The sequence below is a fragment of the Sphingomonas sp. LC-1 genome (assembly GCF_025371035.1).
Lineage (GTDB): Bacteria > Pseudomonadota > Alphaproteobacteria > Sphingomonadales > Sphingomonadaceae > Sphingomonas > Sphingomonas sanguinis_E.
Genome location: NZ_JANZXB010000010.1, coordinates 1 through 190,574 on the forward strand (window position 1 = coordinate 1; position 190,574 = coordinate 190,574).

Genomic DNA, 190,574 nt, shown 5'->3' on the forward strand with positions numbered 1-190,574 from the left:
CCGGGCAATGACCTCCATCCGCCCCATCTCCTGACCTCCTTCTGGACTCCAGAAGGAGACCACCACAGGTCAGGACATCAACGGCTACGCGACAGTCGGCAACACGCGGCTAACCGGACGGTTACGCCCCACCCCTCGAAACACTGGCACGCCTACGGGATGCCATAGGCGCTGTGCGCAGCGGTGAGGGTGCAGTCCTGCCTTTCGGCATCGAGGCGATAGACAAGCGATTGACGGGCGGCGGCCTTGCGCTCGGCGGTCTGCACGAGACGTCTTCGGCGACACCGACCCTTACCGACGATGCGGCTGCCACGCTGTTCGCGGTTGGGATTGCCGCGCGCGCGGCGGCGCAAAGCGGCCGCCGGGTGCTCTGGGCGCTCACCCGGTTCGACCTCTATGCGCCGGGTCTTGAACAGGCCGGACTCAGCCCTGCCACGCTGTTCTTCGCTGAGGTACGTGAGGACAAGGACGTTCTGGCCGTCATGGAGGATGGCTTGCGTCATGGCGGGCTTGCAGCGGTCGTCGGTGAGGTAAAGCGCGCCGACATGGTTGCGACCCGGCGACTGCAGCTGGCGGCGATGACGGGAAATACCCCTGCCCTGCTTTCGCGCCGCTGGCGCCGACAGGGCACCTGCCCACTGACCGAGCTGTCGGCGGCGATGACACGGTGGCGGATCGCCTGTGCACCGTCCACGCCGCTCCCCGCCCCCGGGGTCGGCCGCGCGCGGTGGATGGTCGAGCTGGCGCGCCAACGGGGTGGCCCGGGCTTCACAATGGACTTGGAGGCATGCGATGACACGGGTCGCCTCGCTCTACCTGCCGCATCTCGCGATCGAGCGACTGCGGCGGCTGGAGCGGCCGCGCGCGCTGCCTGAACCGAGGCATGCGCCTATGCTTCCGGTCGACGATGACCCTGGTGCCTGCTCGGTGCCACGGGGCGGCGGCTGGCGTCCCGGTGCGCGCTGGGCGCAGCAAGGCGCTGCGCGTGCAACGGTGGAGGAGCAGGTAGCGGCACTGCCGCTGCACCAGCGCCCACCGATGCGCGAACTGGGTCGCCGGTCCGAGGCGGCGGACCATCCGTTCAAACACTCCAGCGCACCGGGCCAGCACAAGGCAGTATCAGGGCCAGCACCCGCGTTGAACCTCGTGCCGATGGTATTGGCCGAGCAGATCGGACAGCGACAGGTCATCGCCGCCGCTTGCCCGGCGGCGATGACGCTCGGACTGACCCCGGGCATGGCGGTGACGCAGGCGCGGGCGCTGATCCCGGATCTCGACATCCGCCCCGCCGACCGGGCGGCAGATATGGCGTTGCTGGCGGATCTGGCGCTGCATGCCGTGCGTCATTGGACACCGACCGCCGCGGTCAGCGGATCGGACGGGCTGTGGCTGGACCTGAGCGGCGTCGCGCATCTGCACGGGGGCGAGACCCGCTTCTGCCAACGACTGGTCGGGTTCTACCGACGCTTCGGCCTGACCGCACGGGTCACGGTCGCCTCCACGCCGGGCGCAGCTCATGCGCTCGCCCGTTTCGGTCGCGATGCCATCCTGCTGGTTCCCGGCGGACAAGAGGCACAGGCGCTGGCTCCCTTACCTCCTGCCGCACTCCGCCTGACCCCGGAAGCAACAGCGGCGGCGAACCGGTTTGGGCTCGACCGGATCGCCGATCTCCTGCCGCTGCCGCGCGGGCCGCTAGCCCGGCGGCTAGGCATGGCGAGTGTCCGCCGCCTCGACGAGGCACTGGGGCGTGTCCCCGAACCGATCGTGCCGATCGTGCCCGAGGAGACGCCGGTCGCAAAACGCCGGCTGCTCGAGCCGATCGGCACCGCCGAGGCGATTGAGCAAGTGATCGCCGACCTGCTCGCCGACATGATGTTGCTGTTGCAGGCGCGCGGGCGCGGTGTGCGCACATTGGTGCTGCTGCTCGACCGGATCGACGGCAGCGAGCAGCGGCTCGCGATCGGCACCGCGCGCGCGACCCGCGATGTCGTGCATCTCGCCCGCCTCTTCCACCTGCGCATCGAGCGGATCGATCCGGGTGACGGGATCGAGACGATGCGCCTCGCCGCGACGCGGACCGATCCGCTGGGTGCTACCGCGATAGCGGGCGACCTGACCGGCGAGGCGGCGGTGCCCGACGTCGCGACGCTTGTCGACCAGATCGCCGGCCGGGTGGGCGAGGCGGCGCTGTTCACCGCCGCGCCAGTCGAGAGCGACGTGCCCGAACGCGCGGTACGCCGCGCGCCGCCGCTCGCCGCGCCGACTGGCTGGCCGACCTGGCGCCGGCCGGTACGGCTGCTCAGCCGGCCCGAGCCGCTGACCGGCGTGCTCGCCCTCCTCCCCGACGCACCGCCGCGCCGCTTCACCTGGCGCGGGCAGGTCCATGCGGTGGTGGCCGGAGATGGTCCCGAGCGCATCCACGGCGAATGGTGGCGGCGCGACGGCGAGGTCTGGGCGGTGCGCGACTATTTCCGGGTCGAGGACGATACGGGCGCGCGCTTCTGGCTGTTTCGCCGCGGCGACGGGGTCGAGCCTGCGACTGGCGATCTCAGCTGGTACATCCACGGGCTGTTCGGCTGATGGCGGCCCCCACCACGACCTATGTCGAGCTTCAGGTGACGAGCCATTTCTCGTTCTTGCGCGGCGCATCCAGCCCCGACGAACTCTTCGCCGCAGCCGCGCTGCAAGGGCACACCGCTCTCGGCATCGTCGACCGGGGCAGTGTCGCCGGGCTGGTGCGCGGGTGGGAGGCCCAGAAGGCCACGGCCGTGCGGATGATCGCGGGTGCGCGCGTCGATCTCAATGATGGGCGTGCCCTGCTACTCTATCCGACCGACAAACCAGCTTGGTCGCGGCTGACTCGGCTACTGACGTTGGGCAAGTCGCGTGCTGGCAAGGGCGGTTGCACGCTCGGCTGGAGCGATGTCGTTGCGTGGAACAAGGGGCTGATTGCGGTCCTGCTGCCAGGCGAGGCGGATGCGGCGACCGCGGCGTATCTAGACGAGCTGCGTACAACCTTCGGCGCGCGCGGTTATTGCGGCCTCGCCTTCCGCCGCCGGCCCGACGATGCACTGCGGCTGCACGATCTCGCCGCGCTCGCTGGCGAGGCGGGCGTCCGCGCGGTGGCGCTCGGCGACGTCCTTTACCATGCGCCCGAGGCGCGGCTGTTGCAGGACGTCGTCACCGCGATCCGCGAGAAATGCACCGTCGACACGCTCGGCTACCGGCGCGAACGCCATGCCGACCGGCACCTCAAATCCCCGGCCGAGATGGAGCGGCGCTTCGCCGCCTTCCCCGATGCCATTGCCGCCACCGCCGCGATCGCGCGCGCCTGCACCTTCGACCTCGGCGAACTCAGCTACCAATATCCGCACGAACGCGTTGTCGAGGGGCTGACCGCGCAAGGCGCGCTCGAACAGCTGACCGAGAAGGCGGCCGCACGGATGTTCCCCGACGGACTTCCGAAAGCCTATCGCGACCAGATCGCGCACGAGCTCAGGCTAATCTGCGAACTGGGTTACGCGCCCTACTTCCTCACCGTGAACAGCATCGTCGCAGAAAGCCGGCGGCGCGGCATCCTGTGTCAGGGGCGCGGATCGGCCGCCAATAGCTGCGTCTGCTTCGTGCTCGGCATCACCAGCATCGACCCGATCAAGCATGAGCTGCTCTTCGAGCGCTTCGTCTCCGGAGAACGCCGCGAACCGCCCGACATCGACGTCGATTTCGAGCATGAACGGCGCGAGGAGATCATCCAGTGGATCTATGACACCTATGGGCGCAACCATGCCGCGCTAACTGCGGTCGTCACCCGCTACCGCGCCCGCGGTGCGGTGCGGGAGGTCGGCAAGGCGCTCGGCCTGCCCGAGGATCTGACCAAGGCGCTTGCCGGCCTCATCTGGGGCTGGAGCCAGGAGGGCGTCGGCGAGAAACAGGTTACCCAGCTCGGCCTCAACATGGATGACCGGCGGCTGCGCCTGGCGCTGGAGCTGTCGCGCCAGCTGATCGGCGTACCGCGCCACCTGTCACAACATCCCGGCGGCTTCGTCCTCACCCATGACCGGCTTGATGATCTCGTCCCCATCGAGCCCGCCGCGATGGTCGACCGGCAGGTCATCGAATGGGATAAGGACGATATCGACGCGCTCAAATTCATGAAGGTCGACGTGCTCGGCCTCGGCATGCTCGGCTGCATGAACCGCGCCTTCAATATGCTCGAGGAAGCCAAGGGCATCCGGGTCGGCATGGCCGACCTCCAGGACGACGATCCGGACGTCTATGCGATGATCCAGAAGGCCGACACGCTCGGCACCTTCCAGATCGAGTCCAGAGCGCAGATGAGCATGCTGCCTCGGATGAAGCCCGCGCGTTTCTACGACTTGGTCATCGAGGTCGCGATCGTCCGCCCCGGCCCGATCCAGGGCGACATGGTCCACCCCTATCTGCGCCGGCGCGAGGGGCGTGAGAAGCCCGACTATCCACGCCCCGAATTGCGCGCGGTGCTGGAGAAGACGCTCGGCGTGCCGCTGTTCCAGGAACAGGCGATGAAGGTCGCGATCGTCGGTGCAGGCTTCACCGCGGTCGAGGCCGACCAACTCCGCCGCGCCATGGCGACCTTCAAGTTCACCGGCGGGGTCAGCCACTTCTACGACAAGCTGGTCGAGGGCATGGTATCGCGCGGCTACCCCCGCGACTTCGCTGAACGGACCTTCAAGCAGATCGAGGGCTTCGGCTCCTACGGTTTCCCCGAGAGCCACGCCGCCAGCTTCGCCAAGATCGCCTATGCCAGTTGCTGGATGAAGCATCATCATCCCGACGTGTTTTGCGCGGCACTGCTCAACGCCCAGCCAATGGGCTTCTACGCGCCCGCCCAGGTCGTACGCGACGCGCGCGAGCACGGCGTCGAGGTACGGCCGGCCTGCATCAACGCCAGCCGCTGGGACTGTACGCTGGAACCGACACGCGGCCGCTATCTCGCCGTGCGGCTCGGACTGCGCCAGGTGCGCGGCCTCGCCAATGCGCATGGTGCGGCGATCGTCGCGGCACGGGGGGACGCACCTTTCCAGTCGGTCGAGGAGGTGTGGCGGCGTGCGGGCGTGCCCCGTGCAGCGATCGAGCGACTGGCCGAAGCGGATGCCTTCCATGCGCTGGGCGAGGATCGCCGTCAGGGGTTATGGAAGGTGAAGGGCTTGGGCGAGGCCCCCCTCCCCCTGTTCGCCGCCGCCGATGCGCGGCAAGCCTCGTTCAGCCCGGAGGGGCTGGAGCCGGACGTCTCGCTCCGCCCGCTGACCGAGGGCCGAGAGGTAGTGGAGGATTACCGCGCGCTGCAATTGTCGCTGCGCGCCCATCCGCTCGCCTTCCTGCGGCAGGATCTTACCCGCCGCGGCATCGTCCGCTGCGCCGACCTTGCCCACATCAAGGACGGCCGCCACGTCGAGGTCGCCGGGATCATCCTCGTCCGCCAGAAGCCCGGCAGCGCCAAGGGCGTGCTGTTCATCACCATTGAGGACGAGACCGGCATCGCCAACGGCATTCTCTGGCCCGACCGGTTCGAGGCGCAGCGCCGCACCGTCATGTCCGCCGCAATGATCGGGATGAAGGGCCGGGTGCAGCGCGAGGGTCTGGTCATCCACGTCATCTGTGACCGGATCATCGACCATGGCGGGCTGCTCGCCCAGGTCGGACAGATGGACTTCCCCCATGCGACCGGCCGGGGAGACGGTGCGCGCCATGCCGGGTCGCCCGACCGGCGCGATGCGGGCTGGCGACCGGGCCCGCGCGACAGCTACTGGCCACCGCACGCCAATGGCCAGGACCCCGAACAGGTGGTGCGGATCAAGTCGCGCGACTTCCACTGATCGGCCATGTCGCGCCATCAGCGGATCATCATAGACTTGTCGCTCCACATCCTGCGCGCGGCCGCCGCGCGGTCGGGCAAGGGCAAGGTCGACACCATCGAGGTGCGGCTCGCGCTGCGCTGCCTGATCGCGCATTGCCCAGAGCGCTGGCCGCTCGACATGTTCTGGAACTCCGCCGGGACGGATCACGACATCGGCCGCGCACAGGGTTGCACCGCCGCCCTGAACGGTATCGTCCGGCAACTTAAAGTCGATCCGAGATAGCCAGCTGTCGCTGAGTCGGAGCTTCACCGCCGGCCGAAATAGTTCATATGCGCATCTTAGCTCAATCTGGGGGCGATTATCGACCCTGCGTCGCGAGATTGCCAAGATTTCGCGATCGAGCTTTACGTAATAGGTGAAGCACAACACGCTGCGGACGCCGTTGGCACTCCGCCTTGAAGACCAGGGGGCGACAGCGGGCACGCAGAACCCTCAGACCTGCCCGTGGAATCATTCCTGGTCACTCACGCAGCCCTTGCCGCTTCCCGAAAGAAGCCGATCGTTGATGTGCGAGGAGCGGCCTAAGTTGGGACTTTCCCCCACTCGCTCGCGACATGCTGAACGGCAGCTCGTGTCAGAAGCCGACGTTCAATGTTCACCCGCCCGGCATCGCGGAAAGACGAACCTCGGCCGGTTGCAGACTGGTAGGTTTCAGGCGGCCATGCGCGCACGCTCTGGCGGCACCTCTGCAAAATTTATGACGGGCCGACGATGGCGCTGCATCGCACCGAGCCACTGCCCGCCTGGCTGGTGCGGCGATTGCCAGTGAATGATCGGTGAGGGTGCCCTAGCTGCCGCGAGTTGGTATCGCGGTCGCGACGTCGGAGAAATCATAATGCAGCCGGTCGACCTGCTTCACCGCTGACGTGCTCTCATCATACTCGAATGCCCAGGGATCGAAAGCGCACAGATTGATGCCGTTGCCCACCGAACTGCGGTAAATGACGCCCTCGAAGCCGTGCCGAATGAGGACGTCGGCCAGGAGCTGTGTCGCGGCGTAGCGATGCCGTTCCTCCGGGATCACCGGCGCGCTCAGCAAAGAGTCGATGTGATAGATCAGCGCGAACAGGTCCAGGCGCGTGTCGGAAGACGAGAACGGGGCGATTGGGAGGTCGAACCGTGCCACACGCAGGTCCCTCGTGGTGCGAAACCCGCCCACCGATATTAGATGACTTGGATGCGGCCGGATTTCGGCAAGCGCGGTCTCGATCTCGGATGCGATATACAGGACGGAAACGCCTTGCCGGTTGGTTCGACCGGCGGAGGCTCGCGGCGGCGGCAGGGCGCTGATCTCCACACCCTTGTAGGGCGTCGCGACCCGGACGATCTCGCGGTCGCCAATATGGGTGGCCTGCTCCGTCACGCCGATGCGCCCGCGATACCAGAGAGAGCCCGCGGCTACGGTGGCAGCGATGTCGCCCTCGATCTTCCCGACGAGCGCCTCCATCGCCGGCTCTACCCTGTGGAAATTCTCCCGGTTGAGCCGCAACTCGATGTCACGCAGTTCGCTGTTGATCGTCTCGGGAATCGAAAATTGGATCAGCCGGCCGGCACGATCGTCGTTGCCGGCGTAAAGCCAGATGCCCTTGTCGGGGTCCGGATAAATCTCGCCTTCCCAGGTGATCCGGTGAATCAAGTCGTCATTATAGTCGGGTGACGTTGCGACCGCGATGATCGGGTTCTCCTGGTTGAGCAGGATGTCGTCGATCGAGGTGCCGCCCCAATGGCCGTTATAGTCCTCCTCATTGAAGTGGAGCCGGATCAGCGCGCGGATGAGATTGCGCAGCGGCTCAAATCGCGCGGGGTTGAACACGCCCTTGTCGGATGACGCGCAAGCGCCGCACACGCCCTCGGTTATGTCGCTCTCAACCAGCGCCTTCACCTCGGGATGCTTGGCGCAGGCCGCGCACAGGCTGACCTGCTCAGGCGCCCAAACCGGTTCGTCGCTCATTATCGTCATGCTTCCTGTTGGTCCTGTTTTGGCTTTCTGGCGCGGCGACGGGGCGATCGAGCATCGGCCCCTTGGCGGAATGCTCGCCCGCCGCTGTTTCGATATTAGGGGCGAGCCGGATCTGGCGCGAACCGAGATGCTTGGTCACCACGTCGATCGGGAATGGCGACCGGCAGAAGATCTCGCGCTCGGCATTCTGGATCATGGTCTTGTTGAATGCTCGGACCGAGGGCGGGCGCGCCCGAAAGACGCCGATGCGATCGGCGAAGGGTGCCCGATAGTTGCTCACGATGAGCAACGCCCGTTTGGGTGTGATCGGGCACATTGCCTCAGCGTCGCCAAAGCCAAGCACTGCCGGGATCACAGGTGTATCGCCGATGATGAATTCGGTCCCCTCAGGTGCATCGAAGAACACGAACCCGCAATGCTCGAGCCGCTCGGCATAGTCTTTCAAATGCCGATGGACGATATCGACATGCAGCAAGTCGGTCTGGAAGCGGGCTGCGTCCGGCGCGAGCCCCAGCACCGCTGCCACATTCTCTAGCATCTGACTCGACTTGAGCTCATCCTTGTAGCTGGGCACGCGCACGATCAGCGATGCGATATAGCGGGTGAGCGCCCGTCGATCGGCCGCCGAAAAGGCGACAGAATACGCCTTTCGATCGGCGAAGAAGCCGTCACGCTCGATCAGGCGCTTGTTCCGAGCCAGGACCGTCTGATCGAACCGGCTTTCCAGGGCCAGGTCCCGCCGCTTCTGGCCTCCCACCCGCGCCAGGACAGGGGCAACCGGTCCTTCGATTTCATTGGCGAAGAAGCGCTCGAGCGACGAGTCCTTTGTGCCATCAGGCAGACGGATCGAATTATAATGGCCAATCACAGCCGTGTTGATCGGCTGGGTCCGCCGAACTTCCCCTTTGCCGGTGATGGCCGTGACGCACCCTTCGCCGTCCACCCATAATTCGGAATGGCACATCGGAAGCCAATGATGTCGCTTCGGCAAGTCGGTCATGATCAAGAATTAAGCTCGGACACCCCGTCGGCAAGGGCCCGAGCCGTTGCCTTTGCATCTACCTCAGTTCATATCACCGGCGGCGCTCGCGTGCCCGCTGGCGCAGCCGTTTTACATAGGCTCCATCGACCAGATCATCAGGCCCCAGATGGAGCGCGCAATTCGCCAGCGAGGCAAGGGTCTCATCGCTGAGCCTGAAATTCCTCGGAAGATGACCGGGATTGGCGTCTCCATTTTCCCGGATCAGCTGGAAAAACGCCTTGAAAAAGTCGGCACGCGATCCGCGCGATCCCGTCGTTGCCGCCCGGGTCAGCGTGTCCGTCGCCTTCGTGTCCGCGTCACCCGCGTCTTGGCCGATCACCCGAACAACCTCGGCAAGACTCGGCCAATATTTGAGATCATATTGCGACTTCAACGGTTTTAACTCGTCCCGCAGGTGGAACCGGTAGAAGCCGTTGTCGCTCGAAGCCGCATCGATCACTTCTGCGATGTGATAATGGGTGTCGCTGGCAAAGCCCGAGCTATTGCCGATCTCCGAGCGCTCCTCGAGCAGACCGGCAAGGTCCATTGCCAGCTCCGCAATCTCGTGATTGACCTTCTGGAGTCTGACACGCGCGTCACGCGCATCCGCAACCTTCTGCGGGTTCCAGAACGCTGCCACGTTAGTGACGATGCCCAGGATCGTCGCGATCCCATGTTCCCGGTCGTGCAGCTTCTCGTAGATCTCGGCATAGGCCGAAACTAGCTCGACACGCCGGGCCAGCAAGCGGTCGATGATCTTGTTTTCGCTGGGCAGGATTGCATTCTCGACATTGTATGCCTTGTCGGCGCGCAGGGCATCCTCACAAACCTGGGTCGGGTCGGGCATCAGAAGTGGCGCCATTTTTAGTCCTATAGTGGTTGATGGCGCATCCTACCGCCGAAGGGAACATGTTGTCGGAACCTGAAACGCATTTAGTTCGACTGCGCTCAGGTACTTGGCGCAGATATCCGCGCTAGTCGCGGACAACCGAAGGGCTGACCGCGGCCCCTGGAGCCGTTTGCCTTCGCCTACGCGCACCTTCGTTCAGCCACACACGGAGGCTCCTCCTCACGGGCGCACTCGCCTGCACCGGGTGTGCGGGCGGCTGGCCCCCATGGCCCGGGCGCATGCCGCCCGCCCGGGCGTCGCCGGCCAAGGGCGCTTCCTGTGTCGCGGCGTTATCGCGCCGCGCTCGATCAGGCGGACAGCATCGCCCTGAGTTTGAACAGCCGCTCCTCCACGTCCAGCCAGGAGCGCCCCGGGACGCGCGGGCCGCTCAGGAATTCTTCGAGCAACGCGATCTCGCGATCATGATCATGGTGCGCACGGCAGAGCTTGGCCGCGACCATCCAGTCCCACGGCGCACGGCTGCGGCGCGCCTTCATCAGGATCGGCGCGAGTTCCTCCTCTGGCACCTTCCCAGTCTTGCGGGCGCGTGCCTTAAGCACGGATAGACGCGGGGCCTTGCGCTCGCCGGCAAGAATCGCGCCCGCCTCGGCGCGGCGCTTCACGACGGTATGATTGGGGGATACCCAAGAGGGATAACGCTCGAAATAGGCGTCGACCGCTTCAGCGATCTCGGCGTACCTCCCGAGCTTTCGGAGTACCAGCGTGAGGCGGTCAAGCGCGGCTATGTCGCCATGCGCCGGATGGCCGATCTCGTTGCGCAGCTCCGCGACCAGCCCGGTCTCATAAGTGATCGCGCAATATTGATGCATCTGCTCGATCGCTTGCCGGTAGCGCGCGATCGCAGCTTCGGGGTCGCTCGTCTCGAGCGGACGGGTAGCGGAAATGAAGCTGGTGTTTGCGTCGCGCAGTTTATGGAAACGGTCGAGCGCGGCATAGTCGAACTGGCGGCCCGGGTTGATCCAGTTGGTGAGGGTCTTACCATGCTCCGCGATCAGCGCCTCTTCCAGGTCGAGCGCGTCTTCCTCATCTAGATCCTCGGCCAGGATCACAATCTCATAGGCACTGTCGCAGCGCGTGCGCACGAACCAGTGCCAATGCGCATCGCGGTCGATCGACCAAGCGCGCGTGCCGGTCCCCTTGCCGATGTAGAAGGGAACCCGCCCGGGCCCGAGATGCGCATAGACATAGCATCGCTTTGGCGTACGACGCTCGCCGGTCACCTTGAGGGGTGGAAACTCCACCGCCTGGAACAGCTCGCTCATAGGCGCCTCATGCCTCAGCGCGTGCCGCGCCGGCGATCTCCCGCGCGAGACTCTGGAGGAATCGGGTCCCGGGCCCAAGCGCGAAATCACTATCCTCTGGCATCTCCTGCGCGCGGTGAAGCCCGACGAGCATCGCCAGAAGCGGCCAGTCGATCAGCGGCCCCCGGAACGCCAGCCTCGCCCAGCTTCTCTGATTGGACTGCAGCATCCCGATATACGTCTCATATTCGAGGAAGCGGCCAATCAGCACGATTGGAACCAGGTTTGGCGCCTGCTCAGCCCCCTTGACCGCCTGACCGAACAGCGAATAACGGGTGAAGGGGTCGCGAACGCCGAAGCGAAAAGCCTGCGTGAACCCGTCGTCGGGAAGCCGCCCGATCTTCGTGCGGAGCTGAAGCGAGGCATAGGCGGCCGGTATCGCGAGATCGGCCAGCCGGCGCCGCTCGACCAAGGTGTGCTGGCCAAGCGACACGAGCAGATGCCCCTGACCTTCATAAGCCGCTATGACCAGCCCTTCGCCCCTTATCTGAACCGCAACGGTGCCGGCGATCGCACCCAACGTGGCCGTGAAGATGCGCTGCATCATCGTCAGCCTTGCCTGAGGCTCGAACAGCGCGCCGGCAATTGCAAGACCGGCCGATATGCGGCCCGTCGCGAAGGCGAGGGCTGCGGCATCGCCGCGTTTATAAGGCATGTCCGTCGGGTCTGGGGACCCCTCGACATCGCGACGCGGGCGACGCGGCCGTTCGGCGAGCAACCTGCGGATCGCAGCACCAGACGATGGAAGATTGGCGCTGAACGCCAGCGCCGCGTCAATACGGTCCTCGCCCCATGCCTCAGTGCCGGCGAGCCTCATAGCGCAGCGATCACATTCGAGATGGCATTGGGTCCGACAAACTCGGGGTTGTCAAGTACTGACCCGCCGCCGGTCCAGCTGGCGGCAATCGGATTGCCGAGCGCGTCCACCTTGAAAACGCATTCGACCTGACGACGCGGCACATAGAGCTTGGCGGCGATCTCGCCCTCGTGATGGTAATAATGGAAGTGCGAGAACAGGCGGAGGTTGCGCACTTCCTCGGCCAGGCCGGGAAGATCCGAGGCTTCCTGCGGCGAGGTCACCACCCAAAGGCTGAAGACGTAGCCCGAGGTCGTACCCCAGGTTGTGGCGAACTCCGCTGCGGTCGCGAGCGCCGGGAACGGCACCGGCGGAACGCCCGGACCCTGATATTCCATGCACCCTGCGCCGAGCGAGATATAGGGAGTGAAGTCTTTTACCGCGTCATAATCGTTGACGTGGTCATCGAGCGCGAAGGCCGACAAGGCAGTTTGTTGCGGGCCCTGCACCGACGCGAGCGAGAGACCGCTATGCGCGGTGATCCATTTGCTCATCAGTCCAGTTTCCATGACGACGCGCTCGGCCATGGCATCGTCGAAGTCCGCGGACTCCGCGATCCCCTTGTAGCACCAGTTGATCAGCACAGTCTGCCTCCCCGGGAGCGACGTTGGCATCAGAGTGATATCACCGCCGCGATAACGCAATGGCCGCTTCCTTGACGAGAGGCATGATACCTGAACGGCCGATTATAGGGCGCAATGCCGACCGGCCGGTATGGGCGACCGGAATGGCGGGTTTCAGCAGAAAGCCGACGCTCACATCAACGACGCTGAATGTCTTGAGCTGGTCGACTGCTGCCGAAAGCGGGATCGATGTTTTTAAGGACTTCGCCGCCGTTCCCCTGCACCTTGACGATCGGCGGGTCTCGGCAAAAAGAGACATCCGACGGTGGCCTCTCCGGCTCGCGCAACACTGTCTGCAATCGTGACTGGCGTTGGTTCAAATTTAGGTGCAAACTCGGCCATGAGGAACACATATGACAGCAGCAAGTGATAGCCTATTGTTCGTAAGATTCATCCTAGTCTGGTCAAGCCTCAGCCCTGTTTTCGTACTTTGGGCTATTCGCGGGACCAAGGCCGTGGACGAAACGTACTTTACGCTCGCTTGCCTAGTGCTGTTTCTAGCTCCCACTCTTGCTCTTTGGGCATTTTGGTCTCGCAGTGTAGCAAAGAACACAGTGAGAACATTGAGGGTGGTGAAAGCAGAGGATCCGAAGGATCATATTCTTACCTATCTCTTCGCAATGCTTATCCCTCTTTTTCAATCTAACGTTGACGATAAGCGCCAGCTATCGGTAGCTATCGTAGCGTTTATTATGGTCATGTTTCTTTTTTGGCATATGCGACTTCACTACATGAATTTCGTATTTGCGCTCTTCGGCTACAGTATATTTACAGTCAAGGCAGATGCGGGGGCGGATACGCTCGGACCCAAGCCCACCGACACCTGGGTTATCATCTCACGGCGCAGCGCAATCTCAGATGGAGAGATGCTGACCGGCTATCGTCTCGGTGGACTCGTTTTGGCGGACAAGGCTAAATGATCAACGACGAATTCAATACTGGCGATATCGCATCTGTCGACTTCTGCGCCACTCTGAAGCACGGTGAGCGATTCTTTATTCCGACGGATGGCGGGGTACAAGATGCTCTGAAAACGATCCTTGGCGACACGGTTAGCGGCTTTGACGCGATTGAGGGCGACTGGGAGCTTCACGATATCTCAGAAGACTATGGCGAGAGGCGTCGCGTGTATGCCCCACGAAATTTGCCACTGTTTGAGACTATGTCAGAAATCTATGACAGCGGCGCTCTGCCGGAATTACCTGACCTACAAAACCACCTAGCCGAACTCGATTATTACTTCGCAAAATTTGTGGATAGCGAAGGCCGGACCATGGTCGGGGTTAAGAAGGCCAGGACTGCAAAAGCCACCCTAGGGGCTCAAAACAAACTAGTTCGCCTGATAGACAATACGCTCGTACTCATCGAGGAGCGCGTGCTTCGATTAGATCGGCAATTCGACGTTCTTATTTCTGCCGACAACGTATTTATTCTAGAGCCGCGAGCAACAGAGCAAGTTGCTAAAATTGTTGAGCGCGTTGCCGCGTCGGCCGCCGCAAAAGTCCAAGAAATACATGATGCCGTACCGTTCCTCGACCTATCTCGGATAAAAGTCAAAATCGCTCGGCATCCGAAGCTGGCGCGAATCGCACATTCAATCGCCAGCAATCCCAATCTTCATGACATTCAGCGCGCCGTGATCGAAGACCTCGCAGCAGCTCAGGGTATTCGCTTCAAGGAGTTAAACGGGAGACTTCTCTGCAATGTTGCGGATGAAACCAAGCTAATGGAAGTTCTCGATGCGCGCCGCTATCACCTCGATCTTACCGCGACTGGTGCAATACCATACCGTGCTACAGCTCGGCAGGTCGTTCGTACTTAGCGAGGTCGCAGCGGATGGGCATTTAACTTTCTGGATTGGGCTGATCCATTCTCAGTTTTAGGCCGGGGATGACGATGCTGGCACTGCCAATATTAAGACGCACTGTCGACTGGCAGTTTCAAGCATTCTGAACGGCAGCTTCCATCAGGACCGGACATTCACCGAACCATCCATGAATGACCGGCTCTGGTCGCCAGTTGCCCTTTCCTCAGATGAGGTCGAATGCCGGAAACCGCCCTCGGGCATGCCGCGATAATCGTAAACGCTCGCCGCTAAGGGATGTCCATATACGCAGCTATGGATAATGACCGCATAGCCATTATCGCTCTTTACCTCTCGTTCCCCGCTCAGGTAGCTCTTCGCCTAAATTATCCTTGGCTTTACTTAGCCTTGCCGATGCCAGCACGTCCTTGTGGGAATGGGTTGGGTCGACATCATTGCCGGCAGACACCATGCGCCCGAGCTCAAGAACGCTTTGCTTTTTAACTTGGCTGGATTCGGTCATCGGCGCTTCAGACTCCAGGCGATGAGCATTCATTTCAGCAAATCGCTTCTGCGTCTCTGAATTTTGGCTTGGGGCAGACAGCGCTCGGCACTCAGCTAGGGTTAAGCCCTCGGTGCTGATCGACCATCGCCCGGCCTCGTCGCAGAACGGCAGACGCCCCATTTCGCCCAATTTTGCGAAAGCCCGGTTCCACGGCTGCCTGAGAGCTTGCTGTTCGCCAGCAAGAGCCAGCGCCCGTGCGCGCGATAGATCACTCACGGATTCGGATTGAGGCGCGGAAGCAGGATCAATTTGACTGCCTGCCACCTCTAACGCCGCCGGATTGACTGAAACATTTGCTGGCGACGAATTACTTGCTGTATTCGATTGCAAACTTGCCGAAATAGCCGATTGACCAAGACCGTCGATTTCTCGTGATCCGTTCTCCCCCGTTTGCGCATCTAAATTTCGGACGACGGTTGATGGTTTCGGCCCCTGAGATGCAGCTTCCGGCTGAAGCTCTCGCCACTTGGCCGCCAAATCCGCATCCGCCAGCACATGTCCTAATCCATGTCGCTGGGCGATATCGAACGTGCGCTCTCGAAACTGCTTGTTGCCGTTGACCGTTACCTTGCCGTCGAACTTCACTGCAGCCAGCCGCAGGGCGGCCAGCATGGCCTCGTCATCCTGTATAACAATCGCGATCTTCGGGCCACGATCAATAAATGCCGTCGGCTCCTCGGGACCTCGCGCGTAGCGCGTGCCGTCTGAGCAGGGATAACCATGATAGCCATCGATTGAAGTTGGCAAATCAGGCATGTCTTGGGCGACGCCGCTGAAGTGCGGTACCTCTTCCACGTCAAAGCGGTGTCGCCAACGCTTTGCAAAAGCACCTTCTCGGCGCGCGTAATACCAACTCTCCAGGTTTGGCGGCGGTCGCGTCAACGGTGGCTGAACTTGTCCTACCGCAGGTCGCGCCTGTTCGCCTTCTTCCCGTGTAGGGCCGGCCAGCAAGGAACGCTGCTCGCGACGTATTTGCTGCTGCTGCCGCCAGCGCTCGCATTCTGCACGATACTCGTCCGCACGGAACGCCTCGGCCAGTCGATCAATATTGGGATTACGCGATACGTCACGAATCGTCTCACTGCGTGGCTCGAATGGGCCGAGACGTTTCTCTACCTGGGTCCGGGTGATCGCTCGATCGATGCTGGACGCTTTCACGCATTCGTCATCGACCGTGAGGGTCACCCCATTGGTACCGACGATGTCGTAGCGAATACCGACCTCCGCCAACGTGGCATGCAGGTCGTTCCACGACCGCGCAGCCTTGATACGTGGTACCGCGTCCTCCTGCACAATCCGCTGTGCGGAGCGATAGCCGGTCCGGTTCTCAAACGACGTTGCCTTCGGACAAAGCGGCTTGCACCCCGCCTTCTGTCTTGCTGCGGCATCGGCCGCCATAACCAGGCTGCCGTTCACGACGTCATAGCGCGCGTCGGCCTCCGCCTGCCATCCGAACCGATCGACAATCAAAGCGATCGCCTGATGCGCCGCTTCACGGGTGAAGCCGCCGTTGATCTCAATCATCCGCTCCGACAGCGGATCGTATCGATTGAGCGCCAGATGGACGTGCCGATTATCGGTGTCGCCGTGGCAGGCATAGATGCACGGCTGGTTATCGACGCCGAGGTGCTCGAGGAACATCGTCACTGTCTCGTCGATCTCTGCAGGCGTCGGAAGTTCGCCCTCGCGCCAGCTGAGCAGCCAGTGATCGATCGGATTGGGACTGCGGCTTGCCATCTGAGCGATGGCGATCATCTCAGCGCGTTGCCCGGCGATATCCGTGCTGACGAAGTTGCGCGCACCGATATGGAAAAGGCGCTCTCCTTTCGTATCGCCAAGCCCCTCGCGAAGCATGTAGGCGACCTGATAATCCTTCTCAGCGCTCTGCTTTTCAGGCTGTCGAAGATAGTCGACGAGATTGCGGGCGTGCCTCGCCCGCTCGATGGTCGCGTTGCGTCCGGCAGGCCGTGCCGGAATATGCTTCACGATCACGGCGCGAGCGCCCCGTCGCTAGCGTCGTCCAGATCGACGGTCAGGCCCCCGATCGCTGCGCATATGTCACCAAGCGTGTCGGCGACGATATCGGCATCGATGTCTGTCTTTTTGGCCAGATCCCGAATACGTCGCCCGAGCACGTGCAGAACGGCTATTTCTCGAAGCGCGTCTCGATCGCGCAAGCCGCCTTCAAAAAGGCGTTTGCGGACGTATTTCGATATGCCGACTTCACCTGCCTCTTGAACGAGCAGCCGCTTCTCCTCGGCCGTGACGCGGATGTTGATGCTCTCACCAGTTTTCGCGCGCGGGGCGCGCTTCCCGCGTGGCTTACGGCTTGGCCGGTCGGTCGCGACCTTGCTCACTTCTCTGCCCCTGCGACAAGCCGTCGGCGCGGAGCGGGTCCGCCCCGGCGGACCGTGGTGTTGTACACCACCCATCCTGCTACTCTGTTTCCTCGCTCGACATTGCGGAGGCGAGAGCCGGAGCGCATCCTCTTCTCCTTATTGGTGCGCACCCCTGTTCTTATTTTCTGTTCAGCCCGCCGGGGCTGCCCGGAGCGCGTCATGCGCGGTCCCCTTTGGCGCGCGTCGGGCGCGCCTGCCGCATGTTTGGCGGTAAAAGGCGGATGGTCCGCTGGTCGGGCAGATGACCGCTCACGACCGGGATCTTCGCCACCGTCGCCTTGAGCTTCTCGAGCGAAGCCCGTCCTGGATAGCGCGTCATACCCTCGCCACCGGTCCCCTTGTGGCCGAGCAGGTCGTTGCGGAACTCGATGAAGACCTCCTGGTCCTTCAGCTCGTCCGAGACGGTGTGGCGGGCGGAGTGCATCGCCTGGCCGCGCTTCCGATCGGGCACGCTCGGCGCGATATAGATCCACCACAGCTTGTAGAAGACGTCGCCCAGCTTCCGCTTGGTATCGCCGCCGGGCACGAACTCGGGGAACAGCAGCGTCTCGCCGGCCGCGCGCATCGCCTCGACATAGCGGAGGAAGCCGAGCCGGATCAGCTCGTCGGCAACGACGATCACGCGCCGGGCGGACTTGTTCTTGATCCGCCCCGTGATGGTGGGGCGGATCAGAAGATAGTCGATGCCATGCCGCTCCTCGACATCGTCAAGCATCAGCTTCGCCAGTTCCTCGCGCCGCGCGCCAGTGTACCAGACGAGCAGCAGCAGATAGAACAGGCCATCGTGGATGACCTTGGGGCCGGGCTTCAGTCGCTCCTCGACGCCGACGCAGCCCGTCCATGGCGGCAGGCGGAAGATCGCCTCGCCTTGTTCCCGGGTGTAGCGCAGCCGTGCTTCACGCTCATCCTTATCGATCGGGGCCGTGAACTCGCCGAAGTCGATCGGCTCGGCGATGACCACCGCCTTGCGCGTGAAGCTGTGGATCTGGCCAAGCTTGTTGAAATGCTTGTTGGCGGTGCCGGTGGACAAGCCGATCTGGTCTATCGGCACGTCGCCATTCACGACTCGATCGGCGAACGCGGCCGCCGCCTGCTCCAGGCTTTGCCCGAGATCGTGGTCTCCAGCCGCCTTGCCATAGTTGACGGAGAGCCGGTCGAACCATTTGTCGAGCTTGACGATGTCCGCCTTGGTGACCCGCCACATCGGCGTGCCGGGCGACAACGACTTCTGCAGCAGCACGGCGGCCCAGCGGATCTGGCGCAGCGTCTGTTCCCCGACGCTATCCTTCTCCCGCTTGCCGCCCTTGCGATGCTCCAGCAGGCGGGGCGTCGTGGCGATCATCCGCTCTGCTGCCTCGACCGGGGTGCAATGCAGCCAATCCTCTGGCACCGCCGGAGCCCCACCGACGGGTGAAGGATGAACGCCAGCGACCGGCGAAGGCGACGGCTGCGGCGGTGCAGGCATGGCCGAATTGCCAGGCGCCACCGTCCCGGGCGTGGCCGCACTTCGAAGTTGCGCCTCTGCGGCGGCATAGACGTCGCGGTAGGCCGGGTAGAGGGCGAGCTCCAGCATCCAGCGCAGCCGGTCATCGACTGCGAAACCCGCAGCGGCGAGATGGCGATCGATCTCGTCTGGCCGGATCAGACTAACACCGCGCTCCTCGCGCATCGCAATGATTGAGCGCAGATCGGCGATCCGCTGCGCGCGCCAGCCCTCCGCCTCCAATTTGCGCTCTTCGCCCGGCAGGAAGGACATATGGCCCCCCTGGTTCTTCAGGCGCTCGAAATAATCGATGAAGGCCAGATTGGCGACCGAGTGGTTCTCGACATCGTACGGCGTCGATCGCTGCAGGGTGCACACCTCGGCCAGCCGCTCCTCGTACATCGCCTTAGCGATCGCCTGCAGCTCCTGCTCAGTGATATCGGTCTTCTGCTTAGCCCGCCTGTCGAGCATCTCCAGCACCCTCGGCGTCACCGCCGTGAGCGCCGCCCCCATGTTGCGCGCTGCCTTCCGGTCGGTGGTCCGCAGCGACAGCCGAACATCTAGGGTGCCATTATCCAATAAACGGTGAATTCGGCGCCACCAGAAAATGTGCCCGCGCCGGTAAACGTGTTGAAGACAGTCCAAAACCGCGGCCTTCCCGGCCAGCGCATTGGCACAATCCGATGCACAATTGTGCAGGTGCCAACGGCCGACCCTGATAGTCAGCCAGCGCCTTCAAACACTTAGCAGCCAATTGGCTGGGATTTCAGACAGATGGCTGGGGCGGCAGGATTCGAACCTGCGTATGACGGTACCAAAAACCGTTGCCTTACCGCTTGGCGACGCCCCAGTGGAGAGGCGCGCCTTATACCGGGCGCGCCGCTCTTGAAAAGCCCCTATTGCGGGGAAAATCGTTAGCCCAGGCGGCGCATCCAGCCGTGCGGATCCGGGGCCTGGCCGCGCTGGATCGAGACCAGCTGGTCGCGCAGGCGGGTGGTCAGCTGGCCGGGGCCGCCGCTCCCGATGGTGAAGCGGCCGGCAGGCTCGGCGACGCTGCCGATCGGGGTGACGACCGCCGCGGTTCCGCAGGCAAAGGCCTCCACCAAGCGACCGCTGGCGGCATCCGCACGCCACTGGTCGATGGCATAGGGCTCCTCGCGCACGGTCAGGCCCTGCGCGCGCGCGATGGTCAGGATCGAATCGCGCGTGATGCCCGGCAGGATCGTGCCGGTCAGCGGCGGGGTCACGAGGCTGCCGTCGTCGAACACGAAGAAGACGTTCATGCCGCCCAGTTCCTCGACCCAGCGGCGCTCGACCGCGTCGAGGAAGACGACCTGATCACACCCGTTGGCGATCGCTTCCTTCTGAGCGAGCAGGCTGGCGGCATAATTGCCGCCGCATTTGGCCGCACCCGTGCCGCCGGGAGCCGCGCGGGTATAGCCTTGGCTGACCCAGATCGACACGGCGGGCGCGCCGCCCTTGAAATAGGCGCCCACCGACGAGGCGATGACCATGTAGAGATATTCGGACGAGGGCTTCACGCCCAGGAAGACCTCGCTCGCGAACATGAACGGACGCAGATAGAGCGCACCGCCATCCTGCTCGGGAATCCAGTTGCGCTCCACCTCGACCAATCGTTCGACCGATTCGAGGAACAGCTCTTCCGGCAGCTCGGGCATGGCCATACGCCGCGCCGAATCCTGGAAACGCCGGGCGTTCGCCTCGGGCCGGAACAGGGCGGTGCCGCCATCGGCCAGCCGATAGGCCTTCATCCCCTCAAATATCTCCTGCGCATAGTGCAGGACCGAGGCCGCCGGATCGACGCTGAGCGGCGCGCGTGCGGTAATTTGCGCATCGTGCCAGCCCTTCTCGTCGCTGTAGCGGATCAGCGCCATGTGATCGGTGAAGACCCGTCCGAAGCCCGGATCGACCAGACGCGCCGTCCGCTCGCTCGCCGCGACCGGGGTCGCACAAGGATCGAACCGAAACGTAAGGGATTGTGGCGCTTCCATGGTCAACTCTCTGTTTTGGGTTGCCGTGGCCTAGGCCCTGTGTCTAGACGGGTCAACATGGCTGCCTCGAACCAGTCCGCATCGGCACAATTTCTCCGCGAACCTGAACTGCGCAGGGGGATGGAATTGCTGTATTTCGGCAATAGTCACCTCGTGCGATCGATCGATCGCGGTCTCGCCGCGCAAGGGTTGGGCCGCGCCCATCACCGTGCGCTCTACTTCATGGCCCGCAAGCCCGACATGACGGTCAGCGAGTTGCTATCGCTCCTGGCGATCACCAAACAGTCGCTTGGCCGCGTGCTCAACGAGCTGGCGACCCGCGATTTGGTCGAGACCCGGCCGGGCGACCGCGACCGGCGGCAGCGACTGTTGCGCCTGACCCCGGCGGGCGCAAAGATGGAAGCCGAGCTCTTCGACGCGCTGCGCGAGAAGTTGTCCAAGGCCTATGCCCGTGCGGGGCAGCAGGCGGTGACGGGGTTCTGGACCGTGCTGGAAGGGTTCATCCCCGAGCAGGAACGTGCCCGGATCGAGGATTTGCGCGTCAATGACGGGTGATTTTCACCGATAGCGAAGGGTTGAACGGTCCTCGTGCCCTTCTTCCCCGAGCAGAGAAGGAATGGCGCGAGGCCCGACCGGTCCCGGGAACGGGGCAATCCGTCTTCGCCTTCGTCAGAGAAGCTGTGGCGGAGCTTGGAACAACCCAGGCCGGCGAAGGCCGACCTACCGTCGAGCGGCCGCCGCCATTTCGCGATTTCTCCGCTCCGATGCGGCCAGGGTCTCGGCCATCAGCTTCGACAGCGCGTCGCCCGCGTCCAATATGTTCAGGCCCTCGCGAGTCGATCCGCCAGGGCTTGCCACCCGATCCGCCAGCACGGCGGGTGGGGCATCGGCGATCATCGCCATGGCCCCTGCCCCGTCGACGGTCGCAAGCGCCAGCCGCTGCGCCAGTTCCGGTGACAGTCCCAGGCCAACCCCGGCCTGCGCCAGAGCATCGATGAAGCGGAACACGAAGGCCGGGCCGCACCCCGCCAGCGCGGTGACGGCATCGAACCGCGTCTCATCCTCGATCCAAGGCGCGATCCCCAGCGGTGTCGCCAATGCCTCCGCCGCCGCACGGACGGCAGGATCGGTGGAGCGGGTATAGAGCGCCGTCACGCCCTGCCCGATCGCGACCGGCAGGTTCGGCATCATCCGCACGATCGCCTGCGCCGCGATCCGCGACGCCAGCGCCTGCTCTTCGACGCCCGCCAGGATCGACAGCAGCAGGGCGGGACGAAGATGGGCGAGCGTGGGCGCAATGTCGTCAAGCTGCTGAGGCTTGAACCCCAGCATCAAGGTCGTCGGCGTCTCATCGACGGGCAGAGCGGTCAGCGAGCGAACACCTTCCGGCGCGCCGCGTCCGCTGCGTGTGATGACGGTGACCTGGCGGGGGTCCAATCCGGCATCGAGCCAGCGTCGCAGCATAGCTCCGGCCATGTTGCCGCATCCGATCAGCCAGATCGGCCCGGTCGGGAAGCTCACGCGACGCTCCTCAAGCTTCGCCCTGCGTCTCGATCAACGCGGCGGCCAGCGCCTCGCGCGGGGTCTTGCCGCCCCACAGGACGAACTGGAACACGGGGTAGAAGCGCTCGCACTCCTCGATCGCCGATTCGACCAGCAATTCGGTTGCCGAGAGCGAAATCGTGCCGTCTTCGCCGCCATCGACCATCGCGGCGTGGCGGTAGAGCAGGATGCCGCTGTTCGACCAAAGTTCGAAATGGCCGATCCAGAGCTGCTCGTTGACCAGGGCCAGCGCCTCATAGATGCTGGCGCGGCGATCCTCGGTAACCTTTATATCGGGAAAAGCCAGGAATTGCAGGACGCTATCGTCGTCACGCCACAGCGCGCGCAGCTCATAGCTCGCCCAGCTGCCCTTTACCGTCGCGACGATTTCCTCGTCATGACGTTCATGCTCCCACCCATGGGCAGCGAAATACGCTTCCAGCATATCGATGGGGGCCGAGTCATCGGCTTCATGATCGGTCGATTCAAGCATCACAGGCCCCTGCGAACAAACCCAGACCGCCGCAGGTTGCACCGCGTATGGCCAAGCTGCAAGCAGCGCGACGCCGAAATCTGTGGATAGCTGTCCGGCGACGCACGCCGGACCAGCGATCGGAAGGGATTGGCCGGGTCAGGATTCAACCCCGCTCGTCGTCGCCACGGTCTGCCGCGCCTCCAGCGCATCCAGACGGGCCTTCAGCGCGTCGGCCTCGTCACGCGCGGCGACGGCCATTGCCTTGACGACTTCGAATTCCTCGCGGCTGACGAAATCCAGACCGCCGATCCACTCCCGCGCACGCGACCGGGCGCTGGCTTCGGCTTCACGCCCCATGCCCGCCACGGTGCCGGCCAGGCCGTTCATCACCTTGGCGAAATCGTCGAACAGCTTGTTGTCGGCCTGCATGATCAAATTCCCAAAAATCGTTTCACAGCATTTGGGAGGTCTGGGCGCTCGGCACAAGCCTTTCCGCGTCGGGATTAAGCTGGCCGATCCGCCAGTTGAGCACTCCCGCGAAGGACAACCAGACAAGATACGGCACCATCAGCCATGCCGCCCCGCGCCGGATACGCGAAAATGCGACGGTGGTGGCGATGGACAGGAGTAGGATGGCGACCAGCACGAACAGCGCCAGCCCGACCCTATGTGCCCCAAAGAACAAGGGCGTCCAGGCCAGGTTCAGCGCGAACTGCGCGACGAACAGGCCGATGGCGACACCCCGCCCCGTGGCGCCGCGCGCATGGGCGATCATTGCCAGCGCCAAGCCGATCAGGACATAGAGCGCGGTCCAGGCGACGGGAAACACCCAGCCGGGCGGCGTCAGTTCAGGCTTGGTCAGTGCCATGTACCAGCCATTCTCGCTGCCCGCCGGCACGGAGCGCCCGGATGCGAAACCCAGCAACAGGATGAGGGGCACGATGACGATCGCCCAGCGCAGGAAAGACATCCGCAACTGACCCTTGGACGCAATCGTACCCAATTGACCCTCTTTCGCCATGATGCTGCCGGGTGTGCCGTACCGGCACCGGACAGTAAACGGATAAGGTGAACGTTAAATGCGCCGTGACGTTCAATTTCGGGATGCGGCTACCAAAAACTCGATATTTCCCTCCGGCCCGGTAATCGGGCTTTGGGTGACGCCCGCAACCGCCCACCCCGCTTCGGTCAGCCAGGCTACGACCTGGTCGCAGACGCGGGCATGCACGGCCGGGTCGCGGACCACCCCGCCCTTGCCGACCTCGTCGCGCCCCGCCTCAAACTGCGGCTTGATGAGTGCGAGCAGCCGCGCTTCGGGACCGGCAAAGCTCAGGGGGCGTTCCAGCACCTTGGCAAGGCCGATAAAACTGGCGTCGCAGACGACGATGTCGATCGGCTCGGGGATATGGGCTTCGGTCAGGATGCGGGCGCTGGTCTGCTCATGAACGATCACGCGCGGGTCCTGCCGGAGCGACCAGGCAAGCTGGTTGGTGCCGCTATCAACCGCATAGACGCGCGCGGCACCCTTTTGCAGCAAGACGTCGGTGAAGCCGCCCGTCGAACTGCCGACGTCGATCGCGACCGCGCCGGTCACGTCCCAGCCAAAATGTTCGAGCCCATGGGCCAGCTTGATCCCACCCCGCGACACCCAGGGGTGATCGCGCCCCCGCACGTCGAGCGCGGCGTCTTGCGCGATTTGCTGCCCAGGCTTGGCGATCTTCGTATCGCCCGAAAACACCAGCCCCGCCATCACCAGCGCCTGTGCGCGGGATCGGGATTCCACGAGTCCGCGATCCACGAGCATCTGATCGACACGCTGTTTGGCCATGGCCCGCCCTACCCCCCGCATCGGTCTGTCGCAAGCCGCGATCCACTGGGCGTAAAGGCTATTGCCTATCTTTTTAGTAGGAATAAATTTGATAGTCGGAATCGGGAGTCGTCGGCATTTCGCAGCCTCGTTCGCCCGAGCCGGAGCCAAGGAGAAGCCATATGGGTTCGATCGCATCCTATGAGGCCCGCAAACCGACGGTCCTCACCGTACCTGGCCTGGGCGGCTCGGGCCGCTCGCACTGGCAGAGTTTGTGGGAAGAGGCGCGACCCGACACGATCCGGGTCGAACTCGGCATGTGGTCGACCCCGCATCGTAATGCCTGGGTCACCCGGCTCGATCAGGCGATCCGCGCCGCGCAGGCGCCGGTCATCCTGGCGGCGCACTCGCTGGGCTGTCTGGCGGTGGCGTGGTGGGCGGAACTGTCGCCGCAACCCTATGGCTGGCCGGTGGCCGGCGCGCTACTGGTCGCCCCCGCCGATGTCGACCGACCGGACGCGCCGGATAGCCTGAAGGGCTTTGCGCCCTCGCCGCGCACGCCACTGCCCTTCCCCTCGATCTTGGTCGCCAGCCAGGACGATCCGTGGATCTCGATCGAACGCGCGCACAGCCTCGCGGTCGATTGGGGCAGCCATTTCGTCGATGCCGGGCATCAGGGGCATATCAATGCCGCCAGCGGTCTCGGCTGGTGGCAGGAGGGTCAGGAACTGCTCGGCCGGGTGATCGCGGCAAGCGGCATGGACCGGCCGACGCCGTCCGGCCCGTTATCGCCCAGCGAGGCGCGCGCCGTGCTGGCGGTGAACGCGACCGATGCGGCGCAGGCGCACTATCTGGGGCGGTGAGCCCCCCTCACTCCGTTCAGCCTGAGCGAAGTCGAGGGCCAAGGGAAACCCTCACCACTCGGCGTTCCCCGGCGAAGGCCGGGGCCCAGTTTCGGTGAGGCCAAGAGGAAATAGAAGCGGCGAGTGGGAGGCAAAGTCGATCGGTGGCTATAGCCTCCCACGCCAATTTGCCGCGCCATCGCCATAGCGTGGAAACTGGGCCCCTCCCTTCGCCGGGGAACAGCTGGTCTTAAGGGTTTCCCCTCGCCCTCGGCTTCGCTCAGGCTGAACGGAGGTCGGAACTGCCGTCGTTTTGGCGCTCTTCCCGCTCCGCCTCGGCCTTGGCCGCTGCCGTGGCGGCCTTCATCCGCCGCCACATGCGGACATTCACGCCGACCATCATGACCACCGCCAGCGTCGTGAAGACGATGACGGCGGTCCAGCCGCGGATCACGCCCGCACGCCTTCGGTTACGTGGCTGATATTGTGGCGCAGCGCCTTCAGCACCGTCTCGACGATCGCATCGGCGTCCAGTCCGGCCTGGGCATATTGAACCTCGGGCTTATCCTGGTCCTGGAAGATGTCGGGCAGACGCATGGTGCGCAGCTTCAACCCGCCGTCGATCAGCCCTTCGTCCGACGCCATGGTCAGGACATGGGCGCCAAAGCCGCCGATCGCGTTTTCTTCGATCGTGACCGCCACCTCATGGGTCGTCAGCATCCGGCGGATCAGCGCCTCGTCGAGCGGCTTGGCGAAGCGCAAGTCGGCGACCGAGGTCGATAGCCCCTTCGCCTCCAGCGTGTCGGCAGCGCGCAGAGCTTCGGCCAGGCGGGTGCCGAGCGACAGGATCGCGACCTTCTTGCCCTCGCGCACCACGCGGCCCTTGCCGATCTCCAGCAGTTGCGGCGTCTCGGGCAGCGCCACGCCCACGCCGTTGCCGCGCGGGTAGCGGACGGCGATCGGCCCCGAGTCATGGTGGACGCAGGTATGGACCATATGGACCAGCTCCGCCTCGTCGGCGGCGGCCATCACCACCATGTTGGGCAGGCTGGCCAGATAGGTGACGTCGAACGAGCCCGCATGGGTCGCGCCGTCCGCCCCGACCAGCCCGGCCCGGTCGATCGCGAAGCGGACCGGCAGATTCTGGATCGCGACGTCATGGACCACCTGGTCATAGGCGCGCTGGAGGAAGGTCGAATAGATGGCGCAGAAAGGCCGCATCCCCTGCGCCGCCAATCCGGCCGCGAAGGTCACGGCATGCTGCTCGGCGATGCCGACGTCGAAGAAGCGATCGGGATAGGTCACGGCGAACTTGTCCAGTCCGGTGCCCGACGGCATGGCTGCGGTGATCGCGCAGATGGTCGGGTCGGTCGCCGCCTCGCGGGCCAGCGCCTCGCCGAAGACATTCTGATAGGCGGGAGGTCCCGGCGGCGCCTTGGCTTGCGCGCCGGTGATGACGTCGAACTTCTGGACGCCATGATATTTGTCCGCCGCCGCCTCGGCCGGGGCATAGCCCTTGCCCTTCTTGGTGACGACATGGATCAGGATCGGGCCTTCCTCGGCGTCGCGGACATTCTCCAGAACCGGGATCAGATGGTCGAGATTGTGACCGTCGATCGGGCCGACATAATAAAAGCCCAGTTCCTCGAACAGCGTGCCGCCCATGGTCATGCCGCGCGCGAACTCGTCGGTCTTTTGCGCCGCCTTCTGGATGGGCCGCGGGAAGCGCTTGGCGAGTTTCCTGAGCACGTCGCGCACGCCCAGGAACCCGCGGCTCGATACCATGCGCGACAGATACGCCGACAGGCCGCCCACAGGCGGGGCGATCGACATGTCGTTGTCGTTCAGGATGACGATCAGGCGATTGCCCGCCTGCTCGGCATTGTTCATCGCCTCATAGGCCATGCCCGCCGACATCGCGCCGTCGCCGATCACCGCGATGCCCTTGCCCGGCGTGCCGGCCAGCTTGTTGGCGATCGCGAAGCCCAGCGCCGCCGAGATGGAGGTCGAACTGTGCGCCGCGCCGAAGGGGTCGTACTCGCTCTCGGTCCGCTTGGTGAAGCCCGACAGGCCACCACCCTGGCGAATGGTGCGGATGCGGTCGCGTCGCCCGGTCAGGATCTTGTGCGGATAGCATTGGTGCCCGACGTCCCAGATCAACCGGTCATCAGGCGTATTGAAGACATAATGGATCGCGACGGTCAGTTCGACCACGCCCAGCCCCGAGCCGAGATGGCCGCCGGTGGTGCCGACCGCCGAGATCGTCTCGGTCCGCAATTCGTCGGCGAGTTGCCGCAACTGCTCGGGAGCCAGCCGACGCAGATCGTCGGGGGTGCGAACCGTGTCGAGCAGCGGGGTCTGAGGATTGTCTGCCATCCCACCGGCTTATCCCAGCTAATCACTGGTGTCGATTGCAACTGTTCACCCGGACGTCATTGACGTGCGGCAATTTTTCATCGGAAAATGTGTCATGTTGCTTTGGTCGGCCAAGGATGACCGCGCCACGACGGGCAGGCCGTTGAGCGACTGCCGATCGAATCGACCTATGCCGGCCGCCGAGGCAAGGCGGGAATGTCTCGCTCGCCGCCTGGAGCAGCCGATCTAGACCGCGTCCGGGATCACGGCGTCCGCCAAGGGCGCATCCAGCCGGAACACCAATCCGTCGGGGCAATAGAGCGTCTCCGCCATGCCACCGAAGGACAAGCGCAGCGAGCGTTCGATCAGGGTCGAACCAAACCCCCTTCGCTGCGGCGGCGCGACGCGCGGGCCACCCCGTTCCCGCCAGATCAGCGCCAGCCGGGCCGCCTTACCCTTGCCCGCCAGGGTCCAGGACAGCGTAACGGTCCCTTGATCGTTTGAGAGCGCACCATATTTTGCCGCGTTGGTCGCCAGTTCGTGCAGCGCCAATGCCAGGGCTACCGTCACCTCAGGGCGAAGCGTGACCGAAGGCCCCTCGACATGGATACGCTCGCCCAGCACACCATGCGGCGACAAAGCGCTTTCAGCGAGATAGCGCAAATCGGCCGACCGCCAGGAGCGGTTGGTGAGCACATCGGTCGCATTGCCCAGCGCGGACAGTCGCGCAGCCAGCACCTGCGACGCGATGGCGATGTCGGTCGTGTTGCGCAACGTCTGCTGCGCGACCGCCTGCACTACCGCCAGCACATTCTTTAGCCGATGCGCCAGTTCGCCGTTGAGGAGCCGCATCGCCTCTTCCGCCGCCTTGCGCTGGCGATCGTCGCGGGTGACGGTGCCATAACCGATCAACTGCCCCTCGCTGTCGGTGATCGGAAAGGCCGAATAGAGGACCGGGATCAATTCACCCGTCACGAAGTGGCGGAAACTGAGTTCGCCCATCCACTGCCCCTCTCGCGTGACGGTGGGCAGCACCTCCGCGAGCACGGTGGCGACCTGATCGGGCGGGAAGAAGTCGCCGATGGTGAGCCCATCGACATTCGCATCCTCCAACCCGACCAACTGCCGCGCCGCGTCGTTCAGATAGAAGACGGCACCATCGGTCCGCGCCATGCTGACGAAATCGTTGCTGTTTTCAACCAGTCGGACGAAATGGTCACGCTCCTCCTCGCTGTCGCGCAGCGCGGTGATGTCGCGCGATACCGACAGGATGCGGTCGGGCGCGCCGTCCGGCCCGGCGATCGGACTGACCGCGACATGCCACCATTTGGGCGTACCCAGATAGGTGTCAGCCTTGCCGATGAAGCTGGTCGCCTCCCCCCGCCGCGCCGCCTCGACGGCGGCATGGGCCGCGGCATGACCCGCTCCCTGCCAGAATTGCGGCCAGGGGCATCCGGCGACGGCATTGAAGTCGCTGATCTCCATCACGCGCATGCCGCCTTCGCTCATGAAGGTCAGCCGCGCGTCGAGATCGATCACCTTGATGCAGTCGGTCGAACTCGAAAGCACGCTGAGGAGAAACGCCTCGCGCTCGGCCAATGTGCGGTTCACCCGCTCCAGTTCCTCGCGCGATCGGCGCAACTCCTGCTCGACCGCGCTTTGCCGGCTGACATCGACATTGTTGCCGATCCAGCGGCACACCCGACCGCCCGTGTCGCGCAAGGGAACGACGCGGGTCAGGAACGGGCGATAGACCCCGTCCGCGCCGCGCAAGGAACAGACCGTTTCGAACGGTTCGCCCGTCGCCCGGGCACTCGCCCATCGTTCCGTCACCTGGGGCAGGGCGGCCGGTTCGTAGAAGGATTGCCAACCATCATGGTCCGTGTCGTCGGGCGTGGATCCGCAATAGTCATGCCACCGGCGATTACACCACAGAACCTGGCCGTCCACGTCGGCGACCCAGCTCAGGGTCGGCAGATTGTCGATCAGTTCGCGATAGCCGATACCCGTGTCGGACGAAGACGCCTCCGCCTCTCCCGCCGCGCGGGCAATGCCGTGCCGCCAGTAAAGATCACCGAAGGTCAGGGTCGAAACTTCGTCGACACCATCGGCTTCATATTCCCCCAACGCGGCATCGCGCTTCATTCATCAGTCCCCCGTACGCAACGTCAGGACGTCACTCCCCCCCAGTTTAGGAGAGGAGTTGCACGAGTTCCAGATCGAAATAGGTCGTCAGAGGGCCTCACCCCGCGCGGATCGTCCTTATATTGGGCAAATGTCAGGCGGCCATGACCCATGGTGTCGCAGACGCCGACAGCGCGCCTTTATTGGCTCACGCCTTGCGACGCGATCACCTGAACACGCAGCCGTGGGAAGACTTCCTGCAACGACTTGGTGTCGGGCAGGATATATACATAGCCGCCCTTCCGTCGAAATGTCGGACGTAACTGCTTGGAATAAAAGGCTTGTGGCACGTTGATACAGCCAAAGGTGATCCGATTGTCGTCGGGCGTCGGCGACAGCATCCGTTCGCGGCGCCTTTCCTTGCTGCTGGCATCCTTGGGGATCGGATGAAGCGCCACTGACGTGGCGTAATCGACCCACAAAACCCGCTCCCCCGCCACCGGCAGCCCGAACTTGGCGAAATAGCGCCCAGCCGGCGTGGTCTTCTCGGCGGGGCCCAGCGAGGCCAGCGTCTTGGTGCCCACACCGGGACTGGCCTCGTCGCCCGGAGCGATCCCGATCAGGACCGGCACGGCGGCCATTGGCTTGCCGTCAGGCGCAAACAAGAACAATGCGGCATTGGTCTTGTCGACGACCGCCCAAGGCAGACCGCGATTGTCGCCCGATCCGTTCACCCAGGCGATGACCTGCTCGACACCCGGCGATGGCGCGATCGCGGGTGCGGCTTCCGCTTTGGGCTGGACGACCTTGCGCGGCTGGACCTTACGCGCGGGCTTGGCGGCGGTGGCTCGGACCGCCTTGGGACGCGCATCCGTCACGGCCGGAGCGGTCAGGGCGAGACCGAGCAGCGGCGCCAGCACATGAATCATCGGCAATGGCAACTCGACAAAAAGGGCCGGTCCTCCCCGATGGGAAGACCGGCACAGGAAAGGGGACTGTAGCTTATCGGGTCGAAACCGATCCGATCAATGGCGCGGGCGACGCGCGGGCTTCTGCTCCTGGACGGTCAGCCGCTGTTCGACGCCATCGACGCGAGCGCCGAGTTGGTCGAGCCGCTGGCCGTTATTCTGGGCTTGACCCGAAGCGGCCTGTGCCTCGGCAAGCGCCGCCTTGGCGGTGCCATCGGTTTGCTGGAGCCGCGATTCCAGCGAGTCCACGCGCTGGCTGACCGGGGCGATCTGTTCCCGAACGAAGGATTTGGTGGCGCAACCGCTAAGGCCGACGGCACCGGCGAGCGTCACCACCGCGAGCAGGGATTTGGATGCAAAAGCAGACATAGCAGTTCTCTCAGTCGTTAACCAACCGCAACAACGAAGCTGAGCATGAAAAGTTCGACAATCCCGATTCTGTTCGACCGTGCCGGTTTTTCGACCAAGCGATTACTGACTATTGATCGCGATCAACTTTAAAACATCTTACTTTGTTAAGTTCCAGTTCAGAACATATCACCGTCGACCTGAACGCTTGGCGAACGGATCGCGCGGGATGCCGTCGCGGCCTGTATCTTCACGCGCCGGCCTGGTCGGCGCGGCCCTGCGCGCGGCGACGCAATCGCGCAAGGCCGCAACCGCCGCCCCGCTGCCGTCCAGCGCCAGCCGCTCGACCGGCACATCGCCCCGCGCGATGTCGAGCCGAAGCGACTTGGCGAGATAGGTCGGAAAGGCCTTTTCGAAACTGGTGACGAAGCCCCGCTTCCCGTCCGAGGTGAGCCCGACCGCGAAATGCTTGGGGTAGCCGCCATTGGTCAGCCGGAAATCGAGGGCCAGCCGCTCCTTCGGCTTGATCGACCAGTTGGCGTTCAGCACGGTCAGATGGTTCGCCCCGTCCCGGTCCAGCCCGAGGAGCAGCGTGGTGTCGCCGGGGCGCGGATAGACGCGCGTCAGGAAACACCCCTCCCCGTCCTCGCTCGGCGCCAGCGTCCAGTCGCCCAGGTCGCGCGGCGGGCCATCGGCGGCACTCGCCGCTTCGCCGCCGACGACCAGCATAGCGAACAGCATCAATGACGCGAGACGATGGGTAGGGATGGTCATGATCTTGGGTCCTCCGCCGCGATCCTATAAGCGACGCGCGCCTTTGGCCAAGCCTATGCCATCCGTTCGCGCACGACCCGCTCCAGCACGTCGAGCGGCATCGCCCCCAGCGTCAGCACCTCGTGGAACCGCTTGGGGTCCCACGCCGCCCCCGCCCTGGACCGGGCCTCGTCGCGCAGACGGGTCCAGACGGTGTGCCCGATCTTGTAGCTGCAGGCCTGCCCCGGCCAGACGGTATAGCGGTCGATCTCCCCCTGGCTGCGCCCACGCGCGATGCCGGTGGTCGCGATCAGATAATCGGTCGCCTTCTCCCGGCTCCACCGCTTGGCATGCATGCCCGAGTCCACGACCAGCCGGGTCGCACGGAAGAGCAGCGATTGCAGATAACCGATCTGCCCGAGCGGATTGCCCTCATACATGCCCATTTCATCCGCCAACTGCTCCGAATAGAGCGCCCAGCCTTCCGAATAGCCGGAATAGAAGCCGCGGCGGCGGATCAGCGGAATATCCTGGCTCTCCAGCGCCGACATTACCTGAAGGTGATGGCCCGGCACCGCCTCATGATAGGTCAGCGTCGCCAGCCCGAATTTGGGGCGGTCGAACGTGTCGCGCAGGTTGATGAAATAGATGGCAGGCCGCGACCCGTCGAGCGAGGCGGATTGGTAATAGCCGCCCGGCGCGCCCGCCTGGATCGCTTCGGGCACGCGCCGGATTTCGACCGGCGCCTTGGGCAGCGTCGCGAATTGCTCGGGCAAGCGCCGGGTCATTGCCGCGACCTGCGCGCGGAGTTGTTCGAGCAACGCCTCGCGACCCGGATCGGTATTGGGATAAAGCTGGTCGGGGCGCTTGTTGAGCGCGACCAGACGATCGCCGACGCTCCCTTGGGACATGCCCTGCGACTTCAGGATGGTATCGATCCGCGCGCCGATCTCCGCCACCTGCGCCAGTCCGAGCCGATGGATCTCATCGCCGGCCATGTCGGTCGTCGTCGCCGCACTCGCGGCGGCGGTATAATAGGCGGCGCCGTCGGGCAGCCGCCAGACGCCCGCATCATGCACCGCCCGCCCACGCAATTCGGTGACCAGCGCGCGCTGGCGATCGAGCGCCGGAAAGACCCGCTCGCGCATCAGCCGGGCGACGGTGGCGGCGCGCTCGGGCGACAGCTGGGCGGCCTTCAACTTGGCGGCCAAATCGACCGCTGGACCAGTTTCCTCGGGCGCCTTGTCGCGCACCGCCGCCAACTGCTTCAGCGTGGTGTCGAGGATATAGTCGGGCGCAAAGACAGACTTGCCCGCATCCTCGCGCTGGCGCTCCGTCTCGGCATCGACCGCATGCGCGAACGCTTCCACCCGCGCGACATAGGCGTCCGCATCGGCGGCGTTGGTCACCCGGTGCTGGCTCGACAGGAAATCGGGCACGTCGCGATAGGCGCCCGACAATTGACTGAGCACATAAGGGGCATAGCGCCCCGCGCTGGAACCATAGGCGAAGCGCTCGCCGGCGATCACCCGGTCGAGTCCATAGGCGACGATGTCATAATCCAGCCGCGCCGCCTGGCCCAGCGAGGCACGGGGAATGGTGCGCAACGCTGCCCTTTCCTGCTTGGCCCGTGCGAATTGCCGCGCCTCACCGGCGCGCGAGGCATCGCCCAGCCTGCTCTTCAAGGAGGCACGCGGCCCGGTATCGAGGCCCAGCGACGTCGCCTGCTCCGGATTATCCTCCAGACGCGCATAGAAGAAGCGGTCCAGCATCGCCCGCAAGTCCGCATCGCGCGCCCCCTCCGCCGCGCGCGCCGCACCCGGCAGGACAGTGGCGACGGTCACGAGGCTGGCGGAGGCGAGGAACTGGCGACGCTGCATGGATACTCCCGTGTCGGTGAAATGAGGCACGGACGCTAAGATGTTGTAGCAGCTATGCAAAGCGAATTGTCGGCGGGCGTCCGGCCACCGTACCGAGGGGCGATCTGCATCGAATCTGCACCGGATGCGAACGGAATGACCGTCGCCTGGACCGGCCCGCCTCGACCGGCCGCGTGCATATCGCCCCCATCACGGGGAGATCGGCATGAACACATATACGTCCGGACATCATAGCTTCCTCATCAAGCTGACAGGCGCGGCGGCGCTGGTCGGGCTGGCGCACCTGCTCTTCTATGGCGAGGAGCCCGGCTGGACGCTGGGAGGCTTCGCGCTGGCGTGGAGCACGGTCCTGACGCTGACCCGTGCCGATGTCCGCGCGAGCCGCCCGGCGCGGGTCGCGCTCGCCATGGCGACGCTGTTCGGGCTGATGCTGGTCGACGATCCTGGCCCCCTCAAATCGCTATTGTTCCTGTTCGCGATCGGATCGGCCACGCTGTTGCCGCTGCGGGGGTTCGACGATGCGATCCAATGGGCGGGGCGGCTGTTTGTCCACGGTGCGCTGAGCCTGATCGCACCGCTGCGCGACGTCGGTCGGCTGATGCGGGTCGAAGGGCGACGGGGCGGCCGGCGGGTGGTCATGGCGGTCGCGGCGGTGCTGGTCGTTCCGATGATCGGCAGTGCGGTGTTCCTGACCCTGTTCGCCCAGGCCAATCCGCTGATCGCCAACGCCTTCGCCGCGATCCGCTTTCCCGACCTGTCGACGCTGTTGCTGCGGCTGCTCTTCTCCCTGCCCTTCCTGATCCTCATCTGGTCCAGCCTGCGGCCGCGACGCACCTTGCTGCGCGCCGGGATCATGCGGCGGGACCAAGGTGCGCCCATGCCGCATCTGGCGCGCGGCACGCTGATCCTGTCGCTCGCCGCGTTCAACGTCATCTTCGCGATCCAGAATGCGCTCGACATCGCATTTCTCTGGAGCGGCGCGCCGCTGCCCCAAGGCGTGACGTTGGCCGATTATGCGCATCGGGGGGCCTATCCGCTGATCGTCACCGCCCTGCTGGCCGGGGGGTTCGTGCTGCTCGCCTCGCGACCCGATGGCGCCGTGCGGGAAAGCCGGTCGCTGCGGCGGCTGATCATCCTGTGGGTGGCGCAGAACATCCTGCTGGTGGTGTCGAGCATGTTGCGCACGGTCGACTATATCGCCGCCTATTCGATGACGGGGTGGCGGATCGCGGCGCTTGCCTGGATGGGGCTGGTCGCAGTCGGGCTGGTCCTGATCGTCTGGCGGATGCAGCGCGGGCATTCGGCACGCTGGCTGATCAACGCCAATGCCTTGGCGGCGGGCGCCGTCCTGACCGCCGGATGCGCCAGCGACCTGGGGAGTATCGCGGCGCAGTGGAACGTCGCCCATGCCCGAAGCGCCGCCGACATCGACCTCTGCTATCTGGAGGATCTGGGGCCCTCCGCCCTGCTGCCACTGATCGCGCTCGAACGTCGCGCGGGCCCGGTCCTGCGCGCGCGGACCGCCAATATCATCGGCGATACCATGCAGCGGACGGAACGGCGGCAGTCCGACTGGCATAGCTGGACCTGGCGCGACGCCCGCCGCCTGTCGGCCGCCCATGCGCTGGTCGGGACGCGCGGTCCCGCCCGGACGCCAACCGTCTGCGGCGAGCCGCTAAACATCGAGCCCGACGAGACCCCGTTGACGAAGGCCGCCCGGTCATGATCCTGTGCCCCATGCCGCGTACGATCCTGGTCGCCGACGACGACCCCAATATCCGCCAATTGCTCGTCTTCGCGCTCGGCAAGGCGGGGTTGGACGCGATCGAGGCGGCGGATGGCGAAGCCGCGCTGGCCGAAGTGGCCGCGCGTCGACCCGATCTGGTCGTGCTGGACATCAACATGCCGCGCATGGACGGGCTGGAGGTGTGCCGGCGGCTGCGCGCGGAAGGGGAAACGCCGATCCTGTTCCTCTCGTCGCGCGATGACGAGATCGACCGCGTGCTGGGGATCGAACTCGGCGCGGACGATTATGTGGTCAAGCCCTTCTCCCCGCGCGAGGTGGTCGCGCGGGTCATGGCGATCCTGCGCCGCACCCATGCCCATCCGCCCAGCGTCGATCATGCCGGGTCGGTGATCCGGCATGGCCGCCTGACCCTGGACATCGAAGCGTGGCAGGCGCGCTGGGCGGGGGCGGACGTGCCCCTGACCGTCACCGAATTCTCGATCCTTCGGACGCTGGCGGTGATGCCGGGCAAGGTCTTCGGGCGCGACGCGATCATCGATCGGCTGCATGGACCGGGCTTTGCCGTGACCGACCGGACCGTTGACAGCCATATCCGCAACCTGCGCGCCAAGTTCGCCGAGCGGGGCGGAAGCGACCTGATCGAAACGCGGGCGGGCATCGGCTATCGGCTGGGGGCCTGTACCGGCGCAAGCGCATGATCGGCGGGCTGAAAGCCTGGGGGAAGCGGCATTGGCCCAGGCTGGCGCTGCGGACCTATTTGTTCGCCAGCTTTTTCCTCGTCGCCGCGCTGCCCGGCGTCGGGGCGGTGGCACTCCGCGTCTATGAGAATACCCTGGTCCGCCAGACCGAGGCGGAACTGGTCGCGCAAGGGGCCGCGCTCGCCGCCAGTGCCGGGGCGCTCTGGCCCATAGGCATGCCGGGGCGCAGCGTCCGTCCGGCCTATCCGGTACGCTCGGCATCTACCACCTCGGTCGATCTCAGCGCGACGCCCATCCTGCCCGAGCGGCCTGCCCCGCACCCCGCCGGCACCCCCTCCCCGGACGCCCGCTCGGCGGTCGCCCTGCTCGCGCCGGTGCTGGCGGAGACGCGCGCCGCCACGCTCGCCTCGATTGTCCTGCTCGACCGCGAGGGACGGATCGTCACCGGCACGCCTCGGGTCGGCAGCTATCGCGACCTGCCCGAGGTCGCCGCCGCGCTGAAGGGAATTCCGCGCACCGTCCTGCGCCGCGACGGGCGCTACAAGGCGATATACCGCTTCGACTGGCTATCCCGCGCAGCGGCGACCCGCGTCCATTATGCCCGGCCGATCCGGGTCGGTGGCCGGGTCGTCGGGGTGCTGCTCCTGTCGCGGTCGGCCCGGTCGCTGTTCGTCGGGCTGTATCAGGATTGGGGCAAGATCGTCATCGGGGTGCTGGCGATCCTCGGCACGCTGATCCTGTTGTCGGGCGTGCTGTCCCGCGCGATCGCCCGTCCAATCGAGGAGTTGCAGGACGCCAGTCGCGACGTGGCGGCCGGGCGCGGCACGGTGCCCGCCATTCCCGCCACGGCCGCGATCGAAATTCAGGACCTCTATCGCGACTTCGCCGCCATGGCGCAGGCGATCGAGGCGCGGTCCCATTATCTTCGCAACTTCGCCTATGCGGTCAGCCACGAGTTCAAGACCCCGCTGAGCGGCATTCGCGGCGCGATCGAGTTGCTCCAGGATCATGGCGGAGAGATGTCGGCGGCGGAGCGCGCACGTTTCCTGGCCAATGCGGATGGCGATGCGCAGCGGTTGACTCTGCTCGTCTCGCGCCTGCTCGATCTGGCGCGGGCGGATATGGGCGGTGCGGATGCGAACGCAGCGAGCGACGTGGTGGCGATCGTGCGAACCCTGGACGATGCCTATCGGCGCGCGAGCCTGTCGATCGCGGTCACGAGCCCCGCCCCCACCGTCCCCGTAGCCATTGCCGAACGGACGGTGGAGGCGGTGCTGACCACGCTGATCGAGAACAGCATCCAGGCGGGGGCGACTGCCGTGACCATCCAGATCGAGCGGGACGAGGTGGTTCGCATCTCCGTGACCGATGACGGTGTGGGCATTCCGCCGGGCGACCGCGATCGCATCTTCGAGCCGTTCTTCACCTCCCGCCGGGCAAGCGGCGGCACCGGCCTGGGCCTGCCCATCGCGCGGGCGTTGCTGGTCGGGGCGGGGGGAACGCTGGACCTGATCGAGACCATGCCGGGCACGACCATGGCGCTGACCCTACCCGCCGCGCCCGCCTTGCCCGAGGCTTAGGCCGGATCGACATTCCTGCCGGGCAGCCTCGATGCCGTCACCGGGGTGGAGCGTAAGGGAAATGGAAGGCCGATCTTCCCAAGCATCCCCTACAACGGGAGGAACTGCGCGAATATCGATCGGCTTTACCGATAGCGGCCCATCGTCACCTTCAAAACGACCGGGCGATCGACGATGTTGATGCCGTAATCGGTCTGGTCGCCATTCCACACCCGGTCCATGACCCAGCGGCCATCGGCAAAATGCCCCTCCTCGACCCGGACCATCATCGCCCTCGGGTCGGGCTGCGCGGGGTCCAGGCGGATGCGGACATGGTCGCCGGTCAACAGGAATTCGTCGCGTGACAGGTGGATCACCGCGACGCCGCCGACCGGTTCAGCCTTCCAGGGCGCGGGCTCGGACTTGAGCCAGGTCCAGCTCTTTTCCCCGAATTGCCACTGGCCGAATTCGGCGCGGACGCGCCAGTCGCCCATCACCGTCTCCCGGTCGCTGCCGTCGTCCGGTCTGGCCGCCCCCCAGGTCGGGTGTTCGAACGCCGCCTGCGCCCAGTCGCGCATCACCCCGGCCAACGCGCCATAGGGCCCCGCAAAGGCGTCGAGCGTCGCCGCGTCGAGCGCACGCGCGCCCAACGGATAGTTGAAGAAGCCCGTGTCATCCATGCCGAACGGCGCAAAGCCGATCGCCCCGCGCCCCAGCGCTTCGTAGAAATAGCGCGCGAACTCGCGGGCGTTGCCGATTTCGGGCACCAGCAACGGATTGTCCGCCCGTGCATAGGCGTCGAGATACAGGGCGACATTCCCGCTCGCCCGGTCGTAAATGTCGGGTGCCTCGGCATCGAGCGAGGGCGCGGCGGCCTTCCATATGTCGAGCACGTCCTGCTGCGGTCCGCCGCTCGCCACGCCGTCGGGATCGGGCACGTTGGAGGGCCCGGCCAGCGCGGCGTTGACATACATGGGCAGCGGCTTGACCGCCTTGCCCGCCGCCGCAATCTCTTCGATGTAGCGTGCGGTGTACCAGCTGTTGAAGGCGCGGTCCGCCTGCGCCGCGAACACCGCCTGCCAATTGCCCGGACGCTTGCCGAGCTTGCGGACCAGCGCTGCCGGTACCGGCCTGTCGAACAGCGCCTGCGCCCCCGCCGAGAAATCGCGCGGATTGCGATAGCTGCCCACTTCATTCTCCGGCTGGATCATGATGACCGTATTCTGGGGATCATGATCCTTCAGATAGGTCATCAGCCGGACGAAGGCGCGCTTGTCCGCCTCGAGCGTGGTGCGCGCCATCGGGGTCAGAGCGTAATGATCCTTGCCGTCGCGGGTCTTCATGCGGGGGAAGCGGCGATTGTCGAGCTTGACCCAGTCGGGCGTATAGCCGGGCGAGGTATTCTTCCACGTTCCGAACCATAGCAGAACGATCCGCTTGTCATGCGCGCGCGCCTGATCGAGCAAGGTCTGGACGAAGGTAAAGTCGAACCGCCCCTCCTCGGGCTCGATCTGTTGCCAGGCGACGGGAATTTCGATCGTATTGGCATGGATACGGTCGAGCACCGGCCAGACCTGCGGCAAGGCGGCGGCATAGTTGCTGGAATTGTTGACCTGCGCCCCCAGCATCAGAAAGGGCCGACCATCGACCATCAGGGCATGTCGCCCATTTCTGGTCACGATATGCGGCACGGTATCGCTCTGCGCTGCGGCCGGCATCGCCAGCCCGAGCGCCAGCGCGGCCCAGGACATTGCAAGGCGCATGGACATTCCCCTCCCGGTTGGCGGTTCGCCGCCCCATGCCCCTTTTGTGCACGGTGGCGCGCCCCGCATCAACCGGGTGACGTCAACGCGCCATGATCACGCCGCGCCGGATCGCGACACCACCAGTCCGACCGCGGCGATCCGCTCGACCTCCTCATAGCCGGGCTGGTCCAGATCCTCGCTGAAAATGTCGGGATCGAGCTCGGCATAATGCAGGGTCAGCGCGTCCCCGGACCAGCGCGATCGCAATCCGTCCAGCAGGACATCGCGGCCGTCGACGATCGACACGCCAGTATGCAGGATCAACTGTCCCCCCGGTGCCAGCAGCTTCACCCCTTGCATCACCCAGTTCAGCGAGAGTTGCGCGCCGTAAAGTTCACCGCCGTCGCGATAGGCGCGGCGATCGGCATCGATCATGAAGGGCGGATGGGTGACGATCAGGTCGAACAGACCTGTCAATTCCTGGGGCTCGCGCACCTGCACCGCATCATGGGCGATACCCGCATGTTCGGCATTGATGCTCGACAGGAACAGCGCTTTGGGATTGATGTCGGCGAGCGTGAGATGCGCATCCGCTATCGCCGACGCTGCCGATATGCCCCCGACACCCGCCCCCGCACCATAGTCCAGCACGCGCCGCGCGCCCGGATTCCGGTTCTGGGCGATCCATCGTGCGAAGCGGTGGCTGTCGGGGCCCAGGAACACCGCATCCTGCGCGGTCGTGGGATAGGCGGAATGGAAATAAAGCTGCTCGCCGACATTCGACACGCGCAGCGTCGGCGCGAGGCGGCCGTCGGGCAATGCGCGAACCGCTCCGGCGGCTTCCAGCGCCTCGACCATCTCGGCGTCGAGCAGAGCCCGGTCGAATGGTAGACTCCATCCCAGCACATCGCGCAATGCGGTGGCGACGCGCCGAGTGGGCCGCTTGAGCACCCGCGCATGGGTTGCCGGGGTGGCGGTGGTGAAGGCGTAATCACGCCGCGCCAGCAAGCGAAGCAGTGCGAGCAAAGCCGGACGGCGGGCCTGGTCATACCAGGGCTCAGCCTCCGCCAGACCCGGCCCACCCATGATATTGATTTGACTCAACATACTGATCCTATGCCATTTTCTTCAAAATGACATAGGGAATGACAGCGTCCCCGGTTCCGGGATTTGACGTGGTTTAGTGGGTTTCCGCCGGGACGGGTGACACGGCCCGGGCATCGCGCGCCGCCTCGGTCCGCAGCGATCGTTGCGCCATCACAGACCATGCCGCCTCCGCGCGCAAGCATCGATCGCGGACATTGGCCAGGTCGGAGGCTTCGGCCTGATGGCGGCAATCGGCGGCACGCTGCAGATACATTTCGGAGTCACGCATGACGGGGCCTTTCCGACGGAGAAAAACGGGTTGGCAGGGCGATCGCTGAGGCGGGATCGACCTGTCGACCCCGCCCGAACCGCGATCAGTCGACGGGTTGGAGATTGACCGCCGCCATCTTGCCGCGACGATCCTGCTCGAGTTCATAGCCGATGCGCTGGTTCTGCTGCAGCGTGATCATCCCTGCCCGCTCCACGGCGGAGACATGGACGAAGGCGTCGGTGCCGCCATTGTCCGGCGTGATGAAACCATAGCCCTTGTCGGCGTTGAAGAATTTGACGGTTCCGTTCTGGCTCATGATATTTCCTTCGTTTGACGGGTCTGCCGAGAAGCGGCGGGCCCGAGGGGGCCTCGACAGCAGGGAAAGAAGGAAAAAGGGCCGCAAAGCGCCGAAAACCGTCGATATGCGACTAAAGCGGCTCTAACATGGGGATCAGGCAGCCATTTCGCAACCACCCGTCCCGTGAAGCGGGGGCGCGATCCTTCGATATTCGGCGACCAGGCCCATAATGTCCTTCATGGTGAAGTTGCCCGGGTCCTCGGCCTTGGCCTCTCGCCAGTCACCGATCTCGGCCATTCGTACCGGCCGCATCGCGACGATGCCGATCCAATGGGCGAGCAGAACGTCCAGTTCGCGAAAGCCGTTGGCAGTAACGCGCGCGCGCACCGTTCGCCCCTTCTCCGTCAGGTCGGCAAAGCCGGTGGCCCAGAGCGGCGCGATGCGTTCCTCGACCACGCGAATCCCGTTCATCAATGCGCTATATGCCCGGGCCCGATCCGCGTCGCCGGGGATGGCGAACCGGCTCAACGGCGGCCCGCCCGACGCCAGTATCGACGGCGCAGCCAACGGGTGATCAGGCGCGCGATCATGCGGGTAGGCTTTGCGGGGAGGCACGGTCTCCGCGATCCCCGGGTTGGAACAGGCTGGTCATCACAAGGCTCCGACGCGACAAGCGGGAGCACGAGGTCTCTCAGCCGCCAGCGCTTGCGAGTGTCAAACCGGCGATGGCCATGGCTACCATGTCGCACGCCGCCCGTCGCGTGGTTTCTGCAAGGGGTTAAGGCCTAACTTCCGGGGACCTGCCGACAATCCTTATCCCATGATATTTTTTCGCGACACCAAATCGCCTAGCATGCGTTATCCTGCCGAAATCTTTCTGAATTCCACCGACGCGCGCCCCTTGCCGGCACTGTGTCGTGCGTCGGCATGATAAGATTTTTGCGGATCTGGGTTGAGAGGAACCGGGACATTGGCGGATAACGAAGAGGTTTCGATGTCGCGGCGCGGCGTGATCGTGGGCAGTGCTGCCACGGCCATGGCGGCCTCCGCGCCCCTGGACGCTCAGCAGAGTAGGACCACCATGCCGCCCGATCCCGCCGCCATGAAGGTCATGATGAAGGTGAACGGCAAGCCGCGCAGCCTGTCCGTCGATCCGCGGACGACCTTGCTCGACACGTTGCGCGAACATCTGCACCTGACCGGTACGAAAAAGGGGTGCGACCATGGCCAGTGCGGGGCCTGCACGGTGATCGTCAACGGACAGAGGATCAATAGCTGCCTCAGCCTGGCGCTCCAGCATGAGGGCGACAGCATCACCACGATCGAGGGGTTGGGAACGCCCGAAAAGCTCCACCCGATGCAGGCCGCCTTTGTCCGCCATGACGGCTATCAGTGCGGCTATTGTACGCCGGGGCAGATCTGTTCGGCGGTCGGGGTGCTCGACGAGATCAAGCGCGGCGTGCCCAGCCATGTCCAGGCCGACCTGACCGCGCGTCCGCAGGCGACGGGGATCGAGATGCGCGAACGGATGAGCGGCAATATCTGCCGCTGCGGCGCCTATTCCAACATCGCCGACGCCATGGCGGACGTCGCGGGAGGCAAGGCATGAAGGCTTTCACCTATGAACGCGCCAAGGACCCGGTGGCGGCTGCCCGCGCAGCCACCCGTCCCGGCGCCAAGTTCCTCGCCGGCGGGACCAATTTGCTGGACCTGATGAAGATCGAGGTGGAAACGCCGACCCATCTGATCGACGTGCAGGACCTGGGTCTCGACCGGATCGAGAAGACCAGCGAGGGACGGCTACGCATCGGTGCCTTCGTCACGAACACCGCGCTCGCCGCCGACGAGCGTGTGCGGCGCGACTATGGGGTCCTGTCGCGTGCGATCGTCGCGGGAGCAAGCGGTCAGTTGCGCAATAAGGCGACGACCGCGGGTAATCTGCTCCAGCGGACTCGCTGTCCCTATTTCTACGACACCAACATGGCCTGCAACAAGCGCAAGCCGGGCACCGGATGCAGCGCAATCGGCGGCTATTCGCGTCAGCTGGCGGTGGTGGGGTCGAGCAACGACTGTATCGCGACCAACCCCAGCGACATGAACGTCGCGATGCGCGTGCTGGACGCGGTGGTCGAGACGGTGACCCCGCAAGGACAGATGCGCGCGATCCCGATCGCCGACTTTCACCGCCTACCGGGCAACACCCCGCATGTCGAAACGGCATTGCAGCCGGGCGAGTTGATCACCGCCGTCACCCTGCCCCGCCCGATCGGCGGCACCCATGTCTATGAGAAGGTCCGCGACCGGGCATCCTATGCCTTTGCGCTCGTATCGGTGGCCGCCGTCGTCCAGAAGGACGGCTCGGGCCGCGTCGCCGTCGGTGGCGTCGCGCACAAGCCGTGGCGGGTTGAGGCGGCGGAAGCGGCGATGCCGCAAGGGGCCAAGGCGGTGACGGCTACGCTGCTCGCCGATGCCCGCCCCACCCGGGACAATGCCTATAAGGTGCCGCTCGTCGAACGGACGTTGGCGGCCGTCATCAGCCAGGCGAGGACCGCATGAAGTTCACCGAGCCTGCGGGCACCAATCCTATCGACCGCATGACCGTGGTCGGCCGTGCGACGGACCGCATCGACGGCCCGCGCAAGACCAGCGGGACCGCCCCCTATGCCTATGAGCATCATGCCGAGGCACCCAATGCCGCCTATGGCTGGATCATCGGGTCGGCGATCGCCAAGGGCCGCATCCGCTCGATGAACTTGGACGATGCGCGCGGTGCGCCCGGCGTGCTGGGGATCGTCACCGCTGCCGATGCGGGCAAGCTGGGCAAGGGCAATTTCAACACGGTCAAGCTGCTGGGCGGGCCGGACATCGACCATTACCACCAGGCGGTCGCCATCGTCGTCGCCGAGACCTTCGAGCAAGCGCGCGCCGCCGCCGGGCTGGTTCAGATCGATTATGAGCGTGCCAAGGGCCAATATGATCTGGCCGAAGCGCTGAAGACGGCACCGCTGACCGGCGGTGACAGCGACGAGGGGAGCAAGTCCCCCGCCGCCGATCGGACGGGCAAGTTCGAAAGCGCCTTCGCGTCGGCACCGGTGACGCTCGACGCGACCTATACCACCCCCGATCACAGCCATGCGATGATGGAGCCCTTCGCCTCGATCGCGGCATGGGACGGGGATCGCGTGACGGTATGGACTTCGAACCAGATGATCGCCTGGGGGCGTGGCGACCTGGCCAAGACGCTGGGGCTGCCCAAGGAAAAGGTGCGGCTAATCTCTCCTTATGTCGGCGGCGGATTTGGTGGAAAGCTGTTCCTGCGCGCCGATGCGGTGATGGCGGCGCTGGGCGCCAAGGCGGTCGGACGGCCGGTCAAGGTGGCGATGCAGCGGCCGCTGATGGCGAACAATTCCACCCATCGCCCCGCGACGACGCAGCGTATTCGCATCGGTGCCGCCAAGGACGGCACGATCCAGGCAATCGCGCATGAAAGCGGTTCGGGCGACCAGCCGGGCGGCGGTCCCGAGACGGCGGTGAACCAGACGAAGCTGCTCTATGCCGGGCCGAACCGCCTGACGTCGATGCGCCTTGCGGTCCTGAACCTGCCCGAGGGCAATGCGATGCGCGCGCCGGGCGAAGCACCGGGCATGATGGCGCTGGAAATCGCCATGGACGAGATGGCCGAGAAACTGGCCATGGACCCGGTTGCCTTCCGCGTGAAGAACGACACCCAGGTCGATCCCGAAAAGCCCGAGCGTCGCTTCTCGCAGCGCCAGCTTGTCCGCTGTCTGGAGGAAGGTGCACAGCGCTTCGGCTGGTCGCGGCGCAATCCCCAGCCAGCCCAGGTCCGTGACGGGCGGTGGCTGGTCGGCATGGGCGTCGCCTCGGCCTTCCGCAACCATATGAACATGAAGTCGGCGGCACGGGTCACATTGGGCAAGGATGGCCAGGTCGTGGTCGAAACCGATATGACCGACATCGGCACCGGCAGCTACACGATCATCGCGCAGACCGCCGCCGAGATGATGGGCGTGCCGATGGCCGCGGTCGACGTTCGGCTGGGCGACAGCGCCTATCCGGTCTCGGCGGGCTCGGGCGGCCAGTTCGGTGCGGCCAATGCCACGGCGGGCGTCTATGCCGCGTGCGTCAAGCTGCGCGAGGCGGTCGCGCAGCGACTGGGCTTCAACTCGGCCGACCTGACCTTTGCGGACGACCGGGTGACGGGCGGCAACCGCTCGGTGTCGTTGCGCGAGGCCGCCGCAGCGGGCGCCCTGTCGGCGGAGGACGGCATCGAGTTCGGCGATCTCGACAAGAGCTATCAGCTATCGACCTTCGGCGCGCATTTCGTCGAGGTCGGGGTGGACGCCTATACCGGCGTGACCCGCCTGCGCCGGATGCTCGCAGTGTGTGCGGCGGGTCGTATCCTCAACCCCAAGGCGGCGCGCAGTCAGGTGATCGGCGCGATGACCATGGGGGTCGGCTCGGCACTGATGGAGGAGCTGGCCGTCGACACGCGCTTCGGCTTCTTCGTCAATCATGACCTTGCCGGATATGAGGTGCCGGTTCACGCCGACATTCCGCATCAAGAGGTGATCTTCCTGGAAGAAGCCGACGACAAGGCCAATCCGATGAAGGCCAAGGGCGTGGGCGAACTCGGGCTGTGCGGTGTCGGTGCGGCAGTCGCCAACGCGGTCTATAACGCGACCGGCGTACGCATCCGCGATTATCCGCTGACCCTGGAGAAGCATCTGGATCGCCTGCCCGCCATCGCGTGAGGGTGGCGCTTAGGCCCGCATGGCGGCGACCAGATCATGGTGACTGGGCAGGTCGGCGACCGCCCGGTCACCAAAGACGCGCAGCTTGCGGAACAGCCGCTCCGCCGCATCGTCTCGCGTCGACGGCTCGCCCCCTGCCTCGTCGGCGAAACCCATGCCGTAGAGGATATATTGGTAGTTGAAATAGGCGAAGCTCTCGACATCGAGCGTGAAGTCGAAGCGCCCCGGCGGCCGATAGCGCCATTGCGCCAGCAGATCGCGCAGCCGGTCGGAGATCGAGCCCGGATGAACATTGTCCCGCCAAAAGGGCTCGTCCCGGCGGCTGAGACAGTAATGGAGCTTCAGGAAATCGGTGATGGTCCGATAGCGCGCCGTCATCAGCGCGTTGAACCGCGCGGCGGGCGCATCGATCGGACCGCGATGGGGAAATAACTCGGCCAGCATCGCCACCGCCGCCTCGATCAATACGATGCCGGTCGATTCCAATGGCTCCAGAAACCCGCCCGCCAGCCCGATCGCCACGCAATTGCCGATCCAGGGACGCCGCCGATAGCCGGGATCGAAGGTCAGGAGGCGTGGCTCGACCATGGCCGGATCGCGCCCCAGATAGGCCGCCAGCGTCCGTAATGCGGTATCGTCGTCCATATGCGCGTCGGAATAGACCGTGCCGATCCCCCGCCCCTGCGCCAGGCCGATGTTCCAGCTCCAGCCGGCCGGATGCGCGGTGGCGACCGTCATGGTCGGCAGGCCGCCCCCTGCCGCCGCCTCGTCATAGGGCAGGCGACAGGCGAGCGCGCGATTGGTGAAAAGCTGATCCCGGACCGACACCAGTTCCTCACCGAGCACGCCGCCAATCAGTTCGGCCCGCTGTCCCGTGCAATCGACGTAAAGGTCCGCGACCAGCGAGCCATGATGGTCGGTCAGGATATGGTCGATCGCCCCCGCCCCGTCACGCGCCGCGCCGATCAACCGTCCGTTCAGATGGCGGACGCCCATAGCCACCGCATGGTCCGCCAACAGCGCGACGAGACGATGCGCATCGAAATGATAGGCATAGCTTAACGGGCCGTCATACGCCCCCTCCCCCGCCTGTTTGGGGCCGCGCCCGGCTGCGGCGACGCGGTGCTGGATCGTCACCGCCTCGGCAAAGGGCACGCGGCCGGACGGCTCCTGGGACAGCCAATGCGCCACCAGATCGACGCCGTCCGCCTGAAAGGGCGGCTCGAACGGATGCCAGTAACGGTGCCGCCGCTCCGGTGTCGGGGCATGGCGCCAGTCGTCGAAGCGGATCCCCTGTTTGAAGGTCGCGCCCGCCGCGCGGATGAAATGCCCCTCGTCGATTCCCAGGAAGCGCAGCGTGTTGCGCATCGTCGGAAAGGCCCCCTCCCCGACGCCGATCGCCCCGATGTCCGGCGCTTCGAGCAGCGTGATCTTAATGTCGGGCCGCCCGCCCAGATAGCGCGTCAGATAGGCGGCGGTCAGCCACCCCGCCGTGCCGCCACCCACGATCAGGATCGAACGATGGCCCCCTTCCCCGCTATGCCCGTCCATCCCGGTCACATCCTTACGAACAGGTTGCGGAACCAGGGCGATCCGCCCCGCGTCGCCTGCCGCCAATCCTCTCCGCTATCATCGGGCACGAATCCCCATGGAGAGAATAGCTTGGGCCGCCCCACCTTATAGGCAGACACGTTGCGCGTGACGAGGGTCAGGCCGTGGACCAGCGCCGTCGCCACCAGCAGCGCATCGCGCGTCACCGGATAGCCCAGCCCCGCCGAACGCCGGACCACCGCGACATCGACCGGCAGGATGCGCCCGTCGAACGCTGGCAAGACGCGATCGGCAATCCAATCGCCGCCCGTCGTACCCTTCCGCGACGGCGGCGCTACATCCTGCAGGTCGAGCAGCGTGATCGCCGACAGGAACAATTCCTGGCGAGGAACCCCCGCCGCCCACTCGATCAGACCGGGATCCGCCCCGCCGCCCCGTGCGGCGCGCAGTTCGGCCACGACCATCGCATCCAGCAGATACATCAGCGCGGTCGGTCCCAGTCGCGTCCCGTCACCACCTGTTCGACGGGGAGCGCATCGGGATCGGCGAGCAGATCGACGATCGTCTCCGTCTGCCCCGCCAATTGGCGAAAGGCACCGATGCCCAGCAGGACATGGGTCGGCTTTCCGCGATCGGTGATGAAGACCGGTTCGATTCGCGCGAGCCGCTTGGCGCGGCTGACATCCTGATTGAACTCGCGACTGGTCAGCGTCTTCATCCGCGCCTCCGACCGTCCGGAACGGCCCATCGATATGTAGGTACGTACCTACATTGTAGCATCCAAAACACATTTTGCCACGTGCCGTTCGAAATCCCACATCGCGCCGCAAAATCCCGTTGCAACTTGATGTGACTTGCCTCGCTATCCGCCGGTCACGCCCACCGATAACGGCGAGACGGGGGGATCAGCATCGCATGAACGACGCCATCGACAGTTTCTGGCACACCGCTGGCGGCATTTTATCGCCCCATGGACCCGCGATCGCGGGAGCGGCGGCGACCTATGCGCCCGGCGACTACAGCATTCATTTCTTCCTGCAATTGGCGGTCATTCTGCTCGCCTGTCGGATCGTCGGCTGGTTCGGCCAGCGCTTCCTCGCGCAACCGCCGGTGGTGGGGGAGATGATTGCGGGCGTGATCCTGGGGCCGTCGCTGCTTGGCCTGGCCTTCCCCAATCTGCAGGGCGCGATCTTTCCCAAGGAAACGCGCAATGTCCTTTATGCGGGCGCGCAACTGGGGGTGGCGCTCTACATGTTCCTGGTTGGCCTGACCCTGCGGCTCGACCATTTCGAGTCCAAGGCACGCAGCGCGATGGCGGTATCGGCATCGGGGGTCATCGCGCCGTTCCTGATCGCGGTGGCGATCACGCCGCTGCTGTTGACCGTACCGGGCCTGTTCGCGCCGGGGATCAGCCAGGCCAATGCGACGCTGTTCATGGGCGCCTGTATCGCACTGACCGCCTTTCCGATGCTGGCGCGGATCATCAACGAGCGGGGGCTAGCCAACAGTCCGCTCGGCACCCTGTCGCTGGCGGCGGGGGCGTTCGACGATGCGGCCTCATGGTGCGTGCTGGCCATCGTGCTGGCGACGTTCGGCGGGGGTAGCGGGGTGGCAATCCTGGCGATCGGCGGTGCGTTTCTCTATGTGGGCTTTCTCGTCCTGTTCGGCCGCCGCCTTCTGGCGCCGCTGGGCCGTGCGGTCGAGGCTCGGGGCGAGATGAGCATGAACGTGCTGGCGGTCACGCTGATGGCCTTTTGCACTTCCGCCTTCATCATGGACGCGATCGGCGTGCATGGCATTTTCGGCGGTTTCATCCTGGGCGTCTTCATGCCGCGGGGCCTGTTCGTCACCGAGTTGAAGAAGAAGGTCGAACCGCTGGCGGTCGTCCTGCTGCTGCCGATGTTCTTCACCTATTCGGGGCTGAACACGCGGATGGACATGGTCAATTCGGGCGAGTTGCTGTTGATCGCGCTGGGCATTCTGGCCGCCTCGATCGCGGCCAAGTTCGGCGCCTGCTATCTGGCGGCGCGCGCCTGCGGCGAGGACAACCGCACCGCCATGGGCATCGGCGCGCTGATGAATTCGCGCGGCCTGATGGAGCTGATCATCATCAATATCGGGCTGCAAAAGGGTATCATCGGCCCGACCCTGTTCTCGATGCTGGTGCTGATGGCGATCGTCACGACGATGATGGCGAGCCCCCTGTTCGAATATGTCTATGGCCGCAAGGCGCGGCTGATGGACGAGATGGAGGCGCTCAAGACCGCCTCCACCTGACACGCGGGTCTGAGCCGATCGCATCAGGGCCCCTATGTGAGCGTTACATCCAACTGCCCTGTCCGGCAGACAAGAGCGGCACGGCCGTCGCCCCCTGGCAGAGTAACCCAAAGCAATCCCGACATTTTTTCATTGTCTAATACGGGATACTAGCCCAGATTGCGCGAACAGCGGAGGCGGACACCGTCCCGTTCGTGTGGCAGGAGACGCCCCGCGCCGGAATGGTGTGACGTCGGCTCCTCCATCCAAAAATGATAGCGCTACTATAGGAGGGGTTATGCTGAAACGGATAGGGATCGCCTTGTTGACCTCGGCGAGTCTGGTGGCCGGGGCCTGTGCCGCCCATGCCCAATCGCTGACGGTCACGCCGGCCGAAACGCTGGAGACCCAGGGGCTGACCGTGATGGTCGACCAGAATCAGTTCAGCCCGATCTTCTTCGACGAGAAGAATGCCGGCATCCAGATCGTCCTGCATGGCGAACGGATCGCGACCGATGGCGCGGTGCGGCTGAACCCCACGCCCGAGCAATGGGACCCCGTTCCCGCCTTTGTCAGCCGGACACGCGGGTCCGAACCCAATCAGGTGATCGTCCGCTCCACCTATAAGGAGCAGGGGCTGAGCTACCGCGTCAAGGTAACGGCAGAGGGCGATGGCTTTCGGATCGCGGTCGACCTGGATCAGCCGCTGCCCGCGGCCCTGGCAGGCAAGGCAGGGTTCAATCTGGACTTCCTGCCGACCAGCTATTTCGGCAAGACCTATCTGATGGACGCGGCCCCCGGCCTGTTCCCGCGCCATGCCACCGGACCGATGGCGAAGAACGGCACGGGCGATCCGATGCCGCTGGCGTCCGGCGGCAAGTCGATTACCCTGTCACCCGAAGACCCGTTGACGCGCTTCACCATCACCTCGGACGTGGGGCCGCTGGAGCTGTATGACGCGCGCAATCGGGCGCAAAATGGCTGGTTCGTCGTCCGCTCGCTGATCGCGGCCGGGGCGAAGGAGAATGCGGTCGTCTGGCATGTCCGTCCCAATGTGGTGAAGGACTGGGTCCGCGCGCCGGTCGTGTCGTTCAACCAGGCGGGCTACACGCCGGGTCGGCCGAAGATCGCACTGATCGAAACCGATCCGCACGGGACGGCCCCCGCCGAGGCGGAGCTTGTCCGCCTCGCCGCCGATGGCACGCGCCAGTCGGTGCTGCGCGCAGCCGTCAGCCCACGTGGTCGCTGGATGCGGTATAACTATGCCGCGTTCGACTTTTCGAGCGTGCGTGATCCGGGCATCTATGCCATTTCCTATGGCGGGCGGACCACCAACCCCTTCCGCATCGCCGCCGATGCCTATGACCGCATCTGGCAGACCTCGCTCGACACCTTCATCGCCGAACAGATGGATCATGTCGGCATTCGCGAGCAATATCGCGTCTGGTCCGCGCCCTCCCATCTCGACGACGCGCGGCAGGCCCCGCCCAATCATGTCCATTTCGACGGGTACAAGATGGGGCCGAACCTCGATTCCCCCTTCAAGCCCGGTGAGCACATTTCCGGCCTGAACGTCGGCGGCTTTCAGGATGCGGGCGATTACGACATCCAGACGCCGCAAAACGCCGCCGTGGTGCGCGATCTGGTCTGGGGTCGCGAACTCTATGGCCTCGACTGGGACGAGACGAGCGTGGACGAGGCGGCGCGCGCGGTTGAAATCCGCAAGCCCGACGGCAAGCAGGATGCCATCCAGCAGATTCGCCACGGCGTCCTGCAACTGCTCGCCCAGTATAAGGTCTTCGGCCATGCGATCGTCGGCATCATCGATCCGGTCCAGCGGCAATATGCCCATCTGGGCGATGCGGGATCGCAGACCGACAATCTGACCTATGACGCGGCGCTGGGTGGCAGCGAGCGCAAGGGCGGCGCGTCGGGCGCGCAGGACGATCGCTGGGCCTTCACCACCGATCTGCCCGCCAACAATCTGGCGGTCGCGGGGGCGCTGGCTGCGGCCTCACGCTCGCTGGCCGATAGCGATCCGGCCATGGCGGCGGAGGCGTGGGATGCGGCCAAGATACTGTGGAGCCGCCAGCAGAAGGGCAAGATCAAGGCGGGCGATGGCCGCGACGATTCGGGCTCACCCTGGTCGGCGGATGGGGCCAATGTCGGTGCGACGGTCGAGATGCTGATCACCAGCAAGGGCGACCGCGTCTATGCCGATCGCCTGCGCACGCTGATGCCCGTCATATCCAAAAGCTTTGCCTGGGTCGGTGCGTCGGCGGTCCGGGCCATCCCGTTCATGGACGCACGCTACCGCGCCGCGCTGGTGCCGCTGGTCCGCCAGGCCAAGGCGAAGATGGACGCGGAGGTGGGCAAGAACCCCTTCGGCGTTCCCATTGCGGAGGGAAGCTGGGCCGGATCGCATCAGGTGGTCGAGTTCGGATCGACCATGTACCTGATGCACAAGGCGTTTCCAGAGATCATCGGCACCGGCTACACGCTCAACGCGATCGATTACGTGCTGGGCCGACACCCGGCCAACAACCTGTCGCTGGTCTCCACGGTGGGCACCGCGTCCAAGCTGATCGGCTATGGCCATAACCGGGCCGATTATGGCTTCATTCCGGGCGGGCTAGTGCCCGGCGTACTGATCGTCAAGCCGGACTTCCCCGAGTTGAAGACCGACTGGCCGTTCCTGTGGTTCGAGAACGAATATACGGTCGCGACCACCTCCGCTTACATCCTTGCCGCCAATGCCGCGATCGAGGCGACGAAGGAAAATCGCTGATCCCGGATGGGGCGAGACGGCATCGTCTCGCCCCGCTTACCGTCAGTAATCGAAGCGCAGCGTCGCCAGGATGCTGCGGGGCGCGGCATAGAAGGCCTGCCCATATTTCAGCGTACCCAGATATTTGGCGTTGGTGACGTTGCGCAGGTTCACGCTGGCGCGGACATGATCGATCAGGCGGATGCTGCCCAGCAGATCGAGCGTGGCATAGGCGTCCTGCACCACCGGGATCGCCTGCCCGGCGGCCGTCACGGCGCCGCTGTCGTTGCTGATCCGGCTCTGATAGCGGAACTGGCCGCCCAGTCTCAGGTCGTTCAATTGCTCGATGCTATAGGTCGCCGCCAGCTTGAACGTGTCGCGCGGGATGAAGGGACGCGACCGGGTGCCGTCGCCATCCTCGACCTGAAGATGGGTAAAGCCCCCCGACAGCAGCCAGCGGTCGGTCATGCGCCCCGCCAGCTCGATCTCGAACCCCTTCGAGACGGTGTCCTGCCCGGTATAATAGTTCACGCCGACCGGGCCATTGGCGCCGTTGAAGGAACCCGCATAGAGCGCCAGCCCCTTCTGCTCGGCACGAAAGACCGCCGCCGAGCCATAGAGGCGGCCATCCAGCCATTCGCCCTTCAACCCCGCCTCGATGCTGGAGCCGCGCGCGGGCGCGAGGCGGGTGTTGGTGATGTCCACCTCGCTCTGCGGATTGAAGATGCCGGTATAGCTGGCATAGGCGGTGACATGACTGGTCAGGTCGTACAGCGCGCCCAGATAGGGGGTGACGCGGCTGTTCCGGCGGGTCTGGTCGACGTCGTAGGATTCGCCCGAGCTCCGCAGCCAGATCGCCGTCGCGCCCACCACGCCCTTCAGCCGGTCGGTCAGGTTCAGGTGCATCGCACCATAAGCGCGGGTCAGGCGATCCTGCGTATCCGCTTGCTGCACCATCGGCGCATAGCCGACCTGCGGGGCGCGGAAGTTGGCAAGATTGCGAATATCGCCATAGTCGATGGCCCCCAACGCCTGGCCCTCATATTGCTCGCCATTCGACCGGCCGGTCGAGACGCCAAAGGCCAGTTGATGGTCGCGCCCGAACAGCGACACGCTGCCCGAGGCATAGCCATCGAACAGGAGCTGGTCGTAATTCGAGTCGTAGCGCCCCGTCAGTCCGGCAACGCCCAGACCCGTCGCCCGGTTCGGCAGGTTATAGGCGTAGAGCAGCCGCGCGCTCTCCTCGAACCGCCGATAGGTGACGACACCGCGCACCGCCCAGTCGCCGAACGGCCGCCACGCCAGTTCGCCGAACGCGGTCTGGTCTAGGACATTCCAATAGGTCCAGTCCGCCGAGGTCGAGGCCGAACGCGCATAGTCGATCCGTGTGCCGTCGCTATAGGTCAGCGGCAACGCCCCCCACAGCACGCCGCGCGAGCGATTGTCCTGCCGCGAATAGCCCAGGGTCGCGGTCAGCGCAGGCGTGACGTCCCAGGCAAGCAGCCCCGCCACCACGTCGCGGTTGACATGATTATAGTCGAGATAGCTGTCCCGCTCCTCATGCGCGCCGATCGCCCGCATCCGCAGGGACCCGTCCCCGGTCAGCGGGCCGGACACGTCGCCTTCCAGCCGCCACATATCGAACGAGCCCAGATAGGCCGAGCCATTGGCCTGGAAGCTCTTGGTCGGGCGCTTGCGCAGGAAGTTGATCGTTGCGGACGGATTGCCGACGCCGGTCATGATCGCGTTCGCGCCGCGCACCGCCTCCACTCGGTCGAACAGGATGGTGTCGAGATCGCCGGTCTGGATGTTGTAGAACATCGGCAGGCCGATGCCGTCGAACTGGAAATTGGTGATATCGAACCCGCGCGAATTGAATTCGGTACGGTCGGTCTCGGTCCGCTCGACATTGATGCCGACCGTCTGGGTCAGCAGGTCCTGGACGTTGGTCAATGCGAAGTCGTCGATCCGTTGCCGGTCGATCACCGTCACCGACTGCGGCGTCTCGCGCAGCGACAGCGCCAGGCCGGTCGGGGACGCGCTTTCTTGATCCCCCGCCTGCGCGACACGTGCGCCATTGACGATGATGTCGTCCGATCGCTGGGGATCGGCGGGGGCCGCCGTCTCGGCGGCAAAGGCCGGACCGCCCCAAACCAGTGACGCGACACCGACCGACATGGCCGCCATCAGGCTGCGCTTCATACTTCCTCCGCTGACACAATATGCCCCATCGGGCCTGTTGGACACGCCCCCTAGTGCGAACAATAATGATAATCAATCGCATAATAATTGAATGGCTTAGCGCAATGTAATATCATATCGGCACACTGAATTCTGAAAGGAGGTTCGTCATTATCCTGCGTCGCCGCCCGATCGCCCTGACCTGCACCGCCATGGCCTGCTACGTCCTGGCCTGTTTCGCATCACCCTCGTCCGCCTTGGGCCAACAGCCGGTCTCTCCCCTTCTGCCTCCGGCGCCCGCATGGTCCGGGGCCAGCGAAAAGCTGATCGTCGGGCGTGACGACCGATGGATCACGCCCGCCGAGGCATCCGGTTTCACCACGAGCCCAGCCTTTGCCGAGGTCCGGCAATATCTCGACCGGCTCGCCGCGGCCTCGCCGTTGATAAGCGTCCATGGGTTCGGGCATACGACCGAGGGTCGCGAGCTTCTCTATGTCCGCGCCAGCAAAGGCGGCGCGCCCAAGCCCGTCGTCATGGTGCAGGCCGGCATCCATTCGGGCGAGATCGACGGCAAGGATGCCGGGTTGATGCTGCTCCGCGACATCGCGTTTCGCGGCAAGGCGGATATTCTCGACAAGGTCGATCTGGTCTTCGTCCCCGTCCTGAACGTCGACGGACATGAGCGGATGACCGCCTTCAACCGTCCGCACCAGCGCGGTCCGGCCGAAAAGGGCGAGCGGGCCAATGCCCGCAATATCAACCTGAACCGTGACTATGCCAAGCTGGATGCACCCGAAACGCGAGCCGTCGTCGCGCTACTGCGCCAATTCGATCCCATTCTGTACGTCGACCTGCACGACAGCGACGGGTTCGACCAGCAATATGACATCAGCTTCACCTATGCGGGCTGGGGTCGCTATGCCCGTCACCGCGCGACCGCCGACTGGCTGGAGCAGCGCTTCACCGATCGGGCCATGACCGCGCTGACGCAAGCGGGGCATATCCCGGTCATCTATCCCAGCCCCATCGACGTCCGCGATCCGTCCAAGGGCATCCGCTACAGCCCGGAAGGGCCGCGTTACTCGACCGGCTATGGCGATTTTATCGGCATCCCGACCGTGCTGGTCGAAAACCATATGCTCAAGCCGTTTCGCCAGCGGGTTCTGGGCACCTATGTACTCCTTGAGGCCGCATTGCGGCTGGCGGGGCAGGATGCGGACCGGATCGCCGCCGCCAAGGCCGCCGACCGTGCCTCGCGCCCCGCAACATTGCTGACCCGGTGGACACAAGCCGCCCAGCCGATCGGATGGATCGACTTCAAGGGCATCGGCCATGACCTCTATCTCTCCCCCGCCTCGGGACGACAGGAGCAACGCTGGGACGGGCAGCCACGCACCCTTAGCATACCGATCATCGGCCAAAGCCCGGCCGAAACCGTCACCCTGCCCAAGGCCTGGTGGATTCCGCCCGAACAGGTCGAGACGATCGAGCGGCTGAAATGGCACGGCATCGCCTTCGACACGATCGACGCGCCGCGCACGCTGCCGCTGGATCAGATCACTGTGACCGAGGCAAGACCGCTGCCACCGTCTGACGGCCGCTATCCGATCGACGCGCGCGTGCGGCACGAAACGGCAGAGCGGACCCTTCCGATCGGCAGTGTCCGCGTTTCGGCCGATCAACCGCTCGGCCTGCTTGCCGCCGCACTGCTTGAGCCGGAAAGCCAGGACTCGCTGATGGCCTGGGGCTTTTATCCAGAGATGCTGACCGCGCCCGTCCGCACCGAGGCCTTTGTCTTCGCGCCCATGGCCGACCGGATGCTCGAGCAGGACGCCCAATTGAAGGCCGCATTCCAGGCCAAGCTGGACGCAGATCCGGGTTTTGCCGCCGATGGCGAAGCGCGATTGAACTGGCTGTTCGACCATTCGCCCTATCGCGACCGTTTCGTCCGCTCCTATCCGATCCTGCGCGAGCCGCGATGACAAATATGTCATGAGCGACCGAGCAAATTGACTGCCATGGCAATCATTGCCATGGCAGCAAAATGACATGCTCCGAGTCCCAACCCTTTGATCCTGAACGTTCGGTCGGTTACCTGACCAAGCGGGTCTTCCAGCTCGGCCGGATCGGCATGGAGCCGATCTTCGCCGACGAAGAGGTGACTCACGTTCAATGGAGCGCCCTGATGGCGGTCCAATATGGCGTGGGCGGCACCGCCGCCGAGCTGTCGCGCCATCTGTGCCACGACACCGGCGCGACCACCCGCATCATCGACACGCTGGAAGAGCGGGGCCTGATCCAACGCTGCCGCTGCACCGAGGATCGCCGGGTCGTGCGCCTGAGCCTGACCGAGCAGGGGCGCGAGATCGCGATGCGGTGCAAGGACAAGGCCACGGCGATGTGGAGCGGCTGGCTGTCCGACTGGGCGGAGGAGGATGTCGATCGCCTGATCGACTATCTGCAGCGCCTCCGCGATCGCCTGGAGAATGAAGCATGAAGCGGACTATTCCCCTCATCGCCCTGCTTCTTGCGGGTTGTTCCGTTCCCCAGGCGCATCCCGCTGTCACCCAGACCGCGCCCGAGACGCTGGGGCTGGGCGATGCGCAGGCCCCGCTCGTCGCGACCGACTGGTGGCGCGGGCTGGGTGATCCGCAGCTCGACCGGATCGTCGACGATGCGCTGACCGGCAACCCGTCCCTTACCGTGGCGCTGGCGCGGTTGCGGCAGGCGGAGTCGGTGCTGGCCAGCCGCCGTGCCGATGACGGTCCCGCCGTCTCGCTCGACGCGCAGGAGCAATATAGCCGGATTTCCGGTCGCTACACGATCCCGCCGCCCTATGCGGGCACGACCCAGTGGCTGGGACAGGCGCAGGCCAATCTGAACTGGACGATCGACCTGTTCGGGCGACAGGCCGCCGCGATCGAGGCGGCGCGCGCCTCCACCCGTGCGGCGGCGCTTGATGTGACGGCCGCCCGACTGGCGCTCGCCGGATCGGTCGCGCAGACCTATGTCGAACTGGCGCGGGCCGAGCGGCAGGCAGGCATCGCCCGCCAGACCATCGCAACGCGCACCCGTTCGCTCTCGCTGGTCCAGTCGCGCATCCGCCATCAGCTTGCCAGTCAGCTCGACGCCTCCAGCGCGCAGACGCTGCTGGCCCAGGCGCAGGTGGCGCTGGCACGGGCAGAGGCACAGGCCGCCCTGTCGCGCAACGCCCTGGCCGCACTGGCCGGACGCGGACTGGATTATCCCGCGACGATCACACCGACCCGGATCGCCTTCGACGCCGCACTGCCCATCCCCGCGACGGTGCCCGCCGACCTTCTGGCGCGACGCCCCGACATCGCGGCGTCGCTCGCCCGAATCGATGCGGCGACCGCCGGGCAGGAGGTGGCGCGCAAGGCGTTTCTGCCCAACGTCAATCTGATGGCGCTGGCCGGGTTCCAGGCGGTCGGGCTCGGCAATCTGTTCACGGCCGATGCGGGCACGGCCGGCGCGGGCCCCGCCATCCATCTGCCGATCTTCGACAGCGGGCGGCTGCGCGCCGGGCTGGCGGGGGCGACTGCCGCGCTCGACCTTGCCACTGCCGACTATAACAACCGCGTCGTCGGCGCGGTCCGCGAGGCCGCCGACGCGGTGACGCGAAGCAGGACGCTCGCAACCGAGCGCGCCCGCCAGACCGAGGTGGTGCGCGGCCTGTCCGAGACCCGTCGCCTCAACGCCATCCGGGTGTCGAGCGGACTGCAATCGCAGCTTGGCCTGATCGACCCCGACATTCGCCAGCTTGAGGCCGATCAGGCCGACGCCAATCTCGCCGCCGATGCGGTCCAGGCGCGCATTGCGCTGGCCGTCGCCCTGGGCGGTGGTTTCTCCTCTTCTTCGCAAGGTATCACGCAATGAGCGACACCGAAGCCGCCGCCCCCTCCCCGGCAACCGCCCCGTCGGGCAAGCCCAGGGCACGCAAGACCGGGCTGACCATCCTTCTCGTCGTCGTCGTGGTCGCGGCGGTCATATGGGCGGTGTTCCACTTCCTGCTCGCCAAGCCGGAGGAAGAGACCGACGACGCCTATGTCGCGGGCGACGTGGTGTCGATCACCGCGCGCGATCCGGGCACGGTGCTCGCCATCCATGCCGACAATACGCAGACGGTGAAGGCGGGTGCGCCGCTGCTCGACCTCGATCCGGCGACGGCCGATGTCGGGCTGGCCTCCGCCGCCGCCGAACTGGCGCGCGCGGTTCGCGCGACCCGCGCCGACTTCACCAAGGTCAACCAGAGCGGCGCCGGGATCGTCCAGGCGCAGGCCGAACTGGCCCGCACGCGCGACGACTATGCCCGCCGTCGCGGCGCCGCCGCCGAGGGCGCGGTGTCGGGCGAGGAACTGTCCCACGCGGCCGACGCGGTGAAGGTCGCGACGGCGAATCTCAACCTCGCCCGCGCGCAGGCGGCCCAGGCACGGACCGCCGTGCAGGGCACCAATGTGGGGACCAACCCCGCCGTGATGGCCGCCATCGCCGCCTATCGCCGCGCCGCGATCACCCGCAACCATATGCATATCATCGCGCCGATCGACGGTGTCGTCGCCCAGCGCACCGTTCAGGTCGGGCAGCAGGTCGCAGCGGGGACGCCATTGATGGCGGTGGTTCCGCTCGACCGGCTATGGGTCGACGCCAATTTCCGCGAGACCCAGTTGAAGGACGTCCGCATCGGCCAGCCCGCGACGATCGTCGCCGACATGTATGGCGGCAAGATCGTCTATCACGGCAAGGTCATCGGCCTGGGCGCGGGCAGCGGCAATGCCTTCGCGCTGCTGCCGCCGCAGAATGCCAGCGGCAACTGGATCAAGATCGTGCAGCGCGTGCCGGTCCGCATCGGGCTGAACGCCAATGAGTTGCGCCAGAACCCGCTGCGCGTCGGCCTGTCCGCGACGGTCACGGTGGATACGGCCGACCAGAATGGCCCGCGGATCGGCACCGCCGCCGCCCAAGCCTATCAGACCCGCGCCACCGATGCGAACGACCCGGCGGTGGAAGCGCGGATCGCGCAGATCATCGCGGCCAATCGCTGATGGCCGGCGCCCCCGCACAGGGCGGCGCGGGGGAAGGTCCCGCGCCGCTGAAAGGTCCGGCGCTGGCGCTGGTCGCCTTCGCGCTGGCGCTGGGCACCTTCATGCAGGTGCTCGATTCGACCATCGCCAACGTCTCGCTGCCCACCATCGCGGGCAATTTGGGCGTCAGTTCGGACAATTCGACCTGGGTCGTCACCGCCTTCGCCGTCGCCAATGGCGTGGCGGTGCCGCTGACCGGCTGGCTGATGGGAAAATTCGGCGTGGTGCGCACCTTCTGCGTGTCGGTCCTGCTATTTACCATCGCATCCTTCCTGTGCGGCATCGCATGGGACCTGTCCTCGCTGATCGGCTTTCGCGTACTCCAGGGGGCGGTATCGGGGCCGATGATCCCGGGCAGCCAGGCGCTGCTCATCTCGATCTTCCCGCCACAGAAGCGGTCGACCGCGCTCGGCATCTGGTCGATGACCACATTGGTCGCGCCGATCATGGGGCCGATCCTGGGCGGATATATCTCCGACAATTATCATTGGAGTTGGATCTTCCTCATCAACGTGCCGGTCGGCCTGTTCTGCGCGGGCGTGTGCTGGCGCGGGCTGTCGAGCCGCGAAACCCCGACCCGCAACCTGCCGATCGACAAGGTCGGGCTGATCATGCTGGTCGTCTGGGTCGGCGCGCTTCAGATGATGCTCGACCTGGGCAAGAATGACGACTGGTTCCATTCGACCCGGATCGTCGTGATGACGGTGATCGCGATCGTCGGCTTCGTCGCCTGGCTGATCTGGGAGTTGACCGACGCCAATCCGGCGGTCGACCTCTCGCTGTTCAAGGGCCGGAATTTCAGCCTCGGGACGCTGGCCTTCTGCCTGGGCTATGCGGTGTTCTTCGCCAATACGCTGCTGCTGCCGCTCTGGCTCCAGACGCAACTCGGCTATACCGCGACCTGGGCGGGTCTCGTCGCCGCGCCCAGCGGGGCGGTGGCGGTGGTCCTGACCCCGTTTGTCGCGCGTCTTTCGGGCAAGGTCGATGCGCGGATCATGGCCACCATCGCCTTTGCCGCCTTCGGCCTGTCCTATTGGATGCGATCGGGGCTCAACACCCAGGCGAGCTTCAGCGACTTCGTGCTGCCCCTGATGGTACAGGGCATCGCGATGAGCACCTTCTTCCTCGCCATGCTGACGATCGCACTGGACGGGGTGCCGCAAGCGCGTATTCCCTCGGCCACCGGCATTTCCAACTTCGCACGCATCACCGCGGGCAGCTTCGCCGCGTCGCTGACCACCACCATGTGGGACCGACGCGAGGCGATGCATCAGGCGCATCTGTCGGAGGCGATCGGCCAGAACCCGGTGTGGCAGATGGCACGGACCGGGCTCAACCATCTGGGCCTGACCGATACGCAGGCCGCCGCCGCCGTCACGCGGCAGATGGTGGGGCAAGCCTATCTGCTGGCATCGACGGACATCTTCTATGTCTCGGCCTGGCTGTGCATCGTGCTGGCGGCGCTGACCTGGTTCACCCGGCGACCCAAGCCGCATGACGGACCGATCGCGGCGGATTGACCCTAATCCCTGCCTTGGCAGGGGAGCCGGCAGCGCAAAACACCGAATGAGGAGTGTCACCACCAACGATGACACTCCTCATTGCGCTTGGTCGCCCCCTCCCCGTCCATGCGAGGATTTGCTACGCTCCCCGAAAAGGGAGACGGATGATGCTGAAAACACTTACGATCATGGCACTGCTCACAGTGGCGCAGGCTCCGTCCGATCCGCATCTGCCGGGGCGTATTGTCGACAGCGTGGCCCCTGTCCTACCCGTCGGAATCGATCGCGGCGTGCTGATCGTCTCCAAGACCAATGGCTGGCGACATATCGAGCACATCCCCCATTCCAACATCGTTCTCGCAGATATCGCCAAGCGGCTCGGTCGCCCCAGCTTCACGACCGAAAACGCCGCCGTCTTCAATGACGACCATCTATCCCATTTCTCGGTCGTCGTACTGAACAGTGCGAGCGGCGATTTCCTGACGCCCGAGCAGCAGGCGGCCTTCGCCCGGTTCGTGGCAAGAGGCGGCGGCGTGGTCGCGCTCCACGCGGCGGGCGACGACAGCCATAAGGAGCCCTGGTATGCCGATACGATCATCGGCACGACCTTTATCGGGCACCCCAATGGCGAGGATCATATCCAGTCCGCCCGCGTCATTGCCGCCCAGCCGCGTCATCCCATCCTGGCCGGGGTCCGCATGCCCTGGGTCGCGCGCGACGAATGGTACAGCTTCGACGGCAATCCCGCCGCGCGTGGCATGATCGTCCTCGCACAGGTGGACGAGGCGAGCTATCGTCCGGGCGAGAAGCTGCGCATGGGCACCCATCCGGTCATGTGGATCAATTCGCGCACCACGGGCCGGGTCTTCTACTCGGCGCTGGGCCATGAGCCGCAGCTTTACGACGACCCCGCCTATCGCCGCATCCTGACCAATGCGATCCGCTGGGCCGCGCGGTCCTAGCCCGTCATTGCGTAGCCGTGCGCGTCAGCACTCGACCACGTTCACGGCCAGGCCCCCCAGGCTGGTTTCCTTATACTGCGACTTCATATCCTCGCCGGTCTGGCGCATCGTTTCGATGACCTGATCCAAGCTGACGATATGCCGCCCATCGCCATGGAGCGCGAGATAGGCGGCGTTGATCGCCTTGATCGCCCCCATGGTATTGCGCTCGATACAGGGGATCTGGACAAGGCCGCCGATCGGATCGCAGGTCAGGCCCAGATTATGCTCCATGCCGATCTCGGCGGCATTCTCCACCTGCGAAGGGGTGCCGCCCAGCGCCGCCGCCAGCCCCGCCGCCGCCATCGAACAGGCGACGCCGACCTCGCCCTGACAGCCCATCTCCGCCGCCGAAATCGAGGCGCGCTTCTTGTAGAGCATTCCCACCGCCGCCGCCGTCAGCAACAGGGTCCGCATTCCGTCACGCGTCGCACCGTGGACGAAGGTCTCATAATAGCGCAGCACCGCCGGGATGACGCCCGCCGCGCCGTTCGTGGGGGCGGTGACGACCCTGCCCCCGGCCGCATTTTCCTCGTTGACGGCCAGCGCCCACAGGCTGACCCATTCGAACACTAGGCTCGGATCGGTGCGTGGCCCCCGATCGAGCAGCTTCTGCCGGATCGCCTGTGCGCGACGCTGTACCTTCAATCCCCCCGGCAGGACGCCCGATGCGGCACAGCCCCGTTCGATCGCGCCGCACATCGCATCGCGAACCCGGTCCAGAAACGCGTCGGTCTCGCCATCTTCACGCCATGCCGCTTCATTGGCTCGCACGATCTGCGCGATCGACAGACCGGTCTCGGCCGCCCGTTCCAGCAGTTCCGCGCCCGAGGCAAAGGGATGCGCCAAGCGACGGTTGGTCCGCATCGGCTCGGCCCCCTCCATGCGGATCGCGCCACCACCGATCGAATAGAAGCGCCGCACCACCGCACTGCCGTCCGCCAGAAAGGCCGTGAAGACCATGCCATTGGGATGCGCGGGCAGAAAGCCCGGCCGGAACAGCAAGTCAGCCTCATAGTCGAAGGGCAGATCATGCCGTCCGTCCAGGCGGATCTCACCCGTTCGGGCGATATTCGCGAGCAGCCCCTCGATCGCGTCGGGATCGACCGTCTCGGGCGTTTCCCCGGCCAGCCCCAGCAGGACCGCACGATCGCTATGATGGCCACGACCGGTCAGCGACAGCGATCCGAATAGCTCGGCCTGCACTCGTTCCGGGACCAGGCCGGTGTCGAGCATTTCCGCCGCGAACGCCTTGGCCGCGCGCATCGGGCCGACGGTGTGCGAACTCGATGGACCGATCCCGATCGTGAACAATTCCGTGACGCTGACGGCGGCGATGCTGTCTTCACTGCGTGGCAAGGTGGTCATTGGGCTGGCAGGAAGGGTCACGATCGTTCCAGTTGTTACCGGTTTGCCGATGACTAGCCCAATCGCCCGTCACGGGCCAGCCGCGAAAACGGCCTTTCCCAAGTCTCGCTACAGCGCCTCTCCCGTCTCGACCGGCGTGACTTGGTCGACATGGCAACCGGCGATGACGTCCATCGATCGGACGATCCGCACCCTGATCCTGATGCCATCACCTTTGGCGGAGTGGATCATACGCCGCCGCAGACCCATATCGCGCAAGGACCATGAATTCCGCTCGACCAGGCGCGAACCGGCTGATGGCGAATCCCATCCATCACGCCCCTTACGCAACAAAGCCCGGCACTTCCCTAGGAAGTACCGGGCCTTGTCGACATCCGCTCAAACGAGCGAAGCAGTTACTTGCGGAGCGTGAGACCGCCACCGAAGCGCTTGTTGAAGCGCGCGACCTGACCGCCGGTGTCCAGCATCTGGCCACGGCCACCGGTCCAGGCCGGGTGCGCCAGCGGATCGATGTCGAGCTGCATCGTGTCGCCTTCCTTGCCCCAGGTGGAGCGGGTTTCGAACACGGTGCCGTCGGTCATCTGCACCTTGATCATGTGATAGTCGGGATGGGTATCGGTCTTCATGATATTGCTCCGGAAATGGCTGGTTCCGACCAGCCTTAAAGCTCAAGGCGCGGCCCATAGCGGACCGCGCCCCGATAGTCAAAAGCGACGTGGTGCCGTCACGCCTCGGCGGGCGGGTCGGCGATCATCGCGGTGAAATTGGCCTCCGCCACGACGGTGCCGTCGATCTTGGCGACACCCGCGAACTTACAGACGCGGGTCCGCTTCGACACGAACTCGACCTCCAGATGCAGAAGCACCCCGGGTTCGACAGGCTTGCGGAACTTCACGCCATCGATCGACATGAAGTAGACGAGCTTGCCCGAATTGGCGAGGCCCAGGCTCTCCACGCCCAGGACACCGGCGGCTTGTGCCAGCGCCTCCACGATCAGCACGCCCGGCATGATCGGACGGCCGGGATAATGGCCCTGGAAAAAGCCCTCGTTGATCGTCACCGCCTTCACCGCGCGGATCGACGTGTCGAGGACCAGTTCCTCGACACGATCGACCAGCAGCATCGGATAACGGTGGGGGATCGCCGCCATGACCCGGGTAACGTCCAGCGGGCCCATGACGGTCTTCACCGCATCATTCACGACGTCGCTCACGGACGAATTACCGGCCGCTGTTCTGACGACGCGCGGGCGCCGTAGCGGGGGTCGCGGCCGGAGCGGCGGCGGGAGCAGCACCCTGCTGCTGACCCTGCTGACCCGGCTGCCAGTTGGCGGGCGGGGTGATGCTGACGGTCGGGACCAGCTTGTCGAGCTCGGCCGTCACCGCAGAGGTGATGTCGGCGGTCGGCTGCATGAACAGCACCGCCTGCGGGCTGACCAGCAGGCTGACATTCTTGGCGCGCACGGCGTTCTGCACCGCTTCGCCCAGACGCGCCTGGATCTGCTCGACCGCATAGCCCTGTGCACGGGCGGCGGGCTGGGTCAGGCGGGCGAGTTCCTGCTCACCGGCCTGCTGCTTCGCCTGGATCGACTGAGCCTGGGTGCGCAGCGCGGCTTCGTTGGCGTTGGGGGCCGAACGGGCGGTCTGGAACGCCTGGACCAGCGGCTCCAGCTCGCGGCCGATCGCGGCACGACGGGCTTCGGCCTGGTCGAGCTGAGCCTTGTAGGTCGTCTCGATCTGCTGGCGCGCGGTCGTCCAGGCACGCGAACCGGCGATCGCGCCCTGCGGATCGGCAACGGCGACGCCGTTGACCTGGGCGCTGGCGCTCGTGGCCACCGTGGCGGCCGGCGCGACGAGAGCCGCCGCGAGAAGGAGCTTGGAAATCGTCTTCATCAGAACTGCGTCCCTACGTTGAAAGTGATAAGCTTGGGGTCGTCGCCCGGCTGCGTGACCAATGCCTTGGCCAGGTCGATGCGCAGCGGTCCAAATGGTGAATTCCAGTTCACGCCGATACCGATCGACACGCGCGGCTTCCAGGTGCCAAGATAGAATTGCTCCTGGGCATAATTGGTGTTCTGAAGCGCGATATTGGCCGTCGAACCGGAGCAAGCGCCACCCAGCGTCGCAGAGTAGCCGGTCTGGCAGGTGGTGGTGAGGCCCGCCGTCTTGTCCGCCGTGGTGCTGTCGTTGGTAGGCACCTGAAAAAGCGGGCGTCCCTGTGTGTCCGTCTGGGCGACCGGCGCCAGCGTCGGCGAGCCGTCCTTATTGAACAAGGGATTGCCGTTGGCGTCCTTCGCCTGCGGGAAGTTGAGCGAGGCCAGCGGGCGGGTGACGCCCCACAGGCTGCCCGCCTGGACATAGACGCTGGGGCGCAGGCCCATCTCACGCGCGCCCGAACCCAATGGGATTTCCAGCTCCGCACGCGCCAGATAGTAAGCGCGGCCGCCCAGTGCGTCGTCGACGAACTGCTGCCGGTCCTTGCTGAGCGACTGGCTGCCGTCGTTGCCGATGACATAGGGCACGCGCAGCACGCGCGGGCCGACGCCACGAATGTCGAAGCCGCGGAACTGCGGCTCGCCCAGATAGAAACGATCGACGATGCGGACCGGATCGATACCCGGACCACGGCTGCCTTCGAGCGAGTGGATATAACCGCCCTCGCCCAGGATCGAGAAGACGAAGCCCTTGCCCAGCCCCTTGAACTTGGCGCCTTCCGCGCGGGTGCGGATATACTTCACGTCGCCGCCCAGACCAGCAAAGTCCTGGCTGAACGAGAAGCGATGACCCGCCGTCGGACGCAGGCGGCTGTTCAGGCTGTCATAGATCAGCGAATAGCCGATGGACGAGGTCCAGCGATTGCCGATCGAGTCGCAGAGATAGCGGCCCGCCTGCTGGAAGTTACAGCTGCCGTCCGCGTTGAAGAATGACGAGTCCAGGCCAACCTGGTCATAGGTCAGGCCATAACGACCCGACAGCGACCAATATTCGGTCAACGGCACGCCCGCACGAACCTGGAAGCCGGTCGAGACCTGGCTGTAGGTCGTCTGGCGCGTGGTGCCCAGATAGTTGAACGAGTTGAAGTCGCGGCGGAACACATCGACGCCGAGCGCGATATTCTTGTCGAACACATAAGGCTCGGTGAAGCCCAACTCGATCGACTTGGAATAGGCCGAGTAGTTGACGCCCGCGCGCAGTTCCTGGCCCTTGCCGCGGAAGTTGCGCTGGGTGATGTTCGCCTGGATGATGAAGCGTTCCAGCGACGAATAACCGGCCGACAGCTGCAACGAGCCGGTCGACTGTTCCTCGACATTGGTTTCCAGAACGATCCGGTCCGGCGTCGAGCCGGGGTTCTGCTTGATCTCCAGCTTTTCCTGGAAATAGCCAAGCGAGTTGATGCGGTCCTGGCTGCGACGGACCTGGAAGCTGTTGAAGGCATCCCCCTCGGCCACGCGGATTTCGCGGCGGACGACCTTATCCTGCGTCTGGGTGTTGCCGTTAATGTCGATCCGCTCGACATAGGTCCGCTTGGCTTCGGCGATGTTGAAGGTGATCGACATGGTCAGCGCTTCCTTGTCGCGCTGGAAATTCGGTTCCACGTCGGTGAAGGCATAGCCGAACAGGCCCGCCGTCTGGCTGAGGCTGTCGATCGAATCCTCGATCAGCTTGGCATTGTACCAGTCGCCCTTCTTCATCGGCAGCGACTGGGCGAGCTTGTCATTGTCGAAGTCGCGGATCTGGCTGTCGACCTTGACGTCGCCGAATTTGTAGCGCGGACCTTCCTCCACCACATAAGTGATGATGAAGTCCTTCTTGTCCGGGGTCAGCTCGGCCACCGCGCTGGTCACGCGGAAGTCGGCATAGCCGTTGGACAGATAGAAGGCGCGCAGCTTCTGCTGGTCGGCGGCCAGGCGATCCTGATCGTAGCTGGTGGCCGAGGACAGGAAACGGAACCAGCGCGACTGCTTGGTGTACATCGCACCACGCAGTTCATCGTCCGAGAATTTCTCGTTGCCGATGATGTTGATCTGGCGGACCTTGGACTTGGGCCCCTCGCTGATCTCGAAAACCACGTCGACGCGGTTCTGGTCCAGATTGACCATCTTCGGCTCGACCACTGCGCCGAAACGACCCTGGCGGCGATAGAGTTCGACGATGCGCGCCACGTCCTGTCGCACGGCGGTACGGGTGAAGATCTGGCGAGGAGACAGCTTGATCTCCTTCTTGATCTTGTCTTCCTTCAGGCGCTTGTTGCCCTCCAGAATGACCCGGTTGATGATCGGATTCTCTCGCACGCGCAGCACGATGTCACCGGACTCGACGCCCGAGATGGAGAAGTCGGCGAACAGCTCCGACGCCTGGAGATCCTTCAGCGCCTGGTCGAGCGTTTCGGGCGTATAGGGAATGCCGACCCGCAGCTTGGTATAGGACAGCACCGTCTCGGGTTCGATACGCTGCGCACCCTCGACGCGCAGCGTCTTGATCGTCCGCACCGGGGCGGGCGCGACGACCGATGTCGGGGCGGCGGCACCGCCGGGAGCGGTCGGTGCGGTCTGCGCCCAGACGGGAACGCCGGACAGCATCGTGCCCGCCAGCAATATGGCGCCCGCGCGCACAGTCTTCATACCCGTCATTGCTGTCACCAAACCCACCCCAGAAAAGTCGAACCGACCCCTGTCGTAACCGCGCCCTGCCCCATCGTCGTCAACCGATCAAGCCGGCGATATTCCGCCATAGGCCCAAATTGCCCAGATCATTGAACGTAACGAACAGCATCAGGGCCAGAATTGCGATCAAACCGCCGCGAAATGCCCATTCCTGGGCTGCCGGCTCCAGGGGACGCCGCCGCACCGCTTCGATCGCGTAGAAAAGAAGATGACCGCCATCCAGCATCGGCACTGGCAACAGGTTGATGAACCCCAGATTGATGGACACCAGCGCCACGAAGAAAACAAAGGCGTCCAGGCCTAGCGACATCTGTTCGCCCGATACCTTGGCGATCGACACCGGCCCGCCGAGTTCCTTCACCGAGCGACGGCCGGAGATCACCTGCCCGAGCGTTTCGACCATCATGCGGACGATCTCGCCGGTCCGCTGCACCGCGACGACAGGCGCGCGGAGCAGCCCGACCGGGCGGAGATCGACCTGGCCAGAGCCGCGAAGCCCCAGGCGACCGATGCGATAGCTGTTGCCGAATCGGTCGCGCTGCTGCTCGGTGCCGACCGTCGTCTCGGTCGTGAAGCTGCGCCCGTCCCGCTCGGCGGTGATGGTCACCCGCTCGCCCGCGCGAATCTGCACATAGCGGGCGATGTCGGCGAAGTCGGTGACGGTGCGATCCCCGATCGCGGTCACCCGGTCGCCGGCGCGAAGCGTCGTCGAGGCGGCCGCGCTGCCCGGCATCACCTGGCCGACCACCGGCGGGATCACCACCTCGCCATAAGCATAGGCGAAACCGGCCAGGATCAGGATGGCGGCGACGAAGTTGATCGCCGGGCCCGCCGCGACGATGATCGCGCGCTGCCACACCGGCTTGGCCTGAAAGGTCCGGGCGCGTTCTTCAGGGGGCAAAGAGAGCCAGGCCGCATCGGGCTGGCCGGCGGGGTTCATGTCGCCCGCGAACTTGACGTAACCGCCCAGCGGCAGCCAGCCGATCTTCCACCGCGTATCGCGCTTGTCGGTAAAGCCGAAAATCTCCCGACCGAAGCCGATCGAGAATGTCTCTGCCTTCACCCCGAACCAGCGGCCGGCAAGGTAATGACCCATCTCGTGCACGAACACGAGCGGACCGAGAGCGAGAATGAAGGCCAGAACGGTCAGCAACAGGCCGGGGGTTTCGATCAAACGACGCAATCCTCAACGCGCTCGGCCGCCAACACCCGCGTCTCCGCATCGATCGCGATCACCGCATCGAGCGTTTCCGGCGGGGCCGGGTCGTAGCGGTGGAGAACATGTTCGACGATTGCGGCAATTTCGAGGAAGCCGATACGCCGCGCGAGAAAAGCTGCGACCGCGACCTCATTCGCCGCATTCAAGATGGCTGGGGCAGCGCCCCCCGCCTCCAGCGCCGCACGCGCCAGCCGCAGCGCGGGAAAACGAAGCGGGTCGGGCGCGGCAAAGTCCATCCTCCCCAGCGCCACCAGATCGAGTGGCGCCATCGGAGTCGGCATCCGGTCGGGCCAGGCCAGGCAATGCGCGATCGGCACCCGCATGTCGGAGGGGCCGAGCTGCGCCAACATCGAGCCATCGACATAATCGACCGCCGAATGGATGATCGATTGCGGATGAAGCACGATCTCGATCCGGTCGGCCGGGACGGGGAACAGCCGGGCCGCCTCGATCAGTTCCAGCCCCTTGTTCATCATCGTCGCCGAGTCGACCGAGATTTTGGCACCCATCGACCAGTTGGGATGTGCCACCGCCTGTTCGGGGGTGACACGGCGCATCTCCTCGGTGCTCGATTCGCGGAAGGGTCCGCCGCTGGCGGTCAGCACGATCCGCCGCACCCGCTCGGGTCGGGCGAAGTCGAAGCATTGATAGATGGCGTTATGCTCGCTGTCCGCGGGCAGGAGCGTCGCCCCTGCCTTGGCCGCCGCCGCCAACACCACCTCGCCTGCGGAAACCAGGGGCTCCTTGTTGGCGAGCACCACCGTCCCGCCAAGGGCGATCGCCGCCATGGCGGGCTCCAGCCCGGCGCAGCCGACGATCGCGCCCATGGTCCAGTCCGCGCCGCTCGCCGCCGCCTCGATCACCGCCGCACGGCCGCCCGCGACACGCGTCTCCGTGCCCGCCAGCGCGTCGCGCAGATCGGGCAGGCAGCGCTCGTCCGCAACCACCGCCAGTTCGGCGCCAGTCCGCTTCGCCGCCGCCGCGAGCTTGCCGACATCGCAATTGGCGGTCAGCGCGCGAACCCGATAGCGGTCGGGCTCACGCTCGATCAAATCCAGGGTCGAGGTACCGACCGAGCCGGTCGCACCCAGAATCGTAACGCTACGCATCAGAACAGGTCCGGCAGGAAGATCAGGAAAGCCGCCACCGGCGCGACCGGCACGATGCCGTCCAGCCGGTCCATGACGCCGCCATGGCCGGGCAGGACATTGCCGCTGTCCTTCACACCGGCGCGCCGCTTCAGCCAGCTTTCGAACAGGTCGCCCATCTGCGCCAGCACCGCGAGCAGCGGCGTGGCGATGACGAGAAACATGGGCAGGCCATGATAGACATGCATCGCCGCCGCCAGCAACGTGGCCGCCGCGACGCCGCCGATCAGACCAGACCAGGTCTTGGCCGGGCTGATCGCCGGGGCAAGCTTCGGCCCGCCAAATTGCCGCCCCACGAAGAATGCACCGCTGTCGCAGGCCCAGACCAGCGCCATCGCCCAGAGCGACAGGGCCAGACCATCGTCATGCAGACGGATCGCCAGCAGCGAAAAGACCGGCAACCCGACATAGAGCGCGCCCGCGCCATAATCCGGCCGACGCGAAATGATGGTCAGGAAGAAGAAGACCCCCGCGATCAGCCCCAGCGCGAAGAAGCCCGGTCCCGCCGCCAGCCCCGGTGCCATGATGGCCAGCGGCACCGACAAGGCGAATTGCGCCAGCTGCTTGCGCGGGCGCTCGATCTTCAGAAGATCGGACCACTCGGCCATCATGAAAAGCGCGACGACGACCGCCAGCAACCAGAACGCCAGTCCGCCCAGCGCCAGACAGACGCTCGCCACCGCGATCATGACGATACTGGCGAGCACCCTTTTGGTCAGGTTGGACATGGCTCCGACGGGCGGGGTGGCCGGGGCCGCATCGGGCGCTCCGACCGATGGGATTTCAGGATCGGTCACAGGCCGCCGAAACGCCTGTGCCGTCGGCCGAACTCCGCCACCGCATCGGCCAGCGCCGCTTCGTCGAAATCGGGCCATAGCGTTTCGACGAAGAGCAATTCGGCATAGGCCGCCTGCCACAATAGAAAGTTGGACAGACGCTGTTCGCCCGAGGTGCGGATGACCAGATCGAGCGGCGGCAGGCCGTTCGTCTGCAACTCGCCCTCGATCGCCTGGGGCGTGATCGCGTCGGCGGTCATCTCGCCCGCCGCGACCTTCGCCGCCAGCCGCTTGGTCGCCTCGACCAGTTCGGCCTGCGCCCCGTAATTGAGCGCGATCGCCAGAATCGGTCCGGTATTGGCCGATGTCCGCTCGATCGCATCGTCGATCATCGCGACCAGATCGGGGGCGAAGCGGCGATAGTCACCGATCACGCGCAAACGGACATTGTCCGACACCAGCTCCGCCAGATCCTTGCGCAGAAAAATGCGCAGCAGCCCCATCAGGTCGCTGATCTCGGCCTCGGGTCGCCGCCAATTCTCGGAAGAGAAGGCATAGAGCGTCAGCGCCTCGATCCCCAGCGAGCGGGCCGCGCGCGAGATGCGGCGCACCGCCTCGACCCCGGCCTTGTGGCCGGCGAAGCGGGGCAGCAGACGACGTTTGGCCCAGCGGCCATTGCCGTCCATGATGATCGCGACGTGACGCGGGACCGCACCCGTATCGGGCACGGCCACCAGCGACCCCAGAGCCGTCTGGGCCGAGGCGGCCGGAGGACTCACTAACCCAGGATTTCCTTTTCCTTGGCCGCCGCCGCCGCGTCGAGATCGGCGATCGTCGCATCGGTCAGCTTCTGCACCTCGGTTTCATGGCGCTTGCGCTCATCCTCGCCGAACAGTCCCTTCTTCTCGTCGGTCTTCAGGCTGTCCATGCCGTCGCGACGCACGTTACGCACCGCGATGCGCGCGCTCTCGGCATATTTGTTGGCCAGCTTGGCCAGTTCCTTGCGGCGTTCCTCGGTCAGGTCGGGGATCGGCAGGCGCAGCGTCTGGCCGTCGTTGATCGGGTTAAGGCCGAGGCCCGCCGAGCGGATCGCCTTTTCGACCGGCGAGACGTTGGACTTGTCCCACACCTGCACCGACAACATGCGCGGCTCGGGCGCGGAGACGGTCGCGACCTGGTTCAGCGGCATATGGCTGCCATAGACTTCGACGGTCACCGGATCGAGCAAGGCGGTCGAGGCACGGCCAGTGCGCAAGCCGTTCAGATCGTGCTTCAGCGATTCGACAGCGCCCTGCATACGGCGCTCGAGATCGGACTTGTCATACGCTGCCATGATTAAGCTCCTTGATTCTGAACGATCGTCGACACACCCTGCCCCGCCAGCACGGCACCGAAATTGCCATGTTCGCGGATGTTGAAGACGACGATCGGGATATTGTTGTCGCGGCACAGCGCGATGGCCGAGGCGTCCATGACCTTCAGGTCGTCGGACAGAACCTTGGAAAAGGTGACGGTTTCGTACCGCGTCGCGGTCGGCACCTTCTTCGGATCGGCGTCGTAGACGCCGTCGACGCTGGTACCCTTGAACAGCGCGTCGCACTTCATCTCCGCCGCGCGCAGGGCCGCGCCGCTATCGGTGGTGAAGAAGGGCGAGCCCACGCCCGCCGCGAAGATCACCACCCGCCCCTTTTCCAGATGCCGCTCAGCGCGACGGCGGATAAAGGGCTCGCACACGCTGGACATCGGGATGGCCGACTGGACACGGGTGTCGACACCGATCTGCTCCAGCGCGTTCTGCACGGCCAGCGCGTTCATCACGGTCGCCAGCATGCCCATATAGTCGGCCGTCGCCCGCTCGATCCCCTTGGCCGCCGCAGACAGGCCGCGAAAGATGTTGCCACCGCCGACCACGATGCACAGCTCATAGCCCTGGGCCCGGACATCGGCGATCTCCTGCGCGACGCGCGCCGTGATCTCGGGAGAGATGGCCAAGCCCCCCTCGCCCATCAGGACCTCGCCCGACAGTTTCAGAAGGATACGTTTGAAGCGCGGGGTGGTCATCGTTTCTCGGATCTTGGTGATGAAAGTGGCGCGGACCTTAGGCGGCGACCGGGCAGCGGGCAACCGTCGAGCGGTGGGTCACCGGGATTTTCATGGGGATGGGAATTGATCGCCATGTCTTGCCGCCCCGTCCCACGGTCTCCGTTCCGGCTGAGCGAAGTCGAAGCCCATGGGCCTGCGCTCATCCCTTGCCCTTGAACCTCGCTCGGGGCGAACGGACGCTGGGAAAAGATGCCCCTACCCCCGAACACAAAGAGAGCGGCCGCCTTTCGACGACCGCTCTCCTCTACCCTCACCGTCCCATCCCGGAACGGTGCGAGGATTACGCCTTCTGCGGAACGCCCGAAGCCGCCGCCACTTCGGCCGCGAAGTCCGACGCTTCCTTCTCGATGCCCTCGCCAAGCTGGAAGCGGACATAGTCCACCAGCTTGATCTCGGCACCGGCGTCCTTGCCGGCCTTCGCCACGACGTCGCTGATCTTGGTCTTGCCGTCGATCACGAACAGCTGGCTGACCAGCGCGTGCTCCTTGCGGTACTTCGCGATCGAGCCTTCGACCATCTTGGCGATGATGTCGGCAGGCTTGCCCGATTCGGCGGCCTTTTCGGTCGCAATCGCGCGCTCACGCTCGATCTCGCTCTCGTCCAGGTCTTCCTCGTTCAGCGCCTTGGGGAAGGCCGCGGCGATGTGCATCGCGAGCTGACGGCCGAGCGCCTGCAGCGTCTCGTCGGCGGCTTCCGACTCCAGCGCGACCAGCACGCCGATCTTGCCCATGCCGGGCGCCTGCTGGTTGTGGACGTAGGACACGACCGCGCCCTTCGACACTTCGAGGCGCTTGGCGCGACGCAGCGACTGGTTCTCACCGATGGTCGCGACGTTGTTGGTCAGCACTTCGGCAACGGTGCCGCCCTGCGGCATCGCTTCGGTCTTCAGCGCTTCGATGTCGTCGCCCGACTTCAGCGCGATCGCGGTCACGTCGCGGACGAAGGCCTGGAACTGGTCGTTCTTCGCGACGAAATCGGTTTCCGAGTTCACTTCGACGGCGGCGCCGACGGTGCCGTTGGTGGCGACGCCGACCAGGCCCTCGGCCGCGGTACGGCTCGACTTCTTCTGCGCGGCCGCCAGGCCCTTGGTGCGCAGCCAGTCCAGCGCGGCGTCCATGTCGCCATTCGCTTCGGCCAGCGCCTTCTTGCAGTCCATCATGCCCGCGCCGCTCTTTTCGCGCAGGTCCTTGACCATCGCTGCGGTGATATCGGCCATTGTCTCAATCCTCTGTCTGAAAAGGGGGATGCGGGTAGGGCCGCCCCATCGGAGGCGGCCCTTAGCACGGCTTGCGTGTCAAGCCGATGTCATCGACCGGAGAGTTCGCCCGTCCGGTCGACGATCATCCCGCCCGCATGGCGGGACGGACGCGAATATTACGCGTCGATCTGGCGCTCGGCCTCGACAGCCTGCTCGGCCGTCTCGGTCGGGGCGACGGTCAGCGCTTCCTCGACGGGCGGCTCGGCCATCGCACCGAAGTCGGTGCCGCTGCGGCGCTGCTGCTCGTGACCGCCACGGGTGGCGGCGATGGCAACGGCTTCGCAATACAGACGGATCGCACGGCTGGCGTCGTCATTCGCCGGAACCGGGAACGCGATGCCGTCGGGCGAGACGTTCGAATCGAGGATCGCAACGACGGGGATACCCAGCGTGTTGGCTTCCTTGATCGCCAGCTCTTCCTTGTTGGCGTCGATCACGAACATCACGTCGGGAACGCCGCCCATGTCGCGGATGCCGCCCAGCGACAGCTCGAGCTTGTCGCGCTCGCGGGTCAGGTTCAGCACTTCCTTCTTGGTCAGGCCGTGCGTGTCGCCCGAAAGCTGCTCTTCAAGCGTCTTGAGGCGCTTGATCGAGTTCGAGATCGTCTTCCAGTTGGTGAGCATGCCGCCCAGCCAGCGATGGTTGACGAAGTGCTGACCAGCGCGACGAGCGGCCTCGGCGACCGGCTCCTGCGCCTGGCGCTTGGTGCCGACGAACAGGACCTTGCCACCACCAGCGACGGTCGAGCTGATGAACTCCAGAGCGCGCGCGAAAAGCGGCACGGTCTGCGACAGGTCGAGGATGTGGACGCCGTTGCGGTCGCCAAAGATGTAAGGCTTCATCTTCGGGTTCCAGCGATGGGTCTGGTGACCGAAGTGCGCGCCGGTCTCGACCAGCTGCTGCATGGTGACGACAGGTGCCGCCATAAGATAATTCCTTCCGGTTAGTCCTCTGGGAAGCGGATGACGCGGCGGGCAAAGCCCATGCGCACCGAAATATGATGCTTCCCATGCGGTGTTGAGGCGCGCGCCCTTAGCCTATGCGAATCCGCGTGGCAAGCGGCACATGCCGTTCACATCTGTTCCAAAGCCGATTGACAACGGAACAACAGCGGAACATAAAGGGTTCGCAAGGCAGAACACGGCCTGATCGAGACGAATCACATGCGAAACGTCCTGGATTTGGCACGGCTCAACCTGCTGTCACGAGGGCAGCGACGGAACTGATCAAATTTTTCAATGGTTACGGTTTGGTTAATTGGCCGAACCGCAGCGAACGGCAGGAGGCGGACATCATGATGATCGTGGTGAGTGTTCTGGTTTTCATGGGCGCGCTGGTCGCCGCTGTCGCTACCATCGCCATGATGATCGCGCCGCAATGGCGGCGCATCCTTCATCTGGCGACCGGCCATGTCGAACCGGCCTTCACACCGCTGGCCACGCTGGTGGTGGCCGAGCGCCGGATCGCCGTCAGGCGCTGGGCGGCGAGTTCGCCGGTGCTCTCGCCGCTGGCGCGACGCCGCGTTGCCGCTTGAGGCGGGCATAGGCGAGCATCGTAAAGGGTATGCTGATCAAGTAAGCCAGGCATAATGCCGTCAAAGCATGCCAAGGAGCCGAGATCAGCGCGACGCCGACCAGCACGATGATCGCCAACGCCTCAAACCGAACGTGACGGCGCAGGCGGAACGATGTCCATGACAGTGTGGCCAGGCTCGAGACCATGAGCAATGCCACGAAGGCGACCCACGGTGCGACCAAATAGGGCGAGGCGAAGACAGGCTCCCCCGTCCAGAACCAGAGATAGAGTGGCAGCATCGCCAACCCGGCCCCGGCGGGCGCAGGGACGCCGGTAAAGAAGCCCGCCGTCTTTCGCGGTTGATCGATGACGTCGAGTTGCGAATTGAACCGGGCCAGTCGCAGGGCGCAGAACACCGCCTGAAGCACCGCGCAGATCCAGCCGATTCGCGGCAGATGCTCCAGCGACCAGAGGTACAGGATCAACGCAGGTGCGACTCCGAAAGAGATCGCGTCGGAGAGCGAATCGAGTTCGGCTCCGAACCGGCTTTCGCCCCGTAATAGGCGCGCGATCCGGCCATCCAGCCCGTCGAGCAGCGCAGCGACCATGATCATCGTCACCGCCGCTTCCCATGATCCGGCAATGGCGAACTTCACGCCGGTCAACCCCGATACCAGCGCGAGCGCGGTCACCGCATTGGGGATGATCGCACGCAGCGGAAGACCACGGGGCGGCAGGCCGTCGGCCGAAGCACGACGCGCAAAGCGGGGGGAAATGGCCATATCCTTGTCGACTTACTGCGCGATGCCGCTCATCGGCTTGCCGCCAACGCGGCCCAGTACGGTTTCCCCCGCGACCGAACGTTGACCCAGGCACACTTGCGGGGTAACATCATCGGGCAGATAGACATCGACACGACTGCCGAAGCGGATCAGACCCACACGCTGCCCTGCGGCAACCATGTCCCCCGGCTTCACGAAGCCGACGATACGACGCGCTACAAGACCTGCAATCTGGGTAAAACCGATCTTGCGGCCATCGCGCCCCTCGACCACGAAATGCTGGCGTTCATTCTCGTCCGACGCCTTGTCCAGATCGGCGTTCAGGAACTTGCCCGAGATATAGACGACCTGGCGGATGACCCCTGCGACCGGCGTGCGATTGATGTGCACGTCGAACACCGACATGAAGATCGACACCCGGACCAGCGGCGCCTCGCCTAGTTCGCCGACCAATTCGCGCGGGATCGGAACGCGCTGGATCATCGTCACCAGACCATCGGCGGGCGCGACGATCAGGTCGTCGCCCTGCGGCGTGGTCCGGATAGGATCGCGGAAAAAGGCGGCGATCCAGATGCACAGGCCGACGAACGGCCAGAACAGCACCTTCGTGATCAGCGTGGCGATGATGGTCAGGCCCGCCCCGATCAGCACATATTTGCGCCCTTCGGGATGGACGGCGGGAAAGCGCCACTTGACGGTGGTGGTCGCGATGGGAGGCTTTTCAAGCGAAGGCATTAGGCCTGTCTACCTGTCCACCGGCCATCGCACAATCTTTTCGGTTCGCCTCGGCCCTTTCGTCTCTTGCCAGGGGTGGTTGATCCGCCGCGCCCCCTCCCCTAGACGCATCTCAAACCTGCCCAATCTGAAGGATGTGCATATGGCGAAGATCAAGGTGAACACGCCCATCGTGGAGATCGATGGCGATGAAATGACCCGGATCATCTGGGAATGGATTCGCGAACGCCTGATCAAGCCGTATCTCGACATCGATCTCGCTTATTTCGACCTGTCGGTTCAGAATCGCGACGCCACCAGCGACCAGGTGACGATCGACAGCGCCCATGCGACCCAGAAGTATGGCGTCGCCATCAAGTGCGCGACCATCACCCCCGACGAACAGCGCGTCGAGGAATTCGGCCTGAAGAAGATGTGGAAGTCGCCCAACGGCACGATCCGCAACATCCTGGGCGGCGTGGTGTTCCGCGAGCCGATCGTCATCAAGAACGTCCCGCGCCTGGTCCCCGGCTGGACCCACCCGATCGTCGTCGGCCGTCACGCATTCGGCGACCAGTATAAGGCCACCGACTTCAAGGTGCCCGGCAAGGGCAAGCTGACCATGAAGTGGGAAGGCGAGAATGGCGAGACGATCGAGGAGGAGGTGTTCAACTTCCCCAGCGCCGGCGTCGCCATGGGCATGTACAATCTTGACGATTCGATCCGCGATTTCGCCCGCGCCTCGATGAACTATGGCCTGGGTCGCGGCTGGCCGGTCTATCTGTCGACCAAGAACACGATCCTGAAGGCCTATGACGGCCGCTTCAAGGACATCTTCCAGGAGGTGTTCGACACCGAGTTCGCCGAACAGTTCAAGGCGGCGGGGATCGAATATCAGCACCGCCTGATCGACGACATGGTCGCCTCCGCGCTGAAGTGGCATGGTGAGTTCGTCTGGGCCTGCAAGAACTATGACGGCGACGTGCAGTCGGACACCGTCGCACAGGGCTTCGGCTCGCTGGGCCTGATGACCTCCGTCCTGATGACCCCGGACGGCAAGACGATCGAAGCGGAAGCCGCGCACGGCACCGTGACCCGTCACTATCGCCAGCACCAGCAGGGCAAGGCGACCTCGACCAACCCGATCGCCTCTATTTTCGCCTGGACCGGCGGCCTGAAGTATCGCGGCAAGTTCGACAACACCCCCGACGTCGTGCGCTTCGCCGAGACGCTGGAAAAGGTCTGCGTCAAGACCGTCGAGAACGGTCAGATGACCAAGGATCTCGCCATCCTGATCGGTCCGGACCAGCCCTGGATGACCACCGAACAGTTCTTCGAGGCGATCCGCGTCAACCTCGAAACCGAAATGGGCAACTGGCAGTAAGGTCCGTTTCGGTCCGGTCACCGATAGGCGACCGACCGCAGCGCGCGCAATCTGGACCCGGGGGGCATGCCTCCCGGGTCTTTTTGCGTATCGCTCGATCGGGAGACATCGAATGGATCTGGGAAATTACAGCTGGTTGACCACTATTGGCACCTTGCCGCGGATGGTGTCCGAAGCATTGAAAATTTGGGACGTCAGAGAGAAACTCGGGCCGGCAAGTAATCCCGTCATTCTGGACTGGGCTCAGGAAGTTGGTGGCGATGTCGCTAGAACCTACAAAACCGACGAGACACCGTGGTGTGGATTAACCATGGCCTATATCGCCAAACGCGCGGCCAAAACCCCGCCCGCCAAGCCGCTATGGGCGCGCAATTGGACCAAATTCGGCACGGATAGCGCTCAGCCCGACTTAGGTGACATCATCGTGTTCAAGCGAGGCCTGGGCGGCCATGTCGGACTGTATGTCGGCGAAGATGAAACGCATCTTCACATTTTGGGCGGTAACCAGGGCAATCGAGTTTGTATCAGTCGTTATGACGAAAGCCTGATTCTGGCCGTACGAAAGCCGCCTTACATGAATGAGCCAGCGACTGCGCGCCCCTATTTCCTACACAACGATGGAAGGCTGAATTCCAACGCCTTCGCCGACGTCTGATATGCTCACCTATCTGGCGCCGCCCTCGCGCTCCAGATAGGCGATCACGTCCGCCCGGGCGAGGGGATCGGGCAAGCCCGCGAAGGTCATCCTGGTTCCCGGTGCGAAACGTTGCGGCGAGGCGAGCCATCGGTCCATCGTGGCCCGGTCCCAATGGCCGCCAACCCGCATCAGCGCGGCGGTATAGCCGAAGCGTTCGCTGCCGCCCGCCACCGGCTTCCCCATGATGCCATGGAGATTGGGCCCGGCGCGATCGAGTTCGCCCTTGCCGATCGTATGACAGGCCAAGCACTGCCCAAAGGTCCGCGCCCCCGCGTCCGCATCCGCGACCCGCATCAGCGCGCCCAGAGAAGGGTTTGGCCCGGCCTTCTTCAACCGCTCCGCCCGACCATCATCGCCGCACCCCGCCAGCGCCAGTAAGGACAACAGGGGCCATGCCACGGAAAAACGACGATCGATCATCGCTGCCCCTTACCGACGCCGAGCCCACGCCGTCAGTGGACCGATCGTCCCATCACCGCTTCGCCCGATTATCGACCTGACAAGTGCGTCAAAGCCGGGTTAGTCTGTCCTCATGGCATTACGGCTCGACAATCAGGGTTTCTCCGACGCGCTCGTCATCCTCGGTTCGGCGGGCATCGTCATCCCGGCCTTCGCCCGGTTTCGGGTCAGTCCGGTCATCGGGTTCATTCTGGTGGGGTTGCTTGTCGGCCCTGCGGGGCTCGGTTCACTGGTGCCCCATGCGCCCTGGCTCTATTATCTGACCATCTCCAACCCGGAGTCGATCGAGCCCTTTGCCGAATTCGGCATCATATTGTTGCTGTTTTCCATCGGCTTGGAGCTATCTTTTCGACGGCTATGGGCGATGCGGCGGCTGGTGTTCGGAACCGGCGCGGCGGAACTGCTGGGCTCGGCCGTGTTGATCGGCTCCGCACTCCACCTGATGGGGCAAGGCTGGGCGGGTGCGATCGGGCTGGGGCTGGCGCTGACGCTGTCATCGACGGCGCTGGTGCTGCCGCTGGTCGGAACGACCAGTCCAGTGGGACGCGGCGCGTTCGCGATGCTGTTGTTCGAGGATCTAGCGCTCGTCCCGATCATCTTCGCGCTGGGCGCGATGGCTCCGACCGCGACCGACGAAGGCTGGGTCGGCATTGCTGGCGTCGCCCTGCGCGGCGGCTTGACCGTGGTGGCGATGTATCTGGGCGGCAAATTCGTCCTGCCCCGCCTGTTCGCCCAGGCGGCACGAACCAAGAGCCCGGAACTGTTCCTCGCGGCCTCTTTGCTGGTGGTGATCGTCGCCAGCGTCGCGACCACGGCGGCGGGCCTGTCGCCGATCGTCGGCGCGCTGCTCGCCGGGCTGTTGATCGCCGAAACCGAATATCATTCCGAGGTCGAAGTGATGACCGCCCCGTTCAAGGGGCTAGCCCTGGGCGTATTCCTGATCACCGTGGGCATGAGCCTGGACCTGCGGCTGATCGCGAAGAATTGGGACATGCTGCTGCTTGCTGTGGTCGGCGTGGTCGCGGTGAAGGCGATCGTCACCTATCTGCTGCTGCGTGTCGCCCATGCCCGCCGCGGGGTGGCAGCGGAGACGGGACTGCTGATGGGCAGCCCCTCGGAGACCACGCTGATCGTCCTCGGCACCGCCGCGCAGGCACAGTTGATCCTGCCCTCGACCGCGGCTTTCTGGCAGACCGTCACCGCGATCGGTCTGACCATCACGCCTTTGCTCGCCAAGGCGGGCCGCGTCATCTCCCGCCGGATCGAGGCGCGCAGCGCCGATGGGCCTGGCACGCCCGAGTTGGAGGATGATGCCGGGCGGACCGTCATCATCGGCTTTGGTCGCGTCGGCAAGATGATCGCCGACATGCTGACGGTCCATGGCCAATCCTATGTCGCGGTCGAGGCCGACATCGACTCGGTCAGCGATGCCCGGCGGGCGGGCTATCCGGTGCTGTTCGGCGACGTCGCGCGGGCCGAGTTGGTCGATCGGCTGAACCTGCCCGCCGCCCGCGCGCTGATCCTGACGATGGACGATCCGGTGCTGACCGTACGGCTGGCGCGCCGCATCCGCGAGGCGGCGCCCGACCTGCCGATCATCGCCCGTGCACGCGACATGGCGCATGCCACCGAACTCTATCGCGCGGGGGTCAGCGAGGCCGTGCCCGAAACGCTGGAAAGCTCACTGCAATTGTCGGAGGCGGTGCTGGTCGATCTGGGCGTTGCAATGGGGCCGGTGATCGCGTCGATCCACGAAAAGCGTGACGAACTCCGCCAGGTCATCCGGCGCGAGGCGCAACTCCAGCGCGAGCCGCGTATCCGGCGGCTGCGGCGATTGGGGGAGCAGGGGTAAGTACGCTCTCTCCCCAAGCCACGCCTGGGGAGAGATTACTATCCCCTCCCCGCGCTTCGCACAGGGAGGGTCAGAGGGTCAGCCCAACCGGCCCAGCGCGGCGTGCAGGCGCGCTGCCTCGGCCATCTTGTCGGCGTGATCCGCACGCGCCTTTTCCACCGCTTCGGGCTTGGCCCGCTCGACAAAGCTGGCATTGCCCAACCGACCGCCTAGCGCATCGCGTTCCTTCTCGACCGCCGCAATCGCCTTGGTCAGACGCTGGCGTTCCGCGTCGAGATCGATCACGCCCTCCAGCGGCAGGACGAAGGTCGCCTCGTCCACCACCACCTGCGCCGCGCCACCGGTTGCTTCGCCCTCGGCCGCCTCGACGCGGGCGAGACGCGCCAGCGCACCCGCCTGTCGCACCAGCCGCTCCTTGGTATCGGCATGGACGTCGCGGACATGCATCGGCAGACGCGCGCCCGGCGGCACGTTGAGTTCGGTGCGCGCCGCACGGATTTCGCTGACCAGGCGGATCAGCCAGTCGATCTCACGCTCGGCCTCCGGGTCGAGCGCGCGGGCGTCCGCCATCGGCCAATGCGCCACGATCAGGTCGTGATCGCGCGCACCCATGGCATGCCACAATTCCTCGGTGATGAAGGGCATGAACGGGTGGAGCATCACCAATATCTGGTCGAGCACCCAGCCCGCGACCGCACGCGTTTCCTCGCCACCTGCTTCACCGCCCTGAAGCACCGGCTTGATGAGTTCGAGATACCAGTCGCAGAAGCGGCTCCAGACAAACTGGTAGATCGCGTTCGCCGCCCCGTCGAAACGGTAATCGGCCAGTGCGAGGTCGACGGCCTGAACCGTCTTCACTGTTTCGGCGATGATCCACTTGTTGACCGCCAGCGTGGCGTTCGGGGCTTCCAGCGTGGCGGATGCGCCAATGCCGTTGGCCTGGGCGAAGCGCGCCGCGTTCCACAGCTTGGTCGCGAAGTTGCGATAGCCCTCGACGCGGCGTTCATCCATCTTGATGTCGCGGCCCTGGCTCTCCATCGCCGCCATGAAGAAGCGCAGCGCGTCGGCACCGTACTGGTCAATCAGGCCCAGCGGATCGACTGTGTTGCCCTTCGACTTCGACATTTTCGAGCCGTCGGCGGCGCGAACAAGACCGTGCAGATACAGGGTCTTGAAGGGCACATCTTCCATGAAGTGCATGCCCTGCATCATCATCCGCGCGTCCCAGAAGAACAGGATGTCGAAGCCGGAAATCAGGACGTCATTCGGGTAGCGCCCCGCCAGCGTCTTGTCGCCATTGTCCGGCCAGCCGAGCGTCGCGAACGGCCACAGCGCCGAAGAGAACCAGGTGTCGAGCACGTCCGGGTCGCGGGTCAGGGTGACGCCCTCCCCCGCTTCCGCCTGCGCCTCTTCCTCGCTCTCGGCGACGAACACGCGGCCGTCTTCGGCGAACCAGGCCGGGATCTGGTGGCCCCACCAGAGCTGGCGGCTGACGCACCAGGGCTGGATATTCTCCATCCAGTTGAAGAAGGTCTTCTCCCATGCCTGCGGCACGATCTTGATATCGCCGCCGCGCACCGCCTGGATCGCGGGCTGGGCCAGCGTCTTGGCATCGACATACCATTGGTCGGTCAGCCACGGCTCGATCACCACGCCGGAGCGGTCGCCGAACGGGGTCTGGATCGTGCGCGGCTCGGCGTCATGCTCCTCGCCGTCCTTGTCGATATGCGGGATCAGGACGCCCTCATCCTTCAGCCGCGCGACGACGGCCTTGCGCGCCTCGGCGGTCGACAGGCCCAGGAACGCGTCGGGGATCAGGCCATCCGACGTCTGGACGATGCACGCCTTGGCATCGAGCATGTTGAGCATGTCGCGCGCTTCGATCCCGGCGCGGCGGCCGACCTCGAAATCGTTGAAGTCATGGCCGGGCGTGATCTTGACCGCGCCCGATCCCAGTTCGGGGTCGGCATGTTCGTCGGCGACGATCGGGATCAGGCGGCCGGTGATCGGCAGACGGACCTGCTTGCCGATCAGCGCGGTGTAGCGCGCATCGTCCGGGTGCACCGCGACCGCCATATCGGCGAGCATCGTCTCCGGCCGGGTCGTCGCGACCTCGATAAAGCCCGAACCGTCGGCGAGCGGATAGCGCAGGCGCCAGAAGCTGCCCTTCACTTCGCGCGTCTCGACCTCCAGGTCGCTGATCGCAGTGCCGAGCCCGGCGTCCCAGTTGACCAGCCGCTTGTCGCGGTAGAGCAGGCCCTGACGGTACAGGTCGACGAACACCTTCAGCACCGCCTTGCTGAAGCCCTCGTCCATGGTGAAGCGCTCATTGGCCCAGTCCATCGAGCAGCCCAGGCGGCGCAGCTGACCGGTGATCTGGCCGCCGCTCTCCGCCTTCCAGGTCCAGACCTTTTCGAGGAACTGGTCGCGGGTAAAGTCGGTCCGCTTCTGCCCCTTCGCGTTCATCTGGCGCTCGACCACCATCTGGGTCGCGATGCCCGCATGGTCGGTGCCGACCACCCACAGCGCGTCCTTGCCCTTCAGCCGGGCATGGCGGACGAGAATATCCTGCAGCGTGTTGTCGAGCGCATGGCCGATATGCAGGTTGCCGGTGACGTTGGGCGGCGGGTTGACGATCGTCCAGGGCTCGGCATTCGGGCGGTCGGGGCGGAAAAGGCCCTTTTCCTCCCAATGGCCATACCAGCGGGCTTCGATTGCGGCGGGGTCGAACGTCTTGGGCAGCTCAGTCATGCCGCTGCCTTAATCAGCCGCGCCCGCTTGCGCCAGATGCTATCAGGTACGCGCACCCGGCCGGTCGAGCACCGCGCGTATCCGCTCGTTCAATTCCGCCCGGCGATAGGGTTTGCGGATCAATTCATACGATCGCGCGCCCTCATCGATCGCTTCGTCGGCGTAGCCCGTGGTCAGCAGGACGCTCAGCCTCGGATAATCGCGCCGAACCGCCTGCGCTAGAGCGACGCCGTTCATGCCGCCGGGCATCAATATGTCGGTGAACAACAGCGAAAAGTCGCCGTCCTTCGCCAGATGATCTAATGCCTCGCGCGCGCTGCGGGTCAGGACGACATCATAGCCGAGCTGCTCCAGCATCGCCTTGCCCAGATCACCGACATCCTCCTGATCCTCGACCATCAGGACGCGTTCGGCGCCGCCGCTGCGCGCCGGTCCGACCGGCAAAGCCCGGCGTTCGGTCACCCCGGCGGCGCGAGGGAAATAAAGCGATACCGCGCTCCCCTGACCTTCCCCGATCGGCTCGGCCGTCGCCAGGCCACCCGACTGGCGCATGAAGCCATAGACCATGGCGAGTCCCAGCCCCGCTCCCTTCCCCATCTCCTTCGTGGTGAAGAAGGGGTCGAAGATCTTGTCGACGATCGCCGGATCGATTCCCGGACCATCGTCGGCGATGCGCACCTGCACATATTCGCCGGGATCGAGATTGACGGGACCATCGGTTTCGTCGCCGGTGCGGATGACGTTGCGGGTGGAAATATCGATCCGCCCCTGTCCGCCGCCACGCTGGATCGCCTCGCGCGCGTTGGTCAGGATGTTGAGCAACGCCATCTCCGCCTGCACCGGGTCGATCCGGCAGTTCCAGAGATTCTCTTCCAGCCGATGGTTTACGGTGACGCCGTCACCCGCCGTCCGCTTCAGGATCGGGCGGAAATCCTCGATCAACTGGTTGAAGTTGAGCAGTCGGTCGCGCAACTCCTGTTTACGGGCGAAGGCAAGCAATTGCTGGGTCAGCGTCGCGCCACGCGCGGCCGCCGCCGCAATTGCCTCGACCGCGCGACGCCCGCTCCGGTCGCCCTGATCGACCCGCGCCTCCAATATGTCTGAATAGCCGATGATGACTTGCAGCAGATTGTTGAAATCATGCGCGATGCCGCCGGTCAGCTTGCCGACCGCCTCCATCTTCTGTGCTTCGTGCAGCGCATCTTCCGCCTCACGGCGGCGCGAAATGTCGAGCTGGCTGCTGAAGAAATACACGAGCTGCCCCGCGTCGTCATAGACGGGCGACACGAACAACGCGTTCCAGAAGGTCGACCCGTTCTTGCGATAATTGAGCAGTTCGACCGCGATCTCGTCCCGCCGCTCGATCGCGGCGCGGACTTGTGCCACCACGTCACGGTCGGTCTCTGGTCCTTGCAGAAACCGGCAGTTGGTGCCGAGGATTTCATCCTCGGAATAGCCGGTCATGAAGCTGAAGGCTTCGTTGCAGAAGACGATCGGATTGTCGGGCTGACGCGGATCGGTGACGATCATCGGCATCCGCGTGGTCTTCACCGCCGCGAAGAAGATGTCCGACTGTCCCGAATGCGGCTGGCGCGAATCGGAAATTGGCGGGGACGACACGTAAGAGCGCGTCGACTTGTCGGCATCGGGCGTCTCTGGCGTGGCGGTCATGACCACCGAACCAAGCGGAGCGCACGCGGTTCCGCCAACATGTCGATCACGTTACCAAATTCCGCGCATTACAGGGGACGCGTCGAGGCGCATCCCCCGAAAAAGACTCAGCGCCCCTCGCGGGTGATCCGGGCGATTTCCTTGGCGACCATCGCCTCGACCATCTCGGGCAGGTTCGCATCCAGCCAATCGCGCAGCATCGGACGCAGCATGTCGCGAACCAGCCCTTCCAGGGTGCCGTCGCTGCTCGGTTCGGGCTTGACCATCATGCGGCTGAGCGCCTCCAGGGAACCACGGCTGGCCTGAGCCGCACGAGGCGAAACGATCGCCTCTTCGCTTTCGTCGACGGACGGCGCCTCGCCCCGCGACACCGGCGGAGCCGCCGGGGCGGGCACGGGCGCCGGTGCCTGCGCGACCGGTTCGGGCGCAGGAGCCATCGCCGCCTCGACCGCCGGACGCAGCGCCGATTCGGCGGCGCGGGCGGCCGCGGCCTCGACCTTCATGCGCAGCGGCATCGGGTCGCTAAGCTCCAGAACCTCGGGCGAATCATCTTCATCGACCGGCGAAGGCACGGGGCGCGGCTGGCGACGCTGACGCGCGGGCACCTCTCCCTCTTCGGCAATGATCCGTTTGATCGAGGACAGGATTTCCTCCATCGACGGCTCGGCGCTGACTTCACCCATGACCGCAATCCCCATTGAAGCCCCCCAAGGCCCCCTGCCCGGCATCATTGCCGGTTCGGTGACGATGCACCTGTGGTTAATGCGGGGCTTCTGTCAACAGGGGCGTTGACGTCGGCGTCGAGCGGACGCGTGATCGCCGCCGTCTGGGCCGGGGTCGCGGCGGTGCTGCTGGCGACCGGCGCGGGTTCGCCATCGCCGCCCCAATCGTTGATCTTGTTGCGAACGCGGTTGTAGTTGGCGACCGGATCATAGAGCGAACCGCCATCCAGCCCTAGGTCGCGCGCCTCGGCATTGCCCATGGCGGCGATCAGCGCGAAGCCCGCGACATAGGCGTCACGCCGCGCCGTCACCAGCGTCACCTGGCTGTTAAGCAATTCCTGCTCGGCATTCAGAATATCGAGAACGGTGCGCGTGCCGACGCTGTTTTCGGCCCGCACGCCCTCCAGCGACAGCGAGTTGGCGCGCACTGCCGATTCGGCCGATTGGATCACCTCCTGAGAGGATTGCCAGACGGCATAGGCGGAGCGGACCTGCGCCACCACCTGCCGCTCGGTCGCGGTAGCATTCTCCAGCGCCTGTCCGCGCAAGGCCTCGGCCTGACGGACCTGCGCCGCCGGGCGACCGCCCTGGAACAGCGGCATGGTCAACTGGGCACCGACCGTCGCATTGACGCCGGAGGCGGGGACACCGGCGACGTTCAACGACCCCAGATAGTTGAAGTAGTTGCCGCTCGACACCGCCGACACGCGCGGCAGCCGGTTGGCGCGGGCGACGTTGATGTCATAGCGGGTGGCGTCCGCCGCGCGGCGGGCGGCGATCAACTGCGGATTCTGATCCAGCGCGACGCCGACCGCCGCGTTGGGCGAGGCGGGCAAGCTGGGCAGAGCGGGCGGCTGCTCCAGTCCCACCGGGGCTACGCCGACGATGTTGACGTAATTCTCGCGGCTGGAGATCAGATTGGCCTGCGCCGATTGAAGCTGCGCCCGCGCCTGTGCCAGCCGCGCCTCCGACTGCGCCACATCGGTACGGGTCAGGTCACCCACCTGGAACCGATCGCGCGAGGCGCGGAGGTTCGTCTCCAGCACATTGACGTTGCGGGTGTTGAGATTGACGATCGCCTCGTCACGGATGACGTTCATATAGGCGGCGACGACATTGGTGAAGAGGTTCGCCTCCACACCGCGAAGCTGAGCGCGCCCCGCATCGACCCGCGTCTCGGCGGCGCGCACGGCATTCTTGACCGCCCCGCCCTGATAGAGCGGCACCGACAATTGCAGCGCGCCCGTCGCCGTACGCTCGGGGTTCAGGAAGTTGTTGTTGGCGACGACGATATTGTCGGTGAACTGCCCGGTCGACTGGAGCGACGGCAGCCCGCTGGCCCGCGCGATCGGCACATTCTCATCGGTCGCGCGCTGGGCGGCGCGCTGACCGGTGATCGTCGGGTTGGTCTGGTACGCCCGCACCATCGCCTCGCGCAACGTCTCCGCCGAAGCCGAACCGGCAAGCAACAGGGCCGAGCCGATCAGAATACCGGAGGTGAGGCAGGAAGTCGGGTGCAGGCGCATGGTCCCTCAGAATTGGAAGGCGCGAGGACGGGCAAATCCCGGCAATACGGTGCATTCGGCATCGGCAAAGGCACGGACGCCGTGGCCGCCCTCGGTCCGGCGACCACTCGCCAGCCGGGTGACACCATGTTCGACCAGACCGGTGACGATACGGCCACCGACCTTGACCTGCTCGACCAGGGCAGCGGGCAGGTCCTCGACCGCGCCGTCGATGATGAGCACGTCATAGGGCGCGCCGGCGGCATGACCGGCGTTGAGCGGCCCCTCGACCAGCGTCACCTTGCCCGCACCCGTCAGAACGGCACGGGCGGTGGCAGCGAGTTCGGTTTGCTCCTCGACCGCGACGACCTCGGCCACGATGTCCGCCAGCAGCGTCGCGGTATAGCCGGTAGCCGCCCCGATCAGCAGAACGCGGTCGCCCGCCTCCAGATAAGCCTCGGTCAGCAGACGACCCGTCGCCATCGGCAGGTTGATCGCGCGGCCATGGCTCAGGTCCAGCGTACCGTCGCGATATGCCACGGGGCGCAGCGCCTCGGGCGTGAAGAGTTCACGCGGCACCCGCGCCATCGCGGCGACGACCCGCTGGTCGCTGACCGCGGTGGTGCGCAGCTGGCTCACCACCATGGAATGGCGCATCGCGTCGAAATTCGAGGAGTCATTGCTGGTCGTCATGATCATGGCCCATCCCTGTCGCACAGCCGTTTTAGTTGTGCAATACACTAAATTGGTTCCCGCCGCTTCTATCGCGCAGCTCCGCCCCCGCCAAGCGGACTGGTAACCCCAGCACAGGCTTTTGGCGAGATTGAGGCGCGCAAGGCGGCGGGGAGCATCGAGGCGGTCCTTTGCCAAGCCATGATCGAGAGCGGTGAGTGCCTGTGTGACACGATCCCGGTCCGCCTCGCTCTCCGCCCCCCCCTCCCGCAAATTGAATTCGTCACACCGATTTGACGACAGAGGGCCTCAGTGCAGGATCACCATTCCTTAGATTGACGATTTTTCCCGAATGCTCTGGATCAGGGCCGCGGCGGCAAATGGCCAAGCCGCGCTTTGAAAGGAACCGATGATGCCAGTAACGATTTGGCTTGTTGCAACGCCTGCAAATGCCGAAACCATGCCAGGCGCCATGACACCATGGGCTTGGTTAGCCGTCAAATTTGCCACGATGACTGATCCGGCGACATTGCCAATCAGCAATCGAGCGCTCACCAAGTATAGTATGACGGGAGCGCGACGTGTGAGGCTGGTTACCATGGCTTCCATCATAATCTCCCGATACCGAGGCAATGGCATTGCCCCAAAGCCTGCAGTCCAACACGCGGAAACAGCACCTGCTGTCTGACAGCTATCGCTTGATATCTGATTGAACGGCAAATTGAAATTCGTCCGCTCTGATCGGCAAAGCCCCCCTGTTTGGCAGGTCGACGCCAGCAGGGCAAAACGGGAACAATGCGTACTTTTTTAAAACGACTGCGCACTGCCTGTTGACGCGGCGCAAAAAACCGCACACATGCCCGCCTCCCACGCATCGAGGCGCGATGGCGGAGTGGTGACGCAGAGGACTGCAAATCCTTGCACCCGGGTTCGATTCCCGGTCGCGCCTCCAGATTTTCCTGGCATATCAATCATCTGACGGTCCGTACGCCGCTCATCGGCGCAACGGCCCCGGTGATTCGCCGATGTGTCGCCATGGGCTCGCCGCACGTCACAAAGCGGTGGACCGCGTCGCCGCTCCTCGCTTAAGTCCCCGTTCCAATCGACAAGGAAGGGTTCGCGGATGCGCATAGGGGCGATGACGGCGGCATGGCTGCTGGCGGGAGCGCTGGCGAGCACAGCGCTACCCCCGGTGATGGCGCGGGAACCGGCCCCCAAGGCGTCCGCCAAGACGGCGGTCGAATATGACATCGCCTTTCCCCGCCCGGAACATCATGAGGCGCAGATCAGCGTCACCTATCGCGGGTTGGGCCGCACCCCCATCCGCTTCCAGATGGCGCGCTCCTCGCCGGGTCGCTACGCGCTGCACGAGTTCGCCAAGAACGTCTATTCGGTGTCCGCCATCGACGGGGCCGGACGTCCGCTGACCATCTCGCGCACCGATCCCTATGGCTGGACGGTGCCCGCCCATGACGGCACCGTCACCGTCCGCTACACGCTGTTCGGCGATCGGGGCGACGGCACCTATGCGCAGATCGACCCGACCCATGCACATCTGAACATCCCCGCCACCTTCATGTGGGCCGCCGGGCAGGACGACCGGCCGATCCGCGTCCGTTTCCACCCCGCCGCCGGATGGAAGATCGCGACCCAGCTAGCGCCCACCGACGATCCCGCCGTCTTCACCGCGCGCGACCTGCAATATTTCATGGACAGCCCCGTCGAGATGTCCGCCTGGGACATAAGGAGCTGGACGGTGGGTGATGGCGCCCAGCGCTACACTATCCGCCTGACGGCCCATCATGACGGCAGCCCCGCCGATCTCGACCGGTTCGCCGCCATGGCGCGAAAGGTCGTGGCGCAGCAGATCGCGGTCTTCGGCGAGGCACCGCCCTATGACTATGGCACGTATACCTTCCTCGCCGACTATATGCCGCAGATCAGCGGCGACGGGATGGAGCATCGCAACTCGACGGTGATCAGCATGCCGCAGTCGCTGGCGGCCGCGAAGTTCGCGCAGATCCAGACGCTGAGCCACGAATTCTTCCATGCCTGGAATGTCGAACGCATCCGTCCTGCGGAGCTGGAGCCGTTCGACTTTACCCGCGCCAATGCGACGCCCTCGCTCTGGCTGGCCGAGGGCTTCACCCAATATTACGGGCCCCTGGCGGTCGTCCGCGCCGAGCAGATGCCGCTGGCCGACTATATCGCGCAACTGTCGGCGACGCTGAACGCACTGCTGATCACCCCGGCGCGTCGTTACGGCGGACCGCAGGAAATGAGCCTGCGCGCGCCCTTCGTCGATGCCGCCCAGTCGATCGATCCGACCAATCCCAACATCTTCAAATCCTATTATCCCTATGGCGCGGTCCTTGCCCTGGCGCTCGATCTGCAACTACGGCAGGCCTTTCCGAAGCTGACGCTCGACGATTATATGCGCCAGCTCTGGCGCAACCATGGCAAGACCGAGCGCAGCTATCGCCCCGACGATCTGCGCATCGCCCTAGCGGAGCTTACCGGGGATCAGGGCTTTGCCGACCGCTTCTTCACCCAATATGTGATCGGCAGCGCTCTACCCGATTTCGCGCCGCTGCTGGCGCAGGCCGGGCTGACATTGCGCCCCGTTCACCCCGATGCCGCCTGGGCGGGCGGAACCCCGGCCAAGGGGGATGACGGCATGACGATCGTCGCCCCGACCGCGCCGGGCACGCCGCTCTATGACGCCGGGCTGGACAAGGGCGATGTGATCGTCAGCATCGACGGTCGCCCGGTGGCGGACGCCGCCGCCTGGACCGCCTTGCTGGCCGCGCACAAGCCGGGCGACCGCCTGTCCATCGTCTATCGCCAGCGGGGCGGCGAGCGGCGGGCGACGATGATCCTCGTCGCCGATCCGAACCAGGAAATCCTGCTTGACGAGAGCCTGGGCCAAAGCCCGACGCCCCGACAGATGCGGTTTCGCCAAGCCTGGCTGGGGCCACGCCCCTTGGTCGGACGCATCGGTCCGGTGACGTCCGCGCCCTGACCAGGGCGCCCACACCGGCGCGGTTTCGGGAACGACCGCGGCCCGGCCCGGGTTTACCCAAGTGAATTTTTTCGGGGGCTATCGTCCGTCTGGGCCCTTGCGGAGGGATAGACGCCATGCGAATGCGCGTCAGGGAGCCAGTTCGTGCAAGAAATTGATATTCCGGCCCATCTGGCCAGCTATTTGGACCAGTCGCCGATCGCCCTGGCTCTGGCCGATGCGCTCGACGACAATCCGCTGATCTTCATCAATCACGGTTTCCGGGAACTGACCGGCTATACCAGCGAGGATGTGATCGGCCAAAATTGCCGCATGCTTCAACGCAACGCCGACAATGTCGAAGCGCGGGAGCGGATCCGCGAATTCCTGGCCAATGATCGGCAACTGAACGTCCGCACCATGCTGGTCAATTTCCGCAAGGACGGCTCGCCCTTCATCAACCTGCTATACATGTCCAAGCTGCGACAACTGGGCGGCAAGATGCCCTATATCTTCGCCTCGCAATTCGATGTCAGCCGATCGCATCCCGATCGTCTGGCCGCCTATGACGCCGAACTGGGCAAGACGCTGGGTCGCCTGAGCCCGATCCTCGCCGAAAGCGGTATCGTGCTGGAGGGATCGCTGACCGCGATCGCCAACACCGCCGCCACCATCGCCCAGGCCAAGCTGACCCTGTCGGACCTCGATCGAGCAGCCTTTCCGTGATGAGCGACACGCCCCGCAGCGGGGACACATTGTCGGCCGAACGGGGCGGCGCGACCGTGCCGGTGGTGGGCATCGGCGCTTCCGCCGGCGGACTTGAGGCGCTGCGCGAGATGCTGACGCCCGCCCATGCCCCGACCGGCATGGCGTTCGTGGTGGTCCAGCATCTGGATCCCAATCACGAAAGCATGTTGGCGCAACTGCTCGACCGGCACACCAATTTGGCGGTGCGCCAGTGCGAGGGATCGGAACGGATCGAGGCCGACTATGTCTATATCATCCCGCCCGGACGGGGACTGGCTATTCGCGGCGGCGTGCTGGAACTGACCGATTTCGTCCAGCCGCGCGGGCTGCGCCGTCCGATCGACGACTTCTTCCTGTCGCTGGCGAGCGATCAACAGGCCAATGCCGCCTGCGTCATTCTGTCCGGGACGGGAGCCGACGGGACGACGGGCCTGCGCGCGATCAAGGAGAATGGCGGCGTCGGCGTCGTCCAGAAACCCGAAAGCGCCCGTTATGACGGCATGCCGCTATCGGCGGTGGGCACCGGCCTGGTCGATTTCGTCAAACCGGCGGGCGAGATCGTCGAATGTCTGCGGGCCTTCTTCGCGCGGCGCTCGGGCGATCCCAAGGAGCATGAGGCGGAGGTCGTCGCCGACCATGTCGACGATCTGTGCCGGGTATTGCGCAACGCCATCGGCCATGATTTTTCGGGCTATAAGCGCACGACGCTGGTCCGCCGGGTGGAACGGCGGATGCATGTCCTGGGCATCGGAACGGGCTCGGCGTATCTGGCGCGCGTCAAGAGCGATGCGGACGAGTGCGAGGCGCTGTTCCGCGATCTGCTGATCAACGTCACGCGGTTCTTCCGCGATACGGAATTGTTCGAGACACTCCGGACCAAGGCGATCCTGCCGCTGCTCCGTGCACGCGATCCGGACGAGGACATTCGCGTCTGGATCCCCGGCTGCTCCAGTGGCGAGGAAGCCTATAGCATCGCCATGATGTTCGCCGAGGCCGCGCGCGAGGCGGGGCAGCCATTGGCGGTCCAGATATTCGCCACCGACATTGACGAACAGATGCTCCAGATCGCGCGCGAGGGCAGCTACCCGGCCGCGGCGCTGGCGGACATTCCGGCGCCTCTGCGCGAGCGCTACACCCTGCCCCATGCCGAGCGGTTCAGCATCGCCGGGTCGATCCGCGACATGATCCGCTTTTCGAACCACAGCCTGGTAAAGGACCCGCCCTTTTCGCGGATTGACCTGGTATCGTGCCGCAACCTGCTGATCTATTTCGACGATCGCCTGCAGCAATCGGTGCTGCCGCTGCTCCATTACGCGCTGCGTCCGGGCGGTTACCTGTTCCTGGGGCCTTCGGAGAGCGTTGGGCGGTTCGATCATCTCTTCCCGGCGATCGACAGCCATGCCCGGCTGTTCGAACGATCCGCCGCCTCCCCCTCCTACCCCATCGACCTGCCCGGCGGCATGAGCCGAAGCCCACGGCGGCGCGGCGAACGGGGTGAGCGCGAGGGAGGCAGCGTCACCAGCGACGAAGGCGTCGCGCTTCGCCGCATCGTGGATCGTTATGCACCGCCGAGCATGGTGGTCGATCAGGATGGCGGCATCCTGGCCGCGTTCGGCAAGCTCAGCCGCTATTTCACCTTCCCCGTCACCCGGGCGGGCGGATCGAGCGCGACCACGCTGGCGCGGCCGGGTCTGCGCGAGGTGATGGGCCCGATGCTGCGCCAAGCCCGCGACGCCCGCAAGCGCATCGCCGCGCGCGACGTGTCGGTCACGACCGAATATGGCATCCAGAAGATCGAGGTGATCTGCGATCCGCTGACCGATGGATCGCTGCTCTTCCTGTTCCGCGATACCGAGCCGTTCAGCCCGGTCGAGGTCAGCGACCTGGCCGATCTGGAGCCCGGCAACGATCATATCGAGGCGCTGGAAGACGAACTGCGCCTGACCCGCCACCGGCTGCGCTCGACCGTCGAGGAGTTGGAAACGGCGAATGAGGAGCTGAAAAGCTCCAACGAAGAAATGATGTCGATGAACGAGGAGCTTCAATCGACCAATGAGGAACTGTCGACCGTCAATGACGAGTTGAAGACCAAGGTCGATCAGCTGACCGTCGCGAATTCCGACCTGCGCAATTTCTTCGAATCGACCGATCTGGCGGTGGTGGTGCTCGACCGGCATTTGCGGGTGCGCAGCTATACCGAGGCCGCCCGCTCGATCTTCCCGCTCCAGCCGGGGGATCGGGGCCGGCTGCTGGCCGATGTGTCGACGCGGTTGTCGGATACCGGCTATCTCGACGGGGCGGCGGCGGTGGCGGCGGGCGGCGCTCCGTCGCAGCGGCGGGTGACGACGCGCGGGGGCGAGCGGACCCTGTCGTTGCGCATCCTGCCCTATCGCACGCAGGGAGATGGCGTCGATGGCGCGACGCTGGTGCTGACGGACATTACCGACGCGCTCAGCATGGAGCGCGAACTGGCGGCGGAGCGCGAACGGCTTGATCTGGCCGTGAAGGCGGGCGGTATCGGCGTCTGGGAATATCGGGACGGGACCGGCGAGATCTTCCTCGACGGCACCGGGCGCAGCCTGTTTGGCTTTGGCGAAAACGAGTCCGCCGAGCGCGTCGATCATGTACTCGAACGCATCGTGGCGGAGGATCGCCCGGCGGTCCAGCTTGCGCTGGCCGAGGCGATGGCGAACCGCGGCGATTTCGAAATGACCTTCCGGCTGGATGCGGCGGGCAAGGATCGGTGGATCAAGGGCTTTGGCCGGGTCGTTACCGCTAGCGCGCCGCACCGCATGGTCGGCGTCTCGATCGATGTGACCGCCGAATATGTATTCGCCGAGACGCGCGAACTGATGCTGCGCGAGATGAACCATCGGGTGAAGAACCTCTTCGCCATCATCTCGGGCATCGTTTCCGCCGCCGCGCGCTCGCACGGCGATGTGACCGAGATGGCCGAGGATGTGCGCGAGCGGATTGCGACGCTGGGCCGCGCCCATTCGCTGGCGTCTCCGGCCGGGGAGCAGCAGGCCATCGACCTGGGTTCGCTGGTGGAGGCGACGATAGCCCCCTATCAGGGTCAGTCGAAGATCATGATCGACGGCCCCCGCCTGCTGATCGACCGACGCTGCCTCTCGCCATTGGCGCTGATCCTGCACGAATGGGCGACCAACTCGGTCAAATACGGGGCCCTGGCGCATCGCGAGGGCGAACTGGCGATCGGCTGGACGCTGGCGGACGGCAAGTTGACGCTGACCTGGACCGAGACGGGCGGCAAAGGCGCGTTCGATATCGGCTCCAAGGGCTTCGGCACGCTGCTCGTCCAGACATCCTCGCGGCAACTCGGTGCGCAATTGGAGCGTAATAGCTCCGATGGTCGTTTCCTGCTGACCCTCATCCTGCCGGAGACGATACTCGCACATGACTAAGACGGTATTGCTGGTCGAAGACGAATTCTTTGTCGCGCTGGATCTTCAGTCGATCATCGAGGATGGCGGCTATGAGGTCGATGGACCTTATGTCAGCGTCGAGGATGTGCTGGCGCATCTGGACGGAGATCGTCCGGAACTGGCCTGCGCCATTCTCGACGTGCGGCTGCGCGATGGAGAAGTGTTTCCCGCGGCCGAGCGATTGAGCCAGGCGGGCGTGCCGTTGATCTTCCATTCGGGTCATGCTGACGAACAGACGCTACAATCGCGCTATCCGGGTGCGGCGGTGTGCGGGAAGCCCTGTTCCCCCTCCCTGCTCCGCCGCACCCTGTTAATGGCGGTGTCCGGCCCCAGCGAAAGCGATCGCGAAGCCGGTTGATCGCGCCGCCTTAGTCGAACGCGCCCCGCCCCATTCGGCCCGTCGCCCGAAGCAATGCCGCCTGTGCGGTCAGCACATCGACCTGCGCCCGCGCCACCGCCAGCTGTGCCGAGCGATAGCTCTGGTCCGCGACCAGAATGTCGATGGTCGAGCGTAACCCGAAACCATATTCCGCCCGCACGCCCTTCAAGGCGAGGTCGGCGGCCTTCAACCCCTCGGCGCTGGCCTTGAGCCGTCCCTCGGCGGCGGTCAGCGAGGCCCAGGCGGTATCGGCGGCCCGCACCACCGCGCGTGATGCGGCATCGGCATCGAACCGCTCGGCCCGGCGCGCCGCTTCCGCCTGCCGCACGCGCGAAGCGACGAGGCCACCGGTCAGCAGGGGTATGCGCAGCCCCAGGCCCGCATTGGCGGCGCTGTCGAACCCGGTCGCCTGTCCGCCCGACCATTGCACGCCCCGGCCATAGCCGCCCGACAGATCGAGCGCGGGTGCCCGCTCCGCCCGTGCCTGATCGATACGCGCGGTGGCGGCATCGACCCGCTGCTGCTGGGCCAGCAACAGCGGATTGCCGGTTTCCGCCGCCTCGCGCGCGTCCGTCAGCGTGCGCGGCAGGGCGGAGGGCGGCGCGATGGTGGCGTCCAGCGTCCCGGCATCGCGGCCGACGATCGCGCGATACGCCGCCTCCGCCGTGGCCACCGCCCCCTCGGCATCCACCAGATTGGATATGACGCTCGCCCGCTGCGCCTCGAGCTGTGCGACGTCGGTCTTGGTCGCCTGCCCCAGCCCATAGCGCGACCGGGCTTCGGCCACCTGGCTGTCGAGACGTTCGATCCCGACCCGCGCCACCTCGACCGCCTGCTGCGTATAGAGCAGGTCGGCATAGGCCCCGACGACACGCTCCAGCACATCGGCCTCGACATCGCGCAGCGCCTCGCCGCCCGCCGCGACATCGCCATTGGCCGCGCGCACCGCCGAGGAGACGCGGCCGCCCGTCCAGATGGGCAGGGTCGCCGTGACACTGCCCAGCGCCGAGGTCGCACCGGTCCGCACCCCCGCCGAGTCATAACCCAGCCGGTCATAGCCCCCGCTGCCCGTCGCCCCCGCGGTCAGTCGACCGGCGGCACGCGCCTGATTGGGGGTTTCGGCCAGCGCATCCTGCCGTGCCCGGGCGGCGGCGAGTTCGGGATTGCCCTCCCACGCCGCCGCGATCGCCTCCTTCAGCGTCTCGCCCGAGGCGGGAGCAGCCGCGATCAACGCCGCCCCCATCACCAGCCACGCCCCCCGCTTAGTCATGACGGAGCGCCCAGGCCGGAGCCGCACGGCTGGCGCGCAGCGACTGGCCCAGCACGGTCAGCACCGCGATGCTCAGCGCCAGCGCCGTCGCCGCGAGGAAGAAGAGCGGCGACAGGCTGATCCGATCCTCGAACCCCGCCAGCCAGGTCCGCATCGCGACGAAGGACAGCGGCCAGGCGACGAGATTGGCGAGGACGACCGGCCGCAGGAACTGCCCGACCAGCAGCTTGACGATGTCGGTGGCGGAGGCCCCCAGCGTCTTGCGGATGCCGATCTCCTTCACCCGCCGCTGCGTATTGAACGAGGCGAGGCCCCATAGCCCAACGCAACCAATCAGGACGGCAAGCCCGGCACCGATGCCGAACAAGCGGGTCGCCCGATCGTCGGCTTCGTAGAACTCCTCCAGCTTGGCGTCAGCGCTCTTGGCGTTGAAGGGCACGTTGGGCACCATCTGCTGCCACAGGTTGCGCACCGCCGCCGTCATGGTACGCGGGTCGCCCTGGAAACGGACCGAAGCCACCGCGCCGCTGATCACATTTTCCGGCTTGGCATCGTACACATAATAGGTCGCATCATTGGGCAGCCGCGGGGAGAAGAAGCGCATGTCCTCGATCACCCCGATGATCGTGCGCGGCCGGTCCCCGCCCACCGTCTTGCCGATGGCATCCTGCGGCGTGGCGAAACGCAGTGTGGACAGAGCGCGCCGGTTCAGGATGATCATCCTCGGCTGCCCCTTTTCGACCGACTGGGAGTCGTCGCCGCGATGTGCATCGTCGAAGAAGCGTCCCGCCAACAATCGCGTACCATAGACCTTGAAGAAGTCAGGCCCGACCTCGATCCGGCGAAGCGATGGGCCATCCCCCGGCACGCCGGGCAGCGGGACATTGTCGGCATTGTTACTGCCGCCGCCGCCCACTGCGCTATCGGCGATGGCGACCGCCGACACATTGGGAAGCCGTCGGATGGCCTCCACTACGGCGCGGCGCCGTGGTGCATCGATGAGGGTGTCGCTGATCGACGAACTGGTCAGCAACCCGTCGCGGCGAAAGCCCAGATCGGTCGCTCGAAGGTGCCGCGTCTGCGCGACCAGGATCAGCGTCCCGATCATGAACGCGATGGCAAGACCGAACTGAAACACGACCAATGCCTCACGGATGCGGGTGCCGGCACGCCCGCCACCCGGAGCGCGCGAGGATGCCAGCACGCTTGCCGCCGGAAACCGCGACAGGAGGATCGCCGGATAGGCACCCGCCAGCATCCCGACGACCACAGTCAGCAAGGCGAGCGCGGGAACCACCACGGCATAGGGAATGGACAGGCTCAGTCCGCCCGCCGCATTGACCAGCGGCAGGCCGATCTCCGCCAGGATCAAGCCACCCAGCGCGGCGATTGCGACGGTCAGGATCGCCTCGCCCAGGAATTGTGAGATCAAGGCCGATCGGCTGGCCCCCAGCACCTTGCGCATCGCCACTTCGCGCGCCCGCAAGCCCGACCGGGCGGTTGCCAGATTGACGTAGTTCACAATGGCGATGATCAGCGTCAGGATCCCGACCAGGCCCAGCGTCACCATGGTCAGCTTGCGACTGGCGCTTGCCTTGCCCTGCGGCTCCAGATGCATCTTGGTGATCGGCATCACGGTGATGTTGAGGGACTTGGAGGCGTCCTTGCCCATGTCCGTCAGGGCACGGCGATCGACGAAGGAAGGCATCTTGTTGGTAAAGGCGCGCGCCGCCTGGGGCGTGTCGAACTTCAGGAAGGTCTGAAGCGACGAACTGCCCCAGTGATACCACCATTGCTTGCTATTTTCCGGCAGCGTCTTGGTTAGTGGCAGCACCATCGAAAAGTTCAATTCGCTGTTTTCCGGCAGGTCCTTGAAGACCCCCGCAACGCGGTAATTCCGAATGTCGTCGATCGCCAGTTTGATCGGCCGCCCGACTGGGTTGGCCGACCCGAAATACTTGCGGGCGACCGTTTCGTTGATCAGGACGTTCGTCGGCGTTCGCAGCGCATCGCCACTGCCGCTGACCATGGGCAGGTCGAAAAGCTGGAAGAAGCTGGGATCGACCTGAACGAGCTCCTCACTGGTCGCGACCCGCCCCTGAATAACGCTGGCACCCGACCCGCGGATACGCGTGCCGACCGTATCCGGAAAATCCTCGCGCAACTGCTCCAGCAGCCCGCCCATCGTCCAATTGCTCGCCCCGTTGAAAGGGCTTTCCGGGATGGTCCAGACCGACTGGGCGACATAGATTTTGTCATGATCCGGCAGCCACTTCTCATAGCTGGTCTCGAACCGGACATAGAGGCCCAGCACGAGGAAGACGGCGATGCCGACCGCCAGCCCCCCGATGTTGAGCGCGGCGTAAAGCTTGTGACGCACAAGCGAGCGATAGAGCGACAGAAGCGCGAAGCGGTTCATGGTTGCTTTCCCCCGAACGACGCGGTCATTGGCCGCAGGCGATGCGGGCAAGCCCGCTCTTGGAGACGGTGCAGCTCGGTCGGCCCGCGACCGTGACGTTCGCCATGCCGCTGGCGCCCACCGTCGCCTGTTCCGCCGCCCCGACGCGGACATTGGCCGTGCCACTGGCCCCGATCGTGACGCTGGGCGCAGAAAGGGCGCGTGCATTCACGTTGCTGGCCCCGCTGCCGTCGATGGCCAGCTGGTGCACCTGGCCATCCGCCCGCAGAACGCTGGCCCCCGACGTGTCGAGGCTTGCCCGCTCGGCACGCAAATTCTGAACCGTAACCTGGCTCGCCCCCGACAGGTCGAACTTCGCGGTTCCGCTACGCAGGGCCGGCAGGCGAAGCACGGCAGCGCCGCTGGTCCCGACCGCGAAGGCGGGGGTGTCGAGCGCGGGCAGGTTTATTTCCGCCGCGCCGCTGACATCGACGGCTTTCAGCACCGGCAGAGTGACGGCGATCGCGACGCGCCGGTCATGGCCGTTGCAACTGTCGTTCCGGCGACGGATACGCAGGGTCGCTCCGTTGGTATCGATGCGCAGATTGTCGATATTGGCCCCACGCCCCCGCGCCGTCACGGCATAGGCCGATCCCAGCGCCACGGTCACGATATTGCACCCGCTCAGTTCGATCCGGTCGAACCCGCGCACATCGAAGCTGCGCGCAGTCTGAGCGTTTTCCTGCGCCGGAGCGGCGACGGCGGCGAGCGACAACAGGGCGATGGCGGAGATCATGGTCTTCATCACAAATCCTTTCAGATTGCGCGCGCGGCGCTGGCGACGATGCGGCCGTCGAGCATGTCGATGCGGCGCTTGGCGATGTCGGCATGGCTGGGCGAGTGGGTGACCATCACGATGGTCGCGCCCGCTTCGTTCAGGCCGGTCAGGATGTTCATCACCTGCTCGCCATTGGCGGTGTCGAGATTGCCGGTCGGTTCGTCCGCCAGGATCAGCTTCGGGTCGCCCACGATCGCGCGGGCGATGGCGGCGCGCTGCTGCTGACCGCCCGACAATTGGTGCGGGAAATGACGCGCGCGGTGGGCGATGCCGACCTTGTCCATCGCCGCCGCCACCCGGCCGCGCCGGTCACCGACGTCGTTGCGATAGGCCAGGCCCAGCGCGACATTCTCCTCGATGGTCAGCTCGTCGATCAGGTTGAAGCTCTGAAACACGAAGCCCAGCGTCTCCGCGCGGAACTTGGCGAGTTCCTTTTCGTCCATCGCCGCCAGATCGCGGTCGCCAAACATGTAACGCCCGCCCGTCGGCCGATCGACCGTGCCCAGCGTGTTGAGCAGCGTCGACTTGCCACAGCCCGACGGGCCCATGATGGCCAGGAACTCGCCTTGCGCGACGTGCAGGTCGATGTCGTGGAGCGCGGTGGTCTCCACCTCGTCGGAGACGTAGCGACGCTGAATATTTTCCAGTCGGATCATGATGTCAGTCCCCTTTTATCGGATGTTCAGTATGTCGCCCTTCACGGACGAGGTGTTGCTGATGACGATGCGTTCGCCGGGATTGAGGCCGGACAGGATTTCGACCTGTTCGGGATTGCGGCGACCGACGCGGATCGTCCGGCGGCGGGCATGGGCGCCATCGGGGTCGAGGACGAAGGCCGAACTGCCCCCCGCCTCCAGCCAGCCGCCCACCGGGGCCACCACCGCGCGGCTCGCCGCGCCCAGCGTGATGCGGATGTCGATTGTCTGCCCGCGATTGAGCCCGGCGGGTGCCTTGTCGAAGGTCAGCTCGACCTGGAAGCGCCCGTCCTTCACGGCGGGCAGCACCTTCGACACGGTCAGCGCGGCCCCGTCCGAGGTCGTCGCCTTCTGCCCCACCGCGACGCGGCCGAGGTAAAATTCGTCGACCTGCGCGACGAGCTTCCACGAACCTTCACTGTCGACCTGACCCGCCGGGTCGCCGGGCTTCAGCGTCTGGCCGGGTTGGATGATGAAATTGGTCAGCCGCCCGCCCGATGGGGCCCGGATGGTCAGCCCCTCCAGCCCCGCACGCACCGCCGCCATATTGCCCGACAGCCGGCTCTGCGTGTCGGACAGGCGCGCCGACTGGGTCGCGGTGATCCGCGCCTCGGTCGCGCGGCCCGACTTCAACTGGGCGAGCCGCTTCTCCTGATAGGCCGCCTCTTCCTCGAAGCTCTTGACGCCCGCGTCCGACAGAAAGCCCTGATCGTGGAGCTGGCGGCGGATGCCCAGATCGCGACGCGCCTTGATGAGGTCATATTCGGCCTGTGCCACCTGGCCCGCGCGATCGAGCTTGTTCCGCTCGATGCCAAGCCCTTCGCTCGCCACGCCGCCGAGCTGGCTGGCGATCTGCGCCTCGCGGGTCAGCACATCCAGCTTGAGTTGCGGATTGGCCAGGGTGGCAAGCGGCTGTCCCTCGGTCACCATCTGGCCGTCCTGGGCCAGCAACTTCTCGACCTGCCCGCCCGACAACACGCCGACCAGGGTCGTGACACGCGGCGTCACGGTGGCGCGGACCGGCAGGTAATCGTCGAATGCGGCGCGGCTGACCTCGCCCGTTTCGATATTGGCCGATGCGATGTCGGTCGAACCCGCAGCGGGCAGGAAGCGCCAGATCAGGATCGCCGCCGCGACCACCAGGATCGCGATCACCACCGGTCGGCGACGCCACCACGGTGTGGCCTTTCGTGCTATACGCCGGTCCATCGCCGCCCCCGGAGCCGCCCCGCCATCCCCGACAGCGGAAGTGTTTGCGCCTGTGCTGTGTTCGGTCATCATGGCGTCAATGTCACCCAGGACGGCCAAAAAACCTAAAGCCCTATGAAACCTCCACTTTCCTTCCGCTCTGTCGATTCCGACCGTTCGGGACCGAACGCACCGTCCACAAATGGACGGTCGCAGGAGGGGTCAAGCCCGCTTTCGATCCTGGTCATCGACGACAATCCGCGCGTCGCCGAATCGCTCGCCATCGCGATCGAGCTTGCGGGGCACCGGCTGGACGTGGCGAACGGGCCGGAGGAAGGATTTTCCAGGCTGGCGGCGCAGCGTTACGACGCGATCCTGCTCGACCTGAATTATGCCGCCGGACGGACCGATGGCGGCGAAGGTCTGACCATGCTGGCCCGGTTGCTGGCGGACGATCCCGGTGCTTGCATCATCGTCATCACCGCGCATAGCGGCATCCGGCTGGCCGTCACCGCGATGCAGGCGGGCGCACGCGACTTCGTGATGAAGCCATGGCGCAATGCCGATCTGCTCGCCAAGATCGAGGTCGCGGTCCAGCGGCGGGCGCCCCTGGCGGACCGTGCCGCGCCAGCCGCCGACGACGCCGCATCCCATGCCGCCGAACCCGTCGGGCTATTGGGCGACAGCCCCGCGATCCACCATGTCCGCAATATGGTTCGCCGGATCGGCCCCACCATGGCCGGGGTGGTCGTGACCGGCCCGTCGGGCGCAGGACGAAGCCTGATCGCCGCCGCGATCCATGCGGCATCGGCTGGCGCGGACCGGCCCATGCAGCGGATCGATCTGCGCGATCCGCTGGCATGGGACCGCCTGAGCGAGGGCGGCAGCGGCATGACATGGCTGCTGCGTCATCCCGACCAACTCGACGCGATCGGACAGGCGCGGCTGCTCGACCGTCTCGCGGCGCAAGATCGCTACATCGCCATTGCCGACGATGCCCGCGTCATCACGCCCGCGCTGGCCCGGCGGATCGCCACGGTCGAGATCGCCGCCCCCTCGCTGGCCGAACGGCGCGCGGACATACCCGTCCTGGCCCGCCATTTTGCGCGAATCGCGGCGGAACGGCATGGCCGCCCCCTGCCCCGCTTCACCCCCGCCGCAGAAGCGCTGTTCGCGACCGCCAACTGGCCCGACGAAGCGCGCGGGCTGGCGGGCGCGGTCGAACGCGCACTGCTGCTCGGCGATGACGGCGTGATCGAGGCGGCATTGCTCGCCCCCGCCGCGCCCACCATGGTCGCCAGTCCGGCCCGCCCCAGCTTCGACCTCGACGAAACCGAACGAAGCATGATCGAGGCCGCGTTGATCGAGCATCATCATAACGTTACCCAGGCGGCGCAGGCGCTGGGGCTCAGCCGGGGTGCGCTGTATCGGCGGATGGCGCGTCATGGGCTTTGAATGGCCCTATGCCCGCATCGTTGCGATCGGTGGGAGCGCATTGGCGCTGACCGGCAGCGGGGGATTGCTGGTGTTGGCCTGGCAAAACGGCATGTTCGCCTCGATTCTGGGACTGGCGCTGAGTGCGGGCTGGCTGATCCTGACGGCGTGCTGGGCGGTGGCGCGGCGGTCCGCACCGTCTCCCTCAGTGGCTCCGCGCCCCGCCGCCGATGGGCCGCCACTGGGAGCCTTGTTCGACCAGATACCGCTGCCGCTGCTGCGCATCGATCGGGGACGGGCGCGAGCCATCAACCGGGCGAGCCGTAGCCTGTTCGCCACCGACGACCGCCTGACGCCGACCCCGGCCGCGCTGCTCGACCCGCTGCAGAGCCAGTTGCGGTACGAAGGGCGAAGCTGGCGGATCGAGCGCATTGCGGCAAGCGACCGGTCGATCCTCATCCTGATCGATGTCGAGGCCGAGCGGCGCGCGGCAGCGGCGCATGCGGATAACGAGATGATCGATATCCTCGGCCATGAACTGCTCAACGGGCTGTCGCCGATCGTCTCGCTGGCGGATAGTGCGCTGGTCGCGGCCGAGCGGAGCGATGCCCGGCTGCCGGGCATATTGGCGACGCTGGCGCGGCGGGTCGAGGGGCTGGAACGCTTCACCCGCGCCTATCGCACGCTGGCACGCCTGCCGGAGCCGGTCCGCACGCCCTTCGTCCCCGCCGATCTGGCCGACGATCTGGGCCGCCTGTTTGCCGAACGTTTCGCGGGGATGGTCACGCTGTCGGTCGACGCCCCGGCAGAAACCATGGGGGCATGCGACCGCGATCAGATGACCCAGGCGATCTGGGCGCTGCTCCAGAATGCGGCGGAGGCGGCGCTGGCCGGATCGGTCACCCCCACCGTGACCCTAGTCTTTCACCGGGACGAGACGGGCTTGCGGATCGCCGTGGGGGATACCGGCAGCGGCGTCGCCATGCCGGAGCGCACGCGCATCTTCCGCCCGTTCCACACCACCAAAGCCGACGGATCGGGGATCGGCCTGACCCTGGCCCGCCGGATCGCGCGGGCGCATGGCGGCGATCTGAAACTGCTCGCGATCGGCGTGACGACCTTCGAAATGACGATACCCGGCCCATAGCCGCCACGCGACCTCTTTACTTGTAGGACAAGAAAAAGGATGCTCTACAAAAGAATATGAGGGTTTGGGAGCGGTTATGATCGAGCTAACTCTGGGGCAATGGTGGTCGAAAAAATCCGTTTTCACCGCCACCCTATGCGCGGCCACCGCCATGACCGCGTCCAGCGCTCAATCAAACAGTCCGACAATTGACCAGGGCCAGTCGAGCGCCGCTTCCGCTGATCCTGCCCGTACATCCGCAGCCTCTTCGGCAGCGGACATGGTCGCCTATCTGTTCGTCTACTTCACCAACGACAGCATAGAGGGTGAGAAGCTGCGCTTTGCCGTGTCGGACGGCAACAACGCCCTGCAATGGCGGGATTTGAACGACGCTAAGCCTATCCTGGAATCGACGATGGGCACACGCGGCCTGCGCGATCCGTTCATCCTGCGCTCGGCGGAGGGAGATCGTTTCTTCCTCCTCGCCACCGACCTGTCGGTCGGCCGGACCGGCTGGGGCCATGCCACAGACGACGGCAGCCAGTATCTGGAGATCTGGGAATCCACCGATCTGGTTCATTGGGGCGAACAGCGCCATGTGAAGGTCAATACGCCGATGGCGGGCATGACCTGGGCTCCCGAGGCGAGCTACGATCCCAGCATCCAGGCCTATATCGTCTATTGGACCTCGACCCTGTTCCGGGATGCCGCGCACAAACAGGGCGACGGCCATGGCCCGCAGATCCTGATGTCGACAACGCGCGACTTTCGCCATTTCACGACACCGCAGCCCTGGTTCAAGGCCGCCGACCTGCCCTTTCTGGCGAAGGACAAGGGCATGATCGACACCACCATTCTGAAAGACGGCAAGGACTATTATCGCTTCACCAAGGTGAGCGAGCAATCGGGCTGCCCCTCCGCCGACATCATGGGACAAAAGTCCCGCTCGCTGCGGGCCAGCATGGCGTCGGGTGCCTGGACGGTGGTCGATCGCTGTATCGGCCGCAGGGCGGGCACGCCGGAGGTCGAGGGGCCAAGCGCCTTTGCCGCCAATCCCGGCGATGTCAGCGGCTTCCGCTATTTCCTGTGGGTCGATAATTATGGCGGCGTCGGATATATCCCGCTCGCGACCAACACGCTGAAGGGCAAGATACGTTGGACCTACCCTGCGTCCTTCCGCCTGCCCGCCTCGCCGCGCCACGGATCGGTGCTGTCGATCACCGCCAGCGAGCGTGACGCGCTGGTCGCCAAGTGGAACCGGGCGCTGCTCGTCACGGCCGTAGAGCCCGTTCGGGTCGCGATGACTGCGAACGCACCCGCCCTCCCCCGGACGGTCACCGTGCGGTTCGCCGATGGGCATCAGGAGGCGGTCGGCGTCACCTGGGATAAGGTCGATTGGGCAAGACTTCGGCGCAAGGGTGGCTCGGTCAGGGTCACCGGACGCCTGGCCAATTCCTCTGCGACCCCGACGATCGCGACCATCTCCGCGAGCAGCACCCGATGACGGCATTTCGGATTCGCGGCGCCGCGCTGTTGTTGGCGGGGTGTGCGCTGTCCGCCTCGGTCACAGGCCAGGGCCCCAGCGCCGCGACCCAGGGCGCTCGCGACACGTCCGCAGCCTTCTGGGCGGTGCCGCCGGTTCTGGCGTCGGGCACGCGCCTTCCCTCGCCGACTGGCGGGCAGGTCAGTTGGTCCGCCGATCGTCCTATATTGCGCGGCGATGTCGTGGTTCAGGACGGCCGCGCGCCAATTCGCGTGACGCTGACGGGGCGATGGACCGATGCCGTGGGCCGGGTGGTGACCAAGCATTGGACGGTGACGCTGCTGGGCCGCGACGCCCCCCGCCTGCTCGCCTATACCCGCGTGCCGACCGACGCGCATGACGCCAACCAGCCGATCATCGCGCGTTCGCTCCACCTCGCCATCGGGCAAGCCAACGACGCGCGACCGCTCAACGCCAATTACGGCATCGTCTTTCCCATCGGTGAGTATATCGGGGTCGACCGGGTCGAGCATCGCGGGCTGGCCCACGCCTCGCTGTTCCACTTCGCCGATGGCAGTCTGGGCGTGATCGCCACGCGGGTCGATCTGGCGGGCAAAGCCGATGCCTCGCAGGCAAGCAGCGCCATCGTCTTCCAGAGCGATCCCGCCAGCCCCGCCGACTTCATCGAACTGGGGTTGATCGATCTGGGCACCCGCACGGGCGTCGTCGCACCAAAGGCCGTATGGGACGGGGCCGCCAAACGCTATCTGGTCACATGGCGCGACGATGGGGGCGCCTCCCACCGCACCAGCGTCGTCGATCTGAAGCGGACCGAACGGGTGCCGACCGCTTTCTTCCCGGAGCGGAATGGTGAACGCACGCGCATCGTATCGGCGGGGAATGTCGGTGTCGCGGAGAGCGGCGCCATCCCCATGCCAACCGCGGGCCCCCTGCCCTCCGTAACCGGGGCCGACGGAGTAGAGGGGATCGCGATCGATCCGCGCATGGCGCAGGCGCTGGCGAACCGATATGGCCGGATACGCAATGTCCAGACTTGGGTCGCGGCACGGACCGTCCGGCGTGCCGACATCGCCGCGCTGACCGCGACCCGTGCGCATCTCACCTATTCGGATGGATCGTCCGCCACCCGCGCGGTCGACTGGTACACGGCCGACCTCGCCCATATCCGAACATCGGGACCGGGACGCTATTGGCTGCGGGGGCGCATACGCCAGCCCGTCTATCCGGCGATCTTTGCCTATAACCGCGCCGACCCAGTGCTCTTCCGCTATCATCAGGCCGGGCGGACACGCTATCTGTTCATCGCCACCGACGACACCAACAACGACAATGTCGGGTCGCCCCATCTGCCGATCCGGGTCGCAGACGGCATCGCCGCGCTCGCCGACGATCATGGTGGTCGCCAACGCGAAGTCGATCTGCTCAACCGGCTGACGCGAAAGGACCGCACCGCCGAAGGACGGGTGATCGCGGGCTGTTACTGGGCACCCGAAATTCATGAGATAGGCGGACGGCTGTCGATCCTGTTCGCGCCATGCTTCAACCCGGACGACGACCAGTCCAACCGCGACGGCGCGTGGCACCGCGTCCAATCGCACATCATGCAGTTGCGGCCCGGTGGCGATCCCGCCAACCCCGCCGACTGGTCCAAACCCGCCGCCATTCTGAAGGCCGATGGCACGCCGCTGGGTCGGTCGGACTTTCCACGCAATATCAGCCTGGACATGTCCTATTTCGAATCGGGTGGGCAGGCCTATTACACCTGGTCGCAACGCTATCTGCCCGCGAAAGGCCCGTTGGGCGATCCGCTGACCTGGATCGCGCGGGTCGATCCGTCGCACCCGACGCGCCTCGCCGGGCCGCCGCGCCCCGCCATCGCGCCGACCCGTGCGTTCGAAGAGAATTTGTCCGAAGGCGCCTTCGCCGTGCATCATGGCGGGCGCATCCACCTGATCTATTCCAGTTCCGGGGTCAGCCCGACCTATGTCGTCGGCGGCGCCTGGGCCCGCGAAGGCAGCGACCTGACGAACATCGACAATTGGCACAAATGGACCGCACCGCTTCAGCACAGCGCGCCGATGCCCCCCGGGGTGACCGATTATCGCCGATACGAGCAAGGGGTCGGGCATGGCGCCTTCACCACCGATGAGGATGGCAATCTCCTCTATGTCTATCATAGCTGGGGCGACGGAGTGGGCGGCAATGGACGCGATACGCGGCTGCGGCGCGTCCACTGGGCGGCGGACGGGCATCCCGTACTGGACATGACGAGCGACGAAGAGGTCGACCCTGCCCATCGCGAGGTACGGATGCAGGTCACGGTCCGGTAATGGCGGGGCGCGTTACCGGGCTGGCGATCAGGTTGGCCGGAAGGAGGCACAGCCATTCCTCGGTCGCCATCCCGCCATCGGCAAAGAACGGCCGGGCGGCTGACCAGCCACCGCGCCGCGGCATAGAGGTTGTGCGGGCATGGTCCGACGCAAATGCTTGACCAAAACGCTTTTGCGCCCCCAATAATGGTCGTGATGGACAACGCACCCACGACGCAGGACCGGCTCTACCGGGAACTGGCCCGCACCCTGATCGCCGAACTGGTCGAAGGCCGTTACCCGGTCGGCACCCGGATGCCCGCCGAACGCGAATTGGCGACGCGCTTCGACGTCAGCCGCCCGGTCATTCGGGAAGCGCTGATCGCCTTGGAAGTCCAGGGCTTCATCGAGGTTCGGATCGGTTCGGGCGCGCATGTCGTCGCCCTTCCCGGCCAGGGCGAGACCCCGGATTTCGGCGTGTCCGCGATGGAGGTGGCCGAGGCGCGCCTGTTGTTCGAACCGGAATCCGCCGCACTGGCCGCGACCCAGATCACCGATGCCGAATTGGACGAACTGGCCGCACTGGTCGATGCGATCGAAGAAGAGAATAGGGAAGTCGGCGGGGCCTTCCGCGCCGACCGCGCCTTTCACACGCTGATCGCGCGCGTCACCCGGAACAGCGCCATCCTGGAGACGATCGACCGGCTGTGGGAACAGCGCGAACGATCGGCGGAAAGCGCGCTGCTGGATGCCAAGGTCCGCGCGATCGACGTGCGTCCGATCGTCGAGCACCACGCCGCCATATTGGAGGCGCTGCGGGCCCGGGACTCGCTCGCCGCGCGCGCCGCGATGCAACGCCATCTGACCGCGGCGCTGGAAGGCCTGCTGATCGCCAGCGAGGCGCGCGCCGTGGAGGAAGTGCGGCAGGCCCTGGCGGCGAAACGAGACCGGACCGCCCATCTGAAAATCTGACGGGGAATTCGCGACAGGTCCGACCCTGCCGCACGACATATGCTCCCTGCCCTACTGACACGCGCGCTACATATTTCTCCCCTATCGGCGCCTGTCCGCCGACGGCGTGCGGGTGTCGGGGCATGGGATGACGGGCGAAGGGCATAGGCAATCGGGTCCGCCGGGCAGGCGCGCATGACGGTCCTCGTCGCGCTGGCGCTGGCCCAGGCCGCAGCACAGACCGATCCCGTCCTCGCGGTCGATCTTCCGGCCGGATCGGTCGCCACCGGACTGGACCGATTGTCGCGAGAGGTGGGTCTGGCACTAGTCGGCAGGCCCGGCGATCTGGCGGGGCGGCGCGCTCCGCACCTGCGGGGGAGGCTGCGCCTGTCCGAGGCGCTCGACCGCTGGTGCCGCCCCGCGGGATTGCGCTGCCATCTGCTCGCCGGGGGTATCGTCGTGCGGGCAGCCGGACCAATGCCCCGCCCCGTCGTCAGGCCCCGCCCGCGATCCGTCCCCATCGAACCCGTGGTCGGCCCGGACGTGATCGTCACCGGGCGGCGCGGAACCCTGGTCCAGGGGGAGTTGGAGCGCAGCTATTCCGCTTCGCACATCGACAGCACCGAGCTCAGCCGTCGCAGCTCGCAAAGTCTGGCGGAGCTGCTGACCGGCCTGCCCGGCCTATGGGTCGACAATTCGGCCGGGGTGGCGGCCAACAGCATCCGGGTGCGCGGCATTCCACTCGACGGCTATCAGGCGATCGCGGTGCAGGAAGATGGCTTGCCGGTCCAGCACGACACGCTGCCCTGGACCGATATTGACCAGTTCGTCCGCCCCGACCTGATGATCGCGAGCGCCGATTATGTGCGGGGTGGTCCCTCCGCAATCTTCGCCAGCAACGCGCCCGGCGGCGTCCTCAATCTGCGCACTCGTGCCGCCGGCGACCATCATGGCGGAGAGGTACGCACGACATTGACCGACTTCGGGCTGTTTCGATGGGAAGGCTATGCCACTGGCCCCATCGCGCCCGGCTGGCGTGTGATCGTCGGTGGCACCCTGACCCGCGATCCGACCGTCCGCCGGATCGCCGAGACGCTGGGCGGCGGGCAGGTGCGCGCGCGGGTCGATCATGATTTGCGCGGGGGCGGACGGCTGACCCTGGCCCTGCATGGGATGGACGATGATACGCTCAACATCTCGTCCTTTCCAATGCGGTATCGGGCGGGGCGGTTCGCGATACTACCCGGCTTCGATCCCCGGCGCGGCAGCTTTTTCGGACCCGAGCTGACCCGGTTGCGCTTCGCGGCGCTGGGCGAACGACCGCTGGGGCGCAACAATCGCAATCGCTTGGTGACGCCGTCGCTGTCGCTTGTGCGCGATGTGGCGGGCGGCGTGTTGACCGCCCGCGCCCATTATCGCTGGTCGCGGACCGAACGCTACGCCTTGTCGTCCTCAGGCGCGGCGATCCCGGCCGAACGGCTTCTGGCCGATGCCCTGCCCCGTCTGACTGCCGCTTTCCCGACCATCGCCAGGGTCGCGCTCGCCCACGCCAGCGACGGCAGCGCCTTCGCCCCGATCGCGGGGAATGACCGGGCCATCGCGCTGAACCCCGTCGCCGCCGACACGCGTCTGTGCGAGGCGATGGTCGACCTGTCCTATGCGCATGGCCTGGAGGCGGGCGGGCACCATGACCTGACGCTGGGGCTGTACGCAGTCGGTTATCGCTGGGATTTTCGACGTGCGGTGGCGCGCGTGCTGTTGGAGGCGCGGGAACAGGGGCGGCGGCTCGATATGGTCGCGTTGGATGCCGACGGCCGCGTCCTGGGCCGTGCGACCGATGACGGGTTGCTCAGCACCGGCTCGACCTATGAAGCGCTTCGTGGCCATCAGCGGATGATCGCGCTCTACGCCGCCGACGAGTGGCAGGTGGCGGAACGCTGGCGGCTCGACTGGGGATTGCGGCACGAGCGGGCCGCGCCTTCGGCCTGGGTCGAACGTCCAGCGACTGTCGATGGCGGCGATCCGATGACGCTGGCGGACGACCGGATCGCGATCGGATCGGGGCAATGGGATAGACGACAACGGCATCTCGCGCAGACGGCGGCGACCCTCGCGCTGCATTGGCGCGCTAGCCCCGCACTGGGGCTGTTCACCCGTGCGACCCGCGCGATGCGACTGCCCGATCCGGGCGTGTTCCGCATCGGCAGCGGCGATCCCGCCCGCGCGCTGACCATCGAGCAGGGCGAGTTCGGGCTGATCTGGCAAGGGGCGGGCCTGGGATTGGAGGCGACGGCCTTTGCCAGCCGTTTCCCCGACATTGCCCTGCCCGACCTGTCGCTCGACCCCGCGACAGGCGCCGTCCGGATCGGCGAACATGCCGCCTCGGCGCGCACGCTGGGGCTGGAGATCGGCGCAAGGGCCAGCCCCCTGCCCGGCCTGTCGATACGCGGCACCGTGACATGGCAGGACCCCCGGCTGCAGTCCTATCGCGTCGCCAGCCTGATCGACGGAGTGCCGGTGACCACTGACCTGAGCGGCCGGATGCCAAGGCGGGTTCCGCGAGTGATGGCCAGCCTGTCCGCCAGCGCCGCACTGCCCCGGACCGGCATCACCCTAGACGGCGATGTGTCGGCCATGGGACGACGCTTTGCCGACGATGCCAATAGTCTCGCCCTGCCGTGCTTTGCCCTGGTCGGACTGGGCGCAAGCTGGACGGTGACGCCCGCCCTGACCCTGGGTTTGCGCGTGACCAATCTTTTCGATCAGGTCGCGATCATGCAGGGCGACGCCCTGGGCGGCGAAATCCGGGCGGGTGACGGTGACGGGGTCGCCACCGTTCGCGCGCAGCAGGGTCGCGTGGCGGCGCTCAGCGTGGCTTGGCGGCTGTAAGTCCCCGGCGATAGAGCGCCAGTTCCTCGGCCGCCGCCGCCATGTCGCGCCGGAAATCGGCATTGCCATGCTCACGCGCCACCAGGGCGCTCGCCGCCAGATAGCCGCCCTCGACTGCGCTTTGCGAATGCGATCCGCAAATCCAGCGGCTGTCGCCATAATCGCGCCCACGCGCCAGGATCGCGGTCGCGCGGTCCGGCATCAGCTCCGCCATCAGCAGTGCAAAGCTCCAGCCATGGGCGGTATGGCCCGAGGGATAATCGCCATTGGCGATCAGCGACGCGGTGCGCGGTTCGCAGATGGGCAAATCGGTGCCGATAAACGGACGCGGCGACTGCCAACGCGTCTTGGCCACGCGGATAGCCGCTGATCGATCCGCCCCGAAACGCGCGAGCAAGGCTTGCGTCACCGGCAGCTTGGTCCAGTCGGGTTGGAAGCCGAGAGCGTCGGCAAAGCGTGCGCCGAGGTCGCTGGATACATCGGCTGCGGCCTGTTGCCACCGCGCCATGCCCCGCAGCGCGCGGCTATCGCGAAAGGCCTTCGCATCGGCCAGCGCGCGGGGCGAGCCGGGCGTCGGTGGCCCCGGAAGGACGGTCGTCAGGTTCACCCCCTCCCCTGCCGCCAGATAGCCCGTCACCTCCCGAGCCTGCACCGGCACCGCGACCGACACAAGCATAGCCGCGCTCATCGCCAATAAAATGGCCGATCGCCCTGTCGTCCGCCCCATTTCCTTACCCCCACTCGCAATATTGGCCCGTCACATCCGAAGAGCTGAACCACCGCAGAGCGGGGACAGCCTTAGCTGGGCCTATTCCACAAAAGCCATGGCCTCGGCCATTGTCACAAAAACTACACAATTGTCTTAAAACTTTTACAAAATTCCTTGTCCCCGTTTGCAGCCCGCCCCCGTCTACCCCCACGATCGTCCGCATGGCCGGGCGAGCGGATTTCTCGTGGGGGTTTACATCGTGATGGTTAACAAGCGGACGCTGCTGCTGGCGTCGAGCGCATTTTTCGTGGCGCAGCCGGTGACGGCACAGGAAATGCCGTCGGATCAGGGCAGCCCGACCAGCGATGCCGGGGAGGTCGTCGTGACCGGTTACCGCACCAGCCTGGCACAGGCGCGCAATGCCAAGCGGGATGCGACGATCATCAAGGATTCGATCGCGGCCAGCGACATCGCCGCCTTTCCCGACCTGAACCTTGCCGAAGCGCTGCAGCGCCTGCCCGGCGTCGCGATCAACCGCGAGGCCGGCGAAGGTCGCCGGATTTCCTTGCGCGGCCTCGGCCCCGACTTCACCCGCGTACAGTTGAACGGCATGGAAGTGCTGGGCAATGTCGACTCGCCGCAGGACAGCCGGGGGCAGACGACGCGCGACCGCGCCTTCGACTTCAACCTGTTCGCCGCCGAACTGTTCAACCATGTCGATGTCGAGAAGTCCTACCAGGCGCAGCAGACCGAGGGCGGCCTGGCGGGCACGGTCGGTCTCTTCACTGCGCGTCCCTTCGACTATAAGGGCAGCAAGATCGCCTTGTCGGCGCAGGGCGGCACCAATTCGCTGACCCGCGATTTCCAGCCGCGCCTGACCGGCCTGATCTCCAAGAACTGGGGCAATTTCGGCATTCTGGTCTCGGGCGCCTATAGCCGCCGCAACACGCGCGAAGAGGGCTTCGACACCTATCGCTGGCGCCGCAACAAGGCCAATGGCAGCGACATTTCCCGCCTGACCGCCGCCGAGCAGGCCAAGATCAACTCGGGCGACCTCCTGTTCGCACGCGGCAACCGCCTGTCGGTATGGGACAGCAAGCAGGAGCGGATCGGCCTTACCTCCTCGATCCAATGGGCGCCGACCGATAAGGTCCATGTGACGCTGGACGGCCTGTACGGCCAGTTCAAGGGCGACCGGTTCGAGACCCACCTCGCCTCGCGCGGCGGCGGCAGCTCGACCTGGCTGGGCGGCGGCGAGACCTTTGCGGGCACCGTCTATCCCAATTCGCGGGTCAACGCGATCCAGTGGAACGACCGGAACGAGGTGACCTATCTCGACGTGTCGGGCGGCAAGGCATCGACCGAAACGCGGATCCAGAACACCAAGAACGTCTTCAAGCAACTCGTCCTGTCGGGCGACGCGGAGCTGGTCGACGGGCTGACCTTCCACTGGCTGGGCGGCGTCGAACGGTCGCGCTACGACATGCCGGTCAACGACAAGTTCACGCTTGAAGGATTCGGCGACGTCATCTCCGACTATCGCGGCGGCACCTATTCGCTGGTCAACACGTACAAGTTCAATCCGGCCGACGCCAATTTCTGGCACGCCAAGCGGCTCTATGTGAACAACACCTTCCAGGATTCGGCGTTCGACAATGTGAAGGGGCGCTTCGAGTACAAGGTCACCCCCGACGACACGATCAGCGTCGGCGGCGAGTGGCGGCGTTTCGGCAATAGCGGCTATTATGCCGAACAGGACAATATCCTGACCAGCGGCTTCGTCTCGGGCAAGGTCAATGCCAACCCCACTGCCTATGCGCAGACCTATACCGGCTATAGCGGGCAGGACTGGACGATCGTCGACTTCCCCAAGATGCTCCAGACGCTGGGTATCGACCGGTCGCAATATCTGACCAAGCGGCTCGGCGTGTTCGCGGTCGAGGAGCGCACCGGCGCGGCGTTCGCGCAATATGACTGGAACCATATCCTGGGCGGCATTCCGTTCCGCGGCAATATCGGCGCGCGCTATTACCGGACGACCGTCACTTCGGACGGCGTGGCCAGTGTCGGCCCGATCACCGTGCGCGGCGAATATCAGGGCGTGCTTCCCGCCGCGAACCTAATCTTCGAGCTCGATCCCGGCCTGATGCTGCGCTTCGCCGCCTCGAAGAACATCAACCGGCCCGCGCTCGGTGCGCTGGCGGTCAACGGTTCGGTCAGCAACGACAATGGCAATATCACCGTGTCGATCGGCAACCCGAATCTGCGTCCCTACAAGTCGACCGATTTCAACATTTCGTCCGAATATTATTTCGGCTCGGTCGGCTATGTCGCCGCCGCCATGTTCTACAAGACGTTGGACGGCTATATCTCGACCCAGACGGTCAACAACGTGCCCTATTCGCAGACGGGCCTGCCCGACAATCTCTATCCCGGCGTGACGGGCGCGACTTTGGTCGACAGCTATTCCCGCCCCGTGAATCTGCTCAAGACCAACTTGTTCGGGGTCGAACTGTCGGGGCAGACCGACTTCAAATTCTTGCCCGCCCCCTTCGACCGGCTGGGGACGGCGGTGAACTTCACCTATGTCGACTCGCGGCTCGATTACTCCAAAATCTATACGGGCAGCATCGCAACGACGCTGGAGGGGTTGAGCAAGTATAACGCCAACGCCACCCTTTATTATCAGGACAAGGCGTTCGACGCGCGCATTTCCGCCAATTATCGCAGCGGCTGGATTCTCAGCGCCTCGCCGGTGCTCACGTCGCTCGGCCCCGACCAGGACGTGACCGGGTTCGAGGGGACCGTCTATGTCGATATGTCGGCGCATTACACGGTCAGCGATCACGTCCAGCTGACGCTGAACGGCATCAACCTGACCAACCAGCGTGAGCGGCAATATTCGAACAGCACCAAGCGGCTCTATGTCGTCACCCGTTCGGGCGCGACGGTGCTGGGCGGCATCCGGCTGACCTTCTGATCATGCCATGACCTTCGGCCTTGATACCCGGCATGTTCGGGGTATCAGCCGATCACCCGCGCCGCTCCGTCACGGGGGCGGCGCGGTTCTTTTTCGACAAGGATTGTCCCCGGATGCGGCGCCACCGGCTCTTCCTGGATAAGGCCGAATGAACAGCCCCCTCGCCTGGGCGGTGGAGGGGCGCGACCGCCTGTTGACCTATGTCCGCAGGCGCATTCGCGAGCCCGAACAGGCGGAGGATGTGGTGCAGGAATCGATCATGCGCGTGATCGAGCAGGAGCGGAAACAGGTGATCGAACAGCCGCTCGCCTATGCCTTTCGCGTCGCCGATTCGGTGATCTACAATCGCGGGCGACGCGGCGCGGCGGATCATGCGCCGGTCGATCCGGAACTGGCCTGCGCCCTGCCGCTGGCGGACGAGGTGCTCGACTATCGCCAGCGCTTCGAACGGTTCCGCACCGCCCTGTCGCGCCTGCCCGCGCAACGCCGCGCGGTCTTTGTCGAACGCCATCTGGAGGGCAAGTCGCGCCAGCAGATCGCCGACGACATGAACATCAGCATCGAGGCGGTGAAGAAGCATCTGGTCCGCGCGATGATCGATCTGGACGGCTGCATCGACGATCTGCCGACACGCGGAGGCCGTCTGCATGACTGATCGCGACGCGATGCTGGAAGAGGCCGCCGACTGGGCCGACCGTCTGGATGCCCTGTCGCCCGAGGCCCGAGGCGAACTTCACGCATGGCTGAACCGCTCGCCGGACCATCGCGCGGCCCTGGCGCGAATGGTCCGGCTGCTGGGCGATCCGGCGCTGTTCGACACGGTCGAGCATTGGACGCGACAGACGGTGCCTTCCCCTGCTCCGTTCCATGTCCATCCGCGCCATCGGCCACGGCGTTGGAACGTCCTTGAGCGCCCCGGGGCCCGGCGGCGGGCCGTCGCTATTGCCGCCGCGCTGGCGGCCGTGATCGCCGCACCGCTGGTCTGGCATGTCGCAGCTTCCGACGACGCCCCGGTCGAGCGCATCTATGCCTCCGCCACCGGGCAGCAGAGGCAGGTGACGCTTCCCGATGGGTCGGACATGACGCTGGATGCATCCTCGCGCATCGCCATCGCCTTTTCGGATGGGAAACGCGACCTGACGCTGGAGCAGGGTGCGGCACGGTTCGAGGTTCGCCATGATGCCACCCGCCCCTTCTCTGTCTCGACGCCCGAGGGCCAGATGGTCGCGCTCGGCACCAGTTTCAGCGTCGATCGCGGCGCGGAGCATAGCGAATTGCGCGTGTTCCGGGGACGGGTCCGCCTGACGGTAGCGGGCCAGCCGGCGGTCGTCGTGACCGGCGGGCACTGGGCGGAGGCGGGCACTGGGCGAATCATCGTCCACGCTTTCGACACGTCCCGCTATCAGGGATGGCAGGATCGCTGGCTGACCGGCGACCGGATCAGGCTGGGCGATGCCGTCACCCGGCTGAGCCGGTACAGCGCGCGCCCCATCATCCTGTCCGACCCGGCACTCGCGGATCAGACGTTCAACGGACGCTTCCGGCTGGACAGAACGGTCGAGAGCCTGACGCTGATCGGCGCGTTGTTCGATTTGTCGGTGAAGGATGACGGCAAAGCCCTTCACCTGACGGCGATGTCGTCTCGGCACTGACGCAACCGCCCAACATCGAACAGGCCAATTGGCCGAACCAATCTGGGTGATACCAATCGAGACTCAGCCGCTCCATTGTCCAACCGAATACAGTGCGTGGACCCAAGACACGTATAAAAACAAGCTCGTCAAACGCCTTACCGCCACCATGACAATAAATTCACGATGATAACTAATTGTTTTATGACGGTTATTTTCGAATGCGTTTCGTCCTGACCAGTTTTCACGCGAAACGGATTGCCTTCCCGTTGACAGGCATGACCATTCCATGTCACCGATAAGACCATAAGATTACAACACCGTGATGCAGAAAGAAATTTTCGGTCCTTTCGGGTGATCCGTCGCACATGACTCACAGGTCGGGCGGCGGGCGCGACGATGGACTTCGGAAGGGTCTGCGCTCCGACGCAAGAGATGGGACGGTCGAGACCGGTCCGTGAACGACACCTCGTTCCGGCCGATGACGCCCTCTGTCCTCCTGACGGTCGCCATGCCCCTTCCGGCACAGTCTCGGGGAAGCCCGGCGCGATGAGCCCGCGCCAGGATCAGAGGGAGGGAATGAGCATGACTATGTCACCGCGCAAGGGCGTATCGCGTCTGGGTCGCAAGCGACTGCTTCAGACCACAGCGTTCACCGCAGCCTGGATGGCTTCGGCCATGATCACCGCACCGGGCTGGGCGCAGACGGCCACCACCGGCACGGCAGGGGCAAGCGTCACCGCCGTCGCAGCCGATACCGGGCAGGCGACGCCGCAAGCCGATACCGCCGGGGATGCCAGCCAGGACGAGATCACCGTCACCGGCTATCGCCAGAGCATCGCCTCCGCCCTCGCCGCCAAGCGCAACGACATCCGCATCACCGACGGCATCTCGTCGGAGGATATCGGCAAATTCCCCGCCCAGAACGTAACCGAGGCGATCCAGCGTATCGCGGGCGTCCAGATGTCCAACATCAACGGACGCGGCTCGACGATCAGCATCCGTGGCCTGGGGCCGCAATATGCGCGCACCACGATCAACGGCCAGACCTTCGCCAGCGCCGACTTCAAGGATGGCTTCCGCTACGACATCATCCAGACCGATCTGGCCAGCGCGATCCAGGTCATCAAGTCGCCCACTGCCGACATGGACACGGGCGGCCTGGCGGGCACGGTCAACATCGATACGGTCAAGCCGCTCGCCTATAAGGGCCCCAGCTTCATCGCGGGGATGAAGGGCTATTATTCCGACTTTCGCGGCGACGTCACGCCCAAGGTCAATGCCGCCTATATCAAACGGTTCGCGAATGACACGATCGGCGTCATGCTGGACGTCGGCTATCAGAAGCTGAAGGATCGCGGCGACTATCTGTTCATAAAGAACTGGTATCAGCCGGGCGCCGTGGCGGGCGCGCCGGACGTGCAGGTGCCGGGCAATCTGCGCTATCGCCGGATCGACCGCGACACCGAACAGCTAATGGGCAGCGGCGCGATCCAATGGAAGCCGCAGGACAATTTCGAGGTGCTGCTCCAGGGCGAATATTCGCGTGACCATACCCGTTACGACACCCGCCAGATGGTCTTCGGCCGCTGGGCCGCCTCGGCGGTGAAGGTCAACAGCTCGGCCAACGGCGTCGCGAACAACATCTCGATCAGCAATTTTAACGTCGACAACAACGACCAGCCCGAACTGCGCAAGCTCCAGACCCAGGCCTATACCGGCACGGTCAGCTGGAGCCCGACCGACACCACCCATATCCGCGCGATCGGCCATTATACCCAGGGCGATGCCAAGCTGTACGAATGGGCGACGATCGACGAGGTGCGCTTCGCGAATGGCGGCACGCTCGACATCTCTGATCCGTTCAACGTCAAGTGGAACACCGCCAGCCTGACCGACGGCTCGATCTACAATATGGGCAACCGCACCTGGTATGCCTTTGTCGACGGTGCGACGCATATCCAGTCAGCCCGCGACCGCGCGGTGCAGACCGACCTGACCCAGGACCTCGACTGGCACGGGATCAAGGCGCTGGTGTTAGGCGCGAAATATCATCACGAAAGCTTCGACACCAAGGCCTATCGCCACGACCGCGACGCCGATGTCAGCGATCCCGTCACCTACCCCGAATATGCCTGGATTCCCGACCTGTCGAAGACGGGCGTGCTGGTGAACAACTTCTTGAACGGCTCGATGTCGATCCCGCACAGCTTCCTGTCGGTCAACGCGCCGCTGTGGCAGCAGATCCTGCGCGACAAGGGAATCAGCGTACCCGACACGCCCGACTGGCCCAATACCTATAAGGTCGACCGCTATATCCCGGCGGTCTATGCAATGGCCAATATCGACGGCACGCTGTTCGACCTGCCGGTGCGCGGCAATGTCGGCGTGCGATACGAACATACGCACCAGAACGTCACCAGCAGCCTGACCAACGGCACCGGCAGCGACGCGACGCTGCTGGGGCAGCAGCATGTCGTGCAGGATTATGGCAATGTCCTGCCCAGCGCCAGCTTCGCACTGGACCTGACGCCGCGCCTGGTCGCGCGCATCGCCGCGGCCAAGGTGCTGGTCCGCCCGCTGCTCAACAGCCAGACGCAGATGGCCGACACCATCACCCGCGTCACCACCAGCCTGCGACCCAGTGTCTCGGTGGCGCAAGGGGAAAGCCGGTTGAAGCCGCTGACCGCCAACCAGTTGGACCTCAGCCTCGAATTCTACCACGGCAAGGGCAACTCGATCAGCGTCGCGGGCTTCTACAAGGCGGTGAAGAACGGCACCTTCACGCAATTCTACTGCCCGTCCTCCTATGACGGCGTGGCGCTGAACGGCGTGGTCAGCGACTGCCAGTCGGCGGATTTGAAGACCGATTACAGCTTCAGCCGGGTGCTGAACGACGACCGCGTCATCCATATCAAGGGCCTGGAATTCTCCGCCTCGGAGAATTTCGACATGATCCTGCCCGTGAAGGGGTTCGGCGCGGTCGGCAACGTGACGGTGGTCGACACCGATGCGAGCGCGATCGGCACCGGCTTCAACCTGCGCGATCTGTCCAAGCTGACCTGGAACCTGACGCCATACTGGGAAAACGAGATGTTCAGCGTCCGCCTGTCGGTCAATCACCGCAGTTCCTATGTCCAGGATGCGGCGTCGAGCTTCTTCGTCAATAGCGGCCTTACCCATGTGGTGCGCCCGCGCACCCAGATGGATCTGGCGCTGGGTTTCAACCCGGCCAGCTACATCAGCTTCACGGGCGGCATCATCAACCTGAACAACACCCATGAAGACGCCTACCAGACCAACGCCGATACCTTCCAGCTCGCGAGCAGGACGGGTCGCACCTTCTATTTGTCGGCGTCGACACGCTTCTGACCTCCCCCACGCAAGGGCGGATCGCCATGTGTCGATCCGCCCACCTTTTCCAATCGAAAGCCGCCGGAAGGCGGCGTTTTCGTATCAAGCCGCCCGCTAACCAAATGATTTTCAGGGCCTTTTAGGCTTGCAATTACGCGCCCACATTTTTGACCAATTGCCGCTTCGCAGCCGTTGACAGGTCAGACCACTTCATGTCACCAATAAGACCATAACATGACATAATCGCGATGCAGGAAGACGTTTTCGATCCATCGGCGGCGCCGGGACGACTCCGAAAAGGAGCGCTGGCCGTGTCGATGATCGGGGAAAAGTGACGCGGTTCGACGCAGCACAGAGTCCGGTTCGGTGGGCTTGGGCACGGCTTGGCCGTCCCGGCCAACGGTGGTCGCTGGCCCGCATCGGATGCGCGTCGCTCGATCGGGGCATCGCCCGGCGCCTTATGTCGGCGCCGGGCGAATTGGGGGGAAGATCATGACTATTTCGCAGCGAAACGACGAACGACGCCTGACGCGCACGGCCTTGCTTCATACGGTGGCCTGGATGGCAGCGGTGGCGGGGGCCACCCCGGCCCTGGCGCAAACAGCACCTGCCGCCGATGCGGCACAGGCGGCACCCGACGCGGCAGCCGATGCGAGCCAGGGTGAAATCACCGTCACCGGTTTCCGTCAGAGCCTGGCCTCCGCCCTTGCCGCGAAGCGCAAGGATATACGGGTCAGCGACGGCATTTCCGCCGAGGACATCGGCAAGTTTCCCGCCCAGAACATCACCGAATCCATCCAGCGCATCTCCGGCGTGCAGATGCAGAATATCAACGGTCGCGGTGCGACGATCAGCATCCGGGGCCTGGGCCCGCAATATGCCCTGACCACGATCAACGGCCAGACGTTCAAAAGCGCCGATTTCACCGACGGCTTCCGCTACGACATCATCCAGACCGAACTCGCCAATGCGGTTCAGGTCATCAAGTCGCCGACCGCTGACATGGACAGCGGCGGCCTGTCCGGCACGGTCAACATCAATACGCTCAAGCCACTCGACTATGCGACGCGCAAAGTGGTGCTGTCGGCCAAGGCGCAGAATTCGGAATATGCGGGGCGCACGATCACCCCGAAGTTCGGTGCCAGCTATGTCGACCAGTTCGCGGGCGGGACGCTCGGCGTCTATCTGAACGTCGGCTACCAGAAGCTGAAGGACCGCGCCGACTATCTGTTCCAGGATCGCTGGGCGACGCAGAGCATCAACGGTGCGACGATCGCCGTACCGCGTCGTCCCCGCTATCGCCGCATCGACCGTTCGATCGACCAGATCATGGGTAGCGGCGGGGTCCAGTGGCGCCCCAACGACCAGTGGGAGGTGGACGCCAACGCCATCTATGCACGCGACGATACGCGTTATGACGTCAACCAGCAGGTGTTCCTGTTCAACACCGCGCGGTTGACCGCCGCCAGCATCGCCAACGGCGCGTCGATGGTCACCACCGCGACCAACTTCACCCTGGAAAATAACCGCCAGGAGGAAAGCCGCAAACTGTCGAGCCAGGGCTATACGCTGAGCGCCAAGTGGAAGGGCGAGGATGGCTGGACCGCGCGCGCCGTCGGCAATTTCACGCGGGGTCATGCCTATTCGCGTGAGGATGCCGCCATCCTGGGCGTCACCATTCCATCGGCGACGCTCGACATCACCAATCCGTTCAACGTCAAATATAGTGTGGCGGCGAACCTGAGCGATCCGTCGCTCTACAATCGCTCGACGCTGGTGCGAAACGAGTTTCCGGTGGGCGCGACGCGGAACACGACCGGCAAGGAAGTCTCCGGTCAGGGCGATGTGACGAAGGACGTAGCACTGGGCCCCATTTCGCAATTCGCGGTGGGCGCGAAATACCGGCACGAAAGCTTCGTGCGCAATGTCGGTCGTCACGATCTGGCCTCGCTCGCCAATCGGCCCGGTGCGACCGCGACCGTCTTCCCCGCGCTATCGAGCAGCGGCTACGGGGTCGGCGGCTTCCTCGACGGCATGGGCGGCATCCCGACCGCCTGGATCGCGCCCGACATTGGCGCGTACAAACAGGCCCTGTCTGCGGCCGGGATCAGCGTCCCCGACCTGCCCGCACCGGAGTCGAGCTATAGGGTCGATCGCTATATCCCGGCGGTCTATGCGATGGCGAATATCGAAACGACGCTGTTCAACGCGCCGTTGCGCGGCAATTTCGGCGTTCGCTACGAACACACCAAGCAGGTGGTGAAGGGCAATATCACCGCACCGCGCAGCGGGTCCTATACCAACGTCACCAACAAGATCGGCGACTACACCGCGCGCCAGGATTACCAGAACGTCCTGCCCAGCCTGAACCTAGTGCTGGAGCCCACGTCCAAGCTGCAACTGCGCTTCGCCGCCGCCAAGGTGCTGGTCCGCCCGATCCTGGACGCCAATACCTCGATGGCGCAGACGACCTCCTCGGTGGCGAACACCTTCCCCGCCGGGACCAACACCGTCACCGTCGATCTGGGCCAGGCCGGGCTGAAGCCGCTGACCGCCGATCAGATCGATCTGGGCGCCGAATGGTATTACGGCACCGCCAGCGCGATTTCGGTCAACGGCTTCTACAAATGGGTGATGAACGGCACCTTCTCCTCGCTGGTCTGTCCGGCGTCGTTCCGGGGGACCGCGCTGAACCGCGCCTCGAGCGGCGACTGCGTCGATGCCTCGGGCAATATCTACAACGTCACCCAGACGTCGAACGACCCGCGCATCATCCGCATCCGCGGCGTCGAATTCAGCTGGAACCAGTCGCTGGACCGCATCCTGCCGGTCGATGGGTTCGGCTTCATGGCCAACTATACCCGTGTGATTCCGACCCAGGTGGCGATCGGCACGGGTTTCACGGTGCGCAACCTTTCGAAGAACACGGTCAACGTCACGCCCTATTGGGAAAACCGCCACTTCAGCCTGCGGTTGTCGGCCAATTATCGCAGTTCCTATGTCCAGAACGGGGCGGACAGCTTCTTCGCGACCGAAGGGCATACGGTACGCGGCCGGACCCAATTCGATCTGAGCGCGGGCTATACCCCCAATGAGACGCTGAGCTTCGCGGCGGGAATCATCAACCTGAACAACAGCCGCGAACAGGCCTATTACAACAACAATCCGGCGATCTGGCAGGAGACGAGCTTCTATGGTCGCTCCTTCTACCTGTCGGTGTCGACCCGGTTCTGATCGTTCCGGTCGAAGGGCGGATCGCCGTGCGGGTCGGTTCGCCCTTCCTTTTTGGGGATTTGCCAAGGACAATGCCGTGATGACCTCTCCCAAAGCGCTCGGCCTGATCGGCACCCTGTTCCTGGCCGCGCCCGTCGCCCATGCCCAGAGCGATCAGGGGCAGGCCGCGCGCGCCGCGCTTCAACGGCTGGGCGTGCCCGAGAGGCAGGTGACGGTGACGATCCAGCCGTCCGCCCAATCGCGCTATCGGGTCCGCGTCGATCACGATCGCCTGAACGTCGTGGCATCCTCGCCCGTCGCCGCGGTGCGCGGTGCCGCCGCCAGCTTGCAGGCGCAGGGACGGCTGTCTGTCAGTTGGGAGGGACGGCGTGTCGGCCCGATGACCCGGCTGGCGGCACAGGACAGCGGCTGGGTCCCCTCCCCCTTCGGCTTCCGGGCCTATCTCAACACCTGCACCTATGGCTACACCACGCCCTGGTGGAATTGGGCCCGCTGGGAACGCGAGATTGACGACATGGCTGTGCACGGCGTCGACATGCCGCTGGCCATGGAAGGGCAGGATTATGTCTGGCGCAAGCTGTGGCGCGAACAGGGCCTGAGCGAGGCGCAACTGGCGCAGCATTTCTCCGGCCCCGCCTTCCTGCCCTGGCAACGCATGGGCAATATCGAGGGCTATCGCGCGCCGCTGCCGCAGGGGTGGATCGACAAGAAGCACGACCTGCAAAAGCGCATCCTGGCCCGGATGCGCGATCTGGGCATGACACCGATCCTGCCCGCCTTTGCCGGTTACGTCCCCAAGGCCTTTGCCGAGACGCACCCCAAGGCGCGCATCTACAAGATGCGATCCTGGGAGGGGTTCGAGGGGACCTATTGGCTCGATCCATCCGACCCGCTGTTCGCGCCGCTCGCCAAGCGGTTTCTCGACCTCTACACCGCCGAATATGGGGCGGGGCAATATTATCTAGCCGATGCCTTTAACGAGATGGTGCCGCCCATCGCCGAGGATGGCAGCGACACCGCCCATGCCTCTTATGGCGACGCGACCGCCAACACCCCCGCGCTCGACGCGGCGATCAAGGCGGCCGCTCTGCCTCGCGAAGTCCGCGACGCGCGGCTGGCGGCCTATGGCCAGCGGCTCTACGCCTCGATCGCGTCGGCTCGGCCCGATGCGATCTGGGTGATGCAGGGCTGGCTGTTCGGCGCGGACAAGAAATTCTGGTCGTCCGACGCCATCGCCGCTTTCCTGCGCGACGTGCCGGACAGCAAGATGCTGATCCTCGACATCGGCAATGATCGCTATCCCGGCATCTGGAAGACGACGAACGGGTTCGACGGGAAGAACTGGGTTTACGGCTATGTCCATAATTATGGCGGCAGCAACCCCGTCTATGGCGCGCCGGACTTTTACCGCCGCGACGTGGCGGCGCTGTTCGCGGATCCGGCGCGCGGGCAAGTCAGCGGGTTTGGCATGTTTCCGGAAGGGCTGCACAATAACAGCCTGATCTATGACTATGCCTATGACGTGGCCTGGCCCGGTAGCGACATGACGTTCGCGCCGTGGCTGACCCGCTACACGGCCGCACGCTACGGGCGGAGTGATCCGGCGATGACGGCGGCGTGGCAGGACGTGATCGCCGGGGCCTATGACGTGCGCTACTGGACACCGCGCTGGTGGAATGAGCGGGCGGGTGCGTATCTGTTCTTCAAGCGCCCCGCCGCCGACGCGCCGACCTATCCGGCCGCGCCGGGCGACCGCGCGAAACTTCGCGCCGGGATCGCGGCGATGCTGAAGCTCGCCCCCGCTTACGGGGCGAGCCCGCTCTATCGTTACGATCTGGTCGACCTGACCCGCCATGCCGCCAGCCTCTCGCTGGACGACGCCGTCAAGGGCGCCGTCGCCGCCTATCAAAAGGGCGATGTCGCCGCCGGAGACCGGGAAACCGGGCGGGTCAAGGCGTTGGCGCTCGCCATCGACCATCTGATCGGCGGGCAGCAGGAGAGCCTCGCTAGTTGGATCGCGGATGCGCGGGCCTATGGCGACACGCCAGCCGAAAAGACCGCCTATGAACAGAATGCCAAGGCGCAGGTGACGATCTGGGGTGGCCGGGGCCATCTGGGCGATTATGCGTCCAAGGCCTGGGCAGGCATGTATGCCGATTATTATCTGCCGCGCTGGACCCGCTATCTGGCCGAGGCTCGCGCGGCGGCGCTGGCGAAGCGTCCGGTGGACGATGCGGCCTTTACTGCCAGGCTGCTCGAATGGGAAAAGGCCTGGGTCGCCGACCCCCGCGCCTATAGGGCGAGCCCGCCCGCCGATCCGGTGGCCGAGGCCCGTGCGCTGATGAGGGAGACCGCCCAATGAGTGCCATCGGCGCGAGCAACGTGACCGCCAAGCCCGAACGCTTCGCCTCGCTCGACATGTTCCGCGGCGCGACCATCTTCCTGATGATCGTGGTCAACACGGCGGGGGCGGGCGGTGCCTTTACCCAGTTGCAGCACGCGCCATGGATCGGCTTCACGCTGGCCGACCTGATCTATCCCAGTTTCCTGTTCGCGGTCGGCAATGCGATGAGTTTCGCGCTGACCCGCCCGATGGCCGAAAGCGTCTTTCTGCGCCGGGTGTTCAAGCGGGCGGCGCTGATCTTCCTGCTCGGCGTGCTGATGTACTGGTTTCCCTTCGTCACCCATCAGGCGGACGGAAGCTGGGTCGCCAAGCCCTTTGCCGACACGCGGCTGACCGGCGTGCTGCAACGCATCGCGCTCTGCTATCTGCTGGGGGCACTGTGCGCGCGCTATCTGCGGCCGAGCCATTTGCTGCTGGCGGCGATCGGGCTGTGCGTCGCGCATTGGGCGATATTGGTAGGGCTCAGCCCGGTGGGCGAGGCGTTCGGACGGTACAGAAATGCGGGGACGCTGTTCGACCTGTGGCTGATCGGCCCCGATCATCTCTACCGTAAGGATCACGGCTTCGATCCCGAAGGACTGCTCGGCACGCTGCCCGCGACCGCCAATGTGATGGCGGGCTATCTGACCGGCCTGGCCATTCAGCGGTGGGGGAAACACACCGCGACCGTGGGGCGGCTGGTCGCGATCGGGGCGTGCCTTGTGCTGGTCGCACTGTTGCTCTCGCCCGTCCTGCCGATCGGCAAGAAGCTATGGACCGGATCGTTCGTCGCATTGACGATCGGGATCGACCTGATCCTGCTCGGCGCGGTATTGTCGCTGGTCGAGGTTCGCGGCGTCCGCTTCGGGCGGTCCTTCCTTCAGATGCTGGGGCGCAATCCGCTGGCCATCTATCTGTTCTCCGAAATGCTCGTCGTCGCGCTCGAGCTGATCCACGTCCAGCCGGACACGGGGCTCTATAGCTGGATCGGCGAACATCTGTTCCAGGCGGTCGCGCCCGGGCCCATGGGCTCGCTGCTCTGCGCGCTGGCCTATACGCTGATCTGCTGCGCCTTCGGGCGAGAGTTGGACCGGCGAGGGATCATCCTGAAGGTCTGATCCCCCTTACGGAAGCGTCGCATAAAGCGGTCGCGCACCGTCCAGCACCAGTTCCACCCGGTCCAGCATCACGCCCGGATCGAGCGGCACGATCGCCACCCGGTGCTGCCCGGCCGCGAAGGTCTTGAGCGGCAATTCGGCAAGCGCGGTGTTGGTCAGCACATTGTGCCGCCACTGATCGCTGCGCCCGGTGGTGGCGAAATCGACCATCTGCCATTCGCCATCGTCGATCCGCACCGCCGCCCGCAGACCATGGGCCGGAGCGCGCGGATGGCTGGGCAGACCGACGATACGCAGGACCGCCCCCGCCTCGGTCATGGTCGCGAAACGCCAGGTCGCCGGCGTACCCTCCCGCCCCGATCCGCGATGCGGCAGATCCAAGCGACCTCGTAGCGCACCGTGCTGGCTGCCCAGATCGGGAACCACCTCCCAATCCGCACCCTTCTCCGCGGCAAGGGCAGGCAGGATCACGCGCCGTTCGTCTTCGACGATCACGCCGGGTTGGACGGTCGGCGGGGTCAGGACCGCGGCGTGCACCGTCACTACCGCGTCGCCACAGCGCAGGGTCACGGGGCCAACCGGCCCCTTCCCGTCATAGCGCAGCGTCAACCGCTGCTCATGGCCCCCCTTTTCGTCCAGCGTCCCGCCGCTTTGCGACAGGGCCAGCCCGGCGGGGATGTCCTTCACGCTCCACGCGGTCGTGACGGGTTGGTGGGTGTAGAGCGTCACCGGCCGGGTCGCCGCGACCCCATGGGTAAAGGTCAGGACATTCTCATCGCCGATCCACGCGCCCCACAGCCCGGCGCCGCAACCCTGCTGCGTCGAGGACTGCCATTTCGGCCATATCGGTTCGGCAAAGACCGGCAGGCGGCGCGGGGCCTGGTCCATCATCCCCCGCCACTTGCCCCCGGCCAAACCGTTATAGCCATCGGTTTCGGCATCGATCCGCTTCTGCGCCGCCCGGGCCCGATCGACATAGGCATTGGCGCTCGCCCGCTGATCCCGCGCGTACAGCCCGGCCAGATCGAGTGACAGGATACGGTCGTTGAGCGCGGCCGCGCCATCGACCGGATATTGCACCAGCTCGAAATAGGCGTCCTGCCGATCCTTGGGCAGCCGCGCGCCGATCGCCGCCGCCTGCGTCATCAACTGGCGATAGGCGGCAAGCCTCGCCTGCGCCTCTTCGCCATCCGACTGGACATAGGCGCTGGGGCGGTTGGGCGTGACCCATTCGGTTTCGCCAAAACCCATGAATTCGGGCTTTCGCGGCCATGCAAGATCGTAAAAACGCATCATCACATCGGCGATCGCACCGGCTTCGGCTTCCCCGAACTGCTCGGCCATGAAGCCGCGGAGATGCTCGCGCGGCGACCGATCGAGCAGCCGTGCGTCGAAGGCGAGGTCGAGGAAATATTGCGACAGATATTCGATCGGCTTGATGTCGCCGACATTGACCACCCAGATGCGCCGCGCGTCGGTCGCCCAGGCGCGACCCATCTCCTCGCGGATCAGCGCGGGATGGGTGGTGCCCAGCCACAGATAGTCGTGCGGCCGCCCCCAATAGGACAGGTGATAGTAAACCCCCGCCCCGCCCGGCCTTTTCTGCTCCTCCGGCGTGCTCAACCGACGCAGATAGCCGTAATTGTCGTCGGTCCACATCATGGTGACATCGCCGGGCAGGGTCAGCCCGGCATCATAGGCCTCCTGCAACTCGTGATAGGCGACATAGAGTTGCGGCACCTCTGCCGCCGGTTTCCCCAGCGTCTGCGCCAACAATCCGCGTTGCCGACCGACCACATCCTCCAGGATGCTGCGCCGTGCCGCCGTCGTCGTCACGCCCTGCATTGGGCCGTCATGCAGGCCGCGCAGGCCGACCGTATAGAATGCCTCCTGCCCCTTGGTCTCGCCCACCCGCTCGCGCCAGTAATCGAGGATCGCCTGGGGTCGCCGGGTGAAGTCGAAGCCGCCCCGCTTCCCCTCGTCCCATTCGCGCAGATTGTTGCGGAGCATCGGCTCGGCATGTGAGCTGCCCACCACGATGGCATAACGGCGGGCGAGCGGCGCATTGCCCGGATCGCCGAAAAAGGGCGTCGAGACCGAATGCATGGCGGGCCAGATCGTATTGGCCTTCAACCGCCACATCAGTTCGAACACGCGGGCATAGGTCTTGGGGCCGATATTGCCCTTCGCAGGGTCGAAAGTCTTGGCAGCCCAGGGTTGCAGGCCCCAATCCTCGTCGTTCAGGAAGATGCCGCGATAACGGACGGACGGCTCTCGCGAGACGATGGCCGTATCGTCGACGGCGATCCTGTCGCGATGGCGTGGCGTCACGTCGGCCCACCATTCCCATGGCGAAACGCCCAGCGCCCGCGACAGGTCGGTGACGCCATATGCCGTCCCGCGCGCATCCGATCCGGCAATGAGCAGATACCGCCGCCCTGCCAGCGTGAAGCCGGCGCGAACATAGCGTTCCCAGCCCCCCTTCATCGCGGACAGATCGACCCCGCCCTGCCGGGCGAGGGCCTGGACCAGCGGCGAAGCGGCGGACCCGATGACGATACAGGTCTGCGCGCACGCCTTCTCTTCGGCAACGATGGCCGCCGGTCGCCCACCCAGGCTGGACAGGTCGCGCGACAAGAGTTCGGCCGCCAGGCGGGTGGTCCCCTCACCATCCTCGACCGCCAGCAGGCCAGCCCGGCTCAGGTCCAGCTCGGCGGCATAGGCAGAGCCGCTGGCAAGAGCGAGGGCAGCGCATGATCCCGCCAGCATCGCCGCAAGCCGCTTGCCTGTTCCACCCGCCATGTCCCGCCCCCTTACGATGTCGGGCTAGAGATTAGCCGGCGCCCCTAATCTGTAAAGGACATATGCCTGACCAATCTAAGGCATTATGAGACATGCATCATCGGCAGGACGGCGGTGAAGCTGGTTCCGTTCGTGTCCGACCCCATCAGACGCACATCGCCGCCATGGCCGCGAAAGATCTGGCGCGCCAGGGCCAGCCCCACGCCGCTGCCCGAAGCCTTGGTGGTCATGAAAGGGTGGAAGATTGCCTCCACTAGGTCCGGCGCGATGATCGCCCCACGATTGTAGATCGTGACGGTCATCGCGTCCATATTCGCCGTCAGGGTCACCGCAACCGTCGCGTCCGTCCGTCCCTCGCTCGCCTCCGCCGCATTCTGCAACAATGCCCAGAGCGCCGCCGTCAGTTGATCGGCATCCGCCATCAATACGGGCGGTGCGGAAGCATCATTCAGGACAAAGCGAATGTCCGGCCAGCGCACCCGGAACAGCCGCGCCAGATCGTCCATCACATCGCGCGTCACGATCCGCCGCCGATCGGGCGCGGGCAGTCGCGCCAGGCTGCGATAGGCATCGCCGAACCGCTGCAACCCGCTCGCTCGGCGTGCGACCGTCGTCACCGCCTCGCGAACCGCCGCGACGTCGAGCGGCGCGTCCTCCAGCAGCGCCGCCGCCGTCTCCGCCAGCGAGGCGATAGGGGTCAGCGCATTGACGATCTCGTGGCTCAGCACCTGCACCAATTCGCGCAGCGCGGCGGCCTCCGCCGCCTTGATCTCCGCTCCGATGTCGATCAGCGCCCCCACCTGCGCCACGCCGCCGCCCGACAGCAACTCTCCGGCGGCGAGCGCGAAGGTGCGCGGGCTCCCTGCATCGTCCAGCGTCACCGTCGCCGTCCGCCCCGGCGGCGTCTGGATCAGGGCGTCCAGCAAGGCGGGCGGCGGCTGTGCGACCACCGCATCGGTCAGGAAAAGCCGCCGCGCCGCGCGATTCACGGCGGTCAGCGCCCCTCCCTCGCGAACGATCAAGGGAGCCGGCGACAGGTCGAGATAGGCGAGCAGCCGCCGTCTTTCGTCCTGATCCGCGACGGGCGGCGGCGGCGGCGGCAGGATGGCGGGGCGCGTGGTGAAAAATTCGGCTCCCCCGGTCCAGGCTACGACCAGCAAGGCCAGCGCCGTATTGGCATAGAGCCCGTCATGCGCGCTCCACGCCGCCGCCGCGCCCGCCCCCGCGACGACCAGCGTCCGCAGCCCCGCCGCCAGACGGTCAGAGGCCATAGCGGGCCATCCGGCGATAGAGCGCGGCGCGGGTCAGCCCCAGCTCGGCGGCGGCCCGGCTGACGTTGAAGCCGTGCCGCTTCAGGGCGGCGGACACCAACGCCTCCTCGCTTCGCGACAGGTTCAGATCGTCGGCGATCGCGCGCGGGATCAGGTCATCGGGCGGCAGGCTCAGGGCGAAGTCGGCCACGTCATGCACCTCGCCCTGCCCCAACAATACCGCACGCTCCGCCGCCTGACGCAGCCCGCGCACATTGTCGGGCCAGCTATCGGCGGCGATGGCGCGCTCCGCTTCTGGGGTCAGAGGGCGGAGCGGCCTGGCATAGCGCGCCGCGAACACCGCCAGGAAATGCCGCGCGAGCAATACCGCATCCCCCGGCCGTGCCGTCAGCGGCGGCAGATCGAGCTCGATCGTGTTGATCCGATAGAGCAGATCCTCGTGCAGCGCCGCGCGCAGTCTACCGCGATCGAGCCGACTGGTCGCGATCAGGCGAATGCCGCCGCTTTCGCGCGCCAACAGGGGTTGAAGCGCCGGGGCGAGTCGGTCGATCTGGTCGACGATCAGCGTCGCCTCCGCTGCTTCCGCCAAGCGCGCGGACAGCATCGCGCCATCCGCCGCGCCCGCGTCCAGCGTCACCAGGGCCCGGTCGGCGCGCCCCGACCCGCCATGCGCCAGGGTCGCCGCCAGCGTCTTCCCGGTCCCCGCCGCACCGCGTAGCAGCAACGCCGCGTCGGTGGCCGCGATCCGCCCGATCAGGTCCCGCGCGGCGGCGATGACGGCGCTTTCGCCCAGCAGCAGCGGCACCTCGCCCCCCGGCGGCGCGGGCATCGCCTCCAGTTTGGCGCGGCGCAGCGCGACCCCGCGTTCCACCGTGGCGAGCAGGCGGGCATTGCTCCATGGCTTGATGACGAAATCCGCCGCACCGCCCCGCATCGCCTGCACCGCGACCTGGATGCCGCTATGCCCCGTCACCACGATCACGACCGCATGACGATCGGCGGCGATCAGCCGGTCGAGCAGCGCGAACCCCTCTTCCCCGCTGGTCCGCCCGCGCGCGAAATTCAGATCGAGCAGGATCACATCGGCAGGCCGCTCGGCCAGCCGGACCCACGCGGCATCGGGATCGAGCGCGGTCGCCACCGTCATGCCATGCCGGTCGAGCATCAACTGCGCCGCACGCCCAATATCGGCGTCGTCGTCGATCACGAGGATATGGGGTGATTCGGTTGACATCGCGACCTGCACTGTTCGTTTTCGAACACTTGCTAGAGCCGATGCCGAGGCCCTGACCAGAGGGCATCGGAAATCCATGTTTTGGTCGGCACTTAGGTCGATCGCGACTGTCCGGCCTACACTGTCCGCATGGTCGAAGCCTCCTCTTTCCCCGATCAAGGCTCGGCGATGGACCGGCCTGTCGAGCGCCCCGGCCGCCGGTTCCGCAAACGCATCGCGCGCGCCGCGACGGCGGGCGGCATCGCCGTCGCTGGCCTGTCGATCTGGTGGTTCATGCCCGCCGCGAACAGCCTGACCGTCGATGCCCAGAGCATTCGGACCGGCACCGTCCAGCGTGCTTCCTTCCGCGATTTCGTACCGCTGCGCGCCGAGGTCGCCCCGTTTCGCACCGTCTTCGTCACCGCCATATCGGGCGGATCGGTGGCGGCATTGCTGGCGGCCGACGGCGGTATCGTGGCCGCCGGGGCGCCGCTGGCGCGGCTGTCCAACCCGTCGCTCGAACTCGACGTCGCCAGCCGTTCGGCGGGGATCATCGGCCAGTTGAGCACGAATAGCGGTGCGCGCCTGTCGGTGCAGCGTAGCCGCCAGGACAGCGCGCGCGACATTGCCGAGGCGCGCAACGCGCTGTCCAAGGCGCAGACGGCACTGCGGCAAAAGGCCGCGCTTTACGACAAGGGGTTTGTCACCAAGGCCGCGATCGACCCGTTGCAAGAGGAGGTCGCCTATCAGCGGAACCGGCTGAATGCGCTGCTGGGCGGACAGGCGCAGGCGGAAGCGACGCTGGCGGACCAGTCCGCCGGGATCGCCGCCACTACGCGCGAATTGCGCGACAGCCTGGCCATGGTCCGTGCCAGCCTCGACGCGCTGACCGTGCGTGCGCCGGTCGGCGGTCGGCTGACCGCCTTTACCATCCAGCCCGGACAGATGCTGAAGACGGGCGACCCGGTCGGCCAGATCGACTCCGAGGGCGAATGGAAGCTGGTCGCCGATGTCGACCAATTCTATCTCGGCCGCGTCCGCAACGGGCTCGCGGCGCGCGCCGATCTCGACGGCGCCAGCTATCCGCTGCACGTCATAAAGGTGCTACCGCAGGTCAGCGAAGGCCGCTTCCGTGTCGAATTCGGTTTCGATCGCACGGTCCCCGCCGGGCTGAACCGCGGCCAGACACTGGATCTGCGGCTGATCCTCGGGGCCGATCGCTCCGCCACCGTCGCCCCCACCGGGGGCTGGCTGGATGCGGGCGGGAGCACCGCCTTCGTCATGGACGGCCAGGGCCGCGCGGTGCGGCACGCCATCCAGACCGGCCGCCGCAACCCCGATCAGGTCGAGGTGACCGCCGGACTGTCTCCCGGCGAGCGCATCCTGACCTCGCCGCTCGCCGCCTACGCCCCCTACCAGACCCTCATCGTTCGATAGGACCCGCCATGATCCAGCTTCAGCACGTCAGCCGCACCTATGCCTCGGACGAGGTCGAGACGACCGCGCTCGGCGGCATCGACCTTCATGTCGAACCGGGTGAGTTCGTCGCGATCATGGGACCATCGGGCTGCGGCAAGTCGACGTTGCTCAACATCCTCGGCACGATCGACCGCCCCAGCGGCGGGCAATATCTGTTCGAGGGCCGGGATATAGCCCGCGCGCCCGAAGCCGAGTTGGCGCGATTGCGGCGCGATCGGCTGGGCTTCGTGTTCCAGAGCTTCAACCTGATCGACGAGTTGACCATCGCGGAGAATGTCGCACTCGGCCTCGCCTATCGCGCCATGTCCGCACGCGAAAAGCGCGAACGGATCGCGGCGGCAATGGACCGGGTCGGCATCGCCCATCGTCAGCGCCATCACCCCAACCAGCTCTCGGGCGGCCAGCAGCAGCGTGCCGCCATCGCCCGTGCCATCGTCGGCGAGCCGCGCCTGATCCTGGCGGACGAGCCGACCGGCAATCTCGACACCGCGAACGGTGCGCAGGTCATGGAAATCCTCCGGCAACTCAATGCGGAGGGCGCGACGATCGTCATGGTGACGCACAGCCCGGCCCATGCCGACATCGCAAGGCGGACCATCCATATGCTCGACGGGCATATCCTGGCCTCGGCCCGGTTGGCGGCATGACGGACGCCCGGCCATCGCGCGCGCGGGGCGACGGACTGGTCCTGTTGCTGCTGCTCCGCCATGCGGCCCGCCCCTTGTTATTCCGTTCCGCCGCCTGAAGGATTTTGCCTCATGTCTCTTTCGGCCTTCGCCCTCACTTCGGCTTTGTCCTCCGCCGCGACCAGCTTCCATCGTTCGCTGACGCGTCAACGGCTGTTCGCGATTCTCAACATCTGCGGGCTGGCGCTGGGTATCGCGACCTTTCTGGTGCTCTTCCTGTTCGTGCGGTTCGAGACGCAATATGGCCGCTGGGTTCCGGGCAGCGACACGCTTTGGACGATCAAGTCCGACGTCAACATTCCCGGCTTCGAACCCTTTCACAACAACGCGACCGCCGCCCCGCTGCTGTCGATGCTGCGCGGTGATTATCCCGAAGTCATCGGCACCCGCTTCTCCCCGGTCGACGCCAGCGTCCGCCAAGGCGTCGGAGCGGCCGCCGCCAAGGTCATCCAGGCCGATCCCAATTTCTTCCGAATTCTGCGCTATCCCGCCATGGCAGGCGATCCGGGGCAAGCCCTGATCCAGCCTCATTCAGCGGTCGTCACCCAAGAGCTGGCCAGTCGCTATTTCGGCGATGCCGCGACTGCGATCGGGCGTATCCTGACCGTGACGATCGAAGGAAAGACGGCAAACTATACGGTTACGGCGGTGCTGCGCGATCTGCCCGCCGATACGGACTTCCGTGCGGCAATCTTCGTACCGATCGCGCCATTGGACCCCAAGGCCAATGACAGCTGGTCGTTCGGCGACAGCGTCTTCGTGCTGCGCTTCGCCAACGCCGCCGCTGCTCAGGCGATGCAGGCCCAATTCCCGGCCTTCGTCCGTCGCCATCCCCTGCACGAGGTCATGCCGAACACCAAGATTTCTCTCAAACTGGTGCCGCTCCACGATCTTCACATGGCAAAGAAGTCTGCGGTGACGGTGGTCGGCACCCTGGGAGCGATCGGGCTGGTCACGTTGCTGATCGCCCTGGTCAATTATATCAACCTCGCGACGGCGCGGGCGGGCCTGCGCGCGCGGGAAGTGGCGATGCGCAAGGTGCTGGGCGCTACGCGGGGCAATCTGATCGTCCAGTTCCTGACCGAGTCGATCGCGGCGACGGCGCTGGCCGGTCTGCTGGGGCTGGCGCTGGCGGAGCTGGCATTGCCTTTGGTCAACGCGACCGGTGGGACCTCACTCGCCATCCATTATGGCGGCGCGCAGTCGATCCTGCCGCCCTTCCTTCTGCTGGTGATCGGTGCGGGGCTGATCGCGGGCGTCTATCCGGCGCTGGTCCTGTCACGGTTCCAGGCCGCCGCCGTCCTCGCCTCGGCCCGGTCGCCGGGAGGCGGACGCGGGGGTACCCGGGTCCGGCAAGCGCTCGTCGTGCTGCAGTTCGCGATCGCGATCGCCTTGGGGAGCGGCACGGCCGTTCTGGTCGCGCAGACCCGGCATGTGCGCAATGCGGATCTGGGCTTCGACCAGAAGGGCCTGATGCTGGTCCCCGCATTGGGTGACGATGCGCTCGATCCCGGTCGCAGGCGGCGCATCCTCGACGCCTTTTCACGCCTGCCCGGCGTGACGGCAGTGTCCTATGCCAGCTTCACCCCGGCCGGTGGCACCTACATGCTGCGAGCGCTGAAGGTCGAGGGGATGGCCGGCCCGGAAAAGCAATTGAGCTTCAGCACCGTCGATGAAGGATTCCTGTCCTTGATGGGCGCGCGCTTCGTCGCCGGGCGTGGTTTCGATCGGCGCTTCGCCGGCGACGACTCGACCGTGAAGGGACAGCCGCGCTCGACCCATTTCGGCAATGTCATCATGAACGAGGCCGCCGTACGGAAGTTCGGACTGGGCCGCCCCGACAAGGCGGCCGGCAAGACCCTGTCCAACCAGGGCGGCAAGCGGATCCAGCTCGTCGGCGTGATCGCCGATCTGCGCTTCAACGGGCCGAAAGTGACCGATGACGCGATGATGTATCTGTTCCGCCCCGAGCCTCAGGCAGACAGCACCGCCTTTGTCCGCTTCACCGGCAATGCGACCGCCACCAGCGCCGCGATGGAACGGGTATGGCACGAGCTTGCCCCGAACGTCCCCTTCGATGCCAAGACGGTCGAACAGGCGCGATACGAAACCTTTTTCCGCGAGGATGAGCAACGGATGCGGCTGTTCACCATCGGCGCGGTGCTGGCCGCCGTCATCGCCTGTATCGGCCTTTATGGCCTGGCCTCGTTCGACACGGCGCGGCGGTTTCGCGAGATCGGCATTCGCAAGACCCTGGGGGCGTCGACCGGCGATGTTCTGCGGCTGCTGATCGGGCGGTTCCTGCGCCCGGTGATGCTCGCCACCTTGCTCGCCTGGCCGATCGCCTATTTCGCGATGCGCCAATGGCTGTCCGCCTTTGCCGACCGGATCGCCCTGTCGCCCGCCTTCTTCATCCTGTCCGGCGTCGCGGCCGTGGTGATCGCGACCGCGACGGTTTCCGCTCAGGCCTGGCGGGTCGCCCGCGCCGAGCCTGCACGCGCGCTGCGATACGAATGACGGGAGGATTTGGTAGGGGAGATGAAATCTTGATCGTCCTCCCTAGCCTTTTTCGCGGAACCGCCGCTTACCGGCTGGCCATGACCGGTTCGACCCGCAACAGGACCACCCCATGCGGGGCGATCGTCAGGGCGCCACCGCCTTGGTCCAGATTGCGGTTCGCGAACAGGTCGCGCACCCGCACCGGGCCGACCAACCCACTATCGTCCGGCATCGACACGGCGCTCTGCGGGTCCGTCGTGCGGTTGAACATCGCGACGGCGACCGCGCCATCCGCCAGCCGCTTGCGCCAAATTTCCACCCCATCGGCGCGACGGACCCGTCGCCCCTGCTCGCCCAGCCGATCCTGATCGATCGCGATCAGCGTAGGCATCGCCAACAGGTCGCGCGTCTCGTCGGTCATGTGGCGAAGGTCATGACCCATGATCAGCGGCGCCGCCTGCATCGCCCAGAGCGTCATATGGGTGCGATATTCGTCGCGGCTCATCCCGCCATTGCCGACCTCCAGCATGTCGGGATCGTTCCAGCCGCCCGGCCCCGCATGGGGGAAGCGTGGATTTCGCTCGAACCCGATGTCCGACATCGTCTTATAGTCGTCGGTGATGTCCCCGGTCGTCCGCCAGACATGGCCGCCGACCGACCGCCCCCAATTGGCGACGTCGAACCGGCCATATTCGCAAAGCGAGTAGAGGATCGGCCGGCCCGTCGCGCGCAGCGCCTGACCCATGGCGAGATAGGCCTGCTTCACCCCCTCCGCCGTGTCGTAGAACCATTCCCCCGAGCAAAGGTCATGTTTGACATAGTCGACGCCCCAATCCGCAAAGGTGCGGGCGTCCTGTGCGACATGGCCATAGCTGCCCTCGTAACCGGCGCAGGTGCGCGGGCCGGGCGATGTGTAAAGGCCGAGCTTCAATCCCTTCGCATGGACGTAATCGGCCAGCGCCTTCATGTCGGGAAAGCGCTCGTTGGGCCGCAATACGCCATCCGGCCCGCGCACACCCTGCCAGCCATCGTCGATGTTCACATAAAGATAACCCGCATCGCGCAGGCCGCTGTCGACCAGAGCATCGGCCATCGCCCTGATCGTGCTGTCGTCGATCTTGTCGGCGAAGCGGTTCCAACTCGACCAGCCCATTGGCGGGGTCGCCGCTAGGTCATCGGGTGGCAGGGTCGCGAGGGGCGGCAGCGGTGCGGCGGGACGGAAGGTCAGCGTCCGCACGTTGCGGGGGGTACCGCGCCGGCCATGTTGGGCGATGTCGCCATGCCAGATGCCGCCCTTCAGCAGCACGCCACCGGCCGGATCGAAGGTCGCGGTCCAATGCCGGGTCGGGCGATCGCGATCGTTGATGTTGCGCGTGTCGAAATGGAGCGTGCGTCCATGGAGGGCGACGTTGCGCATCGCGATGTCGCCATACCAGCGGCTGGTCAGTCGTCCTTCCAGCCCATGGCCGGTGCGATCCACCCGCATCATGGTGACGCCCGGATAGTCTGCCACTCGGTCGAATACCCAGGCCCCGGTCGGCCGGACCCCCGCCATGGCCGCGATCGGGGCGAAAACCGCCAGCATGCCAAACAGGCAGGCGAGAATTCCGCGCCTATGGGTAGCGCGCATCAGCATATCTCCGCGGTCGATCGCGGCAGCGGACCGGACGGCACGCGCGCAGGGTGATTGTAAAAGCCATCCGCATCGAGATGATGCCGATCGCCATACACTTCGGCGAGCAAAGCATAGAGCGCCGAGTCATAGGATCCGAGATCCTGGTGCGACAGGATACGCCGCCCGTCGATCACCGCGAGACGGTTGGAATTAAACCAGAATTGCGTCCCTTCCGCCCAATATTCGTCGGCGGTCGTCTCGGCATATTCGCCCTTCCACATCCCCTTGGCCTTCGCTTCCGCATAGCGGGCGTTGATGCGGGCGAAGAGGTCCGGATCGGCTTGGCCGATCCCCGCCATGATCTCGTGCGAAAATTCGTGAACGAAGATATTCTCGCCGAAGTAGCGGGTCCCCGGCCGCGCGAGCAGATTTTCCTCGGCCCCGCTGGTCAACAGTCCGCCCATCCCGCGCGCGCGACCATTCCAATAGGCACGATCGCTCAGCCGCCCGATACGCTCGTCATAATGCTTGCGCTCGCAATAGGTAAGAACCGGGCTGTCGGGGCCCGGCTTCTTCCAATCGGCCTGTTCGGGAAGGTCCATCGTCCCTTCGGATTCGGCCATGATGGCGACCCGTGCCCCGCTGGTCACCAGCGCGGCGCGAATGTCCGGGCGATGGGAAAGCATTTGAACCGCGATGCTCCGCGCGCGCCGCAAGGCGGCGGGCGATACTTTGGCGGAGCCAGTGATCGGGATGCCGGCCGCACTGATATATTGGGTATAGAAGGGCGCCAGATGCAAAGTCGCCGGTGGCTTGGATATGGGATGCGTGCACCCCATGGTCCCGCAAACTAGCATCGCCCCGATCGCGACGCGGCGGGCGGACCGGCGCATCGTGGCGGAAATGCCCCGAGACTGCACTGCCAGGACCGACGGATAACGACGTGACATGCCCCCCCTCCGCTTGATTCCACGATCAACGGCTCGGCGATTTTACGCGGCACGAAAAAGCCCCGTACAATCCGCTTAAGTATTTCGTATACCAAACTTTAGAGGGAGTAAACCGTCAGAGTTTCATAATCCTTGGCCCAAGCCTCATGCGCCGAGCGCCCCCGCCTCGACGCCGTTCTTACCCTTGCACGAGGGCGCTGACGCAACCCGCCAGCCCATCGGGACGAACACCGCAATCCCTTTAGCGCAGATAGGTTGTTCCGATCGTGCAGCGACAGGCCGCGTCGCCGAGACGATGCGTGGCTAGGAACAGCCCTCCAGCAGGATTGCGGACCGTTTTTGCGACCGGAGGAGGATTAGCCGGGATGTCGATCGAGCCTGACCCAGGGAGCATGGCTGCCGCCTCCGGCGGCGGCGGCCAAATGGGGGTCAGCCGGTCGCCAACAGATCGGCTGACCGCATTATTCGGCGGGCAAGCGCCGAAAATTCGACGCCCGCCCCCTTTGCTAACTTGCGATACCCACGCCGGCCGATAGCGGCCAAGGTTCGTACCCCGTCATCCGCGCTCGAAAAGCGAGGCCAGGATGCCGCCTATTTGGCGGCCGTCACCTCGATCTCCACCAGAAAGGCCGGACCGGCCAGCGCGGCGACCTGGACCGTCGAGCGGGCGACGGTGTTGGGATTGTCCGCCGTGCCGAAGAACTGCTTGAAACCGTCGTTCATGCCCGCGAAATCCATCTTCCCGCCCAGCTTGGGATCGCCCGCGACGAACACGGTCATCTTGATGACGTCGGTCATCGCAAAGCCCCGTGCGGCGAGGATCGTCTTGATCTTGTTGAGGACACTGACGGTCTGGGTCTTGGTATCCCCGAAATCCTCGATGGTCAGCTGCGCAGACGGCTTCTTGCTGGCGGGGTCGAGCGGCGAGGCTAGTTGGCCCGACAGATAGAGCATCGTCGCGCCGGGCTTTACCGTCACGCCCTGCAGGATCAGGCCGGGCGGCGTGTTGGAATGGCGGATGACGGACCCGGTTTGCGCCGAAGCGGCGGATGCCGTGGCCAATGCAAAGGCGGCGGCGGCGAACAGACGAAGCGACATGGCGGATCCTTTCGGGAGGTCGTGACCGGCGGGCGCCTTTAGGACGCCCGCCGATGACTATCAGAAATTGATGTTCAAACGTGCGTAATAATAGCCGCCATTAATGCCATAGGGGCTGAAGGTCAGCGGAGCGTCCAGGACATTGCCGCCATTGACCAGTGTCTGGTTGGTGGTGCCGGGCACCAGCGGCACGGTCGGCGGGCGCTTGTTGAAGACGTTGTTGGCGCCCAGCGCGATCCCCAGGTTGGGCGTGATGTCATAGTTGAACTCGACATCGCCGATGAACGTCGTGCCGATCTTCTGCTCGTAGAAGGTGCCGCCATCCGGGCTGAGCTGCGCCGAGCTCTTGCCATAGACGGTGCCGCGGAGCGTCGTGGAGAATTTGCCGATGGTGTAGAGGACCGAGCTGATGACCTTCACGCGCGGCGAGGCGGTCTCGATATTCGACTGCGCGCCGAGGTTGAACAGAGGTATGACCTGGCCCGTGGCGGGGTTGGTCAGTGTCGAGGGTGCGGCGATCAGGCGGGTAAGCTTTGTTTCGTTGTAATTGCCCGAAATGGTCCAGTTCGCCCGGCCATAATCCCCAAAGTCGGACACATAGGTCAGCACCAGGTCCACGCCGCGCGTGCGCGTATCCGCGCCGTTGGTGAAGATGTTGATGCCGGTCTGGCTGACCGTGGGGTCGAGCACATTGCCGTTGGCGACGATCGCGCGGGTCACGACGGGAAAATTGACCGCGCCGCCACTGCCGAAGATCGAACCGGTGCCGAGGATGCGATCGCGGATACGGACCTGATAGGCATCGAGCGTGATGGTGAAGGCGCTCGTCGGACGGATGACCGTACCGAGCGAATAGTTGGTGGACTTTTCCGGCTTCAGATTCTGGAAGCCGATCAGCTTGGCCGCCGCCGAGTTGGCGGGGAGCTGGACGAAGGCCGCGGTCGGCGAGACGTTGGTCGCCGAATAATAGGATTCCGCCAGCGTCGGTGCACGGAAACCGGTCGAGAGGGTGCCGCGAAGCGCAAAGGCGTCCGAGAAATCATAGCGCGCCGTCCCCTTGTAGATGAAGCGGCTGCCAAAGTCGGAATAATGTTCGTACCGGCCCGCGACATCGACCTTCAGTTGCTCGACCGGGTTGGCCGCGACATCAACGTAAAGCGACTTGCCGGTCCGCGCGTGTACGCCCGCGTCGGAGGGGCGGAAGCCCGGATAGGACTGGCCACCCTCCTTGTAGATCGAGCTGGGATCGCCCGATCCGATCTCATAGACGTTGCGGCGATATTCCCCACCGAAGGCCAGCGTGATCGGTGAGGCAAGCCCCGCCTCGATCTCGCGCCGGAAGTCGGCGTTGACGGTGAACTCGGTTGATTTGAACAGGCCGTTATAGAAGCTGGTCGGGGTGAAGCCGGTATCGGCATAGAGCGAGGCATTGGCGGAATCGATGGTGTAGACCAAGGCCTTGTCCTGCCCGAACGTCGTCGACAGGTCATAATGGAAACCGCCGGCGTCACCGCGCACGCCGCCGGTGAAAGCCATATCGTCCTCGCGAATCTTCTGGCGCGGGTTGAAACCGTTGGGCGGATTGTCGCCATCGGGATCGAAATAGGTCGTGACGCCGTTGACCGTCCGCGACACGCGCGTCGGCACGCGGACATTCTGGTAAGCGCTTGCGATACGTTTGGAATAGGTGCCGAAGCTATAGACCTCGACATGGCCGAAGTCATAGGCGCTGTTATATTGCAAATTGGTCAGCGACGATTGGGCATCGCCGTTGATCCAGTTCACATAGGGAAATCCGGCCATCGACGGATAGAGTTGCCGTTGGATCGCATTCAGCGAGGGGCTCGACGTCGCGCTCAGCAGCTTGCCGTTGATGTCCGTCACACGGCGATCCAGCCCGCCGACCCGCGTGAAATCATGAAAGCGGTGGAAGCCGGTGACGTTGATAAAGCCGCTTTCTCCCAACTTCGTTGCCAGGTGGAGCGTGCCCGCCAGCGTGTCGCCGCCGACGCTATAGTTGCGGCCCGCCGTCACATAGCCGTCGCCGCCCTCGGCATCGTCCTTGAGGATGATATTGATGACGCCGGCGATCGCGTCGGAGCCATATTGCGCGGCAGCACCGTCCTCCAGCACTTCGATCCGCTTGATCGACGACGGGCTGATCAGGTCGAGATCGGCGGTCGCCGCACCCTGGAAAGGCCCACCGAGGACAGCCAGATTGGAGGTGCCGTGGCGTCGCTTCCCGTTTATCAGCACCAGCGCATGGTTCGGGCTGAGGCCGCGCAACCGGGCGGACAGGGTCAGGTTCGCGGTGTCGCCGCCAAAGGCCTGCGCCGTGAAGGACGGGACGAGTTGCGTCAGCACCTGGTTGAGGTTCGGCTGGCCCACATGGCTTAGCGTTTCCTCGCCGAGCACCTTGATCGGGGCGGCGCTTTCGGCCGCGGTCATTCCGGTCGCACGCGTGCCGGTGACGATGATATCGCCGCCCTCCTGGGGCGCCGGTGCCGAAGTCGGTTCGGGTAGAGTTGGCTCTGTTACTATAGTGGCCGACACTGGCAGCAACGATGGCGCTGCCTGTTGCGCATATGCGGGATTAGATAGAGACAAAAGATAGCACGCGGTCAATGCCATGTAAGACACGCCATCACGTCGAATCATAATAATCCCCCTTGTTATATGCAAACAAACAGGATCCTCACCCGAAAGGCGATCTTTTATTTTTTTAATGCAATACTCTTCTCAACTCTTTTTTGGCAGGCGTTAATAATAATGCACTCATGATTTTACGAAACGCCCGATGTGACAAGGCCCTATTTACACAAATTTCATGAATCGGGTTGCATGTCGTATTTATACAACATTCATTTTGACTTTTGCGCAGAAGACCATTGCGCAAATCGAGCGCTATCGAACCATTAAATATCGCGTTCCTATTACCTGCGGGACCGCATGGGCGGCATCTTCCCTGCACGCCGTTCGGCCCCGGCGGGTCACAGACCTTGTGAGAAGCCTCCAGGCTCAGGCGGCGGGCCAGTCCGCCGATCTGGTGCTCCCCAATATTCCCCGGCGCTGGCCATGCCGATCGCCATCAAGCCGCCCGTCGTGATCGCGGCGTGCCCTCGCTGGCGGCCCGCCGCCCGAGTTCCGTGACCTGACGGCGGGCCGACTGGATACCGCCTTCCTGCCAACCGGGCGTCTGACTGAGTGCGGCACCGGCGAAATAGATGCGACCTTCAGGCTCCTGCAGAAAGCGGAAGGCCGGCGTATCGATATGCCCTTCCTGCCGCCCATTGGCGCTGCCCGCATTCCAATCCGGCCATGGCCCGAGGCTGAACGGGATCTTGTGCCAGTTGACCGCCAGACCGTTGACACAGTCCCCGCCGTGCCCCGGATGCAAACGGTCGATCACACCCCGCGAAAAGGCGATCTGCTCCTCGATCGGCCGCTTCTCGAACTCGGCAGCCACGGGTCCGGAACTGTAACAGCCCAGGATCATGCCACGCTCGCTATGCAGACCCGCCGACGGGTACCAGACCAGGGTGGTCGGGCCGCCGACAAAGGATAGGCCGCCATAGATTTGCTCGCGCTCCCAGAAGCGCGGGCTTTCGAACGCCACCTTGTTCGAATAATCATATTTCACGCTCTCCACCATCTGCTTCAGGCGAGGCGAGAAATTGCTGTCGATCTTGGCGAGCACCGGGAAGGGGATGGTACAGATCAGGTAATCGGCGGCGACCCGGCTCACCACACCGCTGCTGCGGTCGCGATAGACGACCTCCACGCTCGCTGGTAGCTGGCGGATCTGGGTGACCTCCGCTCCCAACAGGCCGGGACGGCGCAGGTTCCGATCGAACCCGGCATGGATGCGATCCATACCGCCGACCGGTTCGAACATCGTCGCCTGCATATAGAGATTGTCTTCGAACAGCGTCATCGGCAACCGCTGATTGGCCAGCAATTGCTCCAGCGGCAGCGCCGTCGAGGGCGAAGCGAAGGTGACGCCCGCCCCCGGCGCGGTGCCGAAGCCGGACCGCTCCGTACCCTTGAAGCTGTTGCTCGCGTCCAGATCGCCATAAGCCTTGAGGAACGGCATCAGCCGCTCGCGATCGACCGCGGTCAGTTCGCGATCGAGCGAGCCCTGGTTGATCGCCTTGGCCAGCAGTTCCGCGATCCGCCCGCGCATGTCGTTGATCGCGGTGCGCATCCGGATCTTCGTTCCGTCATCGCCCATGATATAGGCCGAGCGACTGGAATTGACCTCGACCTCCATGGGTACACCGAACCGCTTGGCATAGCCGAGGACCCCCTGATGGAAGCTTGGAATGCGCGCCGGTCCGGCATTGAAATAAATCCCGTCGGAGAAGCGAGCGGTCTGTGTCGCCTCGCCATTCATTTCGATCTTGTCGCCGTCACGCACCGTCCAGGCGCGGCCACCGACCCGGTCGCGCGCCTCCAAGAGGGTGACCAGAAACCCCGCCTGTTCCAGTTCATAGGCGGCGGTCAGCCCCGCAATGCCGGCACCCAGGACTACGACATGGCGACCGCGACCGACCTCTGTCGGCAGCGGCGCCCATTCCTCGGCATGGGCGATACCCGCCACGCCAAGCGCCTGCATCGCCCCCAACATGGGACCGAGCCCCGCCAACATCCCCAGCTTACCCAATACCGCACGCCGTGTAGCCATTACCGCCCCGTCCCCCTTGGCTCGAATGCCGAACAGGATGACGGCGAAACGCCGTCACCACGCCAATCGGCATCCTCTTCCGCGTCAGGATCACAGGTCGCGAGGCGCAACCAAAAAGGGTTGCCGCGCAACTTTCGGCCACTCACTCCATCGGCAAGCGATTCGAAATGAAAACTATTCTTCATGGTAGTGCAACTTGTTTATTAGAAAGCAGGGTCTTCGAACCGCCGGAATTCGCCAGGCTTGCCCCGGACGAAGCCACGCAATCCCCCCTGCCCGTTTGTCGGCGCCCGCCGTTCATAGGCATGATCCCGAACCGCTAGGCGGTATCATTTGCCGTGATCCGACAATAAGCATTGTTGCCAAAGGCGGCCTGTCATCCGGTCCGTCAGCGAAGTGGAGACGGCGATGGACAACGGACGGTTCACGGGCGACGAGGCGATCGCGGAGACGGATGCCCTCATCATCATCGACCCGCAGATGGATTTCTGTCCGGGGGGCCGACTGGCCGTGGCGGGAGGAAACGAGATCATGGCCGGGATCGACGCGCTCGCCCGGCGTTTCCGGCATGTCGTCGTGACCCAAGACTGGCATCCGGCCGGACATTTGTCTTTTGCGAGCAGCCATTCGGATCGGCACCCGTTCGATACGGTAAAAATGCCTTATGGCGAGCAGGTGCTGTGGCCCGATCACTGCATCCAGAACACACCGGGTGCCGAGTTCCATCCCGATGCGGCGAGCGCCATCGGCCATGCCCAGCTATTCATCCGGAAAGGCTCTAATCCGTCGGTCGATTCCTATTCCGCCTTTTTCGAGAACGACAAGACGACGAAGACCGGTCTGGCGGGGTATCTGCGTGACAAGCACGTGCGGCGGTGCGTGTTCGTTGGGCTGGCCTATGATTTCTGTGTCGCCTGGTCGGCGCTCGATGCGAGGCGGGAGGGGTTCGAAGCGTCAATCCTGAAGGACTATACGCGCGCGATCGCCATGCCGATCGGTGGCGGCACCACGGTCGACGCGGCGGAAGCCGAATTTCGTGTGGCCGGGGTCCGGCTTCGATAGGCCGTCAGGCACGGATGGCAGCTACCGGGCGTCGGCCGGATGGAATAATCGCGAGGCAATGATGGTCCTTATCAAGACGGGGTTGATCTATTTCGATCAGGCGATCCGCCACGGTTCGATCCGTAAGGCGGCGGAAACGCTGAATATCGCTTCCTCCGCGGTCAACCGGCAATTGTTGCAGCTCGAGGAAGAACTGGACGTACAACTGTTCGTCCGCATGCCGCGCGGCATACGCCCGACCGCAGCGGGCGAGGCGTTGCTGGCCTATATCCGCCGCTGGAAGCGCGAAAGCGTCACCTTGCGTCACGAGATGCTGCGGCTGCGCGGCGGGGAGCGCGGCCTGATCCGGATCGCCGCCGCCGAGAGCCTGGCCGACGATCTCGTTCCGCGCGCGATCGCCCGCTACAAGGAACGCTTTCCCCTGATCGAATTCTCGCTGCTGGCGGGGGACAATCACCGGGTGAAGGCGGAATTGCTGTCCAAGGAGGCGGACGTCATCTGTGCCTTCGACCTGACGGGGACCGCGCGAACCGCGACCGTCGCACATGTCCAGATGCCGATCGGCGTCATCGTGCCGCCCGGCCATCCCCTATCCGGCCTCGATCAGGTGACATTGTCCGACTGCATTCCCCACGCGATCGTGACGCCGCATGACGACTGGCTCAAACAGAGCGTCTTGTACGACCTGTTCGATATGAGCGAAGTGCCGCTCAAGCGGGTCGCCACGGTCGAGCGGATCGATACCCTCAAGAATCTGGTCCGTGCGGGGATCGGCATCGCCTTTCTGTCGCGCATCGGGCTTGAGCGTGAGCTGGCGGCGGGTGAACTCCGCTGGATTCCGCTGGTCGAGGGGATCGTCCGCCCGGCCAGCGTGTCGATGCTGCTGCAACGCGGGCGGGTATTGCCCATCTATCTCAGCAGTTTTGTCGACATACTGAAGGAAGAATTCGCACGGTTGGAGGAGTAGCGGTTCAACCCGGCACGGTCGCAGGTCCCACCACCGCCGCCGCATCCGCCTCGTTCGCCAGCCGCCGGGCGAGAAAGGCGCAGGCGATCAACTGCAACTGATGGAACACCATGACCGGCAACAGCACGACGCCGACTTGGGCAGGCGGGAACAGCACGCCCGCCATCGGCACGCCCGTCGCCAGGCTCTTTTTCGACCCGCAGAACCGCATCACTGCCGCATCGGCAGAGTCCAGCTTCATCGCCCGCGCGATGAACCCGGTCAGGACCAGCACCACCGTGAGCAGCGCCGCGCACCATCCGACCAGTTCGGCCAGTTCCAGCGCCCCGACCTGCGACCACAGCCCCTCGCTCACCGCCGCGCCGAAGGCAGTATAGACCACCAGCAGGATCGATCCGCGATCGAGCGTGGTCACCAGCCGTTTGCGCGCCGCGATCCAGTCGCCGATCCACGGGCGCAGCATATGCCCGGCCGCGAAAGGCAGGAGCAGTTGCAGCACGATCGTCCGCACGCTGTCGAACGACAGGTCGACACCGCCGGTACCGGGCAGCAGCAACGCGGCCAGCGCGGGCGTGATGGCGATGCCGAGCAGGTTAGATAGCGACGCGCTGCACACCGCCGCCGCGACGTTCCCGCGCGCGATGGCGGTGAAGGCGATCGAGGATTGCACCGTCGAAGGCAGCAGCGTCAGGAACAGGATTCCGGTCGCCAGATCGGGTGCCGGCAGGCCGCTGCCGGTGATGGCGAGACCGAGCAGCGGGAACAGCACGAAGCTTACCGCAAGGATCGCAAGGTGCAACCGCCAGTGCCGCGCGCCTGCGACCAGCGCGCTGCGCGACAGTTTCGCGCCATGGACGAAGAACAGCGCGACGATGGCGGTATCGGCGGCAAGGTCGAAGACGCGCACACCGACACCGCGCGGCGGCAGCAGCGTGGCGATCAGCACGGTCGCCAGCAGCATCAGGACATAGGGCTCGATCGTGGCGAGCAGGCGACGGATCATCGGGGCACTCCGGCGGAAAGGAACGGGATCAACTGCCCCGATAGGTGGAATAGCTGTAGGGCGAGACGAGCAGCGGCACGTGATAATGCCCCCCCTCCGGCGCGATGCCGAAACCGATCGTCACCCGGTCGAGAAAGGGTGGATCGGGCAGTTCCACTCCGGCGGCGCGAAAATAGTCGGCGACCGCGAAGCACAATGCATGACGTCCCGGCGAGACCGGCACGGCGGCCAGCGCGGGACAGCGCCCATCGGCATTGGTCACGCCGTCGAACAACCGCACCCCGTCGCCGTCGAGCAGCGTGACGGCGATGCCCGCCGCCGGTCGGCCATGCGCGGTGTCGAGGACATGGGTGGACAGGGTCGCGCTCATGCCACCGCCCCCGTGCGCGGCCATGCCCCGATAAATTCGGGCTCGTCATAGTCGAGATAGGCGGCGATCATCGCATCGCGGTCGTCGAGGAACAGCTGGTCGGCCACCCCCGCCACCAGCCGGGGCAAGGCGTGGCGCAGTCCCGACAGCGCGGAGGCCGACAGGCCGAGGCTGATGAGTCCCGAATAGTTGAACGCGAACAGCCCGTGCAGCGCCGCCGCATCGTCGGGCGTGCGCGGCAACAGCTGGAATTGCGGCCCCAGATAGGGATGCGCATCGATCAGCGAATGCGACGCCTCCGCCGGGCGATAGCGGTCGGACCAGCGCGCAATGCCGTCGGCGACCAGCGCCAGTTCGGGGCGCAGCGCCGGGTCGGTGACCAGCCCGGTCGACAGGACGAGGAAGTCGAACGTCTCAGTCCCGCGCGGGGTGGTGACCGCGACCGCATCGCCGGTGTCCGCCACGTCCAGCCACGGCGTGCCGAGATGCAGGTGAAAGCCGGGCAGCGCCGACGCGCGGTCGAAAGTGTCGTTGGTCGGCGGCTGGCTGCGGTCGAAAAAGGCGACCATCATCCGGTATTTGGCGGCATCGTCCAGCGCGGGGAAGCGGCCGATGATCCCGCTGCGCTCCATATGCCGGATCGGATTGACGCGCGGCAGTTCCGGGCGGCGGACGAAGACATGCGCCTCGGCCACCCCGGCGGACAGGGCGGCATGGGCATTGTCGAACGCCGAGGCCCCCGCCCCCAGCAACGCGATGCGCTTTCCGGCCAGCCCCGCATAGTCGATCGAAGCGGACGTATGGGCATAGCGGGTCGCGGGCAGCCGATCGCGCACCAGTTCGGGCACGTGCCAGTTGCCGCCCCCCTGGATGCCGGTCGCCAGCACGACCTTGCGCGCGAGCAGCGGCGCACCGTCCGCGAGGTGGACGCGGAATCGCCCGCCCAGCGGCTCGATCAGCGTCACCCGCACCTCGTTGCGCACCGGCAGGTTCAGGACGGCGCGATACCAGCGCAGATAGGCCATCCAGTCGCGGCGCGGGATCTTGTCCAGCGCGTCCCATCCCTCCGCGCCATGCTGCGCCTCCCAAAAGGCGCGGAAAGTGAGCGAGGGGATGCCCAGGTCGATCGCGGTCAGATGCTTGGGCGTGCGTAGCGTCATCATCCGCGCATAGGTGTCCCACGGCCCCTCATAACCCGCCGGGTTTTCGTCGAGGACGAGGATGTCCGACACACGCTCGCGCAACAGCCCGAACGCCGCGCCCAGACCACTCTGTCCGCCGCCGACGATGATAACGTCATGGACATGGCCCTCCGCCATGGGCTGCGGCACCGTCCAGGCGGGGCCGCCATGCGCCAGGCGTTCGAGATCGGTCGCGACTTGCTGGGCCAGCGCGGCCAGGCCGATGGGTGGGGTCATGCCAGGGTCTCCAGTCGCAGGCGGACAATATGGCCGATCTCGGCCAGCGCGGTTTCGACCTCGGCCTCGCGGTCGTTGGACAGCCGCTCGGCCATGGCGCGCAATATGCCCGCCCGGTCGGTCCGCCGGACACAGATGACGAAGGGAAAGCCGAACCGCTCGCCATAGGCGGCGTTCAGCGCATGGAAGCGCTCAAACTCTTCCCGGGTCATGCGGTCCAGCCCGGCCGAGGCCTGCTCGCTGCGCGACTCCTCGGTCAGCGTGCCCGCGATCGCCGCGCGCCCCGCCAGTTCGGGATGGGCGCGGATCACCGACAGCCGCTCTTCGGGCGTGGCGTCGGCAAGCACCGCCACGATCCCCTCCGCCAGATCGGCAAAGGGCCGCCGCGCCGCCGCGCGCTCCACCACCCAGGGCGAATGCTCGACCACGCTCGCATAGCGCGCGACGAAGGCCTCGCTCGACATGGTATTGAAATCGCTATCGGTCATGATCCCGCCCTCTCGATCGAGACATGCGCGGCGACGACCTTCCACCCATCGGGAAAGCGCACCCAGGTCTGGCTCTGCCGCCCGCGCCGGGCATCGCCTTCGCGGAAGAATTCGGCGTTGGCGGTGGCATGGTCGCGGCCAAAGGCATGGATGGCGACTGTTCCGAGCCGACGCTGCGGCGATCCGCCCCGCCCCTTGCGAAAGGCGCGAATGGCCTCCGCGCCATACAGCACCTCGCCGACGCCATAGCGGATCGTGGTCGGATGATCGTGGAACAGCCGGTCCATCGCGGGCACGTCATCGGCCATCAGCGCGGCTTCATAAGCGGTGAAGGCGGCCATTACCTCGGCCACCACTTGCGGATCGTCGATCGTCATGCCGGGTGCACCTGTTGCCAGTGTCGCGCGATATCGATGCGGCGCGCGATCCACGCGTCGCCGCTGGCGATCACATGGTCGACGAAGCGGGCCAGCGCCGCCGCGCGGGCCGGCCGTCCGACGATGCGCCCGTGCAAGCCCACCGACATCATCCGCCCGCCCTCAGCCCGCAACTGTTCGAACGTGTCGCGCAGATAGCGGAAAAAGGGCTCGCCATCGGCAAAGCCGTTATAGGCGACGAACTTCATGTCATTGGCGTCGAGCGTATAGGGCACGATCAGCTGCGCCCGCCCGCCATTCGCCCCGGCATGGCGACGATCCCAATAAGGCAGGTCGTCGGCATAGCTGTCGGCGTCATAGACGAACCCGCCCTCGGCGGCGACCAGCGCGGCGGTCGCGGGCGAGGTCCGCCCCTGATACCAGCCGAGCGGGCGCGTGCCGGTCAGTCGGGTGTGCAGCGCGATCGCCTCGGCGATATGCGCGCGCTCCACCTCGGGCGGGACATATTGATAGTCGATCCAGCGATAGCCGTGGCTGGCGATTTCCCAATCGGCGGCCAGCATCGCATCGACCGTCGCCGGATTGGCGGCCATGGCGGTGGCGACGGCAAAGGCCGTGACCGGCACCTGCCGCTCGGCGAACAGACGGTGCAGCCGCCAGAAACCGGCGCGCGCGCCATATTCGTACAGGCTTTCCATCGCCATGGCGCGCGCGGGATGGCTGGCCGCGCCGACCATCTCCGACAGGAACGCCTCCGACCCGGCATCGCCGTTCAGGACGCTGTTCTCCGCGCCTTCCTCGACATTGACGACGAACTGCACCGCGATGCGCGCGCCGCCGGGCCAGCGGGGATCGGGCGGCGACGCGCCATAGCCGACCAGATCGCGCGGCGCGGTCATGCGGCATAGCTTTCGAGCGCGGCATCGACCCCGGCGCCGGAGGGCAATATCATCCCCTCTGCCCGCAACACCGCCTCCAGCGCGGCGAGCGTCAGCAGCACCTTGTGCTTCATCGCGTTGTAGCCCATCGCGCCGATCCGCCAGACCTTGCCCTGGAGCGGGCCGAAGGCGGTGCCGATCTCGATCTCGAAATCCTCGCGCATCCGGGCGCGCACCCGCTCGCCATCGACGCCTTGCGGGATATGGATGCCGGTGACGTTGGTCATGCGGAAACGGTCGTCGCCGAACACCTCCAGCCCCAGCGCGCGGGCCCCGGCCACCACCGCCCGGCCCGCCGCCGCATGGCGCGCGAACCGCGCCTCCAGCCCCTCGCCCAGCGCCACGCGGGCGCATTCGCGCGCGCCGTAGAGCATCGTCGTCGCTTCGGTATGGTGGTTCAGCCGCTTCTCCGACCAATAGTCCATGATCATGGCGAGGTCGAAATAGTTGGTGCCGATCCGCACCCCGCCCGCATCGACAATGTCGTCGCGGCGAATGCCCTTTTCGACATGACGGCGGCCCAGGATGCGTTCGGCGGCGCGGGGCGAGACGGTGATCGGGGCCGATCCCGACGGGCCGCCCAGGCATTTCTGCAAGCCGCCGGTGACGATGTCCGCGCCCCAACGGTCGGTGGCGATCTCCATCCCGCCGATCGTCGCGGTCGCATCGACGTAGAGATACGCGCCCGCCGCTTGTGCCAGCGCCCCCACCCCGTCGAGCGGCTGCGCCATGGTGGTCGAGGTGTCGCCATGGACGCAGGCGACGACCATCGGCGCGGTCCGCTCGATCGCGTCCGCGATGGCGTCGAGCGGCACGGTCTGCCCCCAGGGGACCGACAGCCGCTCGACCTGCGCGCCGATCCGCTCGCCAATCTCCTGCAGCAACAGCCCGAAGCGGCCGAAATCGACGACCAGCAATCGGTCCCCCGGCGCGAGCAGCGAGACCAAAGACGCCTCGATCGCTGCGCGCGCGGTGCCGTCGATCAGGAAGGTCCAGTGGTTCTCGGTCCCGAACACCGGCCGGTACAGCGCCATCACCTGGTTCATATAGCCGGTCATTTCCGGATCGAATTGGCCGAGCAGGTCCGCGCTCATCGCGCGCAGCACGCGCGGATGGGCGTTGACCGGCCCCGGCCCCATCAGCAGCCGCTGCGGCGGATCGATCTCGCCGAAAAGGTCAGGCGTCACGATAATCTTCTCCCAATCGGTCGATAAAGCCGCGCATCGCGGCAAAGGCGGCATCGGCATCGGCCGGGTCGACATGTTCGGCCGGGTTGTGGCTGATCCCCCCGGCACAGCGCAGGAACAGCATCGCGACCGGCCCCAGCGCGACCATCGCCATCGCGTCATGCCCCGCGCCCGACATCAGCCGACGCGACACCTGTCCGGTGGCGACGACCGCCGCGTCGAGCAGATCCATTAGCCCCGCATCGCACGGGCATGGCGGCAGGTCGTGGACCGTCGCGACGGTGAGGGTCACGCCCCGATCGCGCGCGATGGCCTCCATGGCCGCGCCGATCGCGGCGGCGGCGCGGTCGCGGCGGTCGGTCGCGCCTGCGCGAATGTCGACGGTGAAGCGCACCTCGCCCGCGATCACGTTCGCCGCCCCCGGCGCGACCTCGATCCGGCCAACCGTTGCGACCAGATCGGAGGCGGCGGCGACCGCAATGTCCTCGACCGCCGACACCATCCGCGCGGCGGCGGCCAGCGCGTCGCGGCGCAGGGGCATGGTGACGGTCCCGGCATGACCCGCGATACCGTTCACCGTCACTTCGAGCCGGAGTTGCGCAGCGATGCCGGTCACGACGCCCAGTGCCAGCCCCTCCGCCTCCAGCACCGGCCCCTGTTCGATATGCGCTTCCAGATAGGCGAGCATCGAGCCCGGCGCGCGACGTGCGGTGGTGAGCGCGGCGGCCTGGCTGCCGAACTCACGCAGTGCGGTATCGACGCTGATCCCCGCCGCATCGGCCATGTCGGCCGCGTCGGGCGCCAGCGTGCCCGCCACCGCGCGGCTGCCCAGCATCGCGGCGGGAAAGCGCGATCCCTCTTCGTCGCCAAAGCCGATCACCTCGATCGCGAAGGGCAGTCTGCGCCCCTCGGCATGAAGCGCGGCGACGCATTCGATGCCCAGCATCACGCCCAGCGGCCCGTCATAGGCCCCCGCGTCGCGCACGCTGTCGAGATGGCTGCCGATCACCAGCGCGGGTGCGTCCGGGCGCGTGCCCTCATAGCGGCCGATCAAGTTGACGGCGGCGTCATGGCGGACCGTCATGCCCGCCGCCTCCATCCATGCCCCGACGCGTTCGATCGTCGCGCGATAGGCAGGCGTCAGCCAGCCGCGAAACAGCCGGTCCGCCCGGTCGCTATAAGGCGCCCGCAACAGCTCGAGGCAGCGCGCCACCGCGCGCGCGCCGGATGCGGTCGTCGTCACCATGTCGCCACCATCCCGTCGCTGCGCGGATCGGCCGCGCCCTCGATCATCCCGCCGGGATGGCGCAGGATCGCCCCGGCATGGCCCATCATCGACGACCAGCCGGGCACGCGTTCGACCGCATGGCCCGCCGCCGCCAATTGTTCGTACAGCACCGGATCGAACCCCGCCTCGATCTTCAGCGTCGTGCTCTGATCGCCCCAGGTCCGCCCCAATAGCCAGCGCGGCGCATCGACTGCCGCCTGCAAGGGCTGGCCGAACAGCGCATGGCGGGTGAAGATCGCCGCCTGGGTCTGCGGCTGTCCCTCGCCGCCCATCGTGCCGTACGCCATGACCCGGCCATCGTCGAACCGCGCTAGCGCCGGGTTCAGCGTGTGGAAGGGTCGCGCAGCGGGGCGCAGCCGGTTGGGGCCGTCACCGTCGAGCGCGAAAGAGCATCCCCGGTTCTGCCACACGATGCCGGTCCGGGGCAGGACGATGCCCGATCCGAACTCGAAATAGGTGCTCTGGATACAGCTGACGACCTGGCCGCGCGCGTCGGCCGCGCCGAACCAGGTGGTGTCGCCCAGCGCCGGGGCATGCGGCCATGGCGCGGCGCGGTCATGGTCGATCGCCCCGGCCATGCGGTCCAGCGCGGCGGCATCGCGCAGCAGCGCCTGCGCATCCTGCGTCATCGTCGCCGGATCGCCGACATGCGCGTCGCGCCAGCGGAACGCCTGCTTCGTCGCCTCGACCAGCCGGTGGACATGATCGAACCCGTCGGCCTCACCGGCACGCAGCCGGTCGAACAGCGCCAGGATCAGCAGCGACGCCACCCCTTGCGTCGGCGGCGGCAGGTTGAACAGGCGCGCGCCGGTAATTGCTACCTCCAGCGGCGCGACACTGCGCGCGTCGAAGGCGGCGAGGTCGGCCGCCGCAAGCGGACTGCCGAGTTGGGTGAGATCGTCGGCGATTAGCTGTGCCAGCGCGCCGCGATAGAAGCCGTCCAGCCCCTCCCCCGCCAATCGTTCCAGCGTCGCCGCCAGCGCGGGCTGGCGGAGCAGGTCCCCCTCGACCAGCGGACGGCCTTCGGACTCGAAGACGGACGCATAGCCGCCGGGCAGGTCGCAGAGCGCGGGCGACGCGGCGGCGGCGACCTGCGCTCCACCCGCCGTGACGACCACGCCACTCCGGGCATGGTGGATGGCATCGCGCAGCAATCGGTCGAGCGGCAAGGTCGCGCCGCTCCGCGCCAAGGCCGCCTGCCACCCCGCGACGGTCCCAGCGACCGTGTTCGCCGCCAAGGGTCCGCGCCACGGAATGGTCGCATGGTCGCGGTACAGCGCGCGGTCCGCTGCCATCGCGGCCGCGCCGCAGCCGTCGATCGCCCAGGTCCGGCCGTCCTGCTCGGCGACCAGCCAGAAGCCGTCGCCGCCGATCCCGGTCATGTGGGGATAGACGACGGCCAGGCAGGCGGCGGTCGCCACCGCCGCCTCGACCGCGCTGCCGCCCTCGGCCAGCACGTCGCGCCCGGCCTGGGCCGCCAGATGGTGGGGCGCGCTGACCATGCCGCGCAGGGAACGGGGGGTCGCGCGCATCATGCCGCCTCCGCCAGATGAGGAACGGGCGGACAGGCCACCAACCCCGCCGCGACCAGCGCCGCCGCCGTGTCGAACAACAGCGCCTCACGCCCCGGCGCGGCGATCAGCTGCACGCCGATCGGCTGCACCCCCTCAGCCTGGGCCAGCGGCACCGAAAGGATCGGCACGCCTGCCAGGCTCAAAGGCTGGGTGTGCAGGCCCAGATCGGCGCGCGCCGACAGGGTCTGGCCGTCGATGACGATCGTCGTCGCATCGATCCGAGGTGCGGGCATCGGCGTCGCGGGGGCCAGCAGCAGGTCATGCTCGGCCAGCGCGTCGGCGACCTCGGCCACGAAGCACGCCGCGACCGCCTCGGCATCGCGCACGGCGGCGACCGGCTGGAGCGCCCCCGCGATCAGCCGGTCGCGCGTCGCCGGATCGAACGCCATCGCGTCCCGGCGCAGCGCGGGCAGGTGGCGATGGCCACCCTCGGCCCCGGTCAGCAGGAAACCGGCTGACCGCGCGGCGGCGGCATAGCGCAGCACGACAGGCGGCCCCGCCTCCAGATGCGCGGCGATCCGATCGATCCCGGCAAGGACGGCGGCATCGGCTCGCCCGGCGAACCATCCGCCCAGCGCCGCGACACGCACCGGCCCGCCAGTGAACGGCGGCAACGCCTCGCCGAGCATCACCGCATGGGCCAGCGCCATATCCTCGGGCGAGCGGGCGAAGCATCCGACCGTGTCGAGCCGCTCGACAAAGGGATAGACGCCCTCGACCGACAAGGCGCCGAAGCTCGGTCGCAACCCGAATATCCCACACAGGCTGGCGGGCACGCGGATCGATCCGTTGGTATCCGATCCCAGCGCCAGCGGGACCAGCCCCGCACCGACCAGCGCCGCCGATCCGCCCGACGAGCCACCCGCCAGCCGATCGGGATCATGCGGGTTGCGGGTGGTGCCGTAATGGCCGTTCTCGGTCGAGAAGCCATAGGCGAACTCGTCCATATTGGCCGTCGCGACCAGCACCGCCCCCGCCGCGCAGAGCCGCGCGACCACTTCGGCATCGCGGACCGCCGCTGGGGCCTGCGCGCGTTGCCGGGCACCGGCGGTCGTCGTCTCCCCGGCGACGTCGAACAGGTCCTTGACCGCAAAGGGCACGCCTGCGAGCGGGCCGGGATCGCGCCCAGTAGCGACCACCGCGTCGACGCGCGCCGCATCGGCCAGCGCCCGCTCCCGCAGCAGCCGGGTGGCTGCGTTCAGGTCATCGTGCCGCGCGATGCGGTCGAGCGTGTCGGTCGCGACCTGCCGGGCCGATAGCCGCCCCTCGCGCACCTGGGCGGCGATGGCGCAGGCGGTTTCGGGCAACGCGCTCATTCCGCGTCCTCCGCCAGAGCTTCGCGCACGACGGCATGATGCCGCGCCAGCAATTGCTGGTTGGCGACGACGCCGTCCAGCGCCGCTGCCGGAAGGACCAGCCCCAGGCGTTCGGCCTGAAGGATGGCGGCGTTGCGTTCGGCTTCCGTCGGCTGCGTCATGCTATCGTCTCCCCATCGCTCGGCGCGCGGTCAGAAGCTGTACCGCACGCGGCCGATGACGGTGCGCGGCGGGATCAGCTGGTCGAAGGTGGCGTTGACGCCGAACACGTCGGTGAAGCGCGTGCTGATGCCGTCGGTGTCGAACAGGTTCTGCGCGCTCAGGCTGACATCCCAGCCGCCGCCGAATCGGACGCCGCCGGTCAGGTTGACCTGGTTGTAACCGGGGATGCGGTCGATCGCGGGATTGTTGAACACGCGCGCCTGCATCGCCCCGCGCCGGATGAACAAGCCGGAGGCATAGCCGCGCAGCCCGTTGCCGAACTGATGGTCCCAGTTCACGCCCGCCGTGGCGCTGAACGCGGGCGTCTTGGCGAGTTGGTTGCCGTACAGGTCGCCGATGACCGCCGCGCGGGCCAGCGTCACGGCGGGCGCGAAGATGCTGAGCCGCTGGTTGACGACCAGGTTGCGCTCCGCCGCCGTCGCATTCACGCTGTCCAGCGCGCGGGCATGGCCGCTGACCTTGCTGTCGAGCAGGGTCAGGCCGGTGCTGAACCGCAGGTCGCGGCTGGGCGCGAAGGTCACTTCCGCCTCCGCGCCCAGGATGCGGCTGCGCGGGATATTGGCGACGCCGCTCGACCGGTTGCGCGGGTCGCTGGTCATATATTGCAGGTCGACATAGTCATAGCCGAACCCGGCCAGATTGGTGCGCAGCCGCCCGTCGAGGAAGTCCGCCTTCAACCCCAGCTCATAGGCGTCGATGCGTTCCGGGCGGAAGGTGCGGAACACCAGATCCTCGGCCACGTCGGCAATGCCATAGGTCAGGTTATTGCCGCCCGGCTTGAACCCGCGCGTATAGGAGGCATAGGCCATGCGATTGCGGCCCAGGTCGAACTCCACCGCCGCGCGCCCCGTCACCGCCGTCCCCTGTGACGTGATTAGCGCGGTCGGCCGGCCGGTCGACAGGGTGAAGAAATTATAGTTGCGGTTGGTCGCCCGGTCATCGGTATAGCGCAGCCCCCCGGTCATCCGCAGCCGGTCGGTCGCATGCCAGGTCGCCTGTCCGTAAAAGGAGAAGGAGCGGCGCTCGGGGAAGAAATCGCTCTGGAAACCGATGTCCCCGGCGGGCGGCAGGCCGTTATTCGCGACCGCGTTGAACGGATCGAGCACCCCGTTGCGGTTGCGATCCACCCGCTCGAACGAATGCGCCTCGATCTTCTGCTGGAACCAGAAGGCGCCGAGCACCCAGTCGACGCTGCCGAACAAAGGCGTGCGCGACACGAGGTTCAGTTCGGAGGTATAGGAGCGATGCGCCTGGTCCTGCCGCTCATAGAAACTGCGCTCGACGGCCAGCGGGCCCACCAGCGCCACGTCGGAAAAGTCGTTGTCGCGATATTTGCGGACATCCTCGCGCTGGTGGCTGCCCAGATATTTGACGGTGAAGCCCGGCAGGTCCCAGGTCGCGACGAGGCTGTACAGTTGCGAGCGCAGGAACAGGTGCGACGGCGAGTCCTGCGCCAGTTGCCGGTCGCCGTCCGCGTCGCGGCGCGGGGTCGGATCGAGCAGGCCAAAGCGCGCGGGTCCGTTGGTGTCGCTGCGGAATTGCTGCGCGGTCAAGTCGATCTGGAAGCTATCGGCGGGTTTCCACAGCAGCTGGAACCGCCAGGCCGCGTCGTTGCGCTGGTCCAGCTTCTGCCCCAGCCGGATGTTCGTCGTGGTGCCGTCCTGCTTCAGCCAGCTTCCCGTCGCGCGCACCGCCATCGTCGATCCGATGGGCAGGTTCACCGCCGATCGCAGGTTGCGATAGTCGAACGATCCATAGGCCGCATCGACATAGCCCTCGGTCCGGTCGAGCGCGGGCGCGACCGTGACCAGATTGATCGCGCCGCCGGTCGAGTTCTGGCCGAACAGCGTCCCCTGCGGCCCGCGCAGCACCTCGACCCGCCCCACATCCAGGAAGTTGCCGCCCAACGCGAAGGGCGACACGATATAGACGCCGTCCTGATGATAGGAGACGGACGGCGCGGCGACGTCATTCTGGTTCGCCTCCTGCCCGACGCCGCGAATGGACAGCGTGGTGCGCTCCCCCTCGGCATTGCCGACGGTCAGGCCGGGGGCCAGCGCGCTCAGATCCTGGAAGGTGTTGATGTTGTTCGCGACCAGCGCATCGCCGGTCAGCGCGGTGATCGCCTGCGGCACCTGCTGCAACCCCGCCTCGCGCTTTTCGGCGGTGACGACGATGTCGGGCAGGTAAGCCTCCTGCCCCGCATCCGCCGACGCGTTCGACGCCGAGGCCGGAGCCGCGACCTGCGCCAAGCATGGCTGGGTCAGCAGCGTCGCACACGACAGCAGCGACCATTTCGTCCAGTTCATCAATTGCCCCCCGGAAGTGATTCCCTTGGCCGGGGCGCCGACCTCCGATCGTCCGCCGGATGATGTCGCGCGGCGCCGCCCGCCTTCGGGAGCCGTGTTAGCGGCGACGAATTGGATAGCAGAAGCACAATATTGCGCTTTCAGCGCCCACATTTTTCGCTCGCTTTGGGCATAGGGGGATCAGTGGATTGCCTGACGTTCGAAATGGTCGAAATCGCGTTCGAGGCGCGCCTCCATGCGCGCCTTCACATGGTTCGCGGTGAAGGTACGGCACGCCTCCGCGTCAAGGACACGACAGGCCGGGACGCGTGGCCCCCCAGCGCGGTCCTGCCAAAGGCTCTCGCCCGGCAGGAAGGAATAGTGCACCGAATCGCGCGCCATCTGCTTGAGATCGAGGTAGCGCAGCTTCTGCTCGGTCACCCCGCGCAGATATTCGTTGGTCATGTCGCTGCGCGAGACACCCTCGTCGTCGGTCGACAGGACCACCGGCACGCCCGCCTGACGATAGAGGGACAAGGGGTGGTCGCGTCCCTTGACGCCCAGGATCACGGCGTTGCTGGTCAGGTTGATCTCCACCGCCACCCGGTCGCGCGCCATGCGGGCGAGCAGCGCGCGGGCATCGGTTTCATAGGGAATGTCGATACCATGGCCGATCCGCCGCGCCCCCGCGACCGTCACCGCGTCGTGGATATGAAAGGCCAGTTCGCGCGGCGGCACCAGCCCCAGCGTCAATTCGCCCGCGTGCAGGGAAAGGGGGACCGTGGGATAGCGCTCCTTCAGAAAGCGCAGCATCCTCATATGCAGGGCATAATCCCGCAGCGCGACCGGATTATGTTCGGGCGCGACGATATTGACCGCCACGAAGCGCGGATCGGCCTGAACCAGCGCGAACCCCAAAGCGAGTTCGGCGAACACCTGTGCCGGCGGCCGGGTGCGAATGGCGGCATATTGATACCGGATCTCGGTCGCGCAGGCGGGCTTCGGACTGGGTGTGCCGCACCCGTCGATCCGCGCCATCTCGGCTTCGTAGGCGTCATATTGCGTCCGCGTCGCCTGGACCGCGCCGGGCAGTTCGGGGGCGACCCTGGCGTAGAGCGCAGCCAGGTCCCCTACGTCGCCATCGCCGACCTTCGCCAGCAAGGGCTGCGTCGCCGCCGAACCGCCACTCAGTTCGGCATAGGATACGCCATCGGCCGCGGCCTGTTGACGGGCAAGCGCGATCACCTTGCCCCCATGGCGCGCGGCAATCGGCCAGAACGCATCGAAGGTCGAGAAGAAACGGTCATAGCCCGACACGCGCGGATCGCCGATCCCGGCTTCGAAACCCCGCGTGGAGAAGCCGTCGATAAAGGCGGCATAGCGAGGATAGTCGCGAACCAGATCCGCCGCCGCAACCCGGCCGGGCGCATCGCAGGGCGGTGGCGCCACCCGCGCCGTATCCGTCGACAGACACAGCCCGTCCGCCGCCGCCCATGCCAGCATGTCCTCGGCATAGATCGCGCCACCGGCATGATTATGCAGGTCACCGCCCTTGGGCATGGTTTGCAGAAAGATGCGAAGCTGCGGCGGACTGTCGGCGATGCTGTCCAGATATGCCGCCGTCCGCGCCTCGGGCGTCATCGTCCCGCGCGGGGCGGTTGCGCCACCGAGCATCGCCGCCACGAACACCAACATCGTCGTTTTCACCGCGCCGGAGCGCGCGCGTCTGCTACCGTTCTTGCAACGGGTCGTCATCCGCTTTTCCCCTTATGATGCCCGCGAAACATGGCGCAGGCCCCCTGCCGGCCTGTCTATCGGCCATGCTGCGGCTCGCCCATCGCAATATCCGGCACGTCGCGTTGCCGGAAAAAGTGCGCCCATATGGCCGATCGCCCTGCCGCACCCCGCAAAGGGGTGCGCTCATTTTTGCAACGATGAATGCGATTGAATGATGTAGATCGAGCGGCTCCCCGCTGGCATGAGGGCCACAGGGCGGTGTCCGGAGGGCGGAATGATAGATACGGCAATACAGGAACAACCGGCAACGACCGCGCTGGAGCGCCGTTTCCAATTGGCCGAACGCGGCACGTCGGTGCGGACCGAGATACTGGCTGGCACCACCACCTTCCTGACCATGGCCTATATCGTGCTGGTCAACCCGGCGATCCTGGGACAGGCCGGGATGCCGGTCGCGGCCGTTGCCGCCGCCACCTGTTTCGCCGCCGCCTTCGCCTCGATCCTGATGGGTATGGTCGCCAACGTGCCGCTGGCGCTCGCGCCCGGCATGGGCCTGAACGCCTATTTCAGTTTCACCGTCGTCCAGCAGATGGGCATTCCCTGGCCGGTCGCGCTGGGCTGCGTGCTGATCTCCGGCTTCTGTTTCCTGATCCTGACCCTGACGGGCGTACGGCAACTGATCGTCTCGGTCATCCCGTCGCATCTGTTCGCGGCGGTGGCGGGCGGGATCGGCCTGTTCATCGGTTTCATCGGCTTGAGGAACGCCGGGATCGTCGTCGCCAGCCCCGCGACGCTGGTCGCGCTCGGCCCGTTGACGCAGCCCGGCGCGGCGCTGGCGCTGCTCGGCCTGTTGCTGATCGCGGTGCTGAGCATCTGGAATGTGCGCGGCGCGATGCTGATCGGCATCGTCGCCACCACCCTCGTCGCATGGATGACCGGGCAGGTCACGGTGAAGCCCGAGCCCTATAGCCTGACCATGTTGACCGAGACCGCGTTCCGCGTCGACCTGCCCGGCGTGTTCGGGGCGGGCGGGCGGCATGGGCTGGGCCTGTTCGAGATCCTGTTCGTCTTCCTGTTCGTCGATCTGTTCGACAATATCGGGACACTGGTCGCCGTGACGAAGCGCGCGGGGCTGATCGACGCGGCGGGCCGCATTCCCCGGTTGAACCGTATCCTGCTGACCGATGCGGTGGCGACGATGGTCGGGGCGGTGGCAGGCACCAGCACCGTCACCAGCTATGTCGAAAGCGCGGCGGGGGTGCAGGCGGGCGGGCGCACCGGTCTGACCGCCGTCGTCACCGGCCTGTTGTTCCTGCTGATGATGTTCGCCGCCCCCTATGCGCAACTGGTGCCGCTGGCCGCCACCGCGCCGGCGCTGATCGTCGTCGGCGGGCTGATGCTGCTGCCGCTGGTCGAGGTGAAGTGGGACGATCCGCTGGCGGCGATCCCGGCGTTCCTGACGGTGGCGATGATCCCGCTGACCTTCTCGATCGCCAACGGACTGGCGTTCGGCATCACCGCCCATGCCATATTGAAGGCGATGCGCGGACAGGCGACCCGCGCCGACTGGTTCCTGTTCCTTCTGGCAGCGCTGTTCGTCGCCCGCTTTGCCTGGATGGGCACGGCGTAAGGCGATGACGATCCGCTTCCTCCTGGACGACGCGATCGTGGAGATCGCCGATGCCGAACCGACGGCGACGCTGCTCGACCATCTCCGCTATCGCCTGCGCCGCACCGGCACCAAGGAAGGCTGCGCGGAGGGGGATTGCGGCGCCTGCACCGTGCTCGTCGGCGAGCCCGCCGGAGAGGGTATCGCCTGGCGCGCGGTCAATGCCTGCATCCTGTTCCTGCCGATGATCGACGGCAAGGCGGTGCTGACCGTGGAAAGCCTGTCGTGCGGCGAAGCGCCGACGGCGCTCCAGTCGTGCATGGCGCGCAACGGCAGTTCGCAATGCGGTTTCTGCACGCCGGGCTTCGTCATGTCGCTCTATGGCCGCGCGGTGGGGGCGGCGGGACATGCCCTGCCGGTGGCCGATGTGATCGCGGGCAATCTGTGCCGGTGCACCGGCTATGGCCCGATCCTCGCCGCCGCGGAGGCGGTGCCGGGGATCGAGCGCGACGACCGGCGGCTGGCTGCTACGCTGCGCGACCTAACTCCGCGCGGCGCTGCCGACGAGCGTCAAACATGGTTCGCGCCGCGATCGGCCGACGAACTGGCCGCGCTGCTGCTCGAACGTCCCGATGCACGGCTGATCGCCGGGGCCACCGATGTCGGGCTGTGGGTGACGAAGGGGCTTCGCGCGATCGACACGCCGATCTTTATCGGGGACGTTCCCGAACTGCGCGGGATCGTAGAGGAGGCCTTCGGGGTCACGCTGGGCGCGGCGGTCCGCTATGCCGAGGCGCATGATGCGCTCATGCGGCTGCACCCTGATCTGGGCGAGCTGGTGCGGCGTATCGGCGGGCTGCAGGTTCGCAATGCGGGCACCATCGGCGGCAACATCGCCAACGGATCGCCGATCGGCGACGGGCCGCCCGCGCTGATCGCGCTGGGCGCCTCGCTGACCCTGCGCCGCGGCGATGACCGCCGCACGCTGGCCCTTGAGGATTATTTCCTCGACTATGGCAAACAGAATCGCGCGCCAGGCGAGTTCGTCGAGAGCATCCATATCCCCCGCCCCGCCCCCGACGCCATCGTCCACATCGCCAAGCTGTCACGCCGGTTCGACAGCGACATCTCCGCCGTGTGCGGCGCGTTCCACCTGACGCTGCGGGACGGCATCATCGATAAGGCACGGGTCGCGTTCGGCGGCATGGCGGCGACGCCGCGCCGTGCCCCGGCCTGCGAAGCGGCGCTAACCGGCGCGCCATTCTCACCAGCGACGATCACCCACGCCGTCGCCGCGCTGCAAGACGACTTCGCGCCGCTGACCGACGTGCGCGGCAGCACGGCCTATCGGCACGAGGCGGCGGGCAATCTGCTGTGGCGGCTGTGGCACCGCGAACAGGGCGAACCGGTTTCAGTCCGGGAGGCGGTCTAATGGCAGATCCCGTTGCGACCACCGCCGCCCAGCCGATCGTGAAACCCTCGCTGCCGCATGACAGCGCGCTTCTGCACGTTACCGGCGCGGCACGCTATATCGACGACGAACCCGAGACCGCCGACCTGCTTCACCTCGCCTTCGGTCAGGCGAGCGAGACCCATGCCGAAATCGTCGCCATCGACCTGTCGGCGGTGCGCGCCGCACCGGGGGTCGTGGCGGTGTTCACCGCCGCCGATATTCCGGGGCATAACGACGTCAGCCCGGTCGCGCATGACGACCGGCTGCTCGCCGATGGCGAGGTCCTGTATCGCGGTCAGCCGGTCTTCCTCGTCGCCGCGACCAGCCGGGACGCGGCGCGGCGGGCGGCGCGGCTGGGACGGATCGACTATGCCCCCCGCCCCGCGCTGCTGTCGATCACCGACGCCCGCACCGCCGCCTCGCTGATCGAGCCGACCCAGCGCATGGCGCGCGGCGATGCCGCCGCCGCGCTCGACACCGCGCCGCATCGTCGGTCCGGCGGGTTTGCGATGGGCGGCCAGGATCATTTCTATCTGGAGGGGCAAGTCGCGCTCGCCCATCCCGGCGAGGATGGCCAGGTTCATATCGCCAGTTCCACCCAGCACCCCAGCGAGGTGCAGCATCTGGTCGCCGACCTGCTGGGCATCGCATCCGCCGATGTCACGGTCGAGGTCCGTCGCATGGGCGGCGCGTTCGGCGGCAAGGAGACGCAGGCCGCCCCCTTCGCCGCCGCCGCCGCTCTGGTCGCGGCCAAGACGGGCCGGCCCGCCAAGTTCCGCTGCGACCGCGACGACGACATGGTGCTGACCGGCAAGCGCCACGATTTCGAGGTCGCCTACGACGTCGGCTTCGACGACGAGGGTCGGATCGTCGGGCTCTCACTGAAGCTGGCGTCGCGGTGCGGGGCGACAGTCGACCTGTCGCCCGCCATCAACGACCGCGCGATGTTCCATGCGGACAATTGCTATTGGCTGCCGGCCGTCGAGATCGTCTCCGAACGGTTGAAGACCCACACCGTCTCCGCCACCGCCTTTCGCGGCTTTGGCGGGCCGCAGGGGATGCTGGCGATCGAGCGGGTGATCGACGTGGTCGCCGCCGCGCTCGGCCGCGACCCGCTCGATGTGCGCATCGCCAATCTCTACGGGCCGGGGCGCGACGTGACGCCCTATGGCATGACGATCGCCGACAATATCGCGCCCGCGCTGATCGCCCGATTGCGCAGCGACAGCGACTATAACGCCCGGCGCGCCGCCATCCGCGACTTCAACGCCCGCCACGCCGTGTTGAAAAAGGGCATTGCGCTGACCCCGGTGAAGTTCGGGATCAGCTTCACCACCACCCATCTCAACCAGGCGGGTGCGCTGGTAAACGTCTATGCCGATGGCAGTATCCAGGTGAACCATGGCGGCACCGAGATGGGCCAGGGCCTCTATATCAAGGTCGCGCAGGTCGTGGCGGACGTCTTCGCCATACCGGTGACGCAGGTGCGCATCACCGCAACACGCACCGACAAGGTGCCCAACACCTCCGCCACCGCTGCCTCCTCCGGCGCCGACCTGAACGGCATGGCGGCGTTCGAAGCGGCGCGCGCGATCCGCGAGCGGCTGGCGGGCGTGGCCGCGTCGATCGGCGGGTGCGCGGCGGATGCAGTGCGCTTCACGCCCGCCGGGGTCGTCGCGGGTGAGGAGACCATCCCCTTCGCCACCCTGTGCCGCAAGGCGCATCTGGCGCGCGTGTCGCTGTCCTCGACCGGCTTCTACGCGACGCCCGGCATCGCCTATGACCGCGCGGCGCATCGCGGCCGCCCCTTCTACTATTTCGCCTATGGCGCGGCGTGTGCCGAGGTGGTGATCGACACGTTGACCGGCGAACACCGCGTCCTCGCCGTCGACATCCTCCATGACGTCGGCCGCTCGCTCAACCCAGGGATCGACCTGGGCCAGATCGAGGGCGGATTTTTGCAAGGCCAAGGCTGGCTGACCACCGAGGAACTGGTCTTCGCCGAGGATGGCCGACTGCTCACCCATTCGCCCGCCACCTACAAGATCCCGACTGCCGCCGATCGCCCGCCGCGCCTGTCGATCGCGCTGTGGGACGGCCAGAATGTCGAGCCGACCATCAACCGCTCGAAAGCGGTCGGCGAGCCGCCGTTCATGCTGGCCCAGTGCGTCCTGTCGGCGCTGGGCGAGGCGATCGCCGCCACCCATGCCGAACGGCGCGCCTTCCCTCCGCTCGACGCCCCCGCCACGCCGGAGGCGATCCTGCGCGCGATCGCCGCGCATCGCGCATGAATAGTGTATGGATGGAGCGGTTGCGCGCCTTCGGGCCCGAAGAGCCGGTCGCATTGATCACGGTCCTCGCCACCGAAGGATCGGCTCCGCGTGGGCCAGGCACGCGGATGGTGGTCGCCGAAGACGCATGCTTCGACACGATCGGCGGCGGTGCCCTGGAACATCGGGCAATCGAACAGGCGCGTGCGATCCTGGCCCATCCGCCCGGCACCTGGCGGATCCAGGATTACCCGCTCGGGCCGCTGCTCGGCCAATGCTGCGGCGGCCGGGTACGCCTGCTGATCGAGCGGATCGATCCCACCGCGCTTGGCTGGATCGGCTCGGCGACGACCGGCGCGACGCTGACCACCACGCTTCATCCGACTGGCATCGTGCGCGAATGGTCGCAGGAGGCGAAGGTCGTCCCGCTATCGGCGCGCGGCGAACGTCCCGGCATGGGCGCGCAATGGGCCGAACGGCTCGGCCAATGGCAACGACCGGTCTATTTGTTCGGTGCCGGCCATGTCGGGCAGGCGATCGCCCGCCGGACCACTGGGCTGCCGCTGCGGCTCGCATGGTTCGACAGCCGCCCGGTGATGGCCGACGTCGAAGGGGTGACGATCGTCGATGACGATCGCCTGCCCGCCTGTCTTGCCGATGCGCCAGCCGACGCCGCGATCCTGATCCTGACGCATGACCATGGTCTCGACTATCGGCTTACCCAGGCGGCGCTGACTCGATCGCCGCTCGCCTTTGTCGGGCTGATCGGCTCGGCAACGAAACGCGCCCGCTTCCTCGCCCGCCTGACGCGCGACGGCGTACCGAGCGAGGCGCGCGCGCGGCTCACCTGCCCCATCGGGTTGGCGACGATCCCCGGCAAGGAACCGGAGGTAATCGCGCTGTCGGTCCTCGCCCAGCTTCTTGCGCTCGGCAACGACGCCGACGCCCCTGCCAAGATAGAATGTCCATGACCCTACGACTCTTTCGCGCCGAACTCCTTTCGGTGTCCTCCGACCCTCGCGACGATCCCGGCGCGATCCGGCATGAACCCGACGGGCTGCTCGCGGTCGAGGATGGCATAATCGTCGCACGGGGCGATCATGCGGAGCTCGCTCCGCGCTTTCCCAGTCTGCCTATCGAACAGCTCCCCGGCCTCGTCGTCCCCGGCTTCGTCGATGCGCACGTCCATTATCCGCAGATGGACCGCATCGCCTCGCATGGCGAACAGCTGCTCGACTGGCTCGAACGCCATATCTTCCCGGCCGAGAAAGCCTTTGCCGATCCGGCCCATGCCGGCGCCGTCGCCGATGCCTTCCTGACCGAGCTGCTCCGCCACGGCACGACCAGCGCCCTGGTCTTTCCTACCGTCCACCCCGGATCGGTCGACGCGCTGTTCCACGCGGCGCTCGACCGGCGGATGCGGATCCTGTCGGGCAAGGTGCTGATGGACCTCGGTCCCGAAGGCCTCCGCGACACGCCCGAGAGCGCCCGCGCGGACAGCGAGATGCTGATCCGCCGATGGCGCGGGCGCGGACGGCTGGGCTATGCGGTGACGCCGCGTTTCGCGCTGACCTCGTCCGACGAACAGCTCGTGCAGGCCGCAGCCTTGCTCGAGGCGAACCCCGATGTGCTGCTGCACACCCATCTGGCCGAGAACCGCCACGAATGCGCCGCCGTCGCCGAGCGTTTCCCGCACGCGCACGACTATCTCGACGTCTATGATCGGTTCGGGCTGGTCGGTCCGCGATCGGTGTTCGCGCATGGCATCCATCTGTCCGATCGAAGCTGCGCGCGGCTCGCGGAAGCCGGAGCGGGGATCGCGGTCTGCCCGACCTCCAATCTCTTCCTGGGGTCGGGCTTCTTCGATTTCGGGCAGGCCGATGCCCACAAGCTGCGGCTGGGTCTGGGCAGCGACATCGGCGCGGGCACATCCTTCTCGATGCTGCACACCGCCGGGGTCGCCTATCAGGCGGCGCTCGCGCGGGAGTTGCAGCTCGATCCGTTCCGCGCGCTCTATCTCGCGACGGCGGGCAGCGCGGCGCTGCTCAATATCGGCGACCGGGTCGGTGCGCTGCTGCCCGGACAGGAAGCCGATTTCGTCCTGCTCGACGAAGCGGCGACGCCGCTGCTGGCGAGGCGGACCGCCGGGGCGGATCTGGCGGCGCGGCTGTTCGCGATGCAGGTGCTGGGCGACGACCGCACCGTGCGGCGGACTTATGTGATGGGCGAATGCGCCTGGGATCGGGGGGAAGGTTGATGCGGACTTTGTTATGGGGCCTGATCGCCCTGCTGGTGGCGGCGATGCCCGCGCAGGCGCAGGATAGGCGCCGGCTGGTCGTCATCGACGACGAGGGCTTCGGGCTCAGCCATGCGATGCTGCTCGACGCTCCCGATGTCGAGGTGCTCGGCATCACCACGGTGACCGGCAATGTCTGGGTCAACCGGGCCACCGCCATGGCGCTCAAGGGCGTCGAGCGGATGGGCCGGACCGTACCCGTCGTCCAGGGCGCGACCTATCCGCTGGTCAATTCGGAAGTGCTGACCGAACGCTGGGAAGCCCTGTACGGCAAGCTGATCTGGAAGGGCGCGTGGATGCGGCAATGGGTCGAACCGACCCAGCAGAGCACCCCGCCCTATCATCGCGCGGACGATCCCGTCGATTTGCCAGGCGGCAATCCCACTACCCGCCCGTCGCCCGAAATCGCCGCCAATTTCCTGCTGCGAATGGTACACGAACATCCGGGCCAAGTGACGATCATCGCCATGGGGCCGCTGACCAACCTCGCGCTGGCGCAGCGGCTCGATCCCGCTTTCGCCGGCCTCGCCAAGGAACTGGTCTATATGGGCGGCAGCCTCAATCCCCGGCAGATGCGGGATGGCGTGTCGGCCGCGCAGTTCGCTCGCGAGTTCGTCCACTCCCCCCGCCGCGAGTTCAATGCGCGGTTCGATCCCGAGGCGGCGAGCATCGTGTCCCGCAGCCCGTGGCGGCGCATCACGGTCATCCCGGCCGATCCCTCGACCTCGACCGAATTGACGCCCGCACTGATCGCGCGGCTGCGGGCGGTGTCGCCCCCCGCCGTTGCCGCATGGATCGGCTCGCTGGAACCCGGCTTTCCGATGTGGGACGAGATCGCCGCGGGGGTGTGGCTCGATCCGACGATCGTCACCGAGCGCGTTACCGCCTTTGTCGATTACGACACGCAGTTCGGACCCAATTATGGCGACATGCTGTCGTGGAGCCCGGGCTATCAGCCGGGGATCGGCGAACAGAGCGCAGAGGTGATCCGCACGATCGACCCCACGAAACTGGAGGCGCTGATGCTGCGCCTGCTGGCCCGCCCCGCCCGGCGCTAGGCCCGGGGCGGGATATAGGCGAACTGGGTAAAGCCCGCTTCGATTTCGCGCATCACCATGGCCGCGGCATAGGAGGGCGTGCGGGCGGTCGCGGTACACAAGGCCAGCGTCATCGGGCGCAGCACCTTGTCGGAGATGCGGGTGAAGGCGAGCGTGCCGGCGCGAACCTCGGTCGCCACGTCGAGCGACGTCAAAATGCCGACACTGTCCCCCTCCTGAATCAGCGAGGCGATCATCTGGATATTATCCGACGTCACGCGCCGGTTGAGCGTGACGCCCGAGGTCGCCTCCAGCACCGAGACCTGCTGGTGCACCGCCAGCGGCGCGGCCGGCAGGATGACCGACTCCCCGTCGCAATCGGAGAAGCGAATATCCGGCCTGCCCGCCAGCCGATGATCGGGTGGCGAAACGATGCCCAGCACCACGTCGACAAAGGCCCGGACCGTCAGATCCTGATAGGATTGCGGTTCGAACAGGATGCCGAAATCGACGTCGTTGGCGGCGATCGCCCGCCGGACCTGCTCGTTGCCCAGCACGTGCACGCCGATGGTGATGCCGGGATGGCTTTGCTGGATCGCATGGATCGCCGCGGGCATATAGCCCTTGGCGAGCGCGTCGATCACCGCGATGTCGACATGGCCGCGTTTCAGCCCGCGCAGATCCTCGATCTGGGACAGGGTGTCGCCAAGCTGCTTCTGCCAGCGTCCGCCCGCCGCCATCATCACTTCGCCCGCCGCCGTCAGGCGGAGCCCGGTCGGAAGCCGCTCGAAGAGCTGGACGCCCAGCCGCGCCTCGGCATTCAGGATCTGCCGGTCGATCGCCGATGCCGACACCGCCAGTTCATCGGCGGCCCGCCGGATCGACCCGAGCCGCCCTACCGCCATGAAATATCGAATGAAGCGCGAGAGAGCAGGCATGTTCTAATTTTTGCAACGGATCGTCGTCATCATTGCGTTTGAATGCAACGATCGGGCTCCGTACGTCAATCGCCAAGCCGGAATTGTAACGTGGCTACCAGCGATAGCCGCGCAGAACGGCCTGCGTGACGGCGGCGGGCATGCACCGACGCGGTCACGGGGGAGAGGTCGGGGATCAAGGCGGCGGACCGGTCCGGGGGAACGGATCGGGCGCCGCACGGGGGGCTGACAATGATGACGCATACTTGCTCGCGATCGACCATTTCGCACAAGCCGAAGCCGGTGCGCCGCACTGGCCTCGCAATTCTCATTTCACTGCTTAGCGGGACGGCGATGACCACGCCCGCGCTTGCGCAGCAGGCCGGGGCGGCGGCACCTGTCGCCGCCAATCAGGCTCCGGCGCAGGACGGCGCGGAGATCGTGGTCACCGGCTCTCTTGACGCGCTACCGGTCAAGGACGTCGGCTCCGTCTTCGGGTTCGACAAGACCTTGGTCGAAACCCCGCGTTCCGCCTCGACGATCAGCGACGAGCAGATCGAGCGCTTCGGTATCACCGACATCTACGATCTGGTTGCCCAGTCGCCCGGCACCTTCACCAACTCCTTCTTCGGCGTCGGCGGCGCACTCGACATTCGCGGTACGCCGGGCGAGACCTATTTTCGCGGCGTCCGTCGGCTCGACAATGCGGGCAATTATCCGACGCCCATCGCCGCGGCCGATCGCATCGACATCGTCCGCGGCCCAGCCTCACCCATCTATGGCCCGTCCAAGACCGGCGGCTATCTGAACTTCGTTCCCAAATCGGCGCGGGTCGCGGGCGGCGCGCTGCTGAGCCGTCCGACCGGCGAGGTGAGCTATACCGGGGGCAGTTGGGACCGCAACAACCTGCGCGCCGAAGTGCGCGGGCCGCTGCACCTGCCGGGCGCCGATCTCGGCTACAGCCTTTATGCCGAAATCGAGGATTCGGGCAGCTATTACCGCAACATGTCGACGAAGCAGACGATCCTGCAAGGCGCGTTCGACCACCAGCTGACCGACCGCATCCGCATCGAATTCGGCGGCCAGTACCAGAATTTCAAAGGCCAGCAGAATGGTGGCTGGAACCGCCTGACGCAGAAGCTGGTCGATAACGGCACCTACATCACCGGCACCGCCAAGCCGCTCGACACCAATGGCGATGGCCAGATCTCGCAGGGCGAGGTCAACGCATCGATCCCCGGCGGCCTTTCGATCTTCGGCAATTTCACCTGCCCCAACAGCACGGCCAGCCCGTTCGCGAGCGGTTTCACCGACGCCTGCTTCACCCAGACCTATCCGCAGCTCAATCTCGTCAACACCGGCACCACCACGCTCAGCCGCCGCAACGTGCTGACCGGCGTCAACGACAAGCTGCACAACAAACAGACGACGCTCTATTACGACATCACCTTCGATGGACCCAGCGATCTGACCGTCAAGAACCAATTGTTCTTCGATCATACGCAGAACATCAACAACAATGATTACGGATTCTCGCAGCGCGTCAAATCCTATGTGATCGAGGACAAGATCGTCGTCGCCAAGGCAATCGAAACGAGCATCGGCAAATTTTCGGGACAGCTCTCGCCGTCGCTCCGCTACGTCAATTTCGACTATGGCGATGATTTCGACTATGAATATTTCCACCGTGTCGACCTGACCCAAGGCTATACCCCCGCGTCGAACCGGCTGCTCGCGACCGAGTGCAATTGCGGTTACACCGATCGCGTCTTCGGCCACACCACGGACTATGGCATTGCGGCGCTGGTCGATCTCGACTTCAGCTTCGGGCTCGATCTGTTGCTGGGCGGCCGCTATGACAAGGTCGATGCATCGTCGCGCTATGATGCGAGTGTGATGGACCGGGTGCCGACCCGGAGTGCTGCAAAGGGCAGCGACGATGGCTGGTCGTGGACCGCCAGCGCGTCGTACAAGCTGCCCTTCGGCCTCATCCCCTATGCCACCGCGTCGCAGCAATCGACGATCGTCGTCGGCCAGGGCGCCGAGGTCCTGCCCGAAGCGGTGGCGTCCGGCTTCATGTCGACCTCCCGCCTGTATGAGGGCGGCGTCAAGGGAAGCTGGCTGAACGAGAAGCTCTATGCCGCGCTTTCGGTATACAAGCAGAATCGCACCGACTTCAACATCCAGTCGATCACCGTCAACCAGGCGGTCGAGACAAAGGGGGTGGAGGCCGAAGTCCGCTGGGCGGTCGACCGTCATCTGCTCGTGACCGGTGCCTATACCCATACGGAAGTCGTCAACCTGACCGGCCTGCAAGCCGGCTCGCTGTTCAGCTTCTTCGGCATCGAGGATCTGGTCAACGTCTCCAACCCGACGCTGTATCTGGGCGGGCAGCCGATCGGCCTGGTGCCGATCAACAACCGCGACCAGGCCCGCCGCGCAGGCATCCCCGCCAATCTCTATTCCGCCACCGCCACCTATGGCTTCGACAACGGCCTGTCGGTCAGCGGCAGCGTGGTGAAGGTGGACTCGGTCTTTTCGGGCCAGTCGCAGGCGGTGCGGCTGCCCGGCTATACGCTGGTCGATCTGTCGAGTTCGTATCAGACCGGCCCGTGGCTGTTCCGCGTGGTCGTCAAGAACGCGACCAACGCGCGCTACTTCCGCGCGAACTTCACGGAATTGTTCGGCAGCACCATCGTCCTCCCCGAACGCCCGCGCAGCTTCCTCGCCTCTGCCGTCTACAAATTCTAATGGTTTGGGCGGGGGAGCGGACGGCCGCCTCCCCGCCCGGCCGGAGTATCGATCATGTCCGCTTTTCTCCCCGGCCTGCTGCTCGCAGCCGCCGCGTCCGTCACCGCCGCCCCCGCTCCGGCCTCGCCGCCCGCCCTTTGCGCGATCGCCGCGCCCTGCGCCCGCCCGTTGCCGGTGCGAATGGTCGTCGTCACCATGTTCGAGATCGGCAAGGACGAGGGCGATACCGCCGGCGAGTTCCAGCTATGGAAGACACGGCGCAACCTCTACCAGCGCATCCCCTTCCCGCACGGCTATCACGACCTTTATTACAACCCGGAAACGCAGATCCTTGGGGTCGTCACCGGCGTCGGATCGATACGGGCCGCCTCTGCAATCACTGCAATCGGCCTAGACACCCGGCTCGACCTGTCGCGCGCCTATTGGCTGGTCGCGGGCATCGCCGGGATCGATCCCGAGGATGCCTCGATCGGCTCGGCGGCCTGGGCCCGCTATGTCGTCGACGGCGATCTGGCGCATGAGATCGACGCGCGCGAAATCCCCGCCGACTGGAAGAGCGGCTATTTCCCGCTCGACCGCAAGGGGCCGAACGATCCCGCCCCGCCCCGTCAGGACGGCGGCGAGGTGTTCGCGCTCAATCCCAGGCTGACGGAATGGGCGTACCGCCTGACCCGCGACGTGCCGCTGCCCGACGATCCGGGCATCGCCCGCGAACGCGCACGCTACACCGGTCAGCCCAATGCGCAAAAGCCGCCCTTCGTCCTGATCGGCGACCAGTTCTCGGCCATGACCTTCTGGCACGGGGCGCTGCTCAACCGCTGGGCCAACGATCACACCCGTTATTTCACGCGGGGGCAGGGACAGTTCGTCACCAGCGCGATGGAAGAAAGCGGGACGCTTCAGGCGATCGACTATCTGTCGAAGATCGCCCGCGTCGACAAGGATCGCGTTCTCGTCCTGCGTTCGGGCAGCAACTATACCATGCCGCCCCCCGGCGTCAGCGCGGCCGACTATCTGCTGCGCGAGAATGAGGGCTATGCCGGTCTGACCGCGTCGGTCGAAAGCCTGTACCGCGTCGGCGACCGGGTGGTGACGGAATTGCTCGCCCATTGGGATCGCTACGGCCAGACGCCGCCCCAATGACGCTGACCGTCCTGCACTCGGCCGCCATGCTCGTCACGATGGACGATGACGAGCGGGAGGTCGCCGACGGCGCGATCGCGTGGCGCGACGGCGTTATCACCGAGATCGGCACGACCGATGCGCTCGCCCCACTGCGGCGAGCGGCCGACCGGACCATCGACGCACGCAATTGCGTCGTCACCCCGGGGTTGGTCAACACCCACCATCATCTGTACCAGTCGCTGACGCGCGCGGTGCCGGGGGCGATCGATGCCTCACTGTTCAATTGGTTGGAGCGGCTTTATCCGATCTGGGCCCGCTATCGGCCCGACGACGTCCATGCCGCCACGCGGCTGGGCCTGGCCGAACTGGCGCTCTCCGGCTGCACGCTCAGTACCGACCATTTGTACCTCTATCCGAACGGCGTCACGCTGGACGACACGATCGCGGCGGCCGCGGAGATCGGTCTGCGCTTCCACCCGACGCGCGGCAGCATGAGCGTGGGCGAAAGCGCGGGCGGCCTGCCCCCCGATGCACTGGTCGAGCGCGAACCCGCGATCCTGGCCGACACCATCCGCGTGATCGACCGGTTCCACGATTCCGCCCCCGGCGCGATGGTTCGCGTCGGCGTCGCTCCCTGCTCGCCCTTTTCGGTCAGCGAAGGCCTGATGCGCGACGCGGCGCTGCTCGCCCGCGACAAGGGGGTGATGCTCCACACCCATCTGGCCGAGGACGACGACGATGTCGCCTTCTCGCTCGCCCGCTTCGGCTGTCGGCCCGGCGTCTATGCCGAACGGCTCGGCTGGACGGGGCCGGACGTGTGGATGGCGCATGCGGTCAAGCTGGACGCCGACGAGATCGCGCTGTTCGCCGCGACCGGCACCGGGGTCGCGCATTGCCCCTGCTCCAATTGCCGCCTGGGCTCCGGTATCGCGCCCGTCGTCCGGATGCTGGCGGCCGGTGTGCCGCTCGGGCTCGGGGTCGACGGATCGGCGTCGAACGACAGTGGCCACCTGTTGAATGAAGCACGACAGGCCTTGCTCCTGCAACGCGTCACCGGCGGCGCGGGAGCCTTGTCGCCGCGCGCTGCTCTCCGGCTGGCGACGCGAGGCGGCGCGGAGATGCTGGGACGGCATGATTGCGGTGCCCTGATGGTCGGCCGCCGCGCCGATCTGGCGGTGTGGGACGTGGCCGGGAGCGCCAATACCGGCGCCTGGGATCCGGTGGCAGGACTGATACTCTGCCCGCCCGCCGGTGTGCGCGACCTGTTCGTCGAGGGGCGGGCCATCGTCGCCGACGGCGCGTTGGTCAGCGCATGCCAGGCCACCATCCTGGCCGACGCCCGCCGTTCGATCGAGCGGCTTCGTGCGGGTTAGGCCACCGGGTCGTCGGTGCTGGTCCGCGCGCTGAAGAACGCGTTCAGTCCGACCGCGCTGACCGACGCCAGCACGATGCCCGAATGCAGCAACGGGGCGAGCGCCGTCGGCATCGCCTGGAAAAATCGGTCGGACAGCACCGGGATCAGCCCGACGGCGATCGACACCGCGATCGTCACCAACCGCTCGAAGGTCAGCTCGACCGAACCCAGGATGCGGATGCCGGTCGCCGCGATCATCCCGAACATGACCAGGGCCGCGCCGCCCAATACCGGCAGGGGCACTGCCGCGACGAGCGCGGCCAGCTTCGGACAGACGCCGAGCGTCAGCAGGATCACCCCCGCCCCTGCGCATACGAAGCGCGAACGGACGCCGGTTATGCTCAACAACCCGATATTCTGCGCGAAAGAAGTATAGGGAAAGGTATTGAATACGCCGCCCAGCAGCGTTCCGGCCGCATCGCCGCGCAGCCCGCGCACCATCTGTGCACGGTCGACCGGCCGACCGACCATCTGCCCCGCCGCCATGAACATGCCGAATGATTCGATCATCACCGTCATCATGACCAGGCACATCGCGATCGACGCGGGCAGGTCGAAGGTCGGCAGGCCGAACTGGAACGGCCGCACCAGCGCGAACCATGGCGCCTCGTGCACCGGCGTTAGGTCTACCTGCCCCATGATCCCGGCAAAGACGGTCCCCGCGACCGTGCCGATCAGCACCGCGCCGCTGCGCACAAGACCATGGCCGAACCGCATCAGGCACAACACGACGCACAGGGTCAGCAGCGCCAGTAACAGATGGGCTGGCGCGCCATATCCCGGATCGGTCGGCTGTCCGCCCGCGGTCCAGTTGATACCGACCCGCATCAGGCTCAACCCGATGGACAGGATCACCGTCCCGGTCACGGCAGGCGGGAAAAGCCGCGACACCCGCCCGACGAACGGCGCGATCAGGAAGCCGAACAGCCCCGCGACGATGACCGCGCCATATATGCCCCGCAAGACCGTCTCGGGCGGCGTGCCATCGGCATGGCCGGTGGCGATCATCGCCAGCATCGGGCTGATCGAGGCGAAGGTCACGCCCATCACGATCGGCAGGCGGATACCGACCAACGGCAGCCCGAGCGTCTGGATCAACGTGGCGAAACCGCAGGCAACCAGGTCGGCGCTGATCAACATGCCCAATTGCGCGGGCGCCAGGCCGAGCGCACGCCCGACCACGAGCGGCACCGCCACCGCCCCGGCATACATGACCAGCACATGCTGGAACGCCAGCGGCACCAGCCGTCGTGCGGGCAGGATCGCATCGACGCCGTCATCGGCCCGGCCCCCTGCCGTTGCGACGGACGGATGGGACGCGCCCTCCTCCGCCAGACCCTGTCCTGCCAGGGGCAACTCCGATGTCGCCGATTGCATGGCTTGGGTCTCCGTATGTCCGCTGGATGATGATCGCCATGGTATCGGCATCGCCCCTGCCGCCACCAGCGCCGAATCTGGAACGGAGCGATCGAGAAAAGGCATCGCTTGTCGCCGTGGTGTCCCCTCCCCGAATCACGCCGGAATTCGCACGCCGAGGCTATCGCAGGCGTCATCGATTGCGCATGATGGGACGATCACGCTACCGATTGTTTCGGATGGAGCCTGCCCGAATGACCGACGACGACTTCATCACCGCCCTGCCCAAAGCGGAATTGCATCTCCATATCGAAGGCAGTCTCGAACCCGAATTGATGTTCGAACTGGCGCGCCGGAACAAGGTCGACATCCCGTTCCGATCGGTGGAAGAGGTACGGGCCGCCTATGCCTTTTCCAACCTGCAGGATTTCCTCGACATCTATTATGCGGGTGCGGACGTCTTGCGGACGGCACAGGATTTCCACGATCTATCGGTCGCCTATTTCGATCGGGCGGCGGCGGATGGCGTCGTGCACGCCGAAATCTTCTTCGATCCGCAGACCCATACCGATCGCGGTATCCCCTTCGACGTGGTGATGGACGGACTACTAGCCGGGATGACCGCCGCGCGGGAGCGGCATGGCCTGACGTCGAAGCTGATCCTGTGCTTCCTGCGCCACCTGGATGAAGAGGCCGCCTTCGCCACCTTCGGCCAGGCGGAAAAATGGCTCGATCGGATCGATGGCGTGGGCCTCGATTCCTCGGAGGTCGGCCATCCTCCTTCGAAATTCGCCCGCGTCTTCGCGGCCGCCGGGGATGCGGGGCTCAAGCGCGTGGCCCATGCCGGGGAGGAAGGTCCGCCGGCCTATGTTCATGAGGCGCTCGACCTGTTGCGGATCGACCGCCTCGACCATGGCAATCGCGCGCTGGAAGATCCGCTTCTGACCGCACGCCTCGCGCGCGAAGCGATGACACTGACCGTCTGCCCGCTGTCCAACCATAAATTGTGCGTGGTCGGGGATATGGCGGATCATCCCATCGACCGGATGCTGACCCTCGGTCTGCGCGCGACGATCAACTCGGATGACCCGGCCTATTTCGGCGGCTATGTCGGCGACAATTACCGGGCCGTCGCCAAGGCCCGAAACCTGTCGCGCGCGGACCTGGTGACACTGGCGCGCAACAGCTTCCTGGGATCGTTTCTGGACGATGACGCGATCGCGACGCATCTCGCCCGGCTGGAGGCGTTCGCACACAATGCCCCATGACCTGCTAGGGCTGTCGTCGCGCCGACATGCGACGCGCCCATTGCTCTCAGGGCGGGAGGAGTACAACATGATCGCGGGATGCGAGCATGGGTATCTCTGCCCATCCGTACAACAATGATGATGGAAATTCCGTGGTTACCAAACTCTATCTGTCCGCCGACCGTCTGCTCGAAGACTCCTTCCGCCTCGCCAATCTGGTCTTCGATTCGGGATTTCGCCCCACCCATATCGTCGGCATCTGGCGCGGCGGCGCGCCGGTGGGGATCGCCGTTCAGGAACTGCTCGAATATCGTGGGGTGCAGAGCGATCACATCGCGATCCGCACCACCTCCTACACCGGCATCGACCAGCAGGACCCGCAGGTGCGGATCTACGGCCTCGGCTATCTGGTCGACGTCCTCAACCCGGAGGACCGCCTGCTCCTGATCGACGATGTGTTCGATTCGGGGCGATCCATCCGCGCGGTGCTCAAGGAATTGAAGGATCGTTGCCGGAACAATATCCCGGACGAGGTGAAGGTCGCGACCGTCTATTACAAGCCGTCACGCAACGTGACCGATCTGAAGCCCGATTTCTTCGTCTATCAGACCAATGACTGGCTCATCTTCCCGCACGAGATCGACGGACTGACCGAGGCGGAAATCCGCGAGCACAAACATGGTGCCGACATCATCCTGCGCTGAGACGAATTAGGCCCGGTTTTCCCCGCACACATGGCCGATCCAGAAAAGGCCGGGCCCCTCCCCCCTATAGTCAAGCCCGGTCGGAAGAGTCGCCGGGCGAAAGATAGCCCCGCGGGTGGGTGATCCCAACCCGCGGGGTCCTGTCGGCTCTTCGAGGGGCAAGGGCAATCGGCGAACGGATGTTCGCCGCGCCGTTCAGAATTCGACCTTCGCGCCGATCCGCAGGCTCCAGAGCGACACTCGGCCGACATTGTTGATCGCAGGGTTCGAGAAGTTCGAATAGCGATACTGCGCGCAGCCCGCCGAGGTGGTGGCCGCACAGGCGACGTTCACGACCGGCGCGAGATAGGGGAAGGCGACCTGACGCAACGAGCCCCAATCGCGGTTGATGAGGTTCAGGACGTTTTCCATGTCGGCGAAGATCTTGAACCGCGCGCCCAGGGGCAGCGGCACTTCCTGATCGGCGTGAAGGTCGATCTTCGTCCAAGTCGGCGCGCGCTGGCTGTTCTTGGACACGATCGCGCCCTGCTTCAGCCCATTGTCGCGAACAAAGGCCGAGAAGGCGTCGAAGGTCGCCTGGCTGTCATAGGTGACGCGCGAGTCCGCCCCGATCGCGGAGACGTTGGGCACATAAAGCAGATAGCGATTGGAACTGCCCGCCGTGCCGAAGATCGAGTGGCCGTTGACCAGCGCCGGATCGTTCATCGTCAGGCTGTAGGGAAGGCCCGAACGATGCTCGCCGAACAGGCTGATCCGCGTCTTGTAATCGCCGAAAAAGGCATGGTCGTAATCGATATGGAACTTGATGCTGTTGCGCACCTGGTAGATCGACGTGCCATAGGCCGCGATGTTCGGATCGACCATGGCATTCTGGCCATAGGTGCCCGATGCGGTCGTGCCGTTCATCGAGGAAACATCCTTCACGTCCTGCCACGTATAGGCCGCGCCGAGCGAAAGGCCGGAATCGAAGTCCTTGTCGATCCGGGCGACAGCGACGAAGCTATAGCCCTGTTTCGTATTGGTCAGCAGCAGATCGGTATTCGATCCCGCGGTCAGCGAGACATAGCGGGTCCGGCCGTCCGGCATCGTTCCCGCCGCGGCGAGGCGGAGATCGCGATAGATCGAGGCGTTGTTGACCCAGCCATAATAGACGTCGCCACCCAGCGTCCATCCGCTGCCCAGGAAGCCCTCGAACGTCGGCGACCAGTCGAGCGACAGGCTGCTCTTCCACGTCGAATCCAGCTTATAGTTGCGATCGAGCGCATTGACGTTGGCGAGCGATAGAGAGGTCGTGTTAGTCCGCAGGAAGTCGGTGACCAGCGAACTGAAGCTGCTGCCGTTCACATTGTCGAGCGCCGCGGCGCAGACGTCTGCCGGGACGGGCGCGCGGCAACCACCGCTCGCCAGCCGTTCGAACGTCACCGAATTGGCGAAGACGCCCGACACCGAATAGCTGTTGCCCAGGAAGACGTTCGGCGCACCGCCCGCGAACAGGCCGATGCCGCCGCGCACCTGCAGCGTGTCGGTCGGTGCGTAGCGGAAGGACAGGCGCGGTTGGAACACCGACCGACCGTTCGTCGTCGCGGTATTGGTGAAGTTGTAGCGCGAGAGGAAGAACGTGTTCAGCGGCGGTGGCGTGGTGCCGCCATACAGGTCGATGCGACCACCCGCCGTGACGTTCAGGTTCGCCATCGGGTCCCAAGACACCTGTCCGCCAAAGGTATATTGGTCATATTCGAAGCTGGCCAGCGTATCGATCAGGTTGCCCGTCACCGATCCGCCCAGCGTCAACTGGCTGGCGCGCCGGTTCTGGAAATCCGCCAGCGAGTCGAAATAGAAATTGCCATAGGCATTCTGGGTGAAGGCATTGGCGACATCGAGATGCTGGTACCCGGCGTCCAGCTTCATCGTGAAGTTGCCCGCCTCCAAACGCGCGACCGCTTCGCCGCCATATTGCTTCGTACGGACATAGTTGAAATGGCGGAACTGGTCCGGCCCGAAATAGAGCCTCGCGGTACCCGGTGCCGCGGTCGAACCCTGGGTACAGGCGACGAGGCTGCCCGCCGACACGGAATCGAGACAGACCTGCATCTGCGCGAAGGGAGTGGCGCCGAAGGGCACCGGCGTCAGGTCATAGGCGCGGAAATTGCCGCGCAATTCGGTGTGGAAGCGCGAGCTCCAGTCGGAATTGAGCTGGACGACGATCGAATCGACCTTTTCGGGCCGCCGATAGTTGTTCGACCCCAGGCCCAGCGCCGGGCTGGCCGCGACGGCGCTGGAGAAGCCCGCGGTCGAGGTCTGCGCGCTGTCGTTCCGGATATAGGTCGCCGACAGCCGCTGGCCATCCGTGACGTTCCAGTCGAGCTTGGCGGTATATTTCTTGTCGGTTTCGAGCAGCGTCGACTGCACGCCCAGCGTATCGTAATTATAGACGCTCTTCGCGGTGCTGGTGACCCCGGCGATCTGTGCGTCGGTCAGGTTGGGCACGACCGTCGGGAAGCCGGCGGTGCCGATCTGGATCGGCGTATCCTCCTTGAGATATTCATAGGCCAGCGCGAAGAACAACTTGTCCTTGATGATCGGCCCGGACAGAAACGCACCATAGTTGCGGCTCTCGAAGTCCAGCGCGATCCGGCCGCTCGGCGTGCCGGGGCCCACGCGGGTACGGCTGCCCGTCAGGCCATCCGAACTATAGGTATAGAAGGCCGAACCGGTCAGATCGTTGGTGCCCGAACGCAGGACGACGTTGATCGCGCCGCCCTGGAAATCGCCTTCGCGGATGTCATAGGGGGCGACCTTCACCGACAATTGCTCGATCGCGTCGATCGGCACCGGCCCGCGTGCGGTGGGCAAGCCGCCGTCGTTCAGACCGAAATTGTCCGAGAAGCGCACGCCATCGACCGAGAACTTGTTCAGTCGCGCATTCTGCCCGGCGATCAACACGCCACGCGAGGTCCGGCCCGCGTCGATCGTGGCGAAGGGATCGCGGCGCACGATGTCGCGAATGTCGCGCTGAACCGACGCAACGCCCTCGATCGCCTGGCGGTTGAGCACGGTCGCGGGACCGCCTGCGGTATCGACCGCCCCCACTGACCGCGCGGTCACGACGACTTCGGCCCCCTGGGGCGCGAGCTCGACCGGCAGGCTGAGCGGTTGGCCAGCGGTCAGATTGACGTCGGTGATGACCGTGGTCGCATAGCCCGGCGCGGTGATGCGGACGGTGAAAGGACCGCCGACACGCAGACCGGCCGCGCTGAAATTCCCGTCCGTGTTGCTGCGGGTCGTGGCCGTCGTGCCGGACGGCACGTGCGTCACCAATATCTCCGCATCGCGCACCGGGACGCCGCCCGATACCACCTGCCCCCGGATGGTCGATGTGACGTCCTGTGCCGCGGCGGGCAGTGCCGTGGCAATGATCGCGATCGCGGCGGTGCCGGTATAAAGTAGAGTACGCATATATCCCCCCAAGGTTCGTATCGGTTCGGTTGTGCCGCGGCCCGTGCCGCACATGGCGGCAGGCCCAGCCCTGAATTATTTCGGTGGCGCCTGTTCGTAGCGATCCCAATGAACGAGCAATTCGTCGACCACGCGGGACCCGACCGCATAGAGGCTTTCCAGCGCGGCGGTCATGCCGGTATAGCCTTCATTCTCGCGCAGGAGATTTTCGGCAGCGCTGACACCCGGTGGCGGCATGTCGTAATTGCTGCCCGCGCGCAGCACCATCACGCGGTCGCGGTCGACCTTGCCGGCGCGGTCGAGATATTCGATCGCCTGCATCGTACCCGTCTCCTCCATCGCGGAGGTGACATATTCGCCCTCACCCTTGGTCCAGTAACGCGTCCAGCCATTGGCCCAATCATTCAGCCGCGCGCCGTGCCAGAACGTCATCGCGGCAAGCTGATCCCCCTTCAACACGAAGGGCGGACGCTGCGCATTGGGAAAGCCGGTATAGCGCCGGCGTTCGGCCGCAATGCCCGGATCGTCGGGCAAAGTCATGTCCTTCGTCAGCGCATAGGCCCAGTCGCGCAAAGCCCCGTTCAGTTCAAACAGCTCGCCCGACGGCTCGGGCCGCGGCGCTGGATCATTGGGTCCTTTGCGGCGGCGGGGGAAGTAGCCGGTCTTCCAGTCCGCCGGGATCTCGCGCGCGTCAATCTCATGCGCCAGGTCGCCGTCCACCAGGTAACGCGCCCAGGCCGCCGAACCGATCGACGCATCATGCGGATCGATCCCGGCGATACCTGCCACCAACCAATAGGCATGGGTGAGGTCTAGCCGCGGGTCGAGCCCGACCGCCATCGTCGCCGCTGCCGACTTGATATTGCCCACGCCGGTGACGATCGACAGGATGCGGCTGTCGGGATTGTAATAGAGGTCGTGGAATCCCTGCGGGAATGGGATGCGCATGTCGAGCTTGCGCCGCTCCTTCCACAACTGGAACTCGCCGGGGGCGTCGCCGCTATCCTTGCCGATCTCGAACATGGTGACGACGACCACGCGGACGGGCAAGGGCGTGGAACAGGGGCCGCCCGGCACACAGTCCGCAGCGCGCGCGGAGCCCGTCGCCATAAACGCGGCGGCGAACAACAGGGCAGTGGAAAGCAGACGAAGCACGTGATGATCCCCCGATCGATCCTCTCGTCCCGTCGCATGTCAGGTCGAACCACTTGCACGGCTCGCCACCGCATTTGCAGCGGCATTAATGCCCTACAAAGTCCAAAGCTTACGATCAAATGCAATGATTCCGACGCTGCGTTGCATAAATCAGAGCAGCCCCGAAGCGGCCGGGCCTTTATCAGCCTACGGCTGGGAAACGCCCCTCAGGAGAGTAAGAAGGAAACGGCAACATTGAGGCTGAGGGGAGTTTGGCTGAGGCGGCGGCCCGCAGACGCAACGCCGCATCATTGATGGCTTCACATCCTATCGCCGGGGTCGACGTTCGAGGCTGTCGATGCCCCCGCGCGTTGGCGGTGCGATTAGACAACCGGGGGGCGAGAAAAGCGGGATCAAGAAGATGCGCATCATGACCTCCAACGCATCAAGTCATTGCAATCGCCCAGGTGTTTGATCCCAGCGTTTGATGGTGCGATCCTTTCGTTGGAATGGAAGGGTGCCGTATGGGACAGGTACGTCATGGGTGCGCCACGACCACGCACGCAGAGCTGAACGCGAGACCGAGGATGCTCGCTACACCGGGACCGGGAATGATGCCCTTCACGAAGGATGCCGCAGCAAAGGTCAGCCAAAGGTGCAGGTCCATTCGGAGGCGGACAGAGCGAAGTTATGACGGATGATCGCCGGACTGCATGGGAGCACGCCGCTATGGCTTAGCCGCGCCTCCACTCTGAGACGGTACATGCCCACCGGATGCAAAAAATCGACCATTTCTGTTGCGTTGTGTTTGTTCTCCGCTTTCATTCATCCCTCTGTCGATCGAGGTCTTTGGTCGTTCGCGGGGACTTGGCCGCCTCCATTAATCGACTATTTGGCGTTGCATTTTTTCGGAAAAGAGAGACGTCAGCGTGGTGCACGGCAGTGACGTTGCCAATCCTTTTGCCGATCGCTACTAATGCAACTCGTTCGCAAGTGTTTGGATGGTGGACAATTCGAGTCGCCCCTCGGGCGCCGTGTTTCAAGGCGATGGATGTGGGGCAGATTAAGTTCGAGTATCAAGAGGTTATCCAGAAGCGCCGAGAACTGATCCGCTATGCCAGTCGGATCACGGGTGACCGAGACCTCGCCGAAGAGGTGGTTCAGGAGGCCTATCTGCGGCTGGGCGAGATGGCCGCGAAGCAGCCTTTGGCACGGCCAGGCGGCTATCTGGCCAGGATTGTCCGTAATCTTGCGATTAATCGCCTCTGGCGCTCGCGCCGGGAAAATGAGGCCTTCGTGCCCGATGGCGAGGCAGCGCTCGCCAACATTGTTGCCGATCAGCCTTCACCGGAGCAGATGGCACTTGCAAATGATCAATATGCCCGGCTTGAGGCTGCGCTTGCCGAATTGCCGAACCGGACGCGGATCGCGGTCGAAATGTCCCGATTCGGCGGTGCGAAGCTGCGCGAGATCGCAGAGGAATTGGGCGTGTCTGTAACCGTCGCGCACGAGCTTGTCATCGATGGCATTGCCCATTGCCGCTCGCGCCTGCGTTGAGGAATAATGAGGGGTTATAACGAAATTATCCGAAAAAATCGGACGCCAAACAGTCGGTATCGATTGACGCTTATGCAATCATGGCATCGGGCGAAGGTCTGTCTGTACGGCGATGGGCTGAGGGAGCTATAATGCCGGAGGATGATGATTCCGCCGCGAAGCATGCTGATGCAGAAGCACTTGAATGGATCGTCGCGTTTCAGGAATCCCCGGATAATGCCGACCTACGCGTGCGTTTCGAGCAATGGTACGACGCTGCCCCGCTAAACGCCGCGGCATGGCAGGAAGCCGCACAGGTTTATGCCAGCATTGGAGAGACGAGGCCGGTCCACATTGCAAGATGGGAGAAGCTAGCGGAACGTCGCGCTCCTACGCTGGCTCCGCCGATCGCCGCTGTCCGCAATAAGCAACACGTTCGAGTTGGTGCGTCTGGCAGCAAGGGCAAGGGGCGCCGCCGGCTGGTCACGGTTGCATTGCCGGCCGCAGCCGCCGCGATAATTGTAGTCATGGTTGCCCCGGAACTGGCGTTGCGCTGGCAAGCAGACGCGCTGGCGGGCACCGCCGAACCGCGCGAGATCGACCTAGCGGATGGAAGCCATGCAAGCTTGTCGCCCGGTTCGGCGTTCAGCATCGACTATTCAAAAAAGGAGCGCCGCGTCACGCTGTTGCGCGGAAAGGCATGGTTCGAAGTGCGCCATGAATCCGGCCGACCCTTTCGGGTAGATGCCCGGAGCATCAGGACGACCGATATAGGCACCGCCTTTGAGGTCGGCATGACCGATGACGCGATTCATATCGCGGTCCAACAAGGCACTGTGCGCGTGGATGATTTGACGAAGGCGCGCGCCCTTTCCGATCGGCTTGTCGCCGGACGATCCCTGTCTATCGGCCGGGAGGGACAAACCCAGCAGCAAGTGGAGGCCCCAGCCTTGATCGGCGCATGGCGTGACGGACAACTCGCCGTGCAGGACAGACCAATGCGCGAGGTCATAGAGGCGCTGCGCCCTTGGTATGTCGGCATGATCGTTGTGCGATCTGATGCGCTGGTCCAGCGCCATGTGACTGGCGTGTATGACCTGCGCAATCCAGTCGGGGCGATGGAGGCGCTGACCAAAGCCTATGGCGGGCAAGTTATTCGCATTACGCCGTGGTTGTTGGTTCTCGCTGAATCCTGACGGCCAATTGGATAATTCCCTGACAATTAACCATCAGAGAATAAAACGATTATCAGCGTAAAACTGAAAAGGCACAAATTTTTCCGAAAAAAAACGAAGCTCTACAGTCGATATAATGCGAGGGATTACGCATCTGCAACCCGTTCGCATTATCATGGGAGCGGCCCTCATCCTATATTTTTGATGAAGGACGTTTCATGGTGAATTATGGGGGTTTGAAACTCAGCAACCGGCGCGCGATTTGTGCTGCGACCTTGCTGGCAACAACGACAATGGCGGGAATGGCATACAGCGTTCCAGCAAAGGCACAGGCAACTTCCGCCCGAACCTTCGACATTCCCGCCCAGTCGCTTCCCTCCGCGCTAACAATCTTTGGCCGCCAGTCCGGCTTGCAGGTCAGTGTGCCGGCCGCCTTGGCCAATGGCCGTACTTCCGCCGGCGTATCCGGCGAACTGGCCCCGCTTGAGGCGTTGAGCCGCCTTCTGACCGGAACCGGCCTAGTCTATCGCATCAGCGGCAATATCGTGACGCTCGAAACGGCGCCCCAATCGGCAGACGGTGCGATCCAACTTGGTCCCGTTCGCGTCGAAGGGGAATCCGCAGCGGGAGCGAGGGGCGCTTATATCGGAGAGCCTACGGCTACTTCGTCGGTAAAGGGTTATGTTGCGCGTCGTAGCGCCAGCGGCACCAAAACCGACACACCGATTGTAGAAACTCCCCAATCCATATCAGTTGTGACGGCGGAGGAGATGCGGACTACGAAGGCTCAGAATCTCACCGATGCATTGACCTATACCGCGGGTGTCTATCGTTCCGAAGGTAATGATCGTACGGCGGACCGGATCAATCTTCGCGGCTTCGCTTCAGATGCTATCGAAGGCAGCCTCTATCGCGACGGCATGCGCTACATGGTGAACGCCTTTAATGGTAAGCAGGAGCCTTACGGCTTGGAACGCGTCGAAATTTTGAAAGGTGCCGCCTCGGTTTTGTACGGCAACGCGGGTCCAGGTGGTATCATCAATACGGTGACCAAACGCCCCTCCAGCGATCCTGTTCATGAAGTAAATTTGGAAATCGGAAGCTTTGATCGCAAGCAGCTTTCGTTCGATCTAGGGTCAGGACTCGTTGATCACAGCCAGAAGATGACGGTGGCAGCGAGGGTGATGGCGGAAAAGAAGGCGGTAGGGCAGCGATCGTATCGGGTTGCGACGCGGCGCCAGTCCTTGAGGCGACCGAA

Annotated in this window: 150 protein-coding genes, 2 tRNA genes and 2 pseudogenes; 63 read left to right on the top strand and 91 right to left on the bottom strand. The window is 65.5% G+C overall.

What is annotated here, in order from left to right; translation table 11 throughout:
* Positions 1-173: 173 nt before the first annotated feature.
* The 4 genes from NZL82_RS14095 to NZL82_RS14110 are packed head-to-tail and all read left to right on the top strand — an operon-like array spanning position 174 to position 6,119.
* On the top strand, positions 174-875 hold the full coding sequence (locus NZL82_RS14095) for an ImuA family protein (protein WP_261270391.1): 702 nt from the start codon (positions 174-176) through the stop codon (positions 873-875).
* Positions 793-2,580 carry a DNA polymerase Y family protein gene (locus NZL82_RS14100; protein WP_261270392.1) on the top strand — a complete coding sequence of 596 codons (1,788 nt, stop codon included), beginning with the start codon at positions 793-795 and terminating at the stop codon, positions 2,578-2,580. The genes NZL82_RS14095 and NZL82_RS14100 overlap by 83 nt, the downstream gene beginning before the upstream one ends.
* Entirely contained in the window at positions 2,580-5,855 is a 3,276-nt protein-coding gene (locus NZL82_RS14105; RefSeq protein ID WP_261270393.1) for an error-prone DNA polymerase, read from the top strand. The genes NZL82_RS14100 and NZL82_RS14105 overlap by 1 nt, the downstream gene beginning before the upstream one ends.
* Before the next feature lie 6 nt (positions 5,856-5,861).
* Positions 5,862-6,119 (top strand): hypothetical protein, encoded by a 258-nt coding sequence (locus NZL82_RS14110; RefSeq protein ID WP_058732891.1) that lies wholly within the window; start codon positions 5,862-5,864, stop codon positions 6,117-6,119.
* A gap of 565 nt (positions 6,120-6,684) precedes the next feature.
* On the opposite strand, the gene NZL82_RS14115 is transcribed toward NZL82_RS14110, so the two are convergent.
* From NZL82_RS14115 to NZL82_RS14145, 7 genes are all read right to left on the bottom strand, one after another.
* Complete coding sequence (locus NZL82_RS14115; protein WP_261270394.1) at positions 6,685-7,710, bottom strand: RES family NAD+ phosphorylase; 1,026 nt, start codon at positions 7,708-7,710, stop codon at positions 6,685-6,687.
* A 109-nt stretch (positions 7,711-7,819) separates the two neighbouring features.
* A complete protein-coding gene (locus NZL82_RS14120; RefSeq protein WP_261270395.1) occupies positions 7,820-8,857 on the bottom strand; it encodes a DUF4238 domain-containing protein in 1,038 nt (345 codons plus the stop codon).
* Positions 8,858-8,930: 73 nt separating this feature from the next.
* Positions 8,931-9,725: a hypothetical protein gene (locus NZL82_RS14125; protein WP_261270396.1), complete on the bottom strand. Its 795-nt coding sequence runs from the start codon at positions 9,723-9,725 to the stop codon at positions 8,931-8,933.
* Positions 9,726-10,075: 350 nt separating this feature from the next.
* Complete coding sequence (locus NZL82_RS14130; protein ID WP_261270397.1) at positions 10,076-11,050, bottom strand: hypothetical protein; 975 nt, start codon at positions 11,048-11,050, stop codon at positions 10,076-10,078.
* 7 nt (positions 11,051-11,057) lie between these two features.
* Positions 11,058-11,906 (bottom strand): hypothetical protein, encoded by an 849-nt coding sequence (locus tag NZL82_RS14135; RefSeq protein WP_261270398.1) that lies wholly within the window; start codon positions 11,904-11,906, stop codon positions 11,058-11,060.
* A complete protein-coding gene (locus NZL82_RS14140) occupies positions 11,903-12,529 on the bottom strand; it encodes a hypothetical protein (protein ID WP_261270399.1) in 627 nt (208 codons plus the stop codon). Before NZL82_RS14140 ends, NZL82_RS14135 begins: the two co-directional genes overlap by 4 nt.
* A 40-nt stretch (positions 12,530-12,569) precedes the next feature.
* The gene (locus tag NZL82_RS14145) at positions 12,570-12,827 is read right to left on the bottom strand and encodes a hypothetical protein (protein ID WP_261270400.1); all 258 of its coding nucleotides are present in this window, start codon (positions 12,825-12,827) and stop codon (positions 12,570-12,572) included.
* Between the two features lie 196 nt (positions 12,828-13,023).
* Between NZL82_RS14145 and NZL82_RS14150 the strand changes: the two genes are divergently transcribed.
* Positions 13,024-13,488, top strand: a complete 465-nt coding sequence (locus NZL82_RS14150; protein ID WP_261270401.1) for a hypothetical protein — start codon at positions 13,024-13,026, stop codon at positions 13,486-13,488.
* Positions 13,485-14,390: a DUF4868 domain-containing protein gene (locus NZL82_RS14155; RefSeq protein WP_261270402.1), complete on the top strand. Its 906-nt coding sequence runs from the start codon at positions 13,485-13,487 to the stop codon at positions 14,388-14,390. Before NZL82_RS14150 ends, NZL82_RS14155 begins: the two co-directional genes overlap by 4 nt.
* A gap of 319 nt (positions 14,391-14,709) precedes the next feature.
* Here the strand turns inward: NZL82_RS14155 and NZL82_RS14160 are convergent, their stop codons facing one another.
* From NZL82_RS14160 to NZL82_RS14180, 5 genes are all read right to left on the bottom strand, one after another.
* The gene (locus NZL82_RS14160) at positions 14,710-16,929 is read right to left on the bottom strand and encodes a relaxase/mobilization nuclease domain-containing protein (RefSeq protein ID WP_261270403.1); all 2,220 of its coding nucleotides are present in this window, start codon (positions 16,927-16,929) and stop codon (positions 14,710-14,712) included.
* Positions 16,926-17,294, bottom strand: a complete 369-nt coding sequence (locus NZL82_RS14165; RefSeq protein WP_261270404.1) for a plasmid mobilization protein — start codon at positions 17,292-17,294, stop codon at positions 16,926-16,928. Before NZL82_RS14165 ends, NZL82_RS14160 begins: the two co-directional genes overlap by 4 nt.
* Before the next feature lie 199 nt (positions 17,295-17,493).
* Complete coding sequence (locus NZL82_RS14170) at positions 17,494-19,332, bottom strand: hypothetical protein (RefSeq protein ID WP_261270405.1); 1,839 nt, start codon at positions 19,330-19,332, stop codon at positions 17,494-17,496.
* 262 nt (positions 19,333-19,594) lie between these two features.
* Positions 19,595-19,669, bottom strand: a tRNA-Gln gene (locus NZL82_RS14175).
* A 64-nt stretch (positions 19,670-19,733) separates the two neighbouring features.
* The gene (locus NZL82_RS14180) at positions 19,734-20,831 is read right to left on the bottom strand and encodes a branched-chain amino acid aminotransferase (protein WP_261270406.1); all 1,098 of its coding nucleotides are present in this window, start codon (positions 20,829-20,831) and stop codon (positions 19,734-19,736) included.
* 57 nt (positions 20,832-20,888) lie between these two features.
* Here NZL82_RS14180 and NZL82_RS14185 point away from each other — a divergent pair, with 57 nt between their 5' ends.
* Positions 20,889-21,386 (top strand): helix-turn-helix domain-containing protein, encoded by a 498-nt coding sequence (locus NZL82_RS14185; RefSeq protein ID WP_261270407.1) that lies wholly within the window; start codon positions 20,889-20,891, stop codon positions 21,384-21,386.
* A 165-nt stretch (positions 21,387-21,551) separates the two neighbouring features.
* Here the strand turns inward: NZL82_RS14185 and NZL82_RS14190 are convergent, their stop codons facing one another.
* From NZL82_RS14190 to NZL82_RS14210, 5 genes are all read right to left on the bottom strand, one after another.
* Positions 21,552-22,352, bottom strand: a complete 801-nt coding sequence (locus NZL82_RS14190; RefSeq protein ID WP_261270408.1) for a pyrroline-5-carboxylate reductase — start codon at positions 22,350-22,352, stop codon at positions 21,552-21,554.
* Positions 22,353-22,362: 10 nt separating this feature from the next.
* Positions 22,363-22,866 (bottom strand): YbjN domain-containing protein, encoded by a 504-nt coding sequence (locus NZL82_RS14195; protein WP_261270409.1) that lies wholly within the window; start codon positions 22,864-22,866, stop codon positions 22,363-22,365.
* A gap of 138 nt (positions 22,867-23,004) precedes the next feature.
* Positions 23,005-23,277 (bottom strand): accessory factor UbiK family protein, encoded by a 273-nt coding sequence (locus NZL82_RS14200; protein ID WP_261270410.1) that lies wholly within the window; start codon positions 23,275-23,277, stop codon positions 23,005-23,007.
* A gap of 22 nt (positions 23,278-23,299) precedes the next feature.
* Positions 23,300-23,818 (bottom strand): TspO/MBR family protein, encoded by a 519-nt coding sequence (locus NZL82_RS14205; protein WP_261270411.1) that lies wholly within the window; start codon positions 23,816-23,818, stop codon positions 23,300-23,302.
* Positions 23,819-23,941: 123 nt separating this feature from the next.
* Positions 23,942-24,676, bottom strand: a complete 735-nt coding sequence (locus tag NZL82_RS14210) for a TlyA family RNA methyltransferase (protein WP_261270412.1) — start codon at positions 24,674-24,676, stop codon at positions 23,942-23,944.
* A gap of 161 nt (positions 24,677-24,837) precedes the next feature.
* Between NZL82_RS14210 and NZL82_RS14215 the strand changes: the two genes are divergently transcribed.
* Complete coding sequence (locus NZL82_RS14215; RefSeq protein ID WP_261270413.1) at positions 24,838-25,518, top strand: alpha/beta hydrolase; 681 nt, start codon at positions 24,838-24,840, stop codon at positions 25,516-25,518.
* A gap of 259 nt (positions 25,519-25,777) precedes the next feature.
* Here the strand turns inward: NZL82_RS14215 and NZL82_RS14220 are convergent, their stop codons facing one another.
* From NZL82_RS14220 to NZL82_RS14250, 7 genes are all read right to left on the bottom strand, one after another.
* Entirely contained in the window at positions 25,778-25,951 is a 174-nt protein-coding gene (locus NZL82_RS14220; protein ID WP_261270414.1) for a hypothetical protein, read from the bottom strand.
* Positions 25,948-27,873 (bottom strand): 1-deoxy-D-xylulose-5-phosphate synthase, encoded by a 1,926-nt coding sequence (gene dxs, locus NZL82_RS14225; RefSeq protein ID WP_261270415.1) that lies wholly within the window; start codon positions 27,871-27,873, stop codon positions 25,948-25,950. The genes NZL82_RS14220 and dxs overlap by 4 nt, the downstream gene beginning before the upstream one ends.
* Before the next feature lie 225 nt (positions 27,874-28,098).
* Positions 28,099-29,997, bottom strand: coding sequence for a PAS domain-containing protein (locus NZL82_RS14230; RefSeq protein ID WP_261270416.1), 1,899 nt, complete (start codon positions 29,995-29,997; stop codon positions 28,099-28,101).
* 179 nt (positions 29,998-30,176) lie between these two features.
* The gene (locus NZL82_RS14235; RefSeq protein WP_261270417.1) at positions 30,177-30,905 is read right to left on the bottom strand and encodes a hypothetical protein; all 729 of its coding nucleotides are present in this window, start codon (positions 30,903-30,905) and stop codon (positions 30,177-30,179) included.
* 96 nt (positions 30,906-31,001) lie between these two features.
* Entirely contained in the window at positions 31,002-31,313 is a 312-nt protein-coding gene (locus tag NZL82_RS14240; protein ID WP_261270418.1) for a hypothetical protein, read from the bottom strand.
* A 168-nt stretch (positions 31,314-31,481) separates the two neighbouring features.
* A complete protein-coding gene (locus tag NZL82_RS14245; RefSeq protein WP_261270419.1) occupies positions 31,482-32,066 on the bottom strand; it encodes a hypothetical protein in 585 nt (194 codons plus the stop codon).
* A 53-nt stretch (positions 32,067-32,119) separates the two neighbouring features.
* A complete protein-coding gene (locus tag NZL82_RS14250; protein WP_261270420.1) occupies positions 32,120-33,925 on the bottom strand; it encodes a DUF885 family protein in 1,806 nt (601 codons plus the stop codon).
* 205 nt (positions 33,926-34,130) lie between these two features.
* On the opposite strand from NZL82_RS14250, the gene NZL82_RS14255 reads away from it, so the two are divergent.
* Genes NZL82_RS14255 through NZL82_RS14265 form a run of 3 tightly spaced genes read left to right on the top strand, consistent with a single transcriptional unit; the run spans position 34,131 to position 37,950 of the window.
* On the top strand, positions 34,131-35,651 hold the full coding sequence (locus NZL82_RS14255) for a DUF4173 domain-containing protein (protein ID WP_261270421.1): 1,521 nt from the start codon (positions 34,131-34,133) through the stop codon (positions 35,649-35,651).
* Between the two features lie 11 nt (positions 35,652-35,662).
* Entirely contained in the window at positions 35,663-36,370 is a 708-nt protein-coding gene (locus NZL82_RS14260) for a response regulator transcription factor (RefSeq protein ID WP_261270422.1), read from the top strand.
* Positions 36,367-37,950 carry a HAMP domain-containing sensor histidine kinase gene (locus NZL82_RS14265; protein ID WP_261270423.1) on the top strand — a complete coding sequence of 528 codons (1,584 nt, stop codon included), beginning with the start codon at positions 36,367-36,369 and terminating at the stop codon, positions 37,948-37,950. Before NZL82_RS14260 ends, NZL82_RS14265 begins: the two co-directional genes overlap by 4 nt.
* 125 nt (positions 37,951-38,075) lie before the next feature.
* Here NZL82_RS14265 and NZL82_RS14270 read toward each other — a convergent pair whose 3' ends face one another.
* From NZL82_RS14270 to NZL82_RS14295, 6 genes are all read right to left on the bottom strand, one after another.
* Positions 38,076-39,692: a DUF5597 domain-containing protein gene (locus NZL82_RS14270; protein WP_261270424.1), complete on the bottom strand. Its 1,617-nt coding sequence runs from the start codon at positions 39,690-39,692 to the stop codon at positions 38,076-38,078.
* Positions 39,693-39,788: 96 nt separating this feature from the next.
* The gene (locus NZL82_RS14275) at positions 39,789-40,778 is read right to left on the bottom strand and encodes a methyltransferase (RefSeq protein WP_261270425.1); all 990 of its coding nucleotides are present in this window, start codon (positions 40,776-40,778) and stop codon (positions 39,789-39,791) included.
* Positions 40,779-40,854: 76 nt separating this feature from the next.
* On the bottom strand, positions 40,855-41,049 hold the full coding sequence (locus NZL82_RS14280; protein ID WP_261270426.1) for a hypothetical protein: 195 nt from the start codon (positions 41,047-41,049) through the stop codon (positions 40,855-40,857).
* Positions 41,050-41,134: 85 nt separating this feature from the next.
* On the bottom strand, positions 41,135-41,347 hold the full coding sequence (locus tag NZL82_RS14285; RefSeq protein WP_261270427.1) for a cold-shock protein: 213 nt from the start codon (positions 41,345-41,347) through the stop codon (positions 41,135-41,137).
* 135 nt (positions 41,348-41,482) lie between these two features.
* A complete protein-coding gene (locus NZL82_RS14290; RefSeq protein WP_261270428.1) occupies positions 41,483-41,800 on the bottom strand; it encodes a hypothetical protein in 318 nt (105 codons plus the stop codon).
* A gap of 387 nt (positions 41,801-42,187) precedes the next feature.
* Positions 42,188-42,367, bottom strand: a complete 180-nt coding sequence (locus NZL82_RS14295) for a hypothetical protein (protein WP_261270538.1) — start codon at positions 42,365-42,367, stop codon at positions 42,188-42,190.
* Here NZL82_RS14295 and paoA point away from each other — a divergent pair.
* The 3 genes from paoA to paoC are packed head-to-tail and all read left to right on the top strand — an operon-like array spanning position 42,324 to position 46,101.
* Positions 42,324-42,938, top strand: a complete 615-nt coding sequence (gene paoA, locus NZL82_RS14300; protein WP_261270429.1) for an aldehyde dehydrogenase iron-sulfur subunit PaoA — start codon at positions 42,324-42,326, stop codon at positions 42,936-42,938. The genes NZL82_RS14295 and paoA overlap by 44 nt on opposite strands.
* Complete coding sequence (locus NZL82_RS14305) at positions 42,935-43,885, top strand: xanthine dehydrogenase family protein subunit M (RefSeq protein WP_261270430.1); 951 nt, start codon at positions 42,935-42,937, stop codon at positions 43,883-43,885. Before paoA ends, NZL82_RS14305 begins: the two co-directional genes overlap by 4 nt.
* The gene (paoC, locus tag NZL82_RS14310) at positions 43,882-46,101 is read left to right on the top strand and encodes an aldehyde oxidoreductase molybdenum-binding subunit PaoC (protein ID WP_261270431.1); all 2,220 of its coding nucleotides are present in this window, start codon (positions 43,882-43,884) and stop codon (positions 46,099-46,101) included. Before NZL82_RS14305 ends, paoC begins: the two co-directional genes overlap by 4 nt.
* Positions 46,102-46,110: 9 nt before the next feature.
* Here the strand turns inward: paoC and NZL82_RS14315 are convergent, their stop codons facing one another.
* From NZL82_RS14315 to NZL82_RS14325, 3 genes are read right to left on the bottom strand one after another with little or no spacing between them, the layout of a single operon-like run.
* Positions 46,111-47,652, bottom strand: a complete 1,542-nt coding sequence (locus NZL82_RS14315; RefSeq protein WP_261270532.1) for a tryptophan halogenase family protein — start codon at positions 47,650-47,652, stop codon at positions 46,111-46,113.
* 5 nt (positions 47,653-47,657) lie between these two features.
* Positions 47,658-48,134 (bottom strand): VapC toxin family PIN domain ribonuclease, encoded by a 477-nt coding sequence (locus tag NZL82_RS14320; protein ID WP_261270432.1) that lies wholly within the window; start codon positions 48,132-48,134, stop codon positions 47,658-47,660.
* Entirely contained in the window at positions 48,134-48,370 is a 237-nt protein-coding gene (locus NZL82_RS14325) for a type II toxin-antitoxin system Phd/YefM family antitoxin (RefSeq protein ID WP_261270433.1), read from the bottom strand. Before NZL82_RS14325 ends, NZL82_RS14320 begins: the two co-directional genes overlap by 1 nt.
* A gap of 197 nt (positions 48,371-48,567) precedes the next feature.
* Between NZL82_RS14325 and NZL82_RS14330 the strand changes: the two genes are divergently transcribed.
* Together NZL82_RS14330 and NZL82_RS14335 are read left to right on the top strand one after the other, a co-directional pair.
* Positions 48,568-49,929 (top strand): cation:proton antiporter, encoded by a 1,362-nt coding sequence (locus tag NZL82_RS14330; RefSeq protein WP_261270434.1) that lies wholly within the window; start codon positions 48,568-48,570, stop codon positions 49,927-49,929.
* 277 nt (positions 49,930-50,206) lie between these two features.
* Positions 50,207-52,696, top strand: a complete 2,490-nt coding sequence (locus tag NZL82_RS14335) for a glycoside hydrolase family 9 protein (RefSeq protein WP_261270435.1) — start codon at positions 50,207-50,209, stop codon at positions 52,694-52,696.
* Positions 52,697-52,738: 42 nt separating this feature from the next.
* Here NZL82_RS14335 and NZL82_RS14340 read toward each other — a convergent pair whose 3' ends face one another.
* A complete protein-coding gene (locus NZL82_RS14340) occupies positions 52,739-54,877 on the bottom strand; it encodes a TonB-dependent siderophore receptor (RefSeq protein WP_261270436.1) in 2,139 nt (712 codons plus the stop codon).
* A gap of 191 nt (positions 54,878-55,068) precedes the next feature.
* Here NZL82_RS14340 and NZL82_RS14345 point away from each other — a divergent pair, with 191 nt between their 5' ends.
* The 6 genes from NZL82_RS14345 to NZL82_RS14370 all read left to right on the top strand — a co-directional run bounded on the left by NZL82_RS14345 (position 55,069) and on the right by NZL82_RS14370 (position 62,422).
* Positions 55,069-56,838, top strand: a complete 1,770-nt coding sequence (locus NZL82_RS14345) for a M14 family metallopeptidase (RefSeq protein WP_261270437.1) — start codon at positions 55,069-55,071, stop codon at positions 56,836-56,838.
* 62 nt (positions 56,839-56,900) lie between these two features.
* On the top strand, positions 56,901-57,353 hold the full coding sequence (locus tag NZL82_RS14350; protein ID WP_261270438.1) for a MarR family winged helix-turn-helix transcriptional regulator: 453 nt from the start codon (positions 56,901-56,903) through the stop codon (positions 57,351-57,353).
* Complete coding sequence (locus NZL82_RS14355) at positions 57,350-58,753, top strand: efflux transporter outer membrane subunit (protein WP_261270439.1); 1,404 nt, start codon at positions 57,350-57,352, stop codon at positions 58,751-58,753. The genes NZL82_RS14350 and NZL82_RS14355 overlap by 4 nt, the downstream gene beginning before the upstream one ends.
* A complete protein-coding gene (locus NZL82_RS14360; RefSeq protein WP_261270440.1) occupies positions 58,750-59,919 on the top strand; it encodes an efflux RND transporter periplasmic adaptor subunit in 1,170 nt (389 codons plus the stop codon). The genes NZL82_RS14355 and NZL82_RS14360 overlap by 4 nt, the downstream gene beginning before the upstream one ends.
* Positions 59,919-61,478, top strand: a complete 1,560-nt coding sequence (locus NZL82_RS14365; protein WP_261270441.1) for a DHA2 family efflux MFS transporter permease subunit — start codon at positions 59,919-59,921, stop codon at positions 61,476-61,478. The genes NZL82_RS14360 and NZL82_RS14365 overlap by 1 nt, the downstream gene beginning before the upstream one ends.
* A gap of 149 nt (positions 61,479-61,627) precedes the next feature.
* Entirely contained in the window at positions 61,628-62,422 is a 795-nt protein-coding gene (locus NZL82_RS14370; protein ID WP_261270442.1) for a ThuA domain-containing protein, read from the top strand.
* A gap of 24 nt (positions 62,423-62,446) precedes the next feature.
* Here the strand turns inward: NZL82_RS14370 and NZL82_RS14375 are convergent, their stop codons facing one another.
* The 14 genes from NZL82_RS14375 to rpsB form a co-directional block, all read right to left on the bottom strand.
* The gene (locus tag NZL82_RS14375) at positions 62,447-63,829 is read right to left on the bottom strand and encodes an L-serine ammonia-lyase (RefSeq protein WP_261270443.1); all 1,383 of its coding nucleotides are present in this window, start codon (positions 63,827-63,829) and stop codon (positions 62,447-62,449) included.
* A gap of 108 nt (positions 63,830-63,937) precedes the next feature.
* Positions 63,938-64,060: a hypothetical protein gene (locus NZL82_RS14380; protein WP_261270444.1), complete on the bottom strand. Its 123-nt coding sequence runs from the start codon at positions 64,058-64,060 to the stop codon at positions 63,938-63,940.
* Between the two features lie 164 nt (positions 64,061-64,224).
* On the bottom strand, positions 64,225-64,455 hold the full coding sequence (gene rpmE / locus NZL82_RS14385; RefSeq protein WP_007404343.1) for a 50S ribosomal protein L31: 231 nt from the start codon (positions 64,453-64,455) through the stop codon (positions 64,225-64,227).
* A 98-nt stretch (positions 64,456-64,553) separates the two neighbouring features.
* The gene (fabZ, locus tag NZL82_RS14390; protein WP_261270533.1) at positions 64,554-65,006 is read right to left on the bottom strand and encodes a 3-hydroxyacyl-ACP dehydratase FabZ; all 453 of its coding nucleotides are present in this window, start codon (positions 65,004-65,006) and stop codon (positions 64,554-64,556) included.
* Between the two features lie 43 nt (positions 65,007-65,049).
* Positions 65,050-65,721, bottom strand: a complete 672-nt coding sequence (locus NZL82_RS14395; protein WP_261270445.1) for an OmpH family outer membrane protein — start codon at positions 65,719-65,721, stop codon at positions 65,050-65,052.
* Positions 65,721-68,459 (bottom strand): outer membrane protein assembly factor BamA, encoded by a 2,739-nt coding sequence (gene bamA, locus NZL82_RS14400; protein WP_405051380.1) that lies wholly within the window; start codon positions 68,457-68,459, stop codon positions 65,721-65,723. Before bamA ends, NZL82_RS14395 begins: the two co-directional genes overlap by 1 nt.
* Before the next feature lie 70 nt (positions 68,460-68,529).
* Positions 68,530-69,666: an RIP metalloprotease RseP gene (gene rseP / locus NZL82_RS14405; RefSeq protein WP_261270447.1), complete on the bottom strand. Its 1,137-nt coding sequence runs from the start codon at positions 69,664-69,666 to the stop codon at positions 68,530-68,532.
* Positions 69,663-70,820, bottom strand: a complete 1,158-nt coding sequence (dxr, locus tag NZL82_RS14410) for a 1-deoxy-D-xylulose-5-phosphate reductoisomerase (protein ID WP_261270448.1) — start codon at positions 70,818-70,820, stop codon at positions 69,663-69,665. The genes rseP and dxr overlap by 4 nt, the downstream gene beginning before the upstream one ends.
* Positions 70,820-71,587 carry a phosphatidate cytidylyltransferase gene (locus NZL82_RS14415; protein WP_261270534.1) on the bottom strand — a complete coding sequence of 256 codons (768 nt, stop codon included), beginning with the start codon at positions 71,585-71,587 and terminating at the stop codon, positions 70,820-70,822. The genes dxr and NZL82_RS14415 overlap by 1 nt, the downstream gene beginning before the upstream one ends.
* 65 nt (positions 71,588-71,652) lie before the next feature.
* The gene (gene uppS / locus NZL82_RS14420) at positions 71,653-72,321 is read right to left on the bottom strand and encodes a polyprenyl diphosphate synthase (RefSeq protein ID WP_405051381.1); all 669 of its coding nucleotides are present in this window, start codon (positions 72,319-72,321) and stop codon (positions 71,653-71,655) included.
* Positions 72,322-72,413: 92 nt separating this feature from the next.
* Entirely contained in the window at positions 72,414-72,968 is a 555-nt protein-coding gene (frr, locus tag NZL82_RS14425; RefSeq protein WP_261270449.1) for a ribosome recycling factor, read from the bottom strand.
* A 2-nt stretch (positions 72,969-72,970) separates the two neighbouring features.
* Positions 72,971-73,696 (bottom strand): UMP kinase, encoded by a 726-nt coding sequence (pyrH, locus tag NZL82_RS14430; RefSeq protein ID WP_261270450.1) that lies wholly within the window; start codon positions 73,694-73,696, stop codon positions 72,971-72,973.
* Positions 73,697-74,018: 322 nt separating this feature from the next.
* Positions 74,019-74,954: a translation elongation factor Ts gene (gene tsf, locus NZL82_RS14435; protein WP_261270451.1), complete on the bottom strand. Its 936-nt coding sequence runs from the start codon at positions 74,952-74,954 to the stop codon at positions 74,019-74,021.
* Between the two features lie 158 nt (positions 74,955-75,112).
* Positions 75,113-75,922, bottom strand: coding sequence for a 30S ribosomal protein S2 (rpsB, locus tag NZL82_RS14440; protein WP_261270452.1), 810 nt, complete (start codon positions 75,920-75,922; stop codon positions 75,113-75,115).
* 368 nt (positions 75,923-76,290) lie between these two features.
* On the opposite strand from rpsB, the gene NZL82_RS14445 reads away from it, so the two are divergent.
* Positions 76,291-76,530, top strand: coding sequence for a hypothetical protein (locus NZL82_RS14445; RefSeq protein WP_261270453.1), 240 nt, complete (start codon positions 76,291-76,293; stop codon positions 76,528-76,530).
* On the opposite strand, the gene pssA is transcribed toward NZL82_RS14445, so the two are convergent.
* On the bottom strand, positions 76,466-77,293 hold the full coding sequence (pssA, locus tag NZL82_RS14450) for a CDP-diacylglycerol--serine O-phosphatidyltransferase (protein WP_261270454.1): 828 nt from the start codon (positions 77,291-77,293) through the stop codon (positions 76,466-76,468). The two genes, NZL82_RS14445 and pssA, sit on opposite strands and share 65 nt — an antisense overlap.
* A 12-nt stretch (positions 77,294-77,305) precedes the next feature.
* Complete coding sequence (locus NZL82_RS14455; protein WP_261270455.1) at positions 77,306-78,028, bottom strand: phosphatidylserine decarboxylase; 723 nt, start codon at positions 78,026-78,028, stop codon at positions 77,306-77,308.
* 142 nt (positions 78,029-78,170) lie between these two features.
* Here NZL82_RS14455 and NZL82_RS14460 point away from each other — a divergent pair, with 142 nt between their 5' ends.
* Together NZL82_RS14460 and NZL82_RS14465 are read left to right on the top strand one after the other, a co-directional pair.
* Positions 78,171-79,391, top strand: coding sequence for an NADP-dependent isocitrate dehydrogenase (locus NZL82_RS14460; protein ID WP_261270456.1), 1,221 nt, complete (start codon positions 78,171-78,173; stop codon positions 79,389-79,391).
* A 112-nt stretch (positions 79,392-79,503) separates the two neighbouring features.
* Entirely contained in the window at positions 79,504-80,046 is a 543-nt protein-coding gene (locus NZL82_RS14465) for a TIGR02594 family protein (RefSeq protein ID WP_261270457.1), read from the top strand.
* Positions 80,047-80,055: 9 nt separating this feature from the next.
* Here NZL82_RS14465 and NZL82_RS14470 read toward each other — a convergent pair whose 3' ends face one another.
* Positions 80,056-80,508: a cytochrome c family protein gene (locus tag NZL82_RS14470; protein ID WP_261270458.1), complete on the bottom strand. Its 453-nt coding sequence runs from the start codon at positions 80,506-80,508 to the stop codon at positions 80,056-80,058.
* 112 nt (positions 80,509-80,620) lie between these two features.
* Here NZL82_RS14470 and NZL82_RS14475 point away from each other — a divergent pair, with 112 nt between their 5' ends.
* Positions 80,621-82,399, top strand: coding sequence for a cation:proton antiporter (locus tag NZL82_RS14475; protein WP_261270459.1), 1,779 nt, complete (start codon positions 80,621-80,623; stop codon positions 82,397-82,399).
* A gap of 78 nt (positions 82,400-82,477) precedes the next feature.
* On the opposite strand, the gene NZL82_RS14480 is transcribed toward NZL82_RS14475, so the two are convergent.
* The 6 genes from NZL82_RS14480 to NZL82_RS14505 form a co-directional block, all read right to left on the bottom strand.
* Positions 82,478-85,150 carry a valine--tRNA ligase gene (locus NZL82_RS14480; RefSeq protein ID WP_261270460.1) on the bottom strand — a complete coding sequence of 891 codons (2,673 nt, stop codon included), beginning with the start codon at positions 85,148-85,150 and terminating at the stop codon, positions 82,478-82,480.
* Between the two features lie 42 nt (positions 85,151-85,192).
* Entirely contained in the window at positions 85,193-86,821 is a 1,629-nt protein-coding gene (locus NZL82_RS14485) for a histidine kinase famiy protein (protein ID WP_261270461.1), read from the bottom strand.
* Positions 86,822-86,928: 107 nt separating this feature from the next.
* Entirely contained in the window at positions 86,929-87,504 is a 576-nt protein-coding gene (locus NZL82_RS14490; protein ID WP_261270462.1) for a DUF2497 domain-containing protein, read from the bottom strand.
* A 44-nt stretch (positions 87,505-87,548) separates the two neighbouring features.
* Positions 87,549-89,069, bottom strand: coding sequence for a TolC family outer membrane protein (locus NZL82_RS14495; RefSeq protein WP_261270463.1), 1,521 nt, complete (start codon positions 89,067-89,069; stop codon positions 87,549-87,551).
* Positions 89,070-89,075: 6 nt separating this feature from the next.
* Positions 89,076-89,741, bottom strand: coding sequence for a protein-L-isoaspartate O-methyltransferase (locus NZL82_RS14500; RefSeq protein WP_261270464.1), 666 nt, complete (start codon positions 89,739-89,741; stop codon positions 89,076-89,078).
* A 309-nt stretch (positions 89,742-90,050) separates the two neighbouring features.
* Positions 90,051-90,329 carry a hypothetical protein gene (locus tag NZL82_RS14505; protein WP_261270465.1) on the bottom strand — a complete coding sequence of 93 codons (279 nt, stop codon included), beginning with the start codon at positions 90,327-90,329 and terminating at the stop codon, positions 90,051-90,053.
* A gap of 269 nt (positions 90,330-90,598) precedes the next feature.
* On the opposite strand from NZL82_RS14505, the gene NZL82_RS14510 reads away from it, so the two are divergent.
* The 5 genes from NZL82_RS14510 to NZL82_RS14530 all read left to right on the top strand — a co-directional run bounded on the left by NZL82_RS14510 (position 90,599) and on the right by NZL82_RS14530 (position 97,272).
* Positions 90,599-90,672: transfer RNA gene (locus NZL82_RS14510), tRNA-Cys, on the top strand.
* Between the two features lie 186 nt (positions 90,673-90,858).
* The gene (locus tag NZL82_RS14515) at positions 90,859-92,742 is read left to right on the top strand and encodes a M61 family metallopeptidase (protein ID WP_261270466.1); all 1,884 of its coding nucleotides are present in this window, start codon (positions 90,859-90,861) and stop codon (positions 92,740-92,742) included.
* Positions 92,743-92,886: 144 nt separating this feature from the next.
* A complete protein-coding gene (locus tag NZL82_RS14520; RefSeq protein ID WP_261270467.1) occupies positions 92,887-93,447 on the top strand; it encodes a PAS domain-containing protein in 561 nt (186 codons plus the stop codon).
* Entirely contained in the window at positions 93,447-96,893 is a 3,447-nt protein-coding gene (locus NZL82_RS14525) for a chemotaxis protein CheB (RefSeq protein ID WP_261270468.1), read from the top strand. The genes NZL82_RS14520 and NZL82_RS14525 overlap by 1 nt, the downstream gene beginning before the upstream one ends.
* The gene (locus NZL82_RS14530; protein WP_261270469.1) at positions 96,886-97,272 is read left to right on the top strand and encodes a response regulator; all 387 of its coding nucleotides are present in this window, start codon (positions 96,886-96,888) and stop codon (positions 97,270-97,272) included. Before NZL82_RS14525 ends, NZL82_RS14530 begins: the two co-directional genes overlap by 8 nt.
* 10 nt (positions 97,273-97,282) lie before the next feature.
* On the opposite strand, the gene NZL82_RS14535 is transcribed toward NZL82_RS14530, so the two are convergent.
* The 5 genes from NZL82_RS14535 to NZL82_RS14555 are packed head-to-tail and all read right to left on the bottom strand — an operon-like array spanning position 97,283 to position 103,649.
* Entirely contained in the window at positions 97,283-98,563 is a 1,281-nt protein-coding gene (locus NZL82_RS14535; protein ID WP_261270470.1) for a TolC family outer membrane protein, read from the bottom strand.
* Positions 98,556-100,982 (bottom strand): ABC transporter permease, encoded by a 2,427-nt coding sequence (locus tag NZL82_RS14540; RefSeq protein ID WP_261270471.1) that lies wholly within the window; start codon positions 100,980-100,982, stop codon positions 98,556-98,558. The genes NZL82_RS14535 and NZL82_RS14540 overlap by 8 nt, the downstream gene beginning before the upstream one ends.
* A gap of 25 nt (positions 100,983-101,007) precedes the next feature.
* On the bottom strand, positions 101,008-101,766 hold the full coding sequence (locus tag NZL82_RS14545) for a DUF2807 domain-containing protein (RefSeq protein WP_261270472.1): 759 nt from the start codon (positions 101,764-101,766) through the stop codon (positions 101,008-101,010).
* A gap of 11 nt (positions 101,767-101,777) precedes the next feature.
* Positions 101,778-102,455: an ABC transporter ATP-binding protein gene (locus NZL82_RS14550; protein WP_261270473.1), complete on the bottom strand. Its 678-nt coding sequence runs from the start codon at positions 102,453-102,455 to the stop codon at positions 101,778-101,780.
* 15 nt (positions 102,456-102,470) lie between these two features.
* Positions 102,471-103,649, bottom strand: a complete 1,179-nt coding sequence (locus NZL82_RS14555) for an efflux RND transporter periplasmic adaptor subunit (RefSeq protein WP_261270474.1) — start codon at positions 103,647-103,649, stop codon at positions 102,471-102,473.
* A 168-nt stretch (positions 103,650-103,817) separates the two neighbouring features.
* Here NZL82_RS14555 and NZL82_RS14560 point away from each other — a divergent pair, with 168 nt between their 5' ends.
* From NZL82_RS14560 to NZL82_RS14575, 4 genes are all read left to right on the top strand, one after another.
* Positions 103,818-105,137, top strand: a complete 1,320-nt coding sequence (locus tag NZL82_RS14560) for a sigma-54 dependent transcriptional regulator (protein WP_261270475.1) — start codon at positions 103,818-103,820, stop codon at positions 105,135-105,137.
* Positions 105,127-106,263: a PAS domain-containing sensor histidine kinase gene (locus tag NZL82_RS14565; protein WP_261270476.1), complete on the top strand. Its 1,137-nt coding sequence runs from the start codon at positions 105,127-105,129 to the stop codon at positions 106,261-106,263. The genes NZL82_RS14560 and NZL82_RS14565 overlap by 11 nt, the downstream gene beginning before the upstream one ends.
* A gap of 259 nt (positions 106,264-106,522) precedes the next feature.
* Positions 106,523-107,746, top strand: coding sequence for a family 43 glycosylhydrolase (locus NZL82_RS14570; RefSeq protein WP_261270477.1), 1,224 nt, complete (start codon positions 106,523-106,525; stop codon positions 107,744-107,746).
* Positions 107,743-110,076 (top strand): family 43 glycosylhydrolase, encoded by a 2,334-nt coding sequence (locus NZL82_RS14575; protein WP_261270478.1) that lies wholly within the window; start codon positions 107,743-107,745, stop codon positions 110,074-110,076. Before NZL82_RS14570 ends, NZL82_RS14575 begins: the two co-directional genes overlap by 4 nt.
* Here the strand turns inward: NZL82_RS14575 and NZL82_RS14580 are convergent.
* Complete coding sequence (locus tag NZL82_RS14580) at positions 110,063-110,200, bottom strand: hypothetical protein (RefSeq protein ID WP_261270479.1); 138 nt, start codon at positions 110,198-110,200, stop codon at positions 110,063-110,065. The genes NZL82_RS14575 and NZL82_RS14580 overlap by 14 nt on opposite strands.
* Before the next feature lie 71 nt (positions 110,201-110,271).
* Here NZL82_RS14580 and NZL82_RS14585 point away from each other — a divergent pair, with 71 nt between their 5' ends.
* A complete protein-coding gene (locus tag NZL82_RS14585) occupies positions 110,272-111,027 on the top strand; it encodes a FadR/GntR family transcriptional regulator (protein ID WP_261270480.1) in 756 nt (251 codons plus the stop codon).
* A gap of 174 nt (positions 111,028-111,201) precedes the next feature.
* Positions 111,202-113,895, top strand: a complete 2,694-nt coding sequence (locus NZL82_RS14590; protein ID WP_261270481.1) for a TonB-dependent receptor — start codon at positions 111,202-111,204, stop codon at positions 113,893-113,895.
* Here the strand turns inward: NZL82_RS14590 and NZL82_RS14595 are convergent.
* A complete protein-coding gene (locus NZL82_RS14595; protein WP_261270482.1) occupies positions 113,873-114,583 on the bottom strand; it encodes a phosphatase PAP2 family protein in 711 nt (236 codons plus the stop codon). The two genes, NZL82_RS14590 and NZL82_RS14595, sit on opposite strands and share 23 nt — an antisense overlap.
* A 283-nt stretch (positions 114,584-114,866) precedes the next feature.
* Here NZL82_RS14595 and NZL82_RS14600 point away from each other — a divergent pair, with 283 nt between their 5' ends.
* The 7 genes from NZL82_RS14600 to NZL82_RS14630 all read left to right on the top strand — a co-directional run bounded on the left by NZL82_RS14600 (position 114,867) and on the right by NZL82_RS14630 (position 129,304).
* Positions 114,867-117,584 (top strand): TonB-dependent receptor, encoded by a 2,718-nt coding sequence (locus tag NZL82_RS14600; RefSeq protein WP_261270536.1) that lies wholly within the window; start codon positions 114,867-114,869, stop codon positions 117,582-117,584.
* A 148-nt stretch (positions 117,585-117,732) separates the two neighbouring features.
* On the top strand, positions 117,733-118,239 hold the full coding sequence (locus NZL82_RS14605; RefSeq protein WP_261270483.1) for an RNA polymerase sigma factor: 507 nt from the start codon (positions 117,733-117,735) through the stop codon (positions 118,237-118,239).
* Positions 118,232-119,236 (top strand): FecR domain-containing protein, encoded by a 1,005-nt coding sequence (locus NZL82_RS14610; RefSeq protein ID WP_261270484.1) that lies wholly within the window; start codon positions 118,232-118,234, stop codon positions 119,234-119,236. The genes NZL82_RS14605 and NZL82_RS14610 overlap by 8 nt, the downstream gene beginning before the upstream one ends.
* 558 nt (positions 119,237-119,794) lie before the next feature.
* The gene (locus tag NZL82_RS14615; RefSeq protein ID WP_261270485.1) at positions 119,795-122,587 is read left to right on the top strand and encodes a TonB-dependent receptor; all 2,793 of its coding nucleotides are present in this window, start codon (positions 119,795-119,797) and stop codon (positions 122,585-122,587) included.
* A 474-nt stretch (positions 122,588-123,061) separates the two neighbouring features.
* A complete protein-coding gene (locus NZL82_RS14620; protein ID WP_261270486.1) occupies positions 123,062-125,803 on the top strand; it encodes a TonB-dependent receptor in 2,742 nt (913 codons plus the stop codon).
* 79 nt (positions 125,804-125,882) lie between these two features.
* A complete protein-coding gene (locus NZL82_RS14625) occupies positions 125,883-128,165 on the top strand; it encodes an alpha-N-acetylglucosaminidase (protein ID WP_261270487.1) in 2,283 nt (760 codons plus the stop codon).
* Positions 128,162-129,304 (top strand): acyltransferase family protein, encoded by a 1,143-nt coding sequence (locus NZL82_RS14630; RefSeq protein ID WP_261270488.1) that lies wholly within the window; start codon positions 128,162-128,164, stop codon positions 129,302-129,304. The genes NZL82_RS14625 and NZL82_RS14630 overlap by 4 nt, the downstream gene beginning before the upstream one ends.
* 6 nt (positions 129,305-129,310) lie before the next feature.
* Here the strand turns inward: NZL82_RS14630 and NZL82_RS14635 are convergent, their stop codons facing one another.
* The 3 genes from NZL82_RS14635 to NZL82_RS14645 all read right to left on the bottom strand — a co-directional run bounded on the left by NZL82_RS14635 (position 129,311) and on the right by NZL82_RS14645 (position 134,611).
* A complete protein-coding gene (locus tag NZL82_RS14635; protein ID WP_261270489.1) occupies positions 129,311-132,106 on the bottom strand; it encodes a glycosyl hydrolase 115 family protein in 2,796 nt (931 codons plus the stop codon).
* Positions 132,107-132,189: 83 nt separating this feature from the next.
* Positions 132,190-133,377 (bottom strand): PAS domain-containing sensor histidine kinase, encoded by a 1,188-nt coding sequence (locus tag NZL82_RS14640; protein WP_261270490.1) that lies wholly within the window; start codon positions 133,375-133,377, stop codon positions 132,190-132,192.
* A complete protein-coding gene (locus NZL82_RS14645; protein WP_261270491.1) occupies positions 133,367-134,611 on the bottom strand; it encodes a sigma-54 dependent transcriptional regulator in 1,245 nt (414 codons plus the stop codon). The genes NZL82_RS14640 and NZL82_RS14645 overlap by 11 nt, the downstream gene beginning before the upstream one ends.
* 168 nt (positions 134,612-134,779) lie before the next feature.
* Here NZL82_RS14645 and NZL82_RS14650 point away from each other — a divergent pair, with 168 nt between their 5' ends.
* The 3 genes from NZL82_RS14650 to NZL82_RS14660 all read left to right on the top strand — a co-directional run bounded on the left by NZL82_RS14650 (position 134,780) and on the right by NZL82_RS14660 (position 139,272).
* Entirely contained in the window at positions 134,780-136,027 is a 1,248-nt protein-coding gene (locus NZL82_RS14650) for an efflux RND transporter periplasmic adaptor subunit (RefSeq protein ID WP_261270492.1), read from the top strand.
* Positions 136,028-136,035: 8 nt separating this feature from the next.
* Positions 136,036-136,716, top strand: coding sequence for an ABC transporter ATP-binding protein (locus tag NZL82_RS14655; RefSeq protein WP_261270493.1), 681 nt, complete (start codon positions 136,036-136,038; stop codon positions 136,714-136,716).
* 111 nt (positions 136,717-136,827) lie between these two features.
* Positions 136,828-139,272 carry an FtsX-like permease family protein gene (locus NZL82_RS14660; RefSeq protein ID WP_261270494.1) on the top strand — a complete coding sequence of 815 codons (2,445 nt, stop codon included), beginning with the start codon at positions 136,828-136,830 and terminating at the stop codon, positions 139,270-139,272.
* 67 nt (positions 139,273-139,339) lie between these two features.
* Here NZL82_RS14660 and NZL82_RS14665 read toward each other — a convergent pair whose 3' ends face one another.
* The 5 genes from NZL82_RS14665 to NZL82_RS14685 form a co-directional block, all read right to left on the bottom strand.
* Positions 139,340-140,884, bottom strand: a complete 1,545-nt coding sequence (locus NZL82_RS14665) for a glycoside hydrolase family 27 protein (protein WP_261270495.1) — start codon at positions 140,882-140,884, stop codon at positions 139,340-139,342.
* Positions 140,884-141,819: a glycoside hydrolase gene (locus NZL82_RS14670; protein ID WP_261270496.1), complete on the bottom strand. Its 936-nt coding sequence runs from the start codon at positions 141,817-141,819 to the stop codon at positions 140,884-140,886. The genes NZL82_RS14665 and NZL82_RS14670 overlap by 1 nt, the downstream gene beginning before the upstream one ends.
* A gap of 591 nt (positions 141,820-142,410) precedes the next feature.
* Complete coding sequence (locus NZL82_RS14675) at positions 142,411-142,917, bottom strand: RidA family protein (RefSeq protein WP_261270497.1); 507 nt, start codon at positions 142,915-142,917, stop codon at positions 142,411-142,413.
* Between the two features lie 60 nt (positions 142,918-142,977).
* Positions 142,978-145,365 (bottom strand): TonB-dependent siderophore receptor, encoded by a 2,388-nt coding sequence (locus NZL82_RS14680; protein ID WP_261270498.1) that lies wholly within the window; start codon positions 145,363-145,365, stop codon positions 142,978-142,980.
* 640 nt (positions 145,366-146,005) lie between these two features.
* On the bottom strand, positions 146,006-147,601 hold the full coding sequence (locus NZL82_RS14685) for a flavin monoamine oxidase family protein (RefSeq protein WP_261270499.1): 1,596 nt from the start codon (positions 147,599-147,601) through the stop codon (positions 146,006-146,008).
* Between the two features lie 408 nt (positions 147,602-148,009).
* Between NZL82_RS14685 and NZL82_RS14690 the strand changes: the two genes are divergently transcribed.
* Both NZL82_RS14690 and NZL82_RS14695 read left to right on the top strand, forming a co-directional pair.
* The gene (locus tag NZL82_RS14690; protein ID WP_261270500.1) at positions 148,010-148,663 is read left to right on the top strand and encodes a nicotinamidase; all 654 of its coding nucleotides are present in this window, start codon (positions 148,010-148,012) and stop codon (positions 148,661-148,663) included.
* A gap of 58 nt (positions 148,664-148,721) precedes the next feature.
* Positions 148,722-149,630, top strand: coding sequence for a LysR family transcriptional regulator (locus NZL82_RS14695; protein WP_261270501.1), 909 nt, complete (start codon positions 148,722-148,724; stop codon positions 149,628-149,630).
* A 4-nt stretch (positions 149,631-149,634) separates the two neighbouring features.
* Here the strand turns inward: NZL82_RS14695 and NZL82_RS14700 are convergent, their stop codons facing one another.
* The 13 genes from NZL82_RS14700 to NZL82_RS14760 form a co-directional block, all read right to left on the bottom strand.
* Entirely contained in the window at positions 149,635-150,633 is a 999-nt protein-coding gene (locus NZL82_RS14700; RefSeq protein ID WP_261270502.1) for a bile acid:sodium symporter family protein, read from the bottom strand.
* Positions 150,634-150,661: 28 nt separating this feature from the next.
* Positions 150,662-151,003: a hydroxyisourate hydrolase gene (gene uraH, locus NZL82_RS14705; RefSeq protein WP_261270503.1), complete on the bottom strand. Its 342-nt coding sequence runs from the start codon at positions 151,001-151,003 to the stop codon at positions 150,662-150,664.
* The gene (locus NZL82_RS14710; RefSeq protein ID WP_261270504.1) at positions 151,000-152,421 is read right to left on the bottom strand and encodes an FAD/NAD(P)-binding protein; all 1,422 of its coding nucleotides are present in this window, start codon (positions 152,419-152,421) and stop codon (positions 151,000-151,002) included. Before NZL82_RS14710 ends, uraH begins: the two co-directional genes overlap by 4 nt.
* Entirely contained in the window at positions 152,418-152,909 is a 492-nt protein-coding gene (gene uraD / locus NZL82_RS14715; protein ID WP_261270505.1) for a 2-oxo-4-hydroxy-4-carboxy-5-ureidoimidazoline decarboxylase, read from the bottom strand. The genes NZL82_RS14710 and uraD overlap by 4 nt, the downstream gene beginning before the upstream one ends.
* Positions 152,906-153,286: an oxalurate catabolism protein HpxZ gene (gene hpxZ / locus NZL82_RS14720; protein ID WP_261270506.1), complete on the bottom strand. Its 381-nt coding sequence runs from the start codon at positions 153,284-153,286 to the stop codon at positions 152,906-152,908. Before hpxZ ends, uraD begins: the two co-directional genes overlap by 4 nt.
* Entirely contained in the window at positions 153,283-154,185 is a 903-nt protein-coding gene (puuE, locus tag NZL82_RS14725) for an allantoinase PuuE (RefSeq protein WP_261270507.1), read from the bottom strand. The genes hpxZ and puuE overlap by 4 nt, the downstream gene beginning before the upstream one ends.
* Positions 154,182-155,363, bottom strand: coding sequence for an alanine--glyoxylate aminotransferase family protein (locus NZL82_RS14730; RefSeq protein ID WP_261270537.1), 1,182 nt, complete (start codon positions 155,361-155,363; stop codon positions 154,182-154,184). The genes puuE and NZL82_RS14730 overlap by 4 nt, the downstream gene beginning before the upstream one ends.
* A gap of 37 nt (positions 155,364-155,400) precedes the next feature.
* Positions 155,401-156,657 carry an allantoate amidohydrolase gene (locus NZL82_RS14735; protein WP_261270508.1) on the bottom strand — a complete coding sequence of 419 codons (1,257 nt, stop codon included), beginning with the start codon at positions 156,655-156,657 and terminating at the stop codon, positions 155,401-155,403.
* Positions 156,651-158,231, bottom strand: a complete 1,581-nt coding sequence (locus tag NZL82_RS14740; RefSeq protein ID WP_261270509.1) for a gamma-glutamyltransferase family protein — start codon at positions 158,229-158,231, stop codon at positions 156,651-156,653. Before NZL82_RS14740 ends, NZL82_RS14735 begins: the two co-directional genes overlap by 7 nt.
* Positions 158,231-159,589 (bottom strand): AtzE family amidohydrolase, encoded by a 1,359-nt coding sequence (locus tag NZL82_RS14745; protein ID WP_261270510.1) that lies wholly within the window; start codon positions 159,587-159,589, stop codon positions 158,231-158,233. The genes NZL82_RS14740 and NZL82_RS14745 overlap by 1 nt, the downstream gene beginning before the upstream one ends.
* Complete coding sequence (locus NZL82_RS14750; RefSeq protein WP_261270511.1) at positions 159,586-159,750, bottom strand: hypothetical protein; 165 nt, start codon at positions 159,748-159,750, stop codon at positions 159,586-159,588. The genes NZL82_RS14745 and NZL82_RS14750 overlap by 4 nt, the downstream gene beginning before the upstream one ends.
* A gap of 30 nt (positions 159,751-159,780) precedes the next feature.
* Entirely contained in the window at positions 159,781-162,120 is a 2,340-nt protein-coding gene (locus tag NZL82_RS14755) for a TonB-dependent receptor (RefSeq protein WP_261270512.1), read from the bottom strand.
* Between the two features lie 180 nt (positions 162,121-162,300).
* Positions 162,301-163,806 carry an adenosine deaminase gene (locus NZL82_RS14760; protein WP_261270513.1) on the bottom strand — a complete coding sequence of 502 codons (1,506 nt, stop codon included), beginning with the start codon at positions 163,804-163,806 and terminating at the stop codon, positions 162,301-162,303.
* A 304-nt stretch (positions 163,807-164,110) separates the two neighbouring features.
* Here NZL82_RS14760 and NZL82_RS14765 point away from each other — a divergent pair, with 304 nt between their 5' ends.
* From NZL82_RS14765 to NZL82_RS14790, 6 genes are read left to right on the top strand one after another with little or no spacing between them, the layout of a single operon-like run.
* The gene (locus tag NZL82_RS14765) at positions 164,111-165,466 is read left to right on the top strand and encodes an NCS2 family permease (RefSeq protein WP_261270514.1); all 1,356 of its coding nucleotides are present in this window, start codon (positions 164,111-164,113) and stop codon (positions 165,464-165,466) included.
* A gap of 4 nt (positions 165,467-165,470) precedes the next feature.
* Positions 165,471-166,877 carry a xanthine dehydrogenase small subunit gene (gene xdhA / locus NZL82_RS14770; protein ID WP_261270515.1) on the top strand — a complete coding sequence of 469 codons (1,407 nt, stop codon included), beginning with the start codon at positions 165,471-165,473 and terminating at the stop codon, positions 166,875-166,877.
* The gene (xdhB, locus tag NZL82_RS14775; RefSeq protein WP_261270516.1) at positions 166,877-169,189 is read left to right on the top strand and encodes a xanthine dehydrogenase molybdopterin binding subunit; all 2,313 of its coding nucleotides are present in this window, start codon (positions 166,877-166,879) and stop codon (positions 169,187-169,189) included. Before xdhA ends, xdhB begins: the two co-directional genes overlap by 1 nt.
* Positions 169,186-170,139 (top strand): xanthine dehydrogenase accessory protein XdhC, encoded by a 954-nt coding sequence (xdhC, locus tag NZL82_RS14780; RefSeq protein WP_261270517.1) that lies wholly within the window; start codon positions 169,186-169,188, stop codon positions 170,137-170,139. Before xdhB ends, xdhC begins: the two co-directional genes overlap by 4 nt.
* The gene (gene guaD, locus NZL82_RS14785) at positions 170,136-171,425 is read left to right on the top strand and encodes a guanine deaminase (RefSeq protein ID WP_261270518.1); all 1,290 of its coding nucleotides are present in this window, start codon (positions 170,136-170,138) and stop codon (positions 171,423-171,425) included. The genes xdhC and guaD overlap by 4 nt, the downstream gene beginning before the upstream one ends.
* Positions 171,425-172,522 carry a nucleoside hydrolase gene (locus NZL82_RS14790; protein ID WP_261270519.1) on the top strand — a complete coding sequence of 366 codons (1,098 nt, stop codon included), beginning with the start codon at positions 171,425-171,427 and terminating at the stop codon, positions 172,520-172,522. The genes guaD and NZL82_RS14790 overlap by 1 nt, the downstream gene beginning before the upstream one ends.
* On the opposite strand, the gene NZL82_RS14795 is transcribed toward NZL82_RS14790, so the two are convergent.
* A complete protein-coding gene (locus tag NZL82_RS14795) occupies positions 172,519-173,439 on the bottom strand; it encodes a LysR family transcriptional regulator (RefSeq protein WP_261270520.1) in 921 nt (306 codons plus the stop codon). The genes NZL82_RS14790 and NZL82_RS14795 overlap by 4 nt on opposite strands.
* Before the next feature lie 333 nt (positions 173,440-173,772).
* Here NZL82_RS14795 and NZL82_RS14800 point away from each other — a divergent pair, with 333 nt between their 5' ends.
* The 3 genes from NZL82_RS14800 to NZL82_RS14810 are packed head-to-tail and all read left to right on the top strand — an operon-like array spanning position 173,773 to position 178,667.
* Positions 173,773-176,169, top strand: a complete 2,397-nt coding sequence (locus NZL82_RS14800; protein WP_261270521.1) for a TonB-dependent siderophore receptor — start codon at positions 173,773-173,775, stop codon at positions 176,167-176,169.
* A gap of 54 nt (positions 176,170-176,223) precedes the next feature.
* Positions 176,224-177,312 carry a purine nucleoside permease gene (locus NZL82_RS14805; RefSeq protein ID WP_261270522.1) on the top strand — a complete coding sequence of 363 codons (1,089 nt, stop codon included), beginning with the start codon at positions 176,224-176,226 and terminating at the stop codon, positions 177,310-177,312.
* On the top strand, positions 177,309-178,667 hold the full coding sequence (locus NZL82_RS14810) for an 8-oxoguanine deaminase (protein ID WP_261270523.1): 1,359 nt from the start codon (positions 177,309-177,311) through the stop codon (positions 178,665-178,667). Before NZL82_RS14805 ends, NZL82_RS14810 begins: the two co-directional genes overlap by 4 nt.
* On the opposite strand, the gene NZL82_RS14815 is transcribed toward NZL82_RS14810, so the two are convergent.
* Positions 178,664-180,085 carry a nucleobase:cation symporter-2 family protein gene (locus tag NZL82_RS14815; protein WP_261270524.1) on the bottom strand — a complete coding sequence of 474 codons (1,422 nt, stop codon included), beginning with the start codon at positions 180,083-180,085 and terminating at the stop codon, positions 178,664-178,666. The two genes, NZL82_RS14810 and NZL82_RS14815, sit on opposite strands and share 4 nt — an antisense overlap.
* Before the next feature lie 233 nt (positions 180,086-180,318).
* On the opposite strand from NZL82_RS14815, the gene NZL82_RS14820 reads away from it, so the two are divergent.
* Positions 180,319-181,332 (top strand): adenosine deaminase, encoded by a 1,014-nt coding sequence (locus NZL82_RS14820; protein WP_261270525.1) that lies wholly within the window; start codon positions 180,319-180,321, stop codon positions 181,330-181,332.
* A gap of 131 nt (positions 181,333-181,463) precedes the next feature.
* The gene (locus tag NZL82_RS14825) at positions 181,464-182,015 is read left to right on the top strand and encodes a phosphoribosyltransferase (protein ID WP_261270526.1); all 552 of its coding nucleotides are present in this window, start codon (positions 181,464-181,466) and stop codon (positions 182,013-182,015) included.
* 195 nt (positions 182,016-182,210) lie between these two features.
* On the opposite strand, the gene NZL82_RS14830 is transcribed toward NZL82_RS14825, so the two are convergent.
* The 3 genes from NZL82_RS14830 to NZL82_RS14840 all read right to left on the bottom strand — a co-directional run bounded on the left by NZL82_RS14830 (position 182,211) and on the right by NZL82_RS14840 (position 187,430).
* Positions 182,211-185,471: a TonB-dependent receptor gene (locus NZL82_RS14830; RefSeq protein WP_261270527.1), complete on the bottom strand. Its 3,261-nt coding sequence runs from the start codon at positions 185,469-185,471 to the stop codon at positions 182,211-182,213.
* Positions 185,472-185,546: 75 nt separating this feature from the next.
* Positions 185,547-186,626: a purine nucleoside permease gene (locus NZL82_RS14835; RefSeq protein ID WP_261270528.1), complete on the bottom strand. Its 1,080-nt coding sequence runs from the start codon at positions 186,624-186,626 to the stop codon at positions 185,547-185,549.
* A 624-nt stretch (positions 186,627-187,250) separates the two neighbouring features.
* Positions 187,251-187,430: a hypothetical protein gene (locus NZL82_RS14840; protein WP_261270529.1), complete on the bottom strand. Its 180-nt coding sequence runs from the start codon at positions 187,428-187,430 to the stop codon at positions 187,251-187,253.
* A gap of 228 nt (positions 187,431-187,658) precedes the next feature.
* Between NZL82_RS14840 and NZL82_RS14845 the strand changes: the two genes are divergently transcribed.
* From NZL82_RS14845 to NZL82_RS14855, 3 genes and pseudogenes are all read left to right on the top strand, one after another.
* Positions 187,659-188,162 (top strand): sigma-70 family RNA polymerase sigma factor, encoded by a 504-nt coding sequence (locus tag NZL82_RS14845; RefSeq protein ID WP_261270530.1) that lies wholly within the window; start codon positions 187,659-187,661, stop codon positions 188,160-188,162.
* 131 nt (positions 188,163-188,293) lie between these two features.
* The gene (locus tag NZL82_RS14850; protein WP_261270531.1) at positions 188,294-189,337 is read left to right on the top strand and encodes a FecR domain-containing protein; all 1,044 of its coding nucleotides are present in this window, start codon (positions 188,294-188,296) and stop codon (positions 189,335-189,337) included.
* A gap of 281 nt (positions 189,338-189,618) precedes the next feature.
* A pseudogene (locus NZL82_RS14855) lies at positions 189,619-190,293 on the top strand (TonB-dependent receptor plug domain-containing protein); the annotation flags it as partial.
* Positions 190,294-190,466: 173 nt separating this feature from the next.
* On the opposite strand, the pseudogene NZL82_RS14860 reads toward NZL82_RS14855, so the two are convergent.
* Positions 190,467-190,574, bottom strand: a pseudogene (locus NZL82_RS14860) (IS5/IS1182 family transposase); the annotation flags it as partial.

Coding starts and splice junctions, on each gene's coding strand:
- NZL82_RS14500 (WP_261270464.1), bottom strand. CDS start 89,741: ATGACGACCAGCAATGACTCCTCGAATTTCGACGCGATGCGCCATTCC.
- uraD (WP_261270505.1), bottom strand. CDS start 152,909: ATGACCGATAGCGATTTCAATACCATGTCGAGCGAGGCCTTCGTCGCG.
- NZL82_RS14745 (WP_261270510.1), bottom strand. CDS start 159,589: ATGAGCGCGTTGCCCGAAACCGCCTGCGCCATCGCCGCCCAGGTGCGC.
- puuE (WP_261270507.1), bottom strand. CDS start 154,185: ATGACCGCGCCGCGCGATCTGGTCGGCTATGGCGCGTCGCCGCCCGAT.
- NZL82_RS14470 (WP_261270458.1), bottom strand. CDS start 80,508: ATGATCGATCGTCGTTTTTCCGTGGCATGGCCCCTGTTGTCCTTACTG.
- NZL82_RS14655 (WP_261270493.1), top strand. CDS start 136,036: ATGATCCAGCTTCAGCACGTCAGCCGCACCTATGCCTCGGACGAGGTC.
- NZL82_RS14210 (WP_261270412.1), bottom strand. CDS start 24,676: ATGGCCAAACAGCGTGTCGATCAGATGCTCGTGGATCGCGGACTCGTG.
- NZL82_RS14840 (WP_261270529.1), bottom strand. CDS start 187,430: ATGAAAGCGGAGAACAAACACAACGCAACAGAAATGGTCGATTTTTTG.
- NZL82_RS14575 (WP_261270478.1), top strand. CDS start 107,743: ATGACGGCATTTCGGATTCGCGGCGCCGCGCTGTTGTTGGCGGGGTGT.
- NZL82_RS14185 (WP_261270407.1), top strand. CDS start 20,889: ATGGCTGCCTCGAACCAGTCCGCATCGGCACAATTTCTCCGCGAACCT.
- guaD (WP_261270518.1), top strand. CDS start 170,136: ATGACCCTACGACTCTTTCGCGCCGAACTCCTTTCGGTGTCCTCCGAC.
- NZL82_RS14735 (WP_261270508.1), bottom strand. CDS start 156,657: ATGGTGACGACGACCGCATCCGGCGCGCGCGCGGTGGCGCGCTGCCTC.
- NZL82_RS14535 (WP_261270470.1), bottom strand. CDS start 98,563: ATGACTAAGCGGGGGGCGTGGCTGGTGATGGGGGCGGCGTTGATCGCG.
- NZL82_RS14820 (WP_261270525.1), top strand. CDS start 180,319: ATGACCGACGACGACTTCATCACCGCCCTGCCCAAAGCGGAATTGCAT.
- xdhC (WP_261270517.1), top strand. CDS start 169,186: ATGAATAGTGTATGGATGGAGCGGTTGCGCGCCTTCGGGCCCGAAGAG.
- NZL82_RS14710 (WP_261270504.1), bottom strand. CDS start 152,421: ATGACCCCACCCATCGGCCTGGCCGCGCTGGCCCAGCAAGTCGCGACC.
- NZL82_RS14350 (WP_261270438.1), top strand. CDS start 56,901: ATGACATGCTCCGAGTCCCAACCCTTTGATCCTGAACGTTCGGTCGGT.
- NZL82_RS14765 (WP_261270514.1), top strand. CDS start 164,111: ATGATAGATACGGCAATACAGGAACAACCGGCAACGACCGCGCTGGAG.
- NZL82_RS14640 (WP_261270490.1), bottom strand. CDS start 133,377: ATGGCCTCTGACCGTCTGGCGGCGGGGCTGCGGACGCTGGTCGTCGCG.
- NZL82_RS14110 (WP_058732891.1), top strand. CDS start 5,862: ATGTCGCGCCATCAGCGGATCATCATAGACTTGTCGCTCCACATCCTG.
- NZL82_RS14215 (WP_261270413.1), top strand. CDS start 24,838: ATGGGTTCGATCGCATCCTATGAGGCCCGCAAACCGACGGTCCTCACC.
- NZL82_RS14585 (WP_261270480.1), top strand. CDS start 110,272: ATGGACAACGCACCCACGACGCAGGACCGGCTCTACCGGGAACTGGCC.
- NZL82_RS14695 (WP_261270501.1), top strand. CDS start 148,722: ATGATGGTCCTTATCAAGACGGGGTTGATCTATTTCGATCAGGCGATC.
- NZL82_RS14245 (WP_261270419.1), bottom strand. CDS start 32,066: ATGACCATCCCTACCCATCGTCTCGCGTCATTGATGCTGTTCGCTATG.
- NZL82_RS14340 (WP_261270436.1), bottom strand. CDS start 54,877: ATGAAGCGCAGCCTGATGGCGGCCATGTCGGTCGGTGTCGCGTCACTG.
- pyrH (WP_261270450.1), bottom strand. CDS start 73,696: ATGACCACCCCGCGCTTCAAACGTATCCTTCTGAAACTGTCGGGCGAG.
- NZL82_RS14270 (WP_261270424.1), bottom strand. CDS start 39,692: ATGCGCCTTGCAATGTCCTGGGCCGCGCTGGCGCTCGGGCTGGCGATG.
- NZL82_RS14495 (WP_261270463.1), bottom strand. CDS start 89,069: ATGCGCCTGCACCCGACTTCCTGCCTCACCTCCGGTATTCTGATCGGC.
- NZL82_RS14170 (WP_261270405.1), bottom strand. CDS start 19,332: ATGGGGGCGGCGCTCACGGCGGTGACGCCGAGGGTGCTGGAGATGCTC.
- NZL82_RS14195 (WP_261270409.1), bottom strand. CDS start 22,866: ATGCTTGAATCGACCGATCATGAAGCCGATGACTCGGCCCCCATCGAT.
- NZL82_RS14465 (WP_261270457.1), top strand. CDS start 79,504: ATGGATCTGGGAAATTACAGCTGGTTGACCACTATTGGCACCTTGCCG.
- fabZ (WP_261270533.1), bottom strand. CDS start 65,006: ATGGGCCCGCTGGACGTTACCCGGGTCATGGCGGCGATCCCCCACCGT.
- NZL82_RS14445 (WP_261270453.1), top strand. CDS start 76,291: ATGATGATCGTGGTGAGTGTTCTGGTTTTCATGGGCGCGCTGGTCGCC.
- NZL82_RS14260 (WP_261270422.1), top strand. CDS start 35,663: ATGCCGCGTACGATCCTGGTCGCCGACGACGACCCCAATATCCGCCAA.
- NZL82_RS14180 (WP_261270406.1), bottom strand. CDS start 20,831: ATGGAAGCGCCACAATCCCTTACGTTTCGGTTCGATCCTTGTGCGACC.
- frr (WP_261270449.1), bottom strand. CDS start 72,968: ATGGCAGCGTATGACAAGTCCGATCTCGAGCGCCGTATGCAGGGCGCT.
- NZL82_RS14365 (WP_261270441.1), top strand. CDS start 59,919: ATGGCCGGCGCCCCCGCACAGGGCGGCGCGGGGGAAGGTCCCGCGCCG.
- NZL82_RS14475 (WP_261270459.1), top strand. CDS start 80,621: ATGGCATTACGGCTCGACAATCAGGGTTTCTCCGACGCGCTCGTCATC.
- NZL82_RS14595 (WP_261270482.1), bottom strand. CDS start 114,583: ATGAGCGCGGCTATGCTTGTGTCGGTCGCGGTGCCGGTGCAGGCTCGG.
- NZL82_RS14360 (WP_261270440.1), top strand. CDS start 58,750: ATGAGCGACACCGAAGCCGCCGCCCCCTCCCCGGCAACCGCCCCGTCG.
- NZL82_RS14130 (WP_261270397.1), bottom strand. CDS start 11,050: ATGAGCGAGCTGTTCCAGGCGGTGGAGTTTCCACCCCTCAAGGTGACC.
- NZL82_RS14560 (WP_261270475.1), top strand. CDS start 103,818: ATGAAACCTCCACTTTCCTTCCGCTCTGTCGATTCCGACCGTTCGGGA.
- NZL82_RS14830 (WP_261270527.1), bottom strand. CDS start 185,471: ATGCGTACTCTACTTTATACCGGCACCGCCGCGATCGCGATCATTGCC.
- NZL82_RS14100 (WP_261270392.1), top strand. CDS start 793: ATGACACGGGTCGCCTCGCTCTACCTGCCGCATCTCGCGATCGAGCGA.
- NZL82_RS14395 (WP_261270445.1), bottom strand. CDS start 65,721: ATGAAGACGATTTCCAAGCTCCTTCTCGCGGCGGCTCTCGTCGCGCCG.
- NZL82_RS14285 (WP_261270427.1), bottom strand. CDS start 41,347: ATGAGCCAGAACGGAACCGTCAAATTCTTCAACGCCGACAAGGGCTAT.
- NZL82_RS14690 (WP_261270500.1), top strand. CDS start 148,010: ATGGACAACGGACGGTTCACGGGCGACGAGGCGATCGCGGAGACGGAT.
- NZL82_RS14610 (WP_261270484.1), top strand. CDS start 118,232: ATGACTGATCGCGACGCGATGCTGGAAGAGGCCGCCGACTGGGCCGAC.
- tsf (WP_261270451.1), bottom strand. CDS start 74,954: ATGGCCGATATCACCGCAGCGATGGTCAAGGACCTGCGCGAAAAGAGC.
- NZL82_RS14295 (WP_261270538.1), bottom strand. CDS start 42,367: ATGGCCGTGGCAGCACTGCCCACGATCACGCCGCGCCGCGACATCGAA.
- NZL82_RS14265 (WP_261270423.1), top strand. CDS start 36,367: ATGATCGGCGGGCTGAAAGCCTGGGGGAAGCGGCATTGGCCCAGGCTG.
- NZL82_RS14755 (WP_261270512.1), bottom strand. CDS start 162,120: ATGAACTGGACGAAATGGTCGCTGCTGTCGTGTGCGACGCTGCTGACC.
- NZL82_RS14615 (WP_261270485.1), top strand. CDS start 119,795: ATGAGCATGACTATGTCACCGCGCAAGGGCGTATCGCGTCTGGGTCGC.
- NZL82_RS14675 (WP_261270497.1), bottom strand. CDS start 142,917: ATGTCGCTTCGTCTGTTCGCCGCCGCCGCCTTTGCATTGGCCACGGCA.
- paoC (WP_261270431.1), top strand. CDS start 43,882: ATGAAGTTCACCGAGCCTGCGGGCACCAATCCTATCGACCGCATGACC.
- NZL82_RS14680 (WP_261270498.1), bottom strand. CDS start 145,365: ATGACCGCGGCCGAAAGCGCCGCCCCGATCAAGGTGCTCGGCGAGGAA.
- NZL82_RS14550 (WP_261270473.1), bottom strand. CDS start 102,455: ATGATCCGACTGGAAAATATTCAGCGTCGCTACGTCTCCGACGAGGTG.
- NZL82_RS14370 (WP_261270442.1), top strand. CDS start 61,628: ATGCTGAAAACACTTACGATCATGGCACTGCTCACAGTGGCGCAGGCT.
- NZL82_RS14460 (WP_261270456.1), top strand. CDS start 78,171: ATGGCGAAGATCAAGGTGAACACGCCCATCGTGGAGATCGATGGCGAT.
- uraH (WP_261270503.1), bottom strand. CDS start 151,003: ATGAGCGCGACCCTGTCCACCCATGTCCTCGACACCGCGCATGGCCGA.
- rpsB (WP_261270452.1), bottom strand. CDS start 75,922: ATGGCGGCACCTGTCGTCACCATGCAGCAGCTGGTCGAGACCGGCGCG.
- NZL82_RS14315 (WP_261270532.1), bottom strand. CDS start 47,652: ATGGACGGGCATAGCGGGGAAGGGGGCCATCGTTCGATCCTGATCGTG.
- NZL82_RS14740 (WP_261270509.1), bottom strand. CDS start 158,231: ATGCGCGCGACCCCCCGTTCCCTGCGCGGCATGGTCAGCGCGCCCCAC.
- NZL82_RS14670 (WP_261270496.1), bottom strand. CDS start 141,819: ATGTCACGTCGTTATCCGTCGGTCCTGGCAGTGCAGTCTCGGGGCATT.
- NZL82_RS14330 (WP_261270434.1), top strand. CDS start 48,568: ATGAACGACGCCATCGACAGTTTCTGGCACACCGCTGGCGGCATTTTA.
- NZL82_RS14255 (WP_261270421.1), top strand. CDS start 34,131: ATGAACACATATACGTCCGGACATCATAGCTTCCTCATCAAGCTGACA.
- paoA (WP_261270429.1), top strand. CDS start 42,324: ATGTCGCGGCGCGGCGTGATCGTGGGCAGTGCTGCCACGGCCATGGCG.
- NZL82_RS14665 (WP_261270495.1), bottom strand. CDS start 140,884: ATGCGCGCTACCCATAGGCGCGGAATTCTCGCCTGCCTGTTTGGCATG.
- NZL82_RS14320 (WP_261270432.1), bottom strand. CDS start 48,134: ATGTATCTGCTGGATGCGATGGTCGTGGCCGAACTGCGCGCCGCACGG.
- NZL82_RS14490 (WP_261270462.1), bottom strand. CDS start 87,504: ATGGGTGAAGTCAGCGCCGAGCCGTCGATGGAGGAAATCCTGTCCTCG.
- NZL82_RS14375 (WP_261270443.1), bottom strand. CDS start 63,829: ATGACCACCTTGCCACGCAGTGAAGACAGCATCGCCGCCGTCAGCGTC.
- NZL82_RS14645 (WP_261270491.1), bottom strand. CDS start 134,611: ATGTCAACCGAATCACCCCATATCCTCGTGATCGACGACGACGCCGAT.
- NZL82_RS14565 (WP_261270476.1), top strand. CDS start 105,127: ATGGGCTTTGAATGGCCCTATGCCCGCATCGTTGCGATCGGTGGGAGC.
- NZL82_RS14355 (WP_261270439.1), top strand. CDS start 57,350: ATGAAGCGGACTATTCCCCTCATCGCCCTGCTTCTTGCGGGTTGTTCC.
- NZL82_RS14515 (WP_261270466.1), top strand. CDS start 90,859: ATGACGGCGGCATGGCTGCTGGCGGGAGCGCTGGCGAGCACAGCGCTA.
- NZL82_RS14125 (WP_261270396.1), bottom strand. CDS start 9,725: ATGCCCGACCCGACCCAGGTTTGTGAGGATGCCCTGCGCGCCGACAAG.
- NZL82_RS14200 (WP_261270410.1), bottom strand. CDS start 23,277: ATGCAGGCCGACAACAAGCTGTTCGACGATTTCGCCAAGGTGATGAAC.
- NZL82_RS14135 (WP_261270398.1), bottom strand. CDS start 11,906: ATGAGGCTCGCCGGCACTGAGGCATGGGGCGAGGACCGTATTGACGCG.
- NZL82_RS14635 (WP_261270489.1), bottom strand. CDS start 132,106: ATGGCGGGTGGAACAGGCAAGCGGCTTGCGGCGATGCTGGCGGGATCA.
- NZL82_RS14650 (WP_261270492.1), top strand. CDS start 134,780: ATGGACCGGCCTGTCGAGCGCCCCGGCCGCCGGTTCCGCAAACGCATC.
- NZL82_RS14540 (WP_261270471.1), bottom strand. CDS start 100,982: ATGAACCGCTTCGCGCTTCTGTCGCTCTATCGCTCGCTTGTGCGTCAC.
- NZL82_RS14280 (WP_261270426.1), bottom strand. CDS start 41,049: ATGCGTGACTCCGAAATGTATCTGCAGCGTGCCGCCGATTGCCGCCAT.
- NZL82_RS14530 (WP_261270469.1), top strand. CDS start 96,886: ATGACTAAGACGGTATTGCTGGTCGAAGACGAATTCTTTGTCGCGCTG.
- NZL82_RS14480 (WP_261270460.1), bottom strand. CDS start 85,150: ATGACTGAGCTGCCCAAGACGTTCGACCCCGCCGCAATCGAAGCCCGC.
- NZL82_RS14850 (WP_261270531.1), top strand. CDS start 188,294: ATGCCGGAGGATGATGATTCCGCCGCGAAGCATGCTGATGCAGAAGCA.
- NZL82_RS14505 (WP_261270465.1), bottom strand. CDS start 90,329: ATGGAAGCCATGGTAACCAGCCTCACACGTCGCGCTCCCGTCATACTA.
- NZL82_RS14290 (WP_261270428.1), bottom strand. CDS start 41,800: ATGAACGGGATTCGCGTGGTCGAGGAACGCATCGCGCCGCTCTGGGCC.
- NZL82_RS14570 (WP_261270477.1), top strand. CDS start 106,523: ATGGTCGCCTATCTGTTCGTCTACTTCACCAACGACAGCATAGAGGGT.
- NZL82_RS14105 (WP_261270393.1), top strand. CDS start 2,580: ATGGCGGCCCCCACCACGACCTATGTCGAGCTTCAGGTGACGAGCCAT.
- NZL82_RS14250 (WP_261270420.1), bottom strand. CDS start 33,925: ATGCAGCGTCGCCAGTTCCTCGCCTCCGCCAGCCTCGTGACCGTCGCC.
- NZL82_RS14815 (WP_261270524.1), bottom strand. CDS start 180,085: ATGCAATCGGCGACATCGGAGTTGCCCCTGGCAGGACAGGGTCTGGCG.
- NZL82_RS14625 (WP_261270487.1), top strand. CDS start 125,883: ATGACCTCTCCCAAAGCGCTCGGCCTGATCGGCACCCTGTTCCTGGCC.
- hpxZ (WP_261270506.1), bottom strand. CDS start 153,286: ATGACGATCGACGATCCGCAAGTGGTGGCCGAGGTAATGGCCGCCTTC.
- NZL82_RS14325 (WP_261270433.1), bottom strand. CDS start 48,370: ATGAAGACGCTGACCAGTCGCGAGTTCAATCAGGATGTCAGCCGCGCC.
- uppS (WP_405051381.1), bottom strand. CDS start 72,321: ATGGACGGCAATGGCCGCTGGGCCAAACGTCGTCTGCTGCCCCGCTTC.
- NZL82_RS14545 (WP_261270472.1), bottom strand. CDS start 101,766: ATGAAGACCATGATCTCCGCCATCGCCCTGTTGTCGCTCGCCGCCGTC.
- NZL82_RS14790 (WP_261270519.1), top strand. CDS start 171,425: ATGCGGACTTTGTTATGGGGCCTGATCGCCCTGCTGGTGGCGGCGATG.
- pssA (WP_261270454.1), bottom strand. CDS start 77,293: ATGGCCATTTCCCCCCGCTTTGCGCGTCGTGCTTCGGCCGACGGCCTG.
- NZL82_RS14525 (WP_261270468.1), top strand. CDS start 93,447: ATGAGCGACACGCCCCGCAGCGGGGACACATTGTCGGCCGAACGGGGC.
- NZL82_RS14605 (WP_261270483.1), top strand. CDS start 117,733: ATGAACAGCCCCCTCGCCTGGGCGGTGGAGGGGCGCGACCGCCTGTTG.
- NZL82_RS14345 (WP_261270437.1), top strand. CDS start 55,069: ATGGCCTGCTACGTCCTGGCCTGTTTCGCATCACCCTCGTCCGCCTTG.
- NZL82_RS14795 (WP_261270520.1), bottom strand. CDS start 173,439: ATGCCTGCTCTCTCGCGCTTCATTCGATATTTCATGGCGGTAGGGCGG.
- NZL82_RS14685 (WP_261270499.1), bottom strand. CDS start 147,601: ATGGCTACACGGCGTGCGGTATTGGGTAAGCTGGGGATGTTGGCGGGG.
- NZL82_RS14120 (WP_261270395.1), bottom strand. CDS start 8,857: ATGACCGACTTGCCGAAGCGACATCATTGGCTTCCGATGTGCCATTCC.
- bamA (WP_405051380.1), bottom strand. CDS start 68,459: ATGACGGGTATGAAGACTGTGCGCGCGGGCGCCATATTGCTGGCGGGC.
- NZL82_RS14230 (WP_261270416.1), bottom strand. CDS start 29,997: ATGAAGCGCGATGCCGCGTTGGGGGAATATGAAGCCGATGGTGTCGAC.
- NZL82_RS14620 (WP_261270486.1), top strand. CDS start 123,062: ATGACTATTTCGCAGCGAAACGACGAACGACGCCTGACGCGCACGGCC.
- NZL82_RS14305 (WP_261270430.1), top strand. CDS start 42,935: ATGAAGGCTTTCACCTATGAACGCGCCAAGGACCCGGTGGCGGCTGCC.
- NZL82_RS14730 (WP_261270537.1), bottom strand. CDS start 155,363: ATGGGGCCGGGGCCGGTCAACGCCCATCCGCGCGTGCTGCGCGCGATG.
- NZL82_RS14205 (WP_261270411.1), bottom strand. CDS start 23,818: ATGTCTTTCCTGCGCTGGGCGATCGTCATCGTGCCCCTCATCCTGTTG.
- NZL82_RS14810 (WP_261270523.1), top strand. CDS start 177,309: ATGACGCTGACCGTCCTGCACTCGGCCGCCATGCTCGTCACGATGGAC.
- NZL82_RS14415 (WP_261270534.1), bottom strand. CDS start 71,587: ATGTCCAACCTGACCAAAAGGGTGCTCGCCAGTATCGTCATGATCGCG.
- NZL82_RS14455 (WP_261270455.1), bottom strand. CDS start 78,028: ATGCCTTCGCTTGAAAAGCCTCCCATCGCGACCACCACCGTCAAGTGG.
- NZL82_RS14700 (WP_261270502.1), bottom strand. CDS start 150,633: ATGATCCGTCGCCTGCTCGCCACGATCGAGCCCTATGTCCTGATGCTG.
- NZL82_RS14600 (WP_261270536.1), top strand. CDS start 114,867: ATGGTTAACAAGCGGACGCTGCTGCTGGCGTCGAGCGCATTTTTCGTG.
- NZL82_RS14155 (WP_261270402.1), top strand. CDS start 13,485: ATGATCAACGACGAATTCAATACTGGCGATATCGCATCTGTCGACTTC.
- NZL82_RS14805 (WP_261270522.1), top strand. CDS start 176,224: ATGTCCGCTTTTCTCCCCGGCCTGCTGCTCGCAGCCGCCGCGTCCGTC.
- xdhB (WP_261270516.1), top strand. CDS start 166,877: ATGGCAGATCCCGTTGCGACCACCGCCGCCCAGCCGATCGTGAAACCC.
- NZL82_RS14335 (WP_261270435.1), top strand. CDS start 50,207: ATGCTGAAACGGATAGGGATCGCCTTGTTGACCTCGGCGAGTCTGGTG.
- NZL82_RS14235 (WP_261270417.1), bottom strand. CDS start 30,905: ATGATTCATGTGCTGGCGCCGCTGCTCGGTCTCGCCCTGACCGCTCCG.
- NZL82_RS14590 (WP_261270481.1), top strand. CDS start 111,202: ATGACGGTCCTCGTCGCGCTGGCGCTGGCCCAGGCCGCAGCACAGACC.
- NZL82_RS14630 (WP_261270488.1), top strand. CDS start 128,162: ATGAGTGCCATCGGCGCGAGCAACGTGACCGCCAAGCCCGAACGCTTC.
- NZL82_RS14750 (WP_261270511.1), bottom strand. CDS start 159,750: ATGACGCAGCCGACGGAAGCCGAACGCAACGCCGCCATCCTTCAGGCC.
- NZL82_RS14240 (WP_261270418.1), bottom strand. CDS start 31,313: ATGTCTGCTTTTGCATCCAAATCCCTGCTCGCGGTGGTGACGCTCGCC.
- NZL82_RS14580 (WP_261270479.1), bottom strand. CDS start 110,200: ATGCCGCGGCGCGGTGGCTGGTCAGCCGCCCGGCCGTTCTTTGCCGAT.
- NZL82_RS14145 (WP_261270400.1), bottom strand. CDS start 12,827: ATGTCTCTTTTTGCCGAGACCCGCCGATCGTCAAGGTGCAGGGGAACG.
- rpmE (WP_007404343.1), bottom strand. CDS start 64,455: ATGAAGACCGATACCCATCCCGACTATCACATGATCAAGGTGCAGATG.
- NZL82_RS14485 (WP_261270461.1), bottom strand. CDS start 86,821: ATGACCGCCACGCCAGAGACGCCCGATGCCGACAAGTCGACGCGCTCT.
- NZL82_RS14800 (WP_261270521.1), top strand. CDS start 173,773: ATGACCACGCCCGCGCTTGCGCAGCAGGCCGGGGCGGCGGCACCTGTC.
- dxs (WP_261270415.1), bottom strand. CDS start 27,873: ATGGCAGACAATCCTCAGACCCCGCTGCTCGACACGGTTCGCACCCCC.
- NZL82_RS14660 (WP_261270494.1), top strand. CDS start 136,828: ATGTCTCTTTCGGCCTTCGCCCTCACTTCGGCTTTGTCCTCCGCCGCG.
- NZL82_RS14380 (WP_261270444.1), bottom strand. CDS start 64,060: ATGATCCACTCCGCCAAAGGTGATGGCATCAGGATCAGGGTGCGGATC.
- dxr (WP_261270448.1), bottom strand. CDS start 70,820: ATGCGTAGCGTTACGATTCTGGGTGCGACCGGCTCGGTCGGTACCTCG.
- xdhA (WP_261270515.1), top strand. CDS start 165,471: ATGACGATCCGCTTCCTCCTGGACGACGCGATCGTGGAGATCGCCGAT.